The organism is Pelagibacterium nitratireducens (assembly GCF_037044555.1).
Taxonomy (GTDB): Bacteria; Pseudomonadota; Alphaproteobacteria; order Rhizobiales; family Devosiaceae; genus Pelagibacterium; species Pelagibacterium nitratireducens.
The window spans coordinates 111,991-337,806 of record NZ_CP146275.1; the positions used below are offsets into that span (position 1 = coordinate 111,991).

Here is a 225,816-nt window from a genome sequence, read left to right on the forward strand (position 1 = left end):
GCACGGCAAAGGCGTTGCGCTATCTTATGGAGGAAATGCCGTCCGAACTTCTGGCCGGCGCTATCCTTGAAACCGAGGAACGACGCTTCGGAGCCGATCAGATTACTGCGCTCTACAAGGACAAAGCCTACCCCTTGCCCAGAGCGTAACCCAAAAAAGGATGAAGCTGATGCATATGTTGAGCAAAGTGATCGCTTTTCCTGTTTCATCGAGACGCAGCGGACGCTTCAGCGCCGTCGCCTTTCCCCGTTTTGCCGTTGCGTTCGGTGACCGCGATACGGCTCCGCTGAGCATCGTCGCCCAACCCAATACTGCGTCCAGGCTACCGGCAGATGCACCGAGCGCGTCACCCTCACGCTGAGGCTTCCGAACCCGGTCCGGGATTTTCAGAAACCACGCAATGCCGCAGACACCCGATAGGTCGCCACAAGGCCGACCTGCGGACTGCTGAAAACGAAGGGCCGACAGGCCCTTTTTGTTTGGCTGGCTTTGTCCTGCCCTAGAAAATGCTGGTAATCATGCGGATCGAGGTGATGGCCAGAAATCCGGCAAAACACCAGCGCAGGGCCAGTTGCGGAATGGCGTGGGCCAGTTTGACGCCCAGCGGCGCCGTCAGCATGGATGTGGGAATGATGGCGACCAGGCCTGCCAGGTTGACATAGCCGAGCGAGAATGGCGGCAGACCGGATACGCCGAGACCGAACAGCGCATAGCCGATCGTGCCGGGGATGGCGATGATGAGCCCGATCGCTGCGGCGGTGCCGACTGCAAGCCGGATCGGATAGGTGAAAAAGGACAGGATGGGGACCGCCAGCGTCCCTCCGCCGATGCCCATCATCACCGAAATCAGCCCGATGGTCGTTGAAAGAATCTGCTTGAGTGGTGTGCCCGGCATGGGGCGGGGCTTTGCCAAGTCGGCCGGCTTGAAGGCCATGTTGATCGCCACAAGCGCTGCGATGGCGGCGAACACGAGCGTGAGCACGGTGCCCGAGACGTTGCCGCCGATCACCGTTCCCGCAACGACGCCAAAGGCGATCCAAGGTCCCCAGCTGCGCAGCAGGCTCGTATCGACGCTTCCGCGCTTCCAGTGCGAGCGCGCAGACATAAAGCCTGTAAAGATGATGGTGGCAAGTGAGGTGCCGACCGCAACGTGCATGCGCACGGTCTCGGATACATCGAGCGCCAGAAAGACAAAGAACAGCACTGGCACGATGACAATGCCGCCGCCGACGCCCAGAAGGCCCGATATGACGCCGGCGATTGCGCCGGTGGCCAGCAGGGTGACGAGCAGGAAAAGAGCCTGCCCCGGATCGACGTTCAACATATAGCTTTTGTCCCCTGATTGCCCGAAAATATGCGGAGCGCGCACATGGTCGCGCTCCGCCCGATCTCTATTAGACCACGTTGATCTTTATTTCACCTACCCCCTGGACGCTTGCCGCGATCATATCGCCGCGGGAGACGGCGCCGACGCCCGATGGGGTTCCGCTCATGATAATGTCGCCGGGCTGCAGGGCAAAAAAGCGCGAAAGGATCGAGATCATCTCTGGTACTTTCCAGAGCATCTGGTTGAGATCGCCTTGCTGGCGCGTTTCGCCATTGACCTTGAGGACAACCGCCCCCTGATCGGGGTGACCGATGCGGCTGGCAGGAACCAGCGGCCCACAAGGCGCCGAGGCCTCGAAGCTCTTGGCCACTTCCCAGGGACGCCCAAGCTTCTTGGCGTCGGCTTGCAGATCCCTGCGGGTCATATCAAGGCCCACGCCGTAGCCAAAGACGTGATCGAGAGCGTCTTCGACCGCGATATCGGTGCCGCCCTTGCCCAGAGCCACGATCATCTCGACCTCGTGGTGCACGTCGGAAGTTTCGGTGGGATAGGGGAAAGTGCCATCCGAAATCACCGCTCCGCCATGCTTGAAAAAGAAGAAAGGCGGCTCTTTGTCCGGGTCGTGGCCCATTTCAACGGCGTGGGCGGCATAGTTGCGGCCGATGCAGAAAATCCGGTTGACCGGGAAGACATCCGATGTGCCTTCGACCGGAAGGGTGGGGACCGGATTGGGGGCGACGACGAAGTTGGCGCCGGCGGGTTTAAGTGCACTCTCGTTCATTATTTCAACTCCTAACGTGTGCGTAGTATTCGATGCGCTTTTCCAGTCGGCCGATCAGGTCCGCCATGGTCAGGGCAAAGGTGAATAAAAGGACGATCAGGGCCCAGAAGTGGGACATGAGGAAGTTCTGCTGGTACAGCGCGAACAGGGCGCCAACCCCGATGATCGAGACCAGAAGCTGGCCGATGACGACGCCCTTGACGCCGCGGATCATGCCGAGCCGGATACCGGCGAGAATTTCCGGCAATGCGGCAAAAAGCACGATCCTGGCGCGTTCGAAGCGGTTGGCGCCGAAGGAATGGGACATTTCCATCAGCGAGGGAGAAATGTTTTGGACACCCGCCCTTGTATCAAGCACAATGATCCAGACGGCGAACATGAAAACGGTAACGACAACTGTCGGCGTGCCCAATCCGAACAGGATCATGAAGATCGGGACCAGCGCCGAGAGGGGCGCTGACAGGAAAACGTTGACCCACATGTTGAGCATGTCGTCGACCGGCTTGAACAGGCCCATGAGGACGCCGATCGTGATGCCGACGGCCAACGCAAGCCCCATGCCCATCGCGTAGCACGAAAGGGTGATCCAGACCGCATTGCCAAAGCTGCGCGAGGTCACCACCTCGCCCATGGCCATCAGCACCGACGAGAAGGGCGGGAACAGCATGAGCAGGTCGAACTGCCCGACCAGTTCCCAGACCACCAGCCAGACGACCAGCGCAGCCATCTTGGGGAGTTTGAAACCATTGATCGTCATGGCTCACTCCACATATTTCTTGATGCCGTGCCAGATGCTCTCGACCGTTTCGAGATAGACCTCGTTGCGGCGCAGTTCATCTGGACCGATATCGCCGGGGATGTCGGGGTCGATGATCTCGGACACCCGGCCGGGGCGCGGCGAAAGCAGGATGATGCGATCGGAAACATAGACCGCTTCCTCGATGGAATGGGTCACGAAGATGAAGGTCTTTTTCTCCACTTCGCGCAGACGGATCAGGTCTTCCTGAAACTTGCGCCGGGTCTGCTCGTCGACGGCCGAGAAGGGCTCGTCCATCAACAGGACTTCGGCATTGACCGAGAGGGCGCGGGCCAGGCCGACCCGTTGGCGCATGCCGCCAGAGAGCTGGTGGGGATAGCTTTTTTCGAAACCATCAAGGCCCACTTCCCTTATATAATGGTTGGCGATCTCCTCGCGCTCGGATTTTCCCATGCCCTGCATTTTGAGGCCGAAAGCGGCATTGTCGAGAACGCTGGCCCAGGGCAGCAGCGCGAAATCCTGAAAGACGAAAGCCCGCTCGGGTCCGGGTCCGGAAATTTTTTCGCCGTTGACCAGCACTTCGCCCTGTGTCGCCGGCAGCAGTCCGGCAATGATCTTGAGCAGGGTGGTCTTGCCGCAGCCGGACGGCCCGAGCAGACTCGTGAGCTGGCCAGTCTGGAAATCGAGATTGATGTCCTTGAGGGCCACGACCTCGGTTCCGTAGACTTTCGAGACGTTCTTGACTTCGATGATCTTGCTGGATGCACCCACTGGGGAAGCTCCTTTTTCAAGCATATCGGGGGTCGCGATTTTCATTTCACACTCCGTTTTTCCGGGCGGAACAGCAGTGTTTCGACCCATTGCAGGAGGCCCACGGCGATCACCGCAAACAACACGATGGAAGCGATTGTCGCGTACATATGGGCAAAATTGGCCACCGAGCGGTGGAAGGTGATCAGATCGCCGATGCCGGTCGGTGTGATCAGCAATTCGGCGAGGACCACACCAGAAAAGCCCTCGGCAACGCCGAGCCGCAATCCGGCGAACATCATGGGGCTGGCTGCGGGAACAACAACGTACCAGATCTGCTGGCGGCGGGTGCCCATGAAGGAATGGCACATGGAGACCAGCGATCCGGGGACGTTTCGCACCGCCTTGTAGGAATTGATTGTGATAACCGGCATGGCGAGCATGACCACAGCGATCACCTTGGCCGTCAGGCTGATGCCGTAGATAAAGGTCACCAGCGGGATCAGCGCCGCCATGGGGGCGGCTTGCATGACGATGAATATGGGCAGGGCGAGCCATTCGACGTCTTCGCGCAGGCCCATGGCTACGCCCATCGTCACCCCCACGATCAGGGAAAAAGCGAGCCCAATGAGCAGCGGTTCGAGGGTGCGCAGATAGGCCATGCCCATCGAGCCGTCCACCACCATTTCCCAAAAGGCAGATACAGTCGCCGAAAACGTGGGGAAGGAAAAGTTGAAGCCCGAACGGCCGGCCATTTCCCAGGCCAGAGCGAAAAGAGCCACCGAAAGCAGTTTCCAGATCAGCGGGATCTGGGCCAGGCGCGAGGCGAAACCGGGCGCGTCTGTCCGGTTGTGCAGCAGTGCGGCGTCGGCCGTGTTCAGTGTCGACATGATTATACCTGGGTGTGTTTGACCGATGGAATCGCGCGGGGGATTTTCTCCCCCGCACGCTCATCCTTACCTACTGGCGAGCAGCGTCCAGGGCGCTGAAGTCCCAGTACATCGAGACATCCACATCCCCGTCGGGGGCTTCGACCTGACCGGCCGCCGAGAGGAAAGCGAGATCGTCGATGACGTCCTCGGGCATGCCGCCGCCAAGCGGCAATACGCCGCCTTCGGCCGCTTCGGTGTAGAACTGCTCGATGTCACCAGCCGCTTCGGCCGGAAGATCGGGCAGCAGGTCGTATTGCGCCCGCCACTCGGCCACCATTGCAGGATTTTCGTTGATCTCCTGCCAGGTGCCGAGCAGCTCCTCGACGAACACCGCTAGATCATCGGTGCGGCTTTCGAGGAAGCTTGTGTTGGCGTAGAGCGCCTCGTCGGTGGCATTTACACCTTCGACAGGAAGCTGCATGAATTTGCCGGGCGCCTGATCCTCGAGCAGCCGCATGGATGCCGCGTCAACGATCGTGGCATTGACCGTGCCCTGCAACAGGGCGCCGGCTCGCACTTCGGCGCCCGGAACATAGCTGAGGTTGGAAAAGGTTATGCCCTCGTTCTGCTCCATGAGCCGCATCAGGGCCTCGGTACCCGATCCGCGCGAGTGCACGGTCATTTCCTCGCCGTCAAGGTCGGCCCAGCTCGAATAAACCTCTGAATTGACGACAGGGAAGAACAGAAGCGTCGTCATGCGGTAGAACATGCGGATCGGGGCGTTCGAATTCTGAATGAAGGCATAAGGCGCTCCCACCCCGATATCGGCCTGCCCGCCGACGACCGCCTGGGTCGCGACGTCTTCAGAGTTAAAGAACGTCAATTCCATGGGCACGCCGCGTTCCTTGGTGCGCTCGATGGCAACGAGCAATCCGAGGCTTTCGACGCTGGCAATGTCGCCCATGGCCACCCGTATGGGGGCATTTTGGGCCAGAGCCGGCACGGCGCCGAGCGAAATGCTCAGCGCAATTGCGGCGCTGGCGATGGTAAACAGTCTGCGCGTGATCTTCATAAGTTTCTCCTCCCTTGTGAAAATCGGCTTCCGGTTCAGGAAACAGCCCTCCTTGCCGCAACCAAATCCAGAATGGTTTAGTTTTTTCACGAAATTGGTTTAACGTCAATGTCTCGTGGGTTGTCGTGTTTGAGGGCTTCGCATCAAACATAAATAGCTGAAAAATAATGCATAATGTTGCTACAGGCAGAGCCCACTAAGGTGGCAGCGCCAGAAATTTTGCGGAATTGGCTGCAAAAAGCGGATTGACTTGCCGAAATTACCTGTCTTAGGTATCAAACCAATTCCAATTGGTTTCGAGGTGCTGATGTCTGACGATACGCAGGAAATCGAAGAGGGGAATGGCGCGACACTGGTTCAATTGCGGGCCTGGCTGACGCGCCACAACTTTCCGCCCGATACCAGGCTGCCAGCGGAACGTGAGCTTTCCGAACAGCTTGGCGTCTCGCGGGCCGATCTGCGCAAGGCGTTGGCGACGCTGGAAGCGGAGGGCCAGCTCTGGCGCCATGTGGGCAAGGGCACGTTCACCGGCAGCCGGGCCATCGAAGTGCTCAGCCTTGCGGAAATCGACAGGGAAACCAATCCCGCCGAAGTCATGCGAACCCGCCTGCTGATCGAGCCGATTATTGCCCGGGAGGCCGCGCTCAACGCGACCTCACGTCATGTGGAGGCCATGCATCGCTGTATCCAAAGGACACACAGGGCGGGCACCTGGCGGCAATATGAAGCGGCCGATAACGAGTTTCACCGGTGCATTGCCGAGGCAACCGACAATCGATTGTTGTTGGCGCTTTTCGATGCATTGAACGCGGTGCGCCGTGCGGTGGTCTGGGGATTGCTGCGGTCCAGCTCGGACCGTCCCCCGCACGATCACCATTCCTTTGCCGAACATGATCTGATCATTGCGGCCATCGAGCAGCGCGATCTCGATGGCGCCAGCCGTGCCATGTATCAGCATTTGCGTCAGGTCGAGCGACATCTCATGGAGGCGCCCGAGGTCAGGTCCCGCTGACCGCTTACGCTGCGCCTATCAAAGTCCGATTGTTTCGGGCAGGCAACTGGTCTAGCAAGAACGCCACCTCCCCTTCTTGTCCCCCGGACTTTGCCTTTCCATGGATTTCATCACACTCGCCATCATTTTTGCCGCGGTCGGTGCCGGCGCCATCTCCAAGGGCGCCACCGGGATGGGAATGCCGCTTATCGCCGTCCCCTTCCTGGCGGCGACGTTCGGGCTACAGCATGCCATTGCCGTGCTGCTGATCCCCATCCTGGTTTCCAACGCCTTTCAGCTCTATCGCTTTCGGCATGCCAGGGGCGATGCGCGATTGCGCTTTCTTCCATCCATGCTGGCGCTTTGCGTGGTCGGGGTGATCGGCGGAACCTGGTTTTTGACAGCGACCCCTGAACGGGGACTGGCGCTGACCCTGGGCATTCTATTGCTCGGCTATCTGGCGCTGCGGGTCCTGAATCCGCACTTTATAGTCGGCCCGGAGGCGGCGAAGCGCTGGGCCATGCCGGCTGGCCTGGGGGCGGGACTCCTGCATGGGGCGACGGGCATTTCGGCGCCGATCGGGGTGACCTTCATTCATGCCATGCGGTTCGAGCGCAACGCGCATGTTTATGCGGTTTCAGCGATGTTTATGGCTCTGGCCACTTTTCAGGCACCTTCGCTCTGGGTGGCGGGCGTTCTACGCCCTGAATGGCTGCTGCAAGGGGTGTTTGCGCTGATCCCGACCTTTCTGTTCATGCCGGTCGGGCAATGGCTTTCGGGCAAGCTCAGTCAGACCGCCTTCGATCGGATGATCCTGATCTTTCTCGGCCTTATCGGGCTCAAGATGGTGCTCGGCATCTAGAGCGTATCCAGCAAAAGTGGAAACGGTCTTGCGGTTCGGACACACGACAAAACAAGGGCTTAGAGCCAAGGATTTGATTCAATCAAATCCTGAACGGCTCTAAGCCTTCTCGATCTCGGGTAACAAAAAAAGGCGGCCGAAGGCCGCCCCTTGTTTATCGTTTCGATGCCTTTTATGCGGCGACGAGGTTGCGCAGCACATATTGCAGGATACCGCCATGGCGATAGTACTCGAGTTCGTCCAGCGTATCGATGCGCAGGAGAACCGGCACGATTTCATTTCGGCCGTCACCGAAGGTGATATCGAGTTCAAGCGTCTGGCGCGGCTCGATTTCCGTCAATCCGCGGATTGAAACCGTCTCATCGCCGGTGATACCGAGCGACTGCCATGAGGTGCCCTCGTTAAAGACCAGCGGAAGGACGCCCATGCCGACCAGGTTGGAGCGGTGGATACGCTCGAAGCTCTGGGCAATTACGGCGCGAACGCCGAGCAGGGTCGTGCCCTTTGCCGCCCAGTCGCGTGACGAGCCCGTGCCATACTCCTTGCCGGCAAAGATCACCAGCGGGGTGCCCTGAGCCTTGTATTCCATGGCTGCGTCATAGATCGGTACCACTTCGCCCGAAGGCGACTTGGTAAAGCCACCCTCGACGCCATCGAGCATCTGGTTCTTGATGCGGATATTGGCAAAAGTGCCCCGCATCATCACTTCGTGGTTGCCGCGACGCGCGCCGAACGAGTTGAAGTCGATTGGCTTGACCTGGCGTTCCATCAGGTACTTGCCGGCAGGCGTGCCCGACTTGAACGAGCCGGCCGGGGAAATGTGATCGGTGGTGATCGAATCGAGGAAGATCGAAAGAACCCGGGCGTTCTCGATGTCGGTCACCGGCTTGGGGTCCATGGTCATGCCCTCGAAATAGGGCGGGTTCTGAACATATGTGGACGCCGAGTTCCACTTGTAGGTTTCCCCACCGTCGACCTTGATTTCCTGCCAGCGCTTGTCGCCCTTGAACACGTCGCCATAGCGGCGCCTGAACATGTCCACCGAAATCGCCGAGCGCAGAACGTCGGCCACTTCAGTCGAAGTGGGCCAGATGTCTTTCAGATAGACGGGCTGTCCGTCCGATCCGGTGCCGAGCGGCTGGGTGGTAATATCGCCGGTCATTTTACCGAGCAGCGAATAGGCGACAACCAGCGGGGGCGAGGCGAGATAGTTGGCGCGCACGTCGGGGTTGACGCGGCCCTCGAAGTTACGGTTCCCCGACAGCACCGAGACGGCAACCAGATCGTTGTCGTTGATGCATTTGGAGATGTTTTCATCGAGCGGGCCGGAATTGCCGATGCAGGTGGTGCACCCATAGCCGACAGTGTTGAACCCCATGGCGTCGAGGTCTTCCTGCAGGCCGGATTTTTCGAGGTATTCGGTGACGACCTGCGAACCGGGAGCCAGTGATGTCTTGACCCAGGGCTGGGGTTTCAATCCCTTTTCGCGTGCCTTGCGGGCCACGAGGCCGGCCGCGATCAGCACCGACGGATTGGACGTGTTCGTGCACGAGGTGATCGCGGCAATCACCACATCGCCATCGGAAATCCGATAGTCCGCACCATTGACGACATAGCCATGGTTTTCGTTGTCCTCGGGCGTATCATGGACGCCGGTGGCACCCTCATCGATATAGCGCGAATCGCCCTTGGAGTCGGGCTCGGGCGAAACCTTGCGGCCGCCGGCAATCTCTTCGAGTGCCTTGACGAACGCGGTCGAAGCGTCGGTCAGGGCCACACGATCCTGCGGGCGCTTGGGACCGGCCAGCGAGGGCACGACGGTAGAAAGATCGAGTTCGAGCGTGTCGGTGAAGATCGGATCCTGGTCATTGTCGGCCCGGAACATGCCCTGTTCCTTGGCATAGGCTTCGACCAGTGCCACGCGATCGGGTTCGCGGCCCGAATCGGTGAGGTATTTGATGGTTTCCTTGTCGATCGGGAAGAAGCCGCAGGTCGCGCCATATTCGGGCGCCATGTTGGCGATGGTTGCCTTGTCTTCGAGCGAGAGGTTGGAGAGGCCGGCGCCGAAAAATTCGACGAATTTTCCGACCACGCCTTTCTTGCGCAGCATTTCGACGACGTGCAGCACAAGGTCGGTTGCTGTCGTGCCTTCGGGCAACTTGCCAGTGAACTTGAACCCGATCACTTCAGGGATGAGCATGGAAATGGGCTGGCCGAGCATTGCAGCTTCGGCCTCGATGCCGCCCACACCCCAGCCAAGGACGGCCAGTCCGTTGACCATCGTGGTGTGGCTGTCGGTGCCGACAAGCGTATCGGGATAGGCGATTTCCTCGCCGTTTTCCTGTTTCGTCCAGACGGTCTGGGCCAGATATTCGAGATTCACCTGGTGGCAGATGCCGGTTCCGGGAGGCACGACGCGGAAATTTTCAAACGCCGACTGGCCCCAACGCAGGAATTCATAGCGCTCGCCATTGCGTTCATATTCGCGCGTCACGTTCTGCTCGAACGCGCCGGGGGTGCCGAAATAATCGACCATCACCGAGTGATCGATGACCAGGTCGACGGGGACCAGCGGGTTGATCTTCTGGGGATCCGCACCGAGCTTTGCGGTGGCATCGCGCATGGCGGCCAGATCGACAACGGCGGGGACGCCGGTGAAATCCTGCATCAGGACGCGGGCAGGGCGGTAGGAGATTTCGTGCCCGGCCCGGCCGCGATCGTCGAGCCATGCCTTTACAGCCCTGATGTCGGCGGCCTTGACGGTGCGGTCGTCTTCGAAACGCAGCAGGTTTTCGAGGACCACCTTCAATGAATGGGGCAGGCGGGAAATGCCATCCAGTCCGTTCTTTTCTGCTTCGGCGAGCGAAAAGATCGTATAGGCCTTGTTTCCAACGGTGAGGTTCGTCTTGGTCTTAAAGCTATTGGATGTCTCGGTCACGCGGTCCGCCTTGTCTCAATAAGGTTGCGGGTACCCCCGATTGAGACCGGGCCAAACGGCCAATTTCGCGTCGAAAACAATGCGACGCTGCAATGGCCACCGGCTCGTCCGGAGGCATGAAGCGAGAAAGCATAACTTCTCCCCCGCCTTTTTCGCCCTCTCTATAATGAATCCAATTTGCACTTGCCAGCCCGGACTTTGGTTCAATAGAGCTTTGGCATGAACATTGAAGGGCTTTCCCGCATGCCGGAAACCGGGCTTGGCGTTAACGCCCTGTCGCTGAGCAGGGGCGGGCGGACCATTGTGACAGCGTTGAGCTTTTCTCTGGAGGCGGGAACGGCGCTTATGCTGCGGGGGCCCAATGGGGCCGGCAAGAGCACATTGTTGATGGCGCTGGCCGGGCTGCTGGATCCCGTTGCGGGGCGTATAGAATATCTGCAAACCGATCCCGAGGCTCCGAAATACGGGCATCTGCACTATGTCGCGCATGCACCGGCCATAAAATCGGGACTCAGCGTCGCCGAGAATCTCAAATTCTGGGCCGATGTGCTCGATGCAGAACCAGCCGATGTCGAAACCGCCTTGTCCCGGGCCGGGCTGGGAGAATTGGGCAGCATAGATGCCGGGCTTCTTTCTGCCGGTCAGACCAGGCGCCTGGCGTTGGCGCGCCTGATTGCCGTTCGCCGCCCGCTCTGGCTGCTCGATGAGCCGACCAGTGCGCTCGACACCGCCGGCGCGGCATGGGTCGGTGCGCTGATTTCCAGTCATTTGCAACAAGGTGGGCTGGCGGTCATTGCCACCCACCTCGACATCGCCGTTGACGGCAATGTGAAGACGCTCGAATTGGGCGGATCGGCGCAATGAAGGTTCTGGGCGCAATCATCGCTCGCGACCTCCGGCTCGGTCTGCGCCAGGGTGGGGACATTCTCACCCTCGTGCTGTTCTTTGTCATTGTTGGCGTGCTCATGCCGTTCGCCGTTGGGCCCGACCGTCCGCTTCTTGCCCAGCTTGCCCCCGCCATTATCTGGGTAGCGGCGCTTCTGGCGCAGCTCTTGTCCAATGAACGTCTGTTTCGCGGCGATTTCGACGATGGGAGCCTGGCCGTTTTCCGCCATGGTATCGTCCCGCTCGAGATGGTGGTCGCCGCAAAACTCGTTGCGCACTGGCTGCTCACCGGATTGCCACTGATTGTGGCGATGCCCATTCTGGCCCTGATGCTGGGGCTTGATGGGCAGGGGTTCTGGCTGGCCGTTTGTTCGCTGGCGCTGGGCACGCCGGCGCTGGCTGCGTTCGGCGCCATCGGGGCTGCTGTGACAGTTGGCCTCAAGCGTGGGGGGCTGGTTGCACCGGTTCTTGTCTTGCCGCTGAGCCTGCCAGTGCTTATTTTCGGTGCCGGTGCGTTCGACGTGGCGCGGCTGGGCGGATCGGCCCAGGCCCTGCTGCTGCTCGGCGCGATCAGTCTTTTAAGCGTAACGCTTGCACCGTTCGCCGCGGCGCTGGCGCTGAAGATTTCCGGGGAATAGATGGTTCAGACCCAACCCAAACCCGCCGAGCCGGGATGGTTCACCCGCATCGCCCATCCGGGGATGTTTATGGGGTGGTCGCGCCATCTCGTCGTTCCGCTCTCTGTCGTGACCGGGCTGGCCTTTGCGGTGGGGCTCTATTTTTCGTTCCTTGCCTCGCCGGCCGATTATCAGATGGGGGACACAGTGCGCATGATGTATGTGCACGTCCCCAGCGCCTGGCTGAGCCAGTTCTGTTACGCCGTGATGTTTTTTTCGGCCATCGGCACGCTGGTCTGGCGCCATCCCATGGCCGATGTCAGCCAGAAGGCCGCCGTTCCTCTTGGTGCCGCCTTTACCGCGCTTGCCCTTTTCACCGGCTCGATGTGGGGCCGGCCCACATGGGGCACGTTCTGGGAATGGGATGGGCGCATGACCTCGACGCTGGTCCTGCTGTTCATCTATCTCGGCCTTATCGCCCTGTGGCGGGCGTTTGACGATCAGCTCAAGGCGGCTCGGATCGTTGCGGTGCTGACTTTGGTGGGCGCCATCAATATCCCCATCATCAAGTTTTCCGTCGATTGGTGGCAGACCCTGCACCAGCCCGCGTCCGTGTTCAGAACCGATGGTCCGACGGTCGATGGCTCGATCCTCGTGCCGCTGCTCGTGATGACGCTGGCGTTTTCTCTACTGTTCTTGACTTTGCATCTTGTGCGCATGCGGACCGAAGTCACCAAGCGTCGCATCCGCTCGCTCGAGTTGGCGCAGGCCCGCGCGGGAGAAGGTGCATGATCGATCTGGGCCAGCATTGGGAATTTATCACTGCAGCCTATGCCGGCACGATTGTCGTTGTCGGTGCGCTGATCGGCTGGACCGTGATTTCGGCGCGGTCGGCCAAGGCGCGGGTGGCTATGCTCGAAGCGGCGCGGCAGGCGCGCAGGCAGAAATGAAACCATCGGTCAGGATCGGCCTGGCGGTTTTGCCGCTCATTGTCCTTGCGGCTCTTCTGGGGGTGTTTGCTTCGCAGATGGGGCGCTCGACGAGCTTTGTGCCCTCCGCGCTCATCGACAAACCGGTGCCACAATTCAATCTCGCCTCGGTCGAGGGGCATGGCCAGCCCGGATTTTCAGCGGCCGATCTCGCCGGCAATGGCGTCGTTATCGTCAACGTCTTTGCGTCCTGGTGTGTGCCGTGCCGCGCCGAACATCCGTTCCTTATGGAATTGGCAAACGAACCGGTCGAAATCTATGGGCTCAATTATGACGATCCGGCGGAAAACGCCCGGGCGTTTCTGGCCGAGCTTGGCAATCCTTACGATCGGATCGGCGCGGACCGGGATCGTCGGGTGGGCATCGAATGGGGCGTTTACGGCGTGCCGGAAACCTTTGTCGTCGATAATGACGGCGTCATCCGGTTCAAACATGTCGGCCCGATCGACCAGGAGAGCTACCAGAACACGCTTCTCCCGGCCATCGAAGCGGCGCGCTCGCCGGCCTGAACCTAGAGCGTGTCCAGCAAAAGTGGAAACGGTTTTGCGGTTCGGACACGCGACAAAGCAATGGCTTAGAGCCAAGGATTTGATTCAATCAAATCTTGAATGGCTCTAGACCTCGGTCTGGGCGCCTTCCGCTGCCGTTTTTACAGGGCTCGGCGCCGGCTCATCGTGCGGCGCGTATCTGTTGAGCAGGGGCAATTGGCTCATGGCGAAAACCATGGTCAGCGGCATGATGCCCCAGACCTTGAAGGCTACCCAGAAATCGTCGGAAAAATTGCGCCAAACGATCTCGTTGATCGCGGCGAGCACGAAAAAGAAGAGGCCCCAGCGCAGGGTCATCAGATACCAGCCACGATCCTGAAGCTTGTAGACCTCGCCAAATACATAGCGCAGCAGGGAGTGGCCAAAGGCCAACCCACCGAGCAGCACCGATCCGAACAGCACATTGGTGATCGTGGGCTTGAGCTTTATGAAAAGCGCATCCTGAAAATAAAGCGTCATCCCGCCGAAAACCAGGACCACGACCCCTGTGACCAGCGGCATGACAGGAATGGATTTAAGGATCAGCTTGGAGAGCACCAGCGAAATGGCCATGGCGACCATGAAGACGGCGGTGGCAAAGATGATCGGCTGGCTGAACCAGGTTTGAAGCACAGGGAACGCCTCAAGGATGTTCTCACCCTGCGCATTGACGAGAAAGAAGACGACAAGCGGCCCCAACTCCAGCGAAAGCTTGGTCAACGCGGGTTTTATATCCTCAATGCCCGCTTCGGAGGGTTTGGGTTGGCTTTGCGCCATAATCTTACTCCTTGCCCGCGATCGCGCGGGCGAAATCTGTGGCCCTGAAGGCTTCGAGGTCGCCTATCGCTTCCCCGACGCCGATGAAATGGATGGGCAGTCCGAATTTCCTGGCGATGGCAACGAGGATGCCGCCGCGCGCCGTGCCGTCGAGCTTGGTCATCACCAGGCCCGTCACCCCGGCCTTTTGACCGAAGATTTCGACCTGATTAAGGGCATTCTGGCCCGTTGTGGCATCCAGTGTCAAAAGCGTGGCGTGCGGAGCGTCCGGATCGCGCTTTTTGATGACCCTGATGATCTTTTCGAGCTCGTCCATCAGTTCGGTCCGGTTCTGCAACCGTCCGGCGGTGTCGATGATGACCACATCGGTCCCGGTGTCCTGGGCTTTTGCCACGGCGTCGAACGCCAGACCCGAAGCGTCGGCGCCGGTCGGGCGGGTCATCACCTCGACGTCGTTGCGCTGACCCCAGACCTGGAGTTGTTCGACGGCGGCGGCGCGAAACGTGTCGCCGGCAGCCAGAAGCACGGATTTGCCCTCAGCCTTGAGCTTGGCCGTCAGTTTGCCGATGGTGGTTGTCTTGCCCGAGCCATTGACGCCGACCATGAGGATCACGAAGGGGCTTTTCGTGCCATCGATGGTCAGCGGCACCGCCACGGGGCCTAGCGTGGCCCCGACTTCGGCGGCGAGCACCTCCCGGACCTCCTCGGTCGAAACATCCTTGTCGAATTTCTCGGCGCGGAGCTTTTCGGTGATCGCCATGGCCGTGTCGATGCCCAGATCGGCTGCGATCAGTGTGTCTTCAAGGTCCTGCAGCGTGGCCTCATCGAGCTTGCGCTTGGTGAAGATGGCGCCGATCGAGGACGAGAGACTGTCCGAGGAGCGCTTGAGGCCGGCGCTGAGGCGCTGCAGCCAGTTCTGCGGTCGGGCCGGTTCGTCGACAGCAGGGGCAAGAGCCGGCTCGGGTTCGCTTGCTGCAGGCTCTTCGGGGTCGGACACGATCTTGTCTTCAATCGCATCGGGCCGCTCAAGCGGATCGGTCACGTCGTCCGGTGTGGGCGGTTCGTGCTCGGGGGGATTGGGATGGCCTTTTTCGAGCCATTCGGCCTGCATTTCGGGCGGAGCCGCGTCGCGGGTATCCTCGGTGTCGCCTGTCGGCTCGGGCGCCGGTGCCTGGCGCTTTTCGCGCAGGGCGTCCAGCGCTTCCTCTTCGCCACGCGGCTCCTCGGTGGCGCGCTCCATGGCTTCCTGGGCTTCCGATTTCGGCTGAGGTTTCTCGCCGAACAGGCGGCCCCAGAAACCGGGCTTTTTGTCTTGGGTCATGCAGCAACCTTATCGCGGCGGGCAATTAGCCCGTCGGTGGATGTTCCATCGATTTCGGCCGTAACGATATCGCCGGGCCGTGCGCGCTCAACGGCAACGGGAATGAACTGTTCCGTGCGCCCCAGCCCATCGCGTTCGACCAGGATGTTTTCGGTTTTTCCAATCCGCGAGGCGCACAGTTTTGCAAACTGGGTCCCGCCCAGTGCGCGCAGCCGGGCCGCCCGTTCCTTGGCCGTACGCCGGGAAATCTGCGGCATCCGTGCCGCGGGTGTGCCTTCACGCGGGGAAAATGGGAAGACGTGCAGATAGGTCAGATCGGCTTCGGTCACGAAACGCAGTGTGTTTTCAAACATCGCGTCGGTTTCGGTGGGAAACCCTGCGATGATATCGGCGCCAAACACCATATCGGGCCGCAGGCCGCGCAGTTTTTCCACGATCCCCAGCGCATCGGCGCGGCTGTGCCGGCGCTTCATGCGCTTTAAGATCATGTCATCGCCCGATTGCAGCGAGAGATGCAGGTGCGGCATCAGGCGCGGGTCGGTTACGGCTTCATAGAGCGCGGGATCGGCTTCGATGGAATCGATCGATGATATGCGCAGCCGCGGCAGGGACGGGACGTGTTTGAGGATCGATTGCGTGAGCTTTCCCAAAGTCGGCGAACCGGGCAGATCGCCGCCATAGGAGGTAATATCGACCCCGGTCAGGACCACTTCGGCATAGCCATTGTCCACGAGGCGTCTGATCTGATCGACCACGACGCCCATGGGCACCGAGCGCGAGGGGCCACGTCCAAAAGGGATGATGCAGAAGGTGCAGCGGTGATCGCACCCGTTCTGGACCTGAACGAAAGCACGGGCCCGCCCGTCGAGCCCGTCGATCAGGTGGCCGGCGGTTTCGGTCACGCTCATGATGTCGTTGACCTGGACCTTGTCGTTGAGCGGCTCCCCGAACGCGATAGGCCGATAGCTTTCGGCCCTAAGCTTGTCGTTGTTGCCGATCACCAGATCGACCTCGGCCATATCGCCGAAATCGCGCGCCTGGGTCTGCGCAGCGCAGCCGGTGACGATGATCCTGGCGTCGGCATTCTCGCGCCGCGCCTTGCGGATGGACTGCTTGGCCTGCCGCACCGCTTCGGCGGTCACAGCGCAGGTGTTGATGATGATTGCGTTCTCGAGGCCGGACTTTTGCGCCTCGGCCTTCATCACTTCGGACTCGTAGGCATTGAGCCGGCACCCGAAGGTTATGGTCTCTATGCTCATGCGGCATCCTCTCCGAGAAGAGTGGGCGGGATCACACCTTGCCCGTCCAGCATCCACGGACCGGTCATCAGGATATGGTCGTTAGAAACCCGCCATTCTATATCGAGTGGGCCGCCCGGCAGCTCGATCGTCACCTTGCGGCCCGTCAGCCCCTTGCGGGCCGCGGCCACGGCGGTGGCGCAGGCGGCGGTGCCGCAGGCCAGCGTCAAGCCCGCGCCGCGCTCCCAGACCTTGACCTTGATCCGGTCGTCCGAAATCACCTGAGCCAGCGTGATGTTGGCGCGCTCGGGGAAAATCGGGTGGTTCTCGAGCAGCGGGCCGAACTTGGCCAGATCGTGGGCGTCGAGATCCTTGACCCAGAAGATGGCATGCGGATTGCCGACATTGACCACGGATGGGGTGTGGAGGATCGGCGCATCAATGGGCCCGATCTGCAATTCGATGCCTGTCGTATCCGAAAAGGGCTCGGCGAGTGGGATCTGTTCCCAACCGAAACGGGGCACGCCCATATCGGCCGTGACCATATCGCCCTCGGTGCGGGTCGCAAGAATGCCGGCATTGGTGCGGATTGTTATCGCATTTGTGCCCGTTTCATCGGCAACCAAAGCCGCAATGCAGCGCGTAGCGTTGCCGCAGGCGTCAACTTCGCCACCCTCGGCATTGTAGATGCGCATGAACACATCGACGCCCTCGACCGTATCGGGCTCCATGACGATCAGCTGGTCACAGCCGATGCCGTTGGCCCGATCCGAAATGGCGACAATCTGCTGGCGCGACAGCGCGATTTTCTGCGCGCGCGCGTCCAGAACGACGAAGTCGTTTCCAAGGCCATTCATCTTGAGATAGGGCAGTGGCGCGGTCATTTTCGGGCTTTTCGGCTCAACCAAAGGGTATCTTTGGCTTATATGGCGCAAAAGTCTTGCGATTTCCACCTTTGCACCGATCGTGCGGCAATTGACTCCGCGTACGCGCATCCTTATAAGCCGGCTCGACCTTCTGTCAGAAACGATGGATTTGCGAGTCACTAGGCAACCCGAGAGGTTTCCGGTCAACATCCGCCAGCGCGTTGCGCCCGCGGGTGCGCTTTGCATTTGATCGCTTGGGCCCCATATTCGCATCTATCCTGACACGAACGAAATGAGCGAAGTATGTTTGAAAGCCTGTCAGACCGCTTGGGCAAGATCTTTTCCGGGATCACCGGAAGAGGTGCGCTGAGCGAAGCCGATGTGCAAGCCGCGCTGCGCGAGGTTCGCCGCGCGCTGATCGAGGCCGACGTTTCGCTCGAAGTGGTGCGCGCCTTTACCGAGCAGGTCGGCGCGCGCGCCGTGGGCGCGGAAGTCACCCGGTCGGTCAAACCGGGTCAGCAGGTCATCAAGATCGTTCATGATGAGTTGGTGGCGGTTCTGGGCGAAGAAGCCTCGCCCATTTCGCTCAATGCTCCCTCGCCGGTGCCGATCCTTATGGTCGGCCTGCAGGGCTCGGGCAAGACCACCACCACCGGTAAGATCGCCAAACGGCTCAAGGACAAGCAGAACAAGCGCGTTCTGATGGCCTCGCTCGATACGCGCCGCCCGGCCGCCATGGAGCAGCTCAAGACGCTCGGCAGTCAGATCGGCGTCGATGTGCTCGAGATCGTCCCCAACCAGTCGGCGGTCGAGATTGCCAAGCGCGCCATTTCGACGGCCAGGACCGGTGGCTACGATGTGGTGATGCTCGATACGGCGGGCCGCACCCATATCGACGAAGAGCTGATGGAAGAGACCGCCGAGATCAAGCGCGTCTCCAATCCACACGAAATCCTGCTTGTCGCCGACAGTCTGACCGGTCAGGACGCCGTCAATCTGGCGCGATCGTTCGATGCACGCGTCGATATCACCGGTATCGTTCTCACCCGCGTCGACGGTGACGGGCGCGGCGGTGCGGCGCTTTCCATGCGGGCTGCGACCGGCAAGCCGATCAAGCTGATCGGTGTGGGCGAAAAGATGGATGCGCTGGAAGATTTCCATCCCAGCCGTATCGCTGACCGTATTCTGGGCATGGGCGACATCGTCTCGCTGGTCGAAAAGGCCGCGGCGAACGTCACGGCCGAAGACGCCGAGAAAATGGCCAAGAAGCTCAAGAAGGGTCAGTTCGATCTCGACGATCTTATGGGCCAGCTTTTGCAGATGAAGAAGATGGGCGGCATGGCCTCGCTCATGAAGATGATGCCGGGCATGGGCAATATGGCCAAGAACCTGCCCAATGGCCGCACCGACGACAAGGTGTTCGATCGCCAGGTCGCCATCATCCAGTCGATGACCAAAAAGGAACGTGAAAAGCCCGATCTGCTCAACGCTTCGCGCCGCAAGCGCATCGCAGCGGGTTCGGGCGTCGAGGTTTCGGAAATCAACAAGCTCATCAAGATGCATCGCCAGATGGCGGACATGATGAAAAAGGTTTCGCGCGGCGGGCCGGGCGGTCTGGCCGGCATGTTCGGCGGCATGGGCAAGCAGATGATGGGTGGCATGCCCGATATGGACCCGGCCCAGATCGAACAGATGACAAAGCAGATGGGAGGTGATCCTTCCAAGCTGCCTGATGATTTTTCCAAGCTCGTCAAACAGGGTGGGGGCGGAATGTCCGGCCTCCCCGGACTTGGCGGCTCGAAATTACCGGGGCTCCCGGGACTGCCCGGATTGCCGGGCAAAAAGAAGTAAACCGACTTAAACCTACCCAAGCAGAAAGACCAAGACACAATGGCTACCAAGATCCGCCTGGCTCGCGCCGGCTCCAAGAAGCGCCCCTACTACCACGTCGTCATTGCCGACGTCCGCTCGCCGCGTGACGGCCGCGTTATCGAGCGCATCGGTTCGTACAACCCGATGCTCGAAAAGGGCGACGAAAAGCGTGTCGTGCTCGATATCGAGCGTGCCACCTATTGGCTGCAGAGCGGCGCCCAGCCGACCGATCGCGTCGAGCGCTTCCTTGATGCCGCCGGTCTTTTGAAGCGGGCTGCCAAGAGCAATCCCAACAAGGCAAAGCCGGGTGCCAAGGCGCTTGAACGCCTCGAGGAGAAAAAGGCTGCTGAAGAAGCTGCCCGGGAAGCTGCTGCCGCTCCGGCTGAAGAGGCCGCCCCTGCCGAAGACGCTCCCGCCGCTGAAGAAGCCAGCGCCGAGTAAGACCGGTGACCGGGCGCAAAATGCCTGAAGACCGCATTCTCATGGGCCGCATTGGCGCGGCCCATGGGATCAAGGGCGAGGTGCGCATCACAGCGTTCACCGAAGACCCCCTGGCCATTGCCGATTACGATCCGCTCGAAACCGACCGTGACGGTCTTTCGATCTCGATCGCCAAGGCACGGCTGGCCAAGACGGTCGTCATTGCGACGCTCAAGGGCATTACCGACCGTAACGATGCCGAAAGGCTCAACGGTGTTTCGCTCTATGTGAGCCGTGACCGGCTCGACGAGCCTGACGAAGACGAATTTTATTATGCCGACCTGATCGGGCTCGAAGTCCGGCTGGCCGATGGTGCGGTGCTGGGCACCATTTCGGCCATCGAGAATTTCGGCTCCGACGATCTTTTGGATATCAAGCTCGCCGAAACCCGCAAATCGGTCTATCTGCCGTTCACCAAGGCCGTGGTTCCCGATCTCCACATCGCCGATGGGTATATCGTGGCTGTCCCCCCCGAAGGCTGGCTCGAGGATACGCCGCGCGATCCTGAAGATGTCGAGCCGGATGAAAGCCGATGAGCTTTCGCGCCTCGGTCGTCACGCTTTTTCCCGATCTTTTTCCCGGTCCGCTTGGTGCGTCCGTTATCGGTCGCGGCATGGAAAAGGGTGCGTGGTCGCTCGAAACGCATTTTCTGCGCGACTATGCCAGAGACAGGCACCGGACGGTCGACGACACGCCCTCGGGTGGCGGTGCGGGGATGGTGTTGCGACCCGATATTCTGGCTGCGGCGCTTGACGATGTTGCGCCAGGGGAGGATCCGCGCCCCAAAATCGTCATGAGTCCACGCGGCAGACCGTTGACGCAGGCGCGCGTTCGCGACCTTGCTGCGGGTCCTGGTGCAGTGATCGTCTGCGGGCGTTTCGAAGGCATGGACCAGCGGGTCATCGACGCGCGCAATCTCGAGGAAATCTCGATCGGCGATTACGTGCTGGCCGGCGGGGAAGTGGCGGCCATGGTGCTGCTCGAGGCGGTGGTGCGACTGTTGCCGGGGGTTCTCGGCGCGGCGGAAAGCCATGCCGATGAGAGTTTCGAGAACGGGCTTCTCGAATATCCGCAATACACGCGACCGCAGGCTTTCGAGGGACACGAGATCCCCGAAATCCTGACCTCCGGAGATCATGGCCGGATCGAAAGATGGCGCCGGGAACAATCGGAAGCCCTGACCCGGCAAAGACGGCCCGATCTATGGGCCCGCTATACCCAAAAGCCCTAGACAAAGCCCTAGACTCCTGGGCGCATGGCGTGTATAGCGCGCTCGGCTATGGGATGAGCACATCCCACCGTCCAAACAAGACCGGGCCCAAAAGGGCTCCTATGAAAAGATAGAACGGAAAACGAAATGAACATTATCCAGCAGCTCGAAAAAGAGCAGCTCGAAGCGCTTGTTGCAAAGCGCGCCGTCCCCGAATTCTCCCATGGCGATACCGTCAAGGTTTGGGTCAAGATTCGTGAAGGCGAAAAAGAACGCCTTCAGGCCTATGAAGGCGTCGTGATCGCCCGCACCGGCGGTGGGCTGATGGAAAGCTTTACGGTCCGCAAAATCTCGTATGGCGAAGGCGTGGAACGTGTGTTCCCGGTCCATTCGCCGATGATCGACCGCATCGAAATTCTCAAGCGCGGCAAGGTCCGGCGCGCCAAGCTTTACTACCTGCGCGATCGTCGCGGCAAGTCGGCGCGTATCTTTGAATCGACCAATGCCCGCACCAAGAAGATCGAGGCCGATGAGCGTCAGGCCGCCGTCGAGGCCCGCGCCGCGCGCGAAGCCGAAAAGGTCGCGGCCGCCGAGGCTCTTGCTGCTGAACTGGCAGCAAAGGAAGCAGCTGAAAAGAAGGCCGCCGAAGAGGCTGCTGCAGCAGAGGCCGCAGCCGCAGCAGAAGCTCCTGCTGAAGAGAGCAAGGGCGAATAAGCCCTTAATCTCGCGTATCGGTTTTGAAAAGCCCGGTCCTTGGCCGGGCTTTTTTGTGCGCGTTGGGAATAAATCGGCGGGCCGTGGTGTCTAACAGGGGTGAGGGCGTGCGCTGGGCGCATTGGCCCCGACATGCACCAAGGGAGACATCATAATGACTTTCCGCCTTTTCGCTTCGCTGGCCACCGGCGCGGCTGCACTTGTTCTTTCGGCTGGCGCGGCCTTTGCCGCCCCTGACGTTCAGACGCTTGAAACCGATATCGGCGAGGTGATCGCCGATTCCGAAGGCATGGTGCTCTACACCTTCGCCAATGACGAGCCGGGCGTCTCCAATTGCTATGAGCAGTGCGCCGTCAACTGGCCGCCCTTTTTCGCCGAGGAAGGGGCTATGGCCGAAGAGCCCTATTCGATCGTCGAGCGCACCGACGGCACTCTGATCTGGGCCAAGGATGGCTGGCCGCTCTATTACTGGATCAACGATACCGAGCCCGGCATGACGTCGGGCGACGGGGTCGGCGGCAATTGGGACGTCGCACGCCCTTGATGCTAGGCTGTCCGGCGCGGCCCTTTCCTGGTCGCGCCGGGACCAGCGGATGCGTGAAGCGCTTTTGACCCATTTACCGGCGCTCCGGCGCTATGCCCACGGTCTTGCGGGCAATCGGGAAGAGGCTGAAGACCTCCTCCAGGGCACGCTGTTGCGTGCTGTCGAGCACAACAGGCAATGGCGGGGTGAGAACGGCAGGAGCTGGCTTTATGCCATCATGACCAATCTCAACCGCAACCGGTTGCGCACCAAGGCGCGCCAACCGCTGCTGCAACCGATCGATGACGATCTGGCCGTGTCCGATGATGCGCCGGCGCCCGACCCTTTGCTGCACAACACCTTGATGCGCGCGCTCGATACGCTCAGCCCCGAGGCTCGGGCGATCCTGCTTTTGGTTGCCATCGAAGGTTGCGCTTACGCCGAAGTCGCCCAGATCCTCGACATGCCGATCGGAACCGTCATGTCGCGATTGTCGCGGGCCCGTCGGCAATTGAGCGAGCTTTTGGCCCATAAATCCATAACCTCTTTTTCGAACCGATGATGTCTGACGCCAATGACGAGTGAAACCGGCAACCCAGTATCTGAAGACGAGCTTCACGCCCTTGTCGATCGGCGACTGGACGTGGACCGTGCAGCGCAGGTGCGGGCCTATCTCGATGCCGATGGTGAGCTGGCCAATGAGGTGGAAAACTGGCGCACAAATGACGCGGCGCTTTCCGAAATCCTCTCGGCCTATGCCTATGGAGAGGCGTCCGATATTCCCGCGCCAACCCGCGTGGGCTCATCGCGGTTTGGCGGCTGGCCGGCAATGGCTGCGGCCGTACTTGTCGCGTTCGGCTTGGGGGGCGGGTCGGGTTATCTGGCGCGCGGGATGGCCCAGCCGGCGGGCCAGGTGGCGGACACGGGATCGGGATGGCTCGAAGTGGCGGCGCGGGACGTGTTCCTGACCTATGTGCGCGAAGTGCGTCACCCGGTCGAAGTGGACGCATCCGAGCGCGATCATCTGGTCAATTGGCTCGGTAACCGTATCGAAAAGCCCTTTACGGCGCCCAGTCTGGGAGATCTCGGGTTCGAACTGGTCGGAGGGCGATTGTTGCCGGTCGGGGGAAAGCCCGGCGCGATGCTGATGTATGAAAATGCCCAGGGCGACCGGGCCACCATCCTGATGGCGCGCAATGCCGGCGCCCGCGACACGGCATTTCAGTTTTCCCAAGATCTTGGGGTCAACACGTTCCGCTGGATCGACGGCCCCCTGGCCTATGCGATTTCGGGGTTTCTCGATCGCGGCTCGCTCGAAGACATTTCGCGTGAGGTTTACGCCCATTTCGAAACCATCTAATCGAGGGGTGAACCGCACACGCACGGCCTGCGTTGGACTGACATGAGCGATTTTTCGGGCGCCACGATACATGCAAATTTGGGCGAAGCCTTTTTCGACCCCGTCCATCCGGCCGATTTCCCGCAGACGGTTTTGCGCTATCGCAACCAGCGCTGGGCAAAACGTATGGGGCTGGCCGGATTGACCGAGGTGCAATGGGTCGAGCATTTCGGCCGCTTCGCGCCGCTGCCGGGCAGTTTTGAGACGCCGCTCGCCCTTCGCTATCACGGGCATCAGTTCCAGAGCTACAACCCCGACATCGGCGACGGTCGCGGGTTTCTGTTCGCGCAGGGCCACGATCTGGCCGACGGTAAACTGCGTGATTTCGGCACCAAGGGATCGGGCGTGACGCCCTTTTCGCGAGGCGGCGATGGCAGGCTCACGCTCAAGGGCGGGGTGCGGGAGGTGCTTGCCACCACAATGCTCGAAGCGCTTGGAGTTGAGACCTCGAAGAGCTTTTCCCTTATCGAAACGGGCGAAGCACTTTATCGCGGCGATGAGCCTTCGCCGACCCGCTCGTCGGTTCTGGTGCGGCTTTCGCACTCCCACATCCGCGTGGGCTCCTTCCAGCGCCTCGATTATCTGGGTGATCAGGCCGGTATTGCCGAACTGGTCGCGCACGCCATCGCTCACTACTATCCCGAGCTTGCAGATGCACCCGCCGAGGCGCAGGTTCCGGCATTCCTAGGGGCGGTGGCCGAAAATGTTGCCAGAGTCACCGCGCAATGGATCGGGGCAGGGTTTGTTCATGGTGTACTTAACACCGACAACACCAACATCACCGGCGAGAGCTTCGACTATGGTCCTTGGCGGTTCCTTCCGGTCTATGATCCGCGCTTTACTGCGGCCTACTTCGATCAAACCGGTCTTTACGCCTTCGGCCGGCAGCCCGATGCGATGGCCTGGAACCTGACCCGGCTGGCCGAATGCCTCGTGCCGATTTCGAGCGTCGAAAAGCTCGAACCCGAACTCAATCGATTCTGGCCCCAATTTCAGTCTCAGCTTGCCAGGGTCATCATTGGCCGGCTGGGTCTGGTCTCTCGTGGTCCGGCCGAAAATGGCGAACTGGTGTCGGCGCTTTTTGCCTTCATGGCCGCCGAGCGGCCTGCCTATGAGCAGGTGTTTTTCGACTGGCGGGGCGGGCTTGCTTCGGAAAAGCGTGCGTTGTCGGGTCCCCAGGCGAAAGCTTATGGCGGCGAAACGTTCCTGGCCTTCCGCGCGCTCCTGTCGAACTATGCGGTGGCGCCAAATGCCAATCTTTCCCACCCCTATTTTGAGCGCGCGAGGCCGCGCACCATGCTGATCGAGGAGGTCGAGACCATCTGGGCGCCGATTGCCGAGGCCGATGACTGGACGGCGTTTGCGGCGGCAATCGAAGAGATCGAGGACATGGGCCGGGCCCATGGAGTTGAAACTTTCACCATCAATTGACTGGCGGGGTCAGAGTTGAGCGCGTACAAAACACGCCCATGAACATCCTTTGGCTCCGGCTCCGTCTTGCCGCTACCCTATGTCTCGTCACACTGCCGGCGGGCGCCGTCGAGATCAGCAGCTCAGCGGATGCCGTCGTTGAGCTTTTCACGAGTCAGGGATGCTCGCGGTGTCCCGACGCCGATCGGCTTCTGGCCCAGCTGGGGGAGCGTGAGGATATCGTCGCTCTCGCCTATCATATTGATTATTGGGATTATATCGGCTGGGAGGATACGTTCGCCCTTCCGGAGAATACCGAGCTGCAGAAGGGCTACGCCCAAAGCTGGGGCAAGAACCGGATTTACACCCCGCAGATGGTCATCAATGGCCAGAACGCGGTCGTGGGTTCGGACGCCATCGAGGCCGAGCAGGCCATCAGCCAGGCAGTATCCCTGCTTCCGGTCACGCTGAGGGCCAACGGATCGGATTCGGTGGTTTTCAGCGCGCCGGCCGACGAGACCTTGTCGTCGGCCATTGTCTGGGTGGTTCCGTATCGGGCCCGGGCCGACGTCATGATCGAGCGGGGAGAAAATTCAGGGCAGGCGCTGACCTACACCCATATCGTCACCGCGCGCCAGGCCATCGGAATGTGGAATCCACTTGAGGGTGCCGAGATCACCATTCCTCTCGAAGAGGTCCTGGGCCCCGATTCGGATGGTGCCGCGGTCATCGTTCAGGAAAAGGATGGCGCCTTGCCCGGACGTATCCTTGGCGCCTCTACATTCATCCGCTGACATCGGTGACAAAGAAAACGCCCCGGCGTTATCTGACCGAGGAGCAAGAGGATCGTGTTGGAGGACGCAGAGCCTTCCAATGGCGCCGGAAAAGTCCGGGAAGGGCGCCGGCCTGCTGGATCCATGGTTTGGGGGCTCGGTGGATCCAGAGGCCGGCTACTGGAGGCAATGATCTAACGTTAGCTGCGTAAAATGGCGCAAGAAGGGTCCGATTGTGGCCCAAATCCGGTCAATTGGAGGAAAGTTTGCGCCAACTGTTCTTGCAGTTGGCTCTTGCCAGCGCGCGCGAACGCGGCAATCATCGTCAACAGATTGTCACATCCGCATGGAGGTAGCCCGGTTTGAGCGAGCGCTTCGACAGCAAGAAGGGCGATGTCTTCCCCTTTTCACCCAACCGCTCCACAAGCCGGCCCGTTCCTGTAGTCAGCTTCGACCGCAAGGAACTTGCACTGATCCTCAACGTCTACGGGCGCAAGGTTTCAGCAGGCGAGTGGCGCGATTATGCCCTGGATTTCGGGCGCGAACGGGCTATGTTCTCGATCTATCAGCGCACCTCTGAACGCCCGCTGTTCGTTGTCGAGAAAAACCCCAGGCTTGCCCGCCGCCAAGGACAATACATGGTGCTGGGCAGCGACGGGCGCGTCCTCAAGCGCGGCCATGAACTTTCCAGCGTGCTGCGCATACTCGACCCGCAACTTCACGTGGTGCGGTAGGGTCCACCCCGCCGGCAGTCAAAACAAAAAGGCCGCGGAAATCGATCCGCGGCCTTTTGTATTGGTTCGTTCAGACCTGCGGGCGGACCCGCAGATTATGTCCTATTCGCGATTGCCGAACAGACGCAGCAGCATCAGGAACAGGTTGATGAAGTCGAGATACAGGGTCAGCGCGCCCATGATGGCGAGCTTGCCCAGGCCTTCGTGACCGATATTTTCGGCATAGGCTTCCTTGATCTTCTGGGTGTCATAGGCGGTCAGGCCCACAAAGATCACCACGCCGATCGCCGAGATGGCGAATTCGAGCGCCGAGCTCTGCAGGAAGATATTGACCACCATGGCGATGATGATGCCGATCAGGCCCATCATCAGGAACGAACCCATTCCGGTCAGGTCACGCTTGGTGGTGTAGCCATAAAGGCTCATCGAGCCGAACATGGCGGCGGTGATGAAGAACACCTTGGCGATCGAAGCGTCCGTATAGACCAGAAAGATCGACGAAAGGGACAACCCCATAAGGGCGGCAAAGCCCCAGAAGGTTGCCTGCGCGGCGCCGAAGGAGAGCTTGTTGATGCCGAACGAGAGCACCAGCACAAAGGCGAGCGGAGACAGCGCCACGACCCACATCAAGGGGCTGGTGTAGAGCAGAACGCCCCACTGGGTCAGATATGTGCCATTGGCCATCTGGGCCGCGGCTGCAGTGGAGTCTGCGGTGACGGCCAGCTGGTTGCCGAAGAAAGCGATCAGGCCGGTGACCACAAGGCCGATGCCCATGTAATTGTAAACGCGCAGCATGTGGCTGCGCAGACCCTCGTCGATGGCGGCGGCCGTGCCTACGCGCCCGGCGACGGTCTGACGGTCGTATTGTGCCATTTTCCGTTCCATCCTCAGTTAAAAATTGGCTATCTAGCAACCAGAGCGGCCCCATGCCGTTCCTGGCCCTGCCAGTTGCCGATTAATATGGAGATGGGGCGTTGAAATTACAAGCGAAACCGGTCGACCAAAGCAGGTCTCACCGAGGGCTGACGGGTTTTTGATCGCCGGCCAGCGTGGATGTGATAGGCTTTGATTCGGCCGCGCCGGATCGGGCCGGTCGGCCGGGACATGGAGGGCTTTCGCTCATGCCCAGGCTGTTTACCGGTTTGCAGATCCCCGAGGATATTGCATTCGTCCTCTCGCTCAAGCGGGGCGGGCTGTCTGGCGCCCGCTGGATCGATCCGGAAAATTATCACGTCACTCTGCGTTACATCGGCGATATAGATCATCGAATGGCAACCGAGGTGTTCGATGCGCTCGAAATGCATGCCGATGTCGAACCCTTCGATCTGACCATTTCCCATCTTGGCGTTTTCGGCGGCAATAAGCCGCGGGCGCTTTACGCAGCCATCGAGCCCTCCGAGCCCCTGATGCGCCTGCAAGCGAGTCAGGAAAGGCTGCTGCAGCGCGTCGGGCTCAACCCCGACGGACGCAAGTTCATTCCCCATGTCACGCTGGCGCGCCTGCGCGATACCGGTCCAGGCGATCTGGCGCGCCATATTGCCCAGGCTGGGCATTTTGCACCCATGCGGTTTTCCGTCGACGAGTTCGTGGTGTTCTCGAGCCGGGATTCGGTGGGTGGTGGGCCCTATATCGTCGAGCAGGATTATCCGCTGGCCGCCTAGGGCCTGTTCATTCAGCCCGCGTTCAGTCGCGCCGGGCCATAAATCACACACAGATTTGAGGTTGATCAGGCCCAATTCCGGCCAAATTCATCCCTAGTTTGTGTCCCGGTCGGGAAATGCCGCGCGTATTTGCTCCTTGGTAACCATAATGGGTGCAGAAAGAGCGGCAGTCATGTGCATTTACGAGAGAATTAAGGGGAAGGGTTTGGCGATGAATTCATCGTTTCGCAGCCACATCCGCCGCACGGCAGCCGCTCTGGTGTCCGGTGCGGTCGTGCTTTGTGCCAGCCCGGCGGCCTTTGCCGCCGACAATCTGGGAACCTTCGACTTCTGGACGGCGTGGACCGATACCGATGGTGGCGGCAAGATCTGCTACATCTCCTCGACACCCCAGACGAGCGAACCCACAAACGTCAACCGCGGGGCGATCCATTTCATCGTCACCATCCGGCCCACCAACCGCAACGAGGTGGCGACGATCGTGGGCTATCCGATCCATGAAACCAACGCCAATGCTTCGGTGTCGGTCGATGGGCGGTCCTATCCCATGGTGACCCAGGGGGAATCGGGCTGGCTGGCCTCCATTGAGGATGAGCCGGGATTTGTCGGCGCCATGCGGGCGGGATCGAACATGGTGGTTCGCGCCACCTCCCAGCGCGGCACAGATACAGTCGATACCTATTCGCTGCGCGGGGTTACCGCCGCCCTCAACGAGGCTAATGAGGAATGCCCTCAATAGCCCGACCCGCTTGCCTAAAAATCGGCAATTTGGCAAAGGTCGGGTCCGCCCGGCCTTTTGCATTTGAACCGGCCCAGATCATTTAGGACTATTTTTGATGGCATCGCGTTTCGCCAATATTGTTGCCCTTGCCGCTATCGTGACAGGGGTCTGGCTGTCGCCAGCTGTGGGGCAGTCGGTGCGCATTCTGGGCGAACACAATGCCTGGACGGCCTATGCGACGGCCGAAAGCGCGGGGCAGATCTGTTTCGTGCTTTCGCGTCCCACCAGCACCGAGCCCATCCCGGCCGGATTTACGGAAGCCTACTTCTATATCACCCACCGCCCGGCGCAGGGCATACGCTCGGAAATCAATCTGGTTTCCGGATATCAATTTGCTCCCGAGAGCAGCGCGACGCTGACCGCGGGCAGCCAAGACTTCGAACTCTTTACCGAAGGCGACGCTGCCTGGATGGCTGACCCGGCCCAGTCGGCAAATGCCGTACAGGCCATTCGCGCCGGATCCACCATGTCGGTCACCGGCACCAGCGCCGACGGCCAGAGCATTCGCCAGACGTTTTCGCTTTCCGGAGCCACGGCCGCCGGGCGCTCGATGGATGGGGCCTGTTAGCGCCGGCTTTGCTCTCATTGGCTGATTGTGCTAAAGGCTGGCCTGGACGCGCGCTGCCAGCTTGAATCTGGTGCGCCCAGTTCCATATACCGCGAACCCTCACAATTTTTCTGGAACTACCGCCCATGAGTCTGGCGCTCAATATCGATCATGGATCCGTGCCGCGTCCGCAAAAATCCGGACCGATCGATCTGCTGGGTCTTTCCAAACAGCAGATCAGCGCGCGACTGGCCGATACCGGGCTTTCCGAGCGCGATTCGCGCATGCGGGCCAGCCAGCTCTGGAACTGGATCTATGTGAACGGGGCCACCGATTTCGGGGCCATGAGCAATATCGCAAAGGGGTTGCGCGCCGATCTGGCCCAGGCCTTCACCATCGGGCGCCCCGAAATCGTTTCCGAACAGGTTTCCAACGACGGCACGCGCAAATGGCTGTTCCGCTTTCGCGATCCGGCACATCCCAACATGCCGCCGGTCGAAGTCGAGACCGTTTATATTCCCGAATCCGATCGCGGAACGTTGTGCGTTTCCTCGCAGGTGGGCTGCACGCTCACATGTTCGTTCTGTCATACCGGCACCCAGAAGCTCGTCCGCAATCTTACCGCCGGAGAAATTCTCGGCCAGGTGATGATGGCGCGCGAACGGCTCGGGGATTTTCCCGGTGGCGTCCGGCCCACCGACGGGCTGGTGCCGCATGGGGAAAGCCGTGCCATCACCAATATCGTGATGATGGGCATGGGCGAGCCGCTCTACAATTACGAGAACGTCAAGCAGGCACTGCTCATAGCTTCGGACGGAGAAGGGCTTTCACTCTCCAAGCGCCGCATCACGCTCTCGACCTCAGGCGTCGTGCCCCAGATCGAGCCGACGGGCTCTGAAATCGGGGTCATGCTGGCCATTTCGCTCCATGCCGTGCGCGATGATCTGCGCGACGTTCTGGTGCCGATCAACAAGAAATGGCCGCTCGAGGAATTGCTTGAGGCCTGCCGGACCTATCCGGGGGTTTCCAACGCCAAGCGCATCACATTCGAATATGTAATGCTCAAGGGCATCAACGATTCCGACGCCGACGCGCGCGAACTGGTGCGGCTTCTGGCCAAAATCCCGGCCAAGATCAATCTGATCCCGTTCAATCCCTGGCCGGGTTCGAACTATGTGTGCTCGGACTGGGACCGGATCGAATCGTTTGCCGATATCGTCAACCGGGCCGGCTATGCCTCGCCCGTCAGGACGCCGCGCGGCCGCGATATCTTCGCCGCCTGCGGGCAGCTCAAATCGGAGACCGAACGGCTCAAGAAGAAGGACCGCGAGGCCTTCATGCTCTGAGGAGCACCATGATCACCGTCAAACTGCTCGACGAAACCGATCTCGACCTTTTGCTGTCGGCGGACACTTCGGTGTTTGATGGACCCATCCAGCCCGATCTCGCCAAAGCCTATCTGGCCCATCCCGATTATCTCATCGCTTTGGCCAGCGACGAGGGCAGGGTCGTGGGCATGGCGACGGGCCTTTATTATTTCCATCCCGACAAGCCGCTCGAATTCTTTGTCAACGAAATTGGAGTGGCCGAAGGCCATCAGCGGCAGGGTATTGCCAAGCTGTTGATGACAAAGCTTTTCGATGCCGCGCGTCAACGCGGGGTCAAATATGCGTGGGTCGGAACCGAACAGGACAATGTTCCCGCCAAGGCGCTTTATGCGGCGCTCGACGGCAAGGGGCAGGATATGGCCTATTACGAATTCGACCTCGGCGATCGCTGAGGTCCGGCCTTAGCGCCGGAAGGACACGTCCTCGCGCGTGCGGTGGCTGGCAATGATCCAGATGGCGTGGATCAGGCCGGGGATGTAGCCGAGCAGGGTCAGCACGATGTTGAGCCAGAACTGCAGGCCTAACCCGACGCGCAGGAAGACGCCGAGCGGGGGAATGAGGATCGACAACAAGATCCGGATGAAATCACCAAAGGTCATATTTGCGGTCCCATAATCTGAAAGTGCCTGGAATATGGGGATAAGTCCGGGGAGGGCAAGTCCGTTCCCTGTCAGCTAGGCCTCGCCCCGTATCCACTCGATGTGGAACCGGCCGCGCCCCTCATCGGCCAGAAGCCCGGCAAGGATCGGCAATAGCGTCCGCATTTCCTCTTCGAGTACGAAAGGCGGATTAACCACCGCCATGCCGGTGCCGTGCAGGCGCGGCGGCGTTGAGGGCAGCCGTATGGTCAATTCGAGACGCAGGATCTTGGCAATTGATGTCGCCCTTAAGGCCTTTGCGTAGGATTGGACATCCCTTGGGTCCTTGATCGGATACCAGAAGGCATACGTGCCGCCCGGCCAGCGCGCATGGGCCTTGACCAGCGCCTGGGTCATGCGCTCGAACTCGCCCTTGACCTCGAAGGGTGGGTCGACCAGCACGAGGCCGCGTTTTTCCTTGGGCGGCAAATGGGTGCCGATCGCGGCCCAGCCATCGAGTTGGGTCACCCGTGTCTGGATGTCGCCCGCGAAATTTTCCCTGAGCGCTTCGGCGTCGGCGGGATGCAACTCGAGCGCCATCAGCCGGTCCTGATCGCGCAGCATGTGCCGGGTGATAAAGGGCGAGCCGGGATAATGGCGCAATTGGCCGTCGGGGTTCTGTGCCGCTACCGCCGCCAGATAGGGCGCCACCAGTCCTGCCACTGGTTCGGGCAATTCAGCGGCCATCAGGCGTGCGATCCCCTCGCGCCATTCGCCGGTTCTGCCGGCTTGATCACCGAGAAGGTCGTAGAGGCCGACGCCGGCATGGGTGTCGATCACCCGAAACGCAGCCTCCTTGCGCATCAGATAGGCAAGGATGCGGGTGAGGATAATGTGTTTGACCACATCTGCGAAATTGCCCGCATGGAAGGCGTGGCGATAGTTCATGGGCGGGCTATTTTCTGGCTTCGGCCGTCAGGATGGTTACAGCAAAGGCGGCAAAGACGGCGGCAAATGACCAGTTGAGGGCTTTTTGAATTCGCGTCGAGCGCATCAGTGTTTCGGTCAGCCATTTCGCACCGAACACGATGGCGATGACGATGGGCAGGGAGAGAACCACGAATTCAACACCCAGAAAGATCAGCTTGGCCGCCGCATGCGGGTCTGCTGCCGAAACGAACTGGGGCAGGAACGTCACGAAAAACAGCGCGACCTTGGGATTGGTCAGATTGATGCCCAACCCCGTCAGATAGGAGTTTTTAAGGCTGGGCACCTTGCCGGAGGCGCGCGCCACCGTCAGCCCCGTCCCCGAGCGAATGGCGGCAAAGGCAAGCCAGAGCAGATAGACCGCACCGGCGATTTTGAGCGTCCAGAAGGCCGCCGGTGCCGTAACGATCAGGATGGAAATGCCGAAAGCCGCCAGCATTGTGTGCACGGCAATCCCCGTGACCGCGCCGGCCACCGTTGCAAACCCGTGTCTGGACCCGAAATTGACGGTTCGGGAAATAAACAGCGCCATGTCCGGCCCGGGCGTTATGGCCAGAACGATTGCGGCAAGGGCGAAAGCGAGAATGATCGAAAGGTCGGGGGCATAGACCAGCATGGCGCGTATCCGCAAAATCAGAACGGGGCAGACCATGCGCGTGCGCGATGCGCTTCGCAACCCGATTTTTGCGGCAATATGGACAGGCCGGGCGTGATCTGATTAGTGTCGCGCCAACTTATCCTGAGCCATCAAAGCGGTTATCGGTCACGCCATGAGCAAAGACATCAATAAAGTCGTCCTCGCCTATTCGGGGGGGCTCGATACCTCCATCATCCTCAAATGGCTTAAGCAGGTGTATGACTGTGAGGTGGTGACTTTCACCGCCGATCTGGGGCAGGGCGAAGAGCTCGAACCGGCCCGCCAGCGCGCTGAGATGATGGGCATCAAGGAAATCTATATCGAGGACCTGCGCGAAGAGTTCGTGCGCGATTTCGTTTTTCCCATGTTCCGCGCCAATGCGCTTTATGAAGGCGTTTATCTTTTGGGCACCTCGATCGCCCGTCCGCTGATCGCCAAGCGCCTCGTCGAAATCGCCGAAGCGACCGGCGCCGATGCTGTGGCGCACGGCGCGACGGGCAAGGGCAACGATCAGGTGCGGTTCGAGCTTTCCGCTTATGCGCTCAATCCGGGTATTCGGGTGATCGCCCCCTGGCGCGAATGGGATCTTCAGAGCCGTACACGGCTCATCGAATTTGCCGAACAGAACCAGATCCCGGTGCCAAAAGACAAGCGCGGCGAAGCGCCGTTCTCGGTCGACGCCAATTTGTTGCACACGTCCTCTGAAGGCAAAGTGCTCGAAGACCCGGCCATCGAAGCCCCCGATTACGTTTATCAGCGCACCGTCGATCCCGTGGACGCCCCCGATACGCCGCAAACCATCACCATCGGGTTCGAAAAGGGCGATGCGGTTTCGGTCGATGGCGAAAGACTGTCGCCCGCCAGCTTGCTCACTAGGCTCAACGAACTGGGTGGCAAGCACGGTATCGGGCGCCTCGATCTGGTCGAAAACCGTTTTGTGGGCATGAAGAGCCGCGGCATTTACGAGACGCCGGGCGGAACGATCCTGCTCGCGGCCCATCGTGGCATTGAATCGATCACGCTCGATCGCGGCGCGGCGCATCTCAAGGACGAGATCATGCCCCGTTATGCGGAGTTGATCTATAATGGCTTGTGGTATTCCCCCGAGCGCGAAATGCTCCAGGCGCTGATCGACAAGAGCCAGGAATTGGTGGCAGGCGAGGTCACTCTCAAGCTCTACAAGGGCTCGGCCAATGTGGTGGGGCGTTCTTCACCAAACTCGCTCTATTCGGAAGATCTCGTCACTTTCGAAGAGGGCACCGGGACCTATGACCACCATGATGCCGAGGGCTTTATCAAGCTCAATGGGCTGCGGCTGAAAACCTTTGGCGCGCGCAAGCTGCGCCTGGCCCGCGGTCAGTAAAGGAACGGCGGGACCAGGACGATATTCGCTCTGGTGCCGCCCACCCGCTCAAATTTGACCATTTTGCGGCGCCCTTAAAATCTCTTTAAGTGCTCACGGCTAGTCTTCGCCCCCATCGGCCTTGGGGAAAGAACGGCAAGATGGTGCGTGAGCCGACCTCTGAGCATAGCGCTGAAGCATTGCTGCTTGATGCGGCACTGCAAACGATTCCGTTCGGATTTTGCGTCTGGAGCGCGGATTTCGAACTGGTCATGTGGAACCAGCACTATCTCGATATCTACGGCTTTCCGCGCAAGTCGATCCGGCGCGGCATGAGCCTTTTCGAAGTCGTCGCGCTTTCAACCGCTCTGGGCAATCATCCCGATACCGATCCCAAAAGCTTTTACGATGCCTATACTGCCGAACTTATGGGCAACCGCTCGGGTCTTCGCGCCGTCAATCTCGAGCTGACGGCATCGCATCGCACGCTGGAAACCGCCCATATCTTTGCCCCGGGCCTTGGCTGGGTGGTCACCCATGAGGATGTCACCGAAGAGATTGCCCGCTCGGACATGATGAGCGAACGCAAGCGCGAACTCGAGCGCCAGTATGCGCTGCTCGATGCGGCGATCAACAACATCTCGCAGGGCCTGTCGATGTTCGACAACGATTTCCGGCTGGTCACCTGCAATGCGGAATTTGTCTCGATGTATGGCCTGCCCCCCGAGCTTGCCCGCCCCGGCGCAAACTTCGATGATATCCTGGAACATCGCCGCAAGACCAACATGCACGCCCCGGTCGATCGCGATGCCTATCGCACCGAGCGCCAGAAGATCCTTACGGGCGGGCGGTTCGTGCGCGAAGTGGTCAAGATGGCCAACGGAACCTTCATCTCGCTACGCCACCAGCCGCTGAGCGGCGGCGGTGTGGTCACCACCCATGAGGACATCACCGACCAGCTCGCTGCCGAAGCGCGCATGCGGCACATGGCAACCCATGATGCGCTGACCGACCTGCCCAATCGCGGGCTGTTCCGCGAGGAACTCGAAACCGTGCTCAAGGGGCTCGAACACGGCAAACAGCCTGCGCTGCTTGCGGTCAATATCGATCATTTCAAGGCCGTCAACGACAGCGAGGGCCATGCCATCGGCGACAAGGTGCTGCGCAAGATCGCCGAGCGGTTGTCTCACACCGTCGGGTCACGCTGCATCGTGGCCCGACTGGGCGGGGATGAGTTCAGCGTCCTGATGCCCAGCGTCGGTGTGCCTCACGAGGCGGCCGATCTGGCGCGGGCTCTCGTCAAGGCGATTGGCGAGCCTATCGTGTTCGGCCGCAAATCGATAAAGCTCTCGACCTCGATCGGTATCGCGGTCGCGCCGGGTGACGGCAAGACCACCGATGCGATCATGAACAATGCCGATCTGGCTCTGCTTCGGGCGAAATCGGAGGGCCGCGGCACATACCACTTTTTCGAAGCGGGCATGGATGCGACGCTGCAGCGTCGCCGGACGCTGGAAACCGGGCTGCGCGACGCTCTGGCCAATAATGGACTTTCGGTGGTTTTTCAGCCCATCGTATCGCTTCAAACCAACACAGTCGTGGCCGCCGAGGCCCTGATGCGCTGGGACCATCCCCAGCTTGGGCCCATCTCCCCGGTCGAATTCATTCCCATTGCCGAAGAAACCGGGATCATTCACGCTATCGGCGGCTGGATACTGGAGGCGGCGGCAAAGGCGGCAGCGTGCTGGCCCGGCCATGTGCGGGTCGCCGTCAATCTTTCGCCCATCCAGTTCAAGCGCCCCGATCTGATCGCCACCATAAGGGCGGCGCTCAAGGCGGCCGGTCTCGACGCTAGTCGCCTTGAGCTGGAGATCACCGAATCCCTGCTGCTCGAAAACAGCCAGTCCAATCTCGACCTGCTGCTGGCGCTGCGCGGGCTGGGCGTGCGGGTGGCCATGGATGATTTCGGGACTGGCTACTCATCGCTCTCTTATCTGCGGGCCTTTCCGTTCGACAAGATCAAGATCGATCGCTCGTTCATGGCCGATGTGGCCACCAAGGCCGACAGCCGCGCCATTCTGGGTGCCATGATCTCACTGGGCAACAATCTGGGCATGACCACGGTTGCCGAGGGCGTTGAGACGGCAGAACAGCTCGCCGTCGTGCGTGCCGAGGGCTGCACGCAGGTGCAGGGCTATTTCTTCTCGCCGCCCGTCGATGGTGCGACTATGCTGGCCCTGCTTGAAGCAGAAAAAAGCGACGCGCCCAGAAAGAGTGCCTGAACCCATTCGCGAGACGGAAAGCCAAAAGGCCATGCGCCGGAGTGTCCCCTATGCCGAACTGCTCGCCCTGGCGCGGCGCCATGCTCGGCGGGTCGATGAGGCCGAGGACGTCGTCCAGGAGGTTCTGATCGCGGCGGTCGCGGCGGGGCGCAATGATTTTTCGAACTCTTCGGATCGCCGCTGGATGGCCGGCGCCATTCGCAAGCGTTCGGCGTTCGACGCCCGCTCGGCCGCCCGCCGGCGTGAACGCGAGGCCAAATGGCAGGGCGAGCACCATCGGGTTTCCGCGCCGCAGGGCGATGCCCTTAACGTCATCCTCGCCGATTTGCCCAGGGGTTTGCGGGTCATCGCCGCGCTTGCACTCTCGGGTCATTCCAAAGCGGAAATCGCCTATCTGCTCGATCTGCCCGATACCGCGTTGCGGCAGCGCATTCGCGCCCTCAAGCTGGCTTTGGGGAAAAAGGGCGTTGCCATGCCGGCCGAAATGATCGGGCTCAATCTCGATCTGGCTTATGGCACCATAAGGGACGGCCTGCTTCCGGCGCTGCAACGCCACGGCGGCGCTTTTGCCAGCCACGACCCTGACGGGCATGTTTTTGTCGTTCGGTCATCGCGGCCCGCCTCACAAAAGGGGTAAGCGTGGCAACGAGGGGTGTTTCAACCCGTTTTCGAGGAGTCCATCATGACAATGCCCAAACTTGGCGCGCCCAGCCTTGTGTTTTATGTGTCCGACATCATGCGCACCGAAGCCTTCTATCGCGATGTGCTGGGGATTGATATCCAGCGCCGCGAGGGCGCCGAGCCGTTCTGGCTGGCCGCCGCGTTCGAGGGCGGCTTCGAGGCGATCTTTTTCGAGCAGGAGGGCAAGCGCGGCAACACGCCGGCGCTGGTCTTCGATCTGCGGGACGGCGGCATCGACGATGTGGTCGCTGCGCTGGCCGAAAAGGGCGTGACCATCGTCACCCCGGTTTCCGAAGCTCCGGGCGGCTGGAGTGCCGACTTTCTGGACCCCGATGGCTTTGGTCTGGGGCTCTGGCAGTCCCAAGACCTTCCGCGGTCGCTGAAATAGGGCTCTGATCATTTTGCCGTTTCATGGAAACGGCGCAACGATCCTCGTCTTTCTTTGTGGCGCTTCCGAACCGGATAAGTGGAAGCCATTTGTCCTGGAAGCACTCTGATCTGGCGTGGGGGCAGCCCGTTTTGCCCCCGCGCATGCCAGCCCTGCGCCGTTTTTCCTTGTTTGACGGGCCATCGTAGGGTATGGGCAGCCACATTATTTACTTCGTCGCGTTTCCGAACCGCAAAAGTGGGTGCCACTTTGGCTGGAAACACTCCGGTAAATCCCGAAAATGGCTGGCCCCCTTATGAGCTTGCGCAATATTGCGATCATTGCCCACGTTGACCATGGCAAAACGACGTTGATCGACGTCCTGCTGCGGCAGTCCGGCACCTTCCGCGACAACCAGCGCGTCGATGAACGCGTCATGGATTCCAACGATCTGGAAAAAGAGCGCGGCATCACCATTCTGGCCAAGGTCACGTCGCTGAACTGGAAGGACACGCGGATCAATATCGTCGATACGCCAGGCCACGCCGATTTCGGCGGCGAAGTCGAGCGTATCCTGTCGATGGTCGATGGCGCGGTTATCCTTGTGGACGCGGCCGAAGGCCCGATGCCGCAGACCAAGTTCGTGCTGTCGAAAGCGCTCAAGATCGGCCTTCGCCCCATCGTTGCGATCAACAAGATCGACAAGCCAGAAGAACGGCACAACGAAGTGCTCGACGAGATATTCGATCTCTTCGTGTCGCTGGACGCCACCCCCGAACAGCTCGACTTCCCCGTTCTTTACGGTTCGGCCAAGCAGGGCTGGATGGCCGACGATCCGTCCGGCTCCAAGGAAACCATGGGTCCGCTGCTCGACAAGGTGGTCGAACATTTCGAAGAGCCCAAGGTCGAAGATGGCCCCTTCCGGATGCTGGTCACCACCATCGAGCGCAACCCGTTCCTGGGCCGCATCCTGACCGGCCGGGTATTTTCAGGCTCGGTCAAGCCCGGCGATTCGGTCCATGCGCTCTCGCGCGACGGCAAGACTGTCGAAAAGGGCCGAATCTCGAAAGTTCTCGGTTTCCGTGGTCTTGAGCGCGAGCCGATCGAAGAGGGCAAGGCCGGCGATATCGTTGCGCTGGCGGGGCTTGAAACCGCAACTGTTGCCAACACCATCGCCGTGCCCCAGGTCTCCGAAGCGCTTGAAGCAAAACCTATCGATCCGCCCACCCTGTCGGTCACGTTCAGGATCAATGACGGTCCGCTGGCCGGCCGCGAAGGCGACAAGGTCCAGTCCCGCGTCATCCGCGAACGGCTGCTGCGCGAAGCGGAAGGCAATGTGGCGATCCGGGTGACACCGGGCGATGACAATGACAGCTTTGACGTTGCCGGGCGCGGCGAACTCCAGCTCGGCGTTCTGATCGAAACCATGCGCCGCGAGGGGTTCGAATTGTGCCTTGGCCGCCCCAAGGTGCTGTTCCGCGAAGAAAACGGGCAAAAGCTCGAGCCGATCGAAGAAGTCATCATCGACGTCGATGATGAATTTTCCTCGGTCGTCGTGCAAAAGCTCACCGAACGTCGCGGCGAACTTGTCGAAATGCGGCCCTCGGGCGCCGGGCGCACCCGCGTGCGGCTTTACGTTCCGACCCGTGGCCTGATCGGCTATCAGGGTGAATTGCTGTCCGATACGCGTGGCACGGCGATTTTCAACCGCGTGTTCCATGAATATTCGGCGTTCAAGGGCCCGCTGCCCATGCGCCGCACCGGTGTTCTGATTTCCAACGCCACCGGACAGGCCGTCGCCTATGCGCTCTTCAACCTCGAAGATCGCGGGCCGATGCTGATCGATCCGGGCGTGGACGTTTACGAGGGCATGATCGTGGGCGAGCACAATCGCGAAAACGATCTCGAAGTGAACGTCCTCAAGGGCAAGCAGCTCACTAATATCCGTACCACGTCGAAAGACGAGGCGATCCGGCTGACACCGCCGAAAAAGCTCAGCCTTGAACAGGCTCTCAGCTACATCGCCGACGATGAATATGTCGAGGTGACACCCAATTCGGTGCGCCTGCGCAAGATCCACCTCGATCCGCACGACCGTAAACGCGCTTCGCGTGCCGCGGCAGCCGAAGCTGCGGCCGGCTGAAATTTATAGAAGTTGATTTGGAATTTATGCGGAGCGGACCTATGTTAAAGGGCCGCTCCGCCCATATAATTTCAGAGGTGCCGTCATGAGCGATACTTCGACCAAGCAACGCACTCAGACAAAGCTCAAGACCGCGCGGCCCAAGCTGCACAAGGTCATTCTCATCAATGACGACTACACGCCGCGCGAGTTCGTGGTGAAGGTGCTCGAATCGGTTTTCCGGCTCGGCGAGCCGCAGGCGGAATCGATCATGATGACCGCGCACCAGAAGGGCGCGGCGGTCATTGCCGTCTATACCAAGGAAATTGCCGAAACCAAGGCCGAAGAGGCCATCGAGCTCTCCCAGCAGTTCGGCTTTCCGCTGATGGTCACGACCGAGCCCGAAGAATAGGGCCCGGTCACAGCGACCTCAATACCACTCGCCACGCACCACCTCGGTGCCGCCGCCTGTTTCATCCATCAGCAATTGCTCGAACAGGTCGATGTCGCTTTCCTGATAGTGATAGGGATAGACATAGGTGGGCAGGAATGCTGCCACGCCTGATGCCGCCTGTTCTTCTGTCATGGTGAAGGGCAGGTTCATGGGCACGAAGGCAACAGAGATATCTTCAAGCGCCCGCATTTCGGGAATGTCTTCGGTATCCCCGGCAATATAGACGCGCTTGCCACCTATGGTGAGAATATAGCCATTGTCGCGGCCTTGCGGGTGGTACTGGAGCCGGTCCTCGGTGGTGTTGTAGGCTGGGATGGCCTCGATCTCGATGTCGCCGAAACTGTCGCTGTCGCCATTGGCCATTTCGCGGGCATTGGATGCCAGTGCTTCGGGCAGCATGGCAAATACCGCCGGGTTGGCAATAATCTCGGTGCCATCGACGACCAGGGCCTCAAGCGTGGGCAGGTCGAAATGATCGCCATGTTCATGGGTGATGAGGATCAGGTCAGGGGGTGGCAGATCGGAATACAGTTCGGCCCCACCCACCGGATCGACATAGATCACGCCCGATGGCGTTTCGATCACCAGCGAAGCGTGGGAGATGGGATGGATGAAAAAATCGCCAGCGTCGGATGGATAAAGATCGCCCTCGGGCTGTTGGCCGAAAGCCGTGCGGGGCACAATGGTGGTGACACCAAGCGCGGCGAGGGTGGATAATCCCAGGCCGAGGGTCTGGCGGCGAGTGATGGGCATGGTCGCGTCCTCCAGGCAGCAAAATTGCTCAATGATGTTAACGCGCGGGTCAGGGAAAGGATCGCCTTGGCCCATTCACAATGGCGCGAGCGCCCTCGGCAGGCAAAACTGATCTCGATTTTGCCGGCATTTGACTGTTAAGCTCGGCTTAATATGTGTGACGCGGGCTGCGGCCCAGGGGATTTTTCAATGCCGAGCCAGAACAACGCCGCCCGCATCGGGCAGACGATCAGGGGTCTTGAAACCACCACGCGCTTTGCCCTGGCGGTTCTGGCGCTGGCCAGCGGGGTTTACACTTATCTGGGGGTGCGGGGTCTTCTCGACGGCGACGCCAATTTCGTGTTTTTCGCCGCGATCATCTACTCGGTCGCGGTGTCGGTCGGCATCTATGTGTTCTGGAGCTACATGATGCGGTTCCTGCCGCTCATGCGCACCATGAGCCAGCGTCTGGCCATGACCGTCGTCATGGCCATCGGTTCGGTGATGATCGTTGCCATGAGTTCATGGCTCAACGCCGCCGCGCTGGCCGGTTCGGCCGCGCTCGAGCAGCACATGGCGGTGACGCTGGAGGATTATACCGGCGATCTCGACGCTGCCCATGCCAATGCGCTGGGCGCGCAATCGCTCTTGCCCGACGTGCAGCGGGCGGCGGATCGGTTTGCCACGCTGGCCGATGAGGAGCGCAGCGGGGGCGCCTTGACCGGATCGGCGGGCTCGGGCTCGGTCGTGCAGCTCTTAAGCCAGATGAGCGCCCAGATGACTTCGCTGGGCGCTTCGATTTCCAACTCGCAGGCCCGGGTCAACGAACTCTTCCAGACCGGCTCGGAACGCCTGAGCGTCATGCGCGAGCTGGTATCGGCGCCGGGCGCCGTGCAGCCGCGAGCCGATGAATTTGCCGCCGAGATCGTCGCTCTGACCGGGGTGATCGCCGCCCTGCAGGAAACGTCGGTGGCGCCATCGGTGGCGCGGGCCGCCGAAGATCTCTCGCTTGGCTTCATTGCTCCTGTCGCCGATGGACAGAGCGCCGGGCTCGTGGTGCGTCAGGATGCAGCCATGGCCAATATCCGCGAGGCGGTGGCGGCTCAGTCCACGGCTTTGAGCGAAGCGGCCCAGGCGATCATTGATGAACCGCGCGTCGAGCCGCGCCGCTTCGTGCCGCTCTCGAGCGCCGAAGCCGTGCTGCGCTATGCGTCCGATTTCCTGCCCTCCTGGGCGGGCGCCATTTCCATCGATCTCTTGCCGGTGGTTCTGGTTCTGCTTTTGGCGGTGGCTCACGAGGCCATGCGGCGCGACGCCGAAGCGCTCGACGATGCCGAAACCCTGACCGCCGCCGACATGATGCGGGCCGTGGCGCTGCACAATCAGATGATGGCGAGCGCGGTACCCTCGGAACGGCTTGAGCCAGAAGACGAAACCGAAGTCGAACCGGTTGTTGAGCCCGAGACGGTCGAGCGGGTCGAAGCGAATAAGGTCACGGAGACCGAGACCAAGGACGATACCGTCACCACCATTCCCGCCTTCCAGCGCAAGCGCGGCGACGGGCCGGCGCGATCATGAGCAGCCTTGGCACTCCCGCGCCGCAAAAAGGCGCGACACGGGGGTTTATCGCGCGGATCGCTGCGGTCGAGGATGGAGCGATCCTCAAAACCGTGTTCTTTGCCATGCTGGCCGGTGCGGCATGGGTTCTGGCGAGCGACTATTTCGACCTCAACGCGATGCAACCCGGCGATATGGCGGTTGCGCCCGGCGATCCCCTGTTGCCGGCCGTCGACCGCCCGGAAATCGACCCCGACAATCCCGCGTATCGACCGCTCGAACAGATCACGACGCCACCCGAACAGCTTGCCGAACCGCTTTCGATCGAATTGGTCGGTGGCGGCGTGCTCATGCTTTCGGGCACCATTGTTCCGGGTGCCGCCACCCGGTTTGCTGATGAGATCGAGAGGCGGGGCGGTTACGTTGAAACCGTGGCGCTCAATTCGCCCGGCGGGTCGGTGGAAGATGCGCTGGTCATTGGAAGGTTGATCCGGGAAAACGGCTTTAGCACCGCCGTGGGCGATGGAGCGCTTTGCGGGTCGTCCTGCCCGCTGGTGCTGGCCGGTGGGGTGGATCGGATCGTTTCCGACAACGCAGCGGTCGGTGTGCACCAGATTTATGCCGGCGCGGGCGGCGATGAAGTCGGGTCGGCTCAGGCGATGTCCGATGCCCAGACGGTCTCGGCGCGTATCGCGCGCTATCTGGAGGAAATGGGCATCGATCCGCTCGTTTGGATCAATGCAATGGAAACACCGCCCGACCGGCTTTACTTCCTCACCATGGACGAGATGGAACAGACGCGGCTGGCCGCGCTGTCCTGACGTTTGCTCTATCGCGTGTCCAGCAAAAGTGGAACCGGTTTTGCGGTTCGGACACGCGACAAAACAAGGCTCTAGGCCTGCCGGATCGCGGCCACGCCGAAGCTGGACCGTGCAGCCAGCCGCACGCAATTGCCGCCGGCCCTTTCGGCCTCATCGAGCGCCCACAGGCCGCGCGCCAGCAGATCGGCATAGACTTCGCCCTTCTCGCGCTCGGTGATTCCGATGCTCAGCGTGACAGGGTGGTCGGGCGCGCTCAGCCGTTCACTGGCGGCAAGGCGCAGGCCCTCGGCGGTTCGCCGTGCCGCCATGAGATTGGTCTGGGGAGAAAGGATGGCGAAGTCGCGGTCGGCCATGCGCCCCACCAATGCGTCCCTCGATACATGATCTGCGATCAGTTCGGCCATCGCCTTTAAGGGCATCGCGGAGGCCTGCGATGGCGCGCCCGCCTTGATGGCGATGAGGGTCAGGGTCAAATCGTTGCGCTCGGTTGCCTCGGTCTCGGTCAGCGCCAGCGCGCGCCGTTCGGCATGAGTGGTAAAGCCCTCGCGGTTGAGCAGGCCGGTCTCGGCGTCGCGTTCGGCTTTCTGGATCAGGCGGCTTGCGCTGTCGCTCAGCATGAGCGCCAGGCCGCTGGTCGACAGGATCAGCAGAAGGACCGCTCCCGATGCCGTCGACAGGCCGGCGTAAACCGTTGTCGAGAAGTCCGAAGCCGTTGATCCGACACCGCCGGTCCAGAGCGCGAGAAAGGGCTTGGCCATGAAATGGAGCGCAAGGACGAGAAAGATCCAGATGAACAGCCAGTCGAGTGTTTTTTTGGCGCGCGAGCGCCAGATGACCGACAGAGAAAGAAGGCTCAGGAGCGCATAGGGAATCTGGTAGAGAAACTGGCGGATGAAATCCTCACGCGGCAGGTCGAGGATAAGCCAGTAGAGCAGGGCCGATGCGGCCGCTATGGCCCAGCCTCCGCCGGGGTGCAGATCGATGCGGTAGCGGGTGGCCAGCCCGTAAGCGACAAGAATGAACATCGCGACCATGGCCAGGGCAATCACCATGCGCGTCGGTCCGGGGTAAATGCCGGTGGTCAGAACGATTTCGCCGAGGAAACTGATGGCGGCCGCGGCGAAGGCGCCCGAGAACCAGAGAGCGCCGCGATTTTTGGGATCAAAGTGCGCAAGAGCCAGAAATGCGCCCGATTTGATCGTGCACAGGGCCACGATGACCCAGAATACAAGCAGCGCGCCAGTCATGGTAGGCAGTCCAAAGTTCGTTGGCACCCTTGTTTTTTAGGACAAGGGCAAGTCATTGCGCCACGCCCTGAACAGCCCAGCACATTGGCGTAACCCGTTCGGCCTGGGTCTGCCAAGCCCATCTTTGTCGCAACATTTGGGGTGGGGTCGTCGTTGTCAGGCAAAGCGCGGCAGTTGGAGACCCCGGAAATGGTAAAAGTGCTCAGCGAACTTCAGGATATCAGGGAATGGACACAGGCCCGCGGCGGCAATCCGATCATGGCCGACATGCCCGACACGGGTGGCAAGGACCAGCACCTTTTGGGACTGACCTTCGACCAGCATATGCTCAACGCCGATGCAAACGAAGGTCCGGATCGTGCCGGCGCTCATTTCGATCTCGTCGATTGGGATGCCTGGTACACAGCGCTCAGGGAACAGGATCTTGTGCTTGTTGTCGATGATGATCTGGAAGGCGATACCTATGCGGATTATCGCTTCATGAGCCGAGGCGAGGCCGAAGGGTCATCTTAGTCCATCGTCTATCGCATACATGTCGTCGTCGGAGAGTCCGAAATGATGGCCGATCTCGTGAACCAGAACATGGGTGACGATTTCGCCCAGCGTGTCGGTATGCTCGGCCCAATAGTCGAGAATCGGCCGGCGGTAGAGCCAGACCCGGTTGGGCATCTGGCCGGTATGAGGGACGATACCATCATCGGTCATCCCGATCCCCTCGAACAGCCCCATCAGATCAAAGGGGCTCTCAAGCGCCATGTCCGTGCAGATTTCTTCGGTGGGAAATTCGGCGATCCGGCATTCGAGGCCGCGTGACATCGATCTGAACGGCTCGGGCAGTGCTTCGAGCGCCTCGACGGCCAGGGCTTCGATATCGTCGAGAGAGGGGGCCGCCAACGGCCCCCATAATTTTGCATCGCCCTGGGACGGCTCAGCCATCAGGCGGTGGGCCACTCGCGGATATCGACGAAATGGCCCTTGATGGCAGCGGCGGCTGCCATGATGGGGGAGACCAGATGGGTGCGGCCCTTGAAGCCCTGACGACCCTCGAAATTGCGGTTCGAGGTCGAAGCGCACCGCTCACCAGGGGCCAGCTTGTCCGCATTCATGGCCAGGCACATCGAACAGCCCGGTTCGCGCCAGTCGAACCCGGCCTCGATAAAGATCTTGTCGAGCCCTTCGGCCTCGGCCTGCGCCTTGACCAGGCCCGAGCCGGGAACGACCATGGCGTTGACGCGCGGGTGGACCGTGTGGCCCCTGACGATTGCCGCGGCGGCCCGCAGATCCTCGATGCGCCCATTGGTGCACGAGCCCAGAAACACCCGGTCGAGTTCGATATCGGTGATCCTGGTTCCGGCGGTGAGTCCCATATATTCGAGCGCCCGCTTTTTTGAAGCGCGCCGGTTGGCGTCGGCAATATCGTCGGGGTTGGGAACGGCGCCGGTCACCGAGATCACGTCCTCGGGCGAGGAGCCCCAGGACACGATCGGGGGGAGATTGGCCGCATCGAGAACCACTTCCTTGTCGAAGTGGGCGCCTTCGTCGGTAAAGAGCGATTTCCAATAGTCGAGCGCCATGTCATAGGCAGCGCCCTTTGGCGCCCGGGGGCGGTCCTTGACATAGGCAAAGGTTTTTTCGTCGGGCGCGATCAACCCGGCGCGGGCTCCGCCCTCGATCGTCATGTTGCAGACCGTCATGCGGCCTTCCATCGACAATTCGCGAATGGCCTGACCGGCAAATTCGATGACATGGCCGTTGCCGCCGGCGGTGCCGATCTCGCCGATGATGGCCAGGATGATGTCCTTGGCGGTCACCCCGTCCGGCAGGGAGCCGTTGACGGTGACGCGCATGTTTTTCGCTTTGGTCTGGATCAGCGTCTGGGTGGCCAGAACGTGCTCGACCTCGGAGGTGCCGATGCCGTGGGCCAGCGCCCCGAAGGCGCCGTGGGTCGATGTGTGGCTATCGCCGCAGACAATGGTCATGCCGGGCAAAGTAAAGCCCTGCTCGGGGCCCACGATGTGGACGATGCCCTGACGCATGTCGAGTTCGTTGTAATATTCGACACCGAAATCGACAGCATTTTTGGCAAGGGTATCGACCTGGATTTTCGAGTCCGGGTCGTCGATCCCGTGCGTTCTGTCCGATGTGGGCACGTTGTGATCGACAACGGCCAGCGTGCGCTCGGGGGCGCGCACCTTGCGGCCGGACAGGCGCAGACCCTCGAACGCCTGCGGGCTCGTGACTTCGTGGACGAGATGACGGTCGATATAGAGAATGGCGGTGCCATCCTCGTTATATGCGACAACGTGGTCGTCCCAGATCTTGTCATAGAGGGTCTTTGCGCTCATCGGGCCGTCAATCCATATCTCGTGAGGTATCCGTACCAGCGGGTACGGTTGGCTGTTTTACGCCCGCAACCCCTGTTGGGTCAAGAGTTGCGGGCCAGGGATCGAAGCACGGGCGATGGGGCGAGGCTTCAGCCCTTCCTTGCCATTTCCATGGACTCAAGGATCACCTTGCGCGCATCTTCGACGCCGCCGATCCGGTCGATCCTGGCCCATTTGCCCGGCTCGAGGTCCTTGTAGTGCATGAAGAAGTGCTTGACGCGCTCGACCTGGATTTCGGGCAGGTCGGTCACGTCGTGGATGCCGTCATACATGCGGGTGAGCTTGGAAACCGGCACGGCGAGGATCTTTTCGTCCTGGCCGCCATCGTCTTCCATGAACAATACGCCGACCGGGCGCGACCGCACGACGGCGCCAGGCACCAGCGGACGGGAATTGAGCACGATCACATCGAGCGGGTCTCCGTCGCCGCACAGCGTGTGGGGCACAAAGCCGTAATTTCCCGGATAGCGCATGGGCGTATAGAGAAACCGGTCGACAAACAGCGCGCCAGAATCCTTGTCGATCTCGTATTTGATCGGTTCGCCACCCAGAGGCACTTCGATGATGACATTGAGGTCTTCGGGCGGGTTCTTGCCCGCGGGGATCGCGTCGATATTCATTTTGCCGTTCAGTCCTGAACTTTTCGGGGGAGGAGGAGTCCGGCAGCTTTTTGCCTATGGGGCACACCAAATGCAAGGTGTTTCGGGATCGCGGCGCGCGAAGACCTGCTGCCCCCTCGCTCTAGCTTGTAGCCAGATCGCTCAACAGTCCCGCGGCGACCGAAAGCCGTGAAATGGTCAGATCACCGGCGATCAGATCGGCAACAGTTTCGCCCATGCGGGAAATCGTGGCGGCACGCGGTGTCTTCCAGGCCGCGATCCGGTCCTCCACCGGCCCATCGCCGGACGACAAAATATCGGCCGACAGGTCGCGCAGGCCACGGGTGAGATTGGCCAGAGCCCTGTCGATCGCCATGCGGTCGAACCTGTCGGCGGCATCGATCGCCGCGCCCTGTTCGGTCAGCCGGCCTAGCCTGAACATTTCGATCACGGCAAACATCGCCTTGGCGGCATCGAGCACCTCGGCATTGCATTTACGGGCCACCAGCACGGCATCGGGGGCCAGCGAAAGCACAGAGAGCGCGGAAATGGATCGGGCAAGATCGGGCGGCGTGCCGCCGGCTTCAAAGGCCTGCTCTTGGCTCGCGATGGCCTCGGCGAGGAAGGGGGAGACGAGATCGGACAGCGCGGCCCTTATCGTCGATATGCCGGTGCGGTAACGCTCGATCATGTCCGACAGCCCGTCGGAAAAATCCTCATTGCGCAGAAACCACAGCGCCATGCCCACCTGAAGGCCCTGGACCTCGGCATAAAGCGCAAGCTGGGTATCTCCGGAAATGGTCGTGTCGAGCGCATCGATTGCCGCGTTGAGACCGGCCAGATCGAAACTGTCGCGGGCTGCAGCGTAGGCAAAGGCCACGGCGCCCGGTTCGGCAGCGGTGATCGCGGTCAATCGTGTAACGAAAGCGGGCCCGCCGCGATTGATCATGGCGTTGGAGAGCACCGTGGCGATCACTTCGCGCCGCAGGCGATGGTTTTCGATGGACTCGGGGTAGCGCGATTTCAGCGTTTGAGGAAAATAGCGGAACAGCTCGCGGGCCAGATAGGGATCGTCGGGAACCGGGGATTTGAGCAAATCGCTATAGAGCGTCAATTTGGCATAGGCGAGCAGCACGGCCAGTTCGGGCCGGGTCAGGGCCTCTCCCCCGGCGGCCCGTTCGGCCAGCATGGCGTCGTCGGGCAGATATTCGACGGCCCTGTTGAGTTCGCCTGACGCTTCGAGTTCATCGATGAAATCGACAAGATCGGGAAAGTCGGCCATGCCCCGCCGCTGGGCGAGCGAGAGCGCGAGGGTCTGGAGATAATTGTTGCGCAGGCAAAGCGCTGCGACCTCGTCAGTCATCTCGGTGAGAAAGACATTGCGGTCTTCCATTGCCAGGGTGCCCGAGCGCACCATATCGGACAGCGCGATCTTGATGTTGACCTCAAGGTCGGACGAGTTGACGCCGGCCGAATTGTCGATGGCGTCGGTGTTGATGCGCCCGCCATTGAGCGCATATTCGATGCGTCCGCGCTGGGTGAGCCCGAGATTGGCTCCTTCGCCGATCACCCTGGCGCACACCGCCTGTGCCGGAACCCGGATCGCGTCGTTGGCCTTGTCGCCCACCGAAGCGTCGGTTTCCTCGGTGGCGCGGATATAGGTGCCGATGCCGCCAAACCACAAAAGGTCGATATCGGCCCGCAGGATCGCCGACATGATTTCGCTCGGCGAGGCGCTGACCCCGGTCAGGCCCAGGAGCGTCTGCATCTGGGGGGAAAGCGGGATGGACTTGACCTGGCGCGAAAATACCCCGCCGCCCTCGGAAATCAGCGCGGTATCGTAATCCTGCCAGCTCGAGCGCGGCAGCGCGAACAGGCGCTCGCGCTCGGCAAAACTCTTTTCGATGTCGGGGTCGGGATCGATGAAGATGTCGCGGTGATCAAAGGCGGCAACCAGCCGGATTTTGGGCGAGAGCAGCATGCCGTTGCCGAACACGTCGCCGCTCATGTCGCCCACGCCGGCCACGGTGAAGGGTTGGGTCTGGATATCGATATCGATTTCGCGAAAGTGGCGTTTGACCGCCTCCCAGCCGCCGCGCGCGGTAATGCCCATCTTCTTGTGGTCATATCCGGCCGATCCGCCCGAGGCGAAGGCATCGCCAAGCCAGTAGTCGCGGGATTGGGATATTGCGTTTGCCGTATCGGAAAAGCTCGCCGTGCCCTTGTCGGCGGCGACAACGAGATAGGGATCGTCAGCGTCGCGCCTGAAAATCTCTTCGGGCGGTAGGACCGTATCGCCGACCAAATTGTCGGTCACATCGAGCAGGCTGGAGACGAAAATCTTGTAGCACGCGGTGCCTTCGGCAAGGAAGGTGTCGCGGTCGGGATTGGCGGGCATGAGGCGCGGCACGAACCCGCCCTTGGCGCCGACCGGCACGATCACCGCGTTCTTGACCATCTGGGCCTTGACCAGTCCCAGGATTTCGGTCCGGAAGTCTTCGGCGCGGTCCGACCAGCGCAGCCCGCCGCGGGCAATCGGTCCGCCGCGCATATGGATGCCCTCGACGCGCGGGGAATAGACGAAAATTTCACGCCATGGCCGTGGCTGGGGTATGCCTTCGAGCAGGGTGGCGTCGAATTTGATGGCCAGCGCCGGGCGTGGCTTGCCGTCCACGCGCTGGTAGAGATTTGTCCGAACGCTCGTTTCGATCAGATTGAGCATCCGCCGGATGATCCGGTCCTCGTCGATCCAGACGATGGATTCGAGCCCGGCGGCAATTTCAGCGCGCAGGCCTTCGGCTGCCGCTTCACGGTCGGCGTCGAGATGGGGATCGTGCAGGGTGTGGAACAATTCGACCAGCGCGCGGGCGGTGGCCGGATGGACCGAAAGCGCCGTCCAGATGTAAGTCTGCGACCAGGCGATGCCGACCTGTTTGAGATAGCGTCCCAGGGCGCGCAGGATGGCGACGTCGGTGTGGCCGAGCCCGGCCGTCAGGGTCAGACGGTTGTAGCCGTCATTTTCAACGAGCCCGCTGGAAACTGCAAGGATACCGTCCTCGATGCGTCTTGCGCTTTCGCCCAGATCGATCTCGCTGTCATCGGCGGTCCTGATCGACATGGCGTGCAGAAAGCGCGGCTGCGGCCCGAGCGGGCGTATGGTGAAGGTGCGCTCGTCGATCACCGAAAATCCGAAATTCTCCAGCATCGGGACGCGGGCCGAAAGCGGGATGGGATCGGCGCGGTGATAGACGTTGAGCGTGAGACTGGTGGGGCCTTCGGTCCCCCGGTTCAGCCGAACGGCCAGTGGATTGTCGGGGCCCAGCGCCTTGAATACGGCGATATCGTCAAGGGCATCGGCGTGGGAATGGGCCACCTGGTAATCGGCGGAAAAGGCGCTTGCATAATCGGCGATGTCGCCCGCATGGGGCGCTGCCGAAAGCAGGCGATCGGCAAAGGTGCGAGTCAGCTCGGAAATTTCGGCTTCCAGCGCCTCGCGGTCGGGGCGCGGAGTGGCGCCGCCATTGCGCCCGATGATGAAATGGACCCGTGCCAGATCGCCTTCGGGAAAGTCGGGGGCGAAGGCGGAAACCCGCCCGTCGTAGCGGTTGGCGAGATGTTCGCCGATCCGGGCGCGGACATTGGAATCGAAGCGGTCGCGGGGCAGGTACACCAGAACCGAGACGAAATTGTCGAACCTGTCGATGCGGGGCAGCACCCGCACACGCGGCCGGTCGGGCAGGGTGGCGATCACATTGGCGAATTCGAAAAGCTCATCCTGGGAAATCTGGAACAGCTCGTCTCGAGGGTAATTGTCCAGCGTGTTCATGAGCGCCTTGCCGGCGTGCGAACGCGGATCGAAGCCCGATTGGGCCATCACCTGAGCGATCTTGCGCCGGATCAGCGGGACATCGCTCACCGGGGTGGACAGCGACGCGGAGGTGAAAAGCCCCAATATGCGCAATTCGCCGGTGATCGTGCCGTCTGGATCGAAGGTCTTGATGCCCACGTAATCCATATGCACGCGCCTGTGCACAAGTGCACGCCGATTGGCCTTGGTGACCATCAGCGGCTCGTCGGTGTCGAGAAACGCCAGATGCTGGTCGTTCATATGGACGTAGCGCGTGCCCTGGCGCAAATAGAGATAATCGGGGTCGCGCAATATGCCCAGGCCCGATCCTTCGAGAGGGATCAAGGTCTGCTCGCTGCCTTCCCCGGACAGCCGGTATTGGCGCATGCCCAGGAAGGTGAAATTGTGGTCTGCCAGCCAGGCAAGAAAATGGATCGCCTCGGTCAGCGCCTGTTCGCGCATGGCCGGGGGATGGGATCGATATGCGACAACCGCGGTGCGCAGGCGTTCGAGCATTTCGCGCCAGTCAACGACAGCGGCGCGCACCTGCGCCATGGTCTGGGTCAGTTCTTCGGAAATGACCGAGAGCGCCCGGGGGTCGGCGGGCGTGTCGATATGGACCTGGAGCACGCTTTCCTTGCGGGCGCCTTCGGTGTCCTCGATCACCTGCCAGGGAGAGGTGGTGTCGTCCACCGCAACGGCGGGATGGGTCATGAACCGGATCGAACCGCCGGCGGCTCTTATGGCCGCCAGGGCCGAATCGACGATAAACGGGGTGTCGGCCGAATAGATGTCGATGATCGTTATACCCGACACGATCTCGGCGTCGGGGGTCCAGACGCGGATCTCGGCCTTGCCCGGAGTGCGTTGGCCGATGTGGGAGAAGGTGGTGGCCAGAAGGTCCTGGAGCGTTTGCGCTGGATAGAGCAGCAGGTCCTGTTCGTCGGCCGAGCGCAGCGCATTGGTCACGAACCGCGCCAGCTGCGGGTTTTCGGACCGCAGCGCGACCAGGCGATCACGCCAGGGGCGCAGGGTTTCGGTGCTATCGATCATTTCCCGGCGTCCCTCGATATTTCCGGTATGGTGGAGAGCTTAAGCCCTTGACGGCGCAAAGCCAATATCAGCTTTAGGATTCAAGGACATAAGACCATGGTATTTGTCAGCTTCGCTGCCCTTTTCGTGCGCGTGCCGTCCGTCTAACGCAAAGAGCCGGGCAGGGTTGCCCGGCTCTCGTGGCTTGGTGCACGCTGTTTCTAATGAAGCACGGCCAAGAGCAGCAAGGCGATGATATTGGTGATCTTTATCATCGGATTGACAGCGGGTCCGGCAGTGTCCTTGTAGGGATCCCCCACCGTATCGCCGGTCACCGACGCTTTGTGGGCTTCGGACCCCTTGTAGTGGGTCTGGCCGGTCGAATCGGTGAACCCGTCCTCAAAGCTCTTTTTGGCGTTGTCCCAGGCTCCCCCGCCGGCCGTCATGGAAATGGCGACGAACAGGCCGGTGACGATCACACCCAAAAGCATGGCTCCCAACGCGGCAAAGGCGGCGGCCTTTCCGGCGATCACGAGGATCACCCCAAACACGACGAGCGGTGAGAGAACCGGCAGCAGCGAGGGCACGATCATTTCCTTGATCGCGGCCTTGGTCAGCATATCGACGGCCCGGCCATAGTCGGGCTTTTCGGTGCCCGCCATGATACCGGGCTTTTCCTTGAACTGACGCCGGACTTCGACCACGACCGATTGCGCGGCCCGACCGACGGCGGTCATCGACATGCCGCTGAACAGGAACGGCAGCAAGCCGCCGAACAGCAGCCCGACAACCACATAGGGATCGGCCAGCGAGAAGCTGATCTCTCCGACGCCGAAATAGAAGTCGCCTTCCACCGCCTCACCAATGAAATAGGCCAGATCCTGGGTATAGGCAGAAAAAAGGACCAGTGCCCCCAGCCCTGCCGACCCGATGGCATAACCCTTGGTCACGGCCTTTGTGGTGTTGCCCACAGCGTCGAGCGCGTCGGTGTTCTTGCGCACTTCGTCGGGAAGGCCAGCCATTTCGGCAATGCCGCCGGCATTATCGGTCACCGGCCCGAAGGCATCGAGCGCAACGATCATGCCGGCCAGGGCCAGCATGGTGACCACAGCAACCCCGATGCCGAACAGGCCGGCCAGTGAATAGGTGACGATGATGCCTGCGATAATGACAAGAGCGGGCAGCGCCGTGGATTCAAGCGAAACGGCAAGCCCCTGGATCACATTGGTGCCATGCCCGGTAATCGAGGCTTCGGCGATCGAATTGACCGGGCGCCGGTTGGTGCCCGTATAATATTCGGTGATCCAGATGATCAGCCCGGTGATGACCAGTCCGGCCACCCCACAGCCATAGAGGGCCCAGGGGGTGAAGGTGATGTCCCCGACCGTGATGGCTCGGCTCATGTCGCCAAAGATCAGCCACATGACCGGAACGAGGGCGACAAGCGAGAGGACGCCGGTGGCGATGACGCCCTTGTAGAGCGCGCCCATGATGTTGCCCGAGGCGCCGAGCTTGACGAAATAGGTGCCGGCGATCGAGGTCAGAACGCACACGCCGCCAATGGCGAGGGGCAACACCATGCCGATCAGTCTCAGATCGACCGGCAGGATAATCGCGGCCAAAACCATTGTGGCAACGATGGTCACGACATAGGTCTCGAACAAATCCGCCGCCATGCCGGCGCAGTCGCCGACATTGTCGCCGACATTGTCGGCGATAGTTGCGGGGTTGCGCGGATCGTCCTCGGGGATGCCCGCTTCGACCTTGCCCACCATGTCGCCGCCCACGTCGGCGCCCTTGGTAAAGATGCCGCCGCCCAGCCGGGCGAAAATGGAGATCAGCGAGGCCCCGAAGCCCAGGGCGACAAGAGCGTCGATGACGGTCCGGTCGGTCGCATCAAACCCCATGGCCAAAAGAACGAGGAAATAGACGGTGACGCCCAACAGGCCCAGACCGGCAACCAGCAGCCCGGTCACGGCACCCGATTTGAACGCCAGATCGAGCCCGCCGGCCAGCGAGGTGGTCGCCGCCTGGGCGACACGCACATTGGCACGCACCGAGACGTGCATGCCAATGAACCCGGCAGCGCCCGAGAGCACGGCCCCGATCAGAAAGCCGATCGCCGCATAGATGCCGAGCAGCAGCCAGGCAACGACAAGGATGACGACGCCGACAATGGCAATGGTTGTGTATTGGCGCTTGAGATAGGCGGTGGCGCCTTCGCGGACCGCAGCGGAAATCTCCTGCATGCGGGCACTGCCGGCATCGGCGGCCAGAAGCGAACGCGTTGTCACGATGCCATAGACGACCGACAGGACGCCACAGGCAATAATCAGCCATAAGGCCAAAGTCATAGTGGTATTCCCCTCACTTTGCGCCCGGAGCGGCGTGTCGAGAGGCTCGGCACAAGGCCAGGGCACCCGACGCGGTCCGGTCTACTTCCCTTCTTGCACCGCCGCCAAAATTTCCTCTCCCTTGGCGACAGCAAAGACCCGCATTTTACTGCGGCCAAAACGAAGGATGGCCCAAGATCAACGCAGAGGCAATCCTCTATTCTTGCGCTTTATTTGGGTCAGTATTGCTGGCTTATTTGTGTCTATCGGCTTGAAAGGCAATGAAGTTCGCCGGGCATCAGTGTTGACCTATCGGTCTGCCAGATCCTCGAGCGCAGCATAAAGGGCTTCCGTGTCTCCACGGGCCAGAATCACCTTGGTTTTGCTGGTCTGGCCGCTGGAAATCGCGAGGGCGGATTTGGGCAGGGAGAGAGCCCTGGCCAAAAGGGCGATGACGGCCAGGTTGGCCGCGCCCTTGTCGGGCGGAGCGCAAACGCGGACCCTGAGGGCGCAGCTTCCGTCGGCGCGGGTCTGCGCGCCTTCAAGACGGTCGGCGCTGGCATTGGGTGTGACGCGCAGGGTGATCCGCGCGCCATCGGAACCGAGGGTGTAAAAGGAGGGGTGGCTCACAGCCCCTGCATGGCGACCTGACGCATGAGCGGATATAGGATCACCAGACGGATGAAATAGATCGCCAAGAACAGAACGATCGGAGAAATGTCCAGGCCGCCGAAACTGGGCACAAATCGCCGGATGGGTGCCAGCAGCGGATTGGTCAGCTGCCAGAGCAAATTGGCGACAGTCGCGACGAACTGATTGGACATATTGAGGATGTTGAAGGCCAAAAGCCAGCTCATGATCACCTGGGCGATCATGATGAAGATGACGAGGCCCAAGACCACGTCGACAAATTGTAAAAGTCCAAACAGCATTGGCGGTCCCTTTGTGCAATCGGTTCTATATAGAACGCGAAACGCCTTATGGAAATGGGTGTGGCGATCTGATGGCCGCGCCCGATTCCCCGGAAAAGAAAAAAGGCCCGCCTCAATTACGCGAGGGTCGGGCCTTTGCAAGAGTTTGCCCGGTACGCAACACACAAAGATCCGGACAGGGACATACAATGCACAGAGCGTGCCAACAATCGGTTAACCGATATGGGGTGCAGTGGTCCGAATTTGTCTCAATATGTTGAGATCGATGCCCTGTTGGGGCGTCCAGCCTTGCATTTTGCAACGATTGCGCCTCGCAGAATGCGAAATCTTACGCTGTTTCGTCCGTTTCGGGATTGGCGTCGGGCGGGGTGGTGGGACGCTTTGCCTGATTGCGCAGGACTGTGCGCTGGCGCGATGAGACCCCGATCAACTCGGCGACCCGCCAGACCATGTTGTCCTCGAGCTCGTGATTGGTGTCGTCGGCAAACACCACCTGCCACATCATGCGAATGATCTCGATCTTTTCGGGCTCTTCGAGCTGGGAAAGTTTGGACGTGAACTGATAGAAATCCACGGCATCTCGGTCGCGGCGTCGGGCTTCGGCAATGAGGCGTTTCACTTCGGATTCGTCGAGCCCGTAGTAATCCTTGAGTGCATTGGTGATGGCCTTTGTTTCGATGGGGCTGGCGGTTCCGTCCACCGAGGCGAGATGGACGAGCAACGCGGCCACCGCCAGGCGCGGATCGGTTGGCTGGGACGTGCCCTTTTCGGGTTGCCGAAACAGCTTTGCCAGAGAATCGAACATGGAACCGCACCTCGTTGCCGGCCTGAGCCGTGCACCATCAAAAACCTTGGCACCGGGTCGATTCCATCGGCTCGGGCCGGCTCGTAAGGTAAGGACCGCCGGTGTCGTGCTCAAGCGTTCTGGCGATGTCGTGAGCAAGGATTTTTTCCAATGTCGTTTGCCTGCCACAGGCAATTTGGAGGTCGTTGTTTTCTGGCAAGGGCCACGATAGGGTCGCGCCATGAATCTTGAGTTTGCGTTGGGGAGAAGCCGGGCGCGATGATTGCGGCGTGGGCATTGATCGTGGGGGGCCTGGTCCGCGTCGTCGGTGAGGTGCTCGAAATTCTCGCCGGCGGCCATACTGCGGTGAGCAGCGGCATCGCGGGCGGGGCGCTGATTCTGGTCATGATCGGCTTTGGAGGGCTTTGGCCGGAGGCGCGCGGCAACCGGCTGGCCCGGCTGGCCATCATCATGATCGGGCTCGGGGCCCTCGGATTTGCCGGCATTGCCGCTTGGTCGATCAGCATGGGAACCCTGCCCATGGGCGTGGTGGCGCAAATGCCGGTCTTTATCGCCATTGCGCTGGTCACCCTGATCGGGGCGATGGCGCTCGCGGTCTGGCTGATCACGTCCTCGTCCTATCCGGTGTGGATCGGGATCGTTATGAGCATTTCGATCGCAATGTCGCTGGTGAGCAGTTTTGTCGCGTTCCCAGCACTCGTACAACCGCTTATCGATCTGGTTATGGCGTTGACCTTCATCCAGCTCGGGCTTTTGATGCGCGAGCGGCGCAAGACCGGAACCCGTTTATGATCCTTGCTGTCATCCTGCTTTTGGGCTGTGCCCTCTGGGCGCTGGGCGAAGCCATCATGCTTACCGGCGGCCAGATCACCGTTCTGGGCGGCACCATTGCCACGATCGGCATGACGCTGGCCGGTGCCAGCATCTGGACGCTCAAGGATTTGCCGGGCATGGCGCGGCCGGGCCGGGTGGGAATCGCCCTGTCGGCCTTCGGCGCCTTTTGTTTTGCCATGGTGATGATCATCGTTCTGACCTCGGGCGTGCTGGGCGCCATCGCCGAGGGCGCCGTTGAGCATTCAGATATCGTTTTTACCCCGTTCTACCTTCTGGCCCTGGTGTTCATCGTTGCGGGCATGAGCGCTTTTGCCCTTCATTTCAAAAACGCTCCGGGGGCGCCGGCCATTGCGGCGCTGGTGCCGGCGGGCCTGGCGGTCGGCCATTTTCTAAGGCTGATTGCCGCCGATGTGCCGGCCTATCACGAGACGCTCTCGGTCGGCCTTGCGCTTTATCTTGGCTGGCTGGGCGTGCGCCGGATTGCGCTGGCGCGCGCCTTGCCGCAGCCCGAAGAGCGGCAGGGCTAAAGCGCGTCGATCGCCGTTGCCAGATCGACGTCTTTTTGCGTCAGGCTGGCCTTGTCGTGGGTCTTGAGCGCGATGACCACGCGGTTGTAGCTGTTTGACCAGTCGGGGTGGTGTCCGGCTTTTTCCGCCACAAGTGCCACCCGTGTCATGAAGGCGAAGGCGTGGGAAAAATCCTTGAACTTGAAGCTTTTTTCCATGGCGCCACTGTCGTTGAGCTGCCAGCCGTCAAGACCGGCCAGTGCGGCCTGGGCGTTAAATCCGGTCTGCGATCCTTGATCGGTCATTTCGCTTTTTCCCCTCTCCGTGGCATTATCGGGTGCATTGAGCCGCCGCGACGTCCTTGATCTGGGTTAGGGACAGGCCATCGCGGTAGGGCAAATGCAGTGTAAAGACCTTCTTTACCACACAACAACTTCGTGCCTGCAACCAGGTGGTGGGCACAACATTGTCAACGTGATGCAAACCGCCGACGGGCAAGGTGGTTCCAGCCGAACGCTCGGAATCTGGTCAGGATAATGCCAAAGGGCCCCAGACATCTGCCAACGCTCGATTATGTCTCGATCGTGGCTTCGCTCTACAAGGACAGACGCGCCATGCTGGTGGGCATGGCGGCGACGATTTCGGGCGTGATGATGGCGGCGATCAAGACCGATGCGCCGTTGCTTTATGCGGTGGCTCTGGCCTTTGTGGTTTCCACCGCCAAGCGTTACTACAACATGCTCGCCTTCGAGGATCACCCCCCGGCTCCCGATGACCGCGCCAGCGCCCAGTCCTGGGAACGCCGCCAGATGATCCAGGGCACGATCTCGGCCTTCATCTATGGCAGCTGGTGTTTTGTTTCGCTGGTCATCGTGCGCGACCCGTTTGCCGTGCTTGTGGCGGTTTCGGTGACCATTGCGGCCATGATCGGCATCGTGACGCGCAATTTCGGGGCCGACAGGATCGTGACATCCCAGTCGCTGGCCATCTCGGTGCCCATGGCCCTGGGGCTCGTTCTGGTGGGTGACGGCTATCATATGGCGCTGGCAGCGCTCCTGGTTCCGCTGATGATCAGTTTCCGGTTCCTGGCGGCCGATGTGCGCGGCATGCTGCTGGCCCAGGTCCATGAGCGCACCGTGGCCTCGCGGCTGGCCGTCCAGCTCGATACCGCGCTCGAAACCATGCAGCACGGGTTGTGCATGCTCGACGAGAACGGGGTCATCGCGCTGGCCAATGACCGCGCACAGCAGACCTTTGCCGGTATTGCCGAGGGATCCTGGGTCGGGCGCTCGTTCTCGGACCTGCTCGAAGAGGCGATCGGCAAGCGGGCGCTGCCCGAAACGACGGCGGACCGGCTCAACCGCATGATCATCCAGCAGGAGGGCGGCAAGATCGTCATGAAGCTCTCGGGCGATTTCCACTGCGAGGTGACCATCTCCTCGCGCGGTGACCGCACGGTGCTGCTGTTCGAAAACGTCACCGCCCGTATTCGGGCTCAGGAGCGCATCAATTTCATGGCGCGCTATGACGGGCTGACCGGGTTGCCCAACCGCGCCTATTTCACCGAACAGGTCGAGGCTGAACTCGCCTCGCGCCAGCGGATCGGCCGCGACGAGCCGGTGCTTTTAGCCATTATCGACATCGACGATTTCAAGCATGTCAACGACACGCTTGGCCATCTGGCGGGCGACAGGGTTCTTTCGGAAACGGCTGTTCGCATTCAGACCGTCATGCACCGCAATTCACGGCTGGCGCGGCTGGGGGGCGACGAATTTGTCATCTATCGCGCCCAGCACACCGATTCCGAAACGATACAGGCCGAGGTTGAAGCGATCCTTTCGATCCTGCGGCGGCCCTTCGAGGTCGGCGGGGAACGCGCCGACGTCGATGCCTCCATCGGCTTTGTCTCGAGTGCTGACCCCCATATTGGTCTGGATGAGCTGATCACCCGGGCCGATCTTGCCCTTTACAGCGCCAAGGCGCGCGGCAAGGGTCAGTATCAGGCCTTTGTCGCGGAAATGGACAGCGATTTCCGCTATCGCCAGCGCCTCAAGAGCGACCTTGCCCTAGCCATTGCCCAGGACGAGCTCAAGCTCTTCTATCAGCCGCTTGTCGATCTTGGCACGCGCCGGGTGGCCGGATGCGAGGCACTGGCCCGCTGGACCCACCCCGAACTCGGCCCGATTCCCCCCGATGTCTTTATCGGGCTTGCCGAGGAAACCGGCCAGATTTCGGCGATCACCCGCTGGGTGCTCAGGACCGCAACGGCCGAATGCGTCAACTGGCCCAAATCGGTATCCGTCGCGGTCAACGTCTCGGCACGCGATCTGCGTGGCGAGGACCTGGCCATGCATGTGTCCGAAGCGCTCGAGGCCAGCGGGCTTGCCCCCGGCCGGCTCGAGATCGAGGTGACAGAAACCGCATTGATCGAAGACAGGGAAGGTGCCGCCGCAAAGCTCGAACTGCTGGCCGCCAACGGGATCGGTATTGCGCTGGACGATTTCGGCACCGGCTATTCCTCGCTTTCCTATCTGCACGGCATGGCGTTCTCCAAGCTCAAGATCGACCGCTCCTTCATCGCCGGCATCACCACCAGCGAACGCTCGCTCAAGCTGATGGCCAATGTGGCCCGGCTGGGCCGCGATCTCGATCTGGTTCTGGTTGCCGAAGGCGTGGAAACCGAAGACCAGCTCGAAGCCATCGCCAGCCACACAACGATCGATCAGGTGCAAGGCTTTCTGTTCGGCAGGCCCATGCCGGCCGATGAAACCCGTGAGCTGATCGCCAGCATGAACCAGGCGGATGCCCGTCCCCGCGGCGCCAAGGCGCGGCGGCCGGCGCTGGTGAGCAAATAGCTGTAAACATTGCCGTGGATTTGACGCTTAGGGCTTTTGCTTTTCGTTAAAACTTTACTAACATTGCCCTATTTCGGGGTGATGGTATGGGTAATGCCGATATCGAAACGCGGTCCAGGACCTCGCGCTTTGCCACGAGTCTGATGGATATGCTCGAGCGGGTGGAATACCGCCGCGTCAGGCTCGACGAGCAGTTCGATCCGGTCTACCGGCTGCGCTATGAGGCGTATCGGCGCGAAGACGGCATCGCGGCAAACGAGGACCGGATTGCCTCGGACCATCTCGATTTCACCCCCAACGCCATGTGTCACGGGGTCTATATCGACGGAGAGCTGGTCTCCTCGATCCGCCTGCATTTTGCAACCGCCGCGCACCGGGAATCGCCGTGCATGCGCATGTATCCCGAGCTGCTGGGCGGCATGCTCGATGCCGGACAGACCTATGTCGACCCCTCACGCTTTACCGCAGACCGCGAGGCAACGCTGGCCATTCCGGCCCTGCCGTTCATCACGCTGCGGATTGCCGCCATGGCGTGCGAATATTTCGATGCCGATTACTGTCTTTCCGGGGTTCGCGACGAGCATGCCGCGTTTTACAAGCGGGTGTTCGGGTCAAGTGAAATCGCCGGCTACAGCCAGTATCCGGGCATGAGTTTCCCGGTCAAACTCTATGCGGCCGCGGTCGGTGACATCCGCAACCGCGTTGCCGACCGGTTTCCCTTCTTTATGTCGACGTCCGCCGAGCGCAACAAGATGTTCGGATCCGACAGCGACGCCCATTATCTGGGCCTGATCCAGCCCACGGCCCGCCAGGCCGCCCTTGCCGAAGCGCGGTTCGCGCCGGCAGAGTGAGCCCAATCGGCTCTAGAAAGGGTCCTGGCGCCGGGCCAGTGTTTCGATCTTGCCCAGCCACAGATAATGGAGTTCGCGCGCCAGCCGAAGCGTGGGCTTGGCGGCGAAAAGGAGTGAACCGATCAGAAAGAACCAGGTTGCCGTTGTCTGGCTGGCCGCCGAGAAAAACAGCATGCTGCCGATGACGAAACAGATGGCCGCGCCAAAATCGACGGCGGTGTACCAGATTTCATAGAGCGCGTAGAGATGACGGTGCGCGCCGGAGCGCTCGCGGGCGTTGGGATCGAACAGACTCACGATTGATCTCCCATGCGGTTGTTGTCCGAATCGGCAAATGCCAAGGCGTGGAATATGTTTCGAGAGCACGGAAAAAATGGTGCCGCTTGCGTGACTCGAACACGCGACCTCCGCATTACGAATGCGATGCTCTACCAACTGAGCTAAAGCGGCTTGGCCCGGTGGGGCGAATTGGCGTCTTTTACTTTCGGCGCGCGAAACGCGCAAGGCCTGATGGCGTGGCTTTTTCGCCTATGGTTGCGTTTTTGTTGGCGTTGCGGCGTCCTCAATCGCCGGCAGGACGGCGCCAGCTTCGCTCGCGGGGCTGCTGGAAAGCGTTTTTGCCGGCGCCCGGGTCTGCACGGGCACCTTCCACTCGAACGCATCGAGCCGGCCGGTGACCGGTGAGGCCGGTGCCCACTCGTCCGAAGTTATCCCGTCCGCTGTCCATGTGGGGTCGGCGGGGGCGCTGACGGCGCGCGACAGCCACTCGCGGGCCTTGCCCTGATCGCCTGACTGACCCTCTTCGATTTCGGCCATCAACAGGCACATCTGGCGGGTCGGTTTGACCAGAAACGGGGCCAGCGCGTTGCGGGCAACGCTCCACTCATAGGCATCGATCGCCGCCCGGGCCAGGACGATGGCCGCCATGGGGTGGCTTTGGGGGGATTCGACCAGCGTGCGGATGCGCTTGAGGCGTTCGAGTGCCGAGGTGCCGGGCTTGACGTGGGCGTAGAGCGTTGCGGCATCGGGATGAAAGCCGGCGCGCCACGTCCTGCGCAGCAGGGCCGATGCCCGGCGCGTATCGCCACGGTTGATGAGAATGCGCGCGGCCACCAGTGCGGCGGGCACGAAATCGGGTATGGATTTGAGCGCCCGGCTGGCGTGATCGTAGGCGGTATCGGGTTCGGTCTCTTCGATTGCCATGGCGAGCGCGGTTTCGAGCACGCCCTGACGGCGTTTTTTGGCGGCCTTCTGGCTCCTCGTGCGGGCGGGCAGCGATGCGCTCATTTCCAGCGCGTCGGCCCATGCGCCCTTGGTTGCCAGATCGTTGAACACGGCTTCGGACGCCCAGTCGAGGCTGGGCGCAATGGCCAGCGCCTTGCGCGCGAAGGTGATCGCCGCATTGCCTCGCTCCTGGGTCCTTGCCTGCTCGTAGAGCCCCGAAAGCGCGGCCAGCGCCGTGCGCTCGTTGGAAATCAGGGCTCTGTAATGCTCGCGCGCCGAAGACAGATCACCCAATGCCAGTTCGGCCCGGGCTTCGAGCAGTTGGGCGGCGGGGTTTTCGGGCAACTTGGCGCGCGCGTCGCGGGCCAGCATGCGGGCGCGGGAAAATTCTCCGGCCTGCAGGGCAATCATCCCGTCCGAAAGCGCTTCGACGCCGGCTCTTTCCTTGCGCCGCGCTGTGGAGCGCGCCAGCGCGGCTGGGGCGTCGATCAGGCGCCTGATTATGGCCCAGATAAGGATGGAGGCAATGATGACGCCAATGGCGATGAACAGCGCCAGCCCCAGGCCAGGGCTCATGCGCCAGGATCCGAAGGCGATCTCGACGGTGCCCGGTAGAGCGATCAGCCAGGCGGCGCCCAAAGCGACGAGCAGGCTGAGAACGAGATAGACGATAAGGCGGATCATTGGCCGGCCTCCGCTGGCGCGATGCCGGATCGGGCCGCCTCGATCAACGCGCTGACGGCGATGGCGCGATCGAGCGCGGGGGCGAATTGGGGTGCTGCCGATTGCATGGCGGCGGGCAGGGCCGAAAACGCAGCCCGTGCCGCCTCGAGATCGCCCGCCTCCAGCGCCGCTTCGGTCTGGCCGACCAACGCTTGCGGCGTATCGCCATCGGTGGGCCGCAGGGCAATGGCCGAGGCGGCCTGGTCGAGCAGTGTCTGGGCCCAGCCAGCCGCTTCGTCGCGCGGCCGCGCCGCCAGGATGTCAGGGATTGCGGTGCGCAATTGGGCCAAAAGTGCGCTCGCTGACGGAACACCGGAATTGGCGGCGGCCCGGACCTGGGATGAAATTTCAAGATCGGGCAACAGGGTTTCAACGCCCGCCAGTTGGCCAGCAAAGGGCTGGCCCGTGCCAATTGCGGTTTCCAGTGCCCCCAATGCGGCGGGAAGCTGGGTCGCCCTGTCGCGTTCGGCGGCGACGGCCTCGAAATCGGACTGGCTGGCAATGCGCGCGTCGAGATCGTCGAGCCGGCTCAGCGCTGCCTCGATCTCGGGGCCGATCTCGCTCACTTGCGGCTCAACGGCATCAAGCCGTTCGGCCAGATCGTCGATCCGGGCGGAAAGGCCCGACAAATTGTCGGCGACTTCACTCACCTGGTCACCCGAAGCGCCCGCGGCGATGGCCTCGATGCGGCTTGAAAGCTCACCGAGTTGCCCGCTCAGCGCGTCGAGTTCGGATTGCGCCGCCAGTCCCTCGGTCGAGGCGGGTTCGATGGCCGAGATCTCGGCTTCCAGCGCGTTAATGCGCTCGCCGATCTGTTCGTTTTCCGCTTCGCGCGATGCAATGGCGTTTTCCAGCCGCGTGGCGCGCGCGTCGAACTGAGACAGGTCCGGCTGCGGTCCCGATTGTTGTGGCCAGTACCCGAAACTGGCCAATCCATAGGCCAGAGCCAGCCCGACCAGAGCACCGGCTGCGGCCGTTGCCGCCAGCGGCACGAGGGGCAGCGCTCTGGGCCCGGATCCGGGCCTATCGGTTTCGGGTGTGCCGCCGGTGTCCGGTTCGGTTCTGCCAGCGGGCGCTTGTTTTTTGTCGTCGCGCTGGGTCGAGGTTCTGGTGCTTGCGCCTGCGGCTGGTCCCGCTTTTTCCCGCACCGGTTCGGCGGCGGGCTTTTCGTCCGTCCCGGCGGCTCCGGCGGCCTTGTCCTCCGGCTTTGGCATCGGGCTGTCGGGTACGGGTCTGTCCTTGTCGGAAGGCCGCGCCGTCGCGTCGATGATCGGGGGTTTGACCGGACCGGATTTCTTTTCGGCCATTTCAGCCTCTTTGCTTTGGGGGTCGGGCGGGTTCGTGTTGGCCATCATGGACTGATTTGATCGCGGGCAAAAGCCAAGGCGAGCGTCATCATCGCTTCATGCGAGGGGTAATCGGCGAGCCCGATGCGCAGGAAATGGCTCTCGATCAGGGGTTGGGCCACGTTTTCCGACAGGCACAGGCAATAAATACGCCCCCTGAGCTCGCCATAGTCGCGCGACGCCACAAGGCCGGCAAAAATCTGCGCCGTGCGCCGGGAATAAAACACCACACCATCGATTGCCCCGGTGCCCAGACGTTCGGCCAGACCCGGCGGCAGCATGGTGGCAGGCTGCATTTCATAGAGCACGCGCATGTCGACGGTCAGCCCCGCCTCGGCCAGCAGTCCGGCCAGATCGCCCGATTGATGATGCGCTGCGGGATAGAGGATTTTTCCCGAAGGGCGGTCGGCGATGATCGTCCGGGAGAGGTCATGCAGGGTGCCCTCGGCAGCCGAGACATGGTCGAACCCGGCGGCCCGCGCCTCGGCGGCCGTGTGTTCGCCCACGGCGTAGACCCGGAGCGCCGAGAATTCCTCGCCCTGCGGGTGCGCGGCCAGCGCCCGCACCCCATTGGCCGATGTGAGCGCGATTGCGGCAAATCCGGTCGCATCGGGAAGCGCGACGCCGGTGAAGCGCTCTTCGAGCATCGGCGCGATAATCGGGTCCAGCCCCAGCGCCGCCAGCCCGGCGGCGGTCCGCTCGGCATCGGCCCTTGGCCGGGTCACGAGAACGCTGCGCCGATCAGCCATACTGGCCCTGCTTGAGCCGTTCGATAAAATCCGGCCCGGCGGCGGTCAGCAGCTTTTCGCCCAGCCGGGTCCCCAGATCGCGCCCCTGATCGGCGTCACCGGCGATCTCGTTTTCGTAAACTTCCGCGCCGTCGGGCGAAAGGATCTGCCCGAACAGGGTCAGCCTGCCCTCATCTAGGGTCGTTAGTGCAGCAATCGGGGTGCGGCATGAACCGTCGAGCACCTTGAGGAAGGCCCGTTCCGCTTCCACCCGCTTGCGGGTATCGGCATCGTCAAGCACTTCGACCAGCTGGTTGGCCGCCCCGTCCTCGGCGCGGGTTTCGATAACGATCGCCCCTTGGGCCGGAGCGGGGGGGAAATGGGCGACATCGAGCGTATGGGTCACCCGGTGCGCCTCGCCCAGCCGGTTGAGCCCGGCCAGGGCAAGAAGCGTTGCATCGGCCACGCCGTCAGCGAGCTTTTTGAGCCGCGTCTGCACATTGCCGCGAAATTCGACCGTCCGGAAATCGGGCCGGAACCGCTTCATCTGCGCGCGACGACGCAGGGAGGACGAGCCGATCACCGCGCCCTCGGGCAGATGGTCAGGGCTCTTGGCGATGAGGGACAGGAAAGCATCGCGCACATCCTCGCGCGGCAGAAAAGCGGGCAGGGCGAACAGGGGGTCGATTTCGGTCGCCACGTCCTTGGCCGAATGGACGGCGATATCGATCTCGCTATCGGCCAGCGCCTTTTCGATCTCCTTGGTGAACAGCCCCTTGCCGCCCACTTCAGAGAGCGGGCGGTCCAAAATGATGTCGCCGCTGGTCTTGATGACCTTTATCGCGATGGCGTCAGGCTCCAGCCCGTTGATGGCGACCAGACGGTCGCGGACCTCCTCGGCCTGCCGGACCGCAAGGGGCGAACCGCGTGTGCCGATGGTGAAAACGGGGGTGGACGTCAAAGATTGCAATATGGCCTCGCAGGTGTCACAGATGTGCGCGCTTAAAAGAACAAGAAGCTAACGCGCCGAACGCGGGTTGCGATCCGCTTGTGCCATCAGACCACACGTTTTTGCCAGAGACCAGATCGCCGCAATGGATAACGATGTTTTCGTTTTGGGGATCGAGACCAGCTGCGACGAAACCGCGGCAGCCATCGTCCGGCGCCACCCGGACGGGCGCGGCGAGATCGTTTCCAATATCGTGCGTAGCCAGATCGACGAGCACAAGGCCTTTGGCGGGGTGGTGCCCGAGTTGGCGGCCCGCGCCCATGTCGTCCATCTCGATGCCATCATTTCGCGCGCGCTCGAAGAGGCCCGAATGGATCTCTCACAGGTCGATGCCATCGCCGCCACGGCCGGTCCGGGGCTGATCGGCGGCGTGCTCGTGGGGCTGACCACCGGCAAGGCACTGGCCGCCGCGAGCGGCAAGCCCCTGGTTGCCGTCAACCATCTCGAGGGCCACGCGCTGACCGCCCGGCTGACCGACGAAGTCAAATTCCCCTATCTGATGCTGCTCGTGTCAGGCGGGCATTCCCAGATCGTTCTGGTCAGGGGTGTCGGCGATTATGAGCGCTGGGGTTCGACCATCGACGACGCGCTGGGAGAGGCCTTCGACAAGGCGGCAAAGCTCCTGGGTCTGGGCTATCCCGGTGGCCCGGAGGTCGAAAAGGCGGCCGCAAACGGCGATCCAGCCCGATTCGATCTGCCGCGCCCCTTGCTGAGGGAAAAACGCCTCGATTTTTCCTTTTCGGGGCTCAAGACCGCCCTGCGGCTGGCCGCCGAATCGGTGGCGCCGGTCACCGACACCGATATTGCCGATCTGTGCGCCAGCTTTCAGGCCGCCGTCACCGATATCGTTGCCGTCCGCTCAAGACAGGCGCTTGAGCGCCTCACAACCGAAAATCCCGACATCGCTCCCATCTATGTGGTGGCCGGTGGCGTTGCCGCCAACAAGGCAATCGGCACCGCTCTGCGCGAGGTCGCGGCCCAGACCGGCGCGCATCTGGTCATCCCGCCGCCTGCTTTGTGCACCGACAATGGCGCGATGATCGCCTGGGCGGGGGCCGAACGGTTGGCCCTGGGGCTTGTCGACGGGTTCGAGGTGGCGGCCCGCCCGCGCTGGCCGCTCGATGAACTGGGGCGGGGTGCGGCGTGAGCGCTAAGATCTTCGTCATCGGCGCGGGGGCCTGGGGCACCGCTCTGGCACAGGCCGCCCGGCTGGCCGGCAATGATGTCGTGCTGGTCGGCCGCGACCCGGCCGCCATCGATGAAATCAATTCCGCCCATACGCTGAAATCCTATCTCGGCGCCATCGGCCTTGATCCTTATCTCAAGGCCCAGACCGGAATTTCGGGGATCGAAGAGGCCGACGCCATTCTCATGGTGGTGCCTGCCCAGGCGACCCGCGCCACACTTGCTGCGATCGGCCCCGAAGCGCTGGCCGGCAAGCCGGTGATCCTGTGCGCCAAGGGTCTGGAGATGGCGACCAACGACCGCCAGAGCCAGATCCTTACCGAACTCGCCCCGGCTGCGGAGCCCTTCGTTCTTTCCGGCCCGAGCTTTGCCCATGACGTGGCGGCGGGAAAGCCCACGGCGGTTACTTTGGCCGGGCCGACCATCGAGCGCGCCGAGGCGATCGGGGCGCTTTTGGCCTCGGACAGTTTCCGCCCCTATGCCAGCGGCGATATTGTCGGGGTGGAAATGTGCGGCGCGCTTAAGAATGTCTATGCGCTCGGCGCCGGCGCCATCGAGGGCGCCGGGTTGGGTCTTTCCGCCCGCTCGGCCTTTCTGGCCCGGGCCTATGCGGAACTGGGCCGCATAATCGCGGCGATGGGCGGCAGCGAAGCGACGCTTTCGGGTCTCGCCGGTATCGGCGATCTGGCTCTGAGCTGCACGTCGAGCCAATCGCGCAACTACCGTTTTGGCGTGGCGCTGGGGCAGGGCCGCTCTGTCGATGATATTGCGGCTGCGGGCATGGGGTTGGCCGAGGGCCTGTTTACCACCCCTGTCGCCAGGGCCGTGGCCGAACGGGACGCCATAGATGCGCCGCTGGTGGGCGCCGTGGACCTTTTGATTTCAGGCCGGGCCCGGATCGAGGCCATCGTGCCCATGCTGATGAGACGACCACTCAAACGGGAAGAATGACATGACGATGATGTTTGCGGTCACCGCACTCGACAAGAACGACCATCTGGAAACGCGCCTTGCGACGCGCCCGGCCCATCTCCAGTTCTGGGACGATAACGCCGCCTCTATGGTGCTGGCCGGCCCGTTTCTCGACGCCGAGGGCAAGGCGACCGGCTCGCTGATGATCGTTAAGGCTGAAAATCAGGCCGCTGCCGAGGCGCTCGTTGCCAGCGATCCTTATGCCGAGGCCGGCCTGTTCGAGCGCGTCGTCGTCCGCCCCTGGAACTGGGTCATCAACCGGCCGGAGACCATTTGAAGATGGCATACTGGCTTTTCAAATCCGAACCGGAAACCTGGGGCTGGGACGATCAGGTCAAAAAGAGCGGCCCGGAAGAATGGGGCGGGGTGCGCAACTATCAGGCGCGCAACAATATGCGCGAGATGAAGAAGGGCGATCTGGGCTTTTTCTATCATTCGGTCAAGGAAAAGGCCGTGGTGGGGATCGTGCGCGTCGCCAATGAAATCCATCACGATTCCACCACCGACGACCCGCGCTGGGAATGCGTGGATATCGAGGCGGTCAAACCCTTCAAGCGTGCGGTGACGCTCGACGAGATCAAGGCCGCGCCCGAGCTTGAAAGCATGGTGCTGGTCAACAATTCGCGCCTCTCGGTCCAGCCGGTTTCCGAGGCGGAATGGGCATTCATCTGCAAGCTGGGAGGCGTTGAGGCCTGATTTACCGCTGCGGCGTTTTGGCGCACACTTCCCTCGGTCCGATTCGAAGAGAGCGGGTCCGGACCGGTTTTTGAGAGGGGAGAAAAGGGATGGATTATCTCAATGTGAACTGGCTGGCCGTGCTTTTGGCCATGATTGCCTCAATGGCTCTGGGCGCCGCCTGGTACATGGTCTTGTCCAGGCAATGGATTGCCGCCACCGGCAAGACCACCGAACAGATCATGTCCGGCTCGGGCGGGCAGGCCACGCCCTTTATCTGGGGCGCCGTAATGCAGCTGGTGATGGCCTATTTTCTGGCCCTTTTTACCCCGGCCATCATGGGTGAGGTGACAGTGGCGTCCGCGGTTGTTGTGGGCATCCATGTGTGGGCCGGGTTCATGCTCACCTCGATGATCCTCAACCACCGCTATCAGGGGTCCAGCTGGTCGCTGGCCGTCATCGATGGCGGCTATCTTTTGGGCGTGATGGCTGTCCAGGGCGTGGTGATCGGGCTTATGGGTTAAGGCCGGTGACGGCGGGGTGTCCCGCCGTCAGAAGTCCGAGGAAATGCCCTTGATTTCCCAGTCGCCGTAGCGGGCCGGATCGAGCCCGCCGCGGCCATCGACTTCGCGCGGCGCGTTCGAGGTCCTGGCGTCGATCTCGGCGCGGCGCTTTTTCGCTTCCTCGAGGGCGCGTCTGGCGATTGCGGGATCGGGGCGTTTGGCTTTTGGCGCTTCGCGCATTTTTTCGAAACCACCTTGATGACGAAGAGTTTAGACATCGGGCCACTTGTGCAGGGGCCCGCCCGTTCCCATCATATAATCATCACAACCGGCTGAGGAAAGCCTGACCACAATGATGAATGCTCTGCGCACGACGATTTTGCTTGCCGGCATGACCGCGCTGTTCATGGGTGTTGGTTATATGATCGGCGGGACCGGCGGCATGGCCCTTGCGTTCCTGTTTGCGCTGGGCACCAACGCCTTTGCATACTGGAATTCGGACAAGATGGTGCTCTCGATGCAGGGCGCCAAAGAGATCGATCCGCGCTCGGCGCCCGATCTTTATCAGATGACCCGGCGGTTGGCCGACAATGCCGGTCTGCCCATGCCAAAGCTTTATCTCATTGCAACCGATCAGCCCAACGCGTTCGCCACGGGCCGCAGCCCGGACAGGGCGGTGGTCGCGGTGTCCTCGGGCCTTGTCAAATATCTCGACAGCCGCGAGGTCGCGGCGGTGATCGCGCACGAATTGGCCCATATCAAGAACCGCGACACGCTGACCATGACCGTCACGGCCACGCTGGCGGGTGCCATTTCCATGCTCGCCCAGTTCGGCCTGTTCTTCGGGGGCGCGCGCGACAACAACAACCCGCTTGGGTTTGTCGGTGTCATCGCCATGGTCATACTGGCCCCCATCGCCGCCATGCTCGTGCAGATGGCGGTTTCGCGCACACGTGAATACGAGGCCGACAAGGACGGTGCTGAAATCTGCGGCGATCCCATGGCGCTGGCCAGCGCGCTTGAAAAGATTTCCTCGCTGTCAAAACGCACGGTCAACGAGGCGGCCCAACGGGCGCCGGCCATGGCGCATATGTATATCTCCAACCCGCTCTCGGGTGCCCGCATGGACAATCTGTTTTCCACGCACCCCAATGTGGAAAACCGCATCAAGGCACTGACCGAGATCGCGTCGAGCGTGCGGGGCGGTGGTGGTGGTCAAACGCCGCGCCAGAGGGTAAACCCCATCGAGGCCAAAGTCCGGCCCGGTCAGAACTGGCGCACGCCCGGCACCCGGCCGCGCTCGGATGATGACAAACCGTCGGGTCCCTGGGGATAAGGTGTAGGGGGGATTCGGTCCGCCCTGACCTGAAGCCCCACACACCCAAATTTAGGCGAAAAAAGTTTGAACGAAACACGCGATCTGCCTGGCCTCAAGCTTCGGCTTGAGGCCGCTTTTCATCTCAAATCGGTCCTGGAGGGCAAGCCGTTCGCCCCCATCGGGCCGGACCGGCTGGCCCAAAGCCGCGACCGGGCGCTGGCCAACCGCATGGTGACCATCGCCCTGCGCCATCATGGACAGATCGATGCCGTTTTTAAAGAGGTGCTCGCCAAGGGCGTTCCCCAGCGGGCCGGCATTTTGGAAGCGGTTCTGCGTATAGCCATCGCGCAATTGTTGTGGCTCGACGATATCGCTGCCCATTCGGCCATCCATCTGGGTGTCGAATCGGCGCGGGCCGACAAGCGGGCCGGTCGGTTCGACAAGCTGGTCAATGGCGTGTTGCGTTCGGTGCAACGCCAGAGCGAACAGTTCCAGGCGCTCGATGGCGATACCCTGATTCCCGGCTGGCTGGCCGCGCAATGGGCCGGCACCTATGGCGCCGATGCCGTGGCGCGCTTTGCCGAAATCCTCATCCAGTCCCCGCCGCTCGATCTGACGCTCAAATCCCCCGATCCCGATCTGATTGCCGTCCTGGGCGGCCAGCCCGTGCTCGGTGAGACCGTGCGCCTTGCAGAACGCGATGCGGCGGTGGCCGATCTTGCCGGCTTTGCAGAGGGAAAATGGTGGGTGCAGGATGTTTCCGCCGCTTTGCCCGCCCGGCTTTTGAACGCTGGCGCCGGCGAAGCCATTCTCGATCTCTGCGCCGCGCCGGGCGGCAAGACCGCTCAATTGGCCTCCGCAGGGGCCAGGGTTACCGCGCTCGATATTTCGGCCGACCGCATGGCCCGCGTCCGGGCCAATCTCGACCGCCTCGAGCTGAACGCGGAGATCGTTGTCGCCGACGCTCTCGATTACGCGCCGGGGCCGGTTTTCGATGCCGTATTGCTCGATGCTCCCTGTTCGGCCACGGGCACGTTCCGCCGTCACCCCGAGGTGCTGTTGCACCGCAACGCCCAGGGCATTGCCGAGCGCGTGGCTTTGCAGCGCAAAATGCTGGCCCACGCCACCGCGCTTCTCAAGCCGGGCGGGCGGCTCATCTATTGCGTGTGCTCGCTCGAGCGCGGCGAGGGTGAAGATCAACTAGCCTGGGTGCAATCGAGCTTGCCCGAACTCGAGCCGTCTGCGATCGCTGCCAGCGAACTTGACGGCTGGGATACGCCCCTCACGCCCCAGGGCGCTGTGCGGCTCACGCCGGCCATGGCGCTGCCCAACGGGGTTGGCGGCGCACTCGATGGCTTTTTCATCGCTCGCTTCATCAGAAAGCCGGTCTGAAATGGCGGCAAAGTGCGGCTCAAGCCCTGTGGTTAACGCCAAGTTGATGGTACAATCTGGCCCGCGAGTAGGGTTCGTGTATGGGCGTGTTTGAAGTTTTGCGTTTCGGTCTCAAGCGCGGCGGCATGGGTATTGCCGACCGGTGCGTGACCAATCCCCTGTTTTCCTGGACGTGGTCGGGAGCGGGCGAAATCCGTTTCGTTCCCCGCCTGGCCGAATTCCGGCCGGCCGACTCCCAGACCATTGTCGAGATGATGGAGGGCAAATATCTGCTCTCGGGCCGCATGGTGGAAACCGGCGGCACCTCGCCCTTTGCCGTCGAAAGCGATTTCGACGACTGGTTTGCCGATCTGCACGGCTTTGGCTGGCTGCGCCATTTTTCCGCTGTCACCGACCCCGGCCAGCGGGCCTTTGCCCGCACGCTGGTGCTCGACTGGATCGCCCGGTTCGGCGCGTTCGAGGCCGAGGCCTGGGACCTGTTCATCACGGCGCGGCGGGTGCTCAACTGGCTCAAATCGCTCTCGCTGCTGTTTGACGGCGCAACGCCAGATCAGTCCCGGGCGATCCTGCGCTCGCTTTCGATCCAGGTGCAATCGCTCAAGGTGCGCGCGCCGCTGGTTTACGGGCCGGTCACGCGGCTGATGGTGGAAATCGCGCTGGTCGGGGCTGCATTGAGCGAAAGCGAGGAGCCAAAGGACCTTGTCGCCCATGTGGACGGGCTTGGGGCTCTGCTTGCAACCGTGCTTGGCGATGACGGGCTGGTGAAAAACCGCAATCCCTTCACCCAGATCCAGATCCTTTCCGAGATCATCCCAGTCAATCAGGCCCTCGGCCAGCGGCACGGCCACATGTCGGCTGCCATCGGGCTGCGGATCGAAGCCATGCACCGGGCGCTCGAAAAGCTGGTACTGGGCACGCGCGAGCCGGTCTATGCCAATGGCTGCGGCCAGGTGCCGGTCGAGCTGGTCCTTGCCATCACCGCCCAATCGGGCGTGCGCAGTTCAGGCTCGAGCCTGTGCGGTGGCTATGGCATTCTTGTGGACGGTCCGAGCAAGCTGATTGCCGATTGCGGGCTGGTCCCGCCGCTCCCTTTCGCCCGCGACGCCCATGCGGGGGGCCTCAGTTTCGAATATGCGTCCGGTTCGACGCTGGTGGTGGGCAATTGCGGCCCGGCACCGGCCGGCTTGTCCGACAGCGGCAATCTGTTCCGCCACACATCCGCCCACAGCGCGCCGACCATCGACGACATGTCGAGCGCGCGGGTCGGGGGCGGGTCGATGGCGGGCAACGCCCTGCGCCGGCGCGGCCCGGAGCCGCTGATGTCGCTTGACGAGGCCGAAAACACCCTTGAGTTGACCACTGGCGCCTATCGTGACCGCTACGGGCTCGATATCGTCCGGCGCCTCACCCTGATGGGCGGCGGGCAGACGCTTGTGGGGCAGGACCGGTTCGTTGCGGCGGGGAACCGCTCCCGCCAGCAGGGCGCCTTCACCATCCGCTTCCATCTCGCCCCCGGCGTGGCGTTGGAGCGCTCGAGCGGGGAAGCGTTTTTCAGGCTCACCTATCGCAATGGTGAGGTCTGGGCGTTCCTGTGGGAAGGGGCCGAAGCCGATATCGACGACAGCGTGCGCCATTCGGCCTATTTCGGGCTCAACCGCACGCGACAGATTGTCCTGCACGGCCCGGCCCGCTCCGATACCGACATTGCCTGGGTTTTCACGCGGCAGAGCTAGTGCCGGGGCCTATTCCCGTTTGAGGAAAACCGTGATAGGCCCGCGCCCATCTTTCCCCTCTCAACAAAAAAGCGCAGGACTTCCCATGGCTCATGCTTGTGCAACCAAGGTCAAACGGGCGCTGCTCTCGGTCTCCGACAAGACCGGCATCATCGAATTTGCAACCTCGCTGGTGGCGCTCGGCGTTGAGATCGTTTCGACCGGCGGCACCCGCAAGGCGCTCGCCGAGGCCGGGCTGCCGGTGATCGACATTTCCGAGGTGACCGGGTTTCCCGAAATCATGGACGGGCGGGTCAAGACGCTCCACCCCAAGGTGCATGGGGGTCTTCTGGGCATCCGCGGCAACGACGCGCACAAATCGGCCATGCGCATTCATGACATCTCGCCCATCGATCTTTTGGTCGTGAACCTTTATCCTTTCGCCCAGACCGTCGCCAAGGGCGGCGATTATGATGAAGTTATCGAAAACATCGACATCGGCGGCCCCGCCATGATCCGTGCCGCCGCCAAGAACCATGGCGATGTCACCGTCATCGTCGACCCCGACGACTACCGCGACGTGCTGGCTGCCCTCAAGGAGCGCGGCGAAGTCGCCTATGACGCGCGCCAGAAATATGCCGCCAAGGCCTATGCGCGCACCGCGGCATACGATGCGGGGGTTTCCAACTGGTTCGCCAAAACCCTCGATCTGCCCGATCTCACCTGGCGGTGCTTTTCGGGTAAATTGCGCGAAGTGATGCGCTATGGGGAAAACCCGCACCAATGGGCGGCGTTCTATGCCGATGGCTCCAACCGCCCCGGCGTTGCCACTGCCACCCAGATCCAGGGCAAGCAGCTCTCGTTCAACAACATCAACGATACCGACGCCGCGTTCGAGCTGGTCGCTGAATTCGATCCCGAGCACGCCGCCGGCGTCGCCATTATCAAGCACGCCAATCCGTGCGGTGTGGGGCAGGGCAGAACGCTTGTCGAAGCCTATCAGGCGGCGCTCAAATGCGATCCGGTCTCGGCCTTTGGCGGCATCGTGGCGCTCAACCGTCCGCTCGACGAGGCGGCAGCGATCGAGATCGTCAAGCTCTTCACCGAAGTGATCATCGCCCCCGGCGCCACCGACGACGCCATCTCGATCATCGAATCCAAGAAAAACCTGCGCCTGCTGGTCACCGACTGCCTGCCCGATGCCAAGGCCGAAGGGCTCACCGTCCGCTCGGTTGCCGGGGGCCTTCTGGTTCAGACTCGCGACAACCAGAACGCCGATGATTGCGAGCTCAAAATCGTCACCAAGCGCGCGCCGACCGAAGCCGAAATGGCCGATCTGCTGGTCGCGGCCAAGGTCGCCAAGCACGTCAAGTCCAACGCCATCGTCTATGTCAAGGACGGCGCCACGGTCGGTATCGGGGCCGGGCAGATGTCCCGCGTCGATTCGGCCCGGATCGCGCACAAGAAATCAAAGGATGCCGCCAAGGCCGCCAAGGAAAAGGGCGCCTTGACAGAAGGCTCGGTCGTTGCGTCCGATGCCTTCTTCCCCTTCGCCGACGGGCTCGAAGCGCTTGTCGAAGCGGGCGCCACCGCCGTCATCCAGCCGGGCGGGTCGGTGCGCGACGAAGAGGTCATCGCCGCCGCCGACAAGGCGGGTCTGGCCATGGTGTTCACCGGCATGCGCCATTTCAGGCATTAATTCGGTCTCACGGCGCGCACCGCTGCGGGCATGAGGCGTTAAAACCGCACTATGCCCCCCGCTGCGCCTGCGACGGCGCGGCCAAAAAGTTGGCCCCAGCCCGCGAGCATAGCTCGCTTGGGCGTTCCGCCTTCAAATCGATCCACCGGATCGATTTGCCCCGCAAAGCGGGTCAGGCAAAACTCCTCAGCTTCGCTTCGTCCGGCCTCACTCACGCTGAAAAACCAGCCGAGCGCTGCCTGCCCGTCCTAACCCTCTCACGCAAGCGCTGGGTGAGGGGGCCTTCCTCTCCTTACGCCCCCACCGCCACGTCCAGCGCAATCTCCACCATATCGCTCAGCGACGTCTGCCTTGCCTCTGCGTCGATCTCGTCGCCGGTGATCAGGCAATCGGTCATCGTGCAGATGGTCAGCGCTTTCGCCCCGAACCGGGCGGCCAGCGTATAAAGCGTTGCCGCTTCCATCTCGACGCCCAGCACGCCATGCTCGATCAGCTTGCTGTAAGCCTCCAGCCCGGAGGGGTGATAGAAGATGTCGGACGAAACGATCCCGCCCACATGCACTGTCTTGCCCTTGGCTCGCGCCGCGTCGTCAGCGGCCCGCAGCAGGGAAAAATCGGCGGCGGGTGCATAATTGTAGTTTCCGAACGCGCCCGTAACGATCGTTGAATCGGTGGCCGCCGAGGCCCCGATCACCACGTCGCGCACTTTCACCTTGGTGTTGAGCCCGCCGCATGTGCCCACGCGGATCATGGTCTTGACGCCATAGGTGTTCAAAAGCTCATGCACATAAATCGCTGTCGAAGGCTGGCCCATGCCGGTCGCCTGCACCGAAACGGGCTTGCCGTTCCAGGTGCCGGTAAAGCCCAGGCAATTGCGCACCGAATTGACGAGTTTTGCGTCTTCGAGAAACGTCTCGGCGATCCATTTGGCACGCAGCGGGTCGCCGGGCAGCAGCACCGCTTCGGCATAATCGCCGGGATTGGCATGATTGTGCGGCGTCATCTTTTATCCTTTGGTCAAAATCTGGCGCGCACCATACTTTGCGGCCTTGGCCCGTGCAATGGCCCGAGCCTGCTTGGCAAGCGCGCGCGATTGCATTAGAGACAGACAAGCCAAATCGTACCGCCGGGTACGGTTGCGCGTTGCGCGACAGACCGGCGCCCTGTGGGAGAAAAAGTCATGGACAAGTTCACGACATTGACGGGTGTTGCCGCGCCCATGCCGATCATCAATATCGACACCGACATGATTATTCCCAAACAATACCTCAAGACCATCAAGCGCACCGGTCTGGGTACCGCGCTGTTCGCCGAGATGCGCTACAATGAGGATGGCAGCGAAAAGGCAGATTTCGTTCTCAACAAGCCCGCCTATCGCGAGTCGAAAATCGTCATCGCCGGCGACAATTTCGGCTGTGGTTCCTCGCGAGAACACGCGCCCTGGGCGCTGCTCGATTTCGGCATTCGTTGCGTGATCTCCACAAGCTTTGCCGATATTTTCTACAACAACTGCTTCAAGAACGGCATCCTGCCCATCGTGGTTACCCCCCAACAGCTCGACCTGCTGCTCGACGATGCCGATCGCGGCTCGAACGCCACGCTGACCGTCGATCTGGAAAACCAGACGATCTCCGGCCCCGATGGCGGCACCATCACTTTCGATATCGACCCGGGCCGCAAGCACATCCTGCTCGAAGGGCTCGACGATATCGCCATGACGCTGAAAAGGGATGATTCAATCGCGGGGTACGAAGGCAAGATGGCCGAAAACCGCCCCTGGGTTTAGGCGCGCATTGCGCGCACTGCGTTGGCGGGGAGGCGAGGATAGGGATGGAGATCGTTTTCAAGCCCGATCCAGCGCAAGACGACGTCGATGCCGTTCTCGCGCCGCTCGCCGAGGCTTCCGAGAAAGCCCGTCCGGGCGCCAATGTGCGGCGGATCGGCTTCCTGCTCAAGGATTCGCAGACTGAAGCGGTGATTGGCGGTCTGATCGGAAATGCCATCTATGAATGGCTGTTTATCAATCTGCTCGCCGTTCCAGAAAGCCTGCGCGGTCAGGGCTATGGTGTCGAACTCATGGCTCGCGCGGAACGCTGGGCGCGTGAACAGAACCTGACGGGCATATGGCTCGATACCTTTGCGTTTCAGGCGCCGGAGTTTTACGTCAAGCTCGGATTCACGCCGTTCGGAACGATCAATGACCACCCGGCGGGCTCACGCCGGCTTTTCTTCCAAAAGCGGCTTGCGCCGCATTCTGCCTGACAAGGATCACCATGGCCTCCAACACCCTCTTCCTCCTCCCCGGCGACGGCATCGGCACTGAGATCATGGCCGAGGTCGAAAAGCTCATTGCCCATCTCAACGGGACCGGCGCGACCGATTTTTCATATGAGAGCGGCCTTGTCGGCGGTTGCGCCTATGATGCGCATGGGGTGGCGATTTCCGAGGCGGACATGGAAAAGGCGCTGGCTGCAGATGCGGTGATCTTTGGCGCTGTGGGCGGGCCGAAATGGGACGATGTGCCCTATGATGTGCGCCCCGAGGCGGGGCTTTTGCGCCTGCGCAAGGATCTGGGCCTGTTTGCCAATCTGCGTCCCGCCATCTGCTATTCGGCGCTGGCCGATGCCTCCTCGCTCAAAAAGGAACTGGTCGAAGGGCTCGATATCCTGATCGTGCGCGAGTTGACCGGCGGGGTCTATTTCGGTGAACCCAAAAAAATTACCGATCTGGGCAATGGCCAGAAGCGCGCCATCGATACCCAGGTTTATGAAAGCTACGAGATCGACCGCATCGCGCGCGTCGCTTTCGATCTGGCCATGACGCGCGGCAAGAAGGTCCATTCGGCCGACAAGAAGAACGTCATGAAGTCGGGCGTCCTTTGGGACGAGGTGGTCAAGCAGGCCGGCAAGGACTATCCCGAAATCGATCTGCACCACATCTTGGCCGACAATGCGGCGATGCAGCTTGTACGCAATCCAAAACAGTTCGACGTGATGGTCACCGACAATTTGTTCGGCGACATCCTTTCGGACGCCGCCGCCATGCTGACCGGCTCGCTGGGCATGCTGCCCTCGGCTTCGTTGGGCGCACCCGATCCGGTAACCGGCAAGCGCAAGGCGCTTTATGAACCCGTGCACGGCTCGGCCCCCGATATCGCCGGGCAGGGCGTCGCCAACCCCATCGCCATGTTTGCCTCTTTCGCCATGGCGCTGCGCTATTCGTTCGGCATGGTCGATCTGGCGACCAAACTGGAAACGGCGATTTCCGACGTTCTCGAGGACGGTTTGCGCACCGGCGACATCATGCAGACCGGAGCTCGCAAGGTCACGACCGGCGAAATGGGCGACGCGATCATCGCGAAACTGGGCTAGCGCCGGCCGTTTACCACCGCGCTCTCATCCCGGCTCAGGGCCGGGATGAGAGCGGTGCGAGAGGGAACAGCACCGCGCGCCCTATCGCCAGTTAAGCCTCCCAAATCCCCTTGAGCAGCCGTTAGCGCCTTGCCGCCTACCGTAATCACGGTCGTCGAAACCTTCGTCTAAAGCCCATCGTGAGGGCGTTGGTGGGTGCTGACCTCATGCCAGGTGCCCTTGAGCGCGTCGTGCACCTCTTCGGGGTCGAGTCCGGCATCCTCGAGGATTCTTGGATCATGGCGCGCCAGGCGGGCCAATTCGAACAGGTGCTTTTGACGGTCTATCCATTTTGCAATGAAACCAAAATCGGGTGCAGGAACGCGCAATGGCTTGAGCGGCAGCCGGATATGGGGCGTCAGAAGCTTGGCAAGGTTGGGAATCGCCATTTGATATCCCTTCGACAGACACAATGAATCGATTCAAAACTGGATGCTGCATGACTTCGAGTCAAGCAAAACTTGAATCGGTTCAATCCATACGCGATAGTGGTTGGAACAGATCGTGGAGCGTGAAGGGTGATGAATGGGTGAGGGCAAAGGCGCCAGATTGTCCGATGTGGCAAAAGCCGCCGGGGTCTCGCAAGGGACGGTGTCCAATGTCTTTAACAGGCCCCAGCTTGTGCGCGCCGAAGTGCGCGAGCAGGTCAGAATGGCTGCGGAAAGGCTTGGCTATGGCGGGCCTGACCCCAAGGGGCGGCTGTTGCGGGCCGGCAAGGTCAATGCGATTGGCGTGGCCACGTCCGAACCGCTCGGCTATTTTTTCGAGGACCCGTTCGCGCGGACCCTCATGCAGGGGATAACCGAGGCGTGCGACGCCAGCGGCACTGGCATCTCGCTGGTTTCGGCCGTCTCGGAAGAAGCTCTCGCCTGGAACATGCACAGCGCGCTTGTCGATGGGTTCATCCTGTTCTGCCTTGTGGGCGCCGACAAGCTGATTGCCCATTCGCTCGAACGCAAACTGCCCTTCGTTGCGCTGGCCTTTGGCGAAACCGACACCTCCATCTCCATCATCGGGATCGACAATGTCGCGGGTGCACGGCTTGCGGCCCGTCATCTGGTCGATCTCGGGCACAGGCGGTTCGCCGTTCTCGCGCTCGAATTCCAAGACGGCAGAGCGGGACCTGCCGACCTGGCGGATGTGGAGGCCGCGATCTATCCCGCGCCGCGCGAGCGCCTCAAAGGCTATTTCGAGATCCTGGCCAGCGCCGGCATCGATCTTGCGACCGTGCCGATCTACAATACGCTCAACGAGCCCGAGACGGTCGCGGCCGGGCTCGAGCACATTTTTTCCCTCAAAGAAAAGCCCACCGCCATTCTGGCCCAATCGGACAGGATCGCCTTGGAGGCGATGGCCTGGTTGCGCGATCACGGGTATGGGGTTCCGGGCGATGTCTCGGTTGTCGGCTTTGACGGCGTGCCCGAAGCCGCGGTCTCCGAGCCGCCCCTGACCACCATCAGCCAGCCGATAAAAGAACTCGGCCGGCGCGCCGTCAACGCCATCCTCACCCCGCAGGCCGACCCTGTTCAGGAGTATCTCGAAATCGCGTTGAGCGTGCGCGGTTCGACGGCTGCGCCGCGGTCATGAGCGTGCCGACAGGCCCGCTCACGCGTCCCAGATCTCCTTGAGCAGCCGGTAGCTCTCCAGTCGCTTGTCGTAATCATGGACGGTGGTTGAAACCATGACCTCGTCGGCATTGGTTTCAACCACCTTCTCGGCGATTTTCGCCTTCACCGTTTCGGGGCTGCCCACGATCCACAGATTGGATTGGCTTTCGACAAAGGCGCGCTCCTGATCGGTCCAGGGATAATTGTCAGAGTCTTCGGGCGGCGCGATCTTTTGCGGGTCGTTGGAGCGCAGGCGCAGCCAGGTCAACTCCATCGATTTCGAAAGGTGCTGCGCTTGCTCGTCGGTCGGCGCGCAGATCACCGCAACGCACAAAATGGCGTGCGGCGTCGCGAACTGGTCCGAGGGCCGAAAGCTGCGCCGGTAAGCATCGAAGGCCAGCCCGGCCGGGGTGGGTGAAAAATGCGAGGCAAACGCATAGCCGATCCCGTATTGCCCGGCCATCTGCGCCGATGCGCCCGAGGACCCTAAAAGCCAGATCGGGGGCAGGGGCACTTCTGCGGGCACGACCTTGACGCGCGCCAGCGGGTGATCGTCTGGAAACCCGCCGCGCTCATAGGCCAGCATTTCGGCAAATTCGTGCGGGAAATCCTCGCCATTGGTCGAGCGCAGGGCGCGCAGGGTCAGCCCGTCCGAGCCGCCGGCCCGCCCGATCCCCAGATCGATGCGGCCGGGATAAAGCCCCTCGAGGGTGCGATAGGTCTCGACCACCCGCAAGGGAACATGGTTGGGCAGCATCACTCCACCCGCGCCGACATTGATGCGCTTTGTATGCGCTGCCGCGTGGGCGATGAGGATATCGGGAGCCGAGGAGGCAATCGAGGGCATGCCGTGATGTTCGGCGTACCAGAGGCGCACAAACCCCATCTCGTCGCCCAGCCGGGCCAGATCGAGGGTTTTGGCGAGCGCCTCTTTGGTGGAATAGCCTTGCGAGATCGGCGCAAGGTCCTGGATGGAAAGCGGGGGCAAAGTCATTTTGCCAAGATGGGAGAAGGCGCGCTCCGGTTCAAGCGCGCCTTCATCGGTATTTTGCGATTTATCCAAAAAAGCTCATGCGGCTTTCTGGTTGAGTTGGTCTTCGCCGAGCCGGAGCAGCTTGTTGTCGGCGTCCTTTTCCTCGGCCAGCGTTTCGCGCAGATGGCCCAGCACCTCTTCGTGTCCCAGTTCCCTGGCCCAGGAAACCAGGGTGCCGTAGCGGGTGATCTCGTAATGCTCGACGGCCTGGCCGGCGGCGATCAGGGCTGCGTCCTTGGTCTTGGCGTTGGAAATTTCACCGATCAGTTCCTCGGCTTCCTCGATGATCCCTTCGATGGCCGGGCATTCTTCGGCCTGGGGTTTCTGGCCCAAAATCCTGAACACTTCATCGAGGCGGGAAACATGGGTTTTGGTTTCTTCCAGATGTTCCTCGAACGCCTTTTTGAGCGGAGCGGCGCCGGCTTCCTTGACCATTGTGGGGAGCTTTTTCACGATCAGGGTTTCGGCGAAATAGATGTCCTGAAGCGTGTGGATGAACAGATCCTGTAGCGAAGAAATCGACATGATGGTAAGTCTCCGTTGGTGGTGCCGGACAACGGATTGCGCCTTGAGTGCGTTCCGATCCTGTGTCACACAACCGGAGCGGTGGCTGAAATCAGGGCTTTTGGGTGATCATGCGTAAATCTGTGATAGTGGCGCTCGGTGCGATGATGGTTGCCAGCCCCGTTGCCGCCCAGGATATCGCGCTCGACGAATTGCGGGCCGGCGTGTTCTTTCATTCGGCCTATGGCGGCTTTCTGCCCACCGGCAACAATTGGGATTTGTCGCGCCTCGAGGATGTGAAATTTTCGGCGCTGTTTACCTCCCCCGATATCGAGGCTTTCCGCTGGATCGGCTCGCCGCGCCCCGAGATCGGCGCGACGCTTAATTTCAACGGCCGCGAAAACATCCTGCACGCCAATCTCAACTGGCAGATCCCGGTGTTCGAAACTCCGCTTTATCTCGAACTGGGCTTCGGGGCCGCGGTCACCGATGGGGCCCTGTCGGGCGCGACCCTGCCGGCGCGCAATTTCGGCTGTTCGTTCAATTTCTACGATGCGGCGGGCATCGGGGCCAATGTCAGCGAAAACGTCACGGTCACCTTGCGCTACGAGCACATCTCAAATCTCGAGCTGTGCGCGCCCAATGAGGGGCTGTCCAATCTGGGCGTGATGGTCGGCGTCAAGTTCTGAGCGCAAGCCGCGCAGAGCCGTCTGAAACTCTTTTGCCTGAGCGCCCGTAGTTCTCCCTGTCAACACGGCCAATGGGGCCGATGCACACTTCATTCCCATCAGGGGGGATCATTATGCTCAAATTCGTTTCCGCTCTCGCGCTCGGTGTCGCCATCTCGTTCGGCGCGTCCACCGCCATTTTCGCTCAGGACAATCCCATGGTCGGCGGCGCGCCGATGTCGCCTGAAATGAACATCATCGAAAACGCCGTCAATTCGGCCGATCACACAACGCTGGTTGCCGCTGTCCAGGCTGCCGGGCTCGTCGATACGCTCCAGGGCCCCGGCCCGTTCACCGTCTTTGCACCGACCAACACCGCGTTCGGCAATCTGCCCGCCGGAACCGTCGATACGCTGCTCGAGCCGGAAAACCTCGAAATGCTCCAGAAGGTTCTGACCGCCCATGTCATCGCCGGCAATTATTCGGCCGCAGAGCTGATGGCCATGGCCGAGGAAAATGACGGCGCGTTCGGTCTGGAAACCGTTTCGGGCGATCTGCTCGGCTTCCAGATCATCGGCGGCTCGCTCAAGGTGATCGATGAAAACCGCTCGGTCGCCGACATCACCATTGCCGACGTCAACCAGTCCAATGGCGTGATCCACGTTGTCGATGCGGTCCTCGTCCCCAACTGATAAAACGCGTCTCCCTTGCGTTGGAGGGCCCCGTCGCTTGCGGCGGGGCCTTTTGCTTTTCGGGTTGACCTTGGCAAAGCACCAAGAACCGCGTATGAAGCTGATCCCGAACGGCAGGAGCCCTTTTGCATGGGTTTTGCGACCATGACAGCGCTGCTCGATAGGACCGGCGATTGCGCCGGGACAAGACCGTTCGCACTCAAAACCACCACCAAAACCGCTTGACGCACTCCCCGGGCCAGTCCCTCCCGGCGGGGAGGGCGGCAAGACAATCTGTGGCCGAGCGGGTTTAGACCCCGCGGCACGGGAGGTGGGGTGAAAGGATAAGACATATTATGGGTTACAAGGTTGCTATCGTCGGTGCCACCGGCAATGTGGGCCGCGAAATGCTCGACATTCTCGCCGAGCGCAATTTCCCGATCGATGAACTGGTGCCGCTGGCATCGTCACGTTCGGTCGGGCGCGAAGTGAGCTTCGGGGACAAGGTTCTCAAGTGCAAAAACCTTGATGATTTCGATTTCACCGGCACCGATTTCGTGCTGATGAGCGCGGGCGGCGACATCTCCAAGCAATGGGCGCCCAGGATCGGCGCGACCGGCGCCATAGTCATCGATAATTCCTCGGCCTTCCGCTACCACGAGGACGTTCCGCTGATCGTGCCGGAAGTCAACGCCGACGTTCTCGATGCCTATATGGCGAAGAACGACCGCAAGAACATCATCGCCAACCCCAATTGCTCGACGGCCCAGCTCGTGGTGGCCCTCAAGCCCCTGCACGATCTGGCCCAGCTGACCCGCATCGTGGTTTCGACCTACCAGTCGGTTTCGGGCGGCGGCAAGGATGCCATGGACGAGCTGTGGAATCAGACCAAGGGCATTTTCGTCAACGACAGCCCCACGCCCAACAAGTTCACCAAGCAGATTGCCTTCAACGTCATTCCCCACATCGATGTGTTCATGGAAGACGGGTACACCAAGGAAGAGTGGAAGGTTCTGGCCGAAACCAAAAAGATGCTCGATCCCAAGATCAAGGTCACCTGCACCGCCGTGCGCGTGCCGGTGTTCGTTGGCCATTCCGAAGCGGTCAACATGGAATTTGCCCGGCCGATTTCGCCCGACGAGGCGCGCGACGCGCTGCGCGATGCGCCTGGGATCGTGGTGCTCGACAAGCGCGAGAACGGCGGCTACATGACCCCGGTCGAATCCAAGGGCGAAGACGCCACCTATGTCAGCCGCATCCGCGAGGACGTGACCGTGGAAAACGGGCTGGTCATGTGGGTGGTCTCGGACAATCTGCGCAAGGGCGCGGCCCTCAACACCGTCCAGATCGCCGAAACGCTGATCGCGCGCGGTCTGATGAAAAGTCAGGCCGCATGATGCGCTGGGCAGCTCTTTTCACCGACAAGACCGAGGGTGCAGCCGAGATCCGCGCCGAGCATACCGCGGACCATCAGGCCTATCTGCGCAAATACAAAGGCAAGATCGTTCTGGCCGGCGCCATGCGTGCCCAGGAAGGCGGCAGCCCGGTTGGTGGGCTGTGGATCTTCGAGGCCGAGACCAAGGCCGAGGTCGAAAAGATCATCGCCGAGGATCCGTTCCAGATCCACGGCCTGCGCGCCACCACCACAATCAATGTCTGGGGCACCGCTCCGGGCTATGAAGATGTGGCGATCGCACCACGCTGAAATTTCATCGGTGAGTGATGACAGGGCAGGGGCGGTGCGCTAGAGCAGGGCCCCTGCCTTTTTGTTCTTGCGAGCCTCCCCATGCCCCTTCGCGACATCCTGATCGCCCTCGTTGTCGTTGCGATCTGGGGGTTCAATTTTACGGTCATCAAACTCAGCATTGCCGAATTGCCGCCGTTGCTCTCGGCGGCGCTGCGGTTCTTTTTCGCCGCCGTGCCGGTGGTGTTGTTCATCCCCCGGCCCAAAGCGCCCTGGCTTTTGGTTGCCGGGTATGGGCTGTTCATGGCCTGCGCGCTTTATGCGCTGCTCAACCTGACGCTGTTTTTAGGCCTTTCGGCGTCCCTCGCCTCGCTCGCCCTGCAGGTGCAGGCGATGTTTACCATCGCCATTGCGTTCTTCGTCTTCGGCGAGGTGCCGCGCAAGCTCCAGATCGTGGGCGGTATCGTGGCATTCGGCGGCATCGGCGTCATCGCCTGGGGCCACGGGTCGGGGGGCGAGTTGCTGCCGCTGGCCATATTGATGCTGGCGGCGCTGAGCTGGGGCGTCGCCAACAATATCTCCAAACGGGCCGGCTCGATCCCCATGCTGCCGTTCACGGTCTGGGGCAATCTTATTGGCTCGATCCCGCTGTTTGTGTTTTCGTTCACCTTCGAGGGCGGTCCGGCCATTTTCGACTATATCGATCCGCCGAGCTGGAATGCGGTGATGCTGGTCGCCTTCCTGGCCTATCCCGCGACGCTGTTCGGGTTCACCATGTGGTCGGGTCTTTTATCGCGCCATTCGGCGGCGACAGTGGCGCCCTTCACCCTTCTGGTTCCCATCGCGGGAATTTCGTCGGGGGTCCTGATTCTGGGCGAACCGATTTATGGAGCCGATGTGGCGGGTGGCATCCTGATCTTTGTCGGGCTCATTCTGACGGTTGCCAGGATGAGGCCCAGACAGGTGCCGATCAATCCGGGCGCATGACCGGTATTTCGCCTCCCCCCGCGACGAATTTCTGCTGGGCTCGCAAAAACATCTGAACCCAATCGTTCTCGGGGCTGCAAACGAGGTCTTCGCTGGTCCACCCGGTTTGCATGCCCTCCCAGAGCTCGTCGGAAATATAAGTGCGGAGCACCGCGCTCATCTCATCGAGCGCGGTGTTGTAATTGGGGTCGACGGCAATGGTATCGCACTGGGCCGCGATCTCTTGATACATCTGGGTCAGAAGCACCATTCGCATCAACGCGTCGTCCTGTGCCGACGCCGGATTTCCAGCGCCAGCGACGAGAACGAAACCGAGAGCAAAAAGCCGCTTCATCGGCATTACAGCTCAGGTCGCATGAAGTCGCCGCTTTCCCCGTTCATCGTCCAGAGTTCGCCCGAGGAAATGTCGAACCACGCCCCGTGCAGCGAAAGCTCATTGGCCTCGACGCGGTCCTTGACGAAGGGAAAGGTCAAAAGATTGCCGATCGACTGGCGGATGACGATGCGCTCGAGCGCGGTTTGCTGTTCGGAGGCGGTCAGGAGCGAATTGGCCTCGACCTTGCCGGCCACCTCCTCGATCATGGTCAGCCATTTGCCGATAAAGGCGCCCTCGGGCGCGTGTCCGGCCGCGGTGGCCAGGGCCCCGGCAATGCCGCCGCAGCGGCCATGGCCCATGACCACGATGTTTTCGACCTTTAAATGAATGATCGCAAATTCGATGGCCGAGGAGGTGCCGTGATAGGCGGCGTCCGGCCCGAAGGGCGGCACAAGATTGGCGACGTTGCGCAGGACGAACAACTGCCCCGGCCCGCAATCGAAAATCGTTTCCGGCGCGGCGCGCGAATCGCAGCAGGCAATCACCATTGTCGTCGGTTTCTGGCCCTCTTCGGCCAGCTTTCTGTAACGCTGGCTCTCGGTCGCATACCGCCCCGACATGAAGTTGCGGTAGCCCTCGATCAGGAAGGGCGGGAATTGCTGCGTCATGCTCGCATCCTTTTGTACTCTGTCCGCCCCTGCCGATTAGCCCCTGACGCGGCCAAGATCAATCGCTATGGTGTCGGCGCTGCGTGCAAATGTGCTGGCGCGCAGCGCTGTAAGGAGTTTTGATTTCCATGATGATCTACCGTTTTTTGTCCGGCGACGATGATTCGGCCTTTTGTCACAAGGTGACCAAAGCGCTCTCGGACGGCTGGCTGCTGTACGGCGCCCCCCATTACGTCTTCGATGCCGCCACGGGCAAAATGCGCTGCGGCCAGGCGGTGACCAAGGACGTCGAGGACCAGCCCTACGATCCGGACAAAAAGCTCGTCGATTACGTCTGAGCCCCCCACTTCATGGCCATATAGACCCCGCCCGTCTGCAGTTCGTCGAGCATCTGGGTGATCCGCTTTTCGCGCGTTTGCGGGCGCTTGGCGCGGGCGATCCAGCCCAGATAGTCGTTGCGCTGATAGGCGGGCCGCTCGTCATAGGCGGCGCGCAGCCCCGCCTCTTCGAGCCTTTGCCCGATATCGTCGGGCATGGGTTGGATGGGGCGGCTGAGGCGCGAAGTGCCGGCGCTCATGGCTTCACATATGGGCGGTGATGACCACCGATTCCGTATTGCGGTCATGGGGACCGTGCCAGACAGCCTCGATATTGTTGCCGTCGGGATCGAGAACGAAGCAGGCATAATAGCCGGGATGGTAGGGCCGCTCGCCCGGCGCGCCATTGTCAGTGCCGCCGGCCTTGAGACTGGCTTTGTAAAACGCATCGACCATGTCGGGTCCTGTCGTCTGGAACGCCAGATGCACCTTGCTCACATAATCGTCGGCCGCATCGACGAACAATTCATCGGACACGAAAAACGATTCCGTTTCCAGGGTCAGCTCGCGGCCCAGCGCGCCCAGTGCGGCACGATAGAAGTCCCGGCTCTTTTGGAGATCGCTGACCCTAAGGTGCACATGATCGATAAGCCGTCCCCGGTGGAGTTCCATGGTGAATTTCCGATGCGATCGTTGGCAATAGATATTTAGCTATGCTAACAATTAGCTTTACTAATTGAAAGAGAATTCTGTGTCCCAATCCCACAAGTCGCGCGCCCTGCAATTGCTCCATCGTCTGGTTCTGCCGCTCGACAGGGCGCTGCAGGCGGCAGACCGGCAGACCGGATGCAGCGCGGCGCAGCTTTCGGCGCTTTCGGTGATCCATTTTCTCAAGGCCAATACCATTGGCCGGTTGGCGGCTCAGGAAAAGATCTCGGCGCCCACGGCCTCCCGGCTCGTTGAGGGCCTGGTGCGTCAGGGGCTGGCGCGCCGCGCCGATGGAGATGATCGTCGCTCGGGTCGCATCGAAGTTACCGTGGCGGGATTGGCTGCGGTCGAAGTCGCCTGTGCGGCGCGCGAAGCGATCCTGGCCGATCTGCTCGTGGGGTTGAGCGAAGAGGAATGGCTTCAATTGCGCGCCGTTTCCGGCGCGCTGGCGCGGGAGCTCGATGTGGGGCCGGGTTCGGTCCATCCGAACGCCTAGAGCCCGGCCTTACCCGATCGCGTTAAAAATACAAAGCAGGGCCGACGTGAGCAGGCCCCGCTTCTTTGCACATGCGCTCGGGCGGCCCACCGGCCACCCGGAGGCAAATCAGTCGTTCATTTCTTCGGAAACGGCAACGCCTGCAGCCGCACCGCCGGCCCCGCCCACTACGGCGCCGGGCGTGCCGGCGACAGATCCGCCGACGGCCGCGCCTGCGCCGCCGCCAACTGCCGCCCCTGTCATGTTCTGCTGGGTCGAGGTGCAGCCGGAGACGGCCAGGGCACCGGCCATGACGAGGGCAATCGAAGCAAATGTTTTCATGATCTGGCATTCCTTCCATGAGGTTGGTTCTCGTGGCAAACTTATTGTCCCCGCTCACGGTTCCATGGACGATTGGGCAGACCTTTGCCGATCCGGCCCGCTGCCTGACATCAAAAAGCCGCCCTCGGACTGTGCAATCGGTTGTGGTTCAACGGTTCGCAGGGAGGCCGGGATTCCAACCGACAGCTTTTCACTTATTGTCATCGGCGCCATTGCGCTGGTGGCGTTCTGGCTGGTCTTTTCGCTGGTGCGCAAGGCGTTCGGGCTGGTGCTGCTTGTGGCGCTGGCCATTGGCGCGTGGGTGCTCTGGAGCAATCCCCAATTGCTCCATTCGGTGACCGGCACGTTCCTTGTCGCTCCTTAGCCCCGCCTTGGGTCCGCCAAAAGCCCATTGATTGCGGCGTACTGGATCAGCGCCACACTCTTGGCATCGATGATCTGTCCCTGATCGATCATCGCCAGTGCCTGATCGAATCCGGCTTCGACAAGCGTGATCTCCTCGCCCTCCTCGGCCAGTCCGCCGCCCGGGCCGCGCCTGCAGCCTTCGTCGTAAAAGCCGACAAAGCAGTGGATTTTCTCGCTCAATGATCCGGGGCTGGCATAGATCTGGAACGCAAACTGCAGGCGGGAGGGCACGATGCCGGTCTCCTCGAGCGCTTCCTTTTTCGCGCAGGTTTCCGGGTCGTCCCTCTCGAGCAGTCCGGCGCACACTTCGATCAGATTGCCATCGTCGCCATTGAGGTGAGGCGGCAGGCGGAACTGGCGCACCAGCGTCATCACCCGGCGGTCGGTATCGAGCAGCAGAATCGCCGCGGCGCTGCCGTGGTCATAGACCTCGCGGGTCAGCGAAACGCTGGTTCCGTCCCGGCGCGGATAGGCCAGCACATATTCGGTCAGGCTGCCCCAGGCGCGTGCGAGTATTTTTTTGGCTGTGATGGTGATCGCGTTGTGGGCTGGCATCTTGACTTTACCTTGTGGGTAAACCTGGCTGACATTTCTCCACTCTTGCCTCGACTTAACCGGTGCTGTCCAGTGCTAGACTAAAATATGACTTTGAAAGTCAATATTTTAGCAGGCGCCGCGTTGGCCGTTTTCAGACCAAAGACGTAAGCGCGGCCCTTTGACGAATGGGGAAAGCGCGATTAGAAGTTGGCCGCAAGTTTTCTGCCGGGCAACCGGCGCTGTGTGCCCGGCGGCTCCGCGCGGGCCAGATCGAGGCAGACAATGGCGCAGTTCCGACCGACGTCCCCGCATCTTTCCGTCTATCGCTTTACCCTGACCATGACCCTGTCCATCGTGCACCGCGTGCTGGGCATCGGGCTCTATCTGGGCACCGTCCTGTTTGCGCTCTGGCTGGGGTCGGCCGCGCTGGGACAGGATCAGCTGGCCGCCGTGCAGGGGTTCTTTGGGCATCCGATCATCCAGATCGGGCTGTTTTTATACACCTGGACACTGTTCCATCACATGGCCGGCGGGCTCAAGCACTTCATCTGGGACACCGGCGCCGGGTTCGATCCGGCCAGCCGCGAGGCCATCACGCTTGCCACGCTTGTTTTCTCGATTGCGGCGACGGTTATCGTCTGGGCCGTGTTCGTCTGGTTCTAGGGGGAACACCATGCAGACAAATCCCAAGGAAAAGGGCACCGGCGCCTTCATTCTCCAGCGCGTCACCGGGGCGATCAATATCGTTCTGGTCGGGTTCTTGATCTGGCTCGTCGTTTCGCTGTCGGGCGCCGACCGGGCCCAGATGACCGCGACCTTTGCCAATCCGCTGGTGTCGATCCTTGCCATCGTCCTGTTCGCCGTCGCCTTCATCCACATGCGCAACGGCATGAACGAGGTGATCGAGGATTACATCCACGAGCCGCGCAATCACTCGCTGGCCAAGGCGGCCAACACCATTTTCACCGTGATCGTGGGCGTTATCGCCCTGGTTTCGGTTCTCGTCCTCGCCTTCGGAGGTTAATTTCGCTCATGGCTTCGGCTTACCAAATCATCGACCACGCCTATGACGTCGTGGTGGTCGGCGCCGGCGGCGCGGGACTGCGCGCCACGCTGGGCATGGCCGAGCAGGGCTTTTCGACCGCCTGCGTCACCAAGGTCTTCCCCACCCGCAGCCACACCGTCGCTGCGCAGGGCGGCATCGCGGCCTCGCTCTCCAACATGGGCCCCGACAGCTGGCAGTGGCACATGTACGACACCGTCAAGGGGTCGGACTGGCTGGGCGATAATGACGCCATGGAATATCTGGCCCGCGAGGCCCCCCAGGCGATCTACGAGCTCGAGCATTACGGCGTGCCGTTTTCGCGCACCGAACAGGGCAAGATCTATCAGCGCCCGTTCGGCGGTCACATGACCGAATATGGCGAAGGCCCCCCGGTGCAGCGCACCTGCGCGGCGGCTGACCGCACCGGCCATGCCATCCTGCACACGCTTTATGGCCAGTCGTTGCGCAACAACGCCGAGTTCTTCGTCGAGTATTTCGCGCTCGATCTGATCATGGGCGAGAATGGGGAATGCCAGGGCGTCATCGCCTGGAAGCTCGACGATGGCACCATCCACCGCTTCCGCGCCAAGATGGTTGTGCTGGCCACCGGCGGGTACGGACGCGCCTACTTCTCGGCCACGTCGGCCCACACCTGCACGGGCGATGGCAACGGCATGGTGGCCCGCGCCGGGCTGCCGCTCCAGGATATGGAATTCGTCCAGTTCCACCCCACGGGCATTTACGGCTCGGGGTGCCTCATCACCGAGGGCGCGCGCGGTGAGGGCGGATATCTCGTCAATTCCGAGGGCGAGCGCTTCATGGAGCGCTATGCCCCCAACGCCAAGGATCTGGCGTCCCGCGACGTCGTTAGTCGCTGCATGACCATGGAAATCCGCGAGGGGCGGGGCGTGGGCGCCAAGGGCGACCACATCTTCCTGCACCTCGACCATCTCGATCCCGCCGTGCTCCATGAGCGGCTGCCGGGCATTTCGGAATCGGCAAAGATTTTTGCCGGCGTCGATCTCACCCGCGAGCCGATCCCGGTCATTCCCACCGTCCACTACAATATGGGCGGCATCCCGGCCAATTATCACGGCGAGGTGCTCAACCCCACCGAGGGCGATCCCGATCGCGTGGTGCCCGGGCTGATGGCGGTGGGCGAAGCGGCCTGCGCTTCGGTGCACGGCGCCAACCGGCTGGGGTCCAACTCGCTGACCGATCTTGTGGTGTTCGGCCGCGCCGCCGCGCTGCGGGCCGGCGCGGTGATGGACCGGAGCGCACCGATCCCTTCGATCAACAGCGCCCAGGACGACAAGATCCTCGCCCGGTTCGACCGGCTGCGTCATGCCAATGGCAGCGCGCCGACCGCAAAACTGCGCGACAAGATGCAGCGCGCCATGCAGGAAGACGCCGCCGTTTTCCGCACCCAGGAAACCCTCGAAGCGGGCTGTGAGCGGATTTCAGGCATCTGGGCCGACCTCGCCGACGTCAAGGTCACCGACCGCTCGATGATCTGGAATTCCGATCTTGTGGAAACCCTCGAGCTTGAAAACCTCATGGCCAACGCCATCACCACGGTCTATTCGGCCGCGGCGCGCAAGGAGAGCCGCGGCGCTCACGCCCGCGAGGATTTCGCCGATCGCGACGACGTCAACTGGCGCAAGCACACGCTGAGCTGGATCGATGATGCGGGCAAGGTGACGCTCGGCTACCGTCCGGTTCACGTCGATCCGCTGTCCGATGGCATTGATCTCAAAAAGATCGCGCCCAAGGCCCGCGTTTACTAAGGAGCGAACGAAACATGGCTGAACTCGTCCTCGACAAGCGCTCCCGCCCCAAAAAGGGCAAGACCTGGCCAAAGCCGGACGGCGCGACGAACCTGCGTGAATACAAGGTCTATCGCTACGATCCCGACACGGGCGACAATCCGCGCATCGACGTCTATTTCGTCGATCTCGACGATTGCGGGCCGATGATTCTCGATGGGCTCTTGTGGATCAAGAACAACATCGATCCCACGCTCACCCTGCGCCGCTCGTGCCGCGAAGGGATTTGCGGTTCGTGCGCCATGAACATCGACGGCGCCAATACGCTGGCCTGCACCAAGGGCATGGACGAGGTTTCAAACGGCCCGATCGCCGTCTATCCGCTGCCGCACATGCCGGTTGTGAAAGATCTGGTGCCCGACCTTTCGACCTTTTACGAGCAGCACAAATCGGTCCAGCCATGGCTGCAGACCAAATCACCCACCCCGGACACCGAATGGCTGCAGTCGAAAGAGGACAGGGCCAAGCTCGACGGGCTTTACGAGTGCATATTGTGCGCGTGCTGCTCGACCTCGTGCCCGTCCTATTGGTGGAACGGCGAAAAATATCTCGGTCCGGCCGTGCTGTTGCAGGCCTATCGCTGGCTGATCGACAGCCGCGACGAAGCCACGTCCGAACGCCTCGACGATCTTGAAGACCCCTTCAAGCTCTATCGCTGCCACACCATCATGAACTGCGCCAAGGTCTGCCCCAAAGGGCTCAACCCGGCCAAGGCGATTGCCGAAATCAAGAAGATGATGGTCGAACGCAAGGTGGCCTGAACCGGCGCCATGCGATAGACGTTAAAGGGGTCCGTGGACAGTCCACGGACCCCGTTTGCTTTTAAGGAGCCGCGCCATGACCGACTATGAAACCATTGTCTATGTCGAACGCGAATCGGTGGCCCGGCTCATGGTCACCGCGCTTCAGGCGCACGGGTTCACCCCGCGCGAAATCACCGATGGCGGGCTGCCGGGCATCGGGGCGGGGCTGACGGGCAAGGGCCTGGCCATCGCCGTGCCCACCCATGAGGCCCGCGACGCCCAGCCGCTGGCCGAAGCGTTGCTCAAGGACATGCTGGACCGCTAGAGCCGCTTGCAGCGAGCCCATTGGGCAACGCCGCTGCTGCCTTCCCCACCCTGTCACCCCGGCTTGACCCGGGGCCCAGTACACTCAGCGTCCGAGATAAAAACCCCGGCTCTGCCGCTTACGGATCCCGGGTCTTCGCCCGGGATGACCAGTGTGGAGACAATGTGGTTTGAGCACGTGTTCGCGCAACACCTCACTCGGTCGCCTTGTCCTTGAGCCAGTCCACCATGGTTTGCGGCAGCTGGTGGTTGTCCACGTCGCGGGCCATCACCTTACGCCATTTGGTAATCGCTTCACGCTGGTGCTCCTGCCGGCTCACCCGATCGAAAAGGATCAAGAGCTCGATCAGCCTTTCGGTGGCCAGCGTATCGGTGCGCATGGCCGGCAACAGCGCGGGCACGATCAGGTCGAGATAGTGGGCCAGCCCCAGCTCGGGCCGCTTGAGCGCGGCACGCCCATCGCTGGTGAACAGCACCCGGGGCACGCCGTCCGAGCGGACCAGCGGCAGGAGCGAGCCGCTCATATGATCGATGGCGGCGACGGCTGTGTTGGGATCGTTGATGCCGGGCGAGAGCGCCCGCAAGGCGATATCGATCAGCGCACGCGCCTCATAGGTGGCTTCCTGGAGCACGTCGCGGCGCGGTCCGATGGTAAAGCATTTGATCAGCGCCCTGATGTCGGGAGCAGGTCCCTCCACATGCGCCATAGGCATGCCTTCGGCCACATAATCGTCAACCCGCAGATCGATTTCGAGGCGCAGGCTGTTGTCCTTTAGAATGTGGAGCAGCTGATCGTAGGCGATGTGGCGGATATAGCCGCTGCCGGGTGCAGGAACGGGCGCCCCGGCAAAGCCGTCGAACTCTTTGAGGCGGCGGTTGGCGCTGGCGATATCGGAGGCATCGGCCCTGGCGGCGACCTTGCCGACGGACTTGGCGAACCGCTTGCCCAGATCGGCGACGATGACATCGGCCTGGATCGACAGCGCCATGTGGTGGACGAAATAGATCACCAGCCCGAACGCGCCGGTGGCGATGACGATTGTGGCGGCCACGGCGAGCTCGGGCACGAACCCGTCCTCGAGCTCGCTCACTTCCCCCAGCACCACGAGGGCGAACAGGAACACGCCCACAAAGGCACCCAGAACCGACTGGGTGGTCCGGTCCTGCATGAACATGATCAGCACGCGCGGACCCAATTGTCCCGAGAGCTGGGTCAGTCCCACAAAGGTCAGGGAAAAGACCAGAGAGGCCATGGTCATCATGCCCCCGGCAATGGTGGTCAGAACGGCCCTTGCACCTTCAGGACCGAACCGGGGATAAAAGGATTGCTCGCGCAGGTTGGAAAGCGCATCGATGGTGTCGATCAAGACAAACAGATTGCCCAGCGCAATCCCGGCCATGGCCATCAACAGCGGCATAAACCAGAAGCTTCCGGCAATCGAAGCCATGAAAGCCTTGAGGTGGACGTAAAATCCCATCCGGTCTTTCCTTTTGGATCAGTGGCACGGGGGCCCAAACCGATGTTGTCCCATAACCGCCATATTGGCCACAATAGTTAACGCTGAACCCTTTGGACGGACCGGAGGGCTTGAGTCTTGAACGCTGCCGCCTTAAAGCCAAAGAGGTCGGAGCGCGATCACGGCCCCAAAGGGCCGAAAAGCGAAAGGTTTCGTGCCTTTTGATCTCGATCCGCACGACAAGCAAGGCCGCCGGCAGCGCCGTTGGAACGGTACGGAACGCTTTACGTTCCCGCATGTCCCGTCCGGGCCGAACACATGGAGCTGTTATGGTTGGAACTCTTACAAGATCGCTCGCAGTGATGATGGTCATCGGTGGCACCGCAGTGCTTGGTGCCTGTTCGCCGACCTCATTCGGCCGGTCGGCCCCTACGGTCACCGCCACGCCGCCACCGCCGACCCTTCAGCCGGTGCAGACAGGTTCGGTCTCCACGTCCGACCTGCCGCCCATCGACGGGTCGACTGTTCTGCCACAAGACCCGCCCACCACAGGCACGCCCACCGTGCCGGGCAACACCGCATCGCTCGATGGCAGCGCGTCGACCAGTTCGCCGGGTTTCCTGCTCGACGATGTGGGCAGTCCCGGCAACACCACGGGCGGGCGCAATCTGACCGGCAGCGTCACCATCGAGCAGCTTTTGGGCGGCTGGACCGTGATGGTCGGCGCCGAACAGTGCCGTCTCAATCTCACCTATACCGCCAAGGGCTCCACCGGCCGCTATCGCGCTTCGACGCCGGGTTGCATGGTTGAGGGCCTTATGGACGTGACCTCGTGGAACCTTCTGGGCAACCAGATCCAGTTCTATAACGAGAGCGACGAGTTGGTCGGCACGCTGTTCCAGAGCGGCAACCGGTTCGTGGGCACGCTTGCGGGCGGTCAGTCCGTTTCAATGGTCGGCTAGGGAGCTTTCCCGGAAAAAGTGGACGCCACTTTTTCGGTTCGGGAAGGCGACCACAAGAATACCGGGGGCCGATGAGCCAATGTAGCGCGAAAGATTCCGGGGCTTGACCGGGAGCGAAGGAGCCTCGGGCTCCATTGTCGATGCGTATGCCGACATGATCGTCGCCGGGCAGGTCAAGCCCGACGCGGCGCAAAAGCACGCTGTCGAAAAATTGCAGAAGGTCGCCGAAGGGCTCGATCAGCTCGAAGCCCATGCGGGCTCGGTTTTGTCCGCCCTGTTCCGGCGCAAGCGCGAAGCGCCCAAGGGCCTCTACATCTGGGGCGATGTGGGCCGGGGCAAGACCATGCTCATGGATCTGTTTTACAGAACGGTCCCGGTCAGCGCCAAACGGCGCGTGCATTTCCATGAATTCATGAACGAGGTGCATGAGGGGATCGCCAAGTTCCGTTCTGAAAATCCCGGGACCAAGGGCTCCCGTGATCCCATCCCGGCAGTGGCGCGGCCCATCACCCGCTCGGTGCGGCTGTTGTGTTTCGACGAGTTCTTCGTTTCCGACATCACCGATGCCATGCTGCTGTCGCGCCTGTTCGAGATCTTGTTCGCCGATGGGGTCGTGGTGGTGGCCACCTCCAACATCCCGCCCGAAAAACTCTACTGGAACGGGCTCAACCGCCAGCTTTTCGAGCCCTTCATCGATCTGCTCACGGCCCATACCGATGTCTTCAATCTCGATGCGGATACCGACTATCGGCGCGAACGGCTCGATGCCCAGGACGTCTACAAGATCGGCACCGGGCCCGATGTCGATGGCGAAATGGATGGTCTGTTTGATCACCTGACGGGCGGGGCCGAGCCAAAGCCCGACGCCATTGAAAGCCTTGGCCGCGTCATCGCCGTTCCGGCCCAGGCCATGGGCGTGGCGCGGTTCGATTTCGCCGATCTGTGCGAACGCCCGCTCGGCGCGCGCGATTATCTCAAGCTGGCCAACCGTTTTCACACGCTGATGATCGATCATGTGCCGGTGTTTGACCGGCTCAGATCGGACGCCGCCAAGCGCTTCATCCTGCTCGTCGATACGCTCTACGATCGCGGGGTCAAGCTCGCCGCCAGCTTTGCCGCCCCGCTCGACGATCTCGCCCAGGACGAAAGGACCCGGTTCGAGTTTGCCCGTTGTCTGTCCCGGCTCGAGGAGATGCGCTCGGCCGATTACATCGCCCAGCCCCTGCGCACCGGTTCAGGTCAGTCTTCCTGACTTAATTGACGCGGCAGGGAAAGTGGCAAACCCCGTCGTTTCTCCCTCCCCGTCGCCAACCCGGACTTGATCCGGGATCCATTACCCCCGGCCTCGTCGCATTGCACCATCTGCCGCTTCGACCGCGGAGTTTATTGGACCCCGGCTCCAGGCCGGGGTGACGGTTGTGGCTGGGTTGGCCGTGCGTCCAAACAATCCTTGATCGTAATACGAACGGTTCACTTGCGTCCAAAGACCGCAGGGTCTATGGAGGGCGCGAGGAAAACGTTACTTTACCTATAGGGAAACTTGCTCATGGCGCGTAAGAAAATCGCTCTGATCGGTGCCGGTCAGATCGGGGGGACACTCGCACATCTGGTGGCGCTCAAGGAACTTGGCGACGTCATGCTGTTCGATATCGTTGACGGCGTGCCCCAGGGCAAGGCGCTCGATCTGGCCCAGTCGGGTCCGGTCGAAGGATACAATTCCACCCTCAAGGGCACGTCCGAATACAAGGACATCGAGGGCGCCGATGTGGTCATCGTCACCGCCGGCGTGCCGCGCAAGCCGGGCATGAGCCGCGACGACCTTCTGGAAATCAATTTGAAAGTCATGGAGCAGGTCGGCGCGGGCATTTCCAAATACGCCCCCGACGCGTTCGTGATCTGCATCACCAACCCGCTCGACGCCATGGTCTGGGCGCTGCAGAAATTCTCCGGCCTTCCGGCCGAAAAGGTGGTCGGCATGGCGGGCGTGCTCGACAGCGCGCGCTTCCGTCACTTCATCGCCGATGAGCTCAATGTGTCCGTGCAGGATGTTACAGCGTTCGTGATGGGCGGGCATGGGGACACCATGGTGCCGCTGGCGCGCTATTCGACGGTTGCCGGCATTCCGCTCCCCGACATGGTCAAGATGGGCTGGATGAGCAAGGACAAGCTCGACGAAATCATCCAGCGCACCCGCGATGGCGGCGCCGAGATCGTTGGGTTGCTGAAAACCGGTTCGGCCTTTTATGCCCCCGCCGCGTCGGCCGTCGAGATGGCCGAATGTTATCTCAAGGACAAAAAGCGCATCCTGCCCTGCGCCGCGCATCTGACCGGCCAGTTCGGCCTGTCCGATACCTATGTCGGCGTTCCGGTGGTGATCGGGGCGGGCGGTGTCGAGCGGGTGGTCGAGATCGAACTCAACGCTTCTGAAAAGAAGATGTTCGACGCCTCTGTCGCTTCGGTCGACGGGCTTGTCGAAGCCTGCAAGAAGATCGCGCCGAAACTGGCGTAACCGATCCGGCCCGGAGACACCGTCTCCGGGCTTTTCCCTTTCTGCCGAACGCTAAAAAAGGTTCGTACCCGCGATGAACATTCACGAATACCAGGCCAAGGAACTGCTCAAGGGCTACGGCGCCCCGGTCGCCAAGGGCGTGGCCATCATGAGTGCAGATGAGGCCGAAGCGGCTGCAAAATCGCTTCCCGGCCCGCTCTATGTGGTCAAGTCCCAGATCCACGCCGGCGGGCGCGGCAAGGGCAAGTTCAAAGAGCTCGGCCCCGATGCCAAGGGCGGCGTGCGGCTGGCCAAGTCGATCGAGGAGGTCGTGGCCAACGTTCGTGACATGCTCGGCAACACGCTGGTCACCGCCCAGACCGGCGATGCGGGCAAGCAGGTCAACCGCCTCTATATCGAGGACGGCGCCGACATCGATCGTGAACTCTATTGCTCGCTGCTGGTCGACCGTTCGGTGGGCAAGATGGCGTTCGTTGTGTCCACCGAAGGCGGCATGGACATCGAGCAGGTCGCCCATGACACGCCCGAAAAGATCGTCACCGTCGCCATCGATCCCGAAGCGGGCGTCACCACTGCGAATGTGAGCGAGATTTCGAGTGCGCTGAAGCTCGCGGGCGCTGCCGCCGAGGACGCCAAGTCCCTCTTTCCGGCGCTCTACAAGGCGTTCGTCGAAAAAGACATGGCGCTTCTGGAAATCAACCCGCTCATCGTGATGACTGACGGCCATCTGCGCGTTCTCGACGCCAAGGTGAGCTTTGACGGCAACGCCCTGTTCCGCCATTCCGACATCTTTGCCCTGCGCGACGAGACCGAGGAAGACGCCAAGGAGATCGAGGCGTCCAAATGGGATCTGGCCTATGTGCCCATGGACGGCAATATCGGCTGCATGGTCAACGGCGCCGGGCTGGCCATGGCGACCATGGACATCATCCACCTCTACGGCAAGGAGCCGGCCAATTTCTGTGACGTTGGCGGTGGCGCGTCAAAGGAAAAGGTCGCCGCGGCCTTCAAGATCATCACCGCCGACCCCAAGGTCGAAGGCATTCTGGTCAACATCTTCGGCGGCATCATGAAGTGTGACGTGATCGCCGAGGGCGTGGTCGCCGCCGTCAAGGAAGTGGGCCTGACCATTCCGCTGGTCGTGCGCCTTGAAGGCACCAATGTCGAGCTGGGCAAGAAGATCCTCAACGAATCGGGGCTGGCGATCACCGCCGCCGACGATCTCGATGACGCTGCCCAGAAGATCGTTGCGGCCGTCGCCTAAGCCCGAACAGACAGGATTTAGCCAAAGACATGTCCATTCTCGTCAATAAAGACACCAAGATCCTCGTGCAGGGCCTGACCGGCAAGACCGGCACGTTCCACACCGAACAGGCGCTGGCCTATTACGGCACCCAGATGGTCGGCGGCATCCACCCCAAAAAGGGCGGAGAGACCTGGTCGGGCGCGGGCGGGGAACAGCTTCCCATTTTCGCCACCGTCGCCGAAGGCAAGGAAAAGACCGGGGCGGACGCTTCGGTCATCTATGTGCCCCCCGCGGGTGCGGCCGATGCCATCATCGAGGCGATCGAAGCCGAAATTGGTTTCATCACCTGCATCACTGAAGGTATTCCGGTTTCCGACATGGTGCGGGTGAAGGCCCGGCTCGAAAAGTCCAATTCGCGCCTTCTGGGCCCCAACTGCCCCGGCATCCTCACCCCGGAAGAATGCAAGATCGGCATCATGCCCGGTTCGATCTTCCGCAAGGGTTCGGTGGGCATTGTGTCGCGCTCGGGCACGCTTACATATGAAGCTGTGTTCCAGACCACAAATGAGGGCCTTGGCCAGACAACGGCGGTCGGCATTGGCGGCGATCCGGTCAAGGGCACCGAATTCATCGACGTGCTCGAGATGTTTTTGGCCGACGACGCGACCGAATCCATCATCATGATCGGCGAAATCGGCGGCTCGGCCGAAGAGGACGCCGCCCAGTTCCTGATCGACGAAGCCAAAAAGGGGCGCTCGAAACCCATGGCAGGCTTCATCGCGGGCCGCACGGCACCCAAGGGCAAGACCATGGGCCATGCGGGCGCCGTGGTCTCGGGCGGCAAGGGCGATGCGGAATCGAAAATCGCCGCCATGGAAGCGGCGGGCATTACGGTTTCGCCCTCGCCCGCGCGGCTTGGCACAACGCTGGTCGAAGTCCTTAAAGGCTGAGACACGACAATGTTATCGGTGACCGGGACTTAGGTCCCGGTTAACCAAATCGACAGGCGGAAACGCCATAGTTCAACCGAATTTGGCGGCCCATACCGGGCGGGTTGAACACATCTTTACTGAGGGGGATCGGGACCCCCAATCGAGAGCGAAATGGCACGACAGGACCAGAACGAAGCGTTCCTCCTCACTTCCTTCCTTTATGGCGGCAATGCCGATTACATCGACGCGCTGTACGCCCGCTACAAGACCGACGCGAAAAGCGTCGATCCCAGTTGGGCGGAGTTCTTCGACAATCTTGCCGACAGTGCCGATTGCGTCACCAAAAACGCCGATGGCCCAAGCTGGCAGCGCGCCGACTGGCCGCGCGCCACCAATGGCGAGATGATCTCCGCGCTCGATGGCAATTGGGGCGAAGTGGCGGTCAAGGCCCAAAAGGCGGTCACCGAAAAGGCCAAAGCCGGCGGCGAGGTGGTTTCCACAGAAGCCGTCATGCAGGCGACACGGGATTCGATCCACGCCATCATGATGATCCGCGCCTACCGCATGCGCGGACATCTGCACGCCAATCTCGATCCGCTCGGGCTCGAAAAAAGCGAGGACGCCCCCGAGCTCGATCCGGCGGCTTACGGGTTTTCCGAGGCCGATTACACCCGCGAAATCTTCATCGACAATTATCTCGGGCTCGAATTTGCCACCGTGCCCCAGATGCTCGAAATCCTCAAACGTACCTATTGCGGCACGCTGGGCATCGAGTTCATGCACATCTCCGATCCCGAGGCCAAGGCCTGGATCCAGGAGCGCATCGAAGGCCCGGACAAGGAAATCACCTTCACCCCCCAGGGCAAGCGGGCGATCCTGAACAAACTGGCCGAAGCCGAGGGGTTCGAGAAATTCCTCGACGTCAAATATACCGGCACCAAGCGGTTTGGTCTGGATGGCGGCGAAGCGCTGATCCCGGCGCTCGAACAGATCGTCAAGCGCGGCGGCGCGCTTGGGGTCAAGGATATCGTTCTGGGCATGGCGCATCGCGGCCGGCTCAATGTCTTGACCCAGTTGATGGCCAAGCCCCATCGCGCCCTGTTTCACGAGTTCAAGGGTGGCGCGTTCTACCCTGACGACGTGGAAGGGTCGGGCGACGTCAAATATCACCTTGGCGCATCGTCGGACCGTGAGTTCGACGGCAATTCGGTGCATCTTTCGCTCACCGCCAACCCCAGCCATCTGGAAATCGTCAATCCGGTGGTTCTGGGCAAATCGCGCGCCAAGCAGGACCAGCTTTCGGCAAAGGACGGCCGGTTCGTATCCGATACGCGCGACACCGACCGCACTTCGGTGCTGCCACTGCTGCTGCATGGCGATGCGGCCTTTGCCGGGCAGGGCGTCGTGGCCGAGTGTTTCGGGCTTTCGGGTTTGAAGGGCCATCGCACCGGCGGGTCGATCCACTTCGTGATCAACAACCAGATCGGGTTCACCACCAGTCCGCATTTCTCGCGGTCCTCGCCGTACCCGACCGATGTGGCCAAGATGATCGAGGCGCCGGTCTTTCATTGTAATGGCGACGATCCCGAGGCCGTGGTTTACGCCGCAAAGATCGCCACCGAGTTCCGCCAGAAGTTCGGCCGTCCTGTCGTTATCGACATGTTTTGCTACCGCCGGTTCGGACACAATGAAGGCGACGAGCCCAGCTTTACCCAGCCGCTCATGTACAAGGCCATCCGCAGCCACAAGACGACGCTGGACATTTATGGCAGCAAGCTGGTCGATGAGGGCGTCCTCTCCGCCGAAGACTTCGACAAGCTCAAGGCCGACTGGCGCGCCAGGCTCGAGGCCGAGTTCGAGGCGGGGCAGGATTATCGCCCCAACAAGGCCGACTGGCTCGACGGTGCCTGGAAAAACATCAAGCTCGCCGAAGTCGATGGCCCGCGCCGTGGTGTCACCGGTATCGATATGGACCGGCTCAAGACGCTCGGCGAAAGGCTGACCAGCGTGCCGGGCGATTTCCACGCTCACCGCACCGTCCAGCGGTTCCTCGACAACCGCAAGAAGATGATCACCGAAGGCGAGGGGATCGACTGGGCCACCGCCGAAGCGCTGGGTTTTGCCTCGCTGCTCGAAGATGGCCATCCGGTCCGCCTTTCGGGCCAGGATGTGGAGCGCGGCACGTTCTCCCAGCGCCATTCGGTGCTCTACGACCAGGAAAACGAATCCACCTTCACCCCGCTCAACAACCTCGTTGACGGGCAGGCCCGCTACGAAGTCATCAATTCGATGCTGTCCGAAGAGGCCGTGCTCGGGTTCGAATACGGCTATTCGCTGGCCGAGCCCAATGCGCTCACGGTCTGGGAGGCCCAGTTCGGCGATTTCGTCAATGGCGCGCAGGTGATCATCGATCAGTTCATCGCGGCGGGCGAACGCAAATGGCTGCGCATGAGTGGTCTGGTGATGCTGTTGCCGCATGGCTATGAAGGCCAGGGTCCCGAGCATTCCTCGGCCCGCCCCGAACGCTTTTTGCAGCTTTGTGCCGAAGACAACATGCAGGTGCTCAACTGCACCACGCCGGCCAATTATTTCCATGCGCTGCGCCGTCAGCTCAAGCGCGACTTCCGCAAGCCGTTGATCATCATGACCCCCAAATCGCTGCTGCGCCACAAGCGGGCGGTATCGGGTCTGGCGGAAATGGGCTCCGATACGTTCTTCCATCGCCTGCTCTGGGACGATGCCGAAGCCCCTGGCCTGCCCAAGACCGAAATCAATCTGGTGGGCGACGACAAGATAAGGCGCGTGGTGATCTGCACGGGCAAGGTCTATTACGATCTGCTCGAAGATCGCGAAAAGCGCGGCATCAACGACGTCTATCTGATGCGTCTCGAACAGCTCTATCCGTTCCCGGCCAAGGCGCTGATCGACGAGTTGAGCCGGTTTACCAACGCCGAAGTCGTCTGGTGTCAGGAAGAGCCCAAGAACATGGGCGCCTGGTCGTTCGTTCAGCCCTATATCGAATGGGTGCTCGAGCAGATGGGCCGTCCGGGCGGGCGTCCGCGCTATGTGGGCCGTCCGGCCTCGGCCTCGACCGCCACGGGCCTGATGCGCACCCATGTCGCCCAGCTGCAGGCCTTCCTCGACGAAGCCTTCGAGTAAACCCCAAGATCGACCAGACCCGGCCCCTGTGGCCGGGGCCCCAAATCGAACAAGGATATTAAGAGATGTCCACTGAAGTCCGCGTCCCGACCCTGGGCGAAAGCGTCACCGAAGCCACCATCGGCCAATTGTTCAAAAAGGTCGGCGATGCCGTTTCGGCCGACGAGCCCATCGTCGAGCTTGAAACCGACAAGGTGACCATCGAGGTTCCCGCCCCGGTCTCGGGCACGCTCGAAGCGATTTCGGTCAATGAGGGCGATACCGTCGAGGTCGGCGCGCTGATCGCGGCAATTGCCGCCGGTGCCGCCCCGGCCAAATCGGCCGAAGAGCCCAAGCAAGATCCCAAGACTGAAGAGTCCAAAGCCGAAGCGCCCAAAGGCGAAGCCGCAAAGCCCGCAGAGGCTCCCGCCGCCGGGACCGAAATGCCGCCCGCCCCGTCCGCTGCCAAGATGATGGAAGAGCGTGATATCGAGCCGTCCTCGGTTGCCGGCTCGGGCAAGCGTGGCCAGGTTCTGAAAGAAGACGTGCTCAAGGCGCTCGACACCACAGGGTCGTCCAAGGCCGAAGCGCCGGCCCCGGCCGCTCCGCGTGCCGCACGGGCCGAGGATCAGGGCGGGGAAGAGCGGGTCAAGATGACCCGGCTGCGCCAGACCATCGCCAAGCGCCTGAAGGATGCCCAGAATTCGGCGGCCATGCTCACCACCTTCAACGAGGTGGACATGAAGCCGGTCATGGATCTGCGCAATTCCTACAAGGAGCTGTTCGAGAAAAAGCACGGCGTCAAACTGGGCTTCATGGGCTTTTTCACACGGGCCGTTGTCCACGCTCTCAAGGAAATCCCGGCGGTCAATGCCGAAATCGACGGCACCGACATCATCTACAAGAACTTCGCCCATATCGGCGTTGCGGTTGGTACCGAAAAGGGCCTCGTGGTTCCGGTGGTGCGTGATGCCGACCAGATGAGCATCGCCGAGGTCGAAAAGGAAATCTCCCGGCTCGGACGCGCAGCGCGCGACGGTCAGCTTTCCATGGCCGACATGCAGGGCGGCACCTTCACCATCTCCAATGGCGGCGTTTACGGCTCGCTGATGAGCACCCCGATCCTCAATGCCCCCCAGTCGGGCATTCTGGGCATGCACAAGATCCAGGAGCGCCCCGTCGTGGTCGGCGGTCAGGTCGTTGTCCGCCCGATGATGTATCTGGCGCTCTCTTACGATCACCGGATCGTGGACGGCAAGGAAGCGGTCACCTTCCTGGTCCGCGTCAAGGAAAGCCTCGAAGATCCGCAGCGGCTGGTCCTCGACCTCTAGCCCTTTTCGAGGGCGGCAACACCGAAACGGCAATGATTGGCAATATTGGGCTCCCGAACACTCAAGTCCATAGATTTTCGAGCCAACATTGCCCCATGGGAGCGTTCAAATCATGACATTCGAGTTATGGATGGTGGTTGGTTCGGTGGTGCTGCTTTTCGCGCAGATCACCATCCAGGCGCTGCTTCTGACCGCGCAATTGGGGTCCGAATACAATGCCAGCCCGCGTGACGAGGACCGCCCGCTGACCGGCAAGGCGGCCCGCGCGAAGCGCATGCTGGACAACTACCTCGAAACGTATCCCGCCTTCATCGCCCTGGCGCTGGTGGTGGTGGTTTCGGGTGGTTCGAACTGGCTGACCCAGGGTGGCGCCGCCCTCTATATCGTGGCCCGCATCGCCTATATCCCGCTCTATATTCAGGGCATCGCCTATATCCGGTCGCTGGCCTATACGGTCGCGTGCCTTGGGTTGCTGGTGATGCTGATCGGGCTCGTCATCTGACGCGCCCAAGCTGGCAAACCGTTGATTTAAGGATAAAATTCATGGCCGAAAGTTTCGATCTCACCGTCATCGGCACCGGACCGGGCGGCTATGTCTGCGCCATTCGCGCCGCGCAACTGGGCATGAAGGTTGCTGTTGTCGAGAAATGGCCAAGCTTCGGCGGCACCTGCCTCAATATCGGCTGCATACCGTCCAAGGCCCTGCTGCACGCGTCGGAAATGTTTGAGGAAGCCGGCCACACCTTCCCCCAGCTCGGCATCGAGGTCGGCGCGCCCAAGCTCAACCTGCCCGCCATGATGGCGCACAAGGACGATACGGTGGCGTCGAACACTGGTGGCATCGAATATCTGTTCAAAAAGAACAAGATAACCGCCTTTAAAGGCACCGGTAAGATCGCCGCCCAGGGCAAGGTGACCGTCACCGCAGAGGACGGTTCGGAAACGGGGATCGAAACCAAAAACATCGTCATCGCCACTGGTTCGGTGTCGGCCAATTTGCCGGGCATCGAGATTGACGAAGAGAAAATCGTCACTTCGACCGGGGCCCTCAAACTCGACAAGGTGCCAGATAACCTTCTGGTTATCGGTGCCGGCGTTATCGGCCTCGAGCTCGGCTCGGTCTGGGCCCGCCTCGGCGCCAAGGTTACGGTCGTTGAATTTCTTGATCGTATCCTGCCCGGCATGGACCTCGACGTCGCCAAACAGTTCCAGAGAATGCTGTCAAAACAAGGGTTTGACTTCAAACTCGGCACCAAGGTCACTGGCATCGAAAAGACCGAATCCGGTCTCGTCGCGTCCCTTGAGCCCGCCGCGGGCGGCGAGGCTTCGACGCTCGAAACCGACATCGCGCTGGTCTCGATCGGCCGCATCCCCTTCACCGACGGGCTCGGGCTGGACGATCTCGGCATCGAGCGCGACAAGCGCGGCCGGGTGGTAACTAACGGACATTACAAGACAAATCTCGATGGCATCTACGCGATCGGGGACGTGATCGCCGGACCGATGTTGGCCCACAAGGCCGAGGACGAAGGCATCGCGATTGCCGAAATCCTCGCCGGCCAGGCCGGTCACGTCAATTATGATGTCATCCCCGGCGTCGTTTACACCAACCCCGAAGTCGCCTCGGTCGGCAAGACCGAAGAAGACTTAAAGGCCGAGGGTATTGCCTATAAGGCGGCTAAATTCCCCTTTACCGCCAATGGTCGAGCCAAGGCGATGCTCGCGCCGCAGGGGTTCGTCAAGATCCTCGCCGACAAGGAAACCGACCGGGTTCTGGGCTGCCACATCGTTGGCAAGGGCGCCGGTGAAATGATCCACGAAGCCGCAGTGCTGATGGAATTTGGCGGCTCGGCCGAGGATCTGGCCCGCACCTGCCACGCCCATCCCACAATGAGCGAAGCGGTGCGCGAAGCCGCGCTGGGGCTGGGCGACGGGTCGATTCACATCTGACAGGCTGGACCTTGTAGACATAAAAAGGGCCGCATCCGAGAGGAATGCGGCCCTTGGTGTTTGCGGTGTTCAGATTTACGGCTCGTAGGTCACGGTGCCGGATTCATAGGCGGCCCGGCAATCGCTGGCATCGGCGAGCAGGTTGGATTCGAGCAGTTCGAGCGCGCCGCCACGCCCCTGAAAACGGGGGTCGTCGCACACGCCATCATAGGCCGAAGCGCTTGAGTCATCGCCGAAATTGATCCGGAAATCACCGTTCGAACCGCTGTCCGAACCCTCTTCGGCAAGCGTTACGGTGCCCTCGGAATAGGCGGTGGAACAATCGGTGGCATCGGCCATCAGATGATCGTCTAGCGCAACGCCAACTCCCGAGCCGGTAAAGCGCGGATCGTCACATTCGGCATCGTTGGAATAGGTGCCCGAATCATCGCCGAAATCGATGCCGTCGATCATCGTGGTGCCCGAGCCCTCGCCCATATAGGTAACCTCGCCAGCTTCCAGAGCCTCACGGCAGTCGGTGGCATCGGCCATCTCGTGACTTTCGAGAGCGCCACCGAAGCGGGGGTCGTCGCACTCACCGTCATTGGCCCAGTTGCCTGAATCATCGCCAAAGTCGATGTCGCCGAGCGCGACGTCGCTTCCGCTCTCGTCAGGCGCGTCATAGGTCACTTCACCGGCTTCGTAGGCGGTGCGGCAATCGGTGGCGTCGGCCATTTCGTGGCTGGTCAGCGAGCCGCCAAAGCGCGGATCGTCACATTCGCCATCATTGGCAAAAGTGCCTGTATCGTTACCGAAATCGATGTCGCCCGCGACGGCGTCACTGCTTGTGTCGTCGGGCGCATCATAGGTTACCACTCCGGCCTCATAGGCAGTGCGGCAATCGGTGGCATCGGCCATCTCGTGGCTGGCGAGCGAACCGCCGAAGCGCGGATCGTCGCATTCGCCGTCATTGGCCCAGGCGCCAGAATCGTCACCGAAATCGATGTCGCCGTCCGGCTGTACCGCGCCGCTGACCTCATTGGAGGCTTCGAAGGTTACCTCTCCGGCCTCATAGGCTGTGCGGCAGTCGGTGGCGTCGGCCATCAGATGGCTGTCGAGGGTGCCACCGAAACGAGGGTCGTCGCACTCCTGGTCATTGGCCCAGGCGCCCGAATCATCGCCAAAGTCGATCTCGCCGGCGTCCTGCGCGGCCGGGGCGACGGGCTCGTCGGCCGCAACAAGGGTGACTTCGCCCGCTTCAAACGCGGCCTCGCAGTCCGCTGCGTCGCGCATTTCATCGACCGGGCTGCGGATCAGCGCCGCGCCAGGGCCTTCGAAGCGTGGATCGTCGCACTGGCCGTCGTCGGCCCAGGTGCTCGAATTGTCCCCGAAATCGATATCCTGAGCCAACGCCGGCGCGCCAAGCGTAAGACCGAGAGCGAGCACGGCGCTGCTCATCATCAACTTGGTTGCTTTCATAAAAGTCTCGTCCCTCTTACTGGCCGGTTTGCACCGCGCTTTTGGGTTGGGTTGTGAGCCGAGTGAACAGCAAAATCCCGCAAATTACCAGTGCCGTTCCCACGCCATGGATCGGCGTGAAGGGCTCACCCAGAATGAAAATGGCGAGAACAATGGTCAGGATCGGCGAGATATTGCCGAACACCGCCGTTCGCTCGGCGCCCACCATGCCGATGGCTGCGGCAATGATGGACACCGGGGCGACAGTGGCGGCGAGCGCCAGCGCCAGCAGGATGGAAAAGGTCCCGGGCGGGATTGCCAGACCAGCCAGAGGGTGAGTGGCCAGAAAATGGATGAATACCGCACCCGCCGCCGCGATCATCGCAATGGCGGTGAACAGTCTTGGGCCCAGTGCATCGATCAGCGGCTTTGCAAACAGCTGGTAGAGCGCATAGGCCAAAGCGCTGGCCAGCGCGAACAGCGTGCCTGCCACGACACTCTCGCCTTCGATCACCATGTCATGGCCAAAGATCACCCCGATGCCCACATATGCCAGAAGCGCCGCGCCCACGACAGATGCCCTGAGAGGGCGGTGGAACAGCACCGCACCCAGGATCAGGACCATGAACGGATAGGTCAAAAGCACCAGCCGGTTGAGCTGGGCGGTAATGAGGTCGAGGCTGAGAAAGTCGAGAAAACTCGCCCCATAATAGCCAAGGATGCCGATGGCGGCAGCGCCGGCAACCGAGCGCGCCGGCACGGGCCTGTTGGCCTGGCGTCCCCGCCCCGCGCGGCGATCGCGGTAGGCCAGAAACCCCATAAGGGCAAAGAACGGCGTCGCCAGAAGCATGCGCCAGGTCAGGGTCGTTATGGCATCGAGGCCCTGCGCGTAGGCGAGCTTGACGAAAATGCCCTTTGTGGCAAACAGGGCCGCGCCGAGCGCAGCGAGTGCGAGACCGGTGAATTGATCCCGATCGGATGAAGACAAAGCGGACATGGGGAGGTACTGGCCAGAATAATGTCCGGCGATCCTATACCTCCATTGCGCCGGGCGCTAGCGGCGCGGATGGGCCGCGCGGTAAGCCTCGAGCAGTCGCTCGCCGTCGATATGGGTATAGATCTGGGTGGTCGAGAGCGAGGCGTGACCCAGCAATTCCTGGATAGCGCGCAGATCGCTGCCCCGTGCCAGAAGGTGGGTGGCAAAGGAATGACGCAGCGCGTGCGGTGTTGCCGAAGCCGGCAGGCCCATGGCGCCGCGCAACTGCTCGAGACGCAACTGAATCAGGCGAGGGCTGAGCGGGCCGCCGCGTACGCCGCGAAACATGGGCTCGCTGGGCGAAACGGTGAACGGGCAGAGCCGCATATATTCCTCGATGGCTGCCCTGACCGGCGAGATCAGCGGCACCAGCCTCACCTTGTTGCCCTTGCCGGTTATCCGCAGGGTCTTGGCGTCGAGATCGGCGCGGGTCAGGGCCAGGGCCTCGGAAATGCGCAGGCCGGCGCCGTAGCACAGGGCGATTGCTGCGGCATCGCGCGCTGCCACCCAGGGTCGGTCTTCGAGCTCGTGGATTGCGGGGCCGGCGCCTTTCGCTTCGGATGCCGAGAGCGGCTTGGGCAGGGATCGGGGCAGTTTTGGCGTGCGGATCACCGAAAGTGCCTCGAGCGCCATGATGCCTTCGCGTTCGAGATGGGTAAACAGCGATTTTATGCCCGAAAGCGAGCGGGCGAGGCTGCGCGAGCCCAGATCATTGCGGCGGCGGGCGGCGAGAAAGGCGCGCAGATCGGCTGGTCGGAGCGTCTTGAGGTCGGCGATGTCGACGGTTCCGCCAAGGTGGCCGGACAGAAATGCCATGAACTGGTCGACGTCGCGACCATAGGCCTCCAGCGTCCTGGGGGACAGCCGCCGGATGGTTGCTAGCTCGCGCCGCCAGTTCGATATGTGGGCGCGAAGGGTATCGGAGATGGCAAAGCCGGTGTCGGTCATGGGGCGATGTTAGCGCCCATAGGTTACCAGAGCGCCAATTGGGGCTGGTCGAATCGCATTTGACAATTATGGTGCCCAATGATTGATCTCGTTTCGTTCTCCCAGTGCAAAGGCTCTCGATGACGCTCGGTCCGGTCGTGGCAGTGATGGTGGCGGTCGCCGTCGACGGTCCTTATTCCTATCGGGTGCCCGAAGGAAAAGTGGTCGCGCGTGGATCGATCGTCGTCGTACCTCTGGGGCCGCGCCCCACGCTCGGGGTGGTTTGGGGAGAGCCCAAGGACAATTTCGCCCATAACCGGCTCAAGGATATCGAGCACGTCTTTGATGTGCCTTCGCTCTCCGAAGAGCTTTTGAAAACCATCGACTGGGTGGCGCGCTATACGCTGGCCCAGCCCGGAATGGTGCTGCGTGGCGCGTTGCGCAGCCGCGAGGCGCTCGATCCGCCACGCCCACTGATTGCCTACAAGCGCGGCGGGCCCGAACCCGAGAGGATGACGGATGCACGGGCGCGGGTGCTCTCAGTGATGGAGGACGGCTACCCCTGGGCCAAGCCAGCGCTGATTGGTGCCGCAGGCGTTTCGACGGCGGTGGTGGATGGGCTGGTCAAGTCGGGCTGCCTGCAGCAGGTCGAAGTTCCGGCTCCGCCGCCGGTCATGCCGCCCGAGCCCGATTTCGCACCGGCGAAGCTGTCGGAGGCGCAACAGGCCGCGCTCGACCAGATTCGGGCCCATGATAAAGGCGGATTTTCGGTGGCTCTGCTCGACGGGATTACCGGGTCGGGCAAGACCGAGGTGTTTTTCGAGAGCGTGGCCGATATGCTGCGCACCGGAAAGCAGGTGGCAATCATCCTGCCCGAAATCGCCCTGACCCATACCTTCCTCGACCGGTTCGAAAAGCGGTTCGGCCAGCGGGCCGCAGAATGGCACTCGGAAATGACGCCTGTTCAAAGGGCCCGGGTGTGGCGGGGCGTTTTGACGGGCGAGGTCAGGGCGGTGATCGGTGCGCGCTCGGCGCTGTTCTTGCCGTTTCGCGAATTGGGGCTTCTGGTGCTCGATGAAGAGCATGACGGCGCCTTCAAGCAGGCCGACCGGGTCAATTACCATGGCCGCGACATGGCGGTGGTGCGCGCTTCGATGGCCGGGGCGCGGGTCATTTTGTCTTCGGCAACCCCAGCAGTCGAATCACGTAACAATGGGGAGACCGGCCGCTATGCGCATGTGCGGCTCGAAAGCCGGTTTGCCGATGCGGCGCTGCCCGACATCACGGCGCTCGATATGCGGGCCGAAGGACCGGAAAAGGGCCAGTGGATCGCGCCGAAACTGGCGCGGGCGGTGTTCGACGCGCTCGATCGTGGCGAGCAGGCCCTGTTGTTTCTCAACCGGCGTGGCTATGCACCGCTGACTCTGTGCCGGTCATGCGGGCATCAATATCAGTGCCCCGATTGTTCAACCTGGCTGGTCGAGCACCGGTTTCGCGGTGTCCTGATGTGTCACCATTGCGGGCACGAAGAGCGGGCGCCCGAGGTGTGCGGCTCGTGCGGGGCCAGCGATTCGCTTGTCGCGGTGGGTCCGGGGATCGAAAGGCTTGCAGAGGAGGTGGCGGAACGGTTCCCCGGCGCGCGGCCGGTCGTTTTGTCCTCGGACATGGGGTCGATGCGCCAGATCCGGGATCGGTTCGCCGAGATCGCGCGCGGAGAATATGACATCATCATCGGCACGCAATTGGTGGCCAAGGGGCATCATTTCGAAAAACTCAGCCTTGTCGGCGTCATCGACGCCGATCTGGGGCTGGCGCATGGCGATCCGCGGGCGGCGGAAAAGACCTTTCAGATTCTGACCCAGGTCACGGGTCGCGCGGGGCGCGAATCGCGTTCGGGCAAGGCGTTCCTCCAGACCTACCATCCCGACCATCCGGTGATGAAGGCGATGGTAAGCGGAGATCGGGAGGGGTTTTACAATCACGAACTCATGGTTCGGCGGCAGGGTGGCTTGCCACCGTTCGGCCGGCTGGCGGCCCTGATCGTTTCGGGCAATGAGCACACTGAAACGATGGCTTTGGCCAGAGATCTGATGGCCGCGGCGCCGTTGGCAGAGGGGGTCAGGCGGTTCGGGCCGGCCGACGCGCCGGTCGCCATGGTCCGTGGTCGGCACAGGGTGCGTATTCTGGTCCAGAGCCCCAAGGACTTCGATCTGTCGGGCTATGTCCGGTTCTGGCTGGAAACCGGGCCTGCGGCCAAGGGAAATCTGCGCGTTCAGGTCGATATCGATCCCATGAGCTTTTATTGAATGAAGAACTTGTCACGATGCGACATTTGCGACGCCCCAATTTGGCCGTGATGCGCTTGCGTGGCCGGTTTTGGCATGGTAAGGCCACCCCGGAATTCATGGGCATGCCCTTGTTGGCGCTCGCCCTGTCGATCCGAATACATATAGAAAACTATGCCGCCGCCGCCGATTATTGGCGATGACGACGATAAAGGGCGGGGCAAGCAGCGGGGTTACAAGGCTTGAGCGCACCACGATCCGTTCTGTCCAAAATTGCTCGGCCCTATGCGGCAGCGCTTTTTGATCTCGCCCAGGACGGCAAGGTCATCGAGGCGGTCGAAAAGGATCTCGATGCCGTTGCCGGGCTAATCGATTCTTCCGATGATTTTTCGCGGTTTCTGGTGAGCCCGACGATCACCACAGACGTCAAGAGCGCAGCGCTCAGCGCGATCCTCGACAAGGTCAAGCCGGTCGAGCTGGTCGCCAATACGCTGAGGCTGGTGGCCAAAAATGGCCGGCTTTTCGCGCTTGCCGCCATCATTGCCGAGTTCAAGATGCTTGCCGCTGAAGCGCGCAACGAAGTGAGCGCGGAAGTGACTTCCGCCGCGCCTTTGACAAAAGAACAGGAAACTGAACTTGCCGGTGTTCTCAAGGACAAGGTCGGCAAGGACGTTTCCCTTATTACACGTGTCGATGAAAGCCTGATCGGCGGCCTTGTGGTCAAGGTCGGGAGCCAGATGATCGATACCTCCCTCAAGACAAAACTTTCGGCCATGAAGATCGCCATGAAAGGGGTCAGCTAATGGACATCAAAGCTGCGGAAATTTCCGCGATCCTCAAAGACCAGATCAAGGATTTCGGCAAGGAAGCCCAGGTTTCCGAAGTCGGTCAGGTGCTTTCGGTCGGTGACGGTATTGCGCGCGTCTTTGGCCTCGACAAGGTGCAGGCCGGCGAGCTCGTCGAATTCCCCGGCGGCATCAAGGGCATGGCGCTGAACCTGGAAGCCGATAATGTCGGCGTGGTGATCTTCGGGTCTGACCGCGACATCAAGGAAGGCGATACCGTCAAGCGCACCGGTTCGATCGTCGACACCCCGGTGGGCAAGGGTCTTCTGGGTCGCGTTGTCGACGGTCTGGGCAATCCGATCGACGGCAAGGGCCCCATCGAATACACCGAACGTCGCCGCGTTGACGTCAAGGCTCCCGGCATTCTGCCGCGCAAGTCGGTGCATGAGCCGATGTCGACCGGCCTTAAAGCCATCGACGCGTTGATCCCGATCGGCCGTGGCCAACGCGAGCTGGTGATCGGCGACCGTCAGACCGGCAAGACCGCGATCGTTCTCGATACCTTCCTCAATCAGAAGCCCGCCCATCAGGCCGAAGCCTCTGAAAGCGAGAAGCTCTATTGCGTCTATGTCGCCGTCGGCCAGAAGCGCTCGACCGTCGCCCAGTTCGTCAAGATGCTCGAAGACAATGGCGCGCTTGAATATTCGATCGTGGTTGCCGCTACCGCTTCCGATCCGGCGCCGATGCAGTTCCTGGCGCCATTCACCGGCTGTGCGATCGGCGAATTTTTCCGCGACAACGGCATGCATGCGGTGATCGCTTATGACGATCTATCCAAGCAGGCCGTCGCCTATCGTCAGATGTCGCTCCTTTTGCGCCGTCCTCCCGGGCGCGAGGCCTACCCGGGCGACGTTTTCTATCTTCACAGCCGCCTTCTCGAACGCGCTGCCAAGCTCAACGAGAATCACGGCGCTGGCTCGCTGACCGCGCTGCCGATTATTGAAACTCAGGCCAACGACGTGTCGGCTTATATTCCGACCAATGTGATCTCGATCACCGATGGTCAGATCTTCCTTGAAACCAATCTGTTCTTCCAGGGCATTCGCCCGGCCGTGAACGTTGGTCTGTCGGTGTCCCGCGTGGGGTCGTCGGCCCAGATCAAGGCGATGAAGCAGGTTGCCGGTTCCTTGAAGGGCGAGCTTTCCCAGTATCGCGAAATGGCGGCCTTCGCCCAGTTCGGTTCGGATCTCGATGCCGCGACCCAGCGTTTGCTCAACCGTGGCGCACGCCTCACCGAACTTTTGAAGCAGCCGCAGTTTTCGCCGCTCAAGACCGAAGAGCAGGTGGCCGTGATCTTTGCGGGTGCCAATGGCTATCTCGACGATCTGCCGGTGCGTGGCGTTGGAGCCTTCGAGAAGGCGCTTCTTTCGCACATGCGGAGCAAGCATGCCGATGTTCTTGGCGATATCGCCAAGGAAAAGGCTTTGACCGACGGGATCAAAGAGCGCCTGGTTTCGGCTCTCGATGCTTTCAAGAAGACTTACACCGCCTAATTCCGGCGACCCGGCTGGCAAGGAGCTTTCGGCGCAATGCCCTCTTTGAAAGACCTAAAAAACCGGATCAACTCGGTCAAATCGACCCAGAAGATCACCAAGGCCATGCAGATGGTCGCGGCGGCCAAACTCCGCCGCGCCCAGGATGCGGCAGAATCCGCACGTCCCTACGCCGAGCGTATGGAAAAGGTTCTGGCCGGTCTTGGCGCTGCCTATGAAGGCCGTCCCGATGCGCCATTGCTGCTTTCGGGCACGGGCAAGGAGGACGTCCATCTTCTGGTGGTTGCAACCGGCGAGCGGGGCCTGGCCGGTGGCTTTAATTCCTCGATCGCCCGGATGGCCCGCGAGCACGCCACAAAGCTGATCGCCGAAGGCAAGACGGTCAAGATCATGACCGTTGGCAAGAAGGGCGCAGATATTTTGAAGCGCGCTCTTGCCAAGCATATGGGCGAGCAGATTTCCCTGCGGGACGTCAAGCAGCTCGGGTATGGTACGGCTCAGGAGATCGGCTCGAAGATCCTGGCGATGTATGATGCTGGCGAATTCGATGTCGCCACGCTTTTCTACTCGCGGTTCCAGTCGGTCATCTCCCAGGTGCCGACCGCTCAGCAGATCATCCCGGCCGAGTTCGAAAAGGCCGAAGGTGAAGCGCTCAAGGCCGGTTCGGCGATCTACGAATATGAGCCCGATGAAGAGGCTTTGCTCGAAGATCTTCTGCCGCGCAATGTGAGCGTGCAGATTTTCAGGGCCCTGCTCGAGAACAACGCTTCGTTCTTCGGCGCGCAGATGACCGCTATGGACAATGCGACCCGCAATGCCGGTGAGATGATCACAAAGCTTCAGCTGAGCTACAACCGCCAGCGTCAGGCTCAGATCACCAAGGAACTGATCGAAATCATTTCGGGCGCCGAGGCGCTCTAGGGTAGAGTTAAAGTTATCGCGTTCCGCAGGGAAACAAGTGCAGCCCACTTTTCCCCGGAGCGCTCTGGAAAGGACCAAGACCCATGGCAGAGAACAAAACCGGCCGCGTCTCCCAGGTTATGGGCGCCGTTGTGGACGTGACCTTTGATGGTCATCTCCCGGCCATTCTGAACGCGCTTGAAACCGACAACAACGGCAACCGCCTCGTGCTCGAAGTTGCCCAGCACCTCGGTGAAAACGCCGTTCGCACCATCGCCATGGACACGACCGAAGGTCTGGCCCGCGGCGTCGAGGTTCGCGACACGGGCGATGCCATCGAAGTGCCGGTCGGCGACGAAACGCTGGGCCGCATCATGAACGTTATCGGCGAGCCGATCGACGAGGCCGGCCCGGTCAACACGCCCTTAAAGCGTGCCATTCACCAGCCTGCTCCCGATTTCGTCGATCAGGCCACCCAGGCCGAAATTCTGGTCACCGGCATCAAGGTCATCGACCTGCTTGCGCCCTATGCGCGTGGCGGCAAGATCGGCCTGTTCGGCGGCGCCGGCGTGGGCAAGACGGTTCTGATCCAGGAGCTGATCAACAACGTCGCCAAGGCGCACGGCGGCTATTCGGTGTTTGCCGGCGTTGGCGAGCGGACCCGTGAAGGCAACGATCTTTATTACGAAATGATCGAATCGGGCGTGAACAAGGATCCCAAGGAGAACAATGGTTCGACCGAGGGTTCGAAATGCGCGCTGGTCTTCGGCCAGATGAACGAGCCTCCGGGAGCGCGTGCCCGTGTGGCCCTGACCGGCTTGTCGATCGCCGAAGATTTCCGCGACAAGGGTCAGGACGTGCTGTTCTTCGTCGACAACATCTTCCGGTTTACCCAGGCCGGTTCGGAAGTGTCGGCGCTTTTGGGCCGTATTCCTTCCGCTGTGGGCTATCAGCCGACGCTGGGCACCGACATGGGCGCGCTCCAGGAACGCATCACGACGACCAACAAGGGCTCGATCACCTCGGTGCAGGCCGTTTACGTCCCGGCTGACGATTTTACCGATCCCGCACCGGCATCGACCTTTGCCCACCTTGACGCGACGACTTCGCTCAACCGCGCCATTTCGGAAAAGGGCATCTACCCGGCCGTCGATCCGCTCGATTCCAACTCGCGCATGCTCGACCCCAATATCGTTGGCGAAGAGCATTACCGTACGGCGCGTGACGTTCAGGAAATCTTGCAGCGCTACAAGTCGCTCCAGGACATCATCGCCATTCTGGGCATGGACGAGTTGTCCGAAGAGGACAAGCTCACAGTAGCGCGGGCCCGCAAGGTCGAGCGTTTCATGAGCCAGCCCTTCCATGTGGCAGAGCAGTTTACCGGCGCGCCGGGCATTTATGTCGAACTCGAAGACACCATCAAGGCCTTCAAGGGTCTGGTTGCCGGCGAGTACGATCATTTGCCCGAACAGGCCTTCTACATGGTTGGCACCATCGACGATGCCGTCAAGAAGGCCCAGAAGCTGGCCGCCGAAGCCGCCTGATTGTGAGAATGTGATCGTGCGGGCCCGCCAGTCGGCCCGCACATTTTCCGAACGCTTGAAGAACGGACAAAGACATGGCCGAAGGCGTCAAAGTCGAAATCGTATCGCCTGAAGTTCTCGTTTTGAGTGCCGAAGCGCGCTCGGTGATCGTGCCGGGTTCCGAAGGCTATCTGACGGTCATGGGTGATCATGCGCCGCTGATGGCCGTGCTCAAGCCCGGCTTTGTGACGGTGACCGATACAAGCGGAGCCGTTTCGAACTTTTTCGTGGGCGGTGGGTTTGCCGATATCTCCGATGCAGGTGTCACCATTCTCGCGGAAGAAGCCAAGCCGGCCAGTGAATTCGGTCGCACTGAAATCGAAGAGCGCATCTCCGCCGCGCAACAGGAGTTGACCGCCACATCGGATGACGAAGACAAGGGCGAAGCTCAGAACGCGCTCGATACCTGGAAGAACCTCCTGTTGGAAAATGCCGCGCTGAGCGGTGTTGCCCATTAGGTTCGGTTTCCATGCGATCGTGATTGCTCAAGGCGCCGTTTTGGCGCCTTTTTCTTTGCCTTGAGAGTCAAAGTGCGTTGCCTGGGCGCCCTGAGGGTGTGTTGTTGTGCAACCGGGCTCCTGTTGCAGGCCCTAGCCAATGAAGTTTTAGCAATAGACTTCAAATATAGTTGGATGGACGTCCACGAACCCTTTTATGGGCGGACTTGCCGCCAGGGAATAGCGCATTGGGCGCTGAGAGGTGTTTGGGCTCTTGCAGACTGAAACGATGATTTAATCATATGTCCGTAGCTTTGCGTGGATTTCCCAGGAGGGGGAAGCTAGAGGTCCACAAGGAGCAAACGGACATGCGGGGCTTAGCCAGCAGAATTCTGGGTCGTATCCCTATGACCACCACGATCGCCGCGATGGTGGTCACTGCAGTGGTGCTTTCGGTCGGGGCCGTCGTTATCGCGGTCTATGTCAATCTTTCGGCCAACAGCGATGCTGTCGCAAGGTCCAGCCAGCAGTCCAATATCCGGACGGCCGCAACGGTTTTGGGCGGCATGGGCGGTATTCAGGTTGAATGGACCGAGGAGGGGGACGTTGCAAGTATCGGCACCTGGGTCATGCCGCGCTTTTACAACGACGACATTACCGATTCGATCGGCCGCATAAGTGGAGAAACTGCTGCGATCTTTGCCTGGAATGCCGAAACCGAATCCTTTGAACAGGTGACGACCTCGATGGTCGACGGCGATGGCAATCGGATCGTTCAGGACCCGATTCCCGCCAACGGTGAAATTCACACCCAGATTCTCGAGAACGGCGCGCTCTTTACCGAGACCGACGTGAACGGTGAGCACTATTATTCGGTCTACCAGCCGATCACCTATCTGTCGGGGACGGACGTTCTGGGTCTGCTTTATGTGGGCGTCAGCCAGGACGCGATCACTGCCGTTGTAACCGACACTATGAACCTGCTCATGATCGTGGCCGGTATCGCGCTTGCCGTGATGTGCGTTGTTTCGATTTTCGCGTCGCGTCTGATCGCGCGTCCAATTCCGATCCTTTCGGGGGTGATGGGACGCATCGCGCAGAACGAATTTGACGTCGAAGTGCCCTATACCGACCGCAAGAACGAAGTGGGCGATATGGCCCGCGCCGTGGAAGTGTTCCGAGAGAACGGCCAGAAGGTTGCGGCCATGACCGAAGCCGAGGCGGCGCGGATCGTCGCCGACGAGCAGGCACGGCGCGCAATGATGGGCGACCTGCAGGTGGCGTTTGGCAATGTTGTCGATGCTGCAATCGCCGGCGACTTTTCCCAGCGTGTCGAAGCGAGCTTTGCCGATGCCGAACTCAATGGGCTGGCCGGAAGCGTCAACGACCTGGTCTCGACAGTCGACCGCGGATTGCGCGAGACGGCGGGCGTGCTCGGGGCTCTGGCCAATACCGATCTCACCACGCGGGTGATGGGCGAGTATCAGGGCGCCTTCGCCCAGCTCAAATCCGATACCAACGCCGTTGCCGAAAAGCTCTCCGACATCGTTCTGGAGTTGCGCGGCACGTCACGGACACTCAAGACAGCGACCGGGGAAATCCTTTCGGGGGCGAACGACCTTTCCGAACGCACCACCCGTCAGGCGGCCACCATTGAGGAAACCTCGGCGGCCATGGAACAGCTCGCGGCCACCGTCATGGACAATGCCCGCCGGGCGCAGGATGCGTCCCAGACTGCGGCATCGGTCACCAAATCGGCCGAAGAGGGCGGCGAGGTGATGGACGCGGCGACCAGCGCCATGGAACGGATCACCACGTCTTCGGCAAAAGTCTCCGACATCATCAAGATGATCGATGACATTGCCTTCCAGACCAATCTTCTGGCCCTCAATGCATCTGTAGAAGCGGCGCGAGCCGGGGATGCGGGCAAGGGGTTTGCCGTGGTTGCCGTCGAAGTGCGCCGTCTGGCCCAGTCCGCCGCGTCGGCCTCCTCGGAGGTCAAGGCACTGATCGAGCAATCGGCCAACGAGGTCGATGGCGGATCGCGTCTGGTGGCGCAGGCTGCCGAAAAGCTGGTCGCCATGCTCGAGGCGGCGCGGACCAACACCAGCCAGATGCAGCAGATCGCCAATGACAGCCGCGAACAGGCGTCCTCGATCGAGGAGGTCAATGCCGCCGTGCGCCAGATGGACGAGATGACCCAGCACAATGCGGCGCTCGTCGAGGAGACCAATGCGGCCATCGCCCAGACCGAGGAACAGGCCACGGCGCTCGATCGGATCGTCGATATCTTCAAGATCGATCGGACAACTGCCATCGCGCAATCGTCCTCGGGACGAGAAGGCGGCAGTGGATCGGGCGACGCCCGCGCGCTTCAGAGCAAGGTCAAGCAGGCAGCCGGCGCTTATCTGAGCCACGGCAATGCCGCTGTGGATCACGAGTGGAGCGAATTTTGATCCTTGTCCGACCGGGGTTCGTATCAGGGGCGCTTCGGCGCCCCTTTTTCGTTGTCGGAGCCCGGGATCAATCGAGGGCTTGCGCTACCGCGTTTGCGGCGTGAAGGGCGGTCGTGTCGTAAAGAGGCAGGGGGCTGTCATCGTCTGAAATGAGCAGTCCGAGTTCGGTGCAGCCCAGGATGATCGCCTGGGCTCCGCGTGCGCCGAGCCGTTCGATGGCCGCAACATATGTGTCGCGCGAAGCGTCGCTGACGATGCCACGGCAGAGCTCATTGTAGATGATGCCGTCGAGATTGGTCCTGTCGACCTCGGGAACGATTGGCTCGATGCCCCGCTGGCGCAGCCGGTCCTTGTAGAAATCCATTTCCATGGTGAACCGTGTGCCCAGCAGTCCAACCGTTTTCGCCCCGTCTTCGATGAGCGCGTCGGCTGTGGGATCGGCGATATGCAGGAAGGGGATTGTTGTCGCCGCCTGGATGTCTTGCGCCACGATATGCATGGTATTGGTTGCCAGCACGAGCAATTGAGCGCCCGCGGCCTCGAGCCGTCTGGCGGAAGCGGCGAGGCGCTCGCCGGCACCTGCCCAATCGCCCTGGGCCTGGAGCGCTTCGATCTCGGCGAAGTCGAGCGAGTCGATCACAATGGCTGCCGAATGCAGCCCACCCCGTCGCCTTGCGGTCTCGCGGTTGATGAGGGCGTAGTATTGAGCTGTGGACTCCCAGCTCATGCCGCCGATCAGCCCGATCGTCTTCACGTCCGTCGCGCCCGGATCTGGCCCGGTATGTGCGCGAAAGCCTTGTGCACCTCGAGATAGGCCGGACGCTTGAAGGGCACGATGATATCGGCGACCTTGTCGAAATCTTCCCAGCGCCAGGCATCGAATTCGGGATCGATGCCGGGGTTGTCGAGCAGAAGCGTAATCTCGCTTTCCTCGCCCTCGAACAAAAAGGCAAACCATTGCTGGCGCTGGCCGCGATATTTGCCCTTGAGCGCAATCCCCAGGACCTCGTCGGGGAGGTCGTAGTGGATCCAGTCTGGCGCCTGGGCCAGAAGGCGTATCGTGCGGATGCCCGTCTCTTCGTAAAGTTCACGATAGGCTGCGGGCAACGCATCTTCACCGTCATCGATCCCGCCCTGGGGCATCTGCCATGGCGCGTCGACTTCGGAGGTGTCCGGGCCGGGGGTGAGAATGCGCCGGGCCAGGAAAACCTGTCCGCGGTCGTTGAAGAGCGCGATACCGACGCAGTCGCGATAGGGCATTTGCGCACGATTGGGCGCCGTGTTCATTGTGTTGCCTCCATGGAGGAAAGGGCGCTGACCGGAACAAGGAGATACTCTTCCTGATCGAGCGCGTCGGCCCAGTCGGACAGGGTGCGGATCGACACCGGCAGAGCCGAAACGATGCCGATGGCGCTGCCCCGCTCGTCGGCCGCCCTCTTGAGATTGTCGAGTTCGGCAAGGATGGATGCCTGAGAAGGGTTGGTGTCGATAGCGCGGTCCACGCGGGCATAGGGGACGGCGTTCTGGCGGGCCAGTTGCGGCGCGACCGAGCGGTTGGAGCTGCCATCGTCGAGATAGGCCAGGCCGCGCATGCCGAGTTCTTCCATGATTGGCGAGAAATCGGCCGCAGAGGCGGTAAAGCGCGCACCCATATGGTTGATCACCCCGGTATAGCCGGTCATTCGCGTCAGCAGCCAATAGAGCTTTTCGAGGTTGTCGCGGGTCGGTTGTTCGACGAGCAGGGTGTGGGGTCCCGGGTCGTTCTGGGGGTAATCGAACGGCTCGAGTGGAACTTCGAGCATGATTTCATGGCCATCGGCCCGCGCCATATCGGTCAGCGTTTCGAGATTGCTGCCATAGGGTACAAAGGCGAGCGTTACCGTGCCCGGAAGGGCATTGATGGCTTCGCGGGTGGTGGGATCGCTCAACCCGAGCCCGGAGACGACGACAGCAATAAGCTTGCGGCCCCCGGCGGCCTGGGATGAGATCGAGGGGCGGGCATAGGCCTCATAGGGTTTGAGACCTGAACTGCTGACTCTGGGAAGGGGCCCGTTTTCTGTCATCTCGAACAAATCCTGTGCGAGATCGCCTGCCGGCGCTCCGGCCAGGTCCGGCGCGGGCGGCGTTTCGCCCAGCGTGATGATCGATGGACCATTGGTCACGGCAGGCCTTGTGGTTGTCGGCGCAGGGTCGGAGGCGACTTCCTCTGCGACCGGGTTCGGTTCGGGTTCGAGGCTGACGGGGGCATCGGCCACCGGCCTGCCTCCCTGCGGATCATCGACAAGCACGATCCATGCGCCAACACCAAGGCCGGCAAGGACCACAAGAGCCGCACATATGCGGCCCCAGGGCAGTCCCAGCCATCGGCGAGGATGGTCGCGGCGTTTCCGGCCGAGCGGTCTGCTCAACTCGTCAGTCATGATGCGGCTGGTCCCCAAGCTCGCAATGTATGTCCACCGTTCGCAGTGCTGCCCGCACCGCGGGCGTCATCGGGGCCGGCCCGCGAATCGGGCCGGCACAGGGTCAAACCGAGCTATAGCACAGGCTATTGGGATTCAGTCACCTCGGCTTCATCGGTCTGCTGCTGCGCGATGATGGCATCGGGATTGGGCGGGAAGGCCGGGTCCTCGGCCTCACCCAATATGAGATCGATCGCATATTGGAGCTGATTGTCCTCGGAGCGTTCGGCGGGAACGTAAACCGAGGACCCAACGGTTGCCTCTTCTTCCGCCTCGCCTGAAATATGTCCGGCCAGACCGGCTTCGCCGATCAGGAGGTCGCGGCCCTGAAATTCTTCGGGCACGTCCTGGAGCACTTCGATATCGGGCGTGATCCCGAGCGCCTGAATCGATCGGTTGTTGGGCGTGTAGTAGCGGGCCGTGGTCAGCCGCATGGCACCATCAAAGCCCAGCGGAATGATCGATTGCACCGAGCCCTTGCCGAACGAGCGTGTGCCCACCAGCGTTGCGCGACCCTGATCCTGCAGCGCCCCGGCGACGATTTCAGCAGCCGAAGCCGATCCGCCGTTGATGAGCACGATGATCGGCACGTCGGTCAGCATGGCATCGATTTCGTCAGCGCTGGCATCGTAGCGCGAATTCTGGTTGGGGATACGACCGCGGGTCAACACCACCGATCCCTCTGAGAGGAAGGCGTCGGCCACAAACTGTGCCTGGTCGACGAGGCCACCGGGGTTGTTGCGCAGGTCAAGGATGATGCCTTCCGGAGCTTCGCCGTCATTTTCTTCGAAGATCTCCTGGATCGCATCGGTCAGCCCGCTATAGGCCTGGCCCGAGAATCGCGAGAGCCGGATCAGCGGTACATCGCGTTCCATGCTCCAGCGAACGGCTGAGACCGAGATAATGTCGCGCGTGAGGGTCAATTCGATGAGCTGCTCAGCGCCGTCGCGGGAAATCACCACATCGACGTCGGTGCCCACTTCGCCGCGCATCAATTCGACGGCATCGTCGAGCGTCATGCCCATGACCTGCTGGCCGTCGATCTCGACAACGTAATCATTGGCAAGGATGCCGGCGCGCGAGGCGGGGCTGTCGTCATAGGGGGTAACGACCTTGACCACGCCCTCTTCCATGGTCACTTCGATCCCCAGGCCACCGAATGTTCCCGACGTGTCTTCGCGCACGTCGGCAAAACTTTCGGGTGAAAGATAGGCCGAGTGGGGGTCGAGCGAAGTCAGCATGCCCTGAATGGCGGCGCGGATCAGTTCGGTCTCGTCGGGTGCCTCGATATACTCGTCACGAATGCGATCGAGAACCAGACCGAACAGTTCGAGCTGACGATAGAGCTCTTCCTGTTCGAGTTGAGTGTGCTCGGACTGAGCCGTGACCGGCCCTACACTCGCGGCGATCGCCAACATAACGATCAGAGCCCGCTTGAATACCAACGCCATCAGCTCGTTCCACTTTCCTGTTGTGGGGACTGGGCTGTCCACCATCCCTCGGGATCTATGGGAATGCCACCTTCCCTGAGTTCAATATACAGCGCAGGACCCGAAGCTCCAGCACCCGCTTCAAGGTTCGGCGCATTGCCCATGGTCCCAAGGGGGGCGCCCATCCGGACAAAGTCGCCAGGCTCGACCGATATCGAATCAAGTCCTGCCAGAACGACCAGATAATTCTGGCCTGCATTGAGAATGACGATTTGGCCGTAATTGAGGAACGGCCCGGAGTGAACCACCCAGCCATCGGCCGGCGCTGAAACCGAGGCGCCGTCCGCCGTTGCGATCGTCATGCCCTTCGATTGCCCGCCATAACCGTCGGCGGCGCCATAGGTCGTAAGGGTTGTCCCGGCGACGGGCGCGCTGAGATAACCCCTTGCAGATGCTATGGGAACCGCCGGCTCGGTGCGCTCTGTATCGGCAAAGGCGAGCCGGAGCGTTTCGGGATCGAGCGTGGGTACGCGCTGGCCGGAATTGGCCGCCCGCGTGGCTTCATCGGCCGCTGTCATGGCGGTGATGCGGCTCTCCAGCCCCGAGATCAATTGTTCGAGAGATGTCGCCCGGTCGGCCAGAGCCTGGGCTTCGGCCTCCTCGCGCAGCAGATCGTCGCTCAGCCATTCGAGCCCCTGGGACCGGGCTTCGATAATGGTTGCGATGCGCAGGCGCTCCTCATTGAGCGTGGTGAGATTGGCATTGAGCCGCTCAGCCTCGGCGAGCGCGGTCTGTTTGAGCGCGATCAACTCGGTAAGACTTTCGGTGACCGTTTCAGCCCGTTCCTGCAACTGAGGCAATACCGCGCCGAGCAACATGGCCGCGCGGGCCGATCCCAGTGCGTCGGAGGGATCGACGATGATCGCCGGAGGCGGCTGGGCCGAAATGCGCTGCAGGGAGGCCAGAAGATTGGAGATCGAGCGGTCATGGCCGTCAAGGCGGGCGCGGATCGATTGCTCGGAGGCAAAAAGGGCCTCGAGGCGTTCTTCGATCAGCCTGATGTCCTCATCGGCCAGATCGACCCGCTGTCCCGCAGCGATCAACTCGGCACCCAATTGGGTGGCATCGCCGTCAAGTGCCTCGATTTCGGCCCGGATCGCCTCAATGCGCTCTTCGCTGAGATCGATTTCGCCGCGGACACTTTCAAGATCGCCCTGGACCGACTGGGTGGTCTGCTCGAGCTCTTGTGCGGGGACGTCCTCGACGGCGGGGATTTCGCCTTCCTGGGCGTGAGAGGGGGCCGCGGTTTGGACAAGCGCCAGTCCCACGACCGCAAGGACGGCCCGCAAAATGGGCAAAGAAGGCTTAAGGAAAGGTCCCACAGGCAGGCTCAAACCGGCAAACTCCGAATCAGCCCGGACCATAGCAGAGACGGCGCCATCAATCGCCCCGGTGGTAGGGATGGCCGGACAAAATTGTCGTCGTGCGATAGAGCTGTTCGGCCGCCATGATGCGCACGAGCTGGTGCGGCCAGGTCATTGCGGAAAACGAGATCACAAGGTCGGCCGCACCGCGGAGGTCGGCCGCAAGGCCGTCGGCCCCACCGATAACAAGAACGAGTGCCGGTTTGCCCATGTCCCGCCAATCGGCAATGCGGGTCGCAAAGTCGGCGCTGGCAATCGATTTGCCGCGTTCGTCGAGGGCGATGACAACGCTTTTTTCAGGGATGGCGGTGCGAATGGCCCGGGCTTCTTCAGCCTTGCGCGCATCGGCGCTCGAAGCACGGGATTCACCAGGCTCGATGACGGAGAAATCGGCAAGCCCGAGTGGCTTGCCGCTGGCGGTGGCGCGGTCGAGATAACGCGCCACAAGTTCGCGCTCGGGTCCGGCTTTCATTCGCCCGACCGCGACGATCAAAACACGCATGCGAACCGTTTGGCTCTGCTAGTGCGTATCGGTCCCGAAATCCGCAGCCCACATCTTTTCGATGTTGTAGAACTCGCGAACCTCAGGGCGGAAAATGTGCACGATCACATCGGATGCATCGACCAGAACCCAATCGGCGGACGGCAGTCCTTCGATCCGGGGCTTGTCGTGGCCATGTTCCTTGAGCGCCTGGACCAATTGGTCGGCCACCGCTGCGACATGACGGTTGGAGCGTCCCGACGTCACGACCATATGATCGGCGAGTGAGGATTTTCCAGTGATGTCGATGGAGATCGTTTCTTCGGCCTTTGCATCGTCGAGCGACGCGAGGATCAGGTCGAGAACGGGGACCTGGGGAGCGGCCTTGGTTGCGGCATCGCCCGATACCGACTTGCTGGGCGTGGGAGCCATCAAGCGTGGTCCTCCACCCTTTGGGGCATTTTTTGGGTCATCAAGCCTGTTCGGTTTCCTTGTATCAGCTTGTCGATAAACACATGCAACGCGTTATCGGTTGCATGGAACCAATATGCGTGCGCCACGGCGCTTTGCCAAGGGCCAGCATGGTCCAATATCGATCATGGATTAATGTCGTTAATGAGACGGTAACCAAATGTCAGGGCTGCTGATCCTTCGGTGCGCCATTGCGCAACTGGGTCGATGACAATGTGCTCATCAGGCCATGGAGAAACACCCAGGAGGGTGGTGGGGCTGTCGCGAGAAGCGGCGCATCGCTTTCATCGAGACGCGACTGGGCAAATCGCAGCGCGGCTTTCGAGAAAGGAGCGCGGCGGGTGGAGCCGGGCCTGACGTAAACCGCGATCGGGACGAGGGCGAAAATATCCTCCCAGCGCTCCCAGCGATGAAAGCTCGAGAGACTGTCAGCCCCCATAATCCAGACAAAGCGCCGGTCGGCCAGGGTGCGGGTGAGATAATCGAGGGTCTGATATGTGTAGGTAAAGCCGTGCGCGGCCTCAAAGCCAGTGACGCGGATGGCGGGGTGATCGGCAAGCGCGCGCGCCGCTCGGACGCGATCCTGGAGCGGGGCGAGTTCGGTGCGGTCCTTTAAAGGATTGCCCGGCGTCACCAGCCACCAAACGGCATCGAGGCCGAGCCGCTTGAGGCTTTCGCGCGATACGAGGTCATGGCCCTGATGGGGTGGATTGAAACTGCCGCCAAACAGCCCGATGCGCATGCCGGGCGCGGAGGGGGGCAGATCGGTGATGCCGGGAACAACGAGACGGTCGGTCAAGGCCGGGTCTGCCCGGTGCCGCGAACGAGGTATTTAAAGCTCGTCAATTGTTCCACGCCCACCGGACCGCGCGCGTGCATCTTGCCGGTGGCGATGCCGATCTCGCCGCCAAAGCCGAATTCGCCGCCGTCGGCAAACTGGGTCGATGCGTTGTGCATGAGGATCGCCGAATCGATTTCGTTGAAGAATTTTTCGACCGCTCGCCCGTCCTCGGCAATAATCGCCTCGGTGTGGTGTGACGAATAGTGCTCGATATGGGTGATCGCCTCGTCCACATCGCCAACTATTTTTACTGAGATGATCGCGTCCTCATATTCGGTGCGCCAATCGTCTTCGGTGGCAGGGCCGGCCGCTGTAATCATTTCGCGCACGGTCTCGTCGCCGCGAATTTCGCAGCCCCTTTCGATCAGGGCGGCAATTATGGGTTCGAGATGGGTCGCAACGACGTCATTGTGGATCAGCAGGGTCTCGGCGGCGCCGCAGATGCCGGTGCGGCGCATCTTGGCGTTGGCGATCACGCTGACGGCGATGCCCAGATCGGCGCTTTTATCGACATAGACGTGAACAAGGCCCTCGAGATGGGCAAAGACCGGCACGCGGGCTTCGGACTGGACGCGGCTCACAAGGCCCTTGCCGCCGCGCGGCACGATAACGTCGATCGTGCCATCGAGACCCTTGAGCATTTCGCCCACGGCCGCCCTGTCGGTGGTCGGGACGATCTGGATGGCGTCCTCGGGCAGGCCGGCGGATTTGAGACCTTCGAGAAGGCAGGCATGAATGGCGCGCGACGAGTGAAAGCTGTCCGATCCGCCGCGCAGGATCACCGCATTGCCGGCCTTGAGGCACAGCGCGCCGGCGTCGGCTGTCACATTGGGCCGGGATTCGAAAATGACACCGATCACGCCCAGCGGCGTGCGCACGCGGGAGATGTCGAGACCATTGGGGCGCTGCCAGTTGGCGATCACCGTTCCGACCGGATCGGGCAGGTCGGCCACCGTTTCGAGTGCCGAGATGATGCCATCAAGGCGGGCATCGTCGAGCCTCAGGCGGTCGAGAAACGCAGCGCTCATGCCGCCGGACGTCGCCGTTTCGAGATCGGTGGCGTTGGCGGCCAGAATTTTTGCGCGACTGGTGTCAATGGCCCTGGCGGCGCCGCGCAGGGCAGCGGTCTTTTTGTCGCTCGCTGCGTGCGCCAGAATGGAGGCGGCCTTGCGCGCCCGACGGCCGAGGTCGTTCATGGTCGCCTCAAGGGCGTCGGTTTGGGGTGCGGCTGCGCTCAAGATTGCCTCCCGGTTTTCCTTATTGGCTCAAAAGCACGAGATTGTCGCGATGCACAAGTTCGGTGCGTGTCGAGGGACCGAGCATATCCTTGATCATTTCGCTTTTCTTGCCGATCACCAGATCGGCCGAGTCTCGGTCGAGGCCGACCAGGCCACGGGCAACCTCGCGACCTTCAAGATCGTGGATCGCCACGACATCGCCGCGCACGAAATCGCCGCGCAGTTTGACGACACCGATGGGCAACAAGGAGCGCCCCGATTTGAGCGCCCGCACGGCGCCGTCATCGATGGTGATCTGTCCGGTCACTTCGAGCGTTCCCATGATCCAGCGCTTGCGTGCCGCCGTGGTGTTGGTCGCGGGAGCAAAGAGTGTGTGCCGGCCGCCTTCGATAAGAGCGCGCAACGGATGCAGTCGGGTTCCGAGTGCGATGATCATTGCGGTTCCCGCGTTCGCTGTGATCTTGCCTGCACCCAGTTTCGTGGTCATGCCGCCGCGCGAGAGGTGGCTTGCCGCACCACCGGCCATCGCCTCGATCTCGGGGGTGATTTCGGTGACATGGGGGATATGACGCGCATCGGGGTTTTGCGCCGGAGGTGCCGTGTAGAGACCGTCGATATCGGAGAGCAGGACGAGCATATCGGCTTCGATCATCGTGGCGACGCGGGCCGAAAGCCGGTCGTTGTCACCATAGCGGATTTCGAAGGTCGCAACCGAGTCGTTCTCGTTGATGATCGGAACGGCACCCAGCCCCAGAAGGGTGTTGATCGTGGTGCGGGCATTGAGGAAATAGCGCCGCTCCTCGGTGATATTGGGTGTGAGCAGAATCTGGCCCGTGGTGATGTCGTGTGCGTTCAGATGGCTTGCCCAGGCCTGGGACAGGGCAATCTGGCCCGCGCTCGCCGCTGCCTGGCTCTGATCGAGCGGCAGGGCCTTGCCAGGCAGGCCCAGAATGCGGCGGCCCAGGGCGATGGCGCCCGAGGATACGATGACCACGTCGCGCCCTTCGGCCTTGAGTGCGGCAATGTCACTGGCCAGGGCCGAAAGCCATTCGGTGCGCAATTTTCCCGATTTGTCATCGACGAGCAGGGCAGAGCCGATCTTGATGACCAGCCGCCTGTATCCTGCCAATGCGTCTTGCGTATCGAGAGGCTGGGACTGCATCAGGGCACCCATTTGTCCCCGGGCTCGGTCCGCGACGAGCGCGCGTCGTTCTCGGCGTTGTGATCGAGCACGTCCAATACGGCATAGAGCACAGTCTCGACGTTCTTTCCGGTTGCCCCGGAAATGGCCAGCACATCGCCGCCCGATGCCTTTTGCAGCGCGGCCGTGCGCTCGGCAAGCGTTTCATCGTCGAGGGCGTCGATCTTGTTGAGGCAGAGGATCTGTTCCTTGCCGACCAACCCGCCACCATAAGCTTCGAGCTCGCTGCGGATCGTCTCGTAGGCGCCAACCACATCGTCCTGGGTGCCGTCGACCAGATGGATCAGCACGCCGCACCGTTCCACATGGCCCAAAAACCGATCGCCCAGTCCGGCGCCTTCCGAGGCACCCTCGATCAGGCCGGGAATGTCGGCAAGCACGAATTCACGCGCGCCGGCGCGGACCACGCCAAGGCCGGGGTGAAGGGTGGTGAAGGGGTAATCGGCGATCTTTGGTTTGGCGGCCGTAACGGCGGACAGAAACGTGGATTTTCCCGCATTGGGGAGTCCCACCAGGCCGGCATCGGCGATCAGCTTGAGCCGGAGCCATATCCACCGCTCCTCGCCCGGAAGTCCGGGATTGGCACGGCGCGGGGCCTGGTTGGTGGAGGTCTTGAAATGCGCGTTGCCAAAGCCGCCATTGCCCCCTTCGAGCAGGGTCTGGCGCTGCCCGACTTCGGTGAAATCGGCAATCAGGGTTTCCCCGTCTTCTTCAAAGATCTGGGTTCCGACCGGCACTTTGAGCACGATATCGGCGCCATCGGCACCGGTGCGGTCCTGGCCCATGCCATGGTTGCCGGTTCCGGCCTTGAAATGCTGCTGATAGCGATAGTCGATGAGGGTATTGAGGCCATCGACGCACTCGACGAGCACATCACCGCCGCGTCCGCCATTGCCGCCATTGGGGCCGCCAAATTCGACGAATTTCTCGCGCCTGAAGGCGATCGAGCCGGCCCCGCCATTGCCCGAGCGGATATGGACCTTGGCCTGGTCGAGAAATTTCATAGTGTTTCAAGCGCCTTTTCGAAGGCGTCCCGTGTCAGTTCGGTTTCGATATGGTCGATGTCGGTGTTCTGGGCAAGGCAGATTCGCTTGCCGATGCCGGTCCGGACAAAGCCGAGCTTGTTCTGGATGGCAAGCGAGGCTGCATTGAAATGGAAAACCCCCGAGACCAGGCGGTCGGTGCCGGTGGTCGAGAAATACCAGTCTATGACGGCCGCCGTTGCTTCGGTCATATAGCCTTTGCCCCAATAGGGCTGGCCCAGCCAGTATCCGATTTCGGCGTCAGGGCCTTCCTTGTGCATGCCGCAAAAGCCCATCAGGCCATGGCGGGGTTCGCAAATGGCAAAGGTGATCGAATCGGGGGACCACTCCTTTTTCTGGCGCATCAGCCAATCCACTGCCATGTTGATGGTGTAGGGGTAGGGCACGCGCGCCAGGTTCTTGGTGACCTCGAAATTGTTGAGCAGCGATGCAATACGGGGTGCGTCCCGCAGCCGGGGGCGGCGCAGGATCAGGCGTTGGGTCACGATTTCGGGCTGTTCGGCCATGGTCAGGGCGTTCCGAAAGACTTGGTCAGTTCATAGCTCGCAACCGGAACGTCCTTATGCGAACCGCAACCGGAAACCGTTTCGCCGACATACCTGAAATCGAGCTTTTCAAGGACGGCGCGGGAGGCGGCATTTTCGCTTCGGGCTTTGGCCCGCAGCGTTGTGCAATGGCCCGTGCGGCGGGCCGCATCGAGAAGCGCGCCAACGGCCTCAGTCGCATAGCCCCGGCCCCAATAGGGCTCTCCCAGCCAGTATCCGATCTCGGGGTCGGCGCCGGGATCGAGATGCAGGCCCACCATCCCGATCAGCTCATCGTCGGGCAGCGCGATGGCGTAGGCGTGCTCGGCTTCGCTCCGGGCGAAGGTTTCGACAAACGCTTCGGCATCTTGCTGGCTGTAAGGATAGGGCAAGGTGGTCATTGCGTGGATCTTGCGGTTGTCGGCGAGTGTGGCAATGGCTGAAATATCGGCGCGGCAGGGCGCGCGCAGGACAAGGCGTTCGGTCCTTATCCGATCCGGCATTGCACTCCTGAGCGCTTGGGTGTCCATCACTTTGCCCCGGCAACGAAAAAGGGGAGCCATCGACCGGCTCCCCTGATCCATATTCGATCTGGCTGCCGGGGAGAAGGTCTCCGGCAGTTCTCTTTCGAGCGGTCTGCCGATCTATTCAGCAGCCTTGAGTGGCTCGACCGAAACAAAGCTCTTGCCGCCCGACTTGGTGGCGAAGGTCACCTTGCCATCGACGAGGGCGAAGATGGTGTGGTCCTTGCCCAGACCCACATTGGAGCCCGGATGCCACTTGGTGCCGCGCTGGCGCACGATGATGTTGCCGGCGATAACGGCTTCGCCGCCGAACTTCTTGACGCCGAGGCGGCGGCCGGCTGTATCGCGACCGTTGCGGGATGAGCCGCCTGCTTTCTTATGTGCCATGGTTCAAAATCCTCGAATTTGTCTGTGTCGCGATTACTGGTCGGCCTTGGCGCGCGGGGGCTTGCCGGCGATCAGTTCCTTGGCCTGGTCGACCCATTCGTCGCGCTCGATGCGGCCCTTGAAGTCGAGCTCTTCGTCGAACTTGGCGATATCGGCCTTGGTCCACTTGGCGATCTGGGTCAGGCTGGTGATGCCGGCCGAAGCGAGCTTCTTTTCAAGCGCGGGGCCAACGCCGCCGATCAGCTTGATGTCGTCCTTGAAGTCGGCAGCGGGCGCCGCTTCGGTCTTTTCAGCCTTGGCCGGCTTGGCTTCGGCCTTGGCCGGCTTGGCTTCGGCGGCAGGCTTGTCTTCAGCCTTGGCAGTCTCGGCCTTTGCGGCTTTCTTGGCCGCGGCGGCCTTCTTGCCCGAGGGCTTGGCGCCGCCGGTCAGGATTTCCGTGATGCGGACCAGGGTCAGTTCCTGGCGATGGCCGTTCTTGCGGCGATAGCCCTGGCGGCGCTTCTTTTTGAAAACGATGACCTTCTTGTCGCGGAACTGCTCGACGACTTCGCCGGCCACCAGCGCGCCATCAACGAGCGGAGTGCCCAGGGTGACGTCGGCATCGGCGCCAACCATGAGAACGTTTTCGAAGGTGATGGCATCGCCGGCTCCACCAGCGAGCTTTTCGACGCGGACCAGATCATTGGCAGCAACTTTGTACTGCTTGCCACCGGTCTTGATGACTGCAAACATATGTCTTGGCCGGATTTGCACCCGGTTCCCTTGGTTTTCGCACCTTACGGCGCCGCGGATGATGCCCGTTTCCGCGGTCTTTGTGCTGGCCGGAGACCGAAGTTCCGGCGGGCGGCCTGTGGCAGCGTATTTGAACAAAACAAATGGCGCACGGGCAGGACCCATGCGCATTCGGAGCTGCTTATCGGGGCAAACGGGTCCGGAGTCAAGGCCTGCCCCGCCATTGCGCAGCCTCTAATACCAGTCCCGTTCAACGATTTCGGTCCCGGAGTCCTTGGGCATCAATGCCGTCAAATCTGACGGCTCCCTGGCCGGTTCATCGAAAGGAAAGCGGTAGTGAAAGGGATAGACATAGCGCGGCGCGGTCTTGGTGATGCAGGCCACTACCTGATCGGGGGTCATGGTATAGGGCAGGTTCATGGGAAAGAACGCGATATCGATCTTGCCCAGATCGTCCATTTCCGGGGTCGGTTCGGTGTCCGAAGCGAGGTAGACGGTCGTGCCGGCAAAATCGAAGAGATAGCCGTTTCCGACGCCCTTTTCATGGTATTTCTGGCGGTCGGGCGTCGTGTTGTACATCGCCACAGCCCGGATGGAGATGTCGTGCCATCGGGTCAGCTCGCCATTGGCCATCTGCGTTGTGCGGGCGAGGAGATCCTGGGGCAACTGATCGCAAACGATTTTCGGGGCGATGATGTGCGTATCCTCGCCCATGACGGCACCGAGTGTCTCGAGGTCGAGGTGATCGCCGTGATGGTGGGTCAGAATGACCAGGGTCGGTGCGGCGAAATCGGTAAAGCGGGCCCTATCCCCGACAGGGTCGCAATAGATGGTCTCGCCGTTCCACTCCATGACAAAGGTTGCGTGGTGGATGGGGGTGATGGCCAGCGGCCCGGCGGCGGTCTGGTATGTATCGCGCTGTGTCATTGGGCTCTCCCTTTTGCGTGCTGGTGAAAATCTTCCGATCGGTAGCGCCCGATTGTCTCGGGCCCGTGAAGACGGGTACAGGTTTCAAACGACCAGCGGGGGCTGTCCGGGCCGATTTGTCCTGCCGGGAAATAGGTCTGGGCCACCACGGTTCCATCTTCCGTCGTTACTTCGATTTCGCCGCGCCGGTATTCAGCGCCTTCAAATGCGTCGAGGCGCGCGATGTCGGTCTGCCCGAGCCCGGAAATGAGGCGCCCCCGGGTCCATTCCCCGCCGCCAATGAGCGCCGGATAGAGCCTTTGGGGATAGTAGACGGTCCGGTATCCATGGGCCCGGGCCTCAGCCAGATCGTCCTGCGCCACGGCCCGCCCCAGAACGCCTTCGAGAATTTCCCGGTCGCGCAATGTGCCATAGACAAAAAGGACAAGTTCGGTCGCGTTCATGGAAAGGTGATCTATCAGGGTTGGCGACAATTCAAAACAAGGTGTTGCGGGCCAATCAACCCTATGCCATATAGCGCCCACCCAACGACCCAGCGGCGAGCGATTGCCGCGACACCAAGACGGAGAGGTGCCGGAGTGGTCGAACGGGGCGGTCTCGAAAACCGTTGAGCGCGCGAGCGTTCCGAGGGTTCGAATCCCTCCCTCTCCGCCATTTATTCTTTTAGAGTGCTGAAATTGAACGCATTTTAAAAGTTCATGCAACTCTGCCCCATCGCTGCTTTATTAATCTGGTCGAGGTCAAGGGAAGGCAGTGATCTTTTCGAGGAATTGGCGAGCGTGTCAGGTTTGCGCCCATGCACGAACCCGCTTCGCGAGAGGACGCGTCTGGTGAAACTTGGTGGATTCGTATGAGGCTCTGGGCAGTTGGTGGCTGGGGTCCGAATGAAGTTTCTTTCAACAGGAGGAACTCGCCATTACGACCTTTCAGACTGATGCCCCGATCATACCGCTGCGCCAACCGCCAGAGCACCTACGAATAGCATCCCATTCGGAATCTTAGCGCAGGATTTCACCGTTTTTACCGAAGCGTCTGTTGTCGATATCTGGACTGCGCAGAAAATCGAGAATCGCCTTTCCTCCACGTTGGCAGTAGAGTTCTTCTACGGTGAGGTGAGCACATTCGCGCGGTATTGCGCTAATTCGGCGCAGCATGATCGGGCCAGCCCAGTGTGGTCCCTTGTTCGAGATTGCCATGACGCTGCCTTTTATGGAATTCGTAGCGCGTTTCTCAGAGGGGGCGGGATCGGTCGAGTACAGCGAGTAAAGTTTCATGCACCCCTGATCCGTAGACTTTGAAAGACACATGATGCTCAATGCAAAAGGCATGATTGGTCCTTCGTCCGTTTCGCTGAAATGATGTTCCGCAACATTGAAACTCTGTTGCTCACGCAACCAGTATGCAATGCCCTTCTGCTCAATGGTAACATGAGAGCGTATTATATGCGTCATCTGTTCGCCATCACCGCCGACCTTCCAAGAGGGGCGGTAACTCTCATACATACCCACGAGCCCTGCCAGTGATTGGTATTTAAGTTCGGCACTAGGCTGCGCCCATCTAAGCAGTACATCAGCGAAGCGATCGGCCTCCGTTTCAACCGCACCCAGCAGTCCTTGCGGGGCGATGTAGCGAAAGTCCTGCGGTCCGACCGAGAAGAACGCATAAATCGCCCGGGCCGTGATTTCGGTTCTCGGAACTCTGCCCAAGGTACGCAAATTGTTGTATGTGCTTCTTCTCAACCCGATTTTCTCAAATTGATTTGCTTCGTCTTCCCACCAAGCGGCGATCCGGTTTGCCATGTACTCATCGCTAAGGTGCTGATGCTTGTAACAAAGCCGCACGGCTTCAACCAACACGCCATCCGTTTCCACGGTTCTGCGATAGCCATAGAACTGATCCATATCCACCCAAAGCACCTCGACGTTACCAAGAAACTGCCAAATTTCTGGTAGCATAGCTACTTGCAATGTCTGTTCAATAAAAGAATGATTTTCCGGCCGCAACTCAGAATTGAATTGGATGCGCTTTCGTATGGCCGAATTCTTCTCCATAGATATTCTTCCGAATTCCTGCCGATTTGCCGAGTTTAACAATCCGGAATTCCGCATGAGATCAAGCCGAAAGAACATACGGCAGTCGAATCCGGTTGTCGGGTTGGAAGCGCCATTGCTATCCATCCGAATAGTAACGGGAATCGATCGACGCTCGATGAATATTTCGGTGTTTGCAGCCTGACATCCCCAGAAAAGACACTAACCATCCCGCGCAGCGGCATGACATTGATAGATTCGGCGGAGCGAATGCCTGCCAACTCCATATTTAGGAATTGCATCATGGCACTGACCACAATGGAGGGAACAGCCTCCAAAATCCGCACCGATCTATCCGTCCATGGCACAATGAATCGGGGCAAAGGCTCCGTATCGAGCACGACCACGATGAATTTCCTGATCGACGGGCGGGCCGTCTTCGCCAAATTCGGCGAGAAGATGAACATCAACGAGGGCGATCAGGTTTGCGTTGCCGGTGTTCCCAAATCGAATGGCTTCAAAGCGCTGGCCTATAACAATCTGACGAACGGCGCATATGGCGATGGCGGCCTAGCCAATCGCATTCTCGGCATCTTCCTGTTTGTCTTTACCTTCCTGATCTCGTTGGTCGTCCCCTACGCCCCCATCGTCATTGTCGCGCCGATTGTCTTGTTTCCGATTTCTATCGGATTGCTGATCGTAGGCTTCAGATCAAAAGCCGCCCTTGGACTGTGCCGACAATCCGCACCCGCCAGTCAGACGGCCTGACGCATCCCGCAATCTCGCACCTTACTCTACATAGGAGGCTCAATGTTTATCTCTCCTGCCATGGCTCAATCAGCCGGCGGTACTTCCGGAATTGACATGCTGTTAGGCTTTGGTGCGTTCGGCATCGTGCTGATCCTCATCAGCCTGATCATTTACTTCATTCCGACATTCATCGCGTTCCGCCGCAAACATCCGAACAAGTGGATCATCTTTCTTATCAACTTTCTCCTCGGCGCCACTTTCATCGGCTGGATTGTCGCGCTGATCTGGTCGCTACTCGCCATCCACATCACGAGTGAGGGGAAGATCATCAACGAAACCAAGTCGGCCAAGGCAGAATGACGTTGACGACTATGAATGAGACAGTCCCTCAAATTCGCCTGCGTCCTCTTTGGAGGCTGTCTCTCATCATTGGTCTGGTGATGACACTGCTGGCCTGCTCTGGCGGTGACACCGCCGACATCAAGGCGGCAGCCGAACGGTACATTACCGCCAATTCCAATATGCTCGCCACTTACAATCGAAGCGTGGAAGTTTTGGAATGCAAGCAGACTGGTGATGACACTGGTGTTTGCAATGTCGAATTCCGCCCCCATGCAGGCGGGGAGTACCGCGAAGAGTGGATGGTGAAACAGACAGCATTCAACGGCTGGCGCGTGAGGTAGTCCTTCGAGCGATCCAAATGACCAAGATCCATCAATCCGGTGTACCCACGGGAGAGGCGACCCTATGCTTCTGAAGAAATTTATCGGCGGTCCGGCGCTTGCGGCCATTGCCATCACAGCTCTTGCCGCTTGCTCGAGCACGGGCGGCAATGCCAGTTTGAACGTTCAGGCTATCAGCAATTACACAACAACATCCGCCAGTTCGAGTCTGGACGCGAACCGAAGCCGTTTGGGAGCATGCATTGCTCAGCAAGCGGCCAAGCAAGGTTTGGAGGGTAAGAGTCTTGATTCTCGCACCATTGCTGAGAGCTGCGAACTGTATGAAGTGGCCTACAGAACGTCGGTCATGGCGCATGTTCGCCCTGAATGGCGCCGTCCCGAAGTGCTGAACAACACCGCTAACACTGCTACTCGCAATCTCTACAGGACAATTTTGGAGCTGTTTCAATGATCCGTACCTTTGGAAGAGCCGGCCTAGCGACCGCGATGACATTGTACCTGTCTGCGCCGGTGCTGGCGGATGATACTGATTTGGTGAATCGGGAGCAGTTGGCCGCAAATACGCTGGCAGAACAGTACATCGACGATGACTTCTACTATGAAGGGGAACCCGATCATTCATGGCTCCGGGCCGTATTTATGTACACGAGCAAGGTCATCGGCAGAGAAAACCCAGATAGCTTCGAAATTGACGCCCCCATCGGGTCGATTGGTATCCGGGGCTGACGGTGGCGACGGCAGTCATGGCATCGGTCGTGATTGCCGTTCCGCCCGCACAATAGATCAAGAGATAGACGGATAATGCGATCCGCAGTCAAAGCGCTATTTTTTGTCGGTGCAGGAATGCTCCTGCCCACCGGCATGGCATCACCTGCGCTGGCAAGCTGGCAGGCCAGCAACGATGGCCAAGGCCTTATCAGCGCCCAGGCCTGTGTCGACTCATCGGTCCAGTGTGCGCGCTTACAATGCCTCGCTATGCCGGGCGGCGGGGTCTATTGGTATATCGATGCGCCAGAGCCGGGCTATTCGGCAGAATCTGCTGCCGTGACATGGACGATTGACGCGCATAGCTTTACGCCCTTGGAGATGGCCAAAGCCGGCCCCGCTGAAGGCGGCATGCAAAGCTATGAGGCGGCGTTTGACCAGGCGGAACATCAAACGCTTGTCGAGGCCCTCAAATCCGGAAATCAACTTACCGTCAGCAGCGATCAATTCGCATCCATAACGATATCATTGCGGGGATCTGGAAATGCGTTGACTCAAACATTGGTCGATTGCCCGTTGACGGGCGCAGAAGATTGGGAGAGCGAAAGCATACCGATGGCTACGGCCCATTCTTCCCCGATGCAGGCCGTTGAAGCGATGATGAAAGCTCAAGCCTGTAAGGCTACGGAAAGCGAGATATTCAACGTGATCCTCGACTCGGGTTTTGGCACATGGGAAGCGAACAACTCTGTCGTGGCTTGGGCCGAAGCTGACCTCATAATACTTATTGATAAAACTGACGGCGTACACAGATACAGGTTGCCCGAGTGCAAGGCCAAAGTACAAACACCGCAACAGTCGAACTTAGTTGATACCTCATACCCTGACGCGATTATTTCCGCCCTCGATGAGTTTGCACAAGCTTGTGGCGTGCTCAATAGAGATGATGTTTTCGTCCCCGAAGCCTTGGCTAGCAAGGACATCAACGGTGACGGCAGTCCCGACTACATATTGGACTTTAAAAAGCTCTTTTGTGGGGGAGGACAGAACATGTTCTGCGGCGCACAGATGTGTGAGTTAGCTGTCTATGCCTCCCATGGTTCTGGCTACGTGTCTGAACGCTATCTCGGCTTTGGGGCATACTTCAGTGATGACGCAATTCTTGCTCCTTGCGCAGGAACTTCGACACCCGCCACCATTCGCTATGTCGAGGGTTCCCTGATCCGGGATCTTTGCCAGTGATCGGAAAGCCCAGGACCGCGAACACACCGGACGGGCTCAAATACCCATGCGAGGGCATTGTCGCCAATTTCTCAAGGTAAAAGATGAATACGTTTATAAGAATAACGGCTTCGGGTATTTTTGCACTCACACTTTCATCCTGCACTGAATCGTCCGAACTAGATGCCGCCGTCAATAAAATAAAGAATATTGCCGATTTCCAATATGAACACATCGGGGCTAAGTGGTCTCAATCGTTCAATGTGGAGAATGGTTGCGAGGTCTCACTCATTTTAGAGGTTGTAGAAATCAATGATCTAGAAATATTTAATAGTGCAATGGTAAACCGCTATGATGAGAAGACGACGTTAAACTTTGATGCGAAGCAGGAAAACATTGGTAGCATCATTATTGAAACTGTATCGAACTATCCGGGTCTTGAAGACGTAAAAATGGTTGTCATAGAAGGAGTGACCAGTGAATCCTTGGCAGCGACGGGGACAATTGAAATGGTGGAAATTGAGCCCGGTTTTTGCCAAAAGTGGTATGATGTGGATTCTGTTCGGTGCATTGAAGAGCGCAATGGTGGCAAGACCGTCCCCATTCATGTAAGGCCGAGCGAAGCCATTCGCTCGGATGCAGATATTATCGAAGCGTTTCAATCATTGATCAGCGCGTGCCAAGAATAAGGCGGTGAATCTCGAGTCCACCGACTGCGGTTTCGTCGAGCATGCGGCTACAATGACTAGCGTCCACTCAGCGTGTCGGTGGCGGGCCCGTACGCCCTTTGGCCAGAACACCTAGTGGGCGGGTTCTCAGAATTGTTGATGGGAATTTTTCCTCGCCTGTATTTCCTTAATACCGAGTGCAGCGGCACCAAGATTGCATTTAACCTCATTTCTGAGTACCGCTTAGCAAGGGGCATGAGATGAAGATTGATCTCGAACTGCTGGAAAGCAGCTATTTCACTGTGTTCAATACGAACCACGGAATTCGCATCGACAAGAGCAATGGAAAAATTCATCTGTTTGAGAAGTATGGTGTGGCGTGGGAGAGTGCGGAATTTGATCGGTCGGACATTTCGAATGTTGAGACTACGGTGGGGAACCGAGTTACCCAGACACTTCGCGGTCGTCAGGGCTTCGGAGAAGCTGTCGGGTCCGCAATCAGAGAGCAGATGGATAAAACCGTATCCGAAGCGGTAACAGGCATTCAAATTACCATGAAGGACATTAGTCTTCCTTCCTTCTTTATGAGCATCTCGGATACCGCTGAGCGGCAGAAGACGGCCACAGCGCTGGCCCATTTTCTCAAGAACGATATGCACGGCTCGTATTCGGCGATTCCTCCTGCTGTTTACGAGTCGATCCAACGTTCTAACGAAAATTGGACCCGGTCGGATGTGGCTCCCCAAGAGGTCAACGTCGAGGGAAGCGGCACGCCATGGGTAGCAATCGGCGTTCTGGCGACGTTGGTAATCGGCACCTTGCTTTTGATTATCGTACAGCCCTAGATGTGGTGCCTCAACATGTTGTCCTCGGTCAGGCCGAGCCGACTGATGGGTGGCTTGGAATTTAGGCCGCCATGAGGTCTGTGCCAATTGTACATATGGTTCCAGATTGGCAGATGGGCAGCGCGCTGATCGGATGTTTTGTAGGCGCGGGCATAAGCCCATTCCCTGATTGCGGTCTGGATGAATCGTTCGGCCTTGCCATTGGTTTTGGGCGTATAGGGCTTGGTGCGGATGTGCGTGATGACCAAATGGCGGCCATGAGCACCAATTAGGTGTGGGCCATGGACTTTATGCATAACCAGTTGGGTAACGGCCGCAAGATCCGCGTTCTGACCATCGTGGACACCTTCTCGCGCTACGCACCAGCTGTAGATCCCCCGGTTCAGCTATAGGGGCGAGGAGGGGCAAAGTCGCTGCCTTTCCAATTTCTACCCTCTCATGAGCCATAGTTGTTAGGGAGAACTAAGGGCGTTGCGAAACGAACAAAAAAACGTCGGTTAACGGAAATATTTGAAAATCAAGGCTCTACCGGACATCGCCTCACGTTATCAGGGAAGCATTCGACGATCTTTCTCCGCCATTCCTTTCTTTTGTGCTGCTTAGGTTTTATGTCGCGGGGATCAGGACTTCGACTTCACCGACACTTGCGGCTTCGGTTGCAGGCTTATCCCAGCGGATGCGGTTGATGCGGGGGAAGCGCAGGGCGACGCCGGATTTGTGGCGTGTGGAGGCCTGCACGCTGTCGAAGGCGACTTCGAAGACGAGGGTCTTTTCCACCTCGCGCACCGGCCCGAAACTCGCGATGGTGTGGGCGCGCACCCATTTGTCGAGTTCTTTCAGTTCGTCGTCGGTGAAGCCGAAATAGGCCTTGCCGATGGGCACCAGCTCGTTGCCGCGCCAGGCGCCGAAGGTGAAGTCGGAATAAAAGGACGAGCGCTTGCCGTGGCCGCGCTGGGCGTACATGAGCACGGCATCGACAAGGTTCGGATCGCGCTTCCATTTGAACCAGTTGCCCTTGGGGCGGCCGGGGACGTAAGGGGCGGATTTGAGCTTGATCATCACGCCTTCATGGCCGTTTTCAGCGGCACCCTGGCGGCGGATGGCGCCCAATTGCTCCCAATCGGAAAAAGCGAGCAGTTGCGAAAGGTCGAGCCGGGTCTGGGTCTGGCCGGCGAAAAAATCCTGGAGGCGGGCGCGGCGATCGATCCAGGGTAGGGCGCGAATATCTTCATCGCCGTCAAACAGCATGTCATAAACCCGGATGAAGGCGGGATATTCGCGTATCAGCTTTTCGGTGGCCGATTTGCGGTTGAGGCGTTGCTGGAGGGCATTGAACGGGGCGGGCTCGAAGTCTGTGCCCACCAGCAATTCGCCGTCGAGCACGCCGTGCCCGAAGACGTTTTCGACGAGGTCGGGGAAGGCCGGCGCTATATCCTCGCCGGTGCGGGAAAACAGCGATGCCGGACCATCGCCGAGGATCAGTTGCACCCTTATGCCGTCCCATTTCCATTCGGCAACGAAATCGGCGGGATCGAGATTGGAAAAATCCTTCTCCTTGTCGATGGGGTTGGACAGCATCAGGGGGTGAAAGCGGGCGGTGTGATCGATCTCGGGTTTGGGTTTTCGGCCTTCGAGCCAGGCGAAAAGATCGCCATAGGGCAGTTTGATGCCGTGCCAGATTTCCTCGATGTCCTTTAGATCGGTGCCGCTCATTTCGGCCAGAGCGGTCTTGGCGAGGCGCTCGGACACCCCGATGCGCAAGCCTCCGGTCGCCAGTTTGACCAGCGCCCAGCGCTCGTTGATCTGCGCGCTGGTCAAAAGCTCGGCGATGAGCAGCGCCAGCTCGGATTTCGGCGTTGTGTTTAAAAGCTCGACAAGGTCGGACAGCGCGGGCAGTTCACGTGTGCCGCCCTTGTGGGGCCAGATCAGCGCGATGGTTTCTCCCAGATCGCCGACATAGTCATAGCTCAGCGCAAAAAGGTGCGGGTCGACTTCAGTCAGAACCACCTCCTTGAGGCGGGCGGGTTTGACGTGGGTGAAGCTGAGCGCGCCGGTCAGAACCGCCAGCGCATAGCCTCGGTCGGGATCGGGCGTGTCGCGGAAATAGGTGGCAAGCGCCTCGATTTTGCGGTTGCGCGATGGGGTGAGCGCGAGGGTTTCGAGCAGGGTGGCAAATTGTTTCATTGCTCTTCCCCCTCGTCTTCATAGCCCTGGATATTGAGCGGCTCGGCGATCAGCCCCTGCTGGCGCGACCAATAGACAAGCGCGTCCTCGCGACCATGGGTCACCCAGATGGTCTGGGCCCCGGTCTCGGTAACCGTTTGGGTCAGTTCGGGCCAGTCGACGTGATCGGAAATGACCATTGGCAATTCGATGCCGCGCTGACGGGCGCGCTGCTTGACGCTCATCCAGCCCGAGGCCATGGCGAGGACGGGATCGGGCAGCCTGCGGCTCCAGCGGTCTTTGAGCGCTGAGGGCGGGGCGATGACGATGGCACCGGCGAGTTCGGCCTTTGTCGCTTCGGTGGCGTGGCGCAGTTCACCGAGTGCGATGCCCCGTTCGACATAGAGATCGCACAGGCGCTGCATGGCGCCATGGAGATAGATTGGGGCGTCATAGCCGCCATCGCGCAGCAGGGCGATGACCCGTTGCGCCTTGCCCAGAGCATAAGCGCCAATCACATGGGCGCGCTCGGGATGGGCGGCGAGTGATTTGAAAAGCCTGGCGATTTCTTCGGATGGGTGCGGATGCTGGAAAACGGGCAGCCCGAAGGTGGCTTCGGTGACCAGAAGATCGCAGGGGATCAGTTCGAAGGGTTGGGCGGTCTTGTCGGGCAGACGCTTGTAATCACCGGTGACCACGACGCGTTGGCCGTCCTGTTCGATCAGCACCTGTGCCGAGCCCAGAATGTGGCCGGCCGGATAGAGCGTAATTGTGACATCGTCGATTTTTAGCTTCTGGCCGAAATCGAGGGGCTGGAAGCTGCCGGCGCAATCCTTGCCATAGCGGGTCTGCATGATGGCGATGGTGTCGGGGGTGGCGAGTACCTTTTGGTGTCCGGAACGGGCGTGATCGGCGTGGCCGTGGGTGATGATGGCACGCTCACGGGGGAGCGTGGGATCGACATAGGTATCGATGCGCCGGATATGGAGATTGCGATCGAGTACTTGGGTCATGATCCTGGCCTGTGTGCGAAACTGGCTTGGCGCGGTGGGAAATTGTACGACCGCGCAATTGTTTACACGGCTTGGTACTTAAACGTAGGTCGACCGGGTTCGGTTCAGGCTCTAGCATGGCATATCGGGAAAGGGAGCGGGCATGAGTCTTATCGGGTTTGAAGGGCAGGCGCCCGAGATCGCGCGGGATGCAGGCTATGTGGCGCCCTCGGCGATGCTGATCGGCAAGGTACGGCTCGAACAAGGGGCGAGCGTGTGGTTCGGCGCGGTGCTGCGCGGTGACAATGAATTGATCGCGGTGGGCCGCAATTCCAATGTGCAGGACAATGCGGTTCTCCACACCGATATGGGCTATCCGCTTACAATCGGTGAAGGCTGCACGATCGGTCATCTGGCGTGCCTTCATGGCTGCACAATCGGGGATGGAAGCCTGATCGGGATGGGGGCCACGGTGCTCAACGGAGCCAGAATCGGGCGCAACTGCCTGATCGGGGCCAAGGCGCTGATCCCCGAGGGTATGGACATCCCCGATGGATCGATGGTTCTGGGTGTGCCGGGGCGCGTCGTGCGGGCGCTTTCGGACGAGGAGATCGGGCGGCTTTCCCAGGGGGCTCAAGCCTATGACGAAAAATCGGCCCGCTACCGGGACAGCGCCGTTTTTCTCAAATGAGGTCGGCAAACAGACCCGATTGACTCTTGGTTCGATCTGAGTCCAAATAGAACAAAATAGGAACATTGAGCCATGAACAAAGCTCGCCAGATCGGTGTGCTGCGGGAGGCTCTGGCCAGTCTCGATCCCTTCGGCGAGACCGGGCGGCACGGCGTCTTCACTCTGGGCGCCGGCCCGGTCGATGACGCTTTGGGGGGCGGGCTGGCGCGGGGCGCCGTGCATGAAATCTACCCTGCCCAGGCCTTCGATATTGCGGCGGCTGCAGGATTTGTGACCGGGATCAGCCTGCGGGCTGCGCCCCAGGCGCCGCTGGTCTGGATACGGCACAGGCGCAGCGAGATGGAGGCGGGCGCGCTTTATGCTCAGGGGTTCGCCGAAATGGGCGTGGCGGGCGATAAGCTGTTCGTGGTGCATGTAAACGATGTCGCCGATGGCTTGCGGGCCAGTCTTGAAGCCTTGCGGTGTCGGGGACTGGGAGCGGTGATTTTTGAAAGCTGGGGGACGTCGAAACATCTCGATCTCACCGCCAGCCGCAGGCTGTCGCTGGCCGCGCAGGAAAGCGGGGTCACGGGGCTGGTTTTGCGGGTGATGAGCACGCCCGAGCCGAGTGCTGCCGCAACGCGCTGGCAGGTTACGGCTGCCCCGTCCTCCGATCCCCTCGGCATGCCCGGGCGGGCTACGCTTTGCGTTCGCCTGCTGCGCCAGAAGAGCGGGCCGTCCGGCTCGAGCTGGAATCTGGAATGGAACCATGAAACCCTTGGATTTGCACAAGCCCAGGCGCTATCTGGCCCTGTGGCTGCCTCTTATCGTGACCGACAGATTGGTTCGGCTCGCTGGGCAAAAACGGGGTGATCGTCCTTTGGTGGTCGTTGCCCGCAAGGGCAATATCCTGGCTCTGGTGGGGGCCGACGCCAATGCCCGCCGGCAGGGTTTGAGGCCCGGCCTTGCCTTTGCCGACGCAAAGGCGCGGGTGCCACACCTCGAAATCGTCGAGCACGACGAGACGGCCGATGCCGAACTTCTGGAAAAGCTGGCCGACTGGTGCGATCGCTACAGTCCCTTCGTTGCCACCGAGCCTCCCGATTCCATCGTGTGCGACATTACGGGCGTGCCCCATCTGTTTGGCGGAGAGGCGGAACTGGTTGCCGATATGGAAACCCGGCTGAAAGCCCAGGGCTTTGCAACCCGCATCGGTGTTGCCGGAACGGCGCGCGCGGCACGGGCGCTGGCCCGGTTTGGCAGGGGTGGAATCGTTGAGCCCGGGGGCGAGGCGCATGCTCTGGCCGGACTGCCGGTCGAGGCGCTCGAATCGGGGGAAAAAACCACTACCGGCCTGCGTCGGGCAGGGCTCACCACGATCTCTGACCTTGCCGCCCGTCCCAGAAAGCCGCTCGCGGCGCGGTTCGGGGATGCAATGACGGCGGCTCTCGCTCAACTGATTGGAGAGATCGACCGGCCGATCACCCCGCGCCGTCCCTTGCCGGACTTTGTGGCCGAGCAGCGCTTTGCCGATCCCATCGGGCTCATGGAAGATATCGTTGCCGCTCTCGCCCCGCTGTCGCAAAACCTTTGCAGGAGTCTGGATCGTCACGGACAGGGCGGGCGGTGTTTCGAGGCCGCGTTCTTTCGCGCCGATGGCAAGGTCACCCGCATCGAGGTGCTTTCAGGACAGCCGCTCAAGGAGGCGGGCGTGCTCACGCGGCTTTTGAACATGCGGCTCGATGCCCTGGCCGACCCGATCGATCCGGGTTTCGGGTTTGACATGATCCGGCTTTCGGTGCTGGCGGGCGACGATATGGCCGCAATACAGGGCGGGCTCGACGGCAGGGCAATGGCCTCGGTCGAAGTGCGCGATCTAATCGATCGGCTCAGTGCCCGGTTCGGCGCGGACGCGGTGCAGCGCTTTGTTGCCAATGACAGCCATCTGCCCGAGCGGGCGGCGCGCTCCATCCCGGCGATATCGGATGAAACCCCAAGCGCGGCATGGCGGCAGGCCGGCCCGTTCGGGGTTCCGGCCCGGCCCCTGTTTCTCTTTTACCCGCCCCCTCTCATCGAGGTGATCGCCGAAGTTCCCCATGGGCCACCACGCAGGTTTTTGTGGCGGCGGGCCTGGTTCGATATCGTTTCGGCCGAAGGTCCCGAGCGCATAGCGCCCGAATGGTGGCGCATAACCAGCGATACGCGGGCACGCGATTATTTCCGCATCGAGGATGCGGTCGGGCACCGGTTCTGGGTGTTCCGGTACGGGTTTTACGGCATCGGCACCGAGCCGGTGCGCTGGTATCTGCATGGGGTGTTTCCATGAGCTTTTATGCGGAACTGGCGACGACGACCAATTTTTCCTTTCTGCGCGGCGCTTCGCACGCTCAGGACATGGTGCTGGCCGCGCTGCTGCTCGGCCACAAGGGGATCGGCATTGCCGACCACAATTCAGTGGCCGGGGTGGTGCGCGCCTTTGCGGCGCTTGAAGACCTGCGCAAGGGCGTAAAACTTGTCGACAAGGTGCGCGAAGGGTCGGGGCCGGGGGAATATGTGCTGGTCGAAAGGCATCCCGAACTCGATTTTCCCTTCACCCTTGATGAGCTGCAGGCGCGCGCGAAAAGTTTCAAGCTCGCGGTGGGTGCCCGTCTGGTCTTTTCGGATGGAACGCCCGACATCATCGCTTACCCGCAGGATCTGGAAGGGTGGGGCAAGCTGTGCCGGCTTTTGACGCGCGGCAACCGCAAGGCAAAAAAGGGCGAGTGCATCCTTGTGCTTGCCGATCTGGTTTTCGCCGCGTCGGGGCTGAGCCTGATCGTGATGCCTGGTGACGACCAATCGGGTCTGGAGAGGGCTCTCAAGGAACTCTCACGGGTTTCGGCAACCCTTTGGCTGGGGGCAAGCATGGGCCACAAGAGCAATGATCTGCGGCGTCTCCATCACTTTCGGATTCTGGCCCAGGCCCATGGGGTGCCGCTGATCGCCACCAATGATGTGCTTTATCACGCGGCCGAGCAGCGCGACCTGCAGGATATCCTTACCTGCATCCGGGAGGGTGTAACCATTGAAACGGCCGGCACGCGACTGGAGGCCAATGCGGAACGCCATCTCAAGACGCCCGAGGAAATGGAGAGGCTGTTTCACCCATGCCCGCAAGCCATCGCCCAGACCGAGGTGTTCTTGCAGACCATCGATTTTTCGCTCGATCAGTTGCGTTATCAATATCCCGAAGAGCCGGTTCCCAAGGGCTGGGCTCCGCAGGCATGGCTTAGGGAAATCACCTGGCGGCGGGCAGAACTGCGCTATCCCGACGGTGTGCCCGCAAAGGTCAGATCCCAGATCGAAAGCGAACTCGCGCTGATCGGGAAGCTTAACTACGCCACCTATTTCCTCACCATCTTCGATATCGTGGAGGTGGCAAGGAGCAAGAACATTCTCTGCCAGGGACGCGGATCGGCGGCCAATTCGGCGGTCTGTTTCGTTCTCGGCATCACGGCGGTGGACCCGGCCGAACATCAATTGCTGTTTGCCCGGTTTCTTTCGGAAAACCGTGGCGAGCCACCCGATATCGATGTGGATTTCGAGCATGAGCGGCGTGAGGAGATCATCCAGCATATCTATGAGACCTATGGCCGACACCGGGCGGGGATCGCGGCGACGGTGATCAGCTATCGCCCGCGTTCGGCCATCCGCGAGGTGGGCAAGGCGCTGGGGCTGACCGAAGACATCACCTCGCGCATCGCTTCGACCGTGTGGGGGAGCTGGAGCGGGGAAGGGCTGCCACAAAAACATATTGCGCAGGCCGGGCTCGACCCGGACAATCCCAATATTTTGCGCGCGGTAAAACTGGCGACGCGACTTTTAGGCTTTCCGCGTCATCTTTCCCAGCATGTGGGCGGGTTCGTTCTGACCCAGAACCGGCTCGATGAATATGTGCCAGTCGCCAATGCTGCGATGGAGGATCGAACGTTCATCGAATGGGACAAGGACGATATCGATCGGGTGGGTATGCTCAAGGTCGACGTTCTGGGCCTGGGCATGCTCACCTGCATCCGCAAGGCGTTCGAACTGATCGGCAAACACTACGACACGAAGCTGGGGCTGGCCGATATCAAGGCCACTGATGGTGACGCCGAGGGCGTCTTCGACATGCTGTGCGAGGGCGATTCCATCGGGGTCTTTCAGGTCGAGAGTCGGGCGCAGATCAACATGCTGCCCAGGCTCCGTCCGAGAGTGTTCTACGATCTCGTCATCCAGGTGGCGATCGTCAGGCCAGGCCCGATCCAGGGCGACATGGTCCATCCCTATCTGCGGCGGCGGAGTGGACAAGAAGATGTCGAATATCCCGCGCCGAAGCCGCCCTATGACCCGAACGAATTGCGTGCTGTTCTGGAACGGACCAAGGGTGTCCCCCTGTTTCAGGAACAGGCAATGCAACTGGCCATGGTCGCGGCCGAATTCACCGACGACGAGGCCAATGGTCTGCGCAAGGCCATGGCCACGTTCCGCCACAATGGCACGATCGGCCAATTCAAGACGATGATGGTCGAACGCATGGTGGCGCGTGGATATGACGAGGACTTTGCCAAGCGATGCTTTAGCCAGATCGAGGGGTTCGGCGATTACGGCTTTCCCGAAAGCCACGCGGCCAGCTTTGCCAAGCTGGTTTACGTTTCCGCCTGGATCAAGAAATACTACCCCGATGTTTTTGCCTGCGCGCTGCTCAATTCCCAGCCCATGGGATTTTACGCTCCGGCCCAGATCGTGCGCGATGCGCGCGAGCACGGGGTGGAGGTGCGGCCGGTCGATGCCAATTGCAGCAGCCATGACAATGGGCTCGAAGAGACGCCGGCCCCTTATTGCGCCCTGCGGATCGGGTTTCGCCAGATCGACGGGTTCAAGAAAGACTGGAGCGAAAAACTGGTGGTCCGGCGGGAAAAACCTTACGGCTCGATAGAAGATATCTGGCAGCGCTCGGGCGTTCCGGTGCGGGCGTTGACGCTTCTAGCCGATGCCGACGCCATGGGAACCATCGGGCTCGACCGGCGCGAGGCAGCCTGGCGCGTCAGGCGTTTGCCACAGGACGACCCGCTGCCTCTTTTCGCCGCTGCCCAGGGCCGGGAGCTGGGGGAGGAAGACGATATGGCCCTGCCCGAGATGGCGCTGTCAGAGCATGTGATCGCCGATTACCAGACGGCCCGGCTTTCGCTCAAGGCCCATCCGATGGCGTTTCTGCGCGAACAGTTTTCTGCCCAGGGTGTGCTCAGTTGCAGGGGACTCGACCAGGTGCGCGATGGCAAAATGGTCAAGGTGGCGGGAATCGTTCTGGTGCGGCAAAGGCCGGGCAAGGGCAATGCGATTTTCATGACACTCGAGGATGAAACCGGCATTGCCAACGGGCTGATGTGGGCCACACGGTTTGAAAAATACCGGCGCGAAATCATGGCGTCGCGCCTCGCGGTGATCGAGGGGCAGCTGCAAAAGAGCAAGGAGGGCGTGATTCACGTGATCGCCAGCGCGGTCTATGACCGCTCCGATCTGCTCGATTCCCTGGCGATGTCGCACCGCGCCAACCCGCAATTGACGCGGGCCGATGAGGCAACCCATCCCGTGCAGCAACGCCTGCATGGCCACCCGCGCAACAGGCGCGTGGTGCCCAAATCGCGCGATTTCCACTGATTGGGGTGGCACCGATGTGGCGACCCGGCTAGACAGGATCCAATGCTGATGGCCGACACTATGGAGTGAACAATGGCACGGGTGGCTGGATCAATCGACGGACAGGCGGTTCATGAGGTGGTTCTGACCTCGGCCACGGGCGTTCGGATTTCCCTTCTCACCTATGGCGCGCTGATCCGCGACTGGCGGGTGCCGGTCGGCGATCAGTTGCGACCGGTGGTTCTGGGATTTGACGATATATCGTTCTACCGCGATCACAGCCCGTACTTTGGCGCTATTGCCGGCCGGGTGGCCAACCGGATCGGCGGCGCCAGATTTACCCTCGACGGTGCGGTTTACGATCTGCCGCCCAATGAGGGGCCCAATCAGCTTCACGGTGGTCCCGAGGGCCTGGCGCTGCAGATATGGCAGATTGCCGAGGAAAGCGAGAACAGTGTCAAGCTGACCCTGTTTAGTCCCGATGGCGCCATGGGCTATCCGGGCAATCTCGAAATCTCCGTCACCTATACCCTGACCCGTAACCGGCTGGAGATCGACTTTGCCGCCGAAACCGACCGGCCGACCCCGGTCAATATCGTTCAGCACAATTATTTCAACCTGATGGGCAGAGGCGATGTGCTCGATCATCGCCTGTCTTTTGTCGCCGGCGCTTATACCGAGCTCGGCGAGGGTCAGATCCCGACCGGTGCGATTTTGCCGACGAAAGGCACCGATTTTGATTTCCGACAGGCGCGGACCATGCGCCAGGCCGATGGGGCCGGCCAGAAGATCGATTGCAATTTCGTCCTCGATACACGGCGCGACCAAACCGAGCCGGTGGCAGTGGTCCAAGCACCCGACGGCTCGCTGACGCTCAGGATCCATACCGATCAGCCCGGCCTCCAGGTCTATAATGGCTGGAAGCTCGACGTGCCGGTTCCGGGCCTTGAGGGCGCGCACTACCCGGCTTATGGCGGACTCTGCCTTGAAGATCAGAACTTCCCCGATGCGATCAACAACCCGCATTTTCCATCATCTGTGGTGACGCCAAGGACGCCGTATTTGCATTGGAGCGCGATAGAGATCAAATAACGATACTAGAGGAATCCGATGTACTTCGCGATGGAACCGCGAATATCCATATCCGCCTTGGCACGACAGATGCTTAGGAATGCGAGCCAACCAAAACCTCGACGGTATTGGATGGCTTTGTCTTCCATGCCTGCTGCCATCGATCGCCCAACGTTTCTATGTAGATCTATGGAAAAAGACGTCTGGTTCCTTGGCTCAACCGCTTACAAAACTTGGGCGATGTATCAGTGTGGCGACGGAACCGTTTCTGTGGTTAAAGGCGATCCTTGCAGTTACCGGAGAAATGGATGGCGGGATTGATGGATTTTGGGTCACCAAAAGGCGCGAACCCCAAGCGTGGTACTAGGTCGGGCGTTTACAGGCGCAAACCGATCGTCACGACCATGGTTAACCATGCCTAACCCGACCAGGAAGTCTACTACATCGGTTCGAGGTAGTGTGCGGCGCATATTCGATGAAATCAGTTCGGGGAGACGCGTCCAACTGGTGTTCGTCTTTATGCTTTCGCTCGCTGGCGCCGTGGCCGAGATGGCCACGTTGGGCGCGGTCGTGCCGTTTCTGTCCGTCCTCAGCGGGTCCGAACAGGTCGGACAGTGCGATTTATTGCCTGGCATATGCGAGTTGACACCATCACAGATTTCGGTCGGTTTCGCTGCCGTCATCACCACGGCAATGGCAGTTCGTCTGCTGCTGCTTTGGGTCAGCACCCGCTTCGCATACGCGCTTGGCGCAGATCTGGCGCGAGAAGTATATCGAAGGACGCTCTTTCAGCCCTATCGTTTCCACGTCGAGCGCAATTCGAGCCAGATCATCGCCGCGATCAACAAGGTCAACCAACTCATCGGATCTGTAATCGTTCCTTTAATCCAAGGCGTGGTTTCGCTCGTAATTGTCATCGCGATTTTGATAGCGCTCTTGGGCTTCGCAGCGCAAAGTGCACTCATAGCAGTGGCTAGCATATCGGTTTTCTATTTCTCTATATCGGCCATAACTCGGCAAATTTTGCGTCGGAACAGTCGGATCGTTGCCAACACGGAAGTCGAACGGGTTAGAATACTTCAGGAAGGTTTAGGCGGTATAAGAGACATTTTACTCGAAGGGTCCCAGAAACTGTATATGCGACGGTTTAGTCGCGTGACGATCGAACAACGGCAAGCGCAGGCTGCGAACCTGTTCGTCCGCAATGTTCCGCGCTATCTCATCGAAGCTGTGGGCATGCTGGTACTGGTGGCATTGGCATGGTGGATTCAGCAGCGCCAAGGGCTGGCGGTCGCGCTGCCTACGCTGGGTGCCCTAGCGCTGGGCGCCCAACGCATGCTACCGCAATTGCAGTTGATCTATTTCGCGTGGTCGTCACTCAACGCCAACAAAGCGATTATCGAAGACGTCATGGAACTGCTGGCCCTACCTCTTCCGGAGGAGAATATCGTCGCCGCTCCGAGCGCGCCCATGGCTGGGCCTTTCGATGGGCCGATCATCGAGGTGAATGATGTGCATTTTCACTATGAAGGGGGCGGCGCTCCAGTGCTCCATTCGGTCAATCTATCTATTGCACGCGGCGCCCGGATCGGCTTCATCGGTAAGACCGGTAGCGGTAAGAGCACCCTGATTGACCTCATCATGGGCCTGCTGGATCCAACATCGGGAAATATGACGGTGTGTGGTCAGCGTTTGACGGCACAAAACAGGCGCGCGTGGCAGGCTCGGATCGCCCATGTGCCGCAGTCCATCTATCTTGCCGATGCGAGCTTAGCAGAAAATATAGCCTTTGGTGCCGAAAAGGCCGACATTGACCATGCGCGCGTTGCCGAAGCAGTGGAGCGAGCGCAGTTGACCGCTTTCATTGAGAGCTTGCCTGATCGATATGCCACGCTTGTGGGGGAGCGTGGCGTCCGCCTCTCGGGGGGGCAGCGGCAGCGTATCGGCCTGGCTCGCGCTTTTTATAAGCAATCTGACATCCTCATTCTGGATGAGGCCACTAGCGCCTTGGACGACGCCACGGAAGGGGCCGTGATGCTTGGTATTGAAACAATTGGGCCGGAGACAACGGTATTGGTAATCGCGCACCGCCTGACAACCCTTCGTTCCTGTGATCTGGTGGTGGAACTCGACAAGGGACGTATTGTGAGGTCGGGTACGTACCAGCAGATTGTCGGCACGTAGGTAGATATGAAATTCCCATCGGAATATATTTAGTGAGAAGAATAGAGCTACTCGACTATAGTAGGTTCCTAGCCACTTTAGCAGTGATGGCCTTTCATTATCTTTATTCAGGAATTGTGAATAACAAGATAAATTCCGTGGGGCATATCGAAGGGGTCGTCGGGTTCGTTAAATACGGTTACCTTGGCGTCGAGTTCTTCTTTATAATCAGCGGTTACGTCATTTTTCATTCTGCACTAAGGGGTGATGCTGCTGCCTTTCTAGCTGCTCGCTGTGTGCGGCTGTTCCCGGCATTCTGGGCCGCCGTGATCATCACTTCGCTCGCTGCCCAGATGTGGGGCACAGGACTGACCGCGGTCACGGCGCCACAGTTTTTTGCAAATATGACCATGTTCCCCTATCTCTTCGGCGAAGGGTATGTCGACGGTGTCTATTGGACGCTGCGCTACGAATGGCAGTTTTATTTAGGAGTGTTTCTGATTTTGCTGTTTGTCAGACCGAAACGACTGACTATCTTCATTCTTATTTGGCCGATCTATATTTCGGCGAATTACTTTTGGCTCCGCGGAGGGCTACCTCTGGCCGGGGGCTATTATGCCTATTTCTCTGCCGGAGCGCTGTTTGCCGTTTTCACCGTCAAACGGCAATGGTACGTTCTAGCCATGCTAGCGCTGAGCGCCCTGTTATGTCTGCATTTCTCCCTGCAAAACGCGGCTGAAATGTCCCTTCGAAGTGGTCGCGAATTTTCATCAATTGTGGTGGCATCGGCAGTCCTGTGCATGTTTTTCTTTTTTACTTTCCTGCAGCGGTCGGGGATACGAGACCTTCGGCTTCCAGGCTCGAAAACCGCAGGTGCTATGTCCTATCCTCTCTACCTAGTGCATGCCCACCTCGGTTTCATGTTGATTTCCAACTTCGGCAGCGAGGAGAATAAGATTCTAGTCTATTCCTGTGTGAGCCTCCTGGTCATGCTTATCGCCTATCTAATCCACTCGGTGGTGGAAAATTTGAGTAAAAAATTCTGGAAGAGATTATTCAAGCTAACAATACATTATCCACTGGACTTCGTGCAGTCCAGCTTGAGCAAGGCGTTCGTTCTTCTGCAATCATCCAAGAGAATATGAAGATGGACAACGCCAAAATTTGCGTTGTGTCAGGTCGCTATCCTGCCACCAAATTTGAATCCTATATCAATCACAAGGCCTACTGCGACAGGCATGGGTATGGCTATGTGCACTGCAACTGGCCAACTGGTGCCAGTGTTCCCTACTTTAACAAGATTAGATACCTCAAGGCGTATGTCGGGTATTTCGACTATTTGTTCTGGATCGACGACGATGCGTTCTTTATGGATATGGAAAAGTCACTGGATTTCCTTTGGCCGGTTTCCGGACAGTTCCTGTCAATCTGTGGGAGCCCTGACTTCAAGGACATCCGAACCGTAGTCAGTTCCGGTCAGTTTCTTTTGCGGTGCGACAATGTTGGCAAGTGCTTTCTTGATGCCGTCGAGAACGCCGACCCAGCGGCGATTGCCGCTTGGTGGCACGACGGCCTTGGTTTCTTCTCCAATGGAGATCAGGACGCCATGGTCTATGTCATAAAGACAAATCACAGGTTTCAGGGAGTAGCGATCCACGACTATCGGCAGTTTAATAGCAGGATCGAGAATCTAAAGAACGGCGAAGATCTGTTTATCCTTCATCTTACGGGTCCGGAAGCAACGAAGCGGGCGGCTCTGAAACGGGCACAGGCGTTGCTCAGCCGGCCACCTTCTCTACTCCCTCGGGAAGTGGAGAAGGCGCTGGGCGTCAGGCGCCAACGATATCGTTTTGTCCCGACGATGGTAAAGAAGCTGGTCCGCTCCGCTCGAAAAAGGCTGTCTTCGGCACAATGAGCGCTTTGGCTGAGAGGTGGCAGGCGCCGTGTTTCTGACGTTGAAGAACCGGATATCAGAAGCCACAACTTTTTACGGTGATCTGCTTGATTCCAGTGGCCTGGACTATATCTTCAACCCCAGCTTTGCTCAGCTTGGATCGCAGCTGGTCATGGTGTTCCGAGGGAGTTCTAAAAAGAACTCAAATATTCGAGCCTATTTATTAGTGCACGATTTTCTGGGTCGACCCACCCCGATATTGGATTTGTCGCAGCATTTTTCTGCTTGGGGCGTAGTTCAGACGGCCGACCCGAAGTTGTTTCAGTTTGGCGACACAATTTGGGTTACATTTAACACGGGATGGTCAAGGTTTGGGAACGACATATACATTGCCCCGCTCTACCCCAACCTCGGCCGGCCCCTTCGCTGTGATTTCTCTGGACGACAGAAAATCGAGAAGAACTGGGCGTTCTATAGCTGGCGAGGCGCGCTACGAGCCATTTATGCCCTGGGGAATGGGACGGTACTCGAATCCCAAACCGACCCGACGCAGTCACAGGGGCGTTTGGAAATGGTGCCTGTAGGGAGCGTTTCCTCAACTCGGCGGGCAAGGGGCCTGAGCATAGGCACCCAACTGGCGTTTAGCGCTGATGCGGCTTATCTAGTCGCACACAGGAAATTCCACATATTGGGAAAGCGCGCTTATATCGGTAAATTGGTACGATTGGACTTTTCCGGGAACGACGTATACGCCACTTCCGGCGGGAAGTATGTCTTCCATTCGTTCGGATCCTTGCTGGGAAGCAGGATGAAGCGAAACAGAAACCTTATCAGTTGTTCGTACTTTTCCGGCCTTCAGCTTCAATCGGGGGTCGCCCGTTTGGGATATGGCATAAACGACGTGGCTTTCGGCTTTGCCGATGCCGATTTGAGTGAGTTTCAATGATCCGAACATATTATTGGCACGAACGGGTTGTTGGCCGCGCCGGGCATTGGATTCTCCGGCGTCTGGCGAGGAATGCGGATCGATATTTTTCCACGGGCAATGCCGGCGACATTTTTGTGAAAGATTTGATTGGTCGGCAATTCGGCATGCAGTCCGCCAATGTATCAGGGGAGGGCCGGCGCCTGCTGCTGATAGGGTCAATAGCCCACAAGGCGCTCCCGGGAGACGTCATTTGTGGGATCGGGTCCAAAACGCCGGAATTGCCCGTCAAGGATAAAGACCTACTAGTTCACGCGCTGCGGGGCCCGATGAGCTATGAGGCCTTTGGCCGCGCCGGACACGATCTGACCCAGGTAAAGTTCCTGCTGGACCCGGGCCTGCTGATTCGAGAATTCGTGGACACTGCCCAGTCGCCCAAAATCGGCAGAATCGGTCTGGTTGCGCATTACCGCGAACGCTCCTTCTATGCTCCCTCCCCGGAGGGAATTCATCTGATCAACATTGATGCTTCTCCTATCGCGGTTGCTAGAGGCATTCTGTCGTGCGAAATGATCTACTCGTCCTCTTTGCACGGCATTGTATTCGCCCACGCCCTAGGGCGTCCTTGCGTGCTCCTGCGTCCGAGAACGCCTGAGCCGTTATTCAAATACCGAGACTATTACGCTTCAGTGGGCCTGCCGATGCCCGTTCCGTTGGATGAACTTGGCGGTCAGCGTTTTGCCTCAAAGCCCGTTTCCCCTGCCGATATTCGGTTTACAATGAGTGATTTCTCTTTCCCTTCACCGGCATTGCTGCGGGAGCGCGGTGTCATAGTGGGGGACGCATGACGTTTATGCCGCGGACGAGGACCGAATCGCCATGAGCGTCGCGAAGCTACGCATTCTGGTGCTTTCCGACGTGAATGGTGGTGCCAGAGCCAATCCCTTCACGATCGAGCTGATCAAGTCTTTTTGGCCCAACCAGGACGTTCAGCATGTCGACTATGGTTCGTTCTGGCTAGCAACAGTAAGGGACGATTGGGATATCGTTCTTATCCAGTGGCCAGAGCTTCTCGTCGAACAGGGTGACTTCTCGGCGCTTGCGGTGTTTGAGCGGCGACTCGCCAGCTTGAAAGCTCGGTCGTCTATTGTCACTTTGGTGCATAATATCCGTCCGCACTATCGTCACAGTGATTTTGATTCAAGCCTCTATTCGATGGTGTTTTCGTTTTCAGATGCCTTTATTCACTTGGGCCAGAAATCCGTGGAGATGCTAAATCAGTTCTACCCTCACACGGCGACCAGGCCCAGCATAGTCATCCCTCACGGCAATTACCGCTGTTTCGGTCCGGCGGCGGACAAGGTGGCGGCGCGCAAATTGCTCGGCCTGCCGCGGGAGGGCGTGGTGGTGCTGGTTTTCGGCGAGTTGCGAGCAACGGAAGAATTCAATCTTGCATTGAAGGCAATCAAGTCCGATCTTGGTCCAAAAAAGACGCTTCTAATCGCCGGCCGTGTACCGCTCCGCAACAGAAATGGACGGTATGGCCGCATTGTCGCCTATGCCACTGCCGCCTCCCGTCTGATCTTTTTTCTTGGGCAGGTCATACTGCGCCATAACATTGTACTTCATGAACGCGCTGTACCGGCGAGGGAAGTGTCAAGCTATGTCAGCTGCGCGGACATTATATTTATCGCGCGCAAGAACACCCTTAATTCAGGGAATGTTTCTCTCGGCTTTACCTATGGAAAAATTGTTGTGGGGCCCGACATAGGCAATATCGGAGAGGTCCTCCGCGGGGCCGGCAATCCGGTTTACGATCCTTCCGATAATGAAAGTCTTAGGTTGGCGATGGAGGAGGCCTACCAAATGCTCGACTCCACCACAGGAAAGAACAACGAAATACTTTCCCGCAATGAATGGAATTGGGAAGGCATCGCCCAAGATTTGGTCATGTTCTTCAAATCACTACGAAGGACTTCGGCCGGTGATCTAGAAGATAGCTCGACATCTGCCCGCAGCAGAATCGAGCGGAAGAGTAGTTAATTGGGGGCGTTGTCGCCTCGACCGAGGTTGGAAAAAGCTGCCGCTGGTGGCGGCCTGTTTCGGTTTGAGCGGTGTCGTTGGCCGTGATGTGGTTGCGGCGATATCGGGCGCCGGCACCACGACGCGCTTGCGCGGCAGGTGGTCGGGAAAGGCGCGCCGTTGTGCCCGCTTGCGGGTAAAGGCTTTGCCCCGTGTTGTCCTGGCCGCGGCCCCAAGATCCTCGAGTTTGAACTCGAGCTGGTCGAGCAGCTTGGCCCTACTTTCGGACCGCTGCCCATAAATACTGCGCCGGAGCTTGTCGATCTCAAGCTCGAGACGGGTGATCTCGGCGTCGCCATTGCTCTTTTCTGCAACAACCCGCACTGTTTCGGCCCCCGCCTGCTTGGCGCGCCGTTCGGCCGCGGTATCGGAGCGCACCATCGTAGTAAGCGAGAAGGCAGGACCGTTCAGCCGGCGTAGTTCCAGGGCATGAGGGCGTCGATGTCGCTGTTGGGCCAGCCATTGGCGATACGCTCGAGGGTCTGGGTGAGCCAAACATGTGGGTCGACATCGTTCATCTTGGCCGTGATGAGCAACGTTGCGATGGTTGCCCAGGAGCGGCCGCCCCCGTCACTGCCGGCAAAAAGGCTGTTCTTGCGCGTAATGGTCTGGGGTCTGATGGCGCGCTCGACGATATTGGAGTCGAGCTCGATGCGGCCATCCGAGAGGAAGCGTTCGAGCACGGCACGCCGGGCGAGCGTGTAGCGGATCGCCTCGGCCAGTTTCGATTTCCCCGAGATGCGGGGCAGTTCCCGGTCCAGAACGGCGAGCAGGTCGCTCACGATCGGCGCGGACTTCTCGGCTCTGATGGCGGCGCGCAGATCGGGGTCGTGACCACGAATGTCGTCTTCGATGGCCCACAGCGGTGCCATCGCCGTCACCACGGCACCGGCAAAGGGCGAACCGTCACTGGCCTGGAGATCGAAGAACTTGCGCCGTGCGTGCGCCCAGCACCCGGCGAGCGTCATGGCGTCGTTGGCGCCACTCGCTTTGCCCAGTCGGTTATAGGCAGCATAGCCGTCGATCTGCAGGATCCCGCGATAGCCGTCCAGATGCCGGGCGACGCATTCGCCTGATCTGCTGTCTTCGAAGCAATAGGCCACCATCGGTGGACTTGATCCTCCAAAGGTCCGGTCGTCCCGGGCATAAGCCCAAAGCCAAGCTGTTTTCACCTTGCCAGTGCCAGGCGCCAGGGTCGGAAGCCGGGTCTCGTCGGCAAAAACCCGCTCACCGAGCTTGATGGTTTTGAGAACATGGTGGGCGAGTGGCTCGAGCTCGAAGCTCAGCCGCCCCATCCATTGCGCCATCAGAGACCGATCCAGCTCCACCCCATCACGAGAGTAAATCTCTTCCTGGCGATAGAGCGGTAGGCCATCGGCGTATTTGCTGACCGCCACCTGGGCCAGCACCGCCTCGGTGGGAATGCCGCCGGCAATGAGATGGTTGGGCGCCGGAGCCTGCGCGATGCGATCCTGGCCGTCCGCCAGGCGATAGGCGTATTTGGGGCGACGGGTGACGATGACGCGGAACCTGGCCGGCGTCACATCGAGGCGCTCGGTGACGTCCTCACCGATCCGCACGGCATCAAGGCCTTCGCACTCGGCCGGCACCTCGGGCTCGATCACCTCCTCGATCCGCTCCAGGTGCGGTGCAAACCCTTTCCGGGGACGCGGAGGACGGAGCGCGGCTTGTCCGGATTGCTTTTCGCGTTTGGCCTCGATCTCGCCAAGACCGGTCCGCAACTCATCAAAGGCGAAAGCCATCTGCTCGTCATCAAGGGGGGCGATCCGCAGCTTTTCCGAGCGAGTGCCGTATTGGGCCCGCTGCAGCAGGGCGATGATGGATTCCAGCCGGCCGATCTTTTCCGCGTCGGCAGCCTTGTCCGCCTTCATGGCGGCAATCTCGGCCTCATGCGCGGCGATTTCAGCTTCCAGAGCCCGGCGCCGCTGCTCGGCCGACGCCACCCTGTCCTGGGCCGCCACGATCATCGCCTTGAGGGCGTGGACGTCATCGGGGAGCGCATGCAAATCGGCCGGGTTCATGCCGCGATCATGGCACAAAACACCCCCGATTGCCTGGCTTTTTGCGCTCCCTGAGTCAGTCTGCCGCAGACGTTTACCCAGCAGATTGCGGCCGGTTCACCGGCACTGTTCGCACCCGCTTCCAGTCCATCCCCTCGATCAGTGCCAGCAGCTGTGCGTAGCTCATCTGCACCCGAGTATTACCAATCCGCGGCCAGCAGAACGCCGCCTTCTCCAACCGCTTGGCGTAAAGGCAAAGTCCGGTGCCATCCCACCACACGATCTTGATCCGGTCGGCCCGCTTGGCGCGAAAGACATAGAGCGCGCCATTGAAGGGGTCCGCTCCAGCATCGCGCACCAGACCAACAAGACCGTCTGGCCCCTTGCGAAAGTCCACGGGCTGGCTGGCCAGATAAACCTTTACACCCGTAGGGATCATGCCGACCGCACAGCGCGGATTACCCGCCGCAGATGGGCGTCTCCGACATCGGAGCCAACCCGGACCACCGTGTCACTGACCACGATCTCGATCATACCGCGCTCAGACCTTGCGGCGGCTACCACTCCTGCATCGTCATCGCGTTTTGCGACCTCGCCGCGCTTGAATGCCTCGGTGCGCCAACCGAACAACTGCGAAGGAGAAATCCCGATCTCGCGCGCCAGCGCCGACACGTTGGCCCCAGGCTCAAGACAGCGCGCCACCATCTCGGCCTTGAACGCATCCGACCACCGGCGCCGCCGAGCGACAGGCGCGCCCTCCATACGATCAGGCACCGCCTCGATCATATGAAAACTTCCATCTCCAGGCATAGTCGTAGACATAGAACATAACACCCATCACAAATTCTCGGGTGCCAATACCGCCGGATGTCGGCCGTCACCAGACGGGGTGGGCTTCTCGCTTACCCATCGTAAGCGGGAAGCCCATTCCGTCTGGTGACGGCCACTGTAGGGCGATATCGACATCCCAGTGTTTGTGATGGGTGTCATGTTCTATGTCTGCGACTATGCCTGGAGATAGAAGTTTCCACCTGATCGAGGCAGTGCTCGATCGGATGGAGGGTGCTCCTGTGGCGCGGCGTCGTCGATGGTCCAATGCGTTCAAGACCGAGATGGTGTCACGCAGTCTTGAGCCTGGAACCAATGTGTCAGCACTGGCGCGTGAGATCGGGATTTCGCCCTCGCAGTTGTTTGGCTGGCGCGCCGAGGCCAGCGGGAGCGAGGCTTTGGTACCTAGCGGCGCTCCGCCGGGGCACCAAGCAGAAGCCGGGCAAGTTCCCGCACCTCTACACTCCAAATCTTGAGTTGTACCCAAGCGGCAGTCAAACGATGCCTGACGGAGCGTCGCGGCGTCCGCATGAGTTGCCATATATTGCGAATAGGTGGGGCGAGTGTTAGCAAAGTCCAGAGCACCCTGCGGGAGCGGGAGCCATTTCTGATCTGCCCGCCCTTTACCCTGCGGGCTTTTGTCGAAATTTCCTGCCAGTTTGAGCGGGCGGGATGATAGACCACCGCCTGCGGCACGAATTGTATTACATAACCCTTAGCGCCGGAGCGGCGGCAGAAATCCGCGTCGCCTCCTGAAAAGCGGCTGGAATCGAAGCCACCCAACATGTTGAACGCCGCTCTCGGGACTGCAAGGTTGGCGGTCGCGCCATAGCCCCTTTTGACATAGCGCTCCTGTCGAATGCCTCGGACCATGTCATAGACTTCATAGCTATTTGGATGCTTCGATTGCGGAACCATTTCTATCGCGCCCGCCAACAACAAATTCTGGTCGAGGCACTTCGATATCAACAACTGAAATTCACTCAGCCAATCCGGCGCTGGCCGGCAGTCGGCATCAGTGAAAATGAGCCACTCGCCTTCAGAATGGGCGACGCCGTAATTCCGCGCTGAATAGGACCCGGGGGCTTCGCATTTCAACACACTGACATTACTCGGAAGCACACTCGGAGGTTCGAAACGCTCAGAGCCGTTGTCGACCAAAATGATTTCGAATCTCGAATTGACTAAATTCTGAGCCTCAAGATCCGACAGCAAACCAGGTATAAGATCCCATTGCTCAAAAACCGGGACGATCACCGAAAAGCCGTACTCGGTGCCGCTATCGAATGAATAATCCTTCATTTGCACTTCTCGGCACGTTCGATCATCGGTATCGGACGCCATAACATTTAACGCCTTGAGAATGGCAGCGCATTGGGCCTGATATCGCCAAGCAAGAGCCTTAGATGACCTTGTTGTGTAGACCTTCCCCTGCAAAGCCCGCGTGGGTAGAACGACGTGAGTGGTTAGCAGTATTCCAGGCTGCCGCATAGTGTTATGGCGCCGGCGGGATCAACACTCCTCTGCATTCGAGTGGACGAGACGGTAAAACATTCGGTGGATGGTCGTGAGGCCCTTGAGGGTCTTCAGGCGGCGACGGAAATTGTAGGCGTCGATGAAGTCCTGGAGATGCCGGCGCAGCTGGTCGTGACTGTCGTAGTGGAAGCGCTTGACGGTGGCGTCCTTGATGGTGCGGTTCATCCGCTCCACCTGCCCGTTGGTCCATGAATGATTGATCTTCGTGAACCGGTGCTCGATGCCGTTCTCGCGGCATCGCATGTCGAACATGTGGGTCATGTATCGCGCCGTCGGCCCGTTGGCGTGGCGTGGCGCGGCGGAAAGCGGAACTGGATACCGTAGCACCTAAGGAGGGGATGAACTGAGGTCATCGAGAGAGCGTTGCGCGCAGCTTTTCGCTGCAGGCGCGCAACGCTTGAGGTGGCCATGGTCAGTCAGAGTTTCTCTAGAATGTGAATGTCACAACCCATTCCGGAGAGACCGACCATGACCACTGCAAAATCTATACCCCCCGATGCCGTGCTGGTAGCCATCGACATTGCCAAAGTGCGCAATGAAGTCTTGATTGAAGCATCTGGCCACAAGCGTCGCCGCCGGCTGCAGGTCCTCAACAATCGTGCCGAGCATGACCGGCTGATCGAGGTGCTGCTGGATTACGGCCGGCCTGTAGTCTGCGGCTTTGAGGCGACGGGCAACTATCACAGGCCCATCGCGTGGCGCCTAGCTGAAGCGGGCTTCGAGGTGCGGTTGATTTCGTCGTTGGCGCTCGCCCGAACCCGCGAGGCCTTGCACAACAGCTGGGACAAGAACGATCCCAAGGATGCGCAGGTGATGCTGCACATGCTGAAGATCGAGGCAACCCAGCGCTATCACGATCCGCTGCGCGCCGGCATAAATGACGTGCAGGAGTTGTCGAAGACACATGAGGCGATCGCAAAGGCTAAGACCGAGATCCAGCACCGCATTCTGACACACTACCTGCCGCTGTATTTTCCCGAGATCGATCGTTTTCGTGGAAACAGCCGCAGCGATTGGTTCTTCGCTTTCCTCGACGCCTTTCCGACGCCAGCAAGCATCACGGCGCTGACGAAGGAGGAGTTCATCAAAGCAGCTTGGGATGTCGTCGGCCGCAAGGTCAGCAAGACACAGATTCTGATGGATATTTACGAGACGGCGCGCACCTCGATCGGCCTGCCGTTGCCGCTCGATGCCCCTGCCATTCATATGTTCCGCATGGTTATTGCAGAGGCTCGTAGCCTGATCCGTCAACGCAACGAGATCGAAGCACAGGCAGATGATTTGCTGCGACACAGCCAGGATTACCAGCTCCTGCGACAGATACCTGGCATAGGGCCGATCAATGCGTTGACGATCATTGCCGAGGCTGGAGACCTACGCCGCTTCCACCATCATCGCCAGTTCCTCAAGTTCTGCGGACTGGATCTATCGACCCAGCAGTCCGGTCAGTATCGAGGCCAGACCCGGCTTTCCAAGTTCGATAATGCCAGGCTGCGCCGCACCTTGTGGATCGCCGGGCAGGTCGCCATCCGCCAGCGGGAGAATGGCTTCCGGCACAAGTTCGAGCGATACATCGCGCGAGATCGCGACAATCCAGACCTACGCCGCAAGGCGATGACTGCAATTACCGCCAAAATGGCGCGTGTCGTACACGCCGTCGTCAAAAGCGGTTCAGACTACCGGCCCTTCATCGAAGGGCGGGTGCCAGGTGGAAGGACCTCTGTCAGTTAGGGCCGTGAGGGCATCGCTTCGATGACCCTGTAGATAATGTTCGGGTCTTCCACCTGGATCAGAAGCTCGTGTTGAGGACGGTGAGGGCCGCAATCGGCGTACCCTGTGTTTGCTATGGACGAGACCTTATCCCTTGCCGGTGGAAGCCGCCTGGTTCGACAATGCAACTTGACGAGCGTCACGCAGCGAGAGCATGCTGACGAACAGAGAAACTTTGCCGGTCTGCCCCATTTCTTTCCGCTCTTAGGACGTTGTCGGTGAGCACGGTGTGGATCTTGTAAGGCACCGCCTCGATCAGAGCGACGAGGAAGGCGGACGCGGTGACGCGGGTTGCCTTCTCGACCAGCTGAACGAAAGCGAACTTGGAGGTCCGGTCGATTGCGACGAAGAGGTAGAGCTTGCCTTCGGCGGTCTGCACCTCGGCAATATCGATATGGAAATAGCCGATCGGGTAGCTCTTGAACTTCTTCTTCGCCGGCTTGTCGCCCTCTACGTCGGGCAGTCTCGAGATGCCGTGACGCTGCAAACAGCGATGCAGCGATGAGCGCGTCAGGTGCGGGATGGTCGGCTGGAGCGCGTAGAGACAGTCATCGAGCGGCAGCAGCGTATGCTTGCGGAAGGCGATGACGATCGCCTCTTCTTCCAGTGACAACACTGTGGAATGGGCCTCCGTGGGCCCGATCCTGCGACCGACGACCGCTGCTTCCACTTCGCCACGGTCTTCTGGTGGATCCCGTAGCGTTTAGCCAGAGCCCTCAGGCTCTCCTGACTATATTGTATCGCTCGACGGACCGCCTCCGTCGTGGTGGCGCTGCCGTGAAGAACTTGGCCCATAGTGCATCCCTCAATTCATGCGAAAAGAGTGCACCATCAAAGTCCCTAGTCGAATTGGCACCAGGTTCGGCGGACGCAAAAAGCCCCGCAATTGTCAAAGAAGATTGGAGTGATTGCAGTTGCCGGAGTTTCGAACTGGGAGGAGTACTCAGTCTTGGCCAAACATCAGCCGAGAACGCTCGTTAAACTCGACGGGAGTTTGGGGCGCATATATGTTGGATTGCAGCAAATGTGCCGTTAAGAAGAGAGGAGTGGCCGTGGGCGACAAGAGCCGAAACGACGAGGAAGTCGGTTTCCTGGACATATTGGAGGTCGCTGCTTCCGGCTGGATTCGAATTGTGTTAGGCGGCGTCGCTGCAGCTGTAGTGGTACACTTCTTATTTCCCAGCCAATCGGGCTACTATCAAGGTCAAATGGTAGTCGCCGCCACCCCCGCGCAGGCATTGGCCGTGCAGCAATTGGACGAGAATTTATCTGACGCACGGGGTACATTTGGGTACGCATTCGTCACAGATCTGTGGGGCATTGGGCCCTCTACGCGAGTCACATTCGATGGGCATACTGCAGAGGACGTTCGTTCGGCACTTGGGCAATACGCCATCTCCATCGAATCTTGGACCGAAGAACAAGATGAAAGTACAACCCAGTCAGCCAACCTTCTAATCGAGGCGCGCCTGGAGGAGATCAGCAGCTCTCTGTCGGCGGTTGATAGATCCATCGACAGCATGCGTTCACGTGGTTCAACCGACGTTGTGTTGGCGCCGTTCTTTTCGTTGGCACAGCAACTAAGAGCCGAAGAGCTTGACTTAAAGTTGACCAGATATGACTTGATGGTCAAGCAGAATGGCACCGGGCGACCTGCGGTTCTCGTAACGCCGGGATCTATCGATCTGGTCGGCGTCCAGAACAATTCTATCTATGCGATACTGGCAGGATTTTCAGCAGCATTTTTCATGCTACTCATTATGCTTCTAAGAAATTGCTTCGTGGAAATGCTGCGGCATCCAGACCAGAAAGCGAAGTTGGACCGAATTACTGACTCATTGCTTATGCGCCGTAAGCGGTAACCATAGCCTTCGGGCTATATTATGAATGTTCGCACATCAAACAGTATCACAGGCAAAAATCCAAGCCCAGAGAGTGCGATTCGCGCGGCGGCTTTGTCGACCAAGTTGTCTTCAATCGACAGAACCAGCGATGGATAGAGGAGCGTCAAGGCAAACAGCGCCACTCTCTCCGAGCCAGCTGAAGACAAAGTGGCCGTCGACCATGCGACGACATAGGTGGAAAACACGCAGGCGGTTAGTGTCCAGGATTTCCAGGTCATCGTACGCAGCGAAAACGTGGCCACGGCCGCCATGCTGATTAGGAATAGATAAAAATGCTCCAGCCTTAGCCCCGTCGATGACTCAGACTTGGTTTCTGCGCCCAGAAGAAGTGCCGCCGGCACTAGAAGCGTGCCCACCATCAGAGCGGAGAGGCGAAGGGAAGATGATAGCCGGCTGAACACGATCGGGAAGAAAAGTACAGCCACGTTATGACTTAGCACAGCTAGCAAGAAGGCGAGTGCTGCTCGACCCAAGTGGCGGTCAGCGAGCGACAACGCGTAAATCGCCAAGCAACTGGACACCCATTGACGATAGACATTTTGCATCCCCAATATAAAAGGAAAGAAGGCGATAAAGGCGATGATCGCGTACTGAGGCAGACCGAACCTGCGGAACGATCGAACGACCAAGGAAAAGAAAATCACGTCGGAAGCAACCAACGTCATCACATGAGAGCGCGTGATTCCAAACAGCAAGCGATGGCCAAGCCAAACAACAGGTTCGCGGAGGTAGTAGAAATTAAGCGCGGTTTCTTCCATGCGCTGAGCATAGGTTTGAATATCAGCATCAAATTCTGCCAATCGGACTGACGTCGAAAGGACGAAGAAGCCCGCAACAACAAAGATATCAAAAGCCGCCCTGTTCCCAATAGGCGTAGTGCGGTAGCTGAAGGAAATCGCTATGAGCACGACGGAGGTGTATAGGACGAGTTCCACTTGTCGGCCTTCGCTGTGTGGGTCAAACGTAGAAAACAGTGCCCAAATGCCTTTGGCTCTAAACACCATGTTTCAAGAACCGGATTGACCATTGAAAGTCACAATTGTCATGGCGAGCTTTAACAGCGTCGACCACATAGTTGAAGCTATTGAATCGGTGATCCGACAAACCCTTGTGGACTGGGAGCTGTTGATTTCAGACGATGCCTCTTCTGACCAGAGCGTCTCCATAATTTCCGACTATGTGCGCTTGGACTCCCGCATCCGGCTGATCGAAAGCAAAAAAAATCTTGGCGCGGCCAAGGCACGGAACGCCGCTATTGAAGCCGCCACTGGCCGCTACATTGCCTTTCTTGACAGCGATGATCTGTGGAAACCTGAAAAGCTCGAACGACAAATCGCGTTCATGCAGCAACATGATCTAGCTTTCACCTTCTGCTCTTACGACCGAATCGACGAAGTGGGGAACTTCATCAACATCCATCATGTGGAAAAGCCGGTGACCTACCATGACCTGTTAAAATCTTGCGTCATTGGATGTCTCACTGCGGTATACGACACCGAAAAACTCGGTAAGGTCCATATGCCTGATATCCGCAAACGCCAGGATTTGGGGCTGTGGCTGCGAATCCTCAAGATGACGGATCGCGCAGTTCCTTTGGCAGACAGCCTTGCTCAGTATCGCGTGCGGGCTAATTCTGTCTCGTCCAATAAGCTAAACGCGGCGAAATACACATGGTCCGTCTATCGCGATATCGAAAAGCTTGGCCTGCTCCGCTCTAGCTATTATTTTGCTCATTATGCGATAAATGGCGTATTCAACACATACGTTCGTCCTAGACTGGGCAACCACATCTAGGTTGTTGTATCAGAAATCGCTGTAGGCATCGCTCGTCTCTCTGTAAGAGGGGCTCTGACTGACCCTCCGGCCACTGAAGTGACCCCCAGGGCGTACTTCGCAAGCCCACCAGATCGACGGCATCCATGGCAAGAACCAATCAGAGCTCTCGGCGACGGCGCCGGCCACTGCCGAACTATCCGGCTCGTGACTTGTCCTACATCACGGCGCAGGGCGCAAGGAGTCGTCGACACCGATATTTCCGAGAACTGCAGGCGTTTTTTTTTCCCGCGATAGCCGCCATTCTTACGGCATGTGTTATTTACATCGCCACCATCTCCCGATCCGGGCGCTCAGACTGGCACAACACCTACCTCGTCCTTTTAGCGATAGGTTGCGTGCCGCTAGTTGCATCAGCGGTTCTCGCCGGTTTGCGCCGCCATGAGTCGGCGATGGTTACATCGATTCTCATCACTTCCGGCCTGTTCAGCGTCGCGGTAAGTGTCCTCTCGGCCTTGCGAATTCCGGTCAGCTACCAGGGACTGCTCTATTGTTTCCCTGCTATCATATTAGTTATGGCCTATGCCAATTCCCGCTTCCAGCGAACGATCGGGTCGAAGGTGGCTCTCACAGATTTCGTTGATGCAGATGCTCTCGCTGCAGAATTTGGGGACATCTCGGTTGTACGCGACCCCGCCGCGGAAATTCCCGATATAGAGATTCTGCTCATCGATCCTCACGAACATCATACTGAAAAGTGGTCTTCGCTTCTCGCCAATTGTTATCTCCGCGGTATTGAGATCGTTCCTTGGGCCAGCTTCCGAGAGGTTCGAAGCGGTCGACTGGATGTGCCTAGCTTTGAGATTTCCCATCTCGCCTATTCTCCCAGCCAGCTCTTTTACGCCCGCGTGAAGCGCACGCTTGATATTTTGACGGTGCTCGTAAGCCTGCCAGTAACCCTTCCCATCGCCGCTCTGGTGGCCGCTTACATCGGTCTGCGCAACGGCATGCCGGTGATCTTCGTGCAGGTCCGACGTGGCTATGGCGGGCGGCGCTTTCGCATGTATAAGTTCCGCACCATGTACAAGGGTACTGAGGGCGGATCGACCAGTGTGCGGGACAAACGGATCATTCCGGGCTGCCGTATGATTCGCAAATTGCGCTTCGATGAAATCCCCCAGCTTTACAATATACTGCGAGGCGATATGAGCCTGATCGGTCCCCGGCCGGTAGCTGAATATGTGGCCCGCTCCAGTGCGCAAGTCCAGCCGAAATACGAGCTGCGTTCGCTGGTTCCGCCTGGCATTACAGGCTGGGCCCAAGTTCACTCCGGATATGCCGGCACGGTGGATGAAGAGATCGAAAAACTCTCCTACGATCTCTACTATATCAAGCACCTTTCCTTCGACCTTGACGTGCTGATCCTCTTCAAGACGGCGCGAACTGTGTTGTTCGGTTCTGGTGCCCGGTAGGGCAACCGTCGGACAAGCGGCAAGCGGGCGCAGAATGTGCGGACGCTCCGGTTTTCAAGAATGCCGATATCGGGAAAGTGACGTTGCCCCTTGGAGCCAATCCAGCCAGAAATAGACTCTGGCCCATCTGAGCTGCTACCCGACTTTGGACCACCCGGATGCGGAATTTCCGGGGATGAACGATCAGGGCGGGCCGGCTGCCCCTGATGCGTTCATGAGCGATATCGGGGGTTTGTTTCCGATGGCGCTGTGTGGGCGAACTTCGTTGTAGTCTCTACGCCAATTGTGTCAAACTCAGGAGCGGAAGAGGCCGGTTTGGTCAAGTATATTCGATTGCGGCACTAACCGTCTCCGGGTATGGGGATGTTGCTGGCTCCATGCGGGCGCATCAGTCCTGGCGGACGCTGAAATCCCGCGGAGAGCACAAAACACTTGCCAAGGTCGATGGCAATCGGTCCAACTCCACTGACCTTGGCGTCGTCGGATTTCCCGATTGAGTTGAAAGCATGGGTGCACCAGAGCTTCAACCACATCTCTCGAATTTCTATCACCCCGTGTGGCGATCCTGATAGAACCGTGCGATGTCGTCGATGAGATTTGTCGCCCTCTGGCGGGTGTCTCTGGAGAGGGGGCGCCTTGCCGGTACGAGCGGACGGGTCGGGGTGCTGGCTTGGCCGGACGCTTGCACGACGCTTGAGGGCTGGGCGGCATCGGTGCCGCTGCCTTGCTGCCGGTCGGTCTTGTGATGGCCGGCAAGCCGGAGCCTGGCGCCGACAAAGACCACAGCCCCGATAACGAGCCCGGCGAGAACGGCAATGATGAGGATCGGCTGAGCCTGATCGAGCAATGAAGGGTTCATTGTGTGCCTGTGTGTCCCTGTCGGTTCTCGTTTGGTCTGCCCGGTCCCTTTTGGGGGCAAGCATAGGATGATAAGCGGTCCCGATGCCACGCGTTCCCCCGCTTAGCGTTAATCGAGGGTCTTGCAACAAGGGGTGTTTTGTCCCGATCGATTGCGGCCCCGCGCTTTTCGAAAGGGACAACAAGCCCCCAAGGGTTTGAGGACATGAGCCGGCCGGTTTTGAACCGGTCGGCTTGGCTATCAGGAAATGGAGTTCCAGCGCCGCGGATCGTTGGACGACATGGCGACAAGGGTGTGACCGGTCTGGTCGAAGGGCTTGATCTGGCTGGTGAGATTGTCGAGCACATAATCGCCGGCCGTGGTGCGCACAACGAGCACCGCATGACCTTCACCGCGGGCGGTAAAGCCGATGGCCAGGCGCAGGGCGCCGGCGGGCACGCCGCGGGCGATCAGCTGGGCGCGCTTGGTCATGGCGTAGTCCTTGCAATCGCCAACCCGTGCGCCCACGGTCCAGACCTGGGTCGAACGCCTCTGGGGGCGGATCGAGGAATTGACCGCGCGATTGACGGTATTGAGCGCGCTCATCAGATTGGTGTCCATCTGGAGCTGGGCGGCGGGGGCCGGAGCGCAATAGGACGGCGATGTCATGCAAAAGATCTGCAGACCCAAAGGAGCTGCGGTTGCCGATGCGGTTGAAATCCGCATGACCGAACCCGAGAGCCCGGTGCGATCTGTGGGCTGGGGAGCAAGGGCCAAGGACGGGGCTGATGCCAGGGCGAGGGTGAGCGCCAGAACGGCGCCGGAAACATAGGACGCGATACGCATAATCGGTGGTTCTCCACAAACGGGAGCCCACAAAAGGGTCCTTCAGACCCCCGCAGCGCCCCCAAAGCTTTCTGCTGGGAACCATCCTGACATCCCCCCATTTCAAACTTGTCGATTGTTTGATTACAATTTGATGCAAATGGAAAAAGTCGGGATATGCCTTCTCAGGCTTAACTCTATGCGGCCTTGGCGCTTGACCCGGTGCAATCGATCTGCACATGGTCCGAAAATATGGGTTTTGCGCGTATTCGATGTCCTCACTTTTTAATGGCCTGGTCCTGATTGTCACTGCCCTGATCCTCGGATCATCGGGGGCATATCTTGTCGCGCGCGAGATGGCGCCGTTCGAGTTCTCTTTTGCGCCGCGCTCAGAGATATTTGACCGGCTTGTTTCAGAGCCGGCCCCGGTTCCACCTTCGATCTTTGGCACCAATGTCGCGCTTGAAATCTGCGATGAAACCATGAGCCGGCTTTCGTTCCAGCTTGCTCCGACAGCGCGAAAGTCGGCGGTGGCCAATTCGTGCCTTGAAACGGCAGAACAGGCTCTCTTTGAGGCTCCAAGTCTGAGCTATGGACACTTCGTTGCATCGATTGCCCATTTCGCTCTGGACAATAGTGGCGCTGCGCGGGATGCCCTTGAACGCTCGCAAAGTCTTGGCCCCAACGAGCAATGGATTGCCGAACGGCGCGTGAGCCTTGCCGAAGTCCACTATGACGCGCTCGATGACTACGTCCGGGCCGGCCATCTCGCCGATCTGGCGCTTCTGGCGCAATCGCGTCGGGGCATCCGCTCGATCGCCGCGCGCTATGTGGCAAATCCCGATTTTCGTGAGCGCGTGACGGCCGTGGTTGAAACACTGCCCGTCGAAATTCAGCGCCGTTTCGTTTCTATTGTCCGCGCGGAAGCCCGCACTATCGGGGTTGGGGCCTAGATGACGACCGACATTTCCGGGTTTGAGATTACACGCGCTACAACGGGCGGAAGGCGGGCCAAATCAGGGCAGGCCCGGCTCAATCATGTTCTTGCCATTGTCCTGATCGCGTTTCTTTTCCTTGCGCCAATTCCCCTTGGCGCCAATCGGCCTGTCTTTTGGGCAATCAATGGGTTGGTGGTGGGCGCAGCCGGGATAATCTACGGCATCATGATGGTCTGGCGTCGGGAGACCTTCAGGATTGCGCTCTCCGATGTCGCCATTCTTGCAGGCCTTTGGTTTGTCCTTTGCCTTTATGCCATCATTCAGTTTGCTTTGCCGGTGACAACGGTTTTTGAAGCCCCGGGCATCGAGGTGACGTCGTCGACCCTTTCGATTGCACCCGGCTCGTCCCTGCACAGCGTGGTGCAGTTCCTCACTTTCGGAATATTCTTTTTTCTCGTTTTGCAGGTGAGCGCCAATCGTGAACGGGCGCGGTTTATTGCCATTGCCCTGTTCTGGGTGACCGTGGTCCATGCGCTCTATGGGCTCTTGGCTTTGACCCAGTTTGGCGACACGGTGCTTTTCCTTGAAAAGTGGGCATATCTTGGATCGGCCACCGGCACGTTCGTTAATCGCAATTCTTATGCAACGTTCATGGCGTTCGGTCTGGTCTTAGGCACAGCCCTTGCCGCTCAGGCGCTCGAAAAGGGTCTTGAAAGCCGGCAGGTGCCGATCGCCAGCATCATGATGGTGCTCGTCGGTCTGAGCTTTTTGCTCGTCGCGCTCTATTCGACCCAGTCGCGCATGGGGTTGGCGGCAGGTCTGGCCGGAAGCCTGGTTGTCGCGGTCGGTTTTGCTTTAAAGGTCGGTCGCCGCTTGCCACGGCTTTCTCTCACGATGGCGGTGTTGGGTTTGGTGCTGACTGTCGCTGCTGCAGTCCTTTTTGGATCGGGGACCTTTGAGCGACTGGGAAGTGTCGAGCAGAGCTTTGACGTGCGGGCCGCGCTTTACTGGCAGGTCGTCGATATGATCAGCTCGCGGCCATTTTTGGGGTTCGGCGGGGGAAGTTTTGAGGCCGCGTTCCCACTGTTTCATGCTTTGCCCGTCAGTCCGGACCTTGTCTGGGACAAGGCGCACTCGACTTACCTGGCGCTGTGGATGGAATATGGCGTGATCTTTGGATCAATACCGTTGATCGTCGTTTTCGGAATCGCGCTTCGTTGCATAGCGCTCGTCATACGCCGCAGGTCAGATTGGGTGCTGCCCCTGGCTTCCCTGGGCATCATCATTACCGCCGCACTCCATTCACTCGTCGATTTTTCGCTGGAAATGGAGGCCAACGCGCTGTTTTTTGCAGCATTGCTGGCTCTGGGGTTGGCCAGCATCACCGAATATGGCCGGCGGCAAAAGGCACAATGAAAAAATTGCTCGCCCGGATCTTTGGTGCCCCCCAAACCCAAGGCGCCCCCGAAGGTGCGTTGCGACTTTCAAGCGCCCGGTTTCCGCGCGCTCTTTATGTCATTGGCGATGTTCATGGTCGGCTGGACCTGCTTGAGGCGCTTGAACAAAAGATTGCCGCTCATGCAGGCATGGTCGACGAAACTGTCTGGGTCGTTCTGATTGGCGACATGGTCGATCGTGGGCCATCAAGCGCACAGGTTCTCGAACATGTCATCAAACCCTCCCAATATGGGTTTCGACGCCTTTGCCTTTCGGGCAATCACGAGCAAGCCATGCTCGAGGCCTTCGAGAGCGCCGAGGCCATGGAATGGTGGTGTCGGTTTGGCGGGATTGAAACGCTTGGCTCTTATGGCATTAGCGTTTCCCAGCTCGATCCGGCTGCCCGCAGCTGGGAGACCAATCGCTCCATTCTCGAGAGCTATATTCCTCATGAACACGTCAAGTTTCTTTCGGGCCTGCCGGTGATGATCGAGGTGCCCGGCTATGTGCTGGTGCATGCGGGTCTGCGTCCCGGTGTGGCGCTCAAGGACCAGAGCGACCAGGATTTCCGCTGGTACCGTCATGACCCCGCAGACGACAAGGCTGAAACCGACTATTGCGTCGTCCATGGCCACACCATTGTCGAAACGCCCATCGTGACCCCGACACGGATTGCTATCGATACGGGCGCCTATGCAAGCGGGCGTCTGACGGCGGTCTGTTTAAGGACTGGTCAAGAGCCGATAATCATTGAACAATCAGGGCCGAGCCAGCACAATTGACCACCACGTCCTCCTCTCGCGAATCTGGAAAGATTATGGAAGAACAAGAAATCGATATTCGGGGCATCCTGAACCTGCTGCGCCGCCGGTTGAGCTTGATTGTCGCCACGCTGGTTGTTTGTCTGGGTATCGCCGGCATCGCAGTCTTTGCGCTGACCCCGATCTTTTCGGCATCCACGCTGGTTCTCGTCGATACTTCTCGCAATGCGCTGATCGATCCCGAGGCGCAGGTATCGAGTGCGTCGGCGGAGAATGCGCGGGTGGATTCGGAGGTCGAGATTTTGCGCTCCGAGACCGTGCTGCTCGATGTCATCGAACGCGAAGGATTGCTCTCGGACGAAGAATTTGGTGTGCGGCTGGGGCTGCGCGATCGGGTCTTGGCCTTTTTGCGTCTTGGTGATGCGGATTTGCCCCAAGGCGATGCAGCGGTTCAGAGCGTTCTCAACAGGGTGAAAAATGCAGTCTCGGTCCAGCGCCGGGGTCTGACCTATCTGATTTCGGTTCAGGCCCGCTCGGAAGATCCGCAAAAGGCCGCACAGCTGGCCAATGCTCTTGCCGAAGCCTATATCCAGGACCAGATGCAATCAAAGATCGAGGGGGTTCTTGCGGCCCGAGATGTTCTTGAGGCCCGTCTGCAACTCGCCCGCGAAAACATCGTTCGATCCGAACAGCAATTTGATTCCTTTATCAGTGAAAATATCGACCAACTGGCCGCTGATCCTGGCAGTTCGGTGGCCGATCTGCGCACCGATCTGCAATCTGTAACAGGCTCACGCGAGGAGCTGCAGGCCCTGAGCCAGACGGTGAGTGCGGCGGCCGCCTCACGGGATTGGGCAACGCTTGTCGCACAACTTGAATCTGAAGCGTTGGCCGCGCTCGAAACGCAGCGCCAGACCCTTGCGACCAATCTTTCAAGCGCTGCGGGCGATTCTCCGACGGCTATCAATCTGCGCCAGGAACTGGCTGCTGTTGAAACCGCACTGGCGGAGCGGGCCAACGAGGAGTTGACCGATCTTCGCTCCCAAGTTGCAGAACTCGATAACGAGGCGAGCGGGCTGCGTCAGCAGATCCGGTCCGATGTGCTCTCGAGCGATCTGCCGGTCGATGTTTTAACCCAGCTCTATGAATTTCAGCAGTCCGCCGATCTGGCTCGAACCCAGTATCAGTCGCTTCTGGCTCGTTCGGGGGATTTGCAGGTTCAGTCCGAGCTCCAGATCGCGGACAGTCGGATCGTGTCCCGGGCCCTGCCGCCCTCATCGGCAAGTTTTCCCAACACGCGCCTGATCTTGCTCATGGCGGGCCTTGCCGGTCTTGGTCTGGGCGTGGGACTGGCCTTTGTCTACGAAAATTTCGTTGGCGGCTTTACCAGTGAAAGCCAGCTGACGCTGGTGACGCGCATGCCGGTGATCGGCGATATCCCTCTCCAACGTCTTTCCCAGGAATCAGATTCGGCAGCAGACACCCTGATTTCTGCTCCGCTCTCGCAATTTTCGGAATCGATCCGGCGGGCGCGAGCGGTTGTCGACCAATATCTCCGACGCGGCAAGACGATGGCCGCTCCGCTCGATCAGCCGGTTGGAGAAGGGCAGAAAGGCGTTGTGGTGATGGTGTCCTCGTCTGTGCCCGACGAAGGCAAGACGACGGTGGCGCTGTCTCTGGCGCGGGCCTATGCCCAGTCGGGAAAGCGCACGTTGATTATCGACTGCGATCTTCGCCGGCCAGCCATTCACAAAAATCTCGGCATTGAATCCGAGGTGGGGCTTTTCGAATATCTGGCAGGTCGTACCGAAACAGAATCGCTGTCATCGATCATCCTGCGCGACGAGGAGACCGGGCTAAGCGTACTTGTGGGGTCCAAACGCTCCGACATCCCCACAGACCAGCTCATTACCAGCAGCGCCTTTGCCCGTCTGATCGGGGCGGCGATCAAGAATTTCGATGTGGTGGTTCTTGATACCCCGCCGGTCCTGCCGGTGGTGGATGGACTTTATCTTTCCCAATATGCCGATGCCCTGCTTTTTGTGGTGCGCTGGTCGTCGACCGCCCAGGCAGAGGTTCGCAGCGCCTTGTCGCGACTTGAACAGGCCAAGAACCCCGATGCACCAATTCTGGGCGTGCTCAATCAGCAGGTTCGCTCTCAATCGCGCTACGGCAAGAGCTATGAGCACTATTATGACGGCTGATTGTGTAAAATTGGCGGACCAGAAACGCGTTCTTGCGGTATGACGGTGTCATTGCGATCCACCGTCAATTTCGGCACCTCGGGACTTCGCGGCCTGGCTTCGGGCTTTACCCCGGATGTGGCTGGCGCCTATGTGCGCGCGTTTCTCGAAACGGGCTGTTCGGGTGCCGGTACCCAGGATGTGGCGATCGGGGTAGATCTGCGCGCTTCGAGCCCTGCGATTGCGGCAATGGTTGCCGGGGCAGTAGCGGCCAGCGGCTGGCGACCGATCTATGGCGGGGCGATGCCAACACCGGCACTGGCGGCTTTTGCGCTCAAGCGGGGTATCCCGGCGATCATGGTGACGGGCAGCCATATCCCGCCCGATTATAACGGCTTGAAGTTCTATCGCCCCGATGGCGAGCTGCTCAAATCCGAGGAAGCCCCGATCGGTGCGGCGGCAGAGGACATTCTGGCTGCGGGCTGGAGTTTTGCCCCTGCCGGTCTGCCAACCGTCGAAGACAATGTTGCGGTAGAATACACCGACCGCTTCATTTCGAGCTTTTCCGCTTCCAGCCTTTCCGGATTGCGCGTTGGGGTCTTTGCCCATTCCGCGGTGGGTCGGGATCTTCTCTCTGACATTCTCGAACGCCTCGGGGCAGACTGTGTGTGCTTCGGCCACCTCGAGGATTTTGTTGCCGTCGATACCGAGGCGGTGAGCGCCGATCATATGGTCCAGATGCGCGACGCCCTCAAAGCGCACGGTCTCGATGCGATCGTTTCCACTGACGGGGATGGCGACCGGCCGTTGCTGCTCGATGAAACCGGACACCAGATCAATGGGGATGTGATGGGCGCTCTGACCGCCCGGTTCCTGGGGGCCAGGACGATTGTAACCCCTCTGACCTCGACCAGCGGCATTGAGCTGAGCGATTGGTTCGAGACTGTAACCCGCACAAGGATCGGCTCACCGTTCGTTGTCGAGGCGATGAACCAGGCAGCGACAAAGGGCCAAGACAGGATCGTCGGGTTTGAAGCCAATGGCGGCTTTCTCGTGCAAACACCGTTCAGCCTCGATGAAGGGATACTGGATCCCTTGCCGACACGGGATGCGGTGTTGCCCATCGTCGCGGTGCTCGCTTCGAGCAAGAGTGCCGGTGAACCGGTCTCGCGCCTTGCCGCTACGCTGCCGCCCCGGGTCATGAAGGCGGCGCGGCTCAAGGAGATTGCGCCGCAAGAGGGCAGCAAGTTCTGTGACATCATGGCGGGGTCGTTTGTGACGCGGACGGTTTTTGATCCGATCCTTTCCGACATCTCGGCGATCGACACCACCGACGGGACGCGGTTGACTCTGGTTGACGGATCGATCGTTCACTTCCGCCAGTCGGGCAACGCACCAGAACTCAGATGCTATGTCGAGACCGACACGGCCGAGGCAACTGATCGGCTCCTGGAAACGATGATGGCAAAGCTCAAACAGCATTTTGGACGCAAGGAGTGATGGGTATGGAACACACAACAGGGCGCATCACCCCGATCGTTCTTGCCGGAGGCACGGGAACACGGCTGTGGCCGATGTCACGCTCATCACGACCCAAACAGTTTTTGACCCTTGCGGGTGAGCACAGCCTGTTCCAGGACACTCTCTTGCGGCTGGCCTCAGATCCCCGCTATGGCGCCCCGATCATCGTGACCAATGAAGACTATCGCTTCGTTGTCGCCGAACAGGCCTCCGAGCTTGGATTGCCGCTTGCTGACATTGTCCTTGAGCCTGTGGCCCGCAACACCGCACCGGCCATTCTCGCTGCAGTGCTGGTCGCTGCGAAAGATCAACCGGACGCAATCGTTCATGTGCTGCCCTCGGACCACAAGATCGGGATCGACACCGCCTATGTCACGGCACTCGATCAGGCCGAGGCTGCAGCAAAAGCTGGATCGCTTGTCACCTTCGGGATTGCGCCCACCGAGCCGGCCACCGGGTTTGGCTATATCGAGGCAGGTGAGGACACCAAGAGCGGCGCCAGAGCCGTTGTGCGCTTTGTTGAAAAGCCCGATGCCGAACGGGCCCAGCAGATGATCGATGCGGGGAGCTATTTCTGGAACTCGGGCATGTTTGTCTTTGCATCAGATGTGTTCATCTCAGAATGTGAAGCGCTCACCCCCGAGCTTGCCAGTGCTGTGGGCAGTGCCGTTGATAAGGCAACCAAGGATCTCGACTTCCTCCGGCTCAATGGGGAAAGCTTTGCTCAAGCCCCCAACATCTCTGTCGACTATGCGATCTTCGAGAAAACCAAAAGGGCAGCCGTTGTTCCTGCAGCAATAGAGTGGTCGGATCTGGGGTCCTGGGATGCTGTGTGGAAAAGCCGGGCGCGTGACCAAAACGACAATCTCGAAATCGGCCCCGTGACCCTCAACGCGATCTCGGGCTCGCTGGTGATTTCTGAAAAGCACCATGTGGTGGTCGACGGGCTCGATGACGTCGCGGTGCTGGCCAGCGAGGACGCGATCTATGTGGGACGGTTATCCTCGGCCCAATCTGTTGGCGACATGGTCAAGCGCCTCAAAGCCGATCCGGCAACCCGCAACCTTACCGAAACCCATCAGACGAGCTATCGCCCCTGGGGCGGGTATTCCTCGGTCCTCAATGGCGAGCGCTTCCAGGTCAAGCGGCTGTTCGTCAAACCCGGCAAGCGGCTAAGCCTGCAAAAGCACTTCCATCGCTCCGAGCACTGGGTGGTGGTCCGGGGCACCGCCGAAGTGCAGGTGAACGAAGAAACCAAAACCCTGCGCGAGAACGAGAGCGTCTATATCCCGCAAGGGGCCATCCATCGCCTCTCCAACCCGGGCAAGATCTTGCTCGAGCTGATCGAGGTTCAGACCGGCTCCTATCTGGGCGAAGACGATATCATCAGGATCGAGGATGAGTTCGGACGGGGGTGACAGTCGGCCGAAACGATCCCGAACACGCAGCCCGATTTTGAAATTTTTCCGGGAAAAGTTCGATACAGGCATCGGGGATGCAAGCTGGCGTTGAGACAAGTTTAACCATAACCGGCCATCCTGTTGTGGTGATCGCCCAACCTTTGAGACACAATGTTCCGCCCTTTCCTTGCATTCCAGACCCGTGCACCCGACCGTGACAGGCAAACCGACCTGGGACGGCGCCAGGCGGTCCTTGGCGTGCTTGGCCGCCAAACCGCAGAAATAGAGCGCGAAATTGCCGGTTTGCAGCGGCGCATGGATGAAGCCTATCAGCGGGCCGCATCAGTCTTGGCCAATAGTGACGAGTATGGCGAGCGCTCCAAAGCAGACGAAGCCGAAATCTCGAGCTTTGAAGCTTCCGCTGAAGCGGCAAGGCGACGCATTGTCGAACTCAAGGCCCAGCTTGAGCTTTTTTCGGGGCTAGAGGCCGCGTTAAAGCCAGACGCGTAATCCAGGTTTCGCCCCCGTCAATCGCTGAAAATACAGGATCGATCCCTGCGGCACGCCGGTCCGATTTGATCGATATCGTCACACCTAGCTACAACCCTTGAGCTTTTTCGCGCGGTGTGCGACCTGCGCGACCATGGGCCAGATACCGTCAAGATCATCGGGTCAACGCCGGGCCTGGTGCGTCAAATGCGGTAACCTCTAAACCTTTGATTTACGATAGCAGCGGCCAGGGGGCGCGAGCATTGGGATTGGGGGCTATCCTCGTGCATGGTGTCAGGATTGCGATATCGCGCCGGCATAGATCCCCCAAAGCAATCGGGCCGGCCCATCAGCAATCAAAGATTTTTAAATTTTGTCCCGGAGCGCTGACCATGGCAGGCCAGAGCAAGCCAGAACCCGGTATCGGCTCCAACCCGATGTTGGTCCCATGAAAGACAAGGACAGGCTTGATGTGCTGGCCGAGGCCGGGCGCCAGCTCGACGCCATCACCTTGTTGCTCAAGGCCAACCAGTACCACGATCATCAGCTCGACCAGTTGCTCGCTTTCACTGCGGTCAGACTTGCCGAGCTCGCCAAAGCGAGCCACCACTCATCAAATGTGGTGCCTATAAAGCGCGATTAGCTTTCCCATTACGCGCTCAGGGCAGGACGGGGCGAGCAGGGAACAAAAAGGTCAAGAACGGCATGTGCGCCAAGAGGCCTTTCCGCACCTTTTATAAGGGCAAGGCGAAGACGTCTTAACGTGCCATCCTTAGAGTCGATACCGAGCTGATGGTATCCTATGCAGAGCGATCACGCTTTTGTCCGCGCCTGATCTTTGCGAGGCGCTGGCGCAATGCAAAATGGCTCGCGTCGATGTCGTCAAAAAGCGTGTCGTAGGAATTGGGGTTGGTGCTCGAACGGGGATCTCCACCACGACCAACCTTTATGGGCGTGGCCAGGGACTGGTAAAACAGCCGTCCCGCATCCTCGCCCTGGCGTTCCACGAGCCGGTTGCAGCGGCGAACCATCTCCAAAAGCCAGAGGAACGCGAAATCGTCAAGCGTGCCGAGCGTGCTGATCAAAGCAGCAGAGCCCGTCTTAAGCTCATGGAAACAGGGCTCAAACACCACATCGACGGCTGCAATCCTCGCGGCTCCTTCGATCACTTGTGAGCGTTGGGGGAAGGGCTGCCCTGATTCTAAGGGGTACATGCGTCTCAAATACTCGAACTCGGTTCTGGTAACGCCGGTTAGATCTATGTTCTGGAAGGTAGATGTTTGTTGACTGTCAATGTGTGCTGGCATCGTCTCTGGTCCTTGGTAACGCATAAGCGTCGCCCGAATCTTTGCAAGCGACAAGCCCAAATTGAGGTTTGCCGCTGACCGGTTCAGTGACGCAACCAGATCGGTGACCGATGCAGTCCGCAACCGTTCCCAAATCCAGTCTGGCCGGTTGGTGAAATGACCGCCGCAAGATCAAGCGCCGATGACCGCTAAGCGCCATCAATGGATTTGGGAACTGGGCCGGCGCCAGCACTAACCGCCCAGCGGCTTGTCGAGCCTATATAATCGGCTGACGGTTCGGGCCCATTTGCGCTCGGGGTCGATGGCCAAGAGCACACTGGTCGTGATCCACCCATCATCGAGCAGCGGATGGCCCGTTACCCATCCAACCAGACGAACCAGTTCATTGGCGTTATCGCTTATGGCCCAATCGGCAAGGATGGGCGCATCGGACAGGTCCTCATCGGTGGGCAGGTGCCCCTCTTTGATCTTTCGTGCCGCCTCGAGTCCGGCGATAATCGTTTCGCGTGGGAGAATGCTCATGAGACAACCCTCATGGTGCGGATTTCGAAAATACGGGACAGTGATTTCGCAAATTCCCGGACACCGGTTTCACTAATTCCCGGACAGTCTGGGCAGGGTTGATCTTCGTCCTGCGGTTAGGTGTTGTTGGCCATGGTTTCGGTGTTTGTTTCCGGGGTCAAGCCGGTGCGGTTTGTTTTTCGTCTCATGCTGTCTCCTTTGAGTTCGATGCGATGCGCATTGTGAATGATCCTGTCGAGGATGGCGTCGGCGATCGTGGGTTCTCCGATCATCTGATGCCATCCCGAGACCGGAAGCTGGGCGGTGATGATTGTGGATCTGCGCTGGTAGCGCTCTTCGAAGAGTTCGAGCAGATCAAGGCGCTGCTGATCGGTGAGGGTATGGGTGCCCCAGTCGTCGAGCACCAGGAGCTGGACGCGGGCGAGTTTGTCGACGAGACGCGGGAATCTACCATCGAGCCTGGCCATGCCCATATCCTCGAACAGGCGGGGCATGCGCACGTAGGATACCGAGTAGTCCAGTCGCGCAGCCTGATGCCCGAAGGCGCAGGCCAACCACGTTTTGCCGGTTCCGGTCAGTCCGGTGACGATGATCTGTTCATGAGCCTTGAGCCATCCGCCCTGGGCAAGCGAGAGGATCTGGCGCCGATCCAGTCCCCGGTTTGCCGAGAAGTCGACATCCTCTATGCACGCGTTGGGGAAGCGCATTTTTGCATTGCGCACCCGATTGGAGAACCGCTTGTCGGCCCTGTGGTTGGTCTCGCGATCGAGCATGAGGCCAAGCCATTCATTGCGATCGAGAGCCTGTCCAGAATCCTGTTCGGCCAGGGACTTCCAAGCCTCGACCATACCGGTCAGGCCCAGGGCCGTCATCTGCTCGAGAGTGGGATGTGTCAGCATATTACCTTCTTTCCTTGATGGTCACTGGTAGTAGCCGGGGCCGCGGATATTGTCGTGGCGCGGCGCCGGGGTCATCGGAGCTGGCGGTTCGGATGCCTTGTCCAGACCCGTGATGAGGATCGATTGCACCGAGGCGTAGCGGACGGTGTTATGGGTCAGGGCCCGCTCGCAGGCGGCCTCGAGCCTGTCGCGTCCAAAGCGTCGCTCGAGACCAAGCACACCAAGCGCAGATCGATATCCTTGTTCAGGGTGGGGTCTCTCCCGGATGACACGCTCGATGAGGGCGGCGACGTGGTAGCCGATACGAGCGCCACGAGACACCAGCATCTCGGGGGTCATGCCACCATGGCGCTGGTGAGACTTGGGCATGTGTTCCCTGACGGTGGAGTGCCCGCCACGCTGTCCGCGCCGATTGTGCACTGCGACGCGCTCGTGGTTGTAGAATATCTCGATCATGCGATGGGTCAGGCGGACATCGACCTGGCGACCGATCAGCCGGTGCGGCACGGAGTAAAAGCCGTGCAGCACCTCGATGTGATAGTCGGGATGCACCTTGGCGCGCTTCCATTCGGCATATTCGAAAGGTTGGTCGGGCAAGGCGCGCAATGCGGGGCGTTCGATCTGCTCATAAAGATCCCGGCGGGACTGACCAACCCGGCGCATGATCTTTGCATTGAGGGCAGTTACCAGCTCGGCAATGGCCGCATTCAGGGCCTGGATCGAGAAGAACTGCTGATTGCGCAGGCGCGCGAGAATCCAGCGCTCGACGATCAGCACCGCCCCTTCCACCTTGCCTTTGTCGCGCGGCTTGCGCGGTCGGGTGGGCAGAATGGTCGTGTCGTAATGGGTGGCAAGAGCCGAGAAGGTCTTGTTCAGCGAGGGCTCGAACCACAGCGGCCGGGCCACGGCTGCCTTGAGGTTGTCGCAGACCAGAGCCTTGGGTACGCCCTCAAAAAACTCCAGCGCCCGCACTTGGGCTTCGATCCAGTCGGGCAGACGCTGGGTCAAGCTGGCCCAGGCGAAGGTGTAGTTCGAAGCGCCCAGCACAGCGACAAAGATCTGGGCCTGGTGGGCGACACCGGTGGCCGGATCGATGACGGGGATAGTATGGCCGGCGTAATCGGTTTGCATGACCGCGCCCGCTTCGTGGCGATTGCGGAACCGGGGACTGGTTCGGTTCTCGAAGGCCCGGAACTGGGTGCAAAACCAGGTGTAGCCATACCCATCGGGGTGGGCAGCGCGATATTCCTCCCACAGCAGCACCAGCGTTACGCCCTTGCGCTTGAGTTCGGACGATATCTTGCGCCAGTCGGGCTCGGTCAAATCGCGGGGCGGGCGTCCCACCTTCTGGAAAAGGACTGTCTTTAGCGTTGTATCGTCATCGCGCCCACGTGGAAGGGGCCAGCAGTCAAGGCCAGCCTCCCGGGCACGAAACAGATAGGTCGCCACGGTCGTCTTGCTCAGCTTCAGACGCAGGGCAATCTCGCGGATCGACAAGCCCTGTTCATGCTTCAGTCGAAGGATCGTTCGTATGTCTTGCACGGTCATGCGCCTTGGTTGCTTGTGTCGCGGCATGTCCCCTCCCGGTCGGTGTTCAGACCGTGAAGATGCCGCAACGACGCAGGCTATGTGACCAACCTTATCCAGGCTCCCGGAACTGTCCGGGAATTACTGAAATCACTGTCCCGGAATTACCGAAATCAGTGTCCGCGATTTACTGAAATCGCTGTCCGGGAATTTGTGAAACCCGCACATGGTCTGGGCGTTGGTGCCGGGCTTGGAGAAACGGGTGTTGGTGTTACCGCGGGGGCTCTCGCCAAAATGGTCGGCAATTTCCGTCCCGGTCAGAATCCGCGCCGCAATGAGACGGTCGGCCAGCGTTGTGGCGAGATCGCGCTCGGCGCTGATCATGGCGATGGCGCGATCGAGCAGCTCGGTTAACTCCTTTCCAACCGATCTTACAGCGCCAGGTCGCGGGCGCGGGCTGACCGCCGGCACATAAAGCAGGGTATCGTTGAGCCCCTGGCACGGGCGGCGAGCAGCAATTGCGTTGCAGCTTCAAGATCTGCCTGGGCGCCAGAATTGGCACCGTCCCCCAGGGCGATATCGGCGGCGCGCCCTGCGAGCATCACGGTGGCCGTGTCACGGATCTCTTTCAATGTATGGATCGCCCCCGGGATCACGCTTTTGGTGTGTCCGCCGGAAATTCCCCTGGAAATAATAGAAAGCGCTGTAACCTTATGGCCGAGCCGGTGCGCTACAATTGCATGGCCGACCTCGTGCAGGGCAATGGCTCGAATGTCCTTTGGACTGCGGGTGTCCCTGGGCACGATCTGAGCGAGAACATCGCCAGCGCAAAGCGGACGGTTTTGAGCCCGGGCCAGCGCGCGGGCCTGTTTTACCCAGTCTTCCATTGCCGCCGGCGTTGCTCCTGCCGCGTACCGGACCAGCGCGGAAAGGTCGTCGTCCGTGAGCTCATCGGTAAGAAAATGGCGAAGAAACTCAAAGATTTCCGCGTCCCCCTGCGGCGGCGCGAAATTGACCCGCTTGTGCAACCTGCCAGGTCGGATCAATGCCTCATCAAGGCGAGTGTAATAGTTTGTACCGGCCAGCAAAAAAACGCGCTTTCCCGACCGTTTGACCCGATCGATCTCGACCAGAAACTGCGTTATGATCGGCGTCCACCAATCGCGACCCCTATTGTCCATCGTGGCTCTATCAGGGAGACTGTCGATCTCGTCGAGAAAGCCGATGCACGGTTCAGACTGCAATATGGTATCGACAAAATCCTTGAGATTGCGGGCAACGCCCCCAAGCGCGCCATCGCCGACCGTGAACCACGATCCGACGCTGCTGGAAATGAAATTCCAACCCGCTGTGCGTGCGAGGGCCTCGGCGACGAGTGTCTTGCCGGTGCCAGGAGCACCCTCAAGGGTGGCAAACACCAACTGATCGGGGGAAAGTTTGCCCGCCTTTGCGGCTGCCAGATCCGCGAGCGTCTGGTCGGTCCAATCGTGAACCGTCGCGGTCAGTGGCAGATCGGTCAGCTGCGGCCCAGGGGTTAGAGCCGGTGGGTGTCGCATCTTAAGCGCGCGGGTCAAATTTGCGACACAGGAGCGGGCCGGCAGGCGTGGGCGAATGGCCGTCACAATCGCGCGCAGGTCGAGCCTTGTCATCTCGTCGGTCACCCCGCGGGCGGTTTGACCGCTGACCCTGCCAATGACCTTGCGCAAGAGCGCCGCGTTCGGGGATCGTACTATAATGGTAGCATCGGCCGCAGTCAGGACGCTTTGGTCAAGGATGGCATGGGGGTCCTGGGAGACAAACGCAATGGTGCGGCCGAACTGGATATGGTGCAGTACATCGGCTCCGACCTTATGGTCCGCCTTCTTGCTGCTCTCTATCGCACTGGCCGAGCTGACCAGGATCTTGGGGGCGAAAGTGGGCAGGGTTTCCGAGATCATCGCCACCCATTCGGCGCTCGGCACCGTAACGATGATAATGCGAGACGGTTGAACCAGCAGCGTTCTCGTCTTGCGGGTGAGCACATCCGAGAGCGCTTCGTGAGCAAGAATTTCTTGTGCTGTTCGGGGGGCGGTGGTCAGCTCCTCACGCAAATCCACGGTATCGGTCGTGGCGTTAGGATTTGTATCGGGCTTGGTCTTGGGGACGGCGTTATTGGATCGGGGCATGGCGAACTCCAGGGCGCCGGGTTCGATCCGGACAGGATCGAGCCCGCGCGAGGTGCGGAATTGAAGATTTTCGATTGGCCGGGCGCGCTGATCTAGGCGGCGAGCCGGGCGCGCTGATCTAGGCGGCGATCAGTGCCGGGGTATGGGGATCGAAGCCACCATCGGGTGCAATGGGCACCCAGCTTTCGAGTAAACGGCCTTTCGAACCGGTGCAGAACTGAGCGACGGCGCTGCCACTGGCAAAGACCAGGTCCCGTGTAGCGGTCAGGCTTTGACCATCGGGCGCAATCTTGAGAAGGCCGGCGTGCAGCCAAGCCGAGCGCAGATATCGCGTTGTGTTGTTGGCACTGGCCGCGGTGTCGATGCGGACATCGGAGCCGGCGAGCAAGATCCAATGCGTCTCCGACTGCCGGGCGGCCAGAGCAACCAGGCCATCGCCAAAGGTCATCTCCAAAATGTCGCCACGGGGCAGATCGGCAAAAGGCCGAAGAGGGGCTGTGCGGCCCGCTTCCTGACGAGGCCCGGCCAGCACGGTGCGCGCCGATCCGCTGGCGAACATCACCTGCGCATGCCGTAGCGCCAGGCAGGCCGCGCCCAAAAACGAATCCAGTTCGCTGTAGCGCTGCGCGCTGACGCTGGCGCCATCAGGCAGACCGTTGACCAGCGTGCGCTCACGGGCGGCGGCAACGCGGGACCACAACATCCGTTCGGCCGCTCTTGCATCGTCGTCGCCCAAATTGCCATTGGCATCGGTAATGGCGACAACGGTGGCGATGTCCTCGATCGGCTGCTGGCCACCGGCGATGCGCTGGCCGACGGCAGTGCCCATGCCGATGTAGATTTTGGTCGCGCTGATCAGGGCATAGACACCTGGTCGATTGAGCGCAGCGATGCGGCCAAAAGCCCGACGATCGGCACCATGGCCGGTCACCACATTGGGCGAAAAGGGCGTGATATCGAGGCGAGTGAGCCCGTCGCGGACCACCATCGCGGACTTCGCTTCATTTTCGGCTTGGGTCGACGGGATCGGACCGGAGGTCGGTTCATGGGGAGGGTCAGTGGGATCGGCGGGGTTGGTATCGCGATCGTCGGGTTCAGTATCGGCACGGCGCACAATGGTATTGGCGTCGACCACGCCGTGGACTTCCAGCACTACGATCTTGAGCTTGACCATCACGAGGATGGCGGCGACCGGATCGGGATGGCCGGGGAGGTTGGCAACAATCTCGCCGATGCTTGCGCCACCGGACTGATCGACGATCTGCAGGATCCTCACCTGGGTCGACGCCGACACAAGATCGTGCTGGATGAACCCGTCGATCAGACTGGGTCCTTCAGCGGAAAAAGACTGCGGATAGGGTTTGCCGGACGCGTTGGCGCCGTTAGAAGAAGAGTCAGCCATGTTTCACCTGTTGTGGCAGGGGTTGCATGGTCAGGCTGGCGGAAGTGTTGGAAGCACTTCCGTTGGCCGCCTTGTTGGAAGCAAGGGGCCAGCTAACCATCATCGGGCGGAATCGCCTCGACAGGAACAAAATGAGGATCCGGTTCGCGATTGCAAGGATCGGCCTGATCAAATGGTTAACGTGGCCGCGCAAGCCGAGTGGAATGACGCAACGGCCAGAACCTGCAAGCCAAGATCGGGTAGAGCCACGTTGGGCTTGACGGCGTTGGGAAGTCTTGATGAACCCTGAGCGCCTTTCGGGCCGGCGCGCGACGGTCGTCTGTTCATCACCGGGCGGCGGGTTCAGCGCACACGGCTGCGTGCCCTTTAAATCATACAGAACGTCGCGCGCCCACACACCCTTCCGTGGGGTCCGCCGTAGTCGATGAGGGACCGCCAGTGAGTGACTGGCGGAGATCGTGTGCAATCATGTCTCAGACTGCAATGAAATGGGCGGCTCTGCCGCGACCGGTCCTGGGTGTAGACGATCATGGAAAACTTATGGCAATGGCCAGCGCAATCAGCGGGCCCATGGCCGATATTGCCGATCAACTGATCGGCGAGCTGGACCGGGCCCGTGTTGTCGCACAGGCCAAATTGGCTGACACAGCCGTTCGAATGGGCTCGGTTGTATCGTTTACCACCACCGACGGTTTTAATCGGACATATCAGCTTGTGTTCCCCGGAGAGGCGGACATCAGCTCGGGGAGGGTATCGGTGCTTACCCCGATCGGCGCAGCGTTGATCGGTATGGGCGAAGGGCAAACAATCGCCATTACAGCCCGCGACGGTCGCGAGCTGGCCCTGACTGTAACGCGTGTCGAGCGCAGACGGTAAGTTGAACACCCACATCGTCAAGATCGCGGTGCTCGTGATCGGGGTATAGGCCCAGACCACCAAGCGGTCGGTCTTGTCGCCCTTTGTGTGTTCGAGGTGCTCGAAGACCTTTTGGAGCCAGTGCAGTCTGCCATTTCAGCGCCGTGCGGGACGGATTTCCTAGGCCTCGATCATGACACCTCTTGGAGCAACAAAACGTCCGGCGGAAAGCGCGCCGGGCTCGCCAAAAAGAGGCTCCCGAGCAAGAGTTTGGACTTTTCGCTTGGGCGCCGAACGATCTCAGACCTGGGGCGGGCACTGCGCCAATTCAGTCCTTTTCTGGCACACCGGCAGGAGAGGGGCGATTGCGAATGTTGCGATAGATCTGCTCGATGTAGCCGACAGCCTGCTTTATGCGCTGAGCATCTTGGTGCAACGATATGGAAGTCGATTTGGTCGTCATGTTGTGCCTGGGTCGGGATCGCGCGGGTTGCAGATGCGACGGGCAGGAGGCGGTTTGCTCGCATGGGGGCGCGCCAGCCCGCCTCCTGGTCGGCTATTTGCACCGACGTCTAAGCCTAGGGCTCCGTTGCGGCGTGCGGCAAGCGCGAATGTTTGCCCTCAATTGATCCATCCCCAGCCTGTTCGGCCAAGAGGTCCTTGTCGTCAAGAGTGAGTGTGCCGGGACATCTAGCTAGGGCAAGCTCGAAGACGCGGCGCGAAAACTCCCACCAATCGCATACCCCCCTGGCGGGCGCTGGCGAATGCAGACATGGGGATGCGGATCGTAAGGTGCGCACGAAATGCCTGCCTCGCACCGATAACCGGGTGCGCTGACGGTCATAAAGCGCATGCCGGCGCCGAAGGATCAGTTGGGGAGTTCCAGACCGCGCTGTGCAATCTCTGCCTTTATCCTCTCGAGCCAAGGCGATGGCTTTATACGGGAGAACTGTGACAGGGCCACATAGGCCTTTATCAGATCGGCATCACCGAGATTTTCCGGATGGTAGGTCTCGTCAAAGTCCCCGTCCGGCAGCTTTTTATTATTATTGGACATATTGGCCATTGACGTTTCCCTGTCGGGCTTGCCTTAATTGCGTCACAGATGCACCGGGTATTGCGTGGGGGGCAGATGAACGCTTCGGTCGAAAGAATTCTCGCTTTCGGCGAGTGTATAGCGGGCTTTTCTGAGCCAGAGCCGCTTATAGACCAGTTTCGAATATTGGTCCAATCACTCGGTTTTTCTCGGTTTATAATAAGCGGCTTGCCGTGGGAGGGCTTTGACTTTCGTCATCTTATGGCCGGCTCGAACGTTCCCGAAGATTGGCTGGAGGTTTATGTCGATAACGACTATCTCCGCGACGATGCAATCGCACGCGCCGCCCTGGTGAACACCGCTCCGTTCACCTGGCAGGCAGCGAAGCGAAAGTTCGCCATTTCTGCGCGTGCCTTGGAAATTGCCGAAGGCTGGGAAGCTCATGGTTGCCGGGATGGGATAACGTTCCCGTTCCTCGACCCGCACAACCGCATGGCCGTTGCATCCATCATGACCGACCGCAAGGTCGCGATCGCCCCGCATCTCGTTATCATTCTCCAGGGCATCATGCCGATGGTGTATGATCGGTTCTGGCAGTTGGAGGCCGGAAAGCGTGAGCAACTGGCACAACTATCCGGCCGGGAAGTGGAAGTTTTAAAGCTCGTCTCTGGCGGCAAGCGGCTGCATGAAATTGCGGCGATCCTCAATGTCAGCTTTTCAACGGTGCGGCACCACTTGCGAACCGCCAGTGAAAAACTCGGTGGAACGTCATTGCCCCATACGGTTGCTGCGGCGATTTTTTCCCGACAAATTTGATTTTTGACACTTGTGTCAGGTGCGGCCGTCTTACCCCCGTGGTTTACTTAAGGAATTGTTACCACGGGGGCAGAAATGACGGCGAAAAAGAACAACATTGATGGCAAGGATTCCGCACTTCCGGCAGGGCTGTTTCGGTGTCCGGCCTGCAAGTCCGATCTGCAATTTGGTGAAAACGGATCGCTGCTTTGCACCCACTGCGAGGGCAATGCGGTATCGGAGGGGCCGAACCAAACGAGTGAAGCAATGTCCGAGGCTTACCGGCTGTGCGAGGACGTGGTGCGCCGCATGGCCGCCGGGCCCAACCGCAAGGAACTTGCCGGGCTGGTCCGGGTCTGTCTGCATTGGCATCATCGCCAACGACCTGAATTCTTCTCCATGCCCAGATCGGCGGGGATATCGCGCGAAGTTGTCCGCCAATACCTGGCCAGGCATGTCGAGCGCACCATGATCGAGCATCCGATTTTCTGCTGTGATTGCGACACCATGCTGATCGACAGCGACCCGGAAAGCCCTCTGGAATGCCTCGCCTGTGGCAGCAAGGACGTGGAACCGCGGAGCATGTTGTTGCTGCAAATCGCCCATATGGCCAAAAACGGCATCCCGATGGAATGATGCCACGACGCTTGGCCGCCTATTCTATGTCCGGCACCGGCCCGAAGCTGAACAAGACTTCGGGCGCGCCATATTCGCCGATATTAGGCCGCGCTTCGCGCGACCAGGCGATGACCGCCGGATAAGTATTGATGAGCGAGCCCGCCTCGATCTTGGCGCGCTGCTCGCTCTGTTACTCACGCGGATCGAAAGCGGGGCGCATGTTGCCCTCGCCATCGTCCTCGAAGGCCATGACCACGATCAGTCTGGCTGGCGGCGCGGGCTTGTTCATTTCTTTCGCCAGTTCGGCGATCATCGCGCGGCAGGTCGCCTCGCCCTCGTCGGCGCATTCGGCCTCGCGCCGGCTGGGCGGGATGCGTTGGAACGCCCTCAGCTTGCGGCGGTAGTGGGCCAGCAATAGTTTACGCTCGCGTGTTTTTGGCCTACCGGCATTTGGTACTCTCCATCCTTCATGACGGAGATCGGCGAGCTGCCGAGGGCGAAAGAAAGGCTTGCCCCGCAAAATTGACATGGTTCTCCACCTAAGCGTGGACTGCAAAATCACATTCAGCCAAATAGTTCATATTGAAGGCGGTGCCAAATCGAATAGTCTCGTCGAACGTGGGCGGGAATAATGGCCATCAGAGCTCGAACGAGGCTGGACCGCTAAATGAAACCTTGTGGGATGCGCCGTTCGAAATCGGCAACGGTCGTTCGCATGTTGAGCCAATTCGGCACATCTCGTAGGACCTGGTGGAGGTAGAGATAGCGGTCAAAACTTCCAGAACGTGGAATGCCATTTCGCCCGATGCTCTGTGGGGCCGATCGTCGGCGATGGCCTGAGCGAAATCGGCAAGTCCGAGCCCGCGGTAGTTGGCCAGGGATGGCTGCTGCTCGGGCCAGTTGATCCGCCCCCAGGGCAGCGCCTCTGTGGCTACAGGAGTGGTGCTGTCTTCACGGATGATTTTCAAGCTTCCGCCAAAGAAATCCGGATCAGGCAGGACGGCACGGCCGAGCGTGCCGTGGAGATCGATATGGGGCAGCGCGGTTGGTTGGCTATCCCAACTCAACGACATAGATATCTGGGCCCCTGCGCGAAAGCGCAGCAGGGCCTGGACGGTTGTGGGGACCTCTACGTGGATGGCTGAACCCCGCTGAGGTGAGCCGGACGTCGAGACTGAACGGATAGGGCGACCGATGGTGCCAATTGCGCTGACCGAGGCGACGGGTCCAAGTAGCGAAACGAGCGCAGTTACATAGTAAGGGCCGATGTCAAAGACGGGGCCGCCACCGGTCTTAAAGAAAAATTCGGGGTTGGGGTGCCGATGCTCCATGCCGCCGGAGATGAAATTGGCCTGACCGAAAACGACGTCACCGATTGTCTTGTTGTCGATCACGTCTCTGGCGCATTGGAGCGCAGCGCCCAGAAATGTGTCGGGGGCGCCGCCGAGGCGAAGCCCTTTTTCCTGGGAGCAGGTGAGCAGCTTGCGGCCTTCATCAAGCGACGTCGCTAGCGGCTTTTCGGTATAAACATGCAGGCCGTTCTCCAATGCGGCCCTGCTGATTGCGTAATGGCTATTGGGCGGAGTGAGGTTGAGGATGGCCTCGATTCCATGTTTCCCTGCGAGCGCATCGTCAACATTTAAAGTGAGCAATTTATGCTGCGCCGCGAAATGCTCGGCCCGCTCCGGGGTTCGGGATGCGCAGCCGACAATCTCGAAGCTCGGAAAGTGACGCGAAAGGGTAACGTAGGCGTGTGCGATATCACCGCAGCCGATAATGGCGACACGGAGGGCCATCTATTTGCCCGCCCCACCTAGTAGGCCACGTACGAAGGCTTTTTGAAACATAAGGTAGGCAGCCATGACGGGCAGGACCGAGACGAGAGTGGCGGCCATCAAAGGACCGTATTCGACCTGAAGGCTGGACGCAAAACCTGAAATCTGCACCGTCACCGGGCGAGCGCTGTCGCTCGAGGTCAGCGTTATGGCAAACAGCAAATCGTTCCATATAGAGCGGCTCTGGATGATGGCGAGCGCGGCAAGACCAGATGTCGAAGCTGGAAGAAGCAGCTTCCAAAAATAGCGCGTTGGGCCGCAGCCGTCGATCAGCGCTGCCTCGTACATGGAGCGAGGTACCGATGCAAAGAAGTTGCGCATGAAGAATGTGCAGAACGGCACAGCGTAGGCGGTGTGGACCAGCCACATGCCGGCAATGGTGTCGTAAAGTCCCAAACGTTGAATAAGAAAGAAAAGCGGAATTTGAACGATCTGAAAGGGGACCAACATGCCGGTGAGCAGCAGGAAATAGACAAGTCTGCCGCTTGAGCCACGCATGTAGGCCAGCGGATAACCGGCGATAGCGCCAATAAGAATGGAAAGGGCAACAGCGGGAACGGTAATGGCTATGGAGTTGAAAAAACTGCGCCCCATGCGTTCAAAGGCGACCAAATAGTTCTGCCAGTAGAACTCGGTTGGCAGGGCAAGCACGCGGGTGAGCTCGGAGGGGGATTTCATCGAGGTGATTGCCGCTACAATGAGCGGGGCGGCAAAGACGATGGCAAAGACAACAAGGATCGTACGGGTCAGGACCGTCTGGCGTTGCTGGAGAGCGCTGCTCATTATTCGGCCTCACTCTCGGTGACACGGTTCGACATGTAATAGATGTAGGGCATAATGATCACAGCGGCGATGATCAGCAAATAGACGGCGACGGCGCTTGCCTGGCCCATCGCGAAGCGGCCGAAGGCGAGGTCATACATTTGCGTAGCGAGCACTTCAGAAGAATAGGCCGGCCCACCTTTGGTCATGGCCCAGACGACATCGAAGAGGCGCATCGCATCGATGGCTGACATCCCCAAAACGATGATTGTCGAAGGCCAGAGCAGGGGAAAACTCACTTTCCAGAAGGTCTGCCAGGGCGTTGCACCCTCGATGCGCGAGGCTTCTATACACTCGGTGGGGATGTTGCGAAGCCCGGCAAAAAACACGAGAAACGCAAAACCGGTGGTCCACCAGGCAACGGCGCCCATAAGCGAAAAATTGACGATGTTGGGATCCCCCAGCCAGTTCTGGGACAGCCCGCCGAGCCCGATCAGATTGAGCACGGTGGTTAAAAGCCCGTTGGAGGGCTCATACATCCAGCGCCAGATCGCCGCGACAGCAACGGCAGGAATGGTGAAGGGAAGAAAGAAGATGATGCGAAAGACACCTTCCCCGCGCATCCCCCGATCGAGAAGCGCGGCGAGCAACAAGCCTATTCCTGTTGGCACGACCAGCATGAACACCACCCATGTGATGTTGTTGAACACCGCGTTGATGAAGCGCGGCTGGCCGAGCAGCGTAGCGTAATTCTGCAGCCCCACCCAGCGCATGGCAGGAGAAAACCCGTCCCAGCTATGGAGGGAGAGGTGTATGCTCGAGACGATGGGATAGATGTAGAACGTCACGAAGAGGACGACCGGCAGGGCGAGAAACGCCAGGTGCGTCCTGGTGGTGCGGTTCGACATCAATGAGCGCAGTGCCATTGCCAACCTCGTGTGGAACGAAAGGGGAGCGGCCGGTTCCGGCCGCTCCAGAGTGATTTTACCAGCTGATGTAAGCGTCTTCGGCCAACGCCTGCTGGCGAAGACTTTCGAGCGTGGCAATCAATTCGGCTTTGACCGTATCGGATGGATCGATAGCGAACCGTTCGATCTGCACGCCCAACTCAGTGCCGACTGCGGTGGGCAACAGGAAGAACAGATTTGGCAGCACGGCATTTGCTGCCGAGGCTTCGGTAAATTGCTCGGCAAAGCGCGCGCCAGCATAACCATAGACTGACGGATCGACGTTGACGTTGGGTGCGAGTGAACCCTTCGGAACGGCAAAGGCGGCCTGTCCTTCGGGCGATGCCGCAGCGACGATGAAGTCTTCAGCTGCAGCAATGCCGGCTTCGGTTCCTTCGGGTACGGCAAGCACGTCCATCTGGAAGACCGATTTACCGACGGTGCCCGGAGCTTGAAAGACATCGAAGTCCTCGCCGGCCAGGAAATCGGCCTGCTCGAAATAGGCGCCTACCCAGATGCCCATCATGAACATCCCGGTATCGCCGTTAATCACGTCGTCGGCTGTCTGGGTCCAGGTCTTGCCGCTCCAATTGTCAGCGTAGCAGGAGACCATCATGTCGCGATAGAGGTCGAGCGCTTCAGAAAATTCCGGGCTATCGAAGCCCAATTCACCGCTTGCGAGTTGGTAGTAACCATCCTCTCCGAGGACCGAGACCAGCGGTGCATAGAAATTATAGAGGCTCCAGAACGTGCCGCCGGCGTTGCCCAGCGGCTGGTATCCGGCGTCCGCGAGTGCCGTGCAAGTCTGCGTGAAGCTGTCCCAATCGGTCGGTTGCTGGAGGCCAAGCTCTTCGAAAATTGCGGTGTTGTAGAAGACATTGTTGATGAGCGAGAGATCGAACGGGACGCCATAGGGAACGCCGTCGACCTTGACGACGCGTTGCACGCCTTCGGGGAAGATTTCATCTCCACCGATTTCCGACCAAACATCCGTCAACGGGTGCAGGCGGCCGCCATCGGCGAAGGCCTTGAGTTCGAAGGCCATCGAGCTCTGGTAGGCGGCCGGCGGCTGGCCACCCAGGAAAGCCGTTTGAAGCTGCCGGCGCAGTTCGACGACGTTGCCAGGAATGATGACGCCACTGAACTGGGCGTCTTCGACTGACGCGTTGCCGTTGGCGATCATCGCCTCCATGCCGGCCAATTCTGACCCTGCTGCGTAATAGTGCCAGATTTCATAAGTTTCCTGCGCATACACGCCGGAGGTAGCCATTGCCGCACAGGCGATAACGCCGAGCAATCCTGTCTTTTTCATTTTTCCAACCTTTTGCAGCCTGAAGATTCCCTCAGCAGACCTCATTAAATAATCTGCTAACAAGAAAAATTCTGCGCCAATCCCATGCATTCTGTCAATCCCTTATGCAATCGGGTCTTTTGGCGCTAAATTAGGCAAGCTGTGGGTCGGTATTTTATTGATATATAACAATGGTTTGTTACGATTACCGCAGGGTGGGCGATCGCGTGACGATGCGAAGTGCATTTAAATGCACTTGACGCTTAGGATGGAGAATGAGTAATTTTTCTTCAACAGAGATAAATTGGAAATGCCAGTGAACCGCTCGTATCTGCGCCGCTTCCATGCCAGCGCCATATTCCATCGGATCAGGCTTGAACCCTCGATTTCGCAGCGCGAGATCATAGAGCGTACCGGCTTCGACAAATCCACCGTTTCGTCGATCGTGTCGCGATTTGCCGAGATGGGACTTATTGAACGGCAGCCCAAACCAGAAGCAAACCGGAGGGGACGACCCTCGGAAGGATTACAGCTTTCCGGAAATTCGGGGCTACTGGTTGGCGTTCAGATCGAAGCTGAGGCCGTAGGCTTTGTCGTGTGCGGTCTGGACGGCGCGGTGATGGCGTCCAGGATCGAGCCCTTCAACGGAGATCTCGAAGGCATCAAAACCTATGTGAAAGCAGGCATTGAGGCGATTGTTTCTGCTTCGGGTTCTCGTGCGCCCATCATGGGCGTCGGGGTTTCCCTTCCGGGCCTTGTCAAGAGAGACGGGACGCTGGTTCACGTTCCTGTACTGGGCTGGAGGGACGTTGATATGCTTGACCGGCTCAAGGGCATCGCTGAGGCGCCGGTTTTCGTCGGTAACGACGGCAAGGCGGCGGCGATGGCGGAGCGCATGTTCGGCGCTTGCACCGACATTGATAATTTCGTGTACCTGTTCTCGGGTTCGGGCGTTGGTGGTGCGTTATTTCTCGATGGCGAAGTCTATGGTGGGGCCAATGGTCTGGCAGGCGAGCTTGGCCATATCAAGGTCGTTCCGCAGGGCCGTTTCTGTTCGTGCGGAGCGTCAGGTTGTCTTTCCGCCTATCTTTCCGAACCGGCGCTGGCTCAGGAGATCGAAAGGCTCGGAGGAAACGTGCCGAACGGATTTGCTTCGATCCTGGAGGGGGCAGCGGCCGGAGACGAAGTGGTCCTCAACGTCCTCGACCATACAGGGGAAGTGCTAGGGTCCGCAGTTTCGAGCCTTATCAATATCTTCAATCCACCAATAGTTCTTCTGGGCGGCAATATCGCGCTGGCGCAACCGTATCTCTCGGTCGCTATGGATCGTGCCCTGATGCGACTCGCCCACCCGGCCATGTATTCGCGCAGCACAGTGAAATTTTCGGAAATTTCCGAAGGAATGCCACTCCTGGGCGGTGTTGCCATAGCCTTGGACGGGGTCACAAGCCTTGATGGCTCCCACGTTCTGCAGTGAAAATTCAAGCTTAGGTATACCAATGCGCATTGCCATAGTCGGCCTTTCTATCGAAATCATGCTCGCTTCTCCCCTTCCCACGGGAGTTGAGGCACTGCAGCAATATTCGGCCGATCAAATGCGTGACAACGACCTATGGATGGTGCGTGGCATGCTAGCCCGGCTGGGCGAGGAAGTTGGATGGGAGCCGGTGCCGCTCTATTGGGCGACCGCGCTTCCAGGTGGGCCGATGACGGCTGAAGCCTATGCGCTGGTCAAGAACAAGACCTTGTCGCTTCTTCAAAGCGAGGGGCCGTTCGACGGCGTGCTCGTGGTCAACCACGGGGCACTCGAAGTTCAGGGGTTGGCCGTCGATGCTGACGCTGATTTTGTCTGCGCTATCCGGGAAGTGGTTGGGCCGGACATGCCTATTAGCGTGGCTCTTGACCTGCATGGCGACATGACCCCCCTCTTGCTGGAGGCCGGGACGGTTTTCTCGGTCCTGCGCACTGCTCCTCACCGCGATGACAAAGAGACAGGCTATCGAGCTGCTGACCAGCTGATAACCGTCATCAACAAACGGCTTAAGCCCAAAAAGGCTGCAGTCACAATTCCAATTCTTGTGCCTGGTGAAACGGCGGTCACAACTCAGGAGCCCGGACGCGCTCTCTATGGAAGTCTTCCTGAGTTCGATGCTGTTCCTGGCATGATGGAAGCCAATATTTTGGTCGGCTTTGCCTGGAATGACAGGCCTTGGACGGCGGTGACGGCTTTTGCAGTTGCCGAGGACGATGCGGCCCTGGCCAGGGAACAGGCCACGAGGCTGGCGGAAAAGATATGGGCTGAGCATGAGAACTTCGTGCTCAGCATGGAAACCGCCGAAGTTGGTGAGGGGTTGGAGCGTGCCATAAGTGTGCCCCAACGTCCGGTCTATGTCACCGACTCCGGGGATAATACCACGGCCGGTGCTGGCGGCGAACTCACTACGGTCCTGCAGGCGGCGCTCGATCTGCCTGGCTCACCCGACATCGTGGTCGCCGGCATCACTGCGCCTCAGACTGTCCGCCAGCTTCTGGAAGCCGGGATTGGGGCTGAAATTGAGATCGAGCTCGGGGCCGAGCATCTCTCACGGCCCAGGACGGCACGCAGGGTGAAGGCAGTCGTCGAAGGGGGGGGCGATTGGCTCGAGCTCGACGGGTTCCAGCCTTATCGTTCCAAGGAAGCGGCATGGGCCAAGGTTCACATCGGAGACATCGTCGTTACTTTCCATGCCCAACCGATCGGGATTACGACGCCGCAACATTTCCAGGCCATGGCCATCGATCCGCTCGCCCACAAGGCCTATGTGGTCAAGCTCGGTTATCTCCATCCCCAGCTTGAAGACATCGCGGAGCGCCACATCCTGCTGCTCAGCGACGGAACTTCGCAGCTCGATATGACACGGCTTGAATGGAACCACCTGCCACGGCCGACCTGGCCGCTCGACAAGGATTTTCAATGGTCTGCAGCCGCTTCGCTTTATGGCGATGCAGACTGAACCGCGCGAGGACGTGAGATTGGAAGGAGCCCAGCATGGCTAGCGTAACGCTCGATAAGGTGGAGAAGGCCTATGACGGTCTCAAAACCGTACACGGCCTGGATCTTCAGGTGGCCGACGGCGAATTCATTGTTCTCGTCGGTCCGTCTGGATGCGGAAAATCGACGACCTTGCGAATGATCGCAGGGCTGGAAACGGTCACCGATGGCGAAATCGCCATTGATGGCAAGCGGGTCAACGAGCTGCAACCGGGAGAACGCGACATCGCGATGGTGTTCCAGAACTATGCGCTCTATCCTCATCTCAGCGTTGCCGAAAACATCGTTTTCGGCCTTAAGCTTCGCAAGACACCCAAGGCACAAGTTGCCCAGAGACTGCAAAGAACTGCCGAGATTCTCGGACTTGAACAACTCCTCGAACGCAAGCCGCGCCAGCTTTCGGGCGGGCAAAGGCAGCGCGTCGCCATGGGGCGGGCGTTGATTCGCAATCCCTCCGTTTTTCTGTTCGACGAGCCTCTTTCCAATCTCGACGCCAAGCTGCGCGTGCAGATGCGCACCGAGATCAAGGAGCTTCACGCCCGCATTCCGACCACGACGGTCTATGTCACCCACGATCAGATTGAGGCGATGACGCTGGCCGATCGGGTCGTGGTCATGAACGCGGGCCGCATCGAGCAGATAGCTTCACCCGAAGAGCTCTATCAGTTTCCCTCAACGCGTTTTGTTGCCGGATTCATTGGATCGCCGGGAATGAACTTCTTTCCGGTCGACGTCGAAGCGAGAGGAACGGTTCTGGAGATCAAGTTTGGCGATGGCCAGACGGTATCGGTTCCCGACAGCCGAAAGGCGTTGTTTGCACCCCATGCCGGTACGCAAATGGTGGTCGGTATACGCCCTGAGCATTTCCTTGCTTGCGAACGGAGTGGTGCGAACGCTATCGATGTTGTGACGGCCTTGGTCGAACCCTTGGGGATGGACACTCTCGTTCACTTCCGTCTGAACGGAGCTGACGCCGTATCTCGCCTGCTTCCTATGCCTGGCCTCAAGGCCGGCGCGCCTCTTAAACTGGCGATCGATATGGACAAGGTTCATCTGCTCGATCCGAAGACGGATCTAGTTTTGGGTTAGGCATGCAGGTCAGCCGGGAGGATTTGATCCGCGTTCTCGCGGCCATCGCACCTGATCCTGTCCTGGGGGCGGTTCCGATGAACGCGGTGGACTATGTGCAAGCAATGCTTGCGGGCGAAGGCGCGCGCTGGCGCCCCGCAATAGCAGATGGAATTTGGCAGTTCGCTGAGGCGGCGCAGGATTTGAGCGATGAAGGCGTTAACACACTCATTGAATCAATAGCAGATGAAGATTGGTTCGTAACACTAGCGCGCTGGGTGGCCGAAGCGATCTACTCCAATCCCGCAAATGGTGGAAATCCTGAGGCCAGGGCATGGAAGGAAGTCGGTTATCGCCACGGCTTGCCTGAGGGGCCGGACGGTCCATTCCCGAAATCCCTGGTGAACGAGCCCTCTCGTGATATGGCCGATAGCTATGACGCGATCGTGGTCGGGGCGGGGGCGGGCGGTGGTATCGTTGCAGCGCAACTTGCGCTGGCCGGCCGGAAGGTATTGTTGGTCGAGCGCGGCCAGCGGCTCGATTATGCCAATAGTGGTCATCGAGATCACCTGCGCAATCATCGCCATCCCGTCTATGGACACAACACCGGCCCGGACCGCAGGGATGGGTTGCGTGTGCTCGTGAGACCGGATGGCACTGAGGCGGTCGTCGAGCCGCATACTATAGAGTTCGGCAACAACGCCGCCTGTATCGGCAGCGGGACGCTGATTTATGGCGGACTCGCATGGCGCTTCCACCCTGATGATTTTCGTATGGCCAGCAAGTATGGCGTGCCGGAAGGCTCGTCATTGATCGATTGGCCCATTGGCTACGACGATCTCGAACCTTGGTATGAGATGGCCGAGCAAGAAATCGGTGTATGCGGACCCGAGGGTCCGCTGCCGCATGAACCCTGGCGAAGCCGAAGCCTGCCGATGCCATCCTTGCCGCGTTATGGAAGTGCTCGCGTTTTGGAGCGTGGGGGGCAGGCTCTGGGATTTGAAACTTTCTCGCCGCCTGTCCTGGTCAATTCCGTGCCGCGTGATGGGCGAGGCGCCTGCATTGAATGTGGAACGTGCGTGGGTTTCCCGTGCCCATCGGATGCCAAGAACGGCACGCAAAACACCGTTCTGCCTCGAGCGCTTGCGACCGGCAATCTTTCGATCGTCGCGGAAACGACGGCAGAACGTGTTGTTACGGACTCTGCAGGCCAGGTCATAGGCGTGTTACTGGCTTGGAATGAGGATGGCGCCACCAAAAGGCAGTATATCGGCGCGGACATTGTGGTGTTATCCGCCGGAGCCATTGAGACGGCGCGATTGTTGTTGCTCTCAGCTAACGACAGGAACCCTAATGGGCTTGGCAACACCTCCGGCCACCTTGGACGTCATCTGCAGGGCCACACCTACCCGACGGCGTTCGGTCTTTTTGACGAAGATGTTTATGCCCAGCGCGGGCCGGGCGTAACAATTGCGACTACTGCCTTCGCTCACGACAATCCCGATGTAGTTGGCGGCGCTATGCTGGCGGATGATTTTATTATTCCGCCGGTGATTTTTTGGGACCAAGCACTTCCTCCCGAACTGCCACGTTGGGGGCAGGCGCCACATGATTTCATGCGAAAAAACTATCACCGTGTGACCCAAATCAAGGGTCCTGTTCATGAAGTACCGACGCCCGATTGCATGGTGTCGCTCGACCCCGTGCTAAAAGACAGATGGGGACGCCCTGTGGCGCGACTCTCGGGGGTAGTTCATTCTGAAACGCAGCGGACGGCGCAGTTTCTGCTCGAGCGGGCCAAGGAATGGCTGATCGCGTCCGGCGCTACCCAGGTCTGGGGGCATGTACCGCCGCCAAGACTTTCGGCTTACCAGCATCAGGCCGGAACGTGCCGGATGGGCAGCGACTCTCGACAGTCGGTCACCGATTCTTACGGACGCGTGTGGGGTCACGACAACCTCTTTGTCGCCGACGCGTCACTGCACCCCACCAATGGGGGCTTCAATCCAGTTCTCACCGTGATGGCGCTGGCATTTCGCAGCGCCGATCATATTCTTTCCCTGTAACTCAAGGCGAGTGCATCATGAGCGAGCTAAAGTCAGTTGCCCTTCCAGATTTCGGCATACCCCTGGAACGTCCGCAAATTCCCGCCCAAACGCTAGCCGCCCGTTGCGATGCGGCCTATGCGCAAGCTGGCAAAACTTGGCTGTTCGTCTATGCGGATCGCGAACATAACGCCAATATTCTCCATTTCACCGGCTTTGACCCCCGGTTCGAAGAAGCGATTCTGCTGCTTGGTCCCAATGGACGACGCGTGGTGATCACGGGCAATGAATCGGAGAGCTTTACAGCGATTTCTCTATTGCCCGGACTCGAAACCCTGCTAGCCCAGACGCTTAGCCTTATGGGGCAAGACCGCAGCCGCAAACCCAGCCTGGAGGCCGTACTCCGGGAGGCTGGATTGAAATCGGGAGACAGTGTTGGCATCGTGGGTTGGAAATATCTCGAAGCCGCCGAATGGCAAGAAGATGCCCCAGGGTTCATCGTTCCCCACTATATGGTGTCGATCCTCGCGCGTATAATAGGCGGGATCGAAGGTCTTTCCGATGAAACCGCTATCGTTATGAATCCACGCGACGGCTTGCGTTCGATCGTTGATGCGGACCAGATAGCTGCCTTCGAGTGGGCTTCTGCCCGCGCATCGGTTTCAGTCTGGTCGGTCCTTAAAGGCGCTCGTCCGGGTCTTCGCGAGATCGAAGCTGCCTCCAACTTCACCTATTCTGGTGAACCGCTGAGCGCCCATACAATGTTTGCCTCGGGAGATCGCTCGCACCAGATCCACGGCCTTAACAACGCAGGTTCACGTACTCTAAAAAAGGGTGATGGCGTTACCACCGCCGTTGGATACTGGGGCGGACTTTCCTCCCGCGCAGGTGTGCTCGATGATAACAACGACGAATTCGTTGCGATCGCCAAGCGCTATTTCGACGGCCTGGTGACTTGGTATGATACGGCCGATATTGGCGTGGCGGGTGGCGACCTGCATGATGCGGTGGTCGAGAAATTGGCGCAGGGTAACCTGAACGCGATGCTCAATCCAGGGCATCTGGTTAGCTATGACGAATGGAGCCACTCGCCGGTACGACCGGGCTCATCCGACCAGATCCTCTCGGGGATGGTATTTCAAGTGGACATTATACCCGCGCCTACGCCTTCGGGAACCGCTCTCAACTGTGAAGATGCCGTGGCCTTCGCCGATGCCAAGCTTAGGGAGGAGTTGGCCGTCAGGCACCCTGAAACCTGGGCTCGTATTGTCAAGCGTCGCGAATTTATGCGTAACGAGATCGGCGTGTCACTTGAAGAGAGCATTCTTCCCTTATCCAACATTCCGCTGTATCTGCCTCCGCTATGGCTGGTGGCAGACAAAGTGCTGGTGAATGGCTGAATGAAACTGCCGGCGGCGTTGGGGCCGCCGGAAATTTCTTTGGACCAAATTTACTCCGGCCACGGCTACGACCCAAGGGGGAAGGCCGGCTACCTCCCGGTGCGCGCGTTCTTTTCAATGAACGCATGATAATGCCTCGTCGCTCCCGCTAGGCACAGTAATCGGTGCTAGGCATCGAAATTCATTTCTAAGTTCTCCAACTACAGTTCAGCTCTAAGGTAAGAGGCGAGAGTTTGTCGCTTCCGCCACGCCAAAACCCAGGCGACCATTGCCAGAGAGCAGGCGGCAACGAGCGACGGCCGCATGCCAAAATGATCGGCTGATACGCCGATCAAAACTGCGCCCAGAGCGGCAATGCCGCGCTGAATAAGGCCATAGACAGAAAGCACTCGCCCCCTGAACTCCGTATCGACATTGAGGTGGATTATGCTCTGCATGCCCACTCCGCTTCCCACTGCGCAAAACCCTAGAACGGCCAGCAGCGCATAGCTCGCCCATACGTATATGCCAGCAAAGGAGAGGGCAAAGATCGATAGGACCATAAGGCCCGGCAGTGTAAGAACGGCTAGTAGAACCGCATCGAGATCACTTCGGCTCAGCATCCATATTCCCCCGGCCATCGCTCCTAGGCCGACAGAGGTCGTCATGGCGGCGAGAATTTCGGATCGACCGTCGAACCAGAGGCCGGATATGGCGGGCAGAAGTTCGATGACCGATCGGGAACACAGGCTGAGAGCCAGAGCCATGGCCAGCACGACCGAAAACAGCGGGTGGTGTCGTATATAGGAGAGGCCTTCAGGTATTCCTCCCAGAAGGCTCGTTTGGGCCGTTGACGCGGCCGATACCATAGGCAACCGGCGCATTCCGAGCACAACCATAAGAAGCGGGATAAATGAAGCCGCATTGAGGGCGAAAGCAAGCGTGGGGCCGCTAAACCCGAGTGCGGCGCCGCCCACCATGGGACCGGCGAAGCGTGCGGTGTTGTTAGCAAAGGAATTTAGCGCGATGGTCGGTCGCAGCAACGAATTGGGCGCCAGATCGCCCACCATACTGAGGCGGCTGGGTTGATTGATGCCTTCCAGAAGTCCTAGAACGAGTGCGCAGCAGAGCAGAAACGGCAAGGATAGCATTTCGAGCGCTGCCCCGAAGGTGAGCGCGAGCGCTTGTAGGGCGGCCAGTCCCTGGCCGAGCACCAACAGCTTCCATTTGTGTGTTCTGTCTACCAGAACGCCGCCCAGCGGCTGGACGATGAACGATGGCACCACTTCGCAGGCGGCAACAACCCCCACCCAGCTGGCCGACCCGGTCAATTCGAAGGTCAGCCAGCCAACGGCGATACGCTGTGCCCAGGTTCCGGTGTTGGAGAGAAAATTCCCAAGTACAAAAAGACGCACCAGCGGGTGTAAGACCACCTCGCCAAGTCTTGTCAGTATCGTGTATCTAGCCACGGCGCGACCCGGATCATTTTAAGGTTGCTCGATATGCCTCGATCCTTTTTTTAAGTCCCGGCCTGCTGGCCGAGCGTACAAGGGCCGCTAGATCGCGGTCGCGGCCATCGCAGCGGCTCATCTCGCGCAGCGCAGCCGCAGCCCCACGCGGAAGCTTGCGCGCTTCAAGGGCAAGCTGGCTCAGACGAGATGCAGTCTCGGATGGATGGAGAACTTCCGTGACCAATCCCGCTTCAAGGGCTTTTTCGACCTCCAGGATCCGCTGGGCCAACAGGGTGTCTCGCGCTCTTTGCTGGCCCATAATCGTGGTGAGGCGTGCGGTTCCGAGCACTATGCCGAACGCTCCGCCTGGAAAGGCAAAGCGGGTCCCGGGGGCCGCGATACGATGATCGCATGCCGCGAAAATGTCGGCGCCGGCGCCATAGGTTGCACCAAAACCAAACGCCACGGTCGGGACCGAGCTGGTCTCGATCGCCGCCCTTAGTTCCTCAATGCGCACGAACCGGTTCAGCAGGGTGGCATCGGATTCTTCTGCAAGATTGGACAGGTCTAGGCCGGTGCAGAAATGCCTGCCCTGGCCATGAAACACGATCAGCCGTGCCTGCCGCGCCGTTTCCAGTGCAGCGATCAAGTCCTCCACCATGGCCAAGCACAGCGCATTGCCTTTTTCGGGCTTGTTGAGGGTCAGCTTGGCAATATCGTCATGGAGTTCAAATGTCACAGCCGTCATGGTCTATCGTCCCTTCCTATAGCCAAGCCGTTCCGAGATTTCGCTGGCCGCCCGGATGACTAGCGTGGCCAGTTCGGCGACCCTGTCCCCGGCGATGCGGATGCGCGGCGCCGAAATGCCGATGGCGGCTTCAACATTGCCGTCTGCATTTCGGATAGGGGCGGCGATTCCCCCGACACTCTCGCGCCATTCGCCAAGGTTGACTGCGAAACCTTGTTCGCGAATGCGCGAGAGTTCACCTTTAAGGGCAGCGGGCTCAAGTGTGCTCGATGTATGGCGTATCATCGCTTCGGCCAGCAGTTCTGCCGCTTCTGTGGGCTCCCAGGCCAGCAGAGCCTTGCCGGTCGCCACGGCATAAGCGGGTGCGCGTCCGCCGATGGTCGTATAGGCCCGGATCGGCTCCTGGCTTTCTATTTTGTCGAGATAAATCACCTCACTTCCATCCAGAACCGAGAGGTGGACCGTTTCTCGTGTTTCTGCGGACAGCCATTTCATGGTGTCCTGGGCATCGGTCTTGAGGTCAATGCGTGCGAATGAGATCTGGCCCAGTTCCCACAGCTTCAACGTCACGCCATAGCGGCCCAGATCGTCCACCTTGCGCACGAACGAGGCAGCTTCCAGCGTCTTGAGAACCCGGTGAACGTTGCTTTTGTTGAGCCCGAGTTTCCTTGCTAGTTCGGTTGTTCCGCAGGGATCTGGCGCGCGTGCCACCATCTCAAGGATTCTGAGCCCCTTGAGTAACGTCGTATCCATACCCGTTCTCCTCGTCAGCGAACCTCATTTTTCATTACTCAATTCTATTATTTGAGACAACCGGTATCCTGTCATGTTTCCTGATCGGAGAATGGGGCGCTTGCTCGCGTTCTTCATTTCTAACGGGAACTTCTCATAAAAAGCGACCATTCAAAAAAAGTTTGACACCAAACAATACCAATCATATGTTCTAAGAGATGATACAGCGTATCATTTATTGGAACGAGCCGTGCTTGGTTTGATGAGGACAATGCCAGGACGGATTGACCATTGTTGATATGGGAGGATGCTATGAGAACTTGCTATTCTGTCCGCGGAGTGCTTCGGGGGTTGAAAGCTGCCACTGTTTTAGCCTTGCTCGCGGCCACGCCAGCAGCGGCGCAATCATGGACTGCCGACCGACCGGTCGAAGTGGTGGTCGGGGTTTCGCCGGGCGGCTCGATGGACTTTACGGCGCGCTTAGTGCGGGACCTTCTGGTGCAGGAGGATCTGATCCCTGAGGCCAGTATCGTCAACAACAAGCCTGGCGGCGGTCATGCGGTGGCGCTGGCCTATACCAGCCAGCACGAGGGCAATCCCAATTATATACAGATCGTCAATACACCCCTGATCGCCAATTCGATTCTGGGCCGCAGCCCCATCACCTATGAGGAATTCACGCCCATCGCGATGCTGTTCGAAGAGAACATGGTGTTTGCGGTGCGTGCTGATTCAGATATCGCCGATGGCGAGGATTTGGTGCAGCGCATGCGTGATGCGCCGGACTCGGTGAGCTTTTCGGTCTCGAGTGGTCTGGGTACGGTCAACCACGCCGCAGTCATGCAGATGGCTGGTGAAGCGGGCGTCGATCTTACCAAATTGAAGACGGTGGCTTTCAACTCCTCCTCCGAGGGTGTCACCGCCACACTCGGTGGCCATGTCGATGTTGTAGTGACAACCGCGCGTTCGTTACTGCCTTTCCGGGAATCGGGTGATCTACGCTTTCTTGCGGTCGCCGCGCCCGAGCGGCTTCCCGACGCGATGTCGGACGTGCCGACTTGGCGCGAGCTGGGCGTGGACGCAGTCGTAGCGGCATGGCGCGGTGTCGTGGCACCCTCGGGTCTGACAGAGGAGCAGGCGGCCTTCTGGAGCAACGCCGTTCGCCAGGTCACAGAATCCGAGAGTTGGAAGGAAACGCTGGCCGAGGAATTCATGGTCGACATCTACCGCGACGGCCAGGAAACGGCGCAGTTCTTTGCCGACGAAACGGAGAGTTACAGCGCGATGATCGAAGCGCTGGGTGTGACCCACTGAATGAAAAAGGCGCCGCACGCAAGGGCGGCGGCGCCATAGCCATGGAATAATGATCGGTGTTTCGATCCGATCGCACGGAAAACAAGGGCCGGGAACCCGGGATCGGGTCTGGGCCATACGTCAGGGAATAGAGATGAGTGTGCATGTGTTTCAGCCTTTGGCAGACATTCGCGTCGTGGAGTTCTGCCAAATTGCGGCTGGCCCGTTCTGTGGAATGCTTCTCGCTGATCTTGGAGCCGATGTAGTCAAGATCGAGAACCCAGCGGGCGGTGATGCCATGCGCACTTGGCCCCCGTTTAGCGAAGGATTCAGCGAAAACTTTGCTTCGCTTAATCGTAATAAGCGTTCGGTGGCGCTTGATCTCAAAACCCCTGAAGGGCGGGTTGCCGCGCTCGATCTGTGCCGGCAGGCGGACGTGATCGTGGAAAACAATCGGCCGGGCGTCATGGATCGTCTCGGCCTGGGGTACGACCGGCTGCATACGTTCAATCCTAATCTTGTATATTGTTCGATTTCCGGCTTCGGGCAGAAAGGACCGCGCGCCAATGAGGGTGGGTTCGACGTTTCCATCCAGGCCATGGCCGGCGTAATGAGCGTGACGGGGCAGGCCAACTCTGAACCAGTCAAATGCGGTGTGCCGATCTCGGATTTCTCGACGGGGCTTTATGCGGCCTATTCAATTGCCACTGCCTTGCGCGCCGTGGAGGCGGGCTCCGGGGGAGCCTTTATCGATGTGTCGCTCATGGGTGCCACCCTGGGCGTCGCCGCACTGCAAACCTCGGAATTTTTCGGCACCGGCGCCATCCCGCGTAAACTCGGGTCTGCCCATCCGCGAAATGCCCCTTACCGCGCATTTCGCTCTGCCAACGGTCATTTCGTGATGGCGGCGGGTAACGACGCGCTGTGGGCACTGGTGTGCCAGGTGATCGAGCGTCCCAATTTGCGCACCGACCCTCGCTTTTCCAGTGTTTCGGTGCGCGCCCGCAATCAGGACGAAATGCTACCTCTGCTCGAGGATGTGTTCGTCACGCGCGATAGCGAACATTGGCTCGAACGGTTTCGCGCGGCGGGAGTGCCTTGCGCGCCGATAAACAATTACCAGCAGGCTCTTGCCGATCCGCAGGTCGAGGCCATGGGCTGGATCAGCGAGCTCGATCTGCCCTCGGGCGTTCGCACGCGCACCTTCGGCAATCCCGTGCTGTTCAACGGCCAGACGACCCCGATACGGCGCGGGCCGCCGGAATTGGGCGAACATACCGACGAGGTTCTCACCGAGACCCGCAAAAAGGTTGAACTGGAAAAGAGCAAGGCAGTGATATCATGAGCGCCAATCCCCTTAAAGAATTCGTCGTCGAGATGACACGGCTCTCGGATCGCGAGAGTGACGAATCCCGTCTGTTCGAGCAGGCGACCCCACTCATGGCAGCTTTGATAGCAAGGTCGGACTGGCTACCCGAAGCCTGTGCTCAGCCGGACCCCAGGTTTTACCGGCAGTACCTGCTCCATTGTGATCCGCTTCAGCGCTTTTCGCTTGTCAGCTTCGTTTGGGGCCCCGGCCAGCAGACTCCGATTCATGATCACACCACCTGGGGGCTTATTGGCGTGCTCGAGGGTGCCGAGCATTCCCAGAAGTACGCAGAGGAAGGTGGAGTTTGGCGACCGCAGCGCGAGGAGGAATTGCTTGAGCCCGGCGCAATCGACGCCGTCTCACCGACTATTGGCGATGTGCACAAGGTCCGCAACGCCTGGGACAATAGGACTTCTATCTCGATCCATCTCTACGGCGGCAACATCGGCCAGATCGACCGGCATGTCTTTGACCCCCAAAGCGGGCGGGCCAAGGATTTCCGGAGCGGTTACTCGCTTGATACGCTGCCCAATATCTGGAGCTGACGGTGTCCGCCAATCTCTCAGACAGGCCGTTCGCGGATAGGGACGCCGTCGATCCGGGCCGGCGCAACCAGGAGGCAATGTCACTTTCTTGGCAACTGGGGCGTTTTGTCTCCACTCTTGGATGGCAGGAGCTTCCCGACGCGGTTCGGGCCGCTTTCCGACGCACTATGATCGACTATCTCTCCTGCGTCGCGGCGGGATCTGGGATGCCGCAGGCCAGGGCGGCCCGCGAATATGCCGCAGCGGCGGGAGGCCAGCCGGTGGCCACCGTGATCGGCTCGGGCATGAAGGCCGCGATGCAGGACGCGGCCTTTGCCAACGGAACCGCCGCCCATGCCCTCGACTTCGATGACGGACATCGGGAAGGCTCCGCCCATCCCGGGGGCGTGATCATTTCGGCAGCATTGGCCGTGGCTGAGTCGATCGGAAGTGACTGGTCAGCCTTCAGCGAGGCGGTCGTCGCCGGCTATGAGGTCATGCTCCGAATTTCGGCCGCGATCCATCCAGCGTCGGCATTGCGGGGATGGCACAATTCCTCCGTTGCTGGAGTATTCGGCAGCGCCGCCGCATCGGGAAGACTGCTCGGCCTCGACGCCAACGCATTAGGTCATGCCATGGGCCTGGCAGGAAGTTTTTCGGGCGGAATCCGCGAATATCTCTACGACGGCAGCGATGTAAAGCGACTCCATTTGGGTAAGGCCGCGCGGGACGGAATTTTGTGCGCCGAACTGGCCGGCAGAGGGTTGACCGGCCCCCGTCGGGTCCTTGAAGGGGCCAACGGCCTTTTTCGCGCGCTTACGGGGGGAGAGGCGGACCCTGAGCGTGTATTGCGCGGAATCGGCAGTGATTGGGAGATGGCGGCGGTCTATTTTAAACCCTATCCGTGCTGCCGGCATTTCCAAGCTGCCATCGATGCCGTCCTCGAACTTCGCGATCAGGCCGCTCTAGAGGCTATCGCCGATATCGAGATCGGGCTCTATGGCCCGGCGGTCCCCGGTCATACCCATACGAGGGCCAGCACGCTGCTTGACGCGCAGATGAGCGCTCCGTGCGCCATTGTTACTGCCCTGGTACACGGTAGTCCGGGCGTCCGTCACTTCGAACCCGACATATTCGCTTCGGATCAGGTTCGCGGCCTTCTATCGAAAACGAGGGTGGTCACCAATCCTCTATGCGATGTCGAATATCCAGCCGTGCGCGGCGCCATTGTGAAGCTCACCCTTAATGATGGTTCTGCGCTCGAACGGCGTGTGCGCAACCCAAAAGGGGAAGCGGAGAACCCGCTTAGCGACGACGAGTTGAGGCGCAAACTGGCCGCGAATTGCACGCCGGGCTTTAGCGGCGACGAGGTGGAAAAGCTGTCTGCAAACATTTTTGCCGATGCCTATCAAGGTCGTCCCGTTACTGATTTCACGGCCGACATAGCCGCCGGCTTCAAGCAAAGCCAATGGGCGAATCTAAGTGCCATCCCTTCCACCACCGTGCGGGGAGAGCTTGCCGATTAGGGCTCAGCGCGGACCGGCCGGGTTGGAGCATTAGGCGTTTGTGTGTCGTTCGATCGAGGCGGAAAGTCCGCGTTCTTTCGATCGCGCCCGGAGAGGTTCGCTGGAGGAGCGGCCCTCGGAAACGAAAGAGGAGAATCGGAAGTGCCCCAAACAGAGACGTTATCGCTTTCGGTGGCGCGAAATTTGATCGCTTTTGCGAAACGTGATCATTCCACTTTAGCTCTTGAGCGCGCGCAATTGGCGATCACCGATACACTCGGAGTGATGGTCGCCGGGGCCGGACATGAGGCGGTGGAAATTCTTGCCGATACGCTCGGAATAGGTGTGGACGCCGGGCTGGCCACATTGGTGGGTGGCCGCGGCCGGACCGGCGTGCTCGACGCGGCGCTGGTCAACGGCACGGCCGCCCATATGCTCGACTACGATGATAGCAATTCCGATCTATTCGGACATCTCTCGGCCGCCATTCTCCCGTCTCTCCTTTCTCTTGCCGAAAGCGAGGGCGCGAACGGACGCCACCTGCTGGTGTCGTTTCTGGCCGGATATGAAGCTGGGTGCCGTTTTGGCAATGCCGTCAGCCGCTTCCAATATACCCATGGCTGGCACCCGACGGCAACGGTAGGCATTTTCGCTGCCGTTTCGGCCTGCGCCGTCCTAATCGGCCTCGACGATCGGCGCACCGCGATGGCCTTGGGCATCGCGACCCATCTGGCGTCGGGAATCAAATCCAATTTTGGATCGATGACCAAGCCGCTCGGGGTTGGCCATGCCAGTAGAAGCGCGCTGATGGCCGTCCTTTTGGCCAAGCGCGGCTTTACCTCTGGGGAGCGGGCCTTCGAGCATCACCATGGCTATTTCAGCGTGTTCAACCAGAACGCCCTCGACACCGAGCCGCTGCTCACCCCGTGGTCGCCGGGAGAAAAGATTCTCGACCCCGCCAAGGGTTTGAAACAGAAGCGCTTCCCCTGCTGCTTCGCGATCGCGCCCATCCTCGACTGCGTTGCCGATATCAGGAATACCGAGGGACTCGATCCCGCCGATATCGTCGCCATCGTGCTCAGGGTCCACCCGATCCGCTTTCCGCATATCGATGTGCCCGATCCCCGAACTGGGCTCGCAGCCAAATTCTCGGCGACCTATTGCGCGGCGCGAATGCTTGTCGCCGGCAGGGTGGAGGTTGCCGATTTCGAAGACGGAGGCCGTCTGGTCGATCAGTGGACACGCGAACTGATCGCCAGGGCCTCGCTCCAGACTTATAGGCGTGAGCAGCTCAGCGGAGCCGAGGTCGACATCACCACACGCAACGGTCACGTTCTCTCGCGGAGTGTCGATGCGGCGCGGGGCGCCACCTCGGACAACCCGCTGACACCCGCCATGGTGAGCGAGAAATTTGATGATTGCGTATCCCGCCGCCTGGGAACAGTTGCGGCGAGTGCGCTCTGGCAGCGCCTGCAAGCGCTTGCCGATTGTTCCGATGTCGCCGACTTGACCGCGCTCACGCGATTTGAAGCGCCTTCGGGTGATACCAGAGAGGTCCATTATGGTTAACGTTGTTTTGGCCGTGGCCGCGGTCGCGATCGCGGCGGTCTATGCCCTGGGCATCGCGGCGATTCCCACCATGATGATCAGCGATGCGGTGGGCCCGCGTGCCTATCCCACATTGCTGCTCATTCTGCTCTTGATCGTTTCGGTCATGCTTGTCCTCGAAGGCTGGGGAACGCGTGACTGGACCGCCGGACGCCAGAAGGTGATGGAATTTATTCGCTTGGACAGCGGCACTTTCCTGTGCAGTTCCCTGGCCATCCTGGCCTATTTCCTGCTGTTCGAACCCCTTGGCTATCTCCTGTCCACGGCGCTGTTTCTGCTTTGCGGCATGCTGTTGCTCCACCATGGCCGGCGCTGGGTCGCCATAGTAGTCGCGCTGGGCTTCACGGTCGCCACCTACATTTTGTTCGCCGAGGTTTTCGGCACGCAACTGCCGACCGGACTGCTGGCATTTTGAGGAGGACGAGATGATTCCCATAGACCACCTGCTAAACGGCCTGTCCGTTGCAACCGCACCCCACAATCTGCTTTACGCATTCGTCGGCTGCATCTTGGGCACCCTCGTGGGTGTTCTGCCCGGCCTCGGGCCGGCTGCCGGCATGGCGTTACTGCTGCCCTTGACCTTCGGCATGGAGCCCACATCGGCTCTGATCCTGCTGGCAGGTATGTATTATGGGGCCATGTATGGCGGATCGACCACCTCGATCCTGATTAACACGCCCGGAGAATCCTCTTCGGTGATGACGGCGATTGACGGCTACCAGATGGCCAAGAAGGGTCGGGCGGGCGCCGCGTTGGCCGCCGCGGCCATTGGCTCGGTCATCGCTGGCACCTTCAGCGTAATCGCGCTGACGGTCATGGCGGTTCCTCTCGCGCGCTTCGGGCTTCGCTTCGGCCCAGCTGAACATTTCGCCATCTTGGTCTTCTCCATGGCGGCGGTTTCGAGCCTGACCGGAAAATCTCTAGCAAGAGGCATTTTTTCTATGGTGATCGGGCTGGTGATCGCGACCGTGGGCATCGATCTCCAGAGCGGCATGCCCCGGTTTACGGGCGGCAATGTCGAGCTATTGGATGGCGTGAGCTTCCTCGTGGCGGCGGTGGGCTTCTTCGCGATCTCGGAAGTGATGCTCAACATTGATGACCATCTTCGGGGCAACGCAACTGTGCTGGCGATCAAGGGTCGGCTCTGGCTCACCAGGGAAGAATGGCGTCGCTCCTTCATGCCCATCTTACGCGGCACGTTGATCGGATTTTTTAAGGGCGTCGTTCCTGGCGGTGGAGCGACTATCTCGACCATGCTGAGCTATTCACTCGAACGGGGCCTACACAAGGAGAAGGAAAAGTTCGGGACTGGCATGATTGAAGGCGTTGCTGGTCCCGAGGCGGCCAACAACGCTGCGGTTGGCGGCCACATGGTGCCGCTTCTGGCCTTAGGGATTCCCACCGGCACCACGACGGCGATCCTTCTCGGAGCCTTCATAATCTACGGCATTCAGCCCGGACCGCTGCTTTTTGATCAGGAGCCCGGACTGGTCTGGGGGCTGATCGGCTCGATGTATATCGGCAACGTGATGCTTTTCATTCTCAATCTGCCGCTCATCGCGATCTTTGTGCGGGTCTTGCACACGCCCACCGGCATCTTGCTGCCGCTGATCCTGGTCACGGCGTCGATCGGTGTCTATTCCATCGACTATTCCGTGCAGGATCTTCTGCTGACCTGGTGTTTCGGTATCGCAGGCTATGCATTTAAGAAGGCCGACATTCCGATCGCTCCCTTGATCCTGGCCATGGTGCTTGGCGGCAAGATGGAGCAGTCGTTCCGTCAGGCCATGACGATCTCGGGCGGCGACGCGCAGGTGTTTGTCTCCAGTTGGATCTCGGTACTGTTCCTAATGGTTGCGGCCCTGATCCTGGTCCTGCCCTTCGTTCTCGCGCAGGTCCGGCGGCGCGCCTTACGCCGCGCCGAGATGGCCGATGTCGCGGGCACCGCGGATTGATCCCTTGCCCGGCGTTTTGCCATATGGCGCCGGGCAGTCTTTCCTAGTCACAATCCAATACGACGCCAAGGGAGCATCGAAATGAACGCCGTCGCACCGGTCCAAGAGTTTGAAACGCGGGGTCAGCGCCTCGCCGCCTTCATCTCCACCGCGAGGGGCAGGACCTATCCACCTGACGTGCTTGAGGCGGCGCGCAAGGCGTTCGTCGATTATCTGGGGGTGACGTTCGGCTCAATGAACGATGCTCCGGTCTTGGCTGTCTCTGCGGCCGTACGCCGTTGGGAAGCTCCAGGCAAATCCACTGTCTTTGGCCAATATCGGACCGCCCCCGCGCTTGCTGCGCTGGTCAACGGCACCTCGACGCACTCCCAGGACTATGACGATACCCATCCCATGGGCGCTGGGCATCCTTCAGGTCCTGTCTGGTCGGCCAGCCTGGCTATGGCCGAACATCTCGAGATTGACGGCCCGCTGCTCATGAGCGCCTACATAACTGGTTACGAGGTGATGGCCAAGCTCGGCAATGGTGGAGCTCCCGGGGGTGTAGGGCGCACCCTGCAACGCAAGGGTTTCCATCCCACCTCGATCGTGGGAAGGACCGGCGCGGCCGCATCCGTCTCGGTCCTTTTGGGTCTTACACAGCATCAGGTTGGCTCGGCCCTGGGCAACGTTGCCACGACAATGGGTGGTCTGCTCGGTTCGTTCGGCAGCCATTCCAAGCCGTTCCATGCCGGCAAGGCTGCAATGGATGGTATTATGGCAGCCCAATATGCCGCCGAAGGCTATGAGGCCGCGCAAACGCTCTACGAGCTGGAAGGTGGCTGGCTGTCCGCCTTTATCCAGGACAATTCCGCCACCGTCCCGACGCTCGATGATTTCGGCCGGAACTGGGAAATCTTGGGCAATGGCTTCAAGCTCTTCGCATCATGCCGCGCCACCCATGCCTCGACCGAAACGGCCCGCAGTCTGGCCGAAAAAGTTGCCGGACGGGCCATCGGTTCGGTGCACGTCAAAACGCACAGTACGGCCCTGATCACGGCCGGCAAGCTGTTTCCCAAGACGCCGCTCGAATGCAAGTTTAGCGTCCCGTTCTGCGTCGCTATGGGGTTGCGTGGCTACAGGTTGTTGCCCGATGATTTCGTAGAGACGACGCTCGCCGATACGAGCGTTACCGAGCTTCTGTCGAAAATCACGGTCGAGCCGGTGCCAGGTCAGCCGCCCTCCGAGGCCCACGTCGAGGTCATGCTCGAAGACGGGGAGGTGCTGCGCGCGAGCACGCGCATCGTCAAGGGACATCCCGACAACCCGCTGACCTGGGATGAGCTTCAGGCAAAGTTCGAATCCATGCTGGAGCGCAGTCTGCCGTCTGCAGATATCGCGACTCTCTTCGAAGCCGCCAAGGCATGCGACGACCCTCATGCTTTCGCGACCTTCAGACGGCTGATAGGGCCCAGAGAGCCCCGAGAATAAACGTCCCTCCGATCCCGCCGAAAGGCGATGCCACTCTATCTGTTCAAAGGAGAAAAACATGTTGAATTGGAAAAATTACCGCAAGGACGTGAAGAAACGTGCGGGCGATCTGGCGCAACTGGCCCCGGCGGTGATGCAGGGTTACAGCGCGCTGGCTACGGCGGGCGAGAAGGCCGTGCATCTTGACGGCAAGACGCGCGAACTGATTTCCCTCGCGGTGGCCGTCACCACTCGGTGCGACGGTTGCATCGCCAGCCACGTTGAGGCCGCGATCAAGCATGGCGCTAGGCGCGAGGAGATCGCCGAAGCTTTGGGGGTCGCGATCGCGCTCAATGCCGGCGCCGCCCTTGTTTATTCGGCCCGCACCCTCGATGCATTCGAATCGATGAGTGTCCCAGACTAAGTACGGGAAATTCGGAAAGGCTCGGGCTCACGGGCCTTTCCGTTTCGATTTCGAGAGCGATCCGCTCGCGGGCTCGTTCTGTTCGATCGCACCAGGAAAAATTGAACTGGAGCCAGTCCCTCCTAAGCGGGCCGGTTCGAGGCTCCCGACGAGAAGGTCGAACCTTGATGACTACCAAGGCACAACCGCACCTCCAAAATGCCGGCGTATTGCGCGAAATGACGCCCGGCTTGTTCCTGTGCGCAGTGATTGCGGCAACCGCATTCTCGATAAGTCATTTGCGGTTCCTTTCAGCGGTCAGCCCGGCCCTTTTGGCGGTTGTCCTTGGCATCGCGTTCCGGGCCCTGTTGGGCGAGCCGGCCATCGCCCAGCCGGGCGTGCGAATATCCATGCGCCAATTGTTGCGTATCGCCGTCGTTCTGCTCGGGTTGAGAGTGACTTTCGCACAAATCCAGACGATGGGCCTATCGGCACTTATGGTCCTTGCCGCGACCGTAGTGGCAACGCTCGCCTTTTCGTTCTGGATGTCGAAACTGTGCCGTGTGGAATGGCGGCTCGGCATGCTTTTGGGGTCGGGAACCGCAATATGTGGGGCGTCGGCTATCGTGGCCGCCAGTTCAACCCTGACGGCCCGTCATGAGGACATAGCCTATGGGTTGGCTGCCGTGACCATCGCCGGTTCGTTATCGATGGTGTTGTATCCAATATTGGGGATCCTGCTCGAGCTGGATCCGCACCGCTACGGGCTCTGGGTTGGAGCTTCGCTGCACGAGGTCGCCCAAGTAGTGGTCGCCGGGTACCAGTTGGGACCTGAAGCTGGCGAGACAGCCACGGTAGCAAAGCTGGTTCGCGTTCTGGCGCTTGCGCCCACCGTCGCCGTTCTGGGTTATCTTGCCCAGCGTAGATTGCGCGGCGGGCCCGATCAACCGGCGCGTGTGCAGCTTATACCGTGGTTTGTTGCTGGCTTTGCCGTAATGGTCGTACTGGGCAGCGTTATTGCTTTTCCCGATTGGCTGCTGTCCGGCATTCAGTCTCTGGTGTCGTTTCTGATGGCTATGGCCTTGGCGGCCATTGGTATCGAGACGGATCTGGGCAGGTTGGCCGGTAAGGGCATGGCGCCGCTGCTGTTTAGTGCGCTGCTGACGATTTTCATCGCTGTCTTCAGTTTGGCCCTCATCCTCCTTTTTATCTGACAATTCGTTGGAGCAGTGAGCGCACATTAGGAGGGTGTAAGGGCGCGCTCGAAACGGTTCTCAGCCCGGCGCAAGGTGGCCGCGCCTGGAAATTCGCGGAGATTTTCGCCATAGCTATCGACGTCATGGGATCGGAGGATGATCCGGCTTTGAATATATTTCAGTGTCAAATGGAAAATATGCATAACACATAATCCGTTCCTCAAAAGTTCACCAGTTGGACGTAATTCTTTTTTACGCACGTCACGAAAATTTCGATTTGTCCGGTAAAAATTTAGCAATTTTCATAGTTATAATGAAATCACGCAATCAGCGTAGTAATCATTGTTGGTCTTCCTAGTTTAATTAATATTTCCATTCCTAAAGCATCTTCTTACTTGATCTAAGAGCCAAGCAATGCTGGCTTCGTGAACGCGATCTTTAAGATAGATCATGCTGGTGGCTTGAGGTAGATTTAGGAATGACAAGGAATGGAGCGACAGGGAAAATGCCTCCTTAAAATGAAGTGCTACACTTTTCGGCATCACGGCCATAAGATTGGTCTGACTCACAATCGCAACCGCAGAAGAAAAATGGGAGACCGTGGCGACCACATGCCGCTTGCGCTTCAGAGCTTCGAGTCGCTCGTCAATCCAGCCCTTTCGTCTGGGGTCGGAAGTGATTTTGACATGTTGCAGAGCTAAGAGATCCTCCAAGCCGACCTGCTTTCGACTTGCGGGGTTATTATTCGAAATAATGCCCACACGTTCTTCACTATAAAGCAGTTCGGCCGCGAACCGTGCGGGAACCTTATCGGCAGTCATAACGGCAATGTCGATTTCTCCATCGTCGAGAAATGTCTGCACCAATGGCCCTTTGGCGGCCGCCGAGGTCCCCAGTGTCCGAGGCATGTGAGTCACCTCCAGAACACAGTTAGGCGCCAGATTGCTGACACGCGACACCAGCGGAGGCATCAATACAAGTGAGAAGTAGTCGTTCATGCCTATGCGGAATGTGTGGCTGCTGGTTCTGGGATCGAATGGAGTCGATTGCAGGAAGACGGTCTCGCAGCCTGACATGATGCTGCGTACACTTGGCATCAGCTCGGCGCAGAAACTGGTCATCTGGAGCCCGTGCCCGGTCCGGATGAAAAGGTCATCATTCAGCAGCTTTCGAAGCCGACCCAACGCATGACTTACCGCAGGTTGAGACAATCCAATGGCTGCGCCTGCCGCAGTGATCTGGCGCGTATCGGCTATCGCGTTCATGACCTTCAAAAGATTGAGGTCCACACTGTTGATATTAAGCTTTGACAATGGAACGCCTTCTTTTTTGTTGTGAATGGCAAAAAAACGGGAAAAATCAACAACTTATTGATCAGTATTGTGGGAACGCAAAATGCACAACATGCATGTTTCGCATATTAAATATTCATTTGTCGGATAAATGTCACCTAGCTAACGTGTCGTCCGTGCCTCCTCTCGCTTGAGGAATTGGGAAAGCCCGATCCACCTTTCCACTTGGAAATGTGCCAGCCACGGGCTTGTCACAAGCACACGTAAAAAGGGAGTTCGACACTATGCAAAAGTTCATGATCGCTGTAGCACTCGCCACGGGACTAACGGCAAGCGCACACGCCGAGGACCTACTCATTGGGACTGGTGCCACGATCACCTCTATCGATCCACACTTCTACAATGCGTCCCCCAACAACAGCATTGCAATGCAGATTTTTGATCGTCTGGCCGAACGGACAGCTGCTGGCAGGCTTGTGCCGGGATTGGCGGAAAGCTGGGAGGCGACCGGGGAAACGGAATGGACCTTTCACCTTCGTCAAGGCGTGACTTGGCACGATGGTGAGGCCTTCACTGCCGAAGATGTCGTATTCACTCTGGATAGGGCAGGTGACGTTCCCAACAGCCCGGGTGGGTTTGGGGGCTTCCTGCGCGGTATCGAGAATGCGGTCGCAGTTGACGACCACACGCTGGTGATCACCACCGATGTTCCCGTGCCGGACTTGCCGGGGAATCTCGCCAATATCGCGGTGGTGTCACAGCATGCGGGCGAGGGCGCCGAAACGAGCGACTACAATGACGGCTCCGCGGCGATCGGAACTGGAGCGTTTGAATTTGTTTCATTCAGCAACGGCGATGCGGTCGAGTTAAAAAGGAACGATCAATGGTGGGGTGGCGAAGTCGCGTGGGAAAGTGCGACCTACAAAATGATGACCAGTGAAGGAGGGCGCACAGCTGCCCTCTTGTCGGGCGACGTTGACATCATCGATACGCCTCCTGCGGCAGACCTTCCGCGTCTCAACTCGACCGATGGCATTCATGTGACGTCGGTACCAGGTCTTCGCGTCATCTACTTTGAAATCAACTACCGTGAAATTTCCGAGGTCACGGGTCTGACCGATTCAAACGGCCAAGCCCTCGAGGTCAATCCCCTGCAAGATGTCGAGGTGCGGAGAGCCCTTTCGATGGCCATCAATCGCGAAGCGATTGTTGAGAGGATTATGCAAGGCACAGCAACGGCATCGGCCCAATGGCTTCCGGAAGGCGCATTTTCATACGCCCCTGACGTCACGGTATCGAATGCTGATTTGGAGGCTGCAAAAGATAAGCTTGCGCAGGCCGGCTATCCGGAGGGTTTCCAGTTGACACTCTATGCTCCAAATGACCGTTATCCGAATGCTCCCGAGGTAGCGCAGGCTGTCGCACAGATGTGGACCCGTATCGGGGTGCAGACGTCGGTCGAAGTGCTGCCATGGTCAACCTATTCGAGCGCCAGGGAATCCTATGCCATCCATATCATCGGTCTTGGGAACTCAACCTTCGATGCAACCTCGATGCTCATAAATCGTCTGGGCACCCGAGAAGAGGCCACAGGGATGGGTGCCAGCAACGTGTCAGCCTATTCTAACCCTGAGCTGGACGCACTCACCATGGAGGCAATTTCGATAGTCGACGAGACTGAGCGCGAGCAAGCTCTTATTGAGGCTGTTGAATTTGTAATTGAGGATCAGGCGATTATTCCGCTCTATCAGCAGTCAAACGCCTGGGCCATGCGTGACGGAATTGACTATGAGCCTCGCATCGACGAGCGGACTTTGGCCAAAGACGTCGTGCTCGACTAAGCGCCAACGGGGTGGGCATGTCTCACCCCCGACCCTTTGCCGGGAACAAACTAGATGACATTTTGGATATTCAGGCGCGTGCTCCAGGCCCTCGTTGTGGTCTTGGCTATGACGTTGATCGTCTTTCTGGGTCTGCACGCTATCGGTGACCCCGTCGAGATCTTGCTTCCGCCCGAAGCGAGTTTTGAAGATCGGGCAAAAATGATCTCGGAATTGGGTCTCGACTTGCCGCTGCATGAACAGTATGTCCGTTTCCTTGCGGGACTGCTCCAAGGCAATCTTGGCACCAGCTATGTATTTAATGAACCTGCGGCCCAGTTAATCTTGTCGCGCTTGCCCGCGACCCTTGAGCTCGCCCTCGCTGCGGTTTTCCTATCGGTCATTATTGGGCTGCCTCTTGGCTTGGTCGCAGGACGCAATCCAAACAGCTGGCTTTCAAAAACGATCATGCGGGGCAGTATATTAGGCTTCAGCCTTCCGTTGTTCTGGGTCGCAATTTTGTTGATCCTGATCTTCAGTGTGCAGCTCAATTGGCTTCCCAGTACGGGGCGCGGGGACACTGTCGAACTCTTTGGAACCGAATGGTCGTTCCTTACGACCGACGGCTTGCGCCATCTGATACTGCCCGCCTTTAGTTTGGCGCTGTTCAATATCGCCATGGTGCTTAGGCTCACCGAGTCAGGCGTTCGGGAAGCATACGGAAGTGAGTATGTGAAGTTTGCGCGCGCAAAAGGCATTAGTCCCAGACGGATCCTGCTCACCCATGTGCTCAAAAACGTTCTGATACCTGTTGTCACGATAGTTGGCCTCGACATTGGAAATACGATCGCATTTTCGGTGGTTACCGAAACCATATTTGCATGGCCCGGCGTCGGAAAGATCATAATAGACAGTATTTCAGCACTCGATCGACCGGTAATAGTAGCTTACCTAATGATGGTCGTAATACTGTTTGTATGTATAAACATGATTGTTGATATCGTTTATCGAATACTTGATCCAAGAATGCGGTTAGAGGAGGGGCATTGATGAATACAAGCACGTTTCGTCTCAGTGCCATGAGTGCCCTGGAATTTTTCAAGATTTTTTCGAAGGAAAAGTCCGCTCTAGTGGGACTTGTCTTTTTGATACTGGTTGTCCTGAGCGCGACTTTTGCCCCGTTGCTGTCGCCTCAGAATCCTTACGATCTCATGCAGTTGGACATTATGGATGGCCGACTTGCGCCTGGCAGTGAATCGATGAGTGGCATGACCTACGTTCTGGGCACTGACACGCAAGGGCGAGACATGCTTTCGGCCATTTTGCACGGTTTGCGGATTTCCCTGGTGGTTGGCTTGTGCGCCGCAACTCTGGCGTTTGTCCTGGGCACCATCGCGGGCCTATGTGCTGCATATTTCGGGGGACGCTGGGACGCCTTTTTGATGAGGCTGGTCGATCTGCAGCTGTCAATTCCGACCATATTGGCCGCGATGCTCATTCTTGCCTTTCTGGGCAAAGGTATCACCAATGTCGTTATCGCCATCGTCGTCGTTGAATGGGCTACATATGCCCGCACGGCGCGCGGGACGGCGCTTTCGGAGATGCAAAAGGATTATATCGAGGCCGCTCGTTCCTTACGGATGCCTTGGTACAACATTCTGTTTCGCAATCTTTTGCCCAATTCAATCTCTCCGCTCATCGTTCTTTTGACCATGCAGGTGGCGCGGGCGATCGCGCTTGAAGCGACATTGAGTTTTCTGGGCCTTGGTGTGCCCATAACAGAGCCTTCGCTGGGATTGCTGATTTCGAACGGCTACACCTACATGCTTTCGGGCGCCTACTGGATCAGCATTTATCCCGGCATAGCCCTGCTTATCACCATTTACTCAATCAACCTGGTCGGTGACCGCCTCCGTCAGATTCTCGATCCAAAGGCGGAACTGCGGTGAAGTGCGCAATGCTTGATGTTAAAGATCTAAGAACCGAATTTGCAACGCGATTAGGTGTGCTCGATGTTGTGAAGTCTATCAGCTTCAGTGTTTCGGGTGGAGAAATTGTAGGACTGGTTGGTGAATCTGGCTCGGGCAAGTCTGTTACCGGCTTTTCTATCATGGGGCTGATCGATTACCCAGGGCGGGTGGCCGGCGGGCAAGTTCTCTTTAAGGGGCAGGATCTGCTCCAGATGTCAGAACCCCAGCTCCGTGGACTTCGCGGCAACCGCATTGCCATGATCTTCCAAGATCCGATGATGACACTCAACCCGGTCCTTAGAGTGGGTACTCAGATCATCGAGACCGTTAGGGCGCACACAAAGTGCGACAGCAAGACTGCGCGAAGCAAAGCGATCGAGGTGCTCGGGCTGGTTGGCATTCCCAGTCCCGAGGACAGGCTTGCAGCATATCCGCACCAGTTTTCGGGAGGCATGAGGCAGCGGGTGGCGATTGCCATTGCACTCTTGCATGAGCCCGACCTCATTATCGCCGACGAGCCAACCACAGCACTGGATGTAACAATTCAGGCCCAGATTTTGAGCGTGGTTCAGAAATTGTGCCGCGAGAAGGGCACTGGTCTCATTTGGATCACGCACGATCTGTCGGTTGTGGCAGGCTTGGCCGACAAGATCGCGGTGATGTATGCGGGCAAGATTGTGGAGCAGGGGCCCGTGGCCAAACTGCTCGAAAGCCCCAAGCACCCTTATACACGCGGATTGATTGCAAGCCTGCCCGGGGCCGTCGGGCAGGGCGGGAGATTGAAGCAGATCCCGGGTTCAACTCCGCAGATTTCTGATCTGCCGACCGGCTGTGCCTTTCGACCGCGGTGCTATGCGGCAACGGAAATCTGCACCATGGACCCTGAGCCAGCCGGCACCGATGAGCGGCTCTGGCGCTGCCATCATCCACAAGAAGGGGGTGTTTCGTGACGCATGCCCATATCGAAATCCGCAATGTCTCCAAGCGCTTTACCCGCAAACCCTCACTTATTGAGCGCGGAGCAACTTCCTTGGGGGTAGCGATGCCGCCACCTGTCGTTCACGCTCTTGATGATGTGTCGTTGAGCGTGAAACGGGGCGAGGTTCTTGGTCTGGTTGGTGAATCGGGATGCGGGAAATCAACGCTGGGACGTATCATTTGTGGGTTGATTAAGCCGTCTTCTGGCCAGGTTATTTATGAGGGCCGCGACCTGAAGGACTTTTCAGCTCCCGAGCGCCTGCAGAGGGAACTGGCGACGCAGATGATCTTTCAAGATCCTTCGTCCAGCCTCAACCCACGTCAGCGGATCAAAGAGATTGTGGGTGCGGCAGCCCTGCACCACAAAATCACCAACCGGCGAGAGCTTTCAGACTTTGTCGATCGCCAGCTCGAGCGCGCGGGCATGGACCCCGCCACAAAACAACGTTTTCCGCACCAATTCTCAGGGGGGCAGCGCCAGCGCATCGGAATCGCACGGGCCCTTGCGGTAAATCCCGATGTTTTGGTGTGCGACGAGTCGGTCGCCGCCCTCGATGTGTCGATACAAGCTCAGATACTGAATCTGTTTCTCGATCTAAAAGAGGAACTGGGGC

General features: G+C 60.0%; 224 protein-coding genes, 2 tRNA genes and 7 pseudogenes (2 of these 233 cut by a window edge). 137 read left to right on the plus strand and 96 right to left on the minus strand.

What is annotated here, in order from left to right; all coding sequences use genetic code 11:
- Positions 1-149: the 3' portion of a hypothetical protein gene (locus tag V6617_RS00560; protein ID WP_338608425.1), read on the plus strand. The gene continues 103 nt to the left of window position 1, outside the view; 149 of the gene's 252 nt are visible here — the last part of the coding sequence; its start codon lies off the left edge, out of view; the stop codon is at positions 147-149.
- 350 nt (positions 150-499) lie between these two features.
- Here the strand turns inward: V6617_RS00560 and V6617_RS00565 are convergent, their stop codons facing one another.
- The 6 genes from V6617_RS00565 to V6617_RS00590 all read right to left on the minus strand — a co-directional run bounded on the left by V6617_RS00565 (position 500) and on the right by V6617_RS00590 (position 5,559).
- Positions 500-1,324: a sulfite exporter TauE/SafE family protein gene (locus tag V6617_RS00565; RefSeq protein ID WP_338608426.1), complete on the minus strand. Its 825-nt coding sequence runs from the start codon at positions 1,322-1,324 to the stop codon at positions 500-502.
- Between the two features lie 70 nt (positions 1,325-1,394).
- Complete coding sequence (locus V6617_RS00570) at positions 1,395-2,108, minus strand: fumarylacetoacetate hydrolase family protein (RefSeq protein WP_338608427.1); 714 nt, start codon at positions 2,106-2,108, stop codon at positions 1,395-1,397.
- 4 nt (positions 2,109-2,112) lie between these two features.
- Positions 2,113-2,865 carry an ABC transporter permease gene (locus tag V6617_RS00575; protein ID WP_338608428.1) on the minus strand — a complete coding sequence of 251 codons (753 nt, stop codon included), beginning with the start codon at positions 2,863-2,865 and terminating at the stop codon, positions 2,113-2,115.
- A 3-nt stretch (positions 2,866-2,868) separates the two neighbouring features.
- A complete protein-coding gene (locus V6617_RS00580; protein ID WP_422394794.1) occupies positions 2,869-3,681 on the minus strand; it encodes an ABC transporter ATP-binding protein in 813 nt (270 codons plus the stop codon).
- Positions 3,678-4,505, minus strand: a complete 828-nt coding sequence (locus tag V6617_RS00585; RefSeq protein ID WP_338608429.1) for an ABC transporter permease — start codon at positions 4,503-4,505, stop codon at positions 3,678-3,680. The genes V6617_RS00580 and V6617_RS00585 overlap by 4 nt, the downstream gene beginning before the upstream one ends.
- A 70-nt stretch (positions 4,506-4,575) precedes the next feature.
- Entirely contained in the window at positions 4,576-5,559 is a 984-nt protein-coding gene (locus tag V6617_RS00590; protein ID WP_338608430.1) for an ABC transporter substrate-binding protein, read from the minus strand.
- Positions 5,560-5,866: 307 nt separating this feature from the next.
- On the opposite strand from V6617_RS00590, the gene V6617_RS00595 reads away from it, so the two are divergent.
- On the plus strand, positions 5,867-6,571 hold the full coding sequence (locus V6617_RS00595; RefSeq protein ID WP_338608431.1) for a FadR/GntR family transcriptional regulator: 705 nt from the start codon (positions 5,867-5,869) through the stop codon (positions 6,569-6,571).
- 100 nt (positions 6,572-6,671) lie between these two features.
- On the plus strand, positions 6,672-7,412 hold the full coding sequence (locus tag V6617_RS00600) for a sulfite exporter TauE/SafE family protein (protein WP_338608432.1): 741 nt from the start codon (positions 6,672-6,674) through the stop codon (positions 7,410-7,412).
- A 172-nt stretch (positions 7,413-7,584) separates the two neighbouring features.
- Here the strand turns inward: V6617_RS00600 and acnA are convergent, their stop codons facing one another.
- A complete protein-coding gene (gene acnA, locus V6617_RS00605; RefSeq protein ID WP_338608433.1) occupies positions 7,585-10,350 on the minus strand; it encodes an aconitate hydratase AcnA in 2,766 nt (921 codons plus the stop codon).
- Between the two features lie 219 nt (positions 10,351-10,569).
- Here acnA and ccmA point away from each other — a divergent pair, with 219 nt between their 5' ends.
- Genes ccmA through V6617_RS00630 form a run of 5 tightly spaced genes read left to right on the plus strand, consistent with a single transcriptional unit; the run spans position 10,570 to position 13,350 of the window.
- Entirely contained in the window at positions 10,570-11,214 is a 645-nt protein-coding gene (gene ccmA / locus V6617_RS00610) for a heme ABC exporter ATP-binding protein CcmA (RefSeq protein ID WP_338608434.1), read from the plus strand.
- A complete protein-coding gene (gene ccmB, locus V6617_RS00615) occupies positions 11,211-11,873 on the plus strand; it encodes a heme exporter protein CcmB (protein WP_338608435.1) in 663 nt (220 codons plus the stop codon). The genes ccmA and ccmB overlap by 4 nt, the downstream gene beginning before the upstream one ends.
- Positions 11,874-12,644 carry a heme ABC transporter permease gene (locus tag V6617_RS00620; protein ID WP_338608436.1) on the plus strand — a complete coding sequence of 257 codons (771 nt, stop codon included), beginning with the start codon at positions 11,874-11,876 and terminating at the stop codon, positions 12,642-12,644.
- Positions 12,641-12,802 (plus strand): heme exporter protein CcmD, encoded by a 162-nt coding sequence (gene ccmD, locus V6617_RS00625; protein ID WP_338608437.1) that lies wholly within the window; start codon positions 12,641-12,643, stop codon positions 12,800-12,802. Before V6617_RS00620 ends, ccmD begins: the two co-directional genes overlap by 4 nt.
- A complete protein-coding gene (locus V6617_RS00630) occupies positions 12,799-13,350 on the plus strand; it encodes a DsbE family thiol:disulfide interchange protein (RefSeq protein WP_338608438.1) in 552 nt (183 codons plus the stop codon). The genes ccmD and V6617_RS00630 overlap by 4 nt, the downstream gene beginning before the upstream one ends.
- A 105-nt stretch (positions 13,351-13,455) precedes the next feature.
- Here V6617_RS00630 and V6617_RS00635 read toward each other — a convergent pair whose 3' ends face one another.
- From V6617_RS00635 to dapF, 4 genes are read right to left on the minus strand one after another with little or no spacing between them, the layout of a single operon-like run.
- Positions 13,456-14,145, minus strand: coding sequence for a septation protein A (locus V6617_RS00635; protein WP_338608439.1), 690 nt, complete (start codon positions 14,143-14,145; stop codon positions 13,456-13,458).
- Positions 14,146-14,149: 4 nt separating this feature from the next.
- On the minus strand, positions 14,150-15,466 hold the full coding sequence (gene ftsY, locus V6617_RS00640) for a signal recognition particle-docking protein FtsY (protein WP_338608440.1): 1,317 nt from the start codon (positions 15,464-15,466) through the stop codon (positions 14,150-14,152).
- On the minus strand, positions 15,463-16,725 hold the full coding sequence (gene mtaB / locus V6617_RS00645) for a tRNA (N(6)-L-threonylcarbamoyladenosine(37)-C(2))-methylthiotransferase MtaB (protein ID WP_338608441.1): 1,263 nt from the start codon (positions 16,723-16,725) through the stop codon (positions 15,463-15,465). The genes ftsY and mtaB overlap by 4 nt, the downstream gene beginning before the upstream one ends.
- Positions 16,722-17,588: a diaminopimelate epimerase gene (gene dapF / locus V6617_RS00650; RefSeq protein WP_338608442.1), complete on the minus strand. Its 867-nt coding sequence runs from the start codon at positions 17,586-17,588 to the stop codon at positions 16,722-16,724. The genes mtaB and dapF overlap by 4 nt, the downstream gene beginning before the upstream one ends.
- A 285-nt stretch (positions 17,589-17,873) precedes the next feature.
- Between dapF and ffh the strand changes: the two genes are divergently transcribed.
- The 11 genes from ffh (at position 17,874) to V6617_RS00705 (ending at position 26,685) form a co-directional block, all read left to right on the plus strand.
- Positions 17,874-19,421: a signal recognition particle protein gene (gene ffh / locus V6617_RS00655; RefSeq protein WP_338608443.1), complete on the plus strand. Its 1,548-nt coding sequence runs from the start codon at positions 17,874-17,876 to the stop codon at positions 19,419-19,421.
- Positions 19,422-19,460: 39 nt separating this feature from the next.
- On the plus strand, positions 19,461-19,883 hold the full coding sequence (gene rpsP / locus V6617_RS00660; protein ID WP_338608444.1) for a 30S ribosomal protein S16: 423 nt from the start codon (positions 19,461-19,463) through the stop codon (positions 19,881-19,883).
- A gap of 20 nt (positions 19,884-19,903) precedes the next feature.
- On the plus strand, positions 19,904-20,458 hold the full coding sequence (gene rimM / locus V6617_RS00665; RefSeq protein WP_338608445.1) for a ribosome maturation factor RimM: 555 nt from the start codon (positions 19,904-19,906) through the stop codon (positions 20,456-20,458).
- Entirely contained in the window at positions 20,455-21,153 is a 699-nt protein-coding gene (gene trmD / locus V6617_RS00670) for a tRNA (guanosine(37)-N1)-methyltransferase TrmD (RefSeq protein ID WP_338608446.1), read from the plus strand. The genes rimM and trmD overlap by 4 nt, the downstream gene beginning before the upstream one ends.
- Before the next feature lie 126 nt (positions 21,154-21,279).
- Positions 21,280-21,846 (plus strand): 50S ribosomal protein L19, encoded by a 567-nt coding sequence (gene rplS / locus V6617_RS00675; RefSeq protein ID WP_338608447.1) that lies wholly within the window; start codon positions 21,280-21,282, stop codon positions 21,844-21,846.
- A gap of 154 nt (positions 21,847-22,000) precedes the next feature.
- Entirely contained in the window at positions 22,001-22,390 is a 390-nt protein-coding gene (locus V6617_RS00680; protein ID WP_338608448.1) for a hypothetical protein, read from the plus strand.
- A 49-nt stretch (positions 22,391-22,439) separates the two neighbouring features.
- Positions 22,440-22,931, plus strand: coding sequence for an RNA polymerase sigma factor (locus V6617_RS00685; protein ID WP_338608449.1), 492 nt, complete (start codon positions 22,440-22,442; stop codon positions 22,929-22,931).
- Positions 22,932-22,943: 12 nt separating this feature from the next.
- A complete protein-coding gene (locus V6617_RS00690; RefSeq protein WP_338608450.1) occupies positions 22,944-23,729 on the plus strand; it encodes an anti-sigma factor in 786 nt (261 codons plus the stop codon).
- A gap of 42 nt (positions 23,730-23,771) precedes the next feature.
- Positions 23,772-25,199: a protein adenylyltransferase SelO family protein gene (locus V6617_RS00695; RefSeq protein ID WP_338608451.1), complete on the plus strand. Its 1,428-nt coding sequence runs from the start codon at positions 23,772-23,774 to the stop codon at positions 25,197-25,199.
- Between the two features lie 38 nt (positions 25,200-25,237).
- A complete protein-coding gene (locus V6617_RS00700) occupies positions 25,238-25,972 on the plus strand; it encodes a DUF1223 domain-containing protein (RefSeq protein WP_338608452.1) in 735 nt (244 codons plus the stop codon).
- 341 nt (positions 25,973-26,313) lie between these two features.
- Positions 26,314-26,685, plus strand: coding sequence for a DUF2794 domain-containing protein (locus V6617_RS00705; RefSeq protein ID WP_338608453.1), 372 nt, complete (start codon positions 26,314-26,316; stop codon positions 26,683-26,685).
- Between the two features lie 102 nt (positions 26,686-26,787).
- Here V6617_RS00705 and V6617_RS00710 read toward each other — a convergent pair whose 3' ends face one another.
- Positions 26,788-27,558 carry a Bax inhibitor-1/YccA family protein gene (locus V6617_RS00710; protein ID WP_338608454.1) on the minus strand — a complete coding sequence of 257 codons (771 nt, stop codon included), beginning with the start codon at positions 27,556-27,558 and terminating at the stop codon, positions 26,788-26,790.
- Positions 27,559-27,806: 248 nt separating this feature from the next.
- Between V6617_RS00710 and thpR the strand changes: the two genes are divergently transcribed.
- From thpR to V6617_RS00735, 5 genes are all read left to right on the plus strand, one after another.
- A complete protein-coding gene (thpR, locus tag V6617_RS00715) occupies positions 27,807-28,346 on the plus strand; it encodes an RNA 2',3'-cyclic phosphodiesterase (protein WP_338608455.1) in 540 nt (179 codons plus the stop codon).
- A gap of 211 nt (positions 28,347-28,557) precedes the next feature.
- Complete coding sequence (locus tag V6617_RS00720) at positions 28,558-29,085, plus strand: invasion associated locus B family protein (RefSeq protein WP_338608456.1); 528 nt, start codon at positions 28,558-28,560, stop codon at positions 29,083-29,085.
- A 97-nt stretch (positions 29,086-29,182) separates the two neighbouring features.
- Positions 29,183-29,695, plus strand: a complete 513-nt coding sequence (locus V6617_RS00725; RefSeq protein WP_338608457.1) for an invasion associated locus B family protein — start codon at positions 29,183-29,185, stop codon at positions 29,693-29,695.
- Between the two features lie 125 nt (positions 29,696-29,820).
- The gene (gene rlmN, locus V6617_RS00730; protein ID WP_338608458.1) at positions 29,821-31,020 is read left to right on the plus strand and encodes a 23S rRNA (adenine(2503)-C(2))-methyltransferase RlmN; all 1,200 of its coding nucleotides are present in this window, start codon (positions 29,821-29,823) and stop codon (positions 31,018-31,020) included.
- An 8-nt stretch (positions 31,021-31,028) separates the two neighbouring features.
- Positions 31,029-31,454, plus strand: coding sequence for a GNAT family N-acetyltransferase (locus tag V6617_RS00735; protein WP_338608459.1), 426 nt, complete (start codon positions 31,029-31,031; stop codon positions 31,452-31,454).
- Positions 31,455-31,463: 9 nt separating this feature from the next.
- Here the strand turns inward: V6617_RS00735 and V6617_RS00740 are convergent, their stop codons facing one another.
- The 3 genes from V6617_RS00740 to V6617_RS00750 form a co-directional block, all read right to left on the minus strand.
- Positions 31,464-31,661: a YqaE/Pmp3 family membrane protein gene (locus tag V6617_RS00740; protein ID WP_338608460.1), complete on the minus strand. Its 198-nt coding sequence runs from the start codon at positions 31,659-31,661 to the stop codon at positions 31,464-31,466.
- A gap of 75 nt (positions 31,662-31,736) precedes the next feature.
- The gene (locus tag V6617_RS00745; protein ID WP_338608461.1) at positions 31,737-32,588 is read right to left on the minus strand and encodes a 23S rRNA (adenine(2030)-N(6))-methyltransferase RlmJ; all 852 of its coding nucleotides are present in this window, start codon (positions 32,586-32,588) and stop codon (positions 31,737-31,739) included.
- A gap of 7 nt (positions 32,589-32,595) precedes the next feature.
- A complete protein-coding gene (locus tag V6617_RS00750; protein WP_338608462.1) occupies positions 32,596-33,243 on the minus strand; it encodes a LysE family translocator in 648 nt (215 codons plus the stop codon).
- 154 nt (positions 33,244-33,397) lie between these two features.
- On the opposite strand from V6617_RS00750, the gene V6617_RS00755 reads away from it, so the two are divergent.
- The 6 genes from V6617_RS00755 to V6617_RS00780 all read left to right on the plus strand — a co-directional run bounded on the left by V6617_RS00755 (position 33,398) and on the right by V6617_RS00780 (position 40,470).
- Entirely contained in the window at positions 33,398-34,627 is a 1,230-nt protein-coding gene (locus V6617_RS00755) for an argininosuccinate synthase (RefSeq protein WP_338608463.1), read from the plus strand.
- 140 nt (positions 34,628-34,767) lie between these two features.
- Entirely contained in the window at positions 34,768-36,888 is a 2,121-nt protein-coding gene (locus tag V6617_RS00760) for an EAL domain-containing protein (protein WP_338608464.1), read from the plus strand.
- A gap of 31 nt (positions 36,889-36,919) precedes the next feature.
- Positions 36,920-37,525, plus strand: a complete 606-nt coding sequence (locus V6617_RS00765) for a transcriptional regulator (RefSeq protein WP_338608465.1) — start codon at positions 36,920-36,922, stop codon at positions 37,523-37,525.
- A gap of 45 nt (positions 37,526-37,570) precedes the next feature.
- A complete protein-coding gene (locus tag V6617_RS00770) occupies positions 37,571-37,957 on the plus strand; it encodes a VOC family protein (protein WP_338608466.1) in 387 nt (128 codons plus the stop codon).
- Positions 37,958-38,252: 295 nt separating this feature from the next.
- Positions 38,253-40,079, plus strand: a complete 1,827-nt coding sequence (typA, locus tag V6617_RS00775) for a translational GTPase TypA (protein WP_338610780.1) — start codon at positions 38,253-38,255, stop codon at positions 40,077-40,079.
- Between the two features lie 85 nt (positions 40,080-40,164).
- Positions 40,165-40,470 (plus strand): ATP-dependent Clp protease adaptor ClpS, encoded by a 306-nt coding sequence (locus V6617_RS00780; RefSeq protein ID WP_338608467.1) that lies wholly within the window; start codon positions 40,165-40,167, stop codon positions 40,468-40,470.
- An 18-nt stretch (positions 40,471-40,488) separates the two neighbouring features.
- Here V6617_RS00780 and V6617_RS00785 read toward each other — a convergent pair whose 3' ends face one another.
- Positions 40,489-41,265: an MBL fold metallo-hydrolase gene (locus V6617_RS00785; protein WP_338608468.1), complete on the minus strand. Its 777-nt coding sequence runs from the start codon at positions 41,263-41,265 to the stop codon at positions 40,489-40,491.
- Positions 41,266-41,454: 189 nt separating this feature from the next.
- On the opposite strand from V6617_RS00785, the gene V6617_RS00790 reads away from it, so the two are divergent.
- A complete protein-coding gene (locus tag V6617_RS00790) occupies positions 41,455-42,822 on the plus strand; it encodes a hypothetical protein (RefSeq protein ID WP_338608469.1) in 1,368 nt (455 codons plus the stop codon).
- The gene (locus V6617_RS00795) at positions 42,819-43,622 is read left to right on the plus strand and encodes an ATP-dependent Clp protease proteolytic subunit (RefSeq protein WP_338608470.1); all 804 of its coding nucleotides are present in this window, start codon (positions 42,819-42,821) and stop codon (positions 43,620-43,622) included. The genes V6617_RS00790 and V6617_RS00795 overlap by 4 nt, the downstream gene beginning before the upstream one ends.
- Before the next feature lie 71 nt (positions 43,623-43,693).
- Here V6617_RS00795 and V6617_RS00800 read toward each other — a convergent pair whose 3' ends face one another.
- Positions 43,694-44,869 (minus strand): GGDEF domain-containing protein, encoded by a 1,176-nt coding sequence (locus tag V6617_RS00800; protein ID WP_338608471.1) that lies wholly within the window; start codon positions 44,867-44,869, stop codon positions 43,694-43,696.
- A 189-nt stretch (positions 44,870-45,058) separates the two neighbouring features.
- Here V6617_RS00800 and V6617_RS00805 point away from each other — a divergent pair, with 189 nt between their 5' ends.
- Positions 45,059-45,382 carry a hypothetical protein gene (locus V6617_RS00805; protein ID WP_338608472.1) on the plus strand — a complete coding sequence of 108 codons (324 nt, stop codon included), beginning with the start codon at positions 45,059-45,061 and terminating at the stop codon, positions 45,380-45,382.
- Here the strand turns inward: V6617_RS00805 and V6617_RS00810 are convergent.
- From V6617_RS00810 to V6617_RS00845, 8 genes are all read right to left on the minus strand, one after another.
- Positions 45,374-45,805 carry a metallopeptidase family protein gene (locus tag V6617_RS00810; RefSeq protein WP_338608473.1) on the minus strand — a complete coding sequence of 144 codons (432 nt, stop codon included), beginning with the start codon at positions 45,803-45,805 and terminating at the stop codon, positions 45,374-45,376. The two genes, V6617_RS00805 and V6617_RS00810, sit on opposite strands and share 9 nt — an antisense overlap.
- Positions 45,805-47,214: a 3-isopropylmalate dehydratase large subunit gene (gene leuC / locus V6617_RS00815; protein ID WP_338608474.1), complete on the minus strand. Its 1,410-nt coding sequence runs from the start codon at positions 47,212-47,214 to the stop codon at positions 45,805-45,807. The genes V6617_RS00810 and leuC overlap by 1 nt, the downstream gene beginning before the upstream one ends.
- A 128-nt stretch (positions 47,215-47,342) precedes the next feature.
- A complete protein-coding gene (gene ppa / locus V6617_RS00820; protein ID WP_338608475.1) occupies positions 47,343-47,873 on the minus strand; it encodes an inorganic diphosphatase in 531 nt (176 codons plus the stop codon).
- 121 nt (positions 47,874-47,994) lie between these two features.
- A complete protein-coding gene (locus tag V6617_RS00825; protein WP_338608476.1) occupies positions 47,995-52,752 on the minus strand; it encodes an NAD-glutamate dehydrogenase in 4,758 nt (1,585 codons plus the stop codon).
- Between the two features lie 200 nt (positions 52,753-52,952).
- Complete coding sequence (locus tag V6617_RS00830) at positions 52,953-55,085, minus strand: sodium-translocating pyrophosphatase (RefSeq protein ID WP_338608477.1); 2,133 nt, start codon at positions 55,083-55,085, stop codon at positions 52,953-52,955.
- A gap of 288 nt (positions 55,086-55,373) precedes the next feature.
- The gene (locus tag V6617_RS00835) at positions 55,374-55,694 is read right to left on the minus strand and encodes a DUF167 family protein (RefSeq protein WP_338608478.1); all 321 of its coding nucleotides are present in this window, start codon (positions 55,692-55,694) and stop codon (positions 55,374-55,376) included.
- Entirely contained in the window at positions 55,691-55,996 is a 306-nt protein-coding gene (locus V6617_RS00840) for a YggT family protein (RefSeq protein ID WP_422394795.1), read from the minus strand. The genes V6617_RS00835 and V6617_RS00840 overlap by 4 nt, the downstream gene beginning before the upstream one ends.
- A 328-nt stretch (positions 55,997-56,324) precedes the next feature.
- Positions 56,325-56,801 carry a TerB family tellurite resistance protein gene (locus V6617_RS00845; RefSeq protein ID WP_338608479.1) on the minus strand — a complete coding sequence of 159 codons (477 nt, stop codon included), beginning with the start codon at positions 56,799-56,801 and terminating at the stop codon, positions 56,325-56,327.
- Between the two features lie 258 nt (positions 56,802-57,059).
- Between V6617_RS00845 and V6617_RS00850 the strand changes: the two genes are divergently transcribed.
- Both V6617_RS00850 and V6617_RS00855 read left to right on the plus strand, forming a co-directional pair.
- Positions 57,060-57,593, plus strand: coding sequence for a hypothetical protein (locus V6617_RS00850; protein WP_338608480.1), 534 nt, complete (start codon positions 57,060-57,062; stop codon positions 57,591-57,593).
- Positions 57,590-58,162 (plus strand): hypothetical protein, encoded by a 573-nt coding sequence (locus tag V6617_RS00855; RefSeq protein WP_338608481.1) that lies wholly within the window; start codon positions 57,590-57,592, stop codon positions 58,160-58,162. Before V6617_RS00850 ends, V6617_RS00855 begins: the two co-directional genes overlap by 4 nt.
- Here V6617_RS00855 and V6617_RS00860 read toward each other — a convergent pair.
- The gene (locus V6617_RS00860) at positions 58,159-58,446 is read right to left on the minus strand and encodes a 4a-hydroxytetrahydrobiopterin dehydratase (protein ID WP_338608482.1); all 288 of its coding nucleotides are present in this window, start codon (positions 58,444-58,446) and stop codon (positions 58,159-58,161) included. The two genes, V6617_RS00855 and V6617_RS00860, sit on opposite strands and share 4 nt — an antisense overlap.
- Before the next feature lie 231 nt (positions 58,447-58,677).
- Here V6617_RS00860 and V6617_RS00865 point away from each other — a divergent pair, with 231 nt between their 5' ends.
- Both V6617_RS00865 and V6617_RS00870 read left to right on the plus strand, forming a co-directional pair.
- On the plus strand, positions 58,678-60,996 hold the full coding sequence (locus tag V6617_RS00865; RefSeq protein WP_338608483.1) for a putative bifunctional diguanylate cyclase/phosphodiesterase: 2,319 nt from the start codon (positions 58,678-58,680) through the stop codon (positions 60,994-60,996).
- Positions 60,997-61,082: 86 nt separating this feature from the next.
- Positions 61,083-61,847 carry an N-acyl amino acid synthase FeeM domain-containing protein gene (locus V6617_RS00870; protein ID WP_338608484.1) on the plus strand — a complete coding sequence of 255 codons (765 nt, stop codon included), beginning with the start codon at positions 61,083-61,085 and terminating at the stop codon, positions 61,845-61,847.
- A 12-nt stretch (positions 61,848-61,859) separates the two neighbouring features.
- On the opposite strand, the gene V6617_RS00875 is transcribed toward V6617_RS00870, so the two are convergent.
- The 6 genes from V6617_RS00875 to hemC all read right to left on the minus strand — a co-directional run bounded on the left by V6617_RS00875 (position 61,860) and on the right by hemC (position 66,829).
- The gene (locus V6617_RS00875) at positions 61,860-62,144 is read right to left on the minus strand and encodes a YrhK family protein (RefSeq protein ID WP_338608485.1); all 285 of its coding nucleotides are present in this window, start codon (positions 62,142-62,144) and stop codon (positions 61,860-61,862) included.
- Positions 62,145-62,221: 77 nt separating this feature from the next.
- Positions 62,222-62,297, minus strand: a tRNA-Thr gene (locus V6617_RS00880).
- A 78-nt stretch (positions 62,298-62,375) separates the two neighbouring features.
- Positions 62,376-63,755, minus strand: a complete 1,380-nt coding sequence (locus V6617_RS00885) for a heme biosynthesis protein HemY (RefSeq protein WP_338608486.1) — start codon at positions 63,753-63,755, stop codon at positions 62,376-62,378.
- On the minus strand, positions 63,752-65,101 hold the full coding sequence (locus V6617_RS00890; protein WP_338608487.1) for a hypothetical protein: 1,350 nt from the start codon (positions 65,099-65,101) through the stop codon (positions 63,752-63,754). The genes V6617_RS00885 and V6617_RS00890 overlap by 4 nt, the downstream gene beginning before the upstream one ends.
- Before the next feature lie 44 nt (positions 65,102-65,145).
- Positions 65,146-65,889, minus strand: coding sequence for a uroporphyrinogen-III synthase (locus V6617_RS00895; protein ID WP_338608488.1), 744 nt, complete (start codon positions 65,887-65,889; stop codon positions 65,146-65,148).
- On the minus strand, positions 65,882-66,829 hold the full coding sequence (gene hemC / locus V6617_RS00900) for a hydroxymethylbilane synthase (protein ID WP_338608489.1): 948 nt from the start codon (positions 66,827-66,829) through the stop codon (positions 65,882-65,884). Before hemC ends, V6617_RS00895 begins: the two co-directional genes overlap by 8 nt.
- 133 nt (positions 66,830-66,962) lie before the next feature.
- Between hemC and tsaD the strand changes: the two genes are divergently transcribed.
- From tsaD to V6617_RS00925, 5 genes are all read left to right on the plus strand, one after another.
- Entirely contained in the window at positions 66,963-68,024 is a 1,062-nt protein-coding gene (tsaD, locus tag V6617_RS00905; protein WP_338608490.1) for a tRNA (adenosine(37)-N6)-threonylcarbamoyltransferase complex transferase subunit TsaD, read from the plus strand.
- Positions 68,021-69,013, plus strand: coding sequence for an NAD(P)H-dependent glycerol-3-phosphate dehydrogenase (locus V6617_RS00910; RefSeq protein ID WP_338608491.1), 993 nt, complete (start codon positions 68,021-68,023; stop codon positions 69,011-69,013). The genes tsaD and V6617_RS00910 overlap by 4 nt, the downstream gene beginning before the upstream one ends.
- Positions 69,014-69,020: 7 nt before the next feature.
- Positions 69,021-69,311, plus strand: coding sequence for a YciI family protein (locus V6617_RS00915; RefSeq protein WP_338610784.1), 291 nt, complete (start codon positions 69,021-69,023; stop codon positions 69,309-69,311).
- Positions 69,312-69,313: 2 nt separating this feature from the next.
- Positions 69,314-69,730, plus strand: a complete 417-nt coding sequence (locus tag V6617_RS00920) for an EVE domain-containing protein (protein WP_338608492.1) — start codon at positions 69,314-69,316, stop codon at positions 69,728-69,730.
- A gap of 89 nt (positions 69,731-69,819) precedes the next feature.
- Positions 69,820-70,233, plus strand: a complete 414-nt coding sequence (locus tag V6617_RS00925; RefSeq protein ID WP_338608493.1) for a DUF1761 domain-containing protein — start codon at positions 69,820-69,822, stop codon at positions 70,231-70,233.
- Positions 70,234-70,260: 27 nt separating this feature from the next.
- Here V6617_RS00925 and V6617_RS00930 read toward each other — a convergent pair whose 3' ends face one another.
- The gene (locus V6617_RS00930) at positions 70,261-70,452 is read right to left on the minus strand and encodes a DUF1674 domain-containing protein (protein ID WP_338608494.1); all 192 of its coding nucleotides are present in this window, start codon (positions 70,450-70,452) and stop codon (positions 70,261-70,263) included.
- Positions 70,453-70,567: 115 nt separating this feature from the next.
- Here V6617_RS00930 and htpX point away from each other — a divergent pair, with 115 nt between their 5' ends.
- From htpX to purH, 4 genes are all read left to right on the plus strand, one after another.
- Positions 70,568-71,548, plus strand: a complete 981-nt coding sequence (gene htpX / locus V6617_RS00935; protein ID WP_338610786.1) for a zinc metalloprotease HtpX — start codon at positions 70,568-70,570, stop codon at positions 71,546-71,548.
- 66 nt (positions 71,549-71,614) lie between these two features.
- Positions 71,615-72,922, plus strand: a complete 1,308-nt coding sequence (locus tag V6617_RS00940) for an RsmB/NOP family class I SAM-dependent RNA methyltransferase (protein ID WP_338608495.1) — start codon at positions 71,615-71,617, stop codon at positions 72,920-72,922.
- An 80-nt stretch (positions 72,923-73,002) separates the two neighbouring features.
- Complete coding sequence (locus V6617_RS00945) at positions 73,003-74,655, plus strand: heparinase II/III family protein (protein ID WP_338608496.1); 1,653 nt, start codon at positions 73,003-73,005, stop codon at positions 74,653-74,655.
- Between the two features lie 85 nt (positions 74,656-74,740).
- Positions 74,741-76,333: a bifunctional phosphoribosylaminoimidazolecarboxamide formyltransferase/IMP cyclohydrolase gene (gene purH / locus V6617_RS00950; RefSeq protein ID WP_338608497.1), complete on the plus strand. Its 1,593-nt coding sequence runs from the start codon at positions 74,741-74,743 to the stop codon at positions 76,331-76,333.
- 292 nt (positions 76,334-76,625) lie between these two features.
- On the opposite strand, the gene deoD is transcribed toward purH, so the two are convergent.
- Entirely contained in the window at positions 76,626-77,336 is a 711-nt protein-coding gene (gene deoD, locus V6617_RS00955) for a purine-nucleoside phosphorylase (protein WP_338608498.1), read from the minus strand.
- A gap of 177 nt (positions 77,337-77,513) precedes the next feature.
- Here deoD and leuD point away from each other — a divergent pair, with 177 nt between their 5' ends.
- The 3 genes from leuD to leuB are packed head-to-tail and all read left to right on the plus strand — an operon-like array spanning position 77,514 to position 79,704.
- Positions 77,514-78,119: a 3-isopropylmalate dehydratase small subunit gene (gene leuD / locus V6617_RS00960; RefSeq protein WP_338608499.1), complete on the plus strand. Its 606-nt coding sequence runs from the start codon at positions 77,514-77,516 to the stop codon at positions 78,117-78,119.
- Between the two features lie 44 nt (positions 78,120-78,163).
- Entirely contained in the window at positions 78,164-78,595 is a 432-nt protein-coding gene (locus V6617_RS00965; RefSeq protein WP_338608500.1) for a GNAT family N-acetyltransferase, read from the plus strand.
- Between the two features lie 11 nt (positions 78,596-78,606).
- On the plus strand, positions 78,607-79,704 hold the full coding sequence (gene leuB, locus V6617_RS00970) for a 3-isopropylmalate dehydrogenase (protein ID WP_338608501.1): 1,098 nt from the start codon (positions 78,607-78,609) through the stop codon (positions 79,702-79,704).
- A gap of 167 nt (positions 79,705-79,871) precedes the next feature.
- Here leuB and V6617_RS00975 read toward each other — a convergent pair whose 3' ends face one another.
- Entirely contained in the window at positions 79,872-80,132 is a 261-nt protein-coding gene (locus tag V6617_RS00975; protein ID WP_338608502.1) for a hypothetical protein, read from the minus strand.
- Between the two features lie 136 nt (positions 80,133-80,268).
- On the opposite strand from V6617_RS00975, the gene V6617_RS00980 reads away from it, so the two are divergent.
- Positions 80,269-81,330, plus strand: a complete 1,062-nt coding sequence (locus V6617_RS00980) for a LacI family DNA-binding transcriptional regulator (RefSeq protein ID WP_338608503.1) — start codon at positions 80,269-80,271, stop codon at positions 81,328-81,330.
- 18 nt (positions 81,331-81,348) lie between these two features.
- On the opposite strand, the gene V6617_RS00985 is transcribed toward V6617_RS00980, so the two are convergent.
- Complete coding sequence (locus V6617_RS00985; protein ID WP_338608504.1) at positions 81,349-82,413, minus strand: LLM class flavin-dependent oxidoreductase; 1,065 nt, start codon at positions 82,411-82,413, stop codon at positions 81,349-81,351.
- A 6-nt stretch (positions 82,414-82,419) separates the two neighbouring features.
- Positions 82,420-82,908, minus strand: a complete 489-nt coding sequence (locus V6617_RS00990) for a ferritin-like domain-containing protein (protein ID WP_338608505.1) — start codon at positions 82,906-82,908, stop codon at positions 82,420-82,422.
- Between the two features lie 110 nt (positions 82,909-83,018).
- Between V6617_RS00990 and V6617_RS00995 the strand changes: the two genes are divergently transcribed.
- The 5 genes from V6617_RS00995 to V6617_RS01015 all read left to right on the plus strand — a co-directional run bounded on the left by V6617_RS00995 (position 83,019) and on the right by V6617_RS01015 (position 86,897).
- Positions 83,019-83,576, plus strand: coding sequence for an acyloxyacyl hydrolase (locus V6617_RS00995; RefSeq protein WP_338608506.1), 558 nt, complete (start codon positions 83,019-83,021; stop codon positions 83,574-83,576).
- A gap of 113 nt (positions 83,577-83,689) precedes the next feature.
- A complete protein-coding gene (locus tag V6617_RS01000; protein ID WP_338608507.1) occupies positions 83,690-84,247 on the plus strand; it encodes a fasciclin domain-containing protein in 558 nt (185 codons plus the stop codon).
- 335 nt (positions 84,248-84,582) lie between these two features.
- Positions 84,583-85,623 (plus strand): aspartate-semialdehyde dehydrogenase, encoded by a 1,041-nt coding sequence (locus V6617_RS01005; RefSeq protein ID WP_338608508.1) that lies wholly within the window; start codon positions 84,583-84,585, stop codon positions 85,621-85,623.
- Complete coding sequence (locus V6617_RS01010) at positions 85,620-85,931, plus strand: YciI family protein (RefSeq protein WP_338608509.1); 312 nt, start codon at positions 85,620-85,622, stop codon at positions 85,929-85,931. The genes V6617_RS01005 and V6617_RS01010 overlap by 4 nt, the downstream gene beginning before the upstream one ends.
- 81 nt (positions 85,932-86,012) lie before the next feature.
- Positions 86,013-86,897 (plus strand): EamA family transporter, encoded by an 885-nt coding sequence (locus V6617_RS01015; RefSeq protein ID WP_338608510.1) that lies wholly within the window; start codon positions 86,013-86,015, stop codon positions 86,895-86,897.
- Here V6617_RS01015 and V6617_RS01020 read toward each other — a convergent pair.
- Together V6617_RS01020 and V6617_RS01025 are read right to left on the minus strand one after the other, a co-directional pair.
- On the minus strand, positions 86,881-87,231 hold the full coding sequence (locus V6617_RS01020) for a hypothetical protein (protein WP_338608511.1): 351 nt from the start codon (positions 87,229-87,231) through the stop codon (positions 86,881-86,883). The two genes, V6617_RS01015 and V6617_RS01020, sit on opposite strands and share 17 nt — an antisense overlap.
- Before the next feature lie 5 nt (positions 87,232-87,236).
- Complete coding sequence (locus tag V6617_RS01025) at positions 87,237-87,881, minus strand: carbonic anhydrase (RefSeq protein WP_338608512.1); 645 nt, start codon at positions 87,879-87,881, stop codon at positions 87,237-87,239.
- 128 nt (positions 87,882-88,009) lie between these two features.
- On the opposite strand from V6617_RS01025, the gene V6617_RS01030 reads away from it, so the two are divergent.
- Positions 88,010-88,219 carry a DUF1737 domain-containing protein gene (locus tag V6617_RS01030; RefSeq protein ID WP_338608513.1) on the plus strand — a complete coding sequence of 70 codons (210 nt, stop codon included), beginning with the start codon at positions 88,010-88,012 and terminating at the stop codon, positions 88,217-88,219.
- On the opposite strand, the gene V6617_RS01035 is transcribed toward V6617_RS01030, so the two are convergent.
- Complete coding sequence (locus V6617_RS01035; protein ID WP_338608514.1) at positions 88,210-88,458, minus strand: YdeI/OmpD-associated family protein; 249 nt, start codon at positions 88,456-88,458, stop codon at positions 88,210-88,212. The two genes, V6617_RS01030 and V6617_RS01035, sit on opposite strands and share 10 nt — an antisense overlap.
- Before the next feature lie 4 nt (positions 88,459-88,462).
- Positions 88,463-88,870, minus strand: coding sequence for a VOC family protein (locus tag V6617_RS01040; RefSeq protein ID WP_338608515.1), 408 nt, complete (start codon positions 88,868-88,870; stop codon positions 88,463-88,465).
- Between the two features lie 79 nt (positions 88,871-88,949).
- Between V6617_RS01040 and V6617_RS01045 the strand changes: the two genes are divergently transcribed.
- A complete protein-coding gene (locus V6617_RS01045; RefSeq protein WP_338608516.1) occupies positions 88,950-89,402 on the plus strand; it encodes a MarR family winged helix-turn-helix transcriptional regulator in 453 nt (150 codons plus the stop codon).
- A gap of 108 nt (positions 89,403-89,510) precedes the next feature.
- Here the strand turns inward: V6617_RS01045 and V6617_RS01050 are convergent, their stop codons facing one another.
- The gene (locus tag V6617_RS01050; protein WP_338608517.1) at positions 89,511-89,723 is read right to left on the minus strand and encodes a hypothetical protein; all 213 of its coding nucleotides are present in this window, start codon (positions 89,721-89,723) and stop codon (positions 89,511-89,513) included.
- A 64-nt stretch (positions 89,724-89,787) separates the two neighbouring features.
- On the opposite strand from V6617_RS01050, the gene V6617_RS01055 reads away from it, so the two are divergent.
- A complete protein-coding gene (locus V6617_RS01055; RefSeq protein WP_338608518.1) occupies positions 89,788-90,087 on the plus strand; it encodes a hypothetical protein in 300 nt (99 codons plus the stop codon).
- Here the strand turns inward: V6617_RS01055 and V6617_RS01060 are convergent.
- Complete coding sequence (locus tag V6617_RS01060) at positions 90,084-90,683, minus strand: NUDIX domain-containing protein (protein WP_338608519.1); 600 nt, start codon at positions 90,681-90,683, stop codon at positions 90,084-90,086. The two genes, V6617_RS01055 and V6617_RS01060, sit on opposite strands and share 4 nt — an antisense overlap.
- 264 nt (positions 90,684-90,947) lie before the next feature.
- Here V6617_RS01060 and sdhC point away from each other — a divergent pair, with 264 nt between their 5' ends.
- The 5 genes from sdhC (at position 90,948) to V6617_RS01085 (ending at position 94,604) form a co-directional block, all read left to right on the plus strand.
- On the plus strand, positions 90,948-91,328 hold the full coding sequence (gene sdhC / locus V6617_RS01065) for a succinate dehydrogenase, cytochrome b556 subunit (protein WP_338608520.1): 381 nt from the start codon (positions 90,948-90,950) through the stop codon (positions 91,326-91,328).
- Between the two features lie 10 nt (positions 91,329-91,338).
- Positions 91,339-91,689, plus strand: a complete 351-nt coding sequence (gene sdhD / locus V6617_RS01070; RefSeq protein ID WP_338608521.1) for a succinate dehydrogenase, hydrophobic membrane anchor protein — start codon at positions 91,339-91,341, stop codon at positions 91,687-91,689.
- An 8-nt stretch (positions 91,690-91,697) separates the two neighbouring features.
- Entirely contained in the window at positions 91,698-93,497 is a 1,800-nt protein-coding gene (gene sdhA, locus V6617_RS01075; RefSeq protein WP_338608522.1) for a succinate dehydrogenase flavoprotein subunit, read from the plus strand.
- A 14-nt stretch (positions 93,498-93,511) separates the two neighbouring features.
- Positions 93,512-94,297, plus strand: coding sequence for a succinate dehydrogenase iron-sulfur subunit (locus tag V6617_RS01080; RefSeq protein WP_338608523.1), 786 nt, complete (start codon positions 93,512-93,514; stop codon positions 94,295-94,297).
- 76 nt (positions 94,298-94,373) lie between these two features.
- Positions 94,374-94,604, plus strand: coding sequence for a hypothetical protein (locus V6617_RS01085; RefSeq protein ID WP_338608524.1), 231 nt, complete (start codon positions 94,374-94,376; stop codon positions 94,602-94,604).
- Positions 94,605-94,797: 193 nt separating this feature from the next.
- Here V6617_RS01085 and V6617_RS01090 read toward each other — a convergent pair whose 3' ends face one another.
- Positions 94,798-96,081, minus strand: a complete 1,284-nt coding sequence (locus tag V6617_RS01090; RefSeq protein ID WP_338608525.1) for a DUF2254 domain-containing protein — start codon at positions 96,079-96,081, stop codon at positions 94,798-94,800.
- 341 nt (positions 96,082-96,422) lie between these two features.
- Here V6617_RS01090 and V6617_RS01095 point away from each other — a divergent pair, with 341 nt between their 5' ends.
- The 9 genes from V6617_RS01095 (at position 96,423) to lpdA (ending at position 108,128) form a co-directional block, all read left to right on the plus strand.
- Positions 96,423-97,022, plus strand: a complete 600-nt coding sequence (locus V6617_RS01095; RefSeq protein ID WP_338608526.1) for an AprI/Inh family metalloprotease inhibitor — start codon at positions 96,423-96,425, stop codon at positions 97,020-97,022.
- Positions 97,023-97,125: 103 nt separating this feature from the next.
- Entirely contained in the window at positions 97,126-98,274 is a 1,149-nt protein-coding gene (gene zapE / locus V6617_RS01100; protein ID WP_338608527.1) for a cell division protein ZapE, read from the plus strand.
- A gap of 294 nt (positions 98,275-98,568) precedes the next feature.
- Complete coding sequence (gene mdh, locus V6617_RS01105) at positions 98,569-99,531, plus strand: malate dehydrogenase (protein ID WP_338608528.1); 963 nt, start codon at positions 98,569-98,571, stop codon at positions 99,529-99,531.
- 73 nt (positions 99,532-99,604) lie between these two features.
- The gene (sucC, locus tag V6617_RS01110) at positions 99,605-100,795 is read left to right on the plus strand and encodes an ADP-forming succinate--CoA ligase subunit beta (protein ID WP_338608529.1); all 1,191 of its coding nucleotides are present in this window, start codon (positions 99,605-99,607) and stop codon (positions 100,793-100,795) included.
- A 29-nt stretch (positions 100,796-100,824) separates the two neighbouring features.
- Positions 100,825-101,727, plus strand: a complete 903-nt coding sequence (sucD, locus tag V6617_RS01115) for a succinate--CoA ligase subunit alpha (protein ID WP_338608530.1) — start codon at positions 100,825-100,827, stop codon at positions 101,725-101,727.
- Positions 101,728-101,880: 153 nt separating this feature from the next.
- Positions 101,881-104,868 (plus strand): 2-oxoglutarate dehydrogenase E1 component, encoded by a 2,988-nt coding sequence (locus V6617_RS01120; protein WP_338608531.1) that lies wholly within the window; start codon positions 101,881-101,883, stop codon positions 104,866-104,868.
- Between the two features lie 65 nt (positions 104,869-104,933).
- A complete protein-coding gene (odhB, locus tag V6617_RS01125) occupies positions 104,934-106,178 on the plus strand; it encodes a 2-oxoglutarate dehydrogenase complex dihydrolipoyllysine-residue succinyltransferase (RefSeq protein ID WP_338608532.1) in 1,245 nt (414 codons plus the stop codon).
- Positions 106,179-106,290: 112 nt separating this feature from the next.
- Positions 106,291-106,680 (plus strand): MAPEG family protein, encoded by a 390-nt coding sequence (locus tag V6617_RS01130; protein ID WP_338608533.1) that lies wholly within the window; start codon positions 106,291-106,293, stop codon positions 106,678-106,680.
- A gap of 41 nt (positions 106,681-106,721) precedes the next feature.
- Entirely contained in the window at positions 106,722-108,128 is a 1,407-nt protein-coding gene (lpdA, locus tag V6617_RS01135; protein ID WP_338608534.1) for a dihydrolipoyl dehydrogenase, read from the plus strand.
- Between the two features lie 75 nt (positions 108,129-108,203).
- On the opposite strand, the gene V6617_RS01140 is transcribed toward lpdA, so the two are convergent.
- From V6617_RS01140 to V6617_RS01150, 3 genes are read right to left on the minus strand one after another with little or no spacing between them, the layout of a single operon-like run.
- On the minus strand, positions 108,204-109,586 hold the full coding sequence (locus V6617_RS01140; protein WP_338608535.1) for a hypothetical protein: 1,383 nt from the start codon (positions 109,584-109,586) through the stop codon (positions 108,204-108,206).
- 16 nt (positions 109,587-109,602) lie between these two features.
- Complete coding sequence (locus V6617_RS01145; RefSeq protein WP_338608536.1) at positions 109,603-110,562, minus strand: DMT family transporter; 960 nt, start codon at positions 110,560-110,562, stop codon at positions 109,603-109,605.
- Positions 110,563-110,619: 57 nt separating this feature from the next.
- Complete coding sequence (locus tag V6617_RS01150) at positions 110,620-111,549, minus strand: tyrosine recombinase XerC (protein WP_338608537.1); 930 nt, start codon at positions 111,547-111,549, stop codon at positions 110,620-110,622.
- 119 nt (positions 111,550-111,668) lie between these two features.
- On the opposite strand from V6617_RS01150, the gene V6617_RS01155 reads away from it, so the two are divergent.
- The 8 genes from V6617_RS01155 to V6617_RS01190 all read left to right on the plus strand — a co-directional run bounded on the left by V6617_RS01155 (position 111,669) and on the right by V6617_RS01190 (position 121,527).
- Positions 111,669-113,834, plus strand: a complete 2,166-nt coding sequence (locus tag V6617_RS01155) for a primosomal protein N' (protein ID WP_338608538.1) — start codon at positions 111,669-111,671, stop codon at positions 113,832-113,834.
- Positions 113,831-114,016, plus strand: coding sequence for a hypothetical protein (locus V6617_RS01160; protein WP_264226086.1), 186 nt, complete (start codon positions 113,831-113,833; stop codon positions 114,014-114,016). Before V6617_RS01155 ends, V6617_RS01160 begins: the two co-directional genes overlap by 4 nt.
- 39 nt (positions 114,017-114,055) lie before the next feature.
- Positions 114,056-114,616 carry a F0F1 ATP synthase subunit delta gene (locus tag V6617_RS01165; protein ID WP_338608539.1) on the plus strand — a complete coding sequence of 187 codons (561 nt, stop codon included), beginning with the start codon at positions 114,056-114,058 and terminating at the stop codon, positions 114,614-114,616.
- Positions 114,616-116,151: a F0F1 ATP synthase subunit alpha gene (atpA, locus tag V6617_RS01170; protein ID WP_338608540.1), complete on the plus strand. Its 1,536-nt coding sequence runs from the start codon at positions 114,616-114,618 to the stop codon at positions 116,149-116,151. Before V6617_RS01165 ends, atpA begins: the two co-directional genes overlap by 1 nt.
- A 36-nt stretch (positions 116,152-116,187) precedes the next feature.
- Positions 116,188-117,072, plus strand: coding sequence for a F0F1 ATP synthase subunit gamma (locus tag V6617_RS01175; protein ID WP_338608541.1), 885 nt, complete (start codon positions 116,188-116,190; stop codon positions 117,070-117,072).
- A gap of 83 nt (positions 117,073-117,155) precedes the next feature.
- Positions 117,156-118,595, plus strand: coding sequence for a F0F1 ATP synthase subunit beta (atpD, locus tag V6617_RS01180; RefSeq protein ID WP_338608542.1), 1,440 nt, complete (start codon positions 117,156-117,158; stop codon positions 118,593-118,595).
- Positions 118,596-118,669: 74 nt separating this feature from the next.
- Complete coding sequence (locus V6617_RS01185; protein WP_338608543.1) at positions 118,670-119,092, plus strand: F0F1 ATP synthase subunit epsilon; 423 nt, start codon at positions 118,670-118,672, stop codon at positions 119,090-119,092.
- Positions 119,093-119,478: 386 nt separating this feature from the next.
- Positions 119,479-121,527: a methyl-accepting chemotaxis protein gene (locus V6617_RS01190; RefSeq protein ID WP_338608544.1), complete on the plus strand. Its 2,049-nt coding sequence runs from the start codon at positions 119,479-119,481 to the stop codon at positions 121,525-121,527.
- Positions 121,528-121,594: 67 nt separating this feature from the next.
- Here the strand turns inward: V6617_RS01190 and V6617_RS01195 are convergent, their stop codons facing one another.
- The 17 genes from V6617_RS01195 to V6617_RS01275 all read right to left on the minus strand — a co-directional run bounded on the left by V6617_RS01195 (position 121,595) and on the right by V6617_RS01275 (position 135,652).
- On the minus strand, positions 121,595-122,281 hold the full coding sequence (locus tag V6617_RS01195) for an aspartate/glutamate racemase family protein (protein WP_338608545.1): 687 nt from the start codon (positions 122,279-122,281) through the stop codon (positions 121,595-121,597).
- Complete coding sequence (locus V6617_RS01200; RefSeq protein ID WP_338608546.1) at positions 122,278-122,814, minus strand: RNA pyrophosphohydrolase; 537 nt, start codon at positions 122,812-122,814, stop codon at positions 122,278-122,280. Before V6617_RS01200 ends, V6617_RS01195 begins: the two co-directional genes overlap by 4 nt.
- Positions 122,811-123,947 (minus strand): divergent polysaccharide deacetylase family protein, encoded by a 1,137-nt coding sequence (locus V6617_RS01205; protein WP_338608547.1) that lies wholly within the window; start codon positions 123,945-123,947, stop codon positions 122,811-122,813. Before V6617_RS01205 ends, V6617_RS01200 begins: the two co-directional genes overlap by 4 nt.
- A 125-nt stretch (positions 123,948-124,072) precedes the next feature.
- Positions 124,073-125,437: a S41 family peptidase gene (locus V6617_RS01210; RefSeq protein ID WP_338608548.1), complete on the minus strand. Its 1,365-nt coding sequence runs from the start codon at positions 125,435-125,437 to the stop codon at positions 124,073-124,075.
- Positions 125,437-126,774, minus strand: a complete 1,338-nt coding sequence (locus tag V6617_RS01215) for a murein hydrolase activator EnvC family protein (protein ID WP_338608549.1) — start codon at positions 126,772-126,774, stop codon at positions 125,437-125,439. Before V6617_RS01215 ends, V6617_RS01210 begins: the two co-directional genes overlap by 1 nt.
- An 82-nt stretch (positions 126,775-126,856) precedes the next feature.
- Positions 126,857-127,342 (minus strand): 23S rRNA (pseudouridine(1915)-N(3))-methyltransferase RlmH, encoded by a 486-nt coding sequence (rlmH, locus tag V6617_RS01220; RefSeq protein WP_338608550.1) that lies wholly within the window; start codon positions 127,340-127,342, stop codon positions 126,857-126,859.
- Between the two features lie 18 nt (positions 127,343-127,360).
- A complete protein-coding gene (gene rsfS / locus V6617_RS01225; RefSeq protein ID WP_338608551.1) occupies positions 127,361-127,753 on the minus strand; it encodes a ribosome silencing factor in 393 nt (130 codons plus the stop codon).
- A gap of 202 nt (positions 127,754-127,955) precedes the next feature.
- Positions 127,956-128,591 (minus strand): nicotinate-nucleotide adenylyltransferase, encoded by a 636-nt coding sequence (locus tag V6617_RS01230; protein WP_338608552.1) that lies wholly within the window; start codon positions 128,589-128,591, stop codon positions 127,956-127,958.
- Positions 128,588-129,829 carry a glutamate-5-semialdehyde dehydrogenase gene (locus tag V6617_RS01235; RefSeq protein ID WP_338610787.1) on the minus strand — a complete coding sequence of 414 codons (1,242 nt, stop codon included), beginning with the start codon at positions 129,827-129,829 and terminating at the stop codon, positions 128,588-128,590. The genes V6617_RS01230 and V6617_RS01235 overlap by 4 nt, the downstream gene beginning before the upstream one ends.
- A gap of 61 nt (positions 129,830-129,890) precedes the next feature.
- Entirely contained in the window at positions 129,891-131,033 is a 1,143-nt protein-coding gene (gene proB / locus V6617_RS01240; protein WP_338608553.1) for a glutamate 5-kinase, read from the minus strand.
- Entirely contained in the window at positions 131,033-132,076 is a 1,044-nt protein-coding gene (gene obgE / locus V6617_RS01245) for a GTPase ObgE (RefSeq protein WP_338608554.1), read from the minus strand. Before obgE ends, proB begins: the two co-directional genes overlap by 1 nt.
- A complete protein-coding gene (locus V6617_RS01250; protein WP_338608555.1) occupies positions 132,073-132,621 on the minus strand; it encodes a GNAT family N-acetyltransferase in 549 nt (182 codons plus the stop codon). Before V6617_RS01250 ends, obgE begins: the two co-directional genes overlap by 4 nt.
- Before the next feature lie 2 nt (positions 132,622-132,623).
- A complete protein-coding gene (locus V6617_RS01255) occupies positions 132,624-133,142 on the minus strand; it encodes a GNAT family N-acetyltransferase (RefSeq protein WP_338608556.1) in 519 nt (172 codons plus the stop codon).
- A gap of 141 nt (positions 133,143-133,283) precedes the next feature.
- Positions 133,284-133,550, minus strand: coding sequence for a 50S ribosomal protein L27 (gene rpmA / locus V6617_RS01260; RefSeq protein ID WP_338608557.1), 267 nt, complete (start codon positions 133,548-133,550; stop codon positions 133,284-133,286).
- A gap of 33 nt (positions 133,551-133,583) precedes the next feature.
- Positions 133,584-134,282: a 50S ribosomal protein L21 gene (locus V6617_RS01265; protein ID WP_338608558.1), complete on the minus strand. Its 699-nt coding sequence runs from the start codon at positions 134,280-134,282 to the stop codon at positions 133,584-133,586.
- A gap of 234 nt (positions 134,283-134,516) precedes the next feature.
- Positions 134,517-135,209 carry an MBL fold metallo-hydrolase gene (locus V6617_RS01270; protein WP_338608559.1) on the minus strand — a complete coding sequence of 231 codons (693 nt, stop codon included), beginning with the start codon at positions 135,207-135,209 and terminating at the stop codon, positions 134,517-134,519.
- Positions 135,206-135,652, minus strand: coding sequence for a gamma-glutamylcyclotransferase family protein (locus V6617_RS01275; RefSeq protein ID WP_338608560.1), 447 nt, complete (start codon positions 135,650-135,652; stop codon positions 135,206-135,208). Before V6617_RS01275 ends, V6617_RS01270 begins: the two co-directional genes overlap by 4 nt.
- Before the next feature lie 121 nt (positions 135,653-135,773).
- On the opposite strand from V6617_RS01275, the gene V6617_RS01280 reads away from it, so the two are divergent.
- Positions 135,774-135,863: transfer RNA gene (locus V6617_RS01280), tRNA-Ser, on the plus strand.
- 344 nt (positions 135,864-136,207) lie between these two features.
- On the opposite strand, the gene V6617_RS01285 is transcribed toward V6617_RS01280, so the two are convergent.
- On the minus strand, positions 136,208-137,260 hold the full coding sequence (locus tag V6617_RS01285; RefSeq protein ID WP_338608561.1) for a hypothetical protein: 1,053 nt from the start codon (positions 137,258-137,260) through the stop codon (positions 136,208-136,210).
- Between the two features lie 282 nt (positions 137,261-137,542).
- Here V6617_RS01285 and V6617_RS01290 point away from each other — a divergent pair, with 282 nt between their 5' ends.
- The 8 genes from V6617_RS01290 (at position 137,543) to V6617_RS01325 (ending at position 142,111) form a co-directional block, all read left to right on the plus strand.
- Complete coding sequence (locus V6617_RS01290; protein WP_338608562.1) at positions 137,543-138,007, plus strand: hypothetical protein; 465 nt, start codon at positions 137,543-137,545, stop codon at positions 138,005-138,007.
- A gap of 42 nt (positions 138,008-138,049) precedes the next feature.
- Positions 138,050-138,349, plus strand: a complete 300-nt coding sequence (locus tag V6617_RS01295; RefSeq protein ID WP_338608563.1) for a superinfection immunity protein — start codon at positions 138,050-138,052, stop codon at positions 138,347-138,349.
- The gene (locus V6617_RS01300) at positions 138,346-138,672 is read left to right on the plus strand and encodes a hypothetical protein (RefSeq protein ID WP_338608564.1); all 327 of its coding nucleotides are present in this window, start codon (positions 138,346-138,348) and stop codon (positions 138,670-138,672) included. The genes V6617_RS01295 and V6617_RS01300 overlap by 4 nt, the downstream gene beginning before the upstream one ends.
- Positions 138,673-138,736: 64 nt before the next feature.
- Positions 138,737-139,123, plus strand: coding sequence for a hypothetical protein (locus V6617_RS01305; protein WP_338608565.1), 387 nt, complete (start codon positions 138,737-138,739; stop codon positions 139,121-139,123).
- Complete coding sequence (locus V6617_RS01310) at positions 139,120-139,398, plus strand: hypothetical protein (protein WP_338608566.1); 279 nt, start codon at positions 139,120-139,122, stop codon at positions 139,396-139,398. Before V6617_RS01305 ends, V6617_RS01310 begins: the two co-directional genes overlap by 4 nt.
- A 75-nt stretch (positions 139,399-139,473) precedes the next feature.
- Positions 139,474-140,619 (plus strand): hypothetical protein, encoded by a 1,146-nt coding sequence (locus V6617_RS01315; RefSeq protein ID WP_338608567.1) that lies wholly within the window; start codon positions 139,474-139,476, stop codon positions 140,617-140,619.
- Between the two features lie 83 nt (positions 140,620-140,702).
- Positions 140,703-141,287 carry a hypothetical protein gene (locus V6617_RS01320; protein ID WP_338608568.1) on the plus strand — a complete coding sequence of 195 codons (585 nt, stop codon included), beginning with the start codon at positions 140,703-140,705 and terminating at the stop codon, positions 141,285-141,287.
- A gap of 239 nt (positions 141,288-141,526) precedes the next feature.
- Entirely contained in the window at positions 141,527-142,111 is a 585-nt protein-coding gene (locus V6617_RS01325; protein ID WP_338608569.1) for a hypothetical protein, read from the plus strand.
- Here V6617_RS01325 and V6617_RS01330 read toward each other — a convergent pair.
- Positions 142,108-142,365 (minus strand): annotated as a pseudogene (locus tag V6617_RS01330) (integrase core domain-containing protein); the annotation flags it as partial. The gene V6617_RS01325 and the pseudogene V6617_RS01330 overlap by 4 nt on opposite strands.
- 9 nt (positions 142,366-142,374) lie before the next feature.
- On the opposite strand from V6617_RS01330, the pseudogene V6617_RS01335 reads away from it, so the two are divergent.
- Positions 142,375-142,513 (plus strand): annotated as a pseudogene (locus V6617_RS01335) (IS3 family transposase); the annotation flags it as partial.
- 204 nt (positions 142,514-142,717) lie between these two features.
- Here the strand turns inward: V6617_RS01335 and V6617_RS01340 are convergent.
- Positions 142,718-144,295: a cisplatin damage response ATP-dependent DNA ligase gene (locus V6617_RS01340; RefSeq protein WP_338608570.1), complete on the minus strand. Its 1,578-nt coding sequence runs from the start codon at positions 144,293-144,295 to the stop codon at positions 142,718-142,720.
- Positions 144,292-145,287, minus strand: coding sequence for a ligase-associated DNA damage response exonuclease (locus V6617_RS01345; RefSeq protein ID WP_338608571.1), 996 nt, complete (start codon positions 145,285-145,287; stop codon positions 144,292-144,294). Before V6617_RS01345 ends, V6617_RS01340 begins: the two co-directional genes overlap by 4 nt.
- Positions 145,288-145,429: 142 nt before the next feature.
- Here V6617_RS01345 and V6617_RS01350 point away from each other — a divergent pair, with 142 nt between their 5' ends.
- From V6617_RS01350 to V6617_RS01400, 11 genes are all read left to right on the plus strand, one after another.
- A complete protein-coding gene (locus tag V6617_RS01350) occupies positions 145,430-145,957 on the plus strand; it encodes a gamma carbonic anhydrase family protein (RefSeq protein ID WP_338608572.1) in 528 nt (175 codons plus the stop codon).
- A 72-nt stretch (positions 145,958-146,029) separates the two neighbouring features.
- Positions 146,030-146,809, plus strand: a complete 780-nt coding sequence (locus V6617_RS01355) for a DNA repair protein (RefSeq protein WP_338608573.1) — start codon at positions 146,030-146,032, stop codon at positions 146,807-146,809.
- A 10-nt stretch (positions 146,810-146,819) separates the two neighbouring features.
- A complete protein-coding gene (locus V6617_RS01360) occupies positions 146,820-148,262 on the plus strand; it encodes a DNA polymerase Y family protein (RefSeq protein WP_338610789.1) in 1,443 nt (480 codons plus the stop codon).
- On the plus strand, positions 148,259-151,615 hold the full coding sequence (locus tag V6617_RS01365) for an error-prone DNA polymerase (RefSeq protein WP_338608574.1): 3,357 nt from the start codon (positions 148,259-148,261) through the stop codon (positions 151,613-151,615). Before V6617_RS01360 ends, V6617_RS01365 begins: the two co-directional genes overlap by 4 nt.
- A gap of 72 nt (positions 151,616-151,687) precedes the next feature.
- A complete protein-coding gene (locus V6617_RS01370; RefSeq protein ID WP_338608575.1) occupies positions 151,688-152,686 on the plus strand; it encodes an aldose epimerase family protein in 999 nt (332 codons plus the stop codon).
- A 498-nt stretch (positions 152,687-153,184) separates the two neighbouring features.
- Entirely contained in the window at positions 153,185-154,849 is a 1,665-nt protein-coding gene (locus V6617_RS01375) for an ABC transporter ATP-binding protein (RefSeq protein WP_338608576.1), read from the plus strand.
- Positions 154,850-154,935: 86 nt separating this feature from the next.
- Positions 154,936-155,973, plus strand: a complete 1,038-nt coding sequence (locus tag V6617_RS01380) for an acyltransferase (protein WP_338608577.1) — start codon at positions 154,936-154,938, stop codon at positions 155,971-155,973.
- A gap of 2 nt (positions 155,974-155,975) precedes the next feature.
- Positions 155,976-156,743: a hypothetical protein gene (locus V6617_RS01385; RefSeq protein ID WP_338608578.1), complete on the plus strand. Its 768-nt coding sequence runs from the start codon at positions 155,976-155,978 to the stop codon at positions 156,741-156,743.
- 28 nt (positions 156,744-156,771) lie between these two features.
- On the plus strand, positions 156,772-157,668 hold the full coding sequence (locus tag V6617_RS01390) for a hypothetical protein (protein ID WP_338608579.1): 897 nt from the start codon (positions 156,772-156,774) through the stop codon (positions 157,666-157,668).
- On the plus strand, positions 157,665-158,495 hold the full coding sequence (locus V6617_RS01395) for a polysaccharide pyruvyl transferase family protein (protein WP_338608580.1): 831 nt from the start codon (positions 157,665-157,667) through the stop codon (positions 158,493-158,495). Before V6617_RS01390 ends, V6617_RS01395 begins: the two co-directional genes overlap by 4 nt.
- Positions 158,496-158,526: 31 nt before the next feature.
- Positions 158,527-159,690: a hypothetical protein gene (locus V6617_RS01400; protein ID WP_338608581.1), complete on the plus strand. Its 1,164-nt coding sequence runs from the start codon at positions 158,527-158,529 to the stop codon at positions 159,688-159,690.
- Positions 159,691-159,795: 105 nt separating this feature from the next.
- On the opposite strand, the pseudogene V6617_RS01405 reads toward V6617_RS01400, so the two are convergent.
- The 4 genes and pseudogenes from V6617_RS01405 to V6617_RS01420 all read right to left on the minus strand — a co-directional run.
- Positions 159,796-160,110, minus strand: a pseudogene (locus tag V6617_RS01405) (transposase domain-containing protein); the annotation flags it as partial.
- A 26-nt stretch (positions 160,111-160,136) separates the two neighbouring features.
- A complete protein-coding gene (gene tnpC / locus V6617_RS01410; RefSeq protein WP_338608582.1) occupies positions 160,137-161,771 on the minus strand; it encodes an IS66 family transposase in 1,635 nt (544 codons plus the stop codon).
- 73 nt (positions 161,772-161,844) lie between these two features.
- A complete protein-coding gene (gene tnpB, locus V6617_RS01415) occupies positions 161,845-162,189 on the minus strand; it encodes an IS66 family insertion sequence element accessory protein TnpB (RefSeq protein ID WP_332717533.1) in 345 nt (114 codons plus the stop codon).
- Positions 162,186-162,536: a transposase gene (locus V6617_RS01420; RefSeq protein ID WP_332717534.1), complete on the minus strand. Its 351-nt coding sequence runs from the start codon at positions 162,534-162,536 to the stop codon at positions 162,186-162,188. The genes tnpB and V6617_RS01420 overlap by 4 nt, the downstream gene beginning before the upstream one ends.
- A 326-nt stretch (positions 162,537-162,862) precedes the next feature.
- On the opposite strand from V6617_RS01420, the gene V6617_RS01425 reads away from it, so the two are divergent.
- The gene (locus tag V6617_RS01425) at positions 162,863-163,054 is read left to right on the plus strand and encodes a transposase (protein ID WP_338610791.1); all 192 of its coding nucleotides are present in this window, start codon (positions 162,863-162,865) and stop codon (positions 163,052-163,054) included.
- On the opposite strand, the gene V6617_RS01430 is transcribed toward V6617_RS01425, so the two are convergent.
- Both V6617_RS01430 and V6617_RS01435 read right to left on the minus strand, forming a co-directional pair.
- Positions 162,984-163,880, minus strand: coding sequence for a glycosyltransferase family 2 protein (locus V6617_RS01430; protein WP_338608583.1), 897 nt, complete (start codon positions 163,878-163,880; stop codon positions 162,984-162,986). The genes V6617_RS01425 and V6617_RS01430 overlap by 71 nt on opposite strands.
- A 264-nt stretch (positions 163,881-164,144) precedes the next feature.
- Positions 164,145-164,369, minus strand: a pseudogene (locus V6617_RS01435) (integrase core domain-containing protein); the annotation flags it as partial.
- Positions 164,370-164,582: 213 nt separating this feature from the next.
- On the opposite strand from V6617_RS01435, the pseudogene V6617_RS01440 reads away from it, so the two are divergent.
- Positions 164,583-165,870: pseudogene (locus V6617_RS01440) on the plus strand (IS110 family transposase).
- Between the two features lie 183 nt (positions 165,871-166,053).
- Here the strand turns inward: V6617_RS01440 and V6617_RS01445 are convergent.
- Positions 166,054-166,679: pseudogene (locus V6617_RS01445) on the minus strand (IS481 family transposase); the annotation flags it as partial.
- 257 nt (positions 166,680-166,936) lie between these two features.
- On the opposite strand from V6617_RS01445, the gene V6617_RS01450 reads away from it, so the two are divergent.
- On the plus strand, positions 166,937-167,746 hold the full coding sequence (locus V6617_RS01450) for a hypothetical protein (RefSeq protein WP_338608584.1): 810 nt from the start codon (positions 166,937-166,939) through the stop codon (positions 167,744-167,746).
- 14 nt (positions 167,747-167,760) lie between these two features.
- Here the strand turns inward: V6617_RS01450 and V6617_RS01455 are convergent, their stop codons facing one another.
- On the minus strand, positions 167,761-168,723 hold the full coding sequence (locus V6617_RS01455; RefSeq protein ID WP_338608585.1) for an EpsG family protein: 963 nt from the start codon (positions 168,721-168,723) through the stop codon (positions 167,761-167,763).
- A gap of 91 nt (positions 168,724-168,814) precedes the next feature.
- On the opposite strand from V6617_RS01455, the gene V6617_RS01460 reads away from it, so the two are divergent.
- Positions 168,815-169,582: a glycosyltransferase family 2 protein gene (locus V6617_RS01460; protein ID WP_338608586.1), complete on the plus strand. Its 768-nt coding sequence runs from the start codon at positions 168,815-168,817 to the stop codon at positions 169,580-169,582.
- 191 nt (positions 169,583-169,773) lie between these two features.
- Positions 169,774-171,033, plus strand: coding sequence for a sugar transferase (locus tag V6617_RS01465; protein WP_338608587.1), 1,260 nt, complete (start codon positions 169,774-169,776; stop codon positions 171,031-171,033).
- Positions 171,034-171,216: 183 nt separating this feature from the next.
- Here V6617_RS01465 and V6617_RS01470 read toward each other — a convergent pair.
- From V6617_RS01470 to V6617_RS01480, 3 genes and pseudogenes are all read right to left on the minus strand, one after another.
- Positions 171,217-171,318: pseudogene (locus V6617_RS01470) on the minus strand (integrase core domain-containing protein); the annotation flags it as partial.
- Positions 171,319-171,580: 262 nt separating this feature from the next.
- Positions 171,581-171,892: a hypothetical protein gene (locus tag V6617_RS01475; protein ID WP_338608589.1), complete on the minus strand. Its 312-nt coding sequence runs from the start codon at positions 171,890-171,892 to the stop codon at positions 171,581-171,583.
- A gap of 240 nt (positions 171,893-172,132) precedes the next feature.
- On the minus strand, positions 172,133-172,717 hold the full coding sequence (locus V6617_RS01480; RefSeq protein WP_338608590.1) for a transglutaminase-like cysteine peptidase: 585 nt from the start codon (positions 172,715-172,717) through the stop codon (positions 172,133-172,135).
- Between the two features lie 251 nt (positions 172,718-172,968).
- Here V6617_RS01480 and V6617_RS01485 point away from each other — a divergent pair, with 251 nt between their 5' ends.
- The 8 genes from V6617_RS01485 to V6617_RS01520 all read left to right on the plus strand — a co-directional run bounded on the left by V6617_RS01485 (position 172,969) and on the right by V6617_RS01520 (position 182,068).
- Positions 172,969-173,649, plus strand: a complete 681-nt coding sequence (locus V6617_RS01485; protein WP_338608592.1) for a hypothetical protein — start codon at positions 172,969-172,971, stop codon at positions 173,647-173,649.
- The gene (locus V6617_RS01490; RefSeq protein ID WP_338608593.1) at positions 173,650-175,050 is read left to right on the plus strand and encodes an O-antigen ligase family protein; all 1,401 of its coding nucleotides are present in this window, start codon (positions 173,650-173,652) and stop codon (positions 175,048-175,050) included.
- Positions 175,047-175,853 (plus strand): metallophosphoesterase, encoded by an 807-nt coding sequence (locus V6617_RS01495; protein ID WP_338608594.1) that lies wholly within the window; start codon positions 175,047-175,049, stop codon positions 175,851-175,853. The genes V6617_RS01490 and V6617_RS01495 overlap by 4 nt, the downstream gene beginning before the upstream one ends.
- Before the next feature lie 35 nt (positions 175,854-175,888).
- Complete coding sequence (locus V6617_RS01500) at positions 175,889-178,036, plus strand: GumC family protein (RefSeq protein WP_338608595.1); 2,148 nt, start codon at positions 175,889-175,891, stop codon at positions 178,034-178,036.
- Between the two features lie 51 nt (positions 178,037-178,087).
- On the plus strand, positions 178,088-179,515 hold the full coding sequence (locus V6617_RS01505) for a phosphomannomutase (RefSeq protein ID WP_338608596.1): 1,428 nt from the start codon (positions 178,088-178,090) through the stop codon (positions 179,513-179,515).
- Between the two features lie 5 nt (positions 179,516-179,520).
- Entirely contained in the window at positions 179,521-180,954 is a 1,434-nt protein-coding gene (locus V6617_RS01510; RefSeq protein WP_338608597.1) for a mannose-1-phosphate guanylyltransferase/mannose-6-phosphate isomerase, read from the plus strand.
- A 153-nt stretch (positions 180,955-181,107) separates the two neighbouring features.
- The gene (locus tag V6617_RS01515; RefSeq protein WP_338608598.1) at positions 181,108-181,446 is read left to right on the plus strand and encodes a hypothetical protein; all 339 of its coding nucleotides are present in this window, start codon (positions 181,108-181,110) and stop codon (positions 181,444-181,446) included.
- A 427-nt stretch (positions 181,447-181,873) separates the two neighbouring features.
- Positions 181,874-182,068: a hypothetical protein gene (locus V6617_RS01520; protein WP_338608599.1), complete on the plus strand. Its 195-nt coding sequence runs from the start codon at positions 181,874-181,876 to the stop codon at positions 182,066-182,068.
- 157 nt (positions 182,069-182,225) lie between these two features.
- Here V6617_RS01520 and V6617_RS01525 read toward each other — a convergent pair whose 3' ends face one another.
- The 7 genes from V6617_RS01525 to V6617_RS01555 form a co-directional block, all read right to left on the minus strand.
- Positions 182,226-182,510, minus strand: coding sequence for a hypothetical protein (locus V6617_RS01525; RefSeq protein WP_338608601.1), 285 nt, complete (start codon positions 182,508-182,510; stop codon positions 182,226-182,228).
- Between the two features lie 453 nt (positions 182,511-182,963).
- Positions 182,964-183,254 (minus strand): DUF6634 family protein, encoded by a 291-nt coding sequence (locus V6617_RS01530; RefSeq protein WP_338608602.1) that lies wholly within the window; start codon positions 183,252-183,254, stop codon positions 182,964-182,966.
- A gap of 116 nt (positions 183,255-183,370) precedes the next feature.
- Entirely contained in the window at positions 183,371-184,153 is a 783-nt protein-coding gene (gene istB, locus V6617_RS01535) for an IS21-like element helper ATPase IstB (protein WP_338608603.1), read from the minus strand.
- Positions 184,154-184,174: 21 nt separating this feature from the next.
- Positions 184,175-185,728 carry an IS21 family transposase gene (istA, locus tag V6617_RS01540; RefSeq protein ID WP_338608604.1) on the minus strand — a complete coding sequence of 518 codons (1,554 nt, stop codon included), beginning with the start codon at positions 185,726-185,728 and terminating at the stop codon, positions 184,175-184,177.
- A gap of 102 nt (positions 185,729-185,830) precedes the next feature.
- Positions 185,831-186,064, minus strand: coding sequence for a hypothetical protein (locus V6617_RS01545; RefSeq protein ID WP_338608605.1), 234 nt, complete (start codon positions 186,062-186,064; stop codon positions 185,831-185,833).
- Between the two features lie 47 nt (positions 186,065-186,111).
- Positions 186,112-187,845 (minus strand): AAA family ATPase, encoded by a 1,734-nt coding sequence (locus tag V6617_RS01550; RefSeq protein ID WP_338608606.1) that lies wholly within the window; start codon positions 187,843-187,845, stop codon positions 186,112-186,114.
- Positions 187,846-187,963: 118 nt separating this feature from the next.
- On the minus strand, positions 187,964-189,247 hold the full coding sequence (locus V6617_RS01555; RefSeq protein WP_338608607.1) for a hypothetical protein: 1,284 nt from the start codon (positions 189,245-189,247) through the stop codon (positions 187,964-187,966).
- 468 nt (positions 189,248-189,715) lie between these two features.
- Between V6617_RS01555 and rnk the strand changes: the two genes are divergently transcribed.
- Entirely contained in the window at positions 189,716-190,123 is a 408-nt protein-coding gene (gene rnk / locus V6617_RS01565) for a nucleoside diphosphate kinase regulator (protein WP_338608608.1), read from the plus strand.
- A gap of 847 nt (positions 190,124-190,970) precedes the next feature.
- On the opposite strand, the gene V6617_RS01570 is transcribed toward rnk, so the two are convergent.
- Entirely contained in the window at positions 190,971-191,168 is a 198-nt protein-coding gene (locus tag V6617_RS01570; RefSeq protein WP_338608609.1) for a hypothetical protein, read from the minus strand.
- Between the two features lie 66 nt (positions 191,169-191,234).
- Here V6617_RS01570 and V6617_RS01575 point away from each other — a divergent pair, with 66 nt between their 5' ends.
- Positions 191,235-191,954: a helix-turn-helix transcriptional regulator gene (locus tag V6617_RS01575; RefSeq protein ID WP_338608610.1), complete on the plus strand. Its 720-nt coding sequence runs from the start codon at positions 191,235-191,237 to the stop codon at positions 191,952-191,954.
- Between the two features lie 288 nt (positions 191,955-192,242).
- Complete coding sequence (locus V6617_RS01580; protein WP_338608611.1) at positions 192,243-192,569, plus strand: hypothetical protein; 327 nt, start codon at positions 192,243-192,245, stop codon at positions 192,567-192,569.
- A gap of 172 nt (positions 192,570-192,741) precedes the next feature.
- Here the strand turns inward: V6617_RS01580 and V6617_RS01585 are convergent, their stop codons facing one another.
- The 5 genes from V6617_RS01585 to V6617_RS01605 all read right to left on the minus strand — a co-directional run bounded on the left by V6617_RS01585 (position 192,742) and on the right by V6617_RS01605 (position 197,407).
- The gene (locus V6617_RS01585; RefSeq protein ID WP_338608612.1) at positions 192,742-192,966 is read right to left on the minus strand and encodes a hypothetical protein; all 225 of its coding nucleotides are present in this window, start codon (positions 192,964-192,966) and stop codon (positions 192,742-192,744) included.
- Between the two features lie 223 nt (positions 192,967-193,189).
- Positions 193,190-194,347, minus strand: coding sequence for a Gfo/Idh/MocA family oxidoreductase (locus V6617_RS01590; protein WP_338608614.1), 1,158 nt, complete (start codon positions 194,345-194,347; stop codon positions 193,190-193,192).
- Entirely contained in the window at positions 194,348-195,169 is an 822-nt protein-coding gene (locus tag V6617_RS01595) for a carbohydrate ABC transporter permease (RefSeq protein ID WP_338608615.1), read from the minus strand.
- Positions 195,169-196,074 carry a sugar ABC transporter permease gene (locus V6617_RS01600; protein WP_338608617.1) on the minus strand — a complete coding sequence of 302 codons (906 nt, stop codon included), beginning with the start codon at positions 196,072-196,074 and terminating at the stop codon, positions 195,169-195,171. Before V6617_RS01600 ends, V6617_RS01595 begins: the two co-directional genes overlap by 1 nt.
- 58 nt (positions 196,075-196,132) lie before the next feature.
- Positions 196,133-197,407, minus strand: a complete 1,275-nt coding sequence (locus V6617_RS01605; protein WP_338608619.1) for an ABC transporter substrate-binding protein — start codon at positions 197,405-197,407, stop codon at positions 196,133-196,135.
- 295 nt (positions 197,408-197,702) lie between these two features.
- On the opposite strand from V6617_RS01605, the gene V6617_RS01610 reads away from it, so the two are divergent.
- From V6617_RS01610 to V6617_RS01630, 5 genes are read left to right on the plus strand one after another with little or no spacing between them, the layout of a single operon-like run.
- Positions 197,703-198,863 carry an ROK family transcriptional regulator gene (locus V6617_RS01610; RefSeq protein ID WP_338608620.1) on the plus strand — a complete coding sequence of 387 codons (1,161 nt, stop codon included), beginning with the start codon at positions 197,703-197,705 and terminating at the stop codon, positions 198,861-198,863.
- A 22-nt stretch (positions 198,864-198,885) separates the two neighbouring features.
- The gene (locus V6617_RS01615) at positions 198,886-200,379 is read left to right on the plus strand and encodes a M81 family metallopeptidase (protein WP_338608622.1); all 1,494 of its coding nucleotides are present in this window, start codon (positions 198,886-198,888) and stop codon (positions 200,377-200,379) included.
- A 35-nt stretch (positions 200,380-200,414) separates the two neighbouring features.
- A complete protein-coding gene (locus tag V6617_RS01620) occupies positions 200,415-201,506 on the plus strand; it encodes a sn-glycerol-3-phosphate ABC transporter ATP-binding protein UgpC (protein WP_338608623.1) in 1,092 nt (363 codons plus the stop codon).
- Positions 201,507-201,508: 2 nt separating this feature from the next.
- A complete protein-coding gene (locus V6617_RS01625) occupies positions 201,509-203,551 on the plus strand; it encodes a GMC family oxidoreductase (protein WP_338608624.1) in 2,043 nt (680 codons plus the stop codon).
- Positions 203,552-203,568: 17 nt separating this feature from the next.
- A complete protein-coding gene (locus V6617_RS01630; RefSeq protein ID WP_338608626.1) occupies positions 203,569-204,930 on the plus strand; it encodes a Xaa-Pro aminopeptidase in 1,362 nt (453 codons plus the stop codon).
- A 200-nt stretch (positions 204,931-205,130) separates the two neighbouring features.
- Here the strand turns inward: V6617_RS01630 and V6617_RS01635 are convergent, their stop codons facing one another.
- From V6617_RS01635 to V6617_RS01645, 3 genes are all read right to left on the minus strand, one after another.
- On the minus strand, positions 205,131-206,324 hold the full coding sequence (locus tag V6617_RS01635; RefSeq protein ID WP_338608628.1) for an MFS transporter: 1,194 nt from the start codon (positions 206,322-206,324) through the stop codon (positions 205,131-205,133).
- A 67-nt stretch (positions 206,325-206,391) separates the two neighbouring features.
- The gene (locus V6617_RS01640; RefSeq protein ID WP_338608629.1) at positions 206,392-207,108 is read right to left on the minus strand and encodes an enoyl-CoA hydratase/isomerase family protein; all 717 of its coding nucleotides are present in this window, start codon (positions 207,106-207,108) and stop codon (positions 206,392-206,394) included.
- Positions 207,109-207,111: 3 nt separating this feature from the next.
- Entirely contained in the window at positions 207,112-207,861 is a 750-nt protein-coding gene (locus V6617_RS01645; protein ID WP_338608631.1) for an IclR family transcriptional regulator, read from the minus strand.
- A 330-nt stretch (positions 207,862-208,191) separates the two neighbouring features.
- Here V6617_RS01645 and V6617_RS01650 point away from each other — a divergent pair, with 330 nt between their 5' ends.
- The 10 genes from V6617_RS01650 (at position 208,192) to V6617_RS01695 (ending at position 219,160) form a co-directional block, all read left to right on the plus strand.
- On the plus strand, positions 208,192-209,154 hold the full coding sequence (locus V6617_RS01650) for a tripartite tricarboxylate transporter substrate binding protein (RefSeq protein WP_338608633.1): 963 nt from the start codon (positions 208,192-208,194) through the stop codon (positions 209,152-209,154).
- Between the two features lie 133 nt (positions 209,155-209,287).
- Positions 209,288-210,478: a CoA transferase gene (locus V6617_RS01655; RefSeq protein ID WP_338608635.1), complete on the plus strand. Its 1,191-nt coding sequence runs from the start codon at positions 209,288-209,290 to the stop codon at positions 210,476-210,478.
- Positions 210,475-211,047, plus strand: coding sequence for a cysteine dioxygenase (locus V6617_RS01660; RefSeq protein ID WP_338608637.1), 573 nt, complete (start codon positions 210,475-210,477; stop codon positions 211,045-211,047). The genes V6617_RS01655 and V6617_RS01660 overlap by 4 nt, the downstream gene beginning before the upstream one ends.
- Before the next feature lie 2 nt (positions 211,048-211,049).
- Entirely contained in the window at positions 211,050-212,552 is a 1,503-nt protein-coding gene (locus V6617_RS01665; protein ID WP_338608639.1) for an MmgE/PrpD family protein, read from the plus strand.
- A 237-nt stretch (positions 212,553-212,789) separates the two neighbouring features.
- Complete coding sequence (locus V6617_RS01670) at positions 212,790-214,100, plus strand: MmgE/PrpD family protein (RefSeq protein WP_338608641.1); 1,311 nt, start codon at positions 212,790-212,792, stop codon at positions 214,098-214,100.
- Complete coding sequence (locus V6617_RS01675) at positions 214,093-214,554, plus strand: tripartite tricarboxylate transporter TctB family protein (RefSeq protein WP_338608642.1); 462 nt, start codon at positions 214,093-214,095, stop codon at positions 214,552-214,554. The genes V6617_RS01670 and V6617_RS01675 overlap by 8 nt, the downstream gene beginning before the upstream one ends.
- Positions 214,555-214,564: 10 nt before the next feature.
- On the plus strand, positions 214,565-216,094 hold the full coding sequence (locus tag V6617_RS01680; RefSeq protein ID WP_338608644.1) for a tripartite tricarboxylate transporter permease: 1,530 nt from the start codon (positions 214,565-214,567) through the stop codon (positions 216,092-216,094).
- A gap of 81 nt (positions 216,095-216,175) precedes the next feature.
- The gene (locus V6617_RS01685; RefSeq protein ID WP_338608646.1) at positions 216,176-217,564 is read left to right on the plus strand and encodes an MmgE/PrpD family protein; all 1,389 of its coding nucleotides are present in this window, start codon (positions 216,176-216,178) and stop codon (positions 217,562-217,564) included.
- A 58-nt stretch (positions 217,565-217,622) separates the two neighbouring features.
- Positions 217,623-217,967: a carboxymuconolactone decarboxylase family protein gene (locus tag V6617_RS01690; RefSeq protein WP_338608648.1), complete on the plus strand. Its 345-nt coding sequence runs from the start codon at positions 217,623-217,625 to the stop codon at positions 217,965-217,967.
- A 167-nt stretch (positions 217,968-218,134) separates the two neighbouring features.
- Positions 218,135-219,160, plus strand: coding sequence for a YeiH family protein (locus tag V6617_RS01695; protein ID WP_338608650.1), 1,026 nt, complete (start codon positions 218,135-218,137; stop codon positions 219,158-219,160).
- A gap of 341 nt (positions 219,161-219,501) precedes the next feature.
- Here the strand turns inward: V6617_RS01695 and V6617_RS01700 are convergent, their stop codons facing one another.
- A complete protein-coding gene (locus tag V6617_RS01700; protein WP_338608652.1) occupies positions 219,502-220,455 on the minus strand; it encodes a LysR family transcriptional regulator in 954 nt (317 codons plus the stop codon).
- 263 nt (positions 220,456-220,718) lie between these two features.
- Here V6617_RS01700 and V6617_RS01705 point away from each other — a divergent pair, with 263 nt between their 5' ends.
- The 5 genes in view from V6617_RS01705 to V6617_RS01725 are tightly spaced (at most 54 nt apart) and all read left to right on the plus strand, a layout consistent with a single transcriptional unit that may run on beyond the window.
- Positions 220,719-222,275: an ABC transporter substrate-binding protein gene (locus V6617_RS01705; protein ID WP_338608654.1), complete on the plus strand. Its 1,557-nt coding sequence runs from the start codon at positions 220,719-220,721 to the stop codon at positions 222,273-222,275.
- A gap of 54 nt (positions 222,276-222,329) precedes the next feature.
- On the plus strand, positions 222,330-223,304 hold the full coding sequence (locus V6617_RS01710) for an ABC transporter permease (protein ID WP_338608656.1): 975 nt from the start codon (positions 222,330-222,332) through the stop codon (positions 223,302-223,304).
- Positions 223,304-224,203 (plus strand): ABC transporter permease, encoded by a 900-nt coding sequence (locus V6617_RS01715; RefSeq protein WP_422394796.1) that lies wholly within the window; start codon positions 223,304-223,306, stop codon positions 224,201-224,203. The genes V6617_RS01710 and V6617_RS01715 overlap by 1 nt, the downstream gene beginning before the upstream one ends.
- Before the next feature lie 8 nt (positions 224,204-224,211).
- Positions 224,212-225,174: an ABC transporter ATP-binding protein gene (locus V6617_RS01720; protein WP_338608658.1), complete on the plus strand. Its 963-nt coding sequence runs from the start codon at positions 224,212-224,214 to the stop codon at positions 225,172-225,174.
- Positions 225,171-225,816: the 5' portion of an ABC transporter ATP-binding protein gene (locus V6617_RS01725; protein WP_338608660.1), read on the plus strand. The gene runs 347 nt beyond the window's last position; the window shows 646 of its 993 coding nt (coding positions 1-646); its start codon is at positions 225,171-225,173; its stop codon lies off the right edge, out of view. The genes V6617_RS01720 and V6617_RS01725 overlap by 4 nt, the downstream gene beginning before the upstream one ends.

Excerpts from the sequence above, each read along its gene's own strand:
- V6617_RS00565 (WP_338608426.1), bottom strand. The coding sequence starts at position 1,324 with ATGTTGAACGTCGATCCGGGGCAGGCTCTTTTCCTGCTCGTCACCCTG.
- V6617_RS00570 (WP_338608427.1), bottom strand. The coding sequence starts at position 2,108 with ATGAACGAGAGTGCACTTAAACCCGCCGGCGCCAACTTCGTCGTCGCC.
- V6617_RS00575 (WP_338608428.1), bottom strand. The coding sequence starts at position 2,865 with ATGACGATCAATGGTTTCAAACTCCCCAAGATGGCTGCGCTGGTCGTC.
- V6617_RS00580 (WP_422394794.1), bottom strand. The coding sequence starts at position 3,681 with ATGAAAATCGCGACCCCCGATATGCTTGAAAAAGGAGCTTCCCCAGTG.
- V6617_RS00585 (WP_338608429.1), bottom strand. The coding sequence starts at position 4,505 with ATGTCGACACTGAACACGGCCGACGCCGCACTGCTGCACAACCGGACA.
- V6617_RS00590 (WP_338608430.1), bottom strand. The coding sequence starts at position 5,559 with ATGAAGATCACGCGCAGACTGTTTACCATCGCCAGCGCCGCAATTGCG.
- V6617_RS00595 (WP_338608431.1), top strand. The coding sequence starts at position 5,867 with ATGTCTGACGATACGCAGGAAATCGAAGAGGGGAATGGCGCGACACTG.
- V6617_RS00600 (WP_338608432.1), top strand. The coding sequence starts at position 6,672 with ATGGATTTCATCACACTCGCCATCATTTTTGCCGCGGTCGGTGCCGGC.
- ccmA (WP_338608434.1), top strand. The coding sequence starts at position 10,570 with ATGAACATTGAAGGGCTTTCCCGCATGCCGGAAACCGGGCTTGGCGTT.
- ccmB (WP_338608435.1), top strand. The coding sequence starts at position 11,211 with ATGAAGGTTCTGGGCGCAATCATCGCTCGCGACCTCCGGCTCGGTCTG.
- V6617_RS00620 (WP_338608436.1), top strand. The coding sequence starts at position 11,874 with ATGGTTCAGACCCAACCCAAACCCGCCGAGCCGGGATGGTTCACCCGC.
- ccmD (WP_338608437.1), top strand. The coding sequence starts at position 12,641 with ATGATCGATCTGGGCCAGCATTGGGAATTTATCACTGCAGCCTATGCC.
- V6617_RS00630 (WP_338608438.1), top strand. The coding sequence starts at position 12,799 with ATGAAACCATCGGTCAGGATCGGCCTGGCGGTTTTGCCGCTCATTGTC.
- V6617_RS00635 (WP_338608439.1), bottom strand. The coding sequence starts at position 14,145 with ATGGCGCAAAGCCAACCCAAACCCTCCGAAGCGGGCATTGAGGATATA.
- ftsY (WP_338608440.1), bottom strand. The coding sequence starts at position 15,466 with ATGACCCAAGACAAAAAGCCCGGTTTCTGGGGCCGCCTGTTCGGCGAG.
- mtaB (WP_338608441.1), bottom strand. The coding sequence starts at position 16,725 with ATGAGCATAGAGACCATAACCTTCGGGTGCCGGCTCAATGCCTACGAG.
- dapF (WP_338608442.1), bottom strand. The coding sequence starts at position 17,588 with ATGACCGCGCCACTGCCCTATCTCAAGATGAATGGCCTTGGAAACGAC.
- ffh (WP_338608443.1), top strand. The coding sequence starts at position 17,874 with ATGTTTGAAAGCCTGTCAGACCGCTTGGGCAAGATCTTTTCCGGGATC.
- rpsP (WP_338608444.1), top strand. The coding sequence starts at position 19,461 with ATGGCTACCAAGATCCGCCTGGCTCGCGCCGGCTCCAAGAAGCGCCCC.
- rimM (WP_338608445.1), top strand. The coding sequence starts at position 19,904 with ATGCCTGAAGACCGCATTCTCATGGGCCGCATTGGCGCGGCCCATGGG.
- trmD (WP_338608446.1), top strand. The coding sequence starts at position 20,455 with ATGAGCTTTCGCGCCTCGGTCGTCACGCTTTTTCCCGATCTTTTTCCC.
- rplS (WP_338608447.1), top strand. The coding sequence starts at position 21,280 with ATGAACATTATCCAGCAGCTCGAAAAAGAGCAGCTCGAAGCGCTTGTT.
- V6617_RS00680 (WP_338608448.1), top strand. The coding sequence starts at position 22,001 with ATGACTTTCCGCCTTTTCGCTTCGCTGGCCACCGGCGCGGCTGCACTT.
- V6617_RS00685 (WP_338608449.1), top strand. The coding sequence starts at position 22,440 with ATGCGTGAAGCGCTTTTGACCCATTTACCGGCGCTCCGGCGCTATGCC.
- V6617_RS00690 (WP_338608450.1), top strand. The coding sequence starts at position 22,944 with ATGACGAGTGAAACCGGCAACCCAGTATCTGAAGACGAGCTTCACGCC.
- V6617_RS00695 (WP_338608451.1), top strand. The coding sequence starts at position 23,772 with ATGAGCGATTTTTCGGGCGCCACGATACATGCAAATTTGGGCGAAGCC.
- V6617_RS00700 (WP_338608452.1), top strand. The coding sequence starts at position 25,238 with ATGAACATCCTTTGGCTCCGGCTCCGTCTTGCCGCTACCCTATGTCTC.
- V6617_RS00710 (WP_338608454.1), bottom strand. The coding sequence starts at position 27,558 with ATGGCACAATACGACCGTCAGACCGTCGCCGGGCGCGTAGGCACGGCC.
- thpR (WP_338608455.1), top strand. The coding sequence starts at position 27,807 with ATGCCCAGGCTGTTTACCGGTTTGCAGATCCCCGAGGATATTGCATTC.
- V6617_RS00720 (WP_338608456.1), top strand. The coding sequence starts at position 28,558 with ATGAATTCATCGTTTCGCAGCCACATCCGCCGCACGGCAGCCGCTCTG.
- V6617_RS00725 (WP_338608457.1), top strand. The coding sequence starts at position 29,183 with ATGGCATCGCGTTTCGCCAATATTGTTGCCCTTGCCGCTATCGTGACA.
- rlmN (WP_338608458.1), top strand. The coding sequence starts at position 29,821 with ATGAGTCTGGCGCTCAATATCGATCATGGATCCGTGCCGCGTCCGCAA.
- V6617_RS00735 (WP_338608459.1), top strand. The coding sequence starts at position 31,029 with ATGATCACCGTCAAACTGCTCGACGAAACCGATCTCGACCTTTTGCTG.
- V6617_RS00740 (WP_338608460.1), bottom strand. The coding sequence starts at position 31,661 with ATGACCTTTGGTGATTTCATCCGGATCTTGTTGTCGATCCTCATTCCC.
- V6617_RS00745 (WP_338608461.1), bottom strand. The coding sequence starts at position 32,588 with ATGAACTATCGCCACGCCTTCCATGCGGGCAATTTCGCAGATGTGGTC.
- V6617_RS00750 (WP_338608462.1), bottom strand. The coding sequence starts at position 33,243 with ATGCTGGTCTATGCCCCCGACCTTTCGATCATTCTCGCTTTCGCCCTT.
- V6617_RS00755 (WP_338608463.1), top strand. The coding sequence starts at position 33,398 with ATGAGCAAAGACATCAATAAAGTCGTCCTCGCCTATTCGGGGGGGCTC.
- V6617_RS00760 (WP_338608464.1), top strand. The coding sequence starts at position 34,768 with ATGGTGCGTGAGCCGACCTCTGAGCATAGCGCTGAAGCATTGCTGCTT.
- V6617_RS00765 (WP_338608465.1), top strand. The coding sequence starts at position 36,920 with ATGCGCCGGAGTGTCCCCTATGCCGAACTGCTCGCCCTGGCGCGGCGC.
- V6617_RS00770 (WP_338608466.1), top strand. The coding sequence starts at position 37,571 with ATGACAATGCCCAAACTTGGCGCGCCCAGCCTTGTGTTTTATGTGTCC.
- typA (WP_338610780.1), top strand. The coding sequence starts at position 38,253 with ATGAGCTTGCGCAATATTGCGATCATTGCCCACGTTGACCATGGCAAA.
- V6617_RS00780 (WP_338608467.1), top strand. The coding sequence starts at position 40,165 with ATGAGCGATACTTCGACCAAGCAACGCACTCAGACAAAGCTCAAGACC.
- V6617_RS00785 (WP_338608468.1), bottom strand. The coding sequence starts at position 41,265 with ATGCCCATCACTCGCCGCCAGACCCTCGGCCTGGGATTATCCACCCTC.
- V6617_RS00790 (WP_338608469.1), top strand. The coding sequence starts at position 41,455 with ATGCCGAGCCAGAACAACGCCGCCCGCATCGGGCAGACGATCAGGGGT.
- V6617_RS00795 (WP_338608470.1), top strand. The coding sequence starts at position 42,819 with ATGAGCAGCCTTGGCACTCCCGCGCCGCAAAAAGGCGCGACACGGGGG.
- V6617_RS00800 (WP_338608471.1), bottom strand. The coding sequence starts at position 44,869 with ATGACTGGCGCGCTGCTTGTATTCTGGGTCATCGTGGCCCTGTGCACG.
- V6617_RS00805 (WP_338608472.1), top strand. The coding sequence starts at position 45,059 with ATGGTAAAAGTGCTCAGCGAACTTCAGGATATCAGGGAATGGACACAG.
- V6617_RS00810 (WP_338608473.1), bottom strand. The coding sequence starts at position 45,805 with ATGGCTGAGCCGTCCCAGGGCGATGCAAAATTATGGGGGCCGTTGGCG.
- leuC (WP_338608474.1), bottom strand. The coding sequence starts at position 47,214 with ATGAGCGCAAAGACCCTCTATGACAAGATCTGGGACGACCACGTTGTC.
- ppa (WP_338608475.1), bottom strand. The coding sequence starts at position 47,873 with ATGAATATCGACGCGATCCCCGCGGGCAAGAACCCGCCCGAAGACCTC.
- V6617_RS00825 (WP_338608476.1), bottom strand. The coding sequence starts at position 52,752 with ATGATCGATAGCACCGAAACCCTGCGCCCCTGGCGTGATCGCCTGGTC.
- V6617_RS00830 (WP_338608477.1), bottom strand. The coding sequence starts at position 55,085 with ATGACTTTGGCCTTATGGCTGATTATTGCCTGTGGCGTCCTGTCGGTC.
- V6617_RS00840 (WP_422394795.1), bottom strand. The coding sequence starts at position 55,996 with ATGCTGTTTGGACTTTTACAATTTGTCGACGTGGTCTTGGGCCTCGTC.
- V6617_RS00845 (WP_338608479.1), bottom strand. The coding sequence starts at position 56,801 with ATGTTCGATTCTCTGGCAAAGCTGTTTCGGCAACCCGAAAAGGGCACG.
- V6617_RS00850 (WP_338608480.1), top strand. The coding sequence starts at position 57,060 with ATGATTGCGGCGTGGGCATTGATCGTGGGGGGCCTGGTCCGCGTCGTC.
- V6617_RS00855 (WP_338608481.1), top strand. The coding sequence starts at position 57,590 with ATGATCCTTGCTGTCATCCTGCTTTTGGGCTGTGCCCTCTGGGCGCTG.
- V6617_RS00860 (WP_338608482.1), bottom strand. The coding sequence starts at position 58,446 with ATGACCGATCAAGGATCGCAGACCGGATTTAACGCCCAGGCCGCACTG.
- V6617_RS00865 (WP_338608483.1), top strand. The coding sequence starts at position 58,678 with ATGCCAAAGGGCCCCAGACATCTGCCAACGCTCGATTATGTCTCGATC.
- V6617_RS00870 (WP_338608484.1), top strand. The coding sequence starts at position 61,083 with ATGGGTAATGCCGATATCGAAACGCGGTCCAGGACCTCGCGCTTTGCC.
- V6617_RS00885 (WP_338608486.1), bottom strand. The coding sequence starts at position 63,755 with ATGATCCGCCTTATCGTCTATCTCGTTCTCAGCCTGCTCGTCGCTTTG.
- V6617_RS00890 (WP_338608487.1), bottom strand. The coding sequence starts at position 65,101 with ATGGCCGAAAAGAAATCCGGTCCGGTCAAACCCCCGATCATCGACGCG.
- V6617_RS00895 (WP_338608488.1), bottom strand. The coding sequence starts at position 65,889 with ATGGCTGATCGGCGCAGCGTTCTCGTGACCCGGCCAAGGGCCGATGCC.
- tsaD (WP_338608490.1), top strand. The coding sequence starts at position 66,963 with ATGGATAACGATGTTTTCGTTTTGGGGATCGAGACCAGCTGCGACGAA.
- V6617_RS00915 (WP_338610784.1), top strand. The coding sequence starts at position 69,021 with ATGATGTTTGCGGTCACCGCACTCGACAAGAACGACCATCTGGAAACG.
- V6617_RS00920 (WP_338608492.1), top strand. The coding sequence starts at position 69,314 with ATGGCATACTGGCTTTTCAAATCCGAACCGGAAACCTGGGGCTGGGAC.
- V6617_RS00925 (WP_338608493.1), top strand. The coding sequence starts at position 69,820 with ATGGATTATCTCAATGTGAACTGGCTGGCCGTGCTTTTGGCCATGATT.
- V6617_RS00930 (WP_338608494.1), bottom strand. The coding sequence starts at position 70,452 with ATGCGCGAAGCGCCAAAAGCCAAACGCCCCGATCCCGCAATCGCCAGA.
- htpX (WP_338610786.1), top strand. The coding sequence starts at position 70,568 with ATGAATGCTCTGCGCACGACGATTTTGCTTGCCGGCATGACCGCGCTG.
- V6617_RS00945 (WP_338608496.1), top strand. The coding sequence starts at position 73,003 with ATGGGCGTGTTTGAAGTTTTGCGTTTCGGTCTCAAGCGCGGCGGCATG.
- purH (WP_338608497.1), top strand. The coding sequence starts at position 74,741 with ATGGCTCATGCTTGTGCAACCAAGGTCAAACGGGCGCTGCTCTCGGTC.
- deoD (WP_338608498.1), bottom strand. The coding sequence starts at position 77,336 with ATGACGCCGCACAATCATGCCAATCCCGGCGATTATGCCGAAGCGGTG.
- leuD (WP_338608499.1), top strand. The coding sequence starts at position 77,514 with ATGGACAAGTTCACGACATTGACGGGTGTTGCCGCGCCCATGCCGATC.
- V6617_RS00965 (WP_338608500.1), top strand. The coding sequence starts at position 78,164 with ATGGAGATCGTTTTCAAGCCCGATCCAGCGCAAGACGACGTCGATGCC.
- leuB (WP_338608501.1), top strand. The coding sequence starts at position 78,607 with ATGGCCTCCAACACCCTCTTCCTCCTCCCCGGCGACGGCATCGGCACT.
- V6617_RS00975 (WP_338608502.1), bottom strand. The coding sequence starts at position 80,132 with ATGGCGATTCCCAACCTTGCCAAGCTTCTGACGCCCCATATCCGGCTG.
- V6617_RS00980 (WP_338608503.1), top strand. The coding sequence starts at position 80,269 with ATGGGTGAGGGCAAAGGCGCCAGATTGTCCGATGTGGCAAAAGCCGCC.
- V6617_RS00990 (WP_338608505.1), bottom strand. The coding sequence starts at position 82,908 with ATGTCGATTTCTTCGCTACAGGATCTGTTCATCCACACGCTTCAGGAC.
- V6617_RS00995 (WP_338608506.1), top strand. The coding sequence starts at position 83,019 with ATGCGTAAATCTGTGATAGTGGCGCTCGGTGCGATGATGGTTGCCAGC.
- V6617_RS01000 (WP_338608507.1), top strand. The coding sequence starts at position 83,690 with ATGCTCAAATTCGTTTCCGCTCTCGCGCTCGGTGTCGCCATCTCGTTC.
- V6617_RS01005 (WP_338608508.1), top strand. The coding sequence starts at position 84,583 with ATGGGTTACAAGGTTGCTATCGTCGGTGCCACCGGCAATGTGGGCCGC.
- V6617_RS01010 (WP_338608509.1), top strand. The coding sequence starts at position 85,620 with ATGATGCGCTGGGCAGCTCTTTTCACCGACAAGACCGAGGGTGCAGCC.
- V6617_RS01015 (WP_338608510.1), top strand. The coding sequence starts at position 86,013 with ATGCCCCTTCGCGACATCCTGATCGCCCTCGTTGTCGTTGCGATCTGG.
- V6617_RS01020 (WP_338608511.1), bottom strand. The coding sequence starts at position 87,231 with ATGAAGCGGCTTTTTGCTCTCGGTTTCGTTCTCGTCGCTGGCGCTGGA.
- V6617_RS01025 (WP_338608512.1), bottom strand. The coding sequence starts at position 87,881 with ATGACGCAGCAATTCCCGCCCTTCCTGATCGAGGGCTACCGCAACTTC.
- V6617_RS01030 (WP_338608513.1), top strand. The coding sequence starts at position 88,010 with ATGATGATCTACCGTTTTTTGTCCGGCGACGATGATTCGGCCTTTTGT.
- V6617_RS01035 (WP_338608514.1), bottom strand. The coding sequence starts at position 88,458 with ATGAGCGCCGGCACTTCGCGCCTCAGCCGCCCCATCCAACCCATGCCC.
- V6617_RS01040 (WP_338608515.1), bottom strand. The coding sequence starts at position 88,870 with ATGGAACTCCACCGGGGACGGCTTATCGATCATGTGCACCTTAGGGTC.
- V6617_RS01050 (WP_338608517.1), bottom strand. The coding sequence starts at position 89,723 with ATGAAAACATTTGCTTCGATTGCCCTCGTCATGGCCGGTGCCCTGGCC.
- V6617_RS01055 (WP_338608518.1), top strand. The coding sequence starts at position 89,788 with ATGGACGATTGGGCAGACCTTTGCCGATCCGGCCCGCTGCCTGACATC.
- V6617_RS01060 (WP_338608519.1), bottom strand. The coding sequence starts at position 90,683 with ATGCCAGCCCACAACGCGATCACCATCACAGCCAAAAAAATACTCGCA.
- sdhC (WP_338608520.1), top strand. The coding sequence starts at position 90,948 with ATGGCGCAGTTCCGACCGACGTCCCCGCATCTTTCCGTCTATCGCTTT.
- sdhD (WP_338608521.1), top strand. The coding sequence starts at position 91,339 with ATGCAGACAAATCCCAAGGAAAAGGGCACCGGCGCCTTCATTCTCCAG.
- sdhA (WP_338608522.1), top strand. The coding sequence starts at position 91,698 with ATGGCTTCGGCTTACCAAATCATCGACCACGCCTATGACGTCGTGGTG.
- V6617_RS01080 (WP_338608523.1), top strand. The coding sequence starts at position 93,512 with ATGGCTGAACTCGTCCTCGACAAGCGCTCCCGCCCCAAAAAGGGCAAG.
- V6617_RS01085 (WP_338608524.1), top strand. The coding sequence starts at position 94,374 with ATGACCGACTATGAAACCATTGTCTATGTCGAACGCGAATCGGTGGCC.
- V6617_RS01090 (WP_338608525.1), bottom strand. The coding sequence starts at position 96,081 with ATGGGATTTTACGTCCACCTCAAGGCTTTCATGGCTTCGATTGCCGGA.
- V6617_RS01095 (WP_338608526.1), top strand. The coding sequence starts at position 96,423 with ATGATGGTCATCGGTGGCACCGCAGTGCTTGGTGCCTGTTCGCCGACC.
- mdh (WP_338608528.1), top strand. The coding sequence starts at position 98,569 with ATGGCGCGTAAGAAAATCGCTCTGATCGGTGCCGGTCAGATCGGGGGG.
- sucC (WP_338608529.1), top strand. The coding sequence starts at position 99,605 with ATGAACATTCACGAATACCAGGCCAAGGAACTGCTCAAGGGCTACGGC.
- sucD (WP_338608530.1), top strand. The coding sequence starts at position 100,825 with ATGTCCATTCTCGTCAATAAAGACACCAAGATCCTCGTGCAGGGCCTG.
- V6617_RS01120 (WP_338608531.1), top strand. The coding sequence starts at position 101,881 with ATGGCACGACAGGACCAGAACGAAGCGTTCCTCCTCACTTCCTTCCTT.
- odhB (WP_338608532.1), top strand. The coding sequence starts at position 104,934 with ATGTCCACTGAAGTCCGCGTCCCGACCCTGGGCGAAAGCGTCACCGAA.
- V6617_RS01130 (WP_338608533.1), top strand. The coding sequence starts at position 106,291 with ATGACATTCGAGTTATGGATGGTGGTTGGTTCGGTGGTGCTGCTTTTC.
- lpdA (WP_338608534.1), top strand. The coding sequence starts at position 106,722 with ATGGCCGAAAGTTTCGATCTCACCGTCATCGGCACCGGACCGGGCGGC.
- V6617_RS01140 (WP_338608535.1), bottom strand. The coding sequence starts at position 109,586 with ATGAAAGCAACCAAGTTGATGATGAGCAGCGCCGTGCTCGCTCTCGGT.
- V6617_RS01145 (WP_338608536.1), bottom strand. The coding sequence starts at position 110,562 with ATGTCCGCTTTGTCTTCATCCGATCGGGATCAATTCACCGGTCTCGCA.
- V6617_RS01150 (WP_338608537.1), bottom strand. The coding sequence starts at position 111,549 with ATGACCGACACCGGCTTTGCCATCTCCGATACCCTTCGCGCCCACATA.
- V6617_RS01155 (WP_338608538.1), top strand. The coding sequence starts at position 111,669 with ATGACGCTCGGTCCGGTCGTGGCAGTGATGGTGGCGGTCGCCGTCGAC.
- atpA (WP_338608540.1), top strand. The coding sequence starts at position 114,616 with ATGGACATCAAAGCTGCGGAAATTTCCGCGATCCTCAAAGACCAGATC.
- V6617_RS01175 (WP_338608541.1), top strand. The coding sequence starts at position 116,188 with ATGCCCTCTTTGAAAGACCTAAAAAACCGGATCAACTCGGTCAAATCG.
- atpD (WP_338608542.1), top strand. The coding sequence starts at position 117,156 with ATGGCAGAGAACAAAACCGGCCGCGTCTCCCAGGTTATGGGCGCCGTT.
- V6617_RS01185 (WP_338608543.1), top strand. The coding sequence starts at position 118,670 with ATGGCCGAAGGCGTCAAAGTCGAAATCGTATCGCCTGAAGTTCTCGTT.
- V6617_RS01190 (WP_338608544.1), top strand. The coding sequence starts at position 119,479 with ATGACCACCACGATCGCCGCGATGGTGGTCACTGCAGTGGTGCTTTCG.
- V6617_RS01200 (WP_338608546.1), bottom strand. The coding sequence starts at position 122,814 with ATGAACACGGCGCCCAATCGTGCGCAAATGCCCTATCGCGACTGCGTC.
- V6617_RS01205 (WP_338608547.1), bottom strand. The coding sequence starts at position 123,947 with ATGACTGACGAGTTGAGCAGACCGCTCGGCCGGAAACGCCGCGACCAT.
- V6617_RS01210 (WP_338608548.1), bottom strand. The coding sequence starts at position 125,437 with ATGGCGTTGGTATTCAAGCGGGCTCTGATCGTTATGTTGGCGATCGCC.
- rlmH (WP_338608550.1), bottom strand. The coding sequence starts at position 127,342 with ATGCGTGTTTTGATCGTCGCGGTCGGGCGAATGAAAGCCGGACCCGAG.
- rsfS (WP_338608551.1), bottom strand. The coding sequence starts at position 127,753 with ATGGCTCCCACGCCCAGCAAGTCGGTATCGGGCGATGCCGCAACCAAG.
- V6617_RS01235 (WP_338610787.1), bottom strand. The coding sequence starts at position 129,829 with ATGAACGACCTCGGCCGTCGGGCGCGCAAGGCCGCCTCCATTCTGGCG.
- proB (WP_338608553.1), bottom strand. The coding sequence starts at position 131,033 with ATGCAGTCCCAGCCTCTCGATACGCAAGACGCATTGGCAGGATACAGG.
- obgE (WP_338608554.1), bottom strand. The coding sequence starts at position 132,076 with ATGAAATTTCTCGACCAGGCCAAGGTCCATATCCGCTCGGGCAATGGC.
- V6617_RS01250 (WP_338608555.1), bottom strand. The coding sequence starts at position 132,621 with ATGGCCGAACAGCCCGAAATCGTGACCCAACGCCTGATCCTGCGCCGC.
- V6617_RS01255 (WP_338608556.1), bottom strand. The coding sequence starts at position 133,142 with ATGCCGGATCGGATAAGGACCGAACGCCTTGTCCTGCGCGCGCCCTGC.
- rpmA (WP_338608557.1), bottom strand. The coding sequence starts at position 133,550 with ATGGCACATAAGAAAGCAGGCGGCTCATCCCGCAACGGTCGCGATACA.
- V6617_RS01265 (WP_338608558.1), bottom strand. The coding sequence starts at position 134,282 with ATGTTTGCAGTCATCAAGACCGGTGGCAAGCAGTACAAAGTTGCTGCC.
- V6617_RS01270 (WP_338608559.1), bottom strand. The coding sequence starts at position 135,209 with ATGACACAGCGCGATACATACCAGACCGCCGCCGGGCCGCTGGCCATC.
- V6617_RS01275 (WP_338608560.1), bottom strand. The coding sequence starts at position 135,652 with ATGAACGCGACCGAACTTGTCCTTTTTGTCTATGGCACATTGCGCGAC.
- V6617_RS01285 (WP_338608561.1), bottom strand. The coding sequence starts at position 137,260 with ATGGAGAAGAATTCGGCCATACGAAAGCGCATCCAATTCAATTCTGAG.
- V6617_RS01290 (WP_338608562.1), top strand. The coding sequence starts at position 137,543 with ATGGCACTGACCACAATGGAGGGAACAGCCTCCAAAATCCGCACCGAT.
- V6617_RS01295 (WP_338608563.1), top strand. The coding sequence starts at position 138,050 with ATGTTTATCTCTCCTGCCATGGCTCAATCAGCCGGCGGTACTTCCGGA.
- V6617_RS01300 (WP_338608564.1), top strand. The coding sequence starts at position 138,346 with ATGACGTTGACGACTATGAATGAGACAGTCCCTCAAATTCGCCTGCGT.
- V6617_RS01305 (WP_338608565.1), top strand. The coding sequence starts at position 138,737 with ATGCTTCTGAAGAAATTTATCGGCGGTCCGGCGCTTGCGGCCATTGCC.
- V6617_RS01310 (WP_338608566.1), top strand. The coding sequence starts at position 139,120 with ATGATCCGTACCTTTGGAAGAGCCGGCCTAGCGACCGCGATGACATTG.
- V6617_RS01315 (WP_338608567.1), top strand. The coding sequence starts at position 139,474 with ATGCGATCCGCAGTCAAAGCGCTATTTTTTGTCGGTGCAGGAATGCTC.
- V6617_RS01320 (WP_338608568.1), top strand. The coding sequence starts at position 140,703 with ATGAATACGTTTATAAGAATAACGGCTTCGGGTATTTTTGCACTCACA.
- V6617_RS01325 (WP_338608569.1), top strand. The coding sequence starts at position 141,527 with ATGAAGATTGATCTCGAACTGCTGGAAAGCAGCTATTTCACTGTGTTC.
- V6617_RS01340 (WP_338608570.1), bottom strand. The coding sequence starts at position 144,295 with ATGAAACAATTTGCCACCCTGCTCGAAACCCTCGCGCTCACCCCATCG.
- V6617_RS01345 (WP_338608571.1), bottom strand. The coding sequence starts at position 145,287 with ATGACCCAAGTACTCGATCGCAATCTCCATATCCGGCGCATCGATACC.
- V6617_RS01350 (WP_338608572.1), top strand. The coding sequence starts at position 145,430 with ATGAGTCTTATCGGGTTTGAAGGGCAGGCGCCCGAGATCGCGCGGGAT.
- V6617_RS01355 (WP_338608573.1), top strand. The coding sequence starts at position 146,030 with ATGAACAAAGCTCGCCAGATCGGTGTGCTGCGGGAGGCTCTGGCCAGT.
- V6617_RS01365 (WP_338608574.1), top strand. The coding sequence starts at position 148,259 with ATGAGCTTTTATGCGGAACTGGCGACGACGACCAATTTTTCCTTTCTG.
- V6617_RS01370 (WP_338608575.1), top strand. The coding sequence starts at position 151,688 with ATGGCACGGGTGGCTGGATCAATCGACGGACAGGCGGTTCATGAGGTG.
- V6617_RS01375 (WP_338608576.1), top strand. The coding sequence starts at position 153,185 with ATGCTTTCGCTCGCTGGCGCCGTGGCCGAGATGGCCACGTTGGGCGCG.
- V6617_RS01380 (WP_338608577.1), top strand. The coding sequence starts at position 154,936 with ATGGCCTTTCATTATCTTTATTCAGGAATTGTGAATAACAAGATAAAT.
- V6617_RS01385 (WP_338608578.1), top strand. The coding sequence starts at position 155,976 with ATGGACAACGCCAAAATTTGCGTTGTGTCAGGTCGCTATCCTGCCACC.
- V6617_RS01395 (WP_338608580.1), top strand. The coding sequence starts at position 157,665 with ATGATCCGAACATATTATTGGCACGAACGGGTTGTTGGCCGCGCCGGG.
- V6617_RS01400 (WP_338608581.1), top strand. The coding sequence starts at position 158,527 with ATGAGCGTCGCGAAGCTACGCATTCTGGTGCTTTCCGACGTGAATGGT.
- tnpC (WP_338608582.1), bottom strand. The coding sequence starts at position 161,771 with ATGAACCCGGCCGATTTGCATGCGCTCCCCGATGACGTCCACGCCCTC.
- tnpB (WP_332717533.1), bottom strand. The coding sequence starts at position 162,189 with ATGATCCCTACGGGTGTAAAGGTTTATCTGGCCAGCCAGCCCGTGGAC.
- V6617_RS01420 (WP_332717534.1), bottom strand. The coding sequence starts at position 162,536 with ATGATCGAGGCGGTGCCTGATCGTATGGAGGGCGCGCCTGTCGCTCGG.
- V6617_RS01425 (WP_338610791.1), top strand. The coding sequence starts at position 162,863 with ATGGTGTCACGCAGTCTTGAGCCTGGAACCAATGTGTCAGCACTGGCG.
- V6617_RS01430 (WP_338608583.1), bottom strand. The coding sequence starts at position 163,880 with ATGAAGGATTATTCATTCGATAGCGGCACCGAGTACGGCTTTTCGGTG.
- V6617_RS01475 (WP_338608589.1), bottom strand. The coding sequence starts at position 171,892 with ATGAACCCTTCATTGCTCGATCAGGCTCAGCCGATCCTCATCATTGCC.
- V6617_RS01480 (WP_338608590.1), bottom strand. The coding sequence starts at position 172,717 with ATGCGTATCGCGTCCTATGTTTCCGGCGCCGTTCTGGCGCTCACCCTC.
- V6617_RS01485 (WP_338608592.1), top strand. The coding sequence starts at position 172,969 with ATGTCCTCACTTTTTAATGGCCTGGTCCTGATTGTCACTGCCCTGATC.
- V6617_RS01490 (WP_338608593.1), top strand. The coding sequence starts at position 173,650 with ATGACGACCGACATTTCCGGGTTTGAGATTACACGCGCTACAACGGGC.
- V6617_RS01495 (WP_338608594.1), top strand. The coding sequence starts at position 175,047 with ATGAAAAAATTGCTCGCCCGGATCTTTGGTGCCCCCCAAACCCAAGGC.
- V6617_RS01500 (WP_338608595.1), top strand. The coding sequence starts at position 175,889 with ATGGAAGAACAAGAAATCGATATTCGGGGCATCCTGAACCTGCTGCGC.
- V6617_RS01510 (WP_338608597.1), top strand. The coding sequence starts at position 179,521 with ATGGAACACACAACAGGGCGCATCACCCCGATCGTTCTTGCCGGAGGC.
- V6617_RS01515 (WP_338608598.1), top strand. The coding sequence starts at position 181,108 with ATGTTCCGCCCTTTCCTTGCATTCCAGACCCGTGCACCCGACCGTGAC.
- V6617_RS01520 (WP_338608599.1), top strand. The coding sequence starts at position 181,874 with ATGAAAGACAAGGACAGGCTTGATGTGCTGGCCGAGGCCGGGCGCCAG.
- V6617_RS01530 (WP_338608602.1), bottom strand. The coding sequence starts at position 183,254 with ATGAGCATTCTCCCACGCGAAACGATTATCGCCGGACTCGAGGCGGCA.
- istB (WP_338608603.1), bottom strand. The coding sequence starts at position 184,153 with ATGCTGACACATCCCACTCTCGAGCAGATGACGGCCCTGGGCCTGACC.
- istA (WP_338608604.1), bottom strand. The coding sequence starts at position 185,728 with ATGCCGCGACACAAGCAACCAAGGCGCATGACCGTGCAAGACATACGA.
- V6617_RS01545 (WP_338608605.1), bottom strand. The coding sequence starts at position 186,064 with ATGATCAGCGCCGAGCGCGATCTCGCCACAACGCTGGCCGACCGTCTC.
- V6617_RS01550 (WP_338608606.1), bottom strand. The coding sequence starts at position 187,845 with ATGCCCCGATCCAATAACGCCGTCCCCAAGACCAAGCCCGATACAAAT.
- V6617_RS01555 (WP_338608607.1), bottom strand. The coding sequence starts at position 189,247 with ATGGCTGACTCTTCTTCTAACGGCGCCAACGCGTCCGGCAAACCCTAT.
- rnk (WP_338608608.1), top strand. The coding sequence starts at position 189,716 with ATGTCTCAGACTGCAATGAAATGGGCGGCTCTGCCGCGACCGGTCCTG.
- V6617_RS01570 (WP_338608609.1), bottom strand. The coding sequence starts at position 191,168 with ATGGCCAATATGTCCAATAATAATAAAAAGCTGCCGGACGGGGACTTT.
- V6617_RS01575 (WP_338608610.1), top strand. The coding sequence starts at position 191,235 with ATGAACGCTTCGGTCGAAAGAATTCTCGCTTTCGGCGAGTGTATAGCG.
- V6617_RS01580 (WP_338608611.1), top strand. The coding sequence starts at position 192,243 with ATGGCCGCCGGGCCCAACCGCAAGGAACTTGCCGGGCTGGTCCGGGTC.
- V6617_RS01590 (WP_338608614.1), bottom strand. The coding sequence starts at position 194,347 with ATGGCCCTCCGTGTCGCCATTATCGGCTGCGGTGATATCGCACACGCC.
- V6617_RS01595 (WP_338608615.1), bottom strand. The coding sequence starts at position 195,169 with ATGAGCAGCGCTCTCCAGCAACGCCAGACGGTCCTGACCCGTACGATC.
- V6617_RS01600 (WP_338608617.1), bottom strand. The coding sequence starts at position 196,074 with ATGGCACTGCGCTCATTGATGTCGAACCGCACCACCAGGACGCACCTG.
- V6617_RS01605 (WP_338608619.1), bottom strand. The coding sequence starts at position 197,407 with ATGAAAAAGACAGGATTGCTCGGCGTTATCGCCTGTGCGGCAATGGCT.
- V6617_RS01615 (WP_338608622.1), top strand. The coding sequence starts at position 198,886 with ATGCGCATTGCCATAGTCGGCCTTTCTATCGAAATCATGCTCGCTTCT.
- V6617_RS01620 (WP_338608623.1), top strand. The coding sequence starts at position 200,415 with ATGGCTAGCGTAACGCTCGATAAGGTGGAGAAGGCCTATGACGGTCTC.
- V6617_RS01625 (WP_338608624.1), top strand. The coding sequence starts at position 201,509 with ATGCAGGTCAGCCGGGAGGATTTGATCCGCGTTCTCGCGGCCATCGCA.
- V6617_RS01630 (WP_338608626.1), top strand. The coding sequence starts at position 203,569 with ATGAGCGAGCTAAAGTCAGTTGCCCTTCCAGATTTCGGCATACCCCTG.
- V6617_RS01640 (WP_338608629.1), bottom strand. The coding sequence starts at position 207,108 with ATGACGGCTGTGACATTTGAACTCCATGACGATATTGCCAAGCTGACC.
- V6617_RS01645 (WP_338608631.1), bottom strand. The coding sequence starts at position 207,861 with ATGGATACGACGTTACTCAAGGGGCTCAGAATCCTTGAGATGGTGGCA.
- V6617_RS01655 (WP_338608635.1), top strand. The coding sequence starts at position 209,288 with ATGAGTGTGCATGTGTTTCAGCCTTTGGCAGACATTCGCGTCGTGGAG.
- V6617_RS01660 (WP_338608637.1), top strand. The coding sequence starts at position 210,475 with ATGAGCGCCAATCCCCTTAAAGAATTCGTCGTCGAGATGACACGGCTC.
- V6617_RS01675 (WP_338608642.1), top strand. The coding sequence starts at position 214,093 with ATGGTTAACGTTGTTTTGGCCGTGGCCGCGGTCGCGATCGCGGCGGTC.
- V6617_RS01680 (WP_338608644.1), top strand. The coding sequence starts at position 214,565 with ATGATTCCCATAGACCACCTGCTAAACGGCCTGTCCGTTGCAACCGCA.
- V6617_RS01685 (WP_338608646.1), top strand. The coding sequence starts at position 216,176 with ATGAACGCCGTCGCACCGGTCCAAGAGTTTGAAACGCGGGGTCAGCGC.
- V6617_RS01690 (WP_338608648.1), top strand. The coding sequence starts at position 217,623 with ATGTTGAATTGGAAAAATTACCGCAAGGACGTGAAGAAACGTGCGGGC.
- V6617_RS01695 (WP_338608650.1), top strand. The coding sequence starts at position 218,135 with ATGACTACCAAGGCACAACCGCACCTCCAAAATGCCGGCGTATTGCGC.
- V6617_RS01705 (WP_338608654.1), top strand. The coding sequence starts at position 220,719 with ATGCAAAAGTTCATGATCGCTGTAGCACTCGCCACGGGACTAACGGCA.
- V6617_RS01710 (WP_338608656.1), top strand. The coding sequence starts at position 222,330 with ATGACATTTTGGATATTCAGGCGCGTGCTCCAGGCCCTCGTTGTGGTC.
- V6617_RS01715 (WP_422394796.1), top strand. The coding sequence starts at position 223,304 with ATGAATACAAGCACGTTTCGTCTCAGTGCCATGAGTGCCCTGGAATTT.
- V6617_RS01720 (WP_338608658.1), top strand. The coding sequence starts at position 224,212 with ATGCTTGATGTTAAAGATCTAAGAACCGAATTTGCAACGCGATTAGGT.